This window comes from Erythrobacter sp. NE805 (assembly GCF_046452355.1).
In the GTDB taxonomy this organism is placed as follows: Bacteria; Pseudomonadota; Alphaproteobacteria; order Sphingomonadales; family Sphingomonadaceae; genus Erythrobacter.
Map to the genome: position 1 here is coordinate 1 of NZ_JBKFDI010000005.1, position 193169 is coordinate 193169.

Sequence of the window (193169 nt, forward strand, 5' to 3'; positions counted from 1 at the left end):
AGGGATGCAGCAGTTGATCCGGGGGTAGGAAGGCCGCTTAGGCATCGGCCCTCCTGATCCTGATGGTCGGCAGCTTGGTGGACGAGCTGGTGACGTAGCCGCCCGCGTTGATGTTGACCTGGCATCGCGTCCCATCGGGATAGGTCGCCACGATCCGGCGCAGCTTGCCGCGCCGGTCGTAGTAGCCCACCAGCTTGGGCTCGCCGTCGGGCGCGCAGATGCAGTGCTCCGCCAGCTCGGCGATCGCGCCTGGCGACGGGGTTACCTCGACCTTGGTGAGGGGGCCGAGGCTCATGCTTGCCCCCATTCCGCGCCATCATCGAGGACGGCGTCGATCATGCCTTCGTCAACGACAGTGCAGACGATCAGCCGAGCAAGACCGTTCACCGAAACGCCACGCTTCGCGGCGTGCGGCCCCAGGGCATGGAGCACATCCGTCGGCACAAGCACCGCGCGTCCGAGATACTGGTAATCGCTGCGCTCGCGTTTGGGGCGGCTCGATCCGCACTCAAGTGCAGTCACTGTGCTCGTGCTGATGCCGATCGCGTTCGCGATTTGCCGGGTGGTCAGGCCCTGCTGGCGCAGGCCGAGGACCGCAGCGGTTCGGCTCGGGTATCCGAGGCAAGGCTTGGACGCGCCCATCGCTCAGTTCCTCATCATCCAGCCCGCCTCGAAGTCTTCGAAGCGCGGCGAAGTCGGCTGTTCGGCGGTGAGGCTCAGCGGCGGCAGCGCAGAGCGCAGGCCGCGGCGCGCCATCCGCGCCCGGTGCCGCTCGCGCTCTTCAACGGCCTTCATCCGCGCCTCGGCCTCGATCGGCGTGACGCCGAGCTCGAGCGCGACCTCCATGACCTTGCGGTGGTGGCGGTAGTATTCGGCCTTGCTGGCGAACTTCGGCATCAGCGGTGCCCTCCTGCCTTGCGAAGGCGCGCGAGAAGCCGCTGCGAGCCGCGCCGGATCTGCGCCTCGCGATGGCGATCGTGCGCCGGGTTGCTGTCGAAGGTCGAGATGATCGCCCGCGTCCGGGCGAACGAGATGCTGAGGTCGGCCGCGATGTCGCTTTCGGGCCATCCGAGGTCGAAGCGGCTCATCACCGCCTGCTCGCCGGGAGTGAGGGTGCTCATCAGCGGTGCCCTCCCGCCTCGCGCACCAGCTCGCCGAGCCGCGCGGTCTGAGCGCGCAGGGCGTCGTCGGCGGCCGCATCTTTCGCGGGATCGACGTTGAAGCGCGCGCGGATGCTGATGACCGACGCCTTCTTGACGCCCAAGCGGCAGGCGATGACGCCTGAATCGATGCCACGGTCGGCCAGCTCGAGCACCGCCTGTTCGATCGGATATAGGCCCATCAGTCCTGACCTCCGACGCGGACGAAGTGGAGCGGTTCGCCATCCGGCGCGCGCGGGATCGCGATCGGAGCAAGCACCTCGATTGCGCGGGCGCGGCGAGGCAGCAGGCGCAAGGCGCCGCGGTCCTGCATCGAATGCAGCAGCTCGTGAGTGCGGGCTTTGCTGTTAGCTGACTGGCCTATGCCCACAGCGATCTCGGTGATCGATGGCGAGTACCCTTTGGCCGCCTGAAAACCCGTGATGAAGCGGAGGGCGTCCTGCTGGCGCGCGGTCAGGCTGATCATCGCGCGCCCCTCAGATCGGGCCGGCGCAGCTGCTCGCGCAGCACCTGGCGCTGCTGGATACGGCGGATCGCCGACAACCGGTCGAGCCCCGCCTCCTTCATCTCGCGCGCGATCGCGTCCTCGGAGGGCGTCCGGGTCACCACGGCCGCGCTCCCGTGAGCACAGTGATGATCGTCCCGACCCACCAAATCAGCCCGGGCGCGCAGATCGCAACGAGCGCCAGCGCCAGCACGATCTCGACCAGCAGGCCCTTCCACTCACGCTTCGGCATCAAAAGACCTCCTCGAGCGACAGGATTTCGGGGTTGCGGTGGGAGGGCTCGGCTGGCTGCTTGGCTTTGCGGTGAAGCGCCAGAAGATCCGCTGCGATGGCGCGGTCTGGCACCCGAAGGGCGATCGCGAAGATCAGCTCAAGGCACAGGCTCGTAATCAACCGGTCGCGCTGCAGGGTGTCATCGCACCATTGCGAAGGGGCCCGGCGGGCGGTCCATTGAGCGACGAGCTGGTGTGAGGTCTTGCGAAGCCAGAGAGGGCGTTCACGCATCGCTGCTCTCCTCATCGAGCAAGGCGCGCAGTTGCGCCTTCATGTCTTCCGAGAGCAGCTTGACAAACTTCGGCAGGTAGAGTCGCTTCTCGGTGACCCCGAGCTTCGACCAGTTGTTGTCGATCGCGTTCCAGTGTTTCTGGTGCGCCACCGGCGTCGCCGCGGGAGGAGGTGTCGGCGTGTCGACCTTCGCCGCGATCATCGCCTCGGCGACGCCGATCTCGGCATCGGCGATCAGCGCCTCGATGACCCGGCGGCGCGCACCGTCGTCGCGCAGATCGGCGAGCCTCATGAGCTGGGTGAAGTTCTCGCCGACGATCGGATGCCGGGCGAGCGGCTCGGCCAGTTCGGGGAACGGCTCGACCAGCATCCGGTAGAGCTTGATGAACCGCTTGATCGAGCTCGCGCTCAGACCGAAAGCGTCGCGTACAGATTGCTGCCATCCGTATACGAGGTCCATCGTGGACCTCGTATCGTCGCCCTCCTCTTCGGTGGCCTTGTCGATGCTGTTCAACCCGGCCTCGCCAGCCTTGGCGCGGGCCCAGCGGGCCTTAATGGCCAGCTGCTGGTTGCTGAGGGTCTCGCCGAGCTGCGCCGCCACTCGGGCGCGCGCGGCATCGGCGATCGCGACGACGAACTTCGCCTTCTCCAGCGGGCCGATCTCGCGCCGGTCGATGTTCTCCGAGGCCTCGAGCTCGGCCAGCTCCTGCGCCGTGCCCTTCACCTCCAGGGCAAGCACCTCGATGCCTTCGATCTGGCAGCCCCGCAACCGGGTCCACCCGACCACCAGCTTCCACGGCTTCCTGCCCTCGGCGAAGCACTCTTCGATCGACTTGCGGGGGAACTGCCGCGTCACCATGATCGGGGTGCGCTGCCCGTCGACCGCGATCATGCGCCCAAGCGCCACCGCCTTGTCCTCGTGCATGAACCCGATGCGTTCGGTCACGAGCACGGCGTTGGGGTCGATGCTGATCACCCGCGCATCGGCGCGCACTGGCCGCGGGCTCACGCTGCCTCCCCCGCATCAGCCGCGGGCAGCGTTTTTTCCGCGCCCTGACATAGCGATTGGCCGCTGGTAGGCTCCGGAGTAGGCCTCGGGCTCTGACTGAAGGAGAACAGCCCATGTCCAAGACCGATAGCCAGCGCATCGAGGAACTGCAGGACCACGTCTACGCCCTCCAGCAGCTCCTTCTCTCGCACATCCTTGCCTTCGACGCCGTCGACCGCGAGGCGACCGACGCCACCTTCGACATCGCCCTCAGCCAGGCCGATGCGACCCTCACGGACGGCCGCGCGCGCGTCACCATCCGCATCGAAGCCATGATCGAGGATCTGAAGAAGACCCGCGACTGACGCCCCGGCATCCACGAGCGCCATTCGCAGCTTGATCCTGCGGATCGCCGCGCGCGCTCTTTCGATCGAGGCCAATCCACCAATTGCAGGAAGGTCCGGACCGCTGGGTTCGGGGCGCTGGCGCTCGCCCGGGACTTCACCCGGCGCGATCGCCGCCACCTTCGCTGCTCCTACCGAGACGAAACCGGCGTCCGATGGACGCTCCGGACCGATGGAGGTCACAGATGAAGACACCCTGCCATCTCGCCGTGCATCGCGCATGGCGCGAGCCGCAGCCTTGGCCGCAGCGGGATCGGCGAAACCGAGGTCCGTCAGCTCGTAATCGGGAAGATCGTGCAGCGTCATCATGCCGCCACCGCCTTCCCGCGGCCCGCAAGCCGCTTTGCGTCGTCGGCCTCGATCTTGTCGAGCTCGCGCCAGAGCGCCTCCACCGAATGGAAGTTCGCGCCGACCGGATCAGGGTTCTTCGGACCCTTCTTCCAGCGGAAGAACGTGGTGGGATGGATGCCGGCGCGCCGACAGAGCTCGGCGATCGTCACGCGCGCCGCTTTGGCGCGGCGCTCGATGTCTCGGATGGTGGTTTGTTGGTCCATGGCGCAGCGGTAACAGCATTTTTGCCGCCCTACAACAGCATTTATGCTGCTTTTGGCGCTGCTGCCCTGTTGGTAGCGTCATGAAATGGAGGGACTTGAGCAAGATCGAGCGCTGATGCTGGCATTGGTCGACTACACGGGGCTGTCGGCTGCGGAAGTCGCGCGCAGGGCGGGATTGGCCGCGACGACAATACAACGACCGATCAAGGGCACCGCCGACACTCGCATTAGCCAGCGCACTATCGAGAAGCTCCACGAAGCTTTTCCTAAGTTCCCTGGCTGGACGCGCGCAGGGGCTGCTGCACTTGCCAGCTTCGACAAGCCCGAAACTCAGATGGTCGAGATCGCCTCGATAGACCTGAATTTCGGCCTCGGCGCGGCCTTCATGGACAGCGAGATCGTCGAGCACGCGGCCGATACCATGCTGTTTCCGCGCGATTGGCTCCGCTCGATCACTCGCAGCCCGCCTGAGAGGCTCTACTGGGCGAAGGGCCTGGGGAACTCCATGGAGCCTACCATCGGTGATGGCGACGTCATCCTGATCGATCGCTCTGCAGCTGGCTCCAGCTTTGGCGACCTCTACTGGGCTATCGCCTACGGGCAGACCGGCATGATCAAGCGCCTTCGCCCCATGCCCGACGGCAGCGTGAAGATCTTGAGCGACAACCCCAATGTCCCGCCCGAGATTGCGCATGATGGCGAGCTTCATGTATTCGGCCGCGTGATCGCGGTGGTGAGAAGGATATGACCGAAGACCGGGGGCAGCCGACAGTTATAGTGCAGAAGGGACCGAACAGCTTCCAAAGCTGCATGGGATGCGTGGGCTATTGCGTTCTCGGCTTGCTTGCTCTTTTCGCGCTCGGCTCGCTTACTCGCTGTGATGAGAATGAAGATACTCTGCCAGCAGCCGAGGGTTCTCAGGAGCAGATGTCGGAAGGATGGGGCACCCCGGAGGCGACGGCATCGGCGACAACAGAAAGGCCCATTTTAGCTGGCGGCGAATATAACCCCTCTCTCGCTCTCCGCGGGATAGATCCCCAGTGGTCTGATGAACCTCTTTCGACGCGCTCCAATTACACATCGAACTTAGGCCTTCTTCGTGTGAACCATACCTGGCGAAACACCAGCTTGGACGTCGATTTCACCGATGCAGGCGGCGTCTACATGATCCAGGTGCGTTCCGGATTGCCCGGCAGGTGCAACAGCGGACCTGATCTCGCGTCGGCCTTTGATCAATATGCGCACGATCTCGGCCTCGGAGCGGGTGCTGCGCAGGTAAGGCCGAAGTTGCTTGAAGCTTGGGCCTCGAAGGACCGGTGGTCAGAGGCCGACATTGGCAAGGTCATGGTCCGCGCCACCGGTGGCTGCCCTCGCGCGCTCGTCCTAAAAGCCCTCTGAAAAACGCGCCCAGTTCCGCGCCTGCCAATCCAGCCGCAGTCCACGACTGCTGCCCCAAAAGCTAAGGATTTTCAACGGGTGCCCAGTTCGATGCGACTTCTCCATTCTGGGGCATGCAATGCCCCGGTTCAAAGACCGATGACGAGGGTCTCAGATGCCCCTAAGAGACGTCTCAAAGCCTCATGAACCGCAGAATTCCGCCGTTGAGACGGTGGCGTCTCAAGATCGGCGCCGAAGCGTCAGCCGCAGCCTGCGGGTCCGTTTCAGCCAATAAACGGGCCCGCACTCTAGACACTCACGCCGAGCGCCGATTTTTTGGAGCCACTATGAAAAAGCCCGGATTTGCGCCATTTCCGTGCCGCGTTGTCCCGGATAGTCCCACGAAATCCCGGCCAGCCGTCACTCTATTCCCTTGTGTCCACTAACAACGGGGTCGCAAGCAGACAGGCAGCTTAAGGCCGAAATCCGGCGAAAGCCGCCGTCAGCCACGCCGTCCACAACCTAGCCCAAGCCCCCCATTGCGGCCTGCACGGGCGCTTCCCATATCTCCAACATGACCCAGACCTTCCCCCTGCTCCCCCTTCGCGACATCGTCGTCTTTCCCGGCATGGTCGTCCCCCTCTTCGTCGGGCGCGACAAGTCGGTGGCGGCATTGGAGGCCGCGATGGAGGCCTCCAAGGACATCGTCCTCCTCGCCCAGCTCGATCCGGGCTGCGACGATCCCGAGGGCGAGGACCTCTACGACGTCGGCGTGATCGCGCAGGTGCTACAGCTCCTGAAGCTTCCCGACGGCACGGTGCGCGTGCTGGTCGAGGGCAAGACCCGCGCGCGGCTGGCGGCGCTCGAGAGCACGGCGACGCACCTTGTCGCCGAGGTCGAGGTGATCGAGCCCGAGACCGTTTCCGGCAGCGAGGTCACTGCGCTGATGCGGCAGGTGACCGAGCAGTTCGGCGAATACGTCAAGCTCAACAAGAAGATGGGCGAAGACGCAGGCGTCGATCTGTCCGAGGTCGACGATGCGGGCCAGCTCGCCGACACGATCGCCGCCGCGATCAGCGCCAAGGTCTCGGACAAGCAGAGCCTGCTGACCGAGGGCAATCCGCTGAAACGGCTCGAACTCGTCATGGCCTTCATGGAAGGCGAGCTCTCGGTCCTCCAGGTCGAGCGGCGCATCCGCGGGCGTGTGAAGCGCCAGATGGAGAAGACCCAGCGCGAATATTACTTGAACGAGCAGCTGAAGGCGATCCAGTCGGAGCTCGGCGGGGGCGACGAGGGCGAGGGCAACGAGATTGCCGAGCTCGCGGAGAAGATCGAGAAGACCAAGCTGTCGAAGGAAGCCCGCGCAAAGGCGCAGGCCGAGCTCAAGAAGCTGCGCACCATGCAGCCGATGAGCGCCGAGGCGACCGTCATCCGCAACTACCTCGACGTGCTGCTCGGCCTCCCGTGGGGCAAGAAGTCGAAGCTCAAGAAGGACATTGCCCGCGCGCAGGACATCCTCGACGCGGATCACTACGCGCTCGAGAAGGTCAAGGACCGGATCGTCGAGTACCTCGCGGTGCAGGCGCGCACCAACAAGCTGAAGGGCCCGATCCTGTGCCTCGTCGGCCCTCCGGGCGTCGGCAAGACCAGCCTCGGCAAGTCGATCGCCAAGGCGACGGGGCGCGAATTCGTGCGCCAGTCGCTGGGCGGCGTGCGCGACGAGGCGGAGATCCGAGGGCACCGGCGCACCTATATCGGCTCGATGCCGGGCAAGATCGTGGCCAACCTCAGGAAGGCGGGCACGTCGAACCCGCTGTTCCTGCTCGACGAGATCGACAAGCTCGGCCAGGACTTCCGCGGCGATCCGGCCTCGGCGCTGCTCGAGGTGCTCGACCCTGAGCAGAACGCCAAGTTCCAGGACCACTACCTGGAGCTCGACCTCGACCTTTCCGACATCATGTTCGTGTGCACCGCGAACAGCCTGAACCTGCCGCAGCCGCTGCTCGACCGCATGGAGATCATCCGGCTCGAGGGCTACACCGAGGACGAGAAGGTCGAGATCGCACAGCGCCATCTCGTGGAGAAGCAGGTCAAGGCGCACGGGCTCAAGAAGGGCGAGTTCACGCTCACCGAGGAGGGCCTGCGCGATCTGATCCGCTACTACACCCGCGAGGCCGGGGTGCGCACGCTCGAGCGCGAGATCGCCAAGCTCGCGCGCAAGAGCCTGCGTCAGATCCTCGAGGGCAAGGTCAAGAGCGTCACCGTCACCCCCGAAAACCTCGGCGACTTCTCCGGCGTGCGCAAGTTCAAGCACGGCGTCTCGGAGGAGGAACCGCAGGTCGGCGCCGTCACCGGGCTCGCCTGGACCTCGGTCGGCGGCGAGCTCCTCACCATCGAGAGCGTCACCACCCCGGGCAAGGGCGAGATCAAGACCACCGGCAAACTCGGCCAGGTGATGAACGAGAGCGTCCAGGCCGCCTTCAGCTTCGTCAAGGCGCGGGCGCCGGCCTACGGGATCAAGCCCTCGGTCTTCAACCGCCGCAATGTCCACATCCACCTGCCCGAGGGCGCGGTGCCCAAAGACGGGCCGAGCGCGGGGATCGGGATGGTCACCTCGATCGTCTCGACCCTCACCGGCATCCCGGTGCGGCCCGATGTGGCGATGACGGGCGAGGTCACCCTTCGGGGGCGGGTGCTGGCGATCGGCGGGCTGAAGGAGAAGCTGCTCGCCGCGCTGCGCGGCGGGATCAAGACGGTCCTCATCCCCGAGGACAACGTCAAGGACCTCGCCGAAATTCCCGCCAACGCCAGGGAGGGGCTGGAGATCGTTCCGGTCGCTCATGTCGATGAGGTGCTCGCCCGCGCGCTGACCGAGGCGCCGGTCGCGATCGAGTGGACCGAGGCGGACGATCTGGCCAGTCAGCCGGGTGGCACCGCTGCGGCGGCGAATGTTGCGAGCGCGGAGGTGCCGACCGCGCATTGAGCGGCTAGAAGGCGCGCAGAGGCCGCGATTCGCGGCCGCGTCGCTTGCAGTCTCGTGAAGTCCGTGACAGCGGGGGAGCAGGGTGCCTGATCCTGGTCAGGCTCCGGCACCCCTTGCGCCTTTTGCCCGCCGCACTGTCACAAAGGCGATTGCCTTTGACAGTCCGGGCAAAAAAGTCTCAATTCCCGGGCTTTCGACATGGGCGATTCCACCGTTAAGAAGACATCCTGAGACTAGGGGGTTTCCGATATGAACAAGAACGACCTGATCAGCGCCGTCGCGGACGCCAGCGGTCTGTCCAAGAACGACGCCTCGAACGCGGTCGAGAGCGTGTTCGACGCGATCACCAAGGCGCTGTCGGGCGGGGACGAGGTGCGGCTCGTCGGCTTCGGCACGTTCTCGGTTGCCAAGCGCAAGGCCTCGACCGGGCGCAACCCGCGCACCGGGGAGCCGATGAAGATCAAGGCCTCGAACCAGCCCAAGTTCAAGGCGGGCAAGGGCCTGAAGGACGCGGTCAACTGATCGCCGCCTGACGCAGTTTCGGAACAGGAGAAACCCCGCCGGCCTCGCGGTCGGCGGGGTTTTTCATGGCCGTGCGAGGCTCAGTTGCCGCCGGCTGCGATCAGCGCCGTTGGGGCCTGCGCCGTGCGCGGGGAGATCGTCCAGGTCAGCGTCTCGCCCGTCGTCGTGCCGCCTTGCGGGCCCTCGTCGGTGTTGTTGGCGAGGATCCGCATCCCCGGTGCCGCGCGGATCGTGAAGGTGCCCTCCATCTGGGGGATGCCCTTGAGGGCCGCACCTTCGGGATCGTCGCCGGATTCCTGCGCCCCGAGCGCGGCGAGACCGGCGAGCGAGCCCATGCCCATCATCGCGCCCATGCCGCCCGCGTCATTGCTCTGCGTCGCGAAGCCGGGGGCGTTGACGCGCACCTGGCCGCCCTTCCTCAGGAACACCTGCACGAAGGGATTGATCGCCGGGAAGCCCTCGATCATCGGGAAGAGGAAGTCGTGGCCCATCGTGCCGGTCGCGCGGAAGCTGACGTCGAACACGCCGTCGCCCTTGTGCACGACGCGCTCCCAGCCCTTCTGGCGCTGGAGCAGCTTGACGAGCTCGTCGGCGGCCTTGGGGTCACTGGGGTCGATCCCGCCCATGATCGCGGCCATCTGCTTGGCCTGTTCCCTGGCCTTGGCGGCGCGCTCCTCGGCCCCGGCGTCCCAGTCGGCGCGCTGCTTGGCGAGCTCCTCCTCGGTGCACTCGCGCTCCTCGAAGGTCTCGTCGTTGGTGCAGGTCTCGGGCGTGAACTTCTCCTCCGCCGCCGCGCCGATCTGGGCGAGCTTGGAGAGGCCGAGGAAGAAGATCTCCCCGTCATAGCGGAAGGTGAAGCTGTCGGGCCCGGTGATGGCGAGCTCGGAGGTGAACTTGCCCGGCGACATGAAGCACCCGGTGAGCGCGAGCGAGAGGCCTGCCAGCAGCGCCGCGGCGCGCAGTCTGAGGCCCGAAAGGATCGTCATGGCATTACCCCCTGTTCACCCCCCCTTCTAGCCGCGCGTCGCCGCCGCATAAAGCGCAATCGCCGCCGCGTTCGAGACGTTGAGGCTCTCGATTGCCGAGGAAATCGGCAGCTTGGCGAGCACGTCGCAGTGCGCGGCGATGTTGTGCCGGAGGCCCTCGCCCTCGGCGCCGAGCACCAGCGCGAGGGGGCCGCTCGGCATGATGTCGGCGAGCACCGCCTCGGCTTCGCCGGCGAGGCCGATCCGCCAGTAGCCCGCCTCGGCGAGCTCCTCCAGGGCGCGGGCGAGGTTGACGACCCGCACCCAAGGCACCGATTCCAAAGCGCCCGAGGCGGCCTTGGCGAGCACCCCGCCCTCGGGAGGCGCGTGGCGATCCTGCGTCACGATCGCTGCCGCGCCGAAGGCCGCCGCCGAGCGCAGGATGGCGCCGACATTGTGCGGATCGGTGACCTGGTCGAGCACCACCACCGGACGGTCCGCCTCGCCGAGCGCGACCTCGTCGAGAAACACGTCCTCGAGCGGCGCGCATTCGAGCACAAGTCCTTGATGCGGGGCGTCTTTCGCAACCAGCCGGGCGAGGTCCGGGCCTTGCGCGTGCTCGATCGGAAAGTCGGGCGGCAGCTCGCCGTCGAGGCTCTCGAGCCCCTCGGGCGTCGCCCACAGCTTGCGGTGCTGGCGCTCCGGGTTCTTCAAGGCCGCCTCCACCGCGTGGCGGCCCCACAGGCGCACCTGCCCGCTCGAGGCCCGGCCCGAGCCGCGCCCGCCCTTCATCCGGCCCGCCCGCCCGCGCAGCGCGCGCTTTCTTTCACCCTTGCTCATGTTGGTTCCTGCCTGAGGCTTTCCAAAGCCGCCCCCCTGCCAGCAGGGCCATTGACAGGCAAGCACCGCTTCGCCAAAGGGGCGCCTCTCGGCAGCGGGACCCCTCGGGGACTCGCGCAATTCTCCGCCCTTGCGGCTCAGGAAATGCCTCTGTGTGGACAGGTGGCCGAGTGGTTAAAGGCAGCAGACTGTAAATCTGCCCGTGCAAGCGTACGCTGGTTCGAATCCAGCCCTGTCCACCAACCCCCCTCCAAGTCCGACCGGTCCGTAAGGCGATGTTTCACGTAAAACACGCGCGAAAGCGGGGTGTGGCGGCACCCTGGACGGGGCTAGCGGGGGGCTAGAGGGGGTCTGGCGGGGTCTGGGACGCAGCGAGCGCGGCTCTGCGCGGGGCTGGCATTGCGCGCGGGTCACGCCGCGCGGGGGGCAAGGCCGGGCCAGGGCCGCACGGTCCTCGCGGAAAATGTCTCGCCAAGGAGGCGAGGAACGGAGGGGCGACCATGCGGCCGCCCCCCCGCCGTCATCAGAAGCGGAAGCCGACGCCGACGAGGACGCGGTTCAGCTCGCTGTCGAGCGCGCGCTGGTACTGGAGGCTCACCAGCGCCTTCTCGCCGAGGTTGTGCTGCACGCCCGCACCGACGATCGCATCGTCGATGTCGACGCCGGTCGCATGGGCATAGCCCGCGAGCGCGAAGAGCTTGGTCTTCTCGCCGAGCTTGGTGCCGAGACGGGCGTTCACGCCCAGTACGGGATCGTCGAGGTCGAAGTTCGAATCGACGACGCCCTCGACGCCGAAGAAGATCTTCTCGCCGACATCGAAGTCATGGCCGACGACGAGGCCGATGGTCTCGTCCTCGACGCCGCAGCACCACACGATGCCGCCGCGCGCTTCGATGCGCGTCTCGTCGGCGTGGGCCGGGGTGGCGACGACGGCAGCGGCAGCGGCCGCGGCAAAAGCGATATGACGCATATTCTTCCCTTTTTCTTATGGTTTCCCGCCGAGAGAGGCGACAGGCCGCGCCATAACCTGATTGAATAACATGGCTAGGGAAGGTCGCTGAAATTGCCCGCTTTTCCGACGAACGGGTCATTTTGCACGATATAATGCGTCTGTCGTTTGAACGAATATTTCTCCCACATGAACAGAAACTTTCCCGCAGATGAACGGGAATGCCGCCCGTCCCGGCCGCCGAAGCGGCCCCGGACGGGCGGGCGTCTTGTTGCCGACGATGCGACCCGTCGGGCTGCCCGGCGCGTTGTCGCGCTCAGGCTGCGAGCTTTGCCGGCTGCTGGTCGGCCCAGGCGAGGCCCGGGAGGTAGCGGGCGTCGACCTTGCCGTCCTTCAGCGCGAAGAGGTGCAGCCAGCCGTTGTCGAACAGCGCGCGCACCCCCGGGTGCTTCTCGAGGACCCTGATCATCTCCTCGCGCGGGGCCTCGATCATTACGGAGAGGCGTAGCGGCTCGTGCTGGAGCCCGTCGCCGTCGTGGACCGCCTGCCAGGGAAGCCCGGCGCGCAGGCGGCCGCCATTGCCCTCGACCACCCCGATGCCGCCCACGACATTGTGGATCAGCTTGTTGCCGCCACCGAACATCTCGGGCGCGACGCTCGAGCCGTAGTATTGCAGGCTGATCCAGCTCGCCACCACCACCGGTGCGGTGATGATGAGTTCGAGCGTGCCGAAGCCCTCGTCCGCCTGCCAGTCGTAGGAGTGGAGGAAGGCGCGCCCGCCGAGGTCGCGGCCCGCGGTCGCCTCGCGCGGGGCGGCGATGAAGGCCGCGCAGCCGGCAAGGCCCCATTCGGGGCGGATCTCGGCCCAGTTCTGCGCGCGCGCGGGGATACTCTCGCCCGAAGCGCCCGGCATCCGGAGCGCCCGCTCGGCCCGCGCGATCTTCGCCGCCTGCGCGAGCCAGCCCCGCACCTTGGCGAGGTCGCCGCTGCGCGCAGCCGGAAGCCCGTCCTCGTAGATCGTGATCGCGTCGGTGGTGGTGTCGTGGAGCCCGGCGACGAACAGCGTGTCCTGAGGCACCTCGACCCCGCGCGCGGGCAGGCCCGCACGGGTCTCGGGATCGTTCAAGAGGATCGCCAGCAGCCGCGCCGAGACCTCGCCGGTGTAGCCCCCGCAGGCGCCGCAGTGATAGGCGCTCTCGTGCGGGTTGTTGGTGACATTGCCGCCGTGGCCGAGCAGCAGCACGATCTCGCCGTGGCCTTTCGTGAGGCTCATCGCCTTCAAGACCGCGGCGCCGGTGTCGGCCTTGGCTTGCGGGCTCATCCCGCCGACCACCTCGGGGGCGGGCTCGGCTTTGGCCTTGGGGGTGAAGCCGAGCGCGGACTTCACGAGCTTGACCGCATAGACCGGCCCCGCCGCCTCGACGAAGGCGAAGGAGGAAACCGCGGCCTGGCGGAAGCGGCCCCAGGCGCGCTTGCCCCGCGCGGCGATGCGGTCGGCCTGGTCCTTGGCGGGGTCGCCCATGCTGGTGGTGTTGACCGCCGGGTTGAGCAGCACCGGCAGGCGCGCCTCGAGGATGTCCGAGCCGTGGGCGTGGTGCGCGAGCGGCAGGCCGAAGAAGCCCGCGAAGCCGATCGTCGCGACCGAGGCGTCGACGCTCTCGAGCGCGCGGCGGAACACTTCCGAGCGCACGTCGATGCAGAAGGCGGCCTGGAGGAAGGGGCGGGTCGCGGCGGGCGCGGCGTTGCCTTCCAGCGCGGCGACGAGGCGGCGCTGGTGGCCGCGGTCGGCGGCGTCCTGGAGGATCGCCAGCGCGATCTCCTGCGCGCTCGGGACGACCGGCTGGGCGTGGGCCTCGACGGTCCGCGCCCAGGCCGCGGCGACGCTCGGCGCGTGGGCGAGCAGCGCCTCGTCCCAGATCAGCCGGATCGCGAGGAGGTCGAGCGGGGTGCGGTCGGTGCCGCCCTTGAGCTCGGCCTGCCACAGCAGCCAGCGGGCGTGCTGCGCCCAGCCGCCGAGGCTCATCGCGAGGCGGTGGAAGGCGGTCGGCGCGGCGGCGTCGGTGATCCCGAGCGCGTCGGCGGCGGCGAGGATCGCGCGCTCGGTGGTGTCCGGCGCGGCCGCGACATGGGCGCAGAAGCCCTCGAGCCCGGCGATCTCGGGGGTGAGGTCATGCATCGCCCAGGCGCGCCAGGCGGCGAAGGCCTCGGCGCCCGGCGCGGGCGACCACAGCGCCTGCCCACGGTCGAAGTGGCCCGCGGCCCACAGCCCGATGCAGCGGTCGATCAGCGCCGGCCAGTCGATCCCGGTTGCCTCGGCGGCGAGATCGGCGACGGTCGGGAGCGCGCGCGGGGCGGGGCCGTGGCCGACCTTCGCGGCGAGCTCGGTGAGGGCGGTGACGCTCGCGGGCTTGAGCGGCGAGGTCGAGGCGGCGAGGGCCTCGGCGAGGTCGTCCTCGGTGATCTTCCCTTCCGCGATGGCGGCGGCGTAGTCGGCGCCCTTGCGGGTGATGCGCACCCCGGCGACCCGGCCGAGCCGTGCGGCGGCGGTGGCGAGGTCCTCCTCGGTCTGGCCGAGGAAGGGGTTGACCGCCACGGTGGCATCGAGCGGGAAGGCGGGCGGGATCGCGCGGGCCGAGGCGTCCGCGGCGCCGAGCACCGCGGAGAAGCGGGCCGGGGCGATGTCGGCTTGGTTCATGATCATCGTGGGTCTCCGTGAGGGATGCGGTGGCGGATCAGCGGGCGGCGGTGTTGGTGCGGAAGCCGCCGATCCAGCGGTCGAGCAGGGCATTGAGGTAGAGGCCGTTGGCGAGGTGCACGCGCAGGCCCGCGGTCGCCGGGTGGTGCGCCCACAGCGGGAAGAGCGCCTGGGCGAAGGCGACGAGGCCGAAGCTCGCCACCGCGACCACGATCAGCGCCCACTCGAGCGCGCCGGGGACGGGCGCCTGCGGCAGGATCGGGCCCCACAGCTTCGCGGCGATCGCCTGGAAGGAGAAGTAGCCGATCGCAGCGGCGAGCGCGGCGGTGATGGTGCGGGTGGTGAGCGCGGCGGGCGCGCGGCCGGCGAGGCCCTGCGCGACGAGGTAGGCGACCCCGAAGATCAGGATCGCGCCCAGCGCCAGCGCCTGCGGGCTCTTGGGGCCGAGCGCGGCGGTGAAGGCGGCGGCGATGGCGATGAAGATGCCGAGCGCGAGGGCGAAGCTCTTGATCACCGCGCCGACGCTCGGGACCGCGACCGGGCCGGGGCGGCGGATGTTCGACACCTCGGTGACCGCGGTGCCGGAGGAGAGGAAGGCGTGGGCCTTGTAGAGAGAGTGGGCGATGATGTGGAGCAGCGCGAGGCTCCACAGCCCGAGGCCGCACTGGAGCAGCATGAAGCCCATCTGCGAGACCGTCGACCAGGCGAGCGCGGTCTTGATCGCGCTCTGGGTGAGCATCACCGCGGCGCCGAACAGCGCGGTGAAGCCGCCGATCATGACAAGCGCGGCCATCGCCCCGGTGCTCTGCTGGACGAGGCCGGCAGCGGTGATGAGGAGGACACCGCCCGAGTTGATGATCCCCGCATGGAGCAGCGCGGAGACGGGGGTGGGGGCCTCCATCACCTCGGTGAGCCAGCCGTGCAGCGGGAAGGCGGCGGTCTTGAGCGCGGCGGCGGTGACGATCGCGGCGATCCCGAGCGTGCCGGCGAAGCCGAGCCCGCCGGTGGCGGCGGCAGCGGGAAGGGCGGTCACGTCGAGCGTGCCGAACTTGCTGAAGAGGAGCCCGGCGGCGCAAGCGAGCATCACGTCGCCCGCATACCAGACGCGGGCGAACTTGGCCGCCGCGCGCTGGGCCTCGGGGCGGTCGGGGTAGAACAGCAGCAGCTTGCGCAGCGTCAGCCCGACCGCGAAGCTCGAGGCGATCAGCGTCGGGAGGGTCGCCGCCTGGACGAACACCAGCACCGCCGCGAGCGTCGCCAGCATCAGCCCGTGGAACGCGCCCTCGCGGCTCTCCCCGTCGAGATAGGTGCGGCTGTAGCGCATCACGATCCAGCCGATGAAGCCGACCAGCGCGCCCATGCTCGCCGCGACGAGATCGGCGCGCAGCCCGAAGGCCAGCGCCCCGGCGCCGAGGGAAACACCCGGGGAGGAGGCGAGCGCGGTCTGCACCAGCCCGGCGAGCGCCAGGCCGAGCGCGGCGAGCGCGGAGAGCTCCGACAGCAGCGGCAGCGCGCCGGGACGCTTGCCCGGGCGGGCCAGGGCGAGCAGGATGACCGGCACCAGCGCAAGGGGCGCGAGCATGGTCAGGGCGAGGGTCTCGGGCATGAGGCGTCACTCCGGCGGGTGGTGGAAGGATTGCGGATGAAGGCCGGATAGGGTCTCGACGCGGTTAAAGAAAATACATATTTTGTCGCGAAACGTTCGTCTGAAGCGAATGATTACCGGGGAAGCGACGCGATGGCGAGCCTCAATCTCCACCACCTGCGCCTGTTCCGCGCCGTCGCGCGCGAAGGCACGCTGACCGCGGCGGCGCGCGCGCTCAACATCTCGCAGAGCGCGGTCTCGACCCAGATCAAGGCCTTGGAAGCCGACCTCGGCCACGACCTCTTCGAGCGGCGCGGGCGCAATCTCGTGCTGACCGAGGCGGGGCGCATCGCCTTGGACTATGCCGAGCAGATCTTCCGCGCCTCCGAACAGCTCACCGCGACCTTCCGCGCGGTCGGCGGGCAGAGGAAGGTGCTGCGGATCGGCGCGCTCGCGACGCTCTCGCGCAACTTCCAGATGGGCTTCCTCGCCCCGCTGCTGGGCCGTGACGATGTCGAGGTGGTGCTGCGCTCGGGCACGCAGGCCTCGCTGCTGCGCGCGCTCGAGGCGCTGCGGATCGATGTGCTCCTCACCAACCAGGTCCCCGCGCGCGACGCGGCGAGCCCCTATCTCGTGCGCCGCCTCGCCGAGCAGCCCGTCAGCCTCGTCGGCGCGCGCTCGCGCCTCGCGCTCGCCGCGCAGGGCCTGCCGGTGCTGCTCGCGCAGGCCCCGCTGATCCTCCCGACGCCCGAAACCGCGCTCCGGGCAGGCTTCGACGCGATGGTCGAGCGCCTCGGGATCGTCCCGCGCATCGCCGCCGAGGCCGACGACATGGCGATGCTCCGCCTGCTCGCGCGCTCCGACGCGGGTATCGCGGTGATCCCGCCGATCGTGGTGCGCGACGAGCTCGCGGGCGGCGTCCTCTACGAGCTCGCCCAGCTCCCCGGCATCACCGAGGAGTTCCACGCCGTCACCATCGCCCGCACCTTCCCCAACCCGCTGCTGCGCGAGGTGCTCGACGCGCCGTCCGAGTTCGCGGGGCCCGATGCTGTGGGAGGCGCGTCCGAAGGGCTTGCGGGCGGCGAGGGCGGACAGTAAGCCGCGCCACCCCATCAGGATGACGCAGGACTACGAGACCGCTCATGACCGCCACCCTCACCGGCCGCCCCGTCATTTCCGCAAGCGGGCTCTTCACCCCGCCCGAGAGCATCACCAACGAGGAGCTGGTCGCGAGCTTCAACGCCTTCGTCGACCGGCACAACGCGGCGAACCCCGAAGCCGAGCCGCTCGCCTATTCGTCGGTCGAGTTCATCGAGAAGGCGAGCGGCATCAAGGCGCGCCACGTGATGAGCAAGGCGGCGATCCTCGATCCCGACACGATGTGCCCGCGCCTGCCCGAGCGCGCCAATGACGAGCTTTCGGTGATGGCCGAGATCGGCGTCGCCGCCGCGCGGCAGGCGCTCGAGCGCGCGGGCCGCGATGCGAAGGACGTCGACGCGGTGCTGTGCGCTGCCTCCAATATGCAGCGGCCCTATCCGGCGATGGCGATCGAGATCCAGCAGGCGCTCGGCATCGAGGGCTTCGGCTTCGACATGAACGTCGCCTGCTCCTCGGCGACCTTCGGGATCCAGACCGCGGCCGACTACATCCGCGCCGGCAACGCGAAGAGCGTGCTGGTGGTGAGCCCGGAAATCACCTCGGGCCACCTCAACTGGCGCGACCGCGACAGCCACTTCATCTTCGGCGACGTCGCGACCGCGGTGCTGGTCGAGGACGCAGGGATCGCGCCCGAGGGGCATTGGGAGATCCTCGGCACCAGGCTGAAGACGGTGTTCTCGAACAACATCCGCAACAATTTCGGCTTCCTGAACCGCGCCGCGCCCGAGGGCGAGGGCAAGGCCGACAAGCTGTTCGTCCAGGAGGGCCGCAAGGTCTTCAAGGAGGTCGTGCCGATGGTCGCGCAGATGATCCTCGACGAGGCCGAGCGGCTGGGGCTCAACCCGGCGGCGCTGCGGCGGCTGTGGCTGCACCAGGCCAACGCAGGGATGAACCGGCTGATCGCGCAGCGCGTGCTCGGCCACGAGGCGAACGAGGACGAGAGCCCGACCGTGCTCGACATCTACGGGAATACCTCGAGCGCGGGCTCGATCATCGCCTTCCACAAGCATTCGGCCGATCTGTCGGCGGGTGACACGGGCCTCATCTGCTCCTTCGGGGCGGGCTATTCGGCGGGCACGGTGTTCGTGCGCAAGGTCGCCTGAAGGGTGACCCGCCTTGCCGGGGGCGCAAGCTCTCCCTAGAAGCGGTGCGATGGCAGGCGAAATCCTCGACAACAAGGGCCGCGGCGAGGCCGGCTGGCAGTGGCCCGCGATCCATCCCGAAGGGCGCAGGTTCGGCCTGATCGCGGTCGGCGCCGCGCTGTTCGTGCTGCTGGTGCTCGGCTGGGAGCTGCTCGGCTGGCCGCTGCTGCTCGCGAGCGCCGGTGTGTTCGCCTTCTTCCGCGATCCCGAGCGCGTGGTGCCGCAGGCCGACAACCTGATCCTCGCCCCCGCCGACGGGGTCGTCACCCGCATCGACATCGTCGAGCCGCCGCTCGAATTGCAGATCGAGGACGGCTCGGGCCATCCGGGCCTCCCGGCCGGGGCGGTGACGCGGGTGTCGGTGTTCCTCTCTCTCTTCGACGTGCACATCAATCGCACCCCCGTCGGCGGGACGGTGCGGCGCGTGGTCTACATCCCGGGCCGCTTCATCAGCGCCGAGCTCGACAAGGCGAGTGAGGAGAACGAGCGCCAGCACCTGCTGGTCGAGCGCAGCGACGGCTTGCGGGTCGGCTTCACCCAGATCGCCGGGCTGGTGGCGCGGCGGATCGTGCCCTTCGTCAAGCCGGGCGACATCCTCGCCAAGGGGCAGCGGGTCGGGCTGATCCGCTTCGGCAGCCGGGTCGACGTCTACCTTCCGGCCGGGACCGACGCCGCGGTGATGATCGGCCAGCGGGTGATCGCCGGGGAGACGGTGATCGCCCGGATCGGCGAGCGCCTCCTCCTTGAAGGCATTTCGCAATGAGCCGCCCGCCGCGCCAGACCGCCACCCGCAAGCGGGGCGCGCGCAAGCTGCCCGGGGCGCGGTTCTTCCCCGCGCGGCTCGGGCCGCGGGCGACCGAGGACGACGACGACATCGAGCGCCCCGCGGCGGCCGCGCACGGCGGCGGGCTGACCCTGCGCGCGATGCTCCCCAACGCGGTCACCGCCGCGGCGCTGTGCTCGGGCCTCACCGGCATCCGTTTCGCGATCGACGCGCACTGGACCTTCGCGATCGCGCTGGTCGTGCTGGCGGGCGTGCTCGACGGGATCGACGGGCGCATCGCGCGGCTGCTGAACGCGCAGTCGCGTTTCGGGGCGGAGCTCGACAGCCTCGCGGATTCGCTGTCCTTCGGGGTCGCGCCGGCGCTGATCCTGTTCCTGTGGTCCCTGAAGGAGTGGGAGCGCTTCGGCTGGTTCGCCGCGCTCGCCTTCGCGATCTGCTGCGCGCTGCGGCTCGCGCGCTTCAATGCGCGGATCGACGTCGACGACCAGCCGCACAAGTCGGCGGGCTTCCTCACCGGCGTGCCCGCGCCGGTCGGGGCGGGGCTCGCCTTCCTGCCGTTCTACCTGTGGCACGAGACCGGCCTCGAAATCCTCCGCCAGCCGGTGGTGATGGCGCTGTGGCTGACGCTGATCGCGGGGCTGATGATCTCCAACCTGCCGACGCTGAGCTGGGCCTCGCTGCGCCCGCGGAAGGCGATCCGCCTGCCGCTCATCGCCTTCATCGGCCTCGCCTTCGCGGCGCTGCTGCTCGAGCCGTGGTGGACGCTCGCGGTGATCTGCGCGGGCTACCTCGCGCTGATGCCCTACGGCTTCGTCAAGTATGCCGGGATCAGGCGGCGCAGGCTTGCAGCGGCAGCGGCAGCGGCAGCGGGCGGGGCAGGGGCGCCAGCACCGCCGGGCGCGGCATAGCGATCACCCGGCCCGAGGACCGGGCCGCCGCCGGACGCAGCCCCATCTCGCGCGCCGAGGCCTGGAGCGCGGCCGCTGCGCGCAGCACCTCGCCCTCGCGCATCAGCTCTTCCCACGCGGTGCGTGCGGCCCGCAGGCTGTGGGCGATGCTGGCGAGCGCCACGATTCCGGCGAGGGTGAACAGGAGGGTGATGGCAGCGCTCAGCATGGGCTCGATCCTCGTTTCGCGTTCGTTTTTTGTTCCTACGTCTTGTTCCCTACATGTTCCATGCTGTCAAGCGCCTTTGCATCCGCATTGATGCGGATTTTTCGAGGGTCGCACCATTCGGGACTGGATTTGTGCGCGATGCGCCGCTAAGGGCGCGCACGCTCCGGCACCGGCATTCGGCCGGCCAAGGGGCAAATTCACATGGAAGGCGCTCATACCGGTGCCGCTCGCGGGAACTCCGCAAGCGCGGTTCCAGCCTTCCAGAGGAACAACCGGAAAGGAAAAACCTATGGCGGCTCCCGTCGTCACCATGCAAGCATTGATCGAGGCCGGCGCACACTTCGGCCACCAGACCCACCGCTGGAACCCGCGGATGAAGCCGTACATCTTCGGCGCCCGCAACGGTGTTCACATCATCGACCTGTCGCAGACCGTGCCGCTGTTCGCGCGCGCGCTCGATTTCGTGGAATCGACCGTGCGTTCGGGCGGCAAGGTGCTGTTCGTCGGCACCAAGCGCCAGGCGCAGGAGCCGATCGCCGAGGCTGCGCGCATGTCGGGCCAGCACTTCGTCAACCACCGCTGGCTGGGCGGGATGCTCACCAACTGGAAGACCATCTCGGGTTCGATCCGGCGCCTCAAGAGCCTCGAGGAAATGCTCTCGGGCGACACCTCGGGCTTCACCAAGAAGGAAGTCCTCCAGCTCACCCGTGAGCGCGAGAAGCTGGAACTGTCGCTCGGCGGCATCCGCGACATGGGCGGCATCCCGGACGTGATGTTCGTGATCGACGCCAACAAGGAAGACCTCGCGATCAAGGAAGCCAACGTCCTCGGCATCCCGGTGATCGGCATCCTCGACACCAATGTCGACCCGAACGGCATCGCCTTCCCGGTCCCGGGCAACGACGATGCGAGCCGCGCGGTGCGCCTCTACTGCCAGGCGGTCGGCGAGGCTGCGCTCGCGGGCAAGGGCAAGTTCCAGGCCGACGTCTCGAGCGACTTCGGCGCGCTGGCCGAGCCCCCGGTTGAAGACGTGGTCGCCGAAGAGCCGGCCGCGGAAGAAACCGAAGCCTGATTTCTCGCGCGGCGGCGGCGCTTCTCCCGCGTCGCCTGCCCGTCACAATCCCCCTCTAGCGCGCCCGGCATTGCCCCCCAGCAGGTGGCAGGGCCGGGCGCCTGACAACACACAAGAAGGAATTCTCCATGGCCGATATTTCCGTCGCCGACGTGAAGAAGCTGCGCGAGCGCACCGGCGCTGGCATGATGGACGCCAAGAAGGCGCTGACCGAAGCGAATGGCGACATCGAAGCCGCGGTCGACGCGCTGCGCGCCAAGGGCCTCGCCACCGCCCAGAAGAAGTCGAGCCGCACCGCGGCCGAAGGCCTGGTCGGCGTGCTCGTCCAGGGCACGAAGGGCGTTGCCGTCGAGATCAACTCGGAAACCGACTTCGTCGCCAAGAACGACCAGTTCCAGAGCTTCGTGCGCAATGCGACCGCTGTGGCGCTCGAAACCGGCACCAGCGATGTCGAAGCCCTCAAGGCGGCGGCCTATCCGGGCGGCGGCACCGTGGGTGACAAGCTGACCGAGAATGTCGCGACCATCGGCGAAAACCAGCAGATCCGCCGCATCAAGCAGGTTGCGGTGACGCAGGGCGCTGTGGTGCCCTACATCCACAACGCTGCTGCCGAAGGCCTCGGCAAGATCGGCGTGCTGGTCGCGCTGGAATCGGACGCCGATGTCGATACGCTCAATGCGCTCGGCAAGGACATCGCCCAGCACGCTGCCGCTATGTTCCCGCAGGCGCTCGACGCTGACGGGCTCGACGCCGACGTGATCGAGCGCGAGCGCAAGATCGCCGCCGAGAAGGCTGCCGAAAGCGGCAAGCCCGCCGACGTGCAGGCCAAGATGGTCGAAGGCGCGGTGAAGAAGTTCGCCAAGGAAAACGCGCTGCTCAGCCAGATCTTCGTGAAGGACGGCAAGGCGACGGTCGAGGAGTACATCGCCAAGGCCGCCAAGGATGCGGGCAAGTCGATCAAGCTGACCGACTACGTGCGCTTCCAGCTCGGCGAAGGCATCGAGAAGGAAGAAGTCGACTTCGCCGCAGAAGTCGCAGCGACCCTCAAGGGCTGATCCGACCAACCGGAACACACACGGCCGTCGCAGCGACCTGCTGCGGCGGCCGTTTCCTTGACGCCGTGTTTGCGAAATCGCCGTTTGCCCGTTAAACGGCGCCCGACCCACCAGCCACCGGAGCCCCACGCCTCATGTCCCTGCCTGCCATCAAGCGCGTTCTCCTGAAGCTTTCGGGCGAGGTCTTGATGGGCAACCAGCAGTTCGGCATCGACCCCGAGTTCGTCGCCGAGCTCGCCAAGGAGGTGAAGGCGGCCAAGGAAACCGGGCTCGAAATCTGCCTCGTGATCGGCGGGGGCAACATCTTCCGCGGGATGGCGGGGGCGGCCAAGGGGATGGACCGCGCGCAGGCCGATTACATGGGGATGCTCGCGACGGTGATGAACGCTCTCGCGATGCAGAACGCATTGGAGCAACTCGGCGTCCAGACCCGCGTGCAGTCGGCGATCGAGATGGACAAGGTGTGCGAGCCGGTGATCCGCCGCCGCGCCGAGCGCCATCTGGAGAAGGGCCGGGTGGTGATCTTCGCCGCCGGCGTCGGCGCACCCTATTTCACCACGGACAGCGGTGCGGCGCTGCGCGCGGCGGAGATGCGCTGCGATGCGCTGCTGAAGGGCACCAGCGTCGACGGGGTCTATGACAGCGACCCCAAGCAAAACCCGGACGCGGTCCGTTTCGAAACCGTGACTTATGACCGCGTCCTTGCAGACAATCTCAAGGTGATGGACGCCTCCGCCGTCGCGCTGTGCCGCGACAACAAGATCCCGATCGTGGTCTTCTCGATCCGCGAGAAGGGCAACCTTGCCCGCGTGCTGGCGGGCGAGGGCGCCAAGACCATTGTCCAAGACAGCTGAGAATCAGAGGAACGAACGCCATGCCGCAATATGACAAGGCCGATGTCGAGCGCCGGATGAAGGGCGCGGTGGAATCCCTGAAGAGCGATCTTCAGGGCCTGCGCACCGGCCGCGCCAATGCGAGCCTGCTCGATCCCGTGGTGGTCGAGGTCTACGGCGCGATGATGCCGCTCAATCAGGTTGCCACCGTCTCGGCGCCCGAGCCGCGCATGCTCAGCGTGCAGGTGTGGGACAAGTCGAACCTCATCCCGGTCGAGAAGGGGATCGCCCACGCGAACCTCGGCCTCAATCCGATCATCGACGGCCAGACCCTGCGCCTGCCGATCCCCGATCTCACCCAGGAGCGCCGCAAGGAGCTTGCGAAGCTTGCCGATCAGTATGGCGAGAAGGGCAAGATCGCGATCCGCAACGTGCGCCGCGACGCGATGGAGAGCCTCAAGACCGACGAGAAGAAGAAGGACATCTCCGAGGACGACCGCAAGCGCGCCGAGGACGAGGTCCAGAAGCTCACCGACGCCAACGTCAAGGAGGTCGACGAGGCGGTGGCGAAGAAGAAGCAGGAAATCCTGACGCAGTAAGCGGCACGGGATGATGGGAACCGGATTGGACCAGTCGCGCGCCAGACATGTCGCCATCATCATGGATGGCAATGGCCGCTGGGCCAAGAAGCGGGCGCTGCCGCGCGCGGTCGGGCATCAGCGCGGGGTCGAGGCGGTGCGGCGGCTGGTGCGCGCGCTCGAGGGCACCGGGCTCGAGTGCCTGACGCTCTACGCCTTCTCCTCGGAGAACTGGAAGCGGCCCGACGAGGAGGTCGACGACCTCATGAACCTGATGCGCCGGTTCATCAAATCGGACCTCCCCGAATTCGTCGCCAATGACGTGAAGCTCAAGATCATCGGCGACTGGCAGAGCCTCGCGCCCGACATCGTCGCGATGCTCGAGGACGCGCTGGCGCAGACCGCGAAGGGCAGGCAGACGCTTGCGGTCGCGCTCAACTACGGCGGGCAGCACGAGATCGCCCGCGCTGCGGCCAAGGCGGCCGGGAAGGGCGAGGTCACCATCGAGACCATCGCCGCCGAGCTCGACACCGCCGACCTGCCGCCGCTCGACCTGCTGATCCGCACCAGCGGGGAGGTTCGCCTGTCGAACTTCCTGCTGTGGCAGGCGGCCTATGCCGAGATGCTGTTCGTCGACACGCTGTGGCCCGATTTCGAGCCCGAGCACCTGGCCCGGGCATTGGACGACTTCGCGCGCCGGGAGCGCCGCTATGGCGGACGCTGAGCGCGTGCGCGACCCCAAGGCCGGGGTCTCCGACCTGCCGGTGCGCTTCGCCTCGGCGATCGTCATGCTCGTGCTCGCGGGCGGGGCGCTGTGGCTCGGCGGGTGGTTCTGGACCGGTTTCGTCGCGCTGCTCGCGCTGGGCGTGCTGTGGGAGTGGAACAGGCTGATCGGCGCCTTCGGGATGAAGGCGCTGGGCGAGACGGTGTGGTTCTTCGCCGGGGTGCTCTATATCGGCGGCGCGGCCTGCGCGATGCTGACGGTGCGGAACGGGATCCAGGTCCTGCCGCTCGATCCCTCGCAATCGGGCTACGGGCCGCTCGAGGCGCTGGTGGTCTTCATCCTGCCGATCGTCGCGGTGGACGTCGGCGCCTACTTCGCCGGCCGCGCCATCGGCGGGCCCAAGATCGCGCCCCGCATCAGCCCGGCCAAGACCTGGGCGGGGCTAGGCGGGGGCGCGGTGTTTGCGGGCCTCGTTGGGGTCGCGGTCGAGCTCGTCGATATCGGCCCGGCCGCCTATCCGGGCACGAGCCCGCTCGCGCTCGGCATGGCGATGCTCACGGGGCTGCTCATCGCGGTGATCGCCCAAGCGGGCGACTTCTTCGAAAGCTGGATGAAGCGCCGCGCCGGGGTCAAGGATTCCGGCCATCTCATTCCGGGACATGGCGGCATCTTCGACCGGCTCGACGGCTTCATCGCGGTGTTCTTCGTGCTGTTTGTCATTGCCACCGTGCCGGCTTTGCTGGGATGATGCGCCGATGACCCGCTCGCTCACCCTGCTCGGCGCCACCGGCTCGATCGGCGCCTCGACGCTCGATCTGGTGCGGCGCAACCGGGACGCGTGGCGGATCGAGGCGCTCACCGCCCAATGCAGCGCGGCCGAGCTGGCGGCGCTGGCAATCGAGTTCGACGCGAAGCTCGCGGTGGTGGGCGACGAGCGCTGCCTTCCGGAACTGCGCGCGGCGCTCGGAAACAGCGGCATCGAGGCCGCGGGCGGGCGGCAGGCGCTGGTCGAGGCGGCGGCGCGGCCCGCCGACATGACCGTCGCCGCGATCGTCGGCTGCGCGGGGCTCGCGCCCGTCATGGCCGCGGTCGAGCGGGGCGGCACCATCGCACTCGCCAACAAGGAGGCGCTGGTCTCGGCGGGTGAGGTGCTCATGCAGGCGGTGGCGGCGCATGGCGCAACGCTGCTGCCGACCGATTCCGAGCACAACGCGATCTTCCAGTGCCTCGCGGGCAATCGCATCGAGGACGTGGCCAAGATCACCCTCACCGCGAGCGGCGGGCCGCTTCGCACCTGGTCGCTCGAGCAGCTCCACGCGGCGACACCGGCGCAGGCCGTGGCCCATCCCAACTGGTCGATGGGCGCCAAGATCAGCGTCGATTCCGCGACGATGATGAACAAGGGGCTCGAATATATCGAGGCCTATCACCTCTTCCCCGTGGGCTTCGACCGGCTCGGCATCGTCGTCCACCCGCAGAGCGTGATCCACTCGATGGTCGAGTTCCGCGACCGCTCGACCCTCGCGCAGCTCGGCCCATCCGACATGCGCGTGCCGATCGCCTCGTGCCTCGCCTGGCCGCAGCGCATGGCGACGCCGCTGGCGCCGCTCGACCTCGCCGCGATCGGCGGGCTCACCTTCCACGCGCCCGACGAGGAGCGCTTTCCCGCGACCCGGCTCGCGCGCGAGGCGATCATCGCGGGGGGCAGCGCGCCCGCGATCCTCAACGCGGCGAACGAGGTCGCGGTCGCCGCCTTCCTCGCCGGTCACATCCCGTTCACCCGGATTGCGGCATTGGTCGAGGAAACCCTCGCGCGGAGCAATGATGCCCCGCGCCCGGCGAGCCTCGCGGAGGTGCTCGCCGTCGACGCATCCGCGCGCAGGCAAGCGCAGAGCCTGCTGGAGACCCGTGCCCTTGCTTGAGAGCCCCCCCTTCTGGATGTACGCGGTCGGCTTCGTGCTGCTGCTCGGCCCGCTCGTCACCCTGCACGAGCTCGGCCACCTGCTCGTCGGCCGGCTGTTCGGCGTCAAGGCCGAGGCCTTCTCGGTGGGCTTCGGCAAGGAGCTTGCGGGCTTCACCGACCGTCAGGGCACGCGCTGGAAGCTCTCCGCGCTCCCGCTTGGCGGCTACGTGCAGTTCAAGGGTGACATGAACCCTGCTTCGGTGCCCGACCCCAATGCCCCCGCCGAGCCGGGCAGCTTCCAGCACGCCGCCCTGTGGAAGCGCGCGCTGATCGTCGCGGCGGGGCCGGTCACGAACCTCCTGCTTGCGATCGGCATTTTCGCCGCCTTCTTCGCGATCATCGGCAAGCCGATGATCGTCGGCGAGGAGGATTCGCGCACCATCGGCGCCTTCGCCGAGGGGAGCGTGGCGGCCGCGGCGGGGATGAAGGTCGGCGATGTCGTCGTCGCGATCGACGGGCGGCCGATCCGCGACTTCACCGAGATGAAGACCAAGGTCGCGCTTCATCCGGCGACCCGCATGGTGTTCACCGTCGAGCGGGCGGGGGAGCGCCTCCGGATCCCGCTCACCACCGCCAAGGTCGAGCGCAGGGACACCTTCGGCAACGTCAGCTCGGAAGGCCTCGTCGGCATCGCGCCGGCGGGCGGCAAGTACGAGCTGAAGAAGGTCGGTGCGCTCGAGGCGATCCCGCTCGGGGCGAAACAGGCCTGGGATTTCACCGGGATGATGGTCACCGGCATCCAGCAGATCCTCTCGGGCGAGCGCTCGGTCAAGGAGCTCGGCGGGCCGCTCAAGATCGCCAAGTATTCGGGCGAGCAGCTCAGCATGGGGGCGGCGGCCTTCATCAATTTCGCCGCGCTGATCTCGCTTAATTTGGCATTCATCAACTTCTTGCCAATCCCCGCGCTCGATGGCGGGCACCTGATGTTCTACCTCGCCGAGGCGATCCGCCGCCGTCCGGTGGGACCGCAGGTGACCGAATGGGCCTACCGCACCGGCATCGCGCTGGTGCTGATGCTGATGGCGGTGGTGACGGTGAACGACATTATCGGCCTGCCCGTGTTCGGAAGCTGAGGGCGGCGCGGTGGAAAGGCGTCCGGGCCGGGGCCTCGCGGCTTGATTGCACGGGGCACATGGGGCAGAGGCGCTTCGGGGGCTCGGGAACGCGCGGCGCGCGGGCGCAGCGGAGGCACCGGCCCCGCGGCGCACAGGTTGAGAACGGGATTTTAGCTGCATGAACCGATTGAGCGAGACGCTGACCGCGCCGGTGAACCTGAACGCGGTCGCCCCGCGGGCGCCCCTGCGTCTGGCGGGCCTGTTGTGCTGCGGATCGATTCTCGCCGGGATGCCCGCGCTCGCACAGGCGCAGCAGGCCCCGGCGCCCGCTGCCGCCGCGCAGCCCGCCACCCCCGCGCCCGCGCCCGCCCCGGCGCCGCGCGGCAACATCATCCAGTCGATCAGCGTGGTGGGGGCCGAGCGGCTCGAGCCGACCACCATCCTGAGCTACATCCGCCTGCGGGTCGGCCAGGAATACACCTCCGCCGGGGCCGACGAGGCGCTCAAGGACCTCGGCGCGACCGAGCTCTTCGCCAACTTCTCGATCCGCAACGAGAACGGCAACGTCGTCATCACCGTGACCGAGAACCCGGTGATCAACCGCATCGTGCTCGAGGGCAACAAGCGCCTCAAGAACGACAAGATCATCCCCGAGATCAAGCTCGCCCCGCGGCAGATCTTCACCCGCTCCAAGGTCCGCGCGGACGTCGCGCGCATCATCGAGCTCTACAAGCGCCAGGGCCGCTTTGCCGCGCAGGTCGAGCCCAAGATGGTGCAGCTCCCGCAGAACCGCGTCGACGTCGTCTTCGAGATCACCGAGGGCCCCAAGTCGAAGGTCCGCCAGATCAACATCCTCGGCAACGAGAAGTTCTCCGACGGCGAACTGCGCGGCGAGATGGTGACCAAGCAGGCGCGCCTCACCAGCTTCTTCAGCTCGAACACCAGCTACGATCCCGACCGCCTCGCCTTCGACCAGCAGAAGCTCCGCCAGTTCTACCTGACGCAGGGCTATGCCGATTTCCGCGTCGTTTCGGCGGTGGCAGAGCTCACCCCCGACCAGCGCGACTTCATCATCACCTACGTGGTCGAGGAGGGCGAGCGCTACAACTTCGGCGAGGTCAAGGTCGACAGCCAGCTGCGCGACTTCGACAGCGATGCGATGAGCGCCAACCTGCCGATGAAGGATGGCGACGTCTACAACGCCAAGACGGTCGAGGACACGGTCGAGCAGCTGACCGAGCTTGCGGGCCGTTTCGGCTACGCCTTCGCCGACGTCCAGCCGCGCTTCAAGCGCGACCCCGAGAACCTCAAGATGAACGTGACCTTCGTGCTGCGCGAGGCGCCGCGCGTCTATGTCGAGCGGGTCGACATCAACGGCAACACGCTCACCCAGGACAAGGTCATCCGCCGCGAGTTCCGGATCGCGGAAGGCGACGCCTTCAACAGCCTCGCGGTGCAGCGCACCAATGCGCGCATCAACTCGCTCGCCTATTTCCAGGAGAACTTCGAGGTCAAGCAGGTCGAGGGTTCTGCGCCCGACCGCATCATTCTCGAGGCCAACGTCGAGGAAAAGCCGACCGGCGAGCTCCAGTTCTCGGCGGGCTTCTCGTCGATCGAGCAGTTCATCCTTGCAGGCTCCATCCGCCAGCGCAACTTCCGCGGGCGCGGGCAGACGGTCGGGCTGTCGGTCAACTACTCGCAGTTCTCGCGCTCGGCGCAGGTGAGCTTCTCCGACCCCTACATCTTCGATCGCAACATCTCCGGCGGGATCGACATCTACCGGCGCGATTTCAACAGCTTCAACTTCCTCGGCAACGACCGCAACACGACCTTCCAGCAGGCCACGACCGGCTTCTCGATGCGCGCGGGCGTGCCGCTCACCGAATACATGTCGCTGATCGGCAGCTACACGCTCAACTACGACGACGTGAGCCTCGACCGGTCGCTGTTCTTCTCCGACCTCAACAACGACGGCACGCTCGAGTGCGATCCGCTGCGGGCCGGGCGCTTCCTGTGCGATTCGATCGGGACGCGCCTGTCCTCGATCGTTGGCCTCAGCCTCAACTACAACTCGCTGAACTCGCGCATCCGGCCCTCGCGCGGCAAGACGATCTCGCTCTCGGGCGAGTTCGCGGGGCTCGGCGGCGACGTGCGCTACGCCCGCTTCCGTGGCCGCGCGCAGCAGTTCTGGAACGTCGGCAATTCGGGCTTCATCTTCTCGATCCTCGCCGAGGGCGGGACGATCATCCCGCTGAAGGAGCGCCCCGGTGCCGGGGTCGACGACGTGTTCCTCACCGACCGATTCTTCCTCGGCGAGCCGCAGATCCGCGGCTTCGCGATCCGCGGCGTGGGCCCGCGCATCCTCACCCAGACCTCGCAGCTCGACAACCTCGGCCGCCCGGTGCTCGATTCGAGCGGCAACGTGGTCTACTTCACCGAGCGCCGCCAGGTGCGCGACGACGCGATCGGCGGGCGCAACTACTACCTCGGCCGCGCGGAGCTCGAGATCCCGCTCGGCAGCGGCGCGCGCGAGCTCGGCCTGAGGCCCTCGATCTGGGCCGACGTCGGCGCGCTGTGGGGCGTCGAGAGACCGGTTCTCACCGTCAACCCGGCCGGCAACCCGCTGCGCAACGCGCAGGGGCAGGCGCTCTACCTCACCGCCGCCGGCGCGCAGACCACCGCCGAGTTCCAGCCCGACGGAACGCGCAACATCCGCCTGATCGAGAGCAACACCAACATCCGCGAGCTCTTCCTCGGGGACTCGCCGAGCCCGCGCGTCACTGCCGGGATCGGGGTCAACTGGAACTCGCCCTTCGGACCATTCCGCATCGACTTCGCCCAGACCATCCGCAAGGTCGAAGGCGACGACGAGCGGCGCTTCACCTTCAACGTAGGAACGCAATTCTGATGACACGTCTCACCAAGTTCGTCGCGACCACCGGCCTGATGCTGGCCGCCGCGGCCGCCATGCCCGCCCAGGCCCAGGTCGCCGGGAACATCGCCACCGCCGACATCCCGCGCACCGTGATCGGCACGACCGCCTTCCAGGCCGCCTGGAAGCAGGTCGAGGAGAGCTACAAGCAGCAGATCGACCTGATCCGCACCCGCGCGCAGGAGCGCCAGACGCTGCTCGCCAAGTACGACAAGAACGGCGACAAGCAGGTCGACGATGCCGAGCAGGCGACGCTCAAGAAGTCGCCCGACGGCACCAAGCTGACCAGCCTCGAGACCGAGATCCAGCAGCTCAGCGAACAGATCGACGCGGGCCGCGCCTACGCGGTCGAGCAGATCCTCCTCAAGTATTCGGAATCGCTCGACGAGGTGGTGAAGGCCAAGCAGATCAAGGTGGTGGTCGAGCCCTCCTCGCTCCTCTACGCCGTGCCCGAGACCGACATCACCCCGCAGATCACCGCCGCGCTCAACACCCGCGTCGCCTCGGTCGGCGTGGTGCCGCCCGCCAACTGGCGCCCGAGCGATGCGGTGGTGCAGGTGTTCCAGCAGATCACCCAGCGCCTGCTCACCGCGCAGTATCTCCAGGCCCAGCAGCAGGCCGCCGCGGCGCAGCAGCAGCCGCCCGCCAACCCGGCCGCTCCGGCCGGTCGCTGAGGCGCGGGAGGGCTGACCCATGAGCGAAGCGGGTAGCGCGCCGGCCGAGGTGCTGGATTACGACATCGTCAAGGTCCTCAAGGCCTTGCCGCATCGCTACCCGCTGCTCCTCGTCGACCGGGTGAAGGCGATCACGCTCGGCGAGCGGATCCACGCGGTCAAGGCCGTGAGCATGAACGAGCAGTTCTTCCAGGGCCACTTCCCGGGCGCGCCGATCATGCCCGGGGTGCTCCAGATCGAGGCGCTCGCGCAGGCCGCGGGCATCCTCGGGATCGAGACGATGGAGCTCGCCGGGACCGGCAAGCTCGTCATCTTCATGGGCATCGAGAACGCCAAGTTCCGCGCCCCGGTGACGCCCGGCTGCCTGCTCGACCTCCACGTCGCGTTCACCCAGAAGCGCAGCCGCGTCTACAAGTTCAAGGGGCTCGCGAGCGTCGAGGGGAAGACCACCTGCGAGGTGGAGTTCACCGCGATGATGACCGATAGGCTTTGAGCCGCGCGGGCCCATCCGGGCCCGCATCCTCGGTGCAGTTCCCTCAGCTTCGCCCCGAATATCCGTGGTTGCATTCTCCCGCGACGCCCACTAAGGCGCGCGCTTCCCATTCCATAGCAACGCCGGTCGGCACCGGCGGCACGCTCGAAGGATTTGCGTCATGAAGACCGAAGGTCACCCCGATTACCACATGATCACGGTCAAGATGACCGATGGCACCGAGTTCCGGACCCGCTCGACCTGGGGCAAGGAAGGTGACGTGCTCGCGCTCGACATCGACCCGCTGAGCCACCCGGCCTGGACCGGCGGTCGCCAGCAGGTTGCCGAAGGTGGCCGCGTGGCCGCGTTCAACAAGCGCTTCGGCGGGCTTTCGCTCAAGAAGTAAGCGCTTCACAAGCTGCGCAGCCTTTCGGGACTGCAACGAGGAGGGCGGCCCGACGGGGTCGCCTTTTTCGTTTCTAGCCCTGCCAGGGCCGCTCGCGATACCACTTGGTGATGACGTGCTTGACGCCCTTCCTCACCTTCATCCCGTGGTGGAGCGTCGCCGGGTTCATGCTGCCGTCGGCGAGGCGGTTGTTCCAGCACAGCAGCTTGCCGGCCTCGGGCTGAAAGGTCTTGCCGATGAGCTTGAAGCGCGTCGCCCCGCCCGCGGGCACGTCGTCGAGGTAGATCATGAAGGTCCAGGTCCGGTTGCCCGAGCGCCCGCAATAGCGCTCGTAGTCGCGCCCGCCGGGCTCGAAATAGTCGGTGTGGGCCTTGAACTCCTGCCCCTCGGCATAGCGCTGCCCCTGGAGCGGCTCGCCATGTGCGGGGTCGAGGCCTGAGAGCGCCCCGAGCAGCGCCTCGACGCGCTGCACCGGGGCGAGCGCGGCGTCGAGGTCGCAGGTCTCGCTGGTGCGGAAGGCGGCGTCGCCATTGTCGTCGGCGATGGTCGAGGGGCGGCGGTTCGCCTCGATCAGCGCGATCAGCTCGGCGGCGAGCGCGGGATCGACGAATCGCCGGCACTGGAAGACTTCGGCTTCGGCGGTCGGCACCCGCTGCACGCCGGGACGCGCGGCGAGCCTTGCGGCCACGGATTCGCTGGTGGTCGTCATCGCGCGCAGGATAGAAGCGGGACGAGCGGAGGCAATGCTTTTGGGGCCGCGCAACAATCTTGCGCGCGCGCAGGCGAAGCGCAGTTTTCGCTTCCCTTGGAAAGGCCTTTGTGCAAGAGGCGCGCCTCCCGTTCCCGCGCACTTGACGGCGTGGCTGCTGTGCGTAATCCCGCGCCTCTTCGCACGGGGCTCGCAGCCGCCGCAAGGCCAAGCGGGCAGGGGCGTGTGGCGATCATAGCTCAGCTGGTTAGAGCGCCGGTTTGTGGTACCGGAGGTCACGGGTTCGAACCCCGTTGGTCGCCCCATCTCTCCCCGATCATCTCCCGTGCCACAGGTCCGCACCGCGCGGGCAGGGAGACGACATGACCGCATTCTGGGCCGAGCCCGATTTCGACGCGCACGAGCTGGTTCAACTGGTCCACGACCGGGCGAGCGGGCTGACGGCGATCATCGCGGTCCATTCGACCCATCTCGGCCCCGGCGCGGGCGGCACCCGCTTCTGGCACTATGCCGACCCGGCAGGCGCGATGCGCGACGCGCTGCGGCTGTCGCGGGGCATGAGCTACAAGAACGCGATGGCCGGCCTGCCGATGGGCGGGGGCAAGGCGGTGATCCTCGCCGATGCCGAACGGACCAAGACCCCCGAAATGCTCGCCGCCTTCGGTGACGCGGTCGAGGCGCTGGGTGGGCGCTACGTCACCGCCGAGGACGTCGGGATATCCGAGGCGGACATGGTCGCCGTCTCGAAGCGCACCTTCCACGTCTCGGGCCTTCCGGTCGAGGGCGAAGGCAGCGCGGGCGGCGATCCGGGGCCGTTCACCGCCTATGGCATCTATCTCGGCATCAAGGCGGCGGCCGCGCACAAGCTTGGCAGGGACAGCCTCGCGGGCGTCCATGTCGCGGTTCAGGGCACCGGCTCGGTCGGTGGCGGCGTCGCCCGCCTGCTCGCCCGCGACGGGGCGAAGCTGACCCTCGCCGACATCGACGCCGCGCGCGCGGCGAAGCTCGCCGCGGAGCTCGGCGGCACGGCGGTCGCGTCCGAGGCGATCATGGCGACGCCCTGCGACGTCTTCAGCCCCAATGCGCTCGGCGCGATCCTCGACGACAAGGGCGTCGCCGCGCTCGACTGCGCGGTCGTCGCCGGGGGCGCGAACAACCAGCTCGCCCGGCCCGAGCACGGCGCCGCGCTCGCGGGCCGCGGCATCCTCTACGCGCCCGACTACGTCATCAACGCCGGGGGGATCATCTCGGTCGCCACCGAATACCTCGCCCGCCGCGAGGGCCGGACGGTCGACGTCGCCGAGGTCAATGCGCTGGTCGAGCAGATCCCCGGCCGGCTCGAATCGATCTGGCAGGAGAGCGACGCCACCGGCTTCACTGCCGACGTCGTCGCCGACCGGATGGCGCAGAAGCTCATCGGGCGCAGCTGATCCGCCAATCTGCGGGGGAGGGCTGGAACTATTCCGCGCGCCCTCCATTTGCGCTCTTGTCGGGAACGGGTGTAAGGCTACAAGCCCCGGCCAGACGCGATCACCCATGCACATCTACGCCAATCCCGCCCGATTCCTGCGCCTCGCCAAGTGGCTGACCCCGCTCCTGTTCTGGAGCGGGCTGGTGCTGTCGGTGGGCGCCGTGCTGTGGGGCCTGTTCATGGTCCCGCCCGACCGGCTGATGGGCGAGACGGTGCGCATCCTCTTTATCCATGTGCCCGCCGCCTGGCTCGGGATGGGCGGGTGGACCGGGATCGCGATCTCTTCGGCGATGCTGCTGATCTGGAAGCACCCGCTCGCCGCCATCGCCGCGCGCGCCATTGCGGTGCCCGGGATGGTGTTCTGCGCGGTGTGCCTTGCCACCGGCTCGATCTGGGGCCGGCCCACGTGGGGCACCTGGTGGGAGTGGGACGGCAGGCTCACTTCGATGCTCGTCCTGCTGTTCCTCTATGCTGGCTACATCGCGCTGTCCGAGGCGACCGAGAAGGAAGGCTCCTCCTCGAAGATCGCGGCGATCTTCGGCCTTGTGGGCGCGGTCAACGTGCCGATCATCAACCGCTCGGTGGTGTGGTGGAACTCGCTCCACCAGCCGCCGAGCATCACCGCGGGCAAGAGCGCGATTGAGGCGACCTTCCTCGTGCCGCTGCTCGTCGCGGTGGTCGGCTTCTCGCTGCTGTTCGGCGCAATCGTGCTGATGCGGATGCGCGCGATCATCGCCGAGGCGCAGGTCGAGGCGCGCCTGCGCCGCCGCGCGCTCGACGACGACGCGCCGCTCGCGGCCGTGCGGGTGCTGGAGCAGGCGTGATGCGCGAGGGGCTCCAGCAGTGGGACTACGTGTGGCTCGCCTACGGCGTCGCGGCTGTTGCATTGATTGCGCTCGTCATCTGGGCGTGGCGCTCTATGGCGAAGGCCGAAGCGCGCCGCGACGCGGCGAAGCGGCGCTGACCCGAGGGACACCGGCATGAAGGCCAAGCATCAACGTCTGGTTCTGGTCGCCCTCGCGCTCTTCGCGATCCTCGGCGCGGGGCTGCTCGCGGCGTGGGGCCTGAGGAACCAGGCCAACTACTTCTACCTGCCCGAGCAGATGGCGTCCGCGCCGCCCGCGGTGGGTCAGGCGGTGCGGCTCGGCGGGATGGTGCAGAAGGGCTCGCTTGTCACCGAGCCGGACGGGGTGACGGTGAGCTTCAGGGTCACCGGCAACACCGCCGACGCGATCCCCGTGCGCTACAGCGGCATCCTTCCCGATCTCTTCGTCGAGGGCTCGGGCGTGGTCGCGGAAGGCAGCCTCGGCCCCGACGGCGTGTTCAAGGCGACCAACCTCCTCGCCAAGCATGACGAGAACTACGTGCCCAAGGAGCTCGAGGGCATGGGCACCGACGAGGCCGCCAAGATGGCCGCCGACACGACCGTCGGGCTGAAGCCGTGAGCGCCAGGCGGAGGGCCGGGCAGTGACGGCGGAAATCGGCCTTGCCGCCCTGTGGCTCGCCGCCGCGCTCGCGGTGCTCCAGATGGTCTCGGGTGCCCTTGCCCTGCGCGGCGGGCCGGGGGACGAGAACGCGCTCGCGATCTATGCGCGGCCCGCGGCGGTGGTGCAGGCAGGTCTCGCGGTGCTCGCCTTCGCGATGCTGCTCTACGCCTTCGCGACCACCGACCTCTCATTGAAGCTGGTGGCCGAGAACTCGCACTCGATGAAGCCGCTGATCTACAAGATCACCGGGACCTGGGGGAACCACGAGGGCTCGATGCTGCTGTGGGTGGGCGTGCTCGCCTTTTCGGGCGGGCTCCTCTCGCTGTTCGAGCGCCGCCTGCCCGAGCGCACGATGGGCGCGACGCTGGCGGTGCAGGGCTTCGTGGCGCTGGGTTTCTACGCCTTCCTGCTGCTCTCCTCGAACCCCTTCGAGCGCCTGCCGGTGCCCGCGGCCGAGGGCAACGGCCTCAACCCGCTGCTCCAGGACATCGGCCTCGCGATCCACCCGCCGACGCTCTATGCGGGCTATGTCGGGCTGTCGGTGGCCTTCAGCCTCGCGATGGGCGCGCTGCTGACCCGCGAGGTCAACCCGGCCTTCGCCCGCGTGATGCGCCCCTGGGTGCTGGGCGCCTGGGTGCTGCTGACGCTGGGGATCACGGCGGGCAGCTACTGGGCCTATTACGAGCTCGGCTGGGGCGGCTGGTGGTTCTGGGACCCGGTCGAGAACGCCTCGCTGATGCCGTGGCTCGCCGCGACCGCGCTGATGCATTCGGTGAGCGTGCTCGCCGCGCGCGACGCGCTGCGCACCTGGACGATCATGCTCGGCGTGCTCGCCTTCTCGATGTCGATGCTCGGCACCTTCCTGGTGCGCTCGGGCGTGCTGACGAGCGTCCACGCCTTCGCGGTCGATCCCGAGCGCGGGGCCTTCATCCTCGTGCTGCTCGGGCTCTATATCGGCGGGGCCTTCACGATCTTCGCCCTGCGCGCGGGCGCGGTTGCCGAGGGCAAGCGCTTCGCGGCCGTCAGCCGCGAGGGCGCGCTGGTGTTCAACAACGTGATGCTTTCGGCGATCCTCGCGATCGTCTTGCTGGGCACGCTCTACCCGCTGCTGACCGAGGCTTTCGACGTGCGCGTCTCTGTCGGTCCGCCCTATTTCAACCCGGCCTCGGCGATCTTCGCGGTCCCGATGCTGCTCGTCATGGCAGTCGGCCCGCTGCTGCGCTGGCGGAGCGACAAGCCCGCGCGCCTCCAGTTCGAGCTTGCGCTGATCGCGGCGCTCGTCATCGGCGTCATCGCACTGGTCAGCTTCTTCGGCCAGTTCCCGCTGCTGCCGCTGCTCGGCCTCGGGCTTGCCGCGGCGCTCGCGGTGGCGGCTGTCCTCCCGCTCAGGGGCCGCAACCTCGCGCGGGTGCCGGTCGCCACCTGGGGCATGGTCGTCGCCCATTTCGGCATCGCCGTCGCCCTGTTCGGCATGGCGAGCGAGGGCGCCTTCTCGAAGGAGCGCCTCGCGGCGGTCAGCCCCGGCGGCACCGAGCGGATCGGCGACTTCGCGGTGACGCTCGAGAGCGTGACCCCGATCGCCGGGCCGAACTGGACCGCGATCGAGGCGCGGCTCGCGGTGCGCGAGGGCGGCGGCGAGGCGGTGATCCTCACCCCGCAGGCGCGCAGCTTCTGGTCGCCCCCGCAATCGACCTCCGAGAGCGCGCTTCTCACGAAGTGGAACGGCCAGCTCTACGCCGTCATCGGCAACCAGGCCGAGGACGGGCGCTGGCAGATCCGCATCTGGTGGAAGCCCTTCGTCACCTTCATCTGGTACGGCGGCATCCTCGTCGCGCTCGGCGGGGTGCTGTCGATCGCGGGGCGCGTGCGTGTCGATGTCCGCCGCCGCAAGGCGAGCGCCAAGGGCGCCCGGCGCCGCGCCGACCTCGAAGAGCTGGGGCCGCCCGCGCCCCTGCCGGCGGAGTAGCGCGCGATGCGGGGCCGTCTGTTCCTGTGGGTGCCGCTCGCGCTGTTCGCCTTCTTCGCGGGGCTCGCCGCCTATATGCTCACCCAGCCCAAGCACCTGTTCGTCGAGAGCACGATGATTGGCCAGCCGCTGCCCGATTTTGCGCTCGCCCCCGCTATCGATGGCCTGCCGGGTGCGAGCAAGGCGAACTTCACGGACGGCAAGCCAAGGCTCCTCAACATCTGGGCGAGCTGGTGCCTGCCCTGCATCGCCGAGGCCCCGCAGCTCGAGGCGCTCCAGAAGCAGGGCGTCGAGATCGTCGGCATCGCGATCCGCGACCGGCCCGAGGACGTCGCGAACTTCCTCGGCCGCCACGGCAACCCCTATACCCGGATCGGCAGCGACAAGATCTCCGAGGTGCAGCTCGCGATCGGCTCCTCCGGGGTGCCCGAGACCTTCGTGATCGACGGCAAGGGCATCATCCGCCACCAGCACATCGGCGACATCCGGCCCGAGGACATTCCCGTCCTGCTCAAGGAACTGGAGGAGGCGCGATGATCCGCTTCTGGCTCGCAGCGCTGCTCGTCGCCCTGCTGGCGCTCCCCGCGCAGGCGCAGGACACCATGCCGCCTGCGCCCTATGCCTACAACCAGCTCGACGATCCCCGGCTCGAGGCCGAGGCCTCGGCGCTGATGCACACGCTGCGCTGCCTCAAGTGCCAGTCGCAGAGCATCGCGGATTCCGACGCGCCGATGGCAGGCGACATGCGCCACCAGGTGAGAAGCCGCATCCTCGCCGGCGAGAGCCCCGAGCAGATCCGCCGCTGGCTGATCGCGCGCTACGGTGACTACGTGAGCTACGAGCCCGAGGTCAGCCGCACCACCTGGCCGCTGTTCGCGGTGCCGGTGCTGGTGATCCTCGTCGTCGCCGGGGTGCTGCTGCGGCGGCTCGGGCGGCGGCGGAGCGATGACGGGGGAGCGGCGGCATGAGCGAGGCGATGATCGGCGGCTGGCTCGCGGTCGCGGCTCTCGCGCTTGCCGCCTTCGCCTTCGCGGTGCTGGTGATGAAGCTCCCGCGCCGCGGCTTCACCTTGTTCGGCGCGGTGCTGGTGTTCGGGCTTGCGGGCTATGCCTGGCAGGGCTCGCCGGGCCAGCCTTCCGCCCCCAGGCCGCGCGTCGAGCAGGCGGGCGAGCAGGGCACGGCGATGGTCGAAGGCCGCGCCGCGCTGTTCGACCACACCCTGCCGCCGCCCGACTACCTCGTCACCTCCGACGCCTTCGCCCGCCGCGGCCAGTTCGAGGAGGCCGCCCAGCTCCTCCAGCGCGGCTTGCGTGAGAACCCCAGGGACCTCGAGAGCTGGCTGGCGCTCGGCATGGCGCTGGTCGGCCATGCCGACGGCTTCGTCACCCCGGCCGCGGTCCAGGCCTTCGGCCGCGCCAAGGCGATCGACCCTGCGCATCCGGCCGCCGAATACTTCCTCGGCTACGCCTATCTCCAGAGCGGCGAGATCGTCGCGGCGCGCAATGTGTGGAAGGGCCTCCTTGCCAATTCGCCCCCCGACGCGCCGTGGCGCGAGGGACTCACGGCGGAGGTCGCGCGGCTCGACGACATGATCGCGCGCGCGCCGATGCTGCAGGGGCAATAGAACTGCGATGACGGCGTTCGGACCGTGATATGTCAAGTGCCCGGGCCATATTGCAGCTGCGAACGCGCGGTGCTAGGCGCGCCGCCTTGCGGGCGTCGAGTCTGATGCGCCGCTTGGGCAGTACCGGGGGGATGCGGGAAATCCGTTTGATATGAGCAACGCAGCCACCTCCGCCGACCCCACTTCTGAAACCGACTTTCATGGCCTTCACGGCCACGGTCAGAGAGGTTCGCAATTGGCTCTCGCGATCGGCGCGATCGGGGTGGTGTTCGGCGACATCGGCACCAGCCCGCTCTACGCGCTCAAGGAAACCTTCGCCGGGCACCACCCGATGCCTGTCGACATGCTGCACGTTTTCGGCGTGCTGAGCCTGGTGTTCTGGACCTTCACCATCGTGGTGACGCTCAAATACGTCTTCACCGTCATGCGCGCCGACAATCGCGGAGAGGGAGGGAGCCTCGCGCTGCTCGCCCTGATCAATCGCACCGCACATCCCTCGCGCACCACAGGCCTTGCGTTGATGGCGGTGACTGCCACCGCACTGTTCTTCGGCGATGCGATCATCACGCCGGCGATTTCGGTTCTCTCGGCGGTCGAGGGGCTGACGATCGTCGAAGCCCGCTTCGAGCCGCTTGTGGTGCCGCTGGCGGTGGTGATTCTTGTCGGCCTGTTCGCGATCCAAGCGCGCGGGACGGCGGCGATCAGCCGCTATTTCGGGCCGATCGTGCTCGCCTATTTCATCACGCTCGCCGTGCTGGGCGTGATCCACCTTTGTACCCGGCCGGATGTGCTGTGGGCACTTTCACCGCACCATGGGCTGCGTTTCTTCATGAACGATCCGTTGCTCGCCTTCCTTGCGCTGGGATCGGTGGTACTGGCGGTTACGGGGGCCGAGGCGCTCTATGCCGACATGGGCCATTTCGGCCGCAAGCCGATCTCCATTGCGTGGCTGTGGATCGTCTTCCCGGCGCTGATGCTCAACTATCTGGGGCAATGCGCGCTGCTGCTCAACAACCCCGCGGCGCTCGAGAACCCGTTCTATTTCATGGCGCCCGAGGAGTTGCGCCTGCCCCTGGTGATCCTCGCGACGCTGGCGACGATCATCGCCAGTCAGGCGCTGATCACTGGCGCATTCTCAGTCGTGCAGCAGGCGGTGCAGCTCGGTTACATGCCGCGCGTACGGATTTTGCACACCAGCGCCTCGGCCGCAGGGCAGATTTACGTGCCGGTCGCCAACTGGCTGCTGATGGTGGCGGTGATCGTGCTGGTGCTGACCTTCCAGAAATCGACCAACCTTGCCGCCGCCTATGGCCTGGCGGTGACCGGCACGATGTTCATCACCGCCTGCCTTGTCGCCTACCTCATGCGGCAGGTTTGGAAGATGCCGTGGTGGCAGGTGCTCCCGGTCGTAGGCCTGTTCATGATCGTCGACGGGGCCTTCCTTGCCGCCAATATCGTCAAAATCCCCGATGGTGGGTGGATGCCGCTGCTCGTGGGCATCATCGTGCTGACCCTGCTGACCACTTGGTCGAAGGGGCGCGAGCTTATGCGCGCGAGCATGTCCGAAGGCTCGCTTCCGATCGAGATTTTCGCCAAGAGCGCGCAGAATTCCGCTACGCGCGTGCCGGGGACATCGATCTTCATGGCCTCGAGCAATGTCGGCGTGCCCTCGGCGCTGCTGCACAACATGAAGCACAACAAGGTGCTGCACGAACGGGTGCTGATTCTCACCGTGGCGGTACAGGACGTGCCCTATGTCGACGAGAAGGATCGTTTCGACTGCAAGAGCCTCGGCAACGGGTTCTACCGGGTGACCATCCGCTGCGGTTTCCTCGAGGAGACGGACGTGCCGCGAATTCTGAGCACCCTGGATCTGTGCGACGGCGCGTTCGACATGATGCAGACGAGCTTCTTCCTCTCGCGGCAGACCCTGATCGCGTCGGCGAAACCCGGCATGGCGATCTGGCGCGAGAAGCTGTTCGCGTGGATGCTGAGGAATGCGTCGACCGCGATGGAATTCTTCCGCCTCCCGACCAACCGCGTGGTCGAGCTCGGGAGCCAGGTCGAGATCTGAGGATGCGGGGAGCCGTCGCCGCCACGCTCCTGGCGCTTGCCGCCTGTGCGCCGGGTAAGGGCGAGGAGGCTCCCATTTCGCCCAAGGAGCTGGCTTCCGTGACCAATCCCGTCGTCCACTTCGAGATCCCCGTCACCGACATGGACCGCGCTATCGCCTTCTACCAGGCTGTGTTCGGATACCGGCTCACCCGCGAGGCGGTCGACGGCTACGACATGGCCTTCTTCCCGCGCGCCGACGGCAAGCCGGGCGCGGGCGGGGCGCTGGCGAAGGGCGATGTCTACCGACCCTCGCACGACGGGCCGATCCTCTATTTCGACGTGCCCGACATCGACGCCGTGATCGCCCGCGCCGAGGCGCGCGGTGCGCGCGTGCTCTATGCCAAGAAGGATATCGGCGCGGCGGGCTTCGTCGCCGAGATCGAGGACAGCGAGGGCAACCGGATCGCCCTGAGCGAGGCCAAGGACTGATCAGCTCCCCGTCGGCGGCTCGTCCTTCAGCGCCTCGTCCTTGCCCTCGAGCGCGAGGCCGTGCTTCATAAGCATCGGGATCTGGCTGAAGGTGAAGAGGAAGGTCAGCGGGAGGAACACCCAGAGCTTGGCCCACAGCCAGCCCTCGAAGCTCATCTGCGCGCGCAACACCTCGTTGAGGCCCGCCAGCACCAGGAAGAACACCCCCCAGTTGCGCGACAGCTTGAGCCAGCCTTCCTCGGTCAGGCCCTCGAAGGCGGCCTCGAGGAGGATCCGCAGCAGAGCCTTACCCGCGAAGACGCCGCCGAGCAGCGCGATGCCGAAGGTCGCGTAGATGATCGTCGGCTTCAGCTGCACGAAGGTCGGGTCGCCGAAGAAGATCGTCAGGCTCCCGAAGCCGACGATCAGCGCGGTCGAGAACCACAGCATCGGCGAGACCTTGCCGAGCCGCCATTTCGAGATCAGCAGCGCGAGGATCGCGGCCACCATGAAGGCGCCCGTCCCGGCGATGATCGCGGCGAGTTCGCCCGCGGCGTTAGGGGTCTCGGGCGCGTTCCAGCGGTAGGCGGCGAGGAACACCAGCAGCGGGCCGTAATCGACCGCGACGTTGAGCCAGCTCGAGGCGGCCTTCTTGCCTTCGCCCTCGCTCATCACGCCACCCCCGCGATGACGCGCGCGACGAGGTCGGGGTCGAAGGGGCGCAGGTCCTCCATCTTCTCGCCGACCCCGATCGCGTGGATGGGGAGGCCGTATTGCTCGGCCGCCGCGACCAGCACGCCGCCGCGGGCGGTGCCGTCGAGCTTGGTCATGATGAGGCCGGTCACCCCCGCGACCTCCTTGAACACGTCGATCTGCGACAGCGCGTTCTGGCCGTTGGTGGCATCGAGCACCAGCACCACGTCGTGCGGCGCCTCGGGGTTGAGGCGGCCGAGCACGCGGCGGATTTTCGCCAGCTCCTCCATCAGCTCCTTCTTGTTCTGGAGGCGTCCGGCGGTGTCGACAATAAGCGCGTCGATGCCGGTGTCGGTGGCTTGGCGGACCGCATCGAAGACGATCGCCGCCGGATCGCCGCCCTCGGGGCCGCGCACAAGGTCGACGCCGATCCGGCCCGCCCAGGTGGCGAGCTGGCCGATCGCGGCCGCGCGAAAAGTGTCGCCCGCCGCGAGCAGCACGCCGTAGTCGTCCTCCTGGAAGAGGTGCGCGAGCTTGGCGATGGTGGTGGTCTTGCCCGAACCGTTGACCCCGATGACGAGAATCACCTGCGGCCGCGGGAAGGCGGTGATCTCGAGCGGCTTTGCCACCGGACGCAGGATCGCGGCGATCTCCTCGGCGACCGCCTCGCGCAGCTCGCGGGTGGTGATCTCGAGCCCGAAGCGCTTCTCCGACAGGCGCGCGCGGATGCGGGCGGCGGCGGCGGGGCCGAGGTCGGACATGATGAGCGCGTCCTCGACATCGTCGAGCGTCGCGTCGTCGAGCTTTGCGGTGCCCCCGCCGCTGCCCGGCAGGTTGGCGGTCAAGCGCTCCGAGGTCTTGGCGAAGCCGCCGAACAGGCGCTCCCTCCAGCTGGGTTCTGTCATGCGAGCAGGCCCTCCCTGACCGCGTTGGGGGTCACGTCGATAATGGTTCCGGGCGCCGTGCCGTGGGGCAGGGCGACGGGTGCGTAGGTGGGGGCATAGCCGGTGCCGCCCTTCTCGGCGAGAACCGGCAGGGTTTCGCCCACAAGGCTCTCGAGCCACGCGGCGCGGCGCGCGGCGGCCCGTTCGCGCAGGGCGGCAGCGCGGGCCTTGACCACCGCGCGGGGCAGCTGCGGCATCCGCGCGGCGGGGGTGCCGGGGCGGGGCGAGTAGGGGAAGACGTGGGCGTGGACGATGTCCAGTTCGTCGATGATCGACAGGTTCTCCGCATGGTGCGCCTCATCCTCGGTCGGGAAGCCGGCGATGAGATCGGCGCCCACCGCGATGTCCGGGCGCAGCGCCTTGAGCCGGCTGACCAGGTTCACCGCATCAGCCCTGAGGTGCCGCCGCTTCATGCGCTTGAGCATCAGATCCGCGCCGTGCTGGAGCGAGAGGTGGAGGTGCGGCATCACCCGCTCCTCGTGCGCCAGGAGGTCGAACAGCAGCGGATCGATCTCCACCCCGTCCATGGAGGACAATCGTAGGCGCCTTAGTTCACAAAGTTCATGCAGTATCGCGTGAACGAGCGTGCCAAGTTGCGGACTTCCCGCAAGATCATGTCCCCAGCTTGTCAGATCGACACCCGTCAGCACAATTTCCTTAGCCCCGACAGCAAGATGCGAGTCAATCTGCTGTAGGACTTCGGCGACCGTCAACGACCGGCTCGCACCCCTGCCTTGCGGGATGACGCAGAAGGTGCAGGCGTGGTCGCAGCCGTTCTGCACCGCGACGAAGGCGCGGGTGCGAGAGGGCGCGACGGGAGCCGCCTCGCCGCCCACGTTCCACGCGCGCGGGTCGAGCTTGGCGGCGTTGGCGACCAGCGCGTCGACCTCGTCCATCGCGCCGATCTCTGCGCGGTCGATCTCCGCCGCGCAGCCCGTCACCACCAGCCGCGCCGTGGGGGACTCGCGGCGCGCGCGGCGGATCGCCTGGCGGGTCTGGCGCAGCGCTTCGGCGGTGACCGCGCAGGAATTGACGACCACGAGGTCGCGCTCGCCCGCCAGCATGGCGCGCATCCGCTCGGCTTCGGCGATGTTCATGCGGCAGCCGAGGCTGATGATCCGGGGTGCGTTCAAGCGAAGGCGTCCCAGTCGAACGTGCCGCGGAAGCTCTCCGCCGCCGGGCCGCTCATCAGGATCGTGCCCCCGGGTGCCCAGGCGATGTCGAGGTCGCCGCCGGGGAGCGTCACCCGCACCGGGCTCTCGACGAGGCCGCGGCGGATCGCCGCGACGGCGGTCGCGCAGGCCCCGGTCCCGCAGGCGCGGGTGAGGCCCGCGCCGCGCTCCCAGACGCGCAGCTTCAGATGGTCGGGCCCCGCAAGGCTCGCGACGTTGACGTTGACGCGCTCGGGGAACAGCGGATCGTGCTCGATCAGCGGCCCGAGGCGGTCGAGCTCGACCGCATCGGCGTCATCGACGAAGAAGACCGCGTGCGGATTGCCGACATTGACCGCCATCGGCCCTTCGAGCGCCTCCCACCCGACCGGCATCGCGGCCGTGTCCAACGCATAGGCGAGCGGGATCGCATCCCAGTCGAAGCGCGGGGCGCCCATGTCGACCCGCGCGCCGGCCTCGAGCGGCTCGAGCGCGATGGGCCCGCCGCCGGTCTCGACCACCGCGCGCGCGCCGTGGAGCAGCGCCACCGCGCGGCTGCCATTGCCGCAGGCCCCGGCCTCGCTGCCGTCGGCGTTGAAGAAGCGGACGCGGAAGTCCTGCGCCGCGCTCGGCTCGAGCAGGATGAGCTGGTCGCAGCCGATCCCGGTGCGGCGGTCCGCCAGCGCCCGCGCGATGCCGGGCGTCATCGCGCCCGGCAGCGGCGCGGCGCGCGCGTCGAGCACGACGAAGTCGTTGCCGAGCCCGTGCATCTTGATGAAGGGAACCTCGCTCACAGCGGCGCATCTATGCACGCGCAGGGCTCGCGTCCAGTCCCGCGCCCCCAATCTTGGGCGCAGGGCCTAGGGGTGGGCGCCGCGCTGGCGCAGGGTCTGGTCGTTCACCGCGGCGAGGCCCGGCGTCTCGGGTGCGGCGCGAACGCCTGCGAGCCTGCCCGCGACCTTGAGCCGCGCGCGCACCGCCTCGGCATCCTCGGGCTGGCCGTAGAGGTAGCCCTGCGCCTTCAGCCGGCCCATGCGCTTCAGGGCCTCGAGGATGTCCTCGTCCTCGACGCCTTCCGCGGTGAGCGGCAGGTCGAGCCCGCGCCCCAGCGTGACGATCGCGTCGACCAGCCGGGTGCGGGTGCTCGGCTCGCGCAGTTCGGCAACGAAGCTGCGGTCGATCTTGATGCGGTCGAAGGGCAGGTTGCGCAGCTGCTCGAGGCTCGAATAGCCCGTCCCGAAATCGTCGAGCGCGATCTGCACGCCCTGGTTTCGCAGGGAGGTGATCATCGAGCGCACCAGACCGATGTTTTCGTGGAGGCAGCTCTCGGTGATCTCGATCTCGAGCCGGCGGGGCGGGAAATTGGCCGCGACCAGCATCTTGAGCAGGCGCTGGGCGAACCACGGATCGCGCAGCTGGACCGGCGAGATGTTGATCGAGAGGGTGAGCGAATCGTCCCACTCGCGCGCGTCGGCGAAGGCCTTCTCCATCAGCTTTTCCGAGAGTTCGCTGATGAGGCCGATCTCCTCGGCGACCGGCACGAAGATGTCGGGGCTGATGAGGCCGAACTGCGGCGAGCGCCAGCGGGCGAGCATCTCGAAGCCGACGAGGGCGCCGGTCTCGACGTCGATCTGCTGTTCGTAGAAGGGGATGAACTCCCCGCGCGAGAGGCCGCGGCGGATGCCGGTCTCGAGCTGGTGGCGGAACCTGAGCTCGGTCTCCATGCTCGGCTCGAACCAGAAATAGCGGTTCCGGCCCTGCTTCTTGGCCTGGTAGAGCGCCATGTCCGCGCGGTGCATGAGGCTCGCCGGATCGACCACGAGACCGATCGTCCCGTCGGGCTCGTGATCGGCGGCAATGCCGATCGACAGGGTGATGTCGATCGTCACCTCGGGCATCTGGAGCGGCTGGCCGAAGGTCTCGAACAGGCGGATCGCAAGGTCGTCGACCCGCTCGGGGTGGCCGGCGGGGAAGGGCAGGACGAAGGCGAACTCGTCGCCCCCGAGCCGCGCCAGCCGGGCCTCGCGCGGGAGCAGGGCGCGGATCCGCTCGCACAGCATCACGAGCACCGCGTCGCCCACGACGTGGCCGTGCATGTCGTTGATCTGCTTGAAGTTGTCGAGGTCGATCATGCAATAGGCGACCGCCTCGCCGCGTATCGCGGCGCGGCTGCGGATCTCCTCGGTCGCCTCGAACATGGCGCGGCGGTTGAGGCAGTGGGTGAGCGGATCGGTCGAGGCGAGGATGTGCGCGCGGGCCTCGGCGCGGCGGCGCTCCTCGATCTCGCGGGTGAGCTCGCGGTAGCGGCGCCAGCCGAAGATGATCAGCGCGATGTTGAGCGTCAGCGCGTTGGCGAGCACCACGTCGGGCCGCCCGCCGTGGCCGAGCAGCGCGTCGAGGGTCTGCGGCAGCACCGACCCGCCGGTCCCGAGCAGGAGGATGACCGCGGCGACGGCGATGCCGAGCGCGACGAAATCGCGCTCGGCCTGCTGCAGCGGATTGTCTGGGTCTCTCTCGGTCAAGCGTCCTGCTCCTGTGCGCGATTCTTCGCATGACGCACTAAACATCGGGTTAATCCGGGGGGCTTGGCGAGCGGGTCCCGCCCGCGCTACGGGAGCCGCTCCAACCCGGCAGGAGCACCCCCTCGCATGGCCTATTGGCTGATGAAATCCGAACCCTTCAAATACAGCTGGGACGACCTCGTCGCGGAGGGCGAGGGGACCTGGGACGGGGTGCGCAACTATCTGGCAAGAAACAACTTGCGCGCGATGCAGGTGGGCGACGAGGCGTTCTTCTACCACTCCCGCGAAGGGCTCGAGATCGTCGGCATCTGCGAGATCAGCGTGGTCGGAATTCCCGACCCGACCGACACCACCGGCAAGTGGTCCGCAGTCAAGGTGAGGGCGAAGGAGAAGTTTGCACGCCCCGTGCCACTTGCCGCGATCAAGGCCGAGCCGCGGCTCGCGCAGATGGAGCTCGTGCGGCTCTCGCGCCTTTCGGTTTGCGCGGTCACCCCGGAGGAGTGGCAGGTGGTGCTCGCAATGAGCCGCACCTGAGGATGTTTCACGTGAAACATCGCTGCGAGGGGGGGCAAAAGGGGGGTCTAGCGGGGGTGTGAGAGGGGTCTGACAGGGGTCTGGAGGCTCCTTCGCCCGATCTAGCTGGGGGCCAGCCGGACCCGCTCCCGGCACGCCCTGCCACCCCCTTGTCTCCCGCGACCTCAGACTGTCGCCTTCGCCCGCGCGCGCAAGCCGCTGATCGTCGCGCCGCTCGCCGCGATGTTTTCGACATCGGTGAGCGCGTGGATCAGGCGGATGCCCGTCCGGTCCTTCGCCTCGCCGAGCGCGGCGACGAATTCATCAGTTGTCTCGACCCGCGCGGCCCAGGCGCCGTAGGCTTCCGCGAGCTTCGCGAAGTCCGGGTTCGCGAGCACGGTCGCCGAGACCCGGCCCGGATATTCGCGCTCCTGGTGCATCCGGATCGTGCCATAGGCGCCGTTGTCGACCACCACCACGATCAGCGAGGCACCGGCTTGCGCCGCCGTGGCGAGCTCTTGCCCGTTCATCAGGAAGTCCCCGTCCCCGGCGACCGCGACGACGGTCCGATCGGGAAAGCGCAAGGCGGCGGCGATGGCGGCGGGGACACCGTAGCCCATCGCTCCGCAGGTCGGTGCGAGCTGGCCCGGAAAAGCCTCGTAGCGCCAGTAGCGGTGCCACCAGCCCGCGAAATTGCCCGCCCCGTTGGCGACGATCGTGTCGGCGGGGAGCGTCTCGCGCATCGCCGCAACGCACATGGCAAGGTCGATCCGCGCCTCGGAGGGCTTCGGCGTCGCCCATTCCTCCCACTCGGCATGGGCCTCGGCGCCCGCATCGAAGGGGATCACGCCGGCGTCCTCCCACAGCATCGCGCATTCGGCGAACTCATCGACCGAACAGCACAGTGCGAGGTCGGTGCGGTAGACGCGGCCGAGCTCCTCGGGGTCGGGGTGGACGTGGACGAGGGTCTGCCCCGGGTGCTCGAGGCTGGGCACGGTGTAGCCGTCGGTGGTCGCCTCGCCGAGCCGCGCGCCCACCGCGAGGATCAGGTCGGCGCCCCGCACCCGCTCGACGAGTTTCGGATTGGGGCCATAGCCGAGGTTCCCGGCATAGACCGGCGAGGAGGGGCTGATGGCGTCCTGGCGGCGGAAGGCGGTCGCGACGGGAAGGCCGATTGTCTCTGCGAAGCCCTGGAAGTGCTGGCGCGCCTTGGCGTTCCACCCCGCGCCGCCGATGATCGCGATCGGGCTGGCGGCGTCGGCGATCAGGTCGAAGAGCGCGTTCATCGCGTCGGGGCACACCGCCTGCGCCGGGCGCACCGAAGCGGGGCGGGGGGCGAGGCTGGCGGGGACCTGCTCGACGAGCATATCCTCGGGCAGGGCGAGGACCACTGGGCCGGGCCGCCCGCTGATCGCGACCGCGTAGGCGCGGGCGATGTATTCGGGAATGCGGGTGGGATCGTCGATCCGCGCCGCCCACTTGGCGATGGGCGCGAAGAAGGCGGGGAAGTCGATCTCCTGAAAGCCCTCGCGCCCCTGCGCACCCCGCGCGACGTCGCCGACGAAGAGGATCATGGCTTGCGAATCCTGGTGCGCGACATGGACGCCGATGCTGGCATTGGTCGCGCCCGGGCCGCGGGTGACGAAGGCGATGCCGGGGCGGCCCGTCATGCTGCCGTCGGCGCAGGCCATGAAGGCCGCGCCGCCTTCCTGGCGGCAGGTGACGACGTCGATCTCCGGGCGCTCGGGCAGGGCGTCGAGCACCGCGAGGAAGCTCTCGCCGGGGACGGTGAAGATCCGCTCGCAGCCCTCGGCGGCGAGGCAGTCGACCAGCAGGGCCGCGGCGCTGCGCGTTGGCGCGCGCGTGGAATCAGGCATTTGCATTTCTCCCGTCGTCCTCGCCCGAGCCTCTAACGCGCAGGCCGCGCGGGCGCAAACCGGGCCGGCTTGTCCCCGGCGCGCTGCGACTTGTCCCAGCTTGCGACATTTTCGTCGCAGAACGTTTCCAAAGGTTAAGAATGTCTTAAAATCTCGTTCCCTGCCATGGGAGATTCGCGATCATGCGCCGCAGCCTGGTCCTCACCGACGAGAGCGCCCGCCACTGGTTCCGGGCGAGCCTGCCGCCGCACGTGAAGCGCGACCTGATCCCGATTCCCGCCGAGAGCCTGTGGCGCCTCACCGCCGAGGACGTGCGCGGGGTCGCGAGCACCTATGTCGCGCTGACGCTCGCGATCTTCGCCTTCATTCTCTGAGGCTTGCTCAGGCGGGCTCGGCGTCCCTCAGCCCCTCGACCCGGTGAAGCTTGCGCGCGAGCTGCGCGGAGAGCAGGCACAGCACGAGGCTGATCAGCAGCTGCTCGGCAAGCGGGATGCCGAAATAGCCGAGCACGCCCGCCACCCCTGCGCCCGCCACCATGAACACGGAGGAAATGAAGTTGTTGGCCGCGACCGAGCGGCTCGCCTCGGACTTGTCGACGCGGGTCGTGAGGAAGGCGTAGAGCGGCACCACGAACATTCCCCCCGCAATCGCGATGGCGAGGAGGTTGGCGAGCAGCACCAGCGCCATCGGCTGTTCGAGGAACTCGGCGACCCCGAACAACCCGCCGTTCGCCGGCACGAGGTTCCAGGTGCGGCAGATCAGCCAGAAGGTGATGAGCAGCCCGCCGAGCACCAGTACGGAAGGGGCCGAATAGCGCGCCGAGATGTCGCCCTTGAGGAGGGCATTGATCGACACCGAACCGATCGCGATCCCGGCCGAGAAGGCGACCAGCATCACCGCGGCGACCTGCTTGTCGGCGAGCAGCACGTTCTTGGCGAGCGGGATGAACTGCACCGAGAGAATCGCCGCGATGGTCCAGAAATAGCTTATCGCGAGCACCGAATATCTGAGCTCGAGATTGCCCATCGAGAAGGCGATGAGGTCCTTGGAGGCGCGGATCGGGTTCCAGTCGACCCGGGTCTCGGTGGTCTGCGGGGGCGCAGGCGGGACCCAGCGGCACACGAGGTAGCCGATCACCGCGATGGCGATCACCGCCACCACGCTGTCCATCACGTGCATCGCCCCGCCGAGGATCATGCCGACGAGGATCGCCACATAGGTCCCCGCCTCGACGAGCCCGGTGCCGGCGAGCACCTCGTCCTTCTCGAGATGCTGGGGGAGGATCGCGTATTTGATCGGGCCGAAGAAGGTCGAATGCATCCCCATCGCGAAGAGCGCGGCGAACATCAGCGGGATCGCGAGGGTGTTCACGTGCAGGCCCTTGGAGGCGAGCAGCAGCCCGGTCGCGCCCACCGACATGATGATGATCTCGGCGAACTTGATCCAGCGGATGATCTTGGTCTTGTCGCGCATGTCTGCGAGCTGGCCCGAGGTTGCCGAGAACAGCACGAAGGGCAGCACGAAGAGCGCGGTCGCGAAGCCGCTGACGAGGGTCTCCATCTCGGGCGAATCATAGACCGAGTAGACCACGAAGAGCACCATCGCGTTCTTGTAGAGATTGTCGTTGAGCGCGTTGAGGAGCTGGGTCAGGAACAGCGGCAGGAACCGCCGCCGGCGCATCAGTTGGGTCGATGTGGTCATGCGAAGGCGGCGCCGGTTTCCCTGTCTGTCTGTCGCGACATAGCGGCGGGTGCGCGTTTCACAAGAGCGCGCGCTCGCGCGGCGGGTGACGGCGGGGGGTTTTGCGCCCGCGTTTGTCGCGCTAGAGCGGGGGCGGACCTATGCAGAGCCTGCCCAATATCCTCACCGCCTCGCGCATCTTCGCGGTGCCGCTGCTCGCCTTCTTCCTGTGGTGGCCGGAGTGGCGGCTGGGCTATCTGATCGGCTTCGTGCTCTACTGCATCATCGCCATCACCGACTTCTTCGACGGCTACCTCGCCCGCGCGCAGGGGACCGTTTCGAAGCTCGGGATCTTCCTCGATCCGATCGCCGACAAGATCATGGTCGCAGCGGTGATCCTGGTGCTGACCGCGCAGGGGTATCTCAGGGGGCCCTATGCGGGCGACATCCACGTGATCGCCGGGCTCGTCATCCTGGTGCGCGAGATCGCGGTTTCGGGGCTGCGCGAATTCCTCGGCGGGATCCAGGTCTCGGTCCCGGTCTCGGCGCTTGCCAAGTGGAAGACGACCTTCCAGCTCGTGGCCTTGGGCGCGCTGATCCTCGGCGGGGCGGTGCACGGGGCGCCGTGCCAGTCGGTCGGCGAGGGCTGCGGGACGATCGCGCGGAGCTGGGTGCACCTCGTCGGCCTCGTCTCGCTGTGGACCGCCGCGGTGCTGACCTGCATCACCGGCTGGGACTACCTGAGGGTCGGCCTCAAGCACATGGACTGATGCAAGAATTGCGCTCTGGCGGGAGGCCGGCGCTTCGGGGTAGAATGCCGCGCATGGGATCAGGGGACTCGCCCCCAGCAGCGGCTTTCGTCCGCGCGCTCGCCGCAGAGGCGAGGCGGCGCCAGGTCGCGGCGCGCGATGCGCTGGGCGAGGGCCGCTACACCCGCGCGACCGCACTCCTCGCCGATGCCGAGCTCCTCGCCGAGGATGTCCACGACTGCACCCGCGAACTCGAGCGGCGCTGGCCCGGCGCGGCGGCGGACCTCGCCGCCTTCGACACCCGCCCCGCGCCCGCGCCCGAGCCGCAGCGCAGGCGGCCGCGGCTCGGCCTCCCCTCGCGCCGCTGGCGCATCGCGATCGGCGCGGGACTGGCGCTCGGCCTCGCGCTGGGGGAGTAAGCCCCGCCGCTAATCGAACTCGGGCGCGTTCCCCGCCCCCGCGGTGCTCGCCGCCAGCGCCGCGCCGGTCGGCCGCCCGAAATTGCTCACCGCCATGTAGATCGTGAACTGGGTCGCGGAGACCGCGGGGTTGCACATCCGCATCGCCAGCGTCAGCGCGGCGATGAAGAAGAGCAGCCGCTCCACCTCCATCGCGACGACGTAGCCGATCAGCACCCGCGGATCGTGCCACAGCGGCTGGGCGAGCCCCATCGCGACGCTGGCCGTCACTCCGATCATCATCGCCAGGACGATCGAACGCTGCGCCCCGATCCGCTCGACCAGCCAGCCGCCTGCTGTCGATGCCTGGGTCATGCCGGCCCCCCCCCCAGACCCCTGTCGATGGTGTGTCACACCAGTCGGCATCTCGCAATAACTATAACATTTGTTAGGAAAACGTCCTGCGGCTCATCCCGCGCGCAGTTCCTCGGCGAGCAGCCGGAAGTCCGCCTCGCGCGGGGAGTTGCGGCGCCAGGCGAGCACGATCTCGCGCTTCGCCGTCGGGCTGTCGACGGGCCGCGCGACGACCTCGGTTCCGGCGAGGATGCCCGCCTTCAGCGCCATCTCGGGGAGCATGGTGAGCCCGAGATCGTTGTCGACCAGCTGGACGAGGGTGTGGAGCGAGGTGCCGATCATCGCCGCGCTCGCCCGCAGTTCGGAGCGAGAGCAGGCGGCGAGGGCGTGGTCGCGCAGGCAGTGCCCGTCCTCGAGCAGGAGGAGCCGCCCGGTGTCGATCATCTCGGGGGGAACGCTCGCCGGGGGATCGCGCGGGTCGTCCTTGGGAAAGGCGACGAACAGGCGGTCCTCGGCGATCGGCGCGATCGCCGCGTCGCCGGTGTCGAAGGGCAGGGCGAGCAGCACGCAATCGACCCGCCCGTGGTGGAGCGATTCGAGCGCGTCCTGGCTGGTCTCCTCGCGCAGCATGAGCTTGAGGTCGGGCCGCTCGCGCTTCAGGCGCGGGAGGATGCGCGGCAGCAGGAAAGGAGCGATTGTGGGGATGACGCTCATGCGCAATTCGCCCACCAGCGGCTTGCCCGAGGCCTGGACGAGATCGGCGAGCTCCTCCGCCTCCCGGAGTAGCCGGTTGGCCTTGGCCACCACCTGCTCGCCGAGCGCGGTGAAGCGCACGACCCGGCGCGAACGCTCGACCAGCGTGACGCCGAGCAGGGATTCGAGCTCGCGGATGCCCGCCGAGAGGGTCGACTGCGAGACGAAGCTCGCGTCCGCCGCCTTGCCGAAATGCCCATGCTCGTGGAGCGCCACGAGATATTGCAGCTGCTTGATGGTGGGGAGGTAGGTGGACACGCCCTGTGCGCTATTCCGCCGCCAGCGTGTCGGGCGCCGCCACGTCGTCGATATGGGTCATCTTGAGCTTGCCCTTCTCGACCGCGAAGGCGAGCTTGCCCTCGACGAGGTCCAATGCGTCCTTGCCGAACACCTCGTAGCGCCAGCCCTGCAGCACCGGCAGGTCGCGCGCGCCGGCGGCGAGCGCCTCCATCTCGTCGGCGCGGGTGAGCAGGCGCGGGGCGACGTCGATCTCGCGGGCGCGGATTTTCAGCAGCAGCTTCAACAGGTCCGCCACCAGCGCGCCCTCCTTGCCGAGCGGGGCGCCCTGCTTGATCTTCTCGGGCATCTCGTTCTTCGGCAGGGGCTCGGCCTCGGCGAGCACCTTCATCAGCCGCTTGCCGATGTCGTTGTCCTTCCATGCGGCCGAGAGCCCGCGCACCTTGGCGAGGTCGGCCTGCGCCTTGGGGGGGTGCGAGGCGATGTCGGCCAGCGTTTCGTCGCGCATGATCCGGCCGCGCGGGATGTTCTTGTGCTGCGCCTCGCTCTCGCGCCACGCGGCTAATGCCTTCATCCGCCCGAGCACCTGCGGATTGCGCCCCGGCTGGCGGATGCGCTTCCAGGCGAGCGCCGGATCGGTGAGGTAGTTGGCGGGATCGGCGAGCTTCTCCATCTCGGCATCGAGCCACACCCCGCGGCCGGTCTTGATGAGCTTCTTGAGGATCTTGGGGAAGATCGCGGCGAGGTGGGTGACGTCGCCGATCGCATATTCGATCTGCCGGTCGGTCAGCGGACGGCGGCTCCAGTCGGTGAAACGCGCGCCCTTGTCGATGGTAAGGCCGACCCAGGTCTCGACGAGGTTCGCGTAGCCGATCTGTTCGGACTGGCTGATCGCCATCATCGCGATCTGGGTGTCGAATATGGGGTGCGGGGTCTTGCCGGTGAGGTTGACGATGATCTCGACATCCTGCCCCCCGGCGTGGAAGACCTTGAGCACCTCCTCGTTGTCGGTGAGCAGATCGAGCAGCGGCTTGAGGTCGATCCCCGGCGCCATCGGGTCGATCGCGGCGGCCTCTTGGGTGTTGGCGATCTGCACCAGGCACAGCTCGGGCCAGTAGGTGTTCTCGCGCATGAACTCGGTGTCGACCGCGACGAAGTCCGACTTGGCAAGGCGCGTGCAGAGGTCGCAGAGCGCCTCCGTGGTGGTGATCAGGGGATGGATTTTCATGTTCTCGTTTCGCATCTGACAGGCGGAGTGCCGCCCTCGGGACCAGTCCCGGTCGGCCCCCGCTCCCGCGAGCGGAAGGCGTCCCTCGTGCGCGCTGCCGGCCGGCCCCGCGCCGGCGCGCCCTAGCGTGATACCGCGTCCGGGGACAAGAGTTTAGAGGCCCGCCGCAAGCCATCCACATCTCGCCGCACCGGCAAGGGCGCTTCCCGCGCACGCCCGCACTGGATTTACCGCCCCGCCTCGCCTAGAGGCGCGCCTTCGCTTCCCACCTGTTTCGGAACAATCGGCAAATGCACCCCTACCGCACGCACACCTGCGCCCAGCTCTCCCTGACCCAAGTGGGCGAGACCGTCCGCCTGTCGGGCTGGATCCACCGCAAGCGCGACCACGGCGGCGTGCTGTTCGTCGACCTGCGCGACCACTACGGCATCACCCAGATCGTCGCCGACACCGACAGCCCGGCGCTTCCCGTTCTGGAAGGCCTGCGCGTCGAGAGCGTCGTCACCATCGAGGGGACGGTCAAGGCGCGCATCCCCGAGACGGTGAACCCGAACCTCGCCACCGGCGCGATCGAGGTCTTCGCCCGCGGCATTACCGTCCAGAGCGCCGCCGAGGAGCTGCCGATGCCGGTCGCCGACGAGCAGCCTTACCCCGAGGACATCCGCCTCAAGTACCGCTTCCTCGACCTGCGCCGCGAGACGCTCCACCGCAACATCATGACCCGCGTCGCGGTGATCGCCGACATGCGGGCGCGGATGGCGGCGGCGGGGTTCAACGAGTTCTCGACGCCTATTCTGACGGCTTCTTCGCCCGAAGGCGCGCGCGACTTCCTCGTGCCGAGCCGCATCCATGCCGGCAAGTTCTACGCGCTTCCCCAGGCGCCGCAGCAGTACAAGCAGCTGCTGATGGTTGCCGGCTTCGACCGCTATTTCCAGATCGCCCCCTGCTTCCGCGACGAGGACCCCCGCGCCGACCGCCTGCCGGGCGAGTTCTACCAGCTCGACCTCGAGATGAGCTTCGTCACCCAGGAAGAGGTATGGGAGACGATGGAGCCCGTCATCCAGGGCACCTTCGCCGCCTTCGCGGGCGACAAGAAGGTGACGCCGGCGGGCCAGTTCCCGCGCATCCCCTATGACGAGGCGATGCTGAAGTACGGCTCGGACAAGCCCGACCTGCGCAACCCGCTGATCATCAGCGACGTCTCGTCGCACTTCACGCAGTCGGGCTTCGGCCTCTTCGAAAAGATCGTCGGCGGCGGCGGCGTCGTGCGCGTCATCCCCGCGCCCGCGACCCACGAGAAGAGCCGCAAGTTCTTCGACGACATGAACGACTGGGCGCGCAAGGAAGGCTATGCGGGCCTCGGCTATGTCACCCGCAAGGGGGGCGAGTTCGGCGGGCCGATCGCCAAGAACCACGGGCCCGAGCGCATGGCCGAGCTCTATGCCGAACTCGGCCTCGGCGAGAACGACGGGTTGTTCTTTGCCGCAGGCAAGGAAGCCGACGCCGCCAAGCTCGCCGGTGCCGCGCGCATCCGGGTGGGCGAGGAACTCGGCCTCATCGACGAGAACGCCTTTGCCCTCGCCTGGATCGTCGACTTCCCCTTCTACGAATGGAACGAGGACGAGAAGAAGGTCGACTTCTCCCACAACCCCTTCTCGATGCCGCAGGGCGGGATCGAGGCCTTGGAGGGGCAGGACCCGCTCACCATCAAGGCGTTCCAGTACGACCTCGTGTGCAACGGCTACGAGATCGCGAGCGGATCGATCCGCAACCACAAGCCGGATACGATGGTGAAGGCCTTCGAGATCGTCGGCCTCTCCAAGGCGGATGTCGAGGAGCGCTTCGGGGGCATGTACCGCGCCTTCCAGTACGGCGCGCCGCCGCACGGGGGGATGGCGGCGGGGGTGGACCGCATCGTGATGCTGCTGTGCGGGGCTAGAAACTTGCGCGAGATCTCGCTCTTCCCGATGAACCAGCGCGCCGAGGACCTCCTCATGGGTGCGCCGAGCCCCGCCGAGCCGCGGGCGCTGCGCGAGCTGCACCTGCGGGTCGTCGAGCCGCCGGTGAAGCCGGTCGGCGGGGCCTAGGTGCCCTCCAGCCCTGCGAGGAAGGCCGCGACGTTGCGCCCCAGCGCCGCGACGTCGTAGCCGCCTTCCATCACGGTGACCGTGGGCAGGCCGAGCGTCGCTACCCCCGCGCCGATGCGCGCCATGTCGTCGGTGGTCAGGGCGAAGTGCGAGATCGGGTCGCTCTCGAAGGTGTCCGCGCCGTAGCTGACGATCAGCGTCTTCGCGCCAAAGGCCGCGATGGCCTCCAATGCCTTGCCGAGCGCGCCCTCGTAGGTATCCCAGCGGGTCCCGCGCGGCAGTGGCAGGTTGAGGGTCGCGCCTTCGCCGTCGCCCGCGCCGCGCTCGTCGGCGTGGCCCCAGTAGTAGGGGTAGTCCCTGACCGGATCGGCGTGGATCGAGACGAAGAACACGCTCCCGTCCTCGTGGAAGATGTCCTGCGTGCCGTTGCCGTGGTGGTAGTCGACATCGAGCACCGCGACCGGGCCGAGCCCGCGCGCCGCCGCCGCCCGAGCGGCGATGGCGGCGTTGTTGAGGTAGCAATAGCCGCCGAAATAGTCCGCCCCCGCGTGGTGCCCCGGCGGGCGGCACAGCGCGAAGGCCTGCCGCACCTCTCCGCTGGCGACCGCGTCCAAAGCGCTCAAGGCCGACTGCGCCGCGCCGTAGGCCGAGGCCCAGGTGCCCGCGGCGATGGGCGTCGCCGCGTCGAAGCCGTATCGCCCGAGCCGCGCGTCGATCCGCTCGAGCGCGAGCGGCCGCCGCCCGCGCACCGGGAAGGCATAGGGGATCGCATCGCCCTCGCGTCCCGCCGCAAGCCACGCGTCATGCGCGCCTTGCAGGAAGGCGACGTAGCCCGCGTCGTGGACAGCGAGGATCGGGGCAAGGCCATGGTCGGCAGGCTCGCGCACTGCGCCGAGCGCCGCGCGCATCGATGCGAGCCTCGCGGGGCTTTCGGCATGGTCCATCCACCCGCCATTGTGGAGTTCGCGCAGCGGGGCGTGGGAGCTTTGCGCAGGGGAGCAGAAGGTCAGCATGACGCGCGGCTTCGCACGGCAGCGCAGCACCTTGCAAGGTCCCGCGAAGCCTGCAAGATTTCGCCCGGCAACAGGGGGAGCGAGGGCGATGCGGCTTGCGTGGACGATCGGATTGGGCGCGGCGCTGTGCAGCGTCGCGGTGCAGGCCGAGACGCTGCCCGTCGCGGGGGTCTATGCCGCCGGCACCGACGCCCCCTCGCGCGCCCGCTCGATCGCGATCGGCGACTTCTCCGGGCGCGGCGGCGAGCGGCTCGCCTTCGCGATCGATTCCGCGCTGCGCGGCGCGGTGATCGACGGCGAGCCGTGGTTCGCCCTCACCTTCACCGCGCCCGCCTTCGGCGACAGCTACACCTATGACGGCGGCACCGGGAGCCGCGCGCCCGGGCGCGACGGCGGCCCCGACGCGGTGATGCGCGGGATCGCCGAGGTGACCTGGCGCGATGTCGATTCCGGCACCAAGGAGGTCGAGGAGTGCGTGGCGCGCGCCAACGGCCAGTGCACCGAGCGGAAGAAGGTCACCTACCCCTGCCGCGCCCGCGAGGTCACCCTGCGCCCCGAGGTGCGGCTGGTCGCGCGCGGGGGCGAGCTGCTCTACGCCAAGGGCGACACCCGCGTCCTCGGCAGCCGCTTCTGCAAGGACGAGGAGCGCACACCCGCCGTCGATTCGATGGTCGAGGAGCTCGCCCGCGGTTTCGCCGGCGACGTGCGCCACGACCTCGCCCCGGAATTCCGCGCCGAGGACATCCGCGTGCTCGAGACGCGCGAGGGCGTCGCCAAACCGGACCACAACGCCTTCAAGGCCGCGATCCGCCTCACCAAGAGCGACGTCGCCGGGGCCTGCCGTGCCTTCTCCGCGCTCGAGGCGGCCAACCCGTCCGCGGTCTCGCTGGTCTTCAACATCGGCTTGTGCCGCGAGGGCGAGGGCGATCTCGCTTCCGCCGAGGCGCATTACCGGGAGGTGCTCGCGCTCAAGCCCGGCAAGATCGAGGCGGTGCAGGGGCTCGAGCGGATCGTCTCGCGCCGCCGCGCCGAGACCCAGCGCGACCTGAGGGCCGGCCGCTAGGGCAAGGCGGCCCCTCATCCCCACTTGCGCATCCCCTCGCCCTTCATTAGGGCGAGGGCGACTTATCTAACCCCAGTTTCAAGAGGGAATACCATGAGCGATACTGCCGACCGGGTGGCCAAGATTGTCGTCGAGCACCTCGGCGTGGAAGCCGACAAGGTCACTCAGGATGCGAGCTTCATCGACGATCTGGGCGCCGACAGCCTCGACATCGTCGAGCTGGTGATGGCCTTCGAAGAGGAATTTGGCGTCGAAATCCCCGACGATGCGGCCGAGAAGATCACCACGGTCGGCGACGCCACCAAGTACATCGAAGAGCACAAGGGCTGATCACGGCCTAAACTCCCGTTCGCCCTGAGCTTGTCGAAGGGCCGTCCTTGCTTGCTGGCATAGCGCTGGAAGAAAAAACGGGGCTTCGACAGGCTCAGCCCGAACGGGTCTGGGCCTGTTGCTATTTCGGAGAACACCAATGCGCCGTGTGGTTGTTACCGGCCTCGGTCTTGTCACCCCGCTGGGCGGCGACGTCGAGACCTCCTGGGCGAACCTCATCGCCGGCGAGAGCGGGGCGGGGCCGATCACCCGCTTCGACGCCTCGAACCAGAAGTGCACGATCGCCTGCGAAGTGAAGCCCAAGGATCACCCCTGGGGCTTCGACCCCGACAAGCGCGTCGACCACAAGGTGCAGCGCCAGGTCGATCCCTTCATCTTCTACGGCATCGACGCCGCCGGGCAGGCGCTCGAAGACGCCGGCCTCACCGACATGACCCAGGCCGAGAAGGAGCGCACCGGCTGCTCGATCGGCTCCGGCATCGGCGGCCTGCCGGGGATCGAGCTCGAGAGCGTCAACCTCCACGAACGCGGTCCGGGGCGCGTCTCGCCGCACTTCGTCCACGGGCGGCTCATCAACCTCATCACCGGGCAGGTGCAGATCAAGTACGGCTTCATGGGCCCGAACCACGCGGTCGTCACCGCCTGCTCTACGGGCGCGCACTCGATCGGCGATGCGGCGCGGATGATCGCGATGGACGATGCCGACATCATGCTCGCGGGCGGGTCGGAGAGCACCGTCAACCCGCTCGGCATCGCCGGCTTCGCCCAGGCGCGCGCGCTCAACATGAGCATGAACGACCGGCCCAAGGAGGCGAGCCGCCCCTATGACCGCAACCGCGACGGCTTCGTCATGGGCGAGGGCGCGGGCGTCGTGGTGCTCGAGGAATACGAGCGCGCCAAGGCCCGCGGCGCGAAGATCTATGCCGAAGTCACCGGCTACGGCCTCTCGGGCGACGCCTATCACGTCACCGCTCCGCATCCGGAAGGCCGCGGCGCGGAACTCGCCATGCGCATGGCGCTGAGGAAGGCGGGCCTCGGGCCGGGCGACATCGACTACATCAACGCCCACGGCACCTCGACCATGGCGGACACCATCGAGCTTGCCGCGATCAAGCGCGTGCTGGGCGACGACCTCGGCGGCGCATCGATGTCCTCGACCAAGAGCGCCATCGGCCACCTCCTCGGCGGTGCGGGTGCGGTCGAGGCGATCTTCTGCATCCTCGCGATGCGCGACCAGATCGTGCCGCCGACATTGAACCTCCACGATCCCGACGAGGGCACCGAGGGCATCGACCTCGTGCCGCTGGTGGCGAAGAAGCGCCAGGTCCGCGCGGTGCTCAACAACTCCTTCGGCTTCGGCGGCACCAACGCCTCGATCATCATGCAGAAGCTGGGCTGACACCGTGACGCGCGCGCGGGCACTGGTGCTGCTGGTGCTCGGCCTCGCGGCGGCGGGGCTGGTGGCGGCGTGGATGCTGTTCGGCTCGGCGACCATCGCCAGGGACACGAGCTTCACCATCCCCGAGGGCGCCTCGGTCGCCACGGTCGCCGACAAGCTCGAGGCCGAGGGGCTGGTCACCTCGGCCTCCGGCTTCCTCCTCCAGGCGCGCATCTTCGGCTCGGACGCGCCGATCCAGGCGGGCGAGTTCCTGCTCACCCCCGACATGAGCCAGGGCGACATCCTCGCCGCCTTCCAGTCGGGCAAGGTGATCCGCCGCTTCGTGACGATCCCGGAAGGAATGCCCTCGATCCTCGTCTGGGAGCGGCTGATGGCCGAGCCGCTGCTGACCGGCGAGGTGCCGGTGCCGCCCGAGGGCTCGATCCTCCCCGACACCTACGCCTTCGAGCGCGGCCAGACCCGCAAGAGCCTCGTCGAACAGATGCAGGCGGCGATGGACCGGGCGCTCGCCGAGGAATGGGCGAGGCGCTCGCCGAGGGTCGCCGTGCCGACCATGCGCGAGGCGCTGGTGCTCGCCTCGATCGTCGAGAAGGAGACCGGCAAGCCCGAGGAGCGGCGGATGGTCGCGGGTCTCTACTCGAACCGGGTGAAGACGGGCATGAAGCTCCAAGCCGATCCGACGATCATCTACCCGATCACCAAGGGCAAGCCGCTCGGCCGCCGCATCCGCCAGTCGGAGATCGCCGCGGTCAACGGCTACAACACCTATACCAGGGTTGGCCTTCCCGAAGGCCCGATCACCAACCCGGGGCGCGCGAGCATCGCCGCGGTGATGAACCCCGCGAACACCGCGGCCCTGTTCATGGTCGCCGACGGGACGGGCGGGCACTGGTTCGCCAACACCCTCGCCGAGCACAATGCCAATGTCGCCAAGTGGTATGCGATCCGGAGAGAACGCGGGGAAATGTAACGCCCCGTCGCCCCGCACTTGATCCGGGGCCGCTCGCCTTCCAGTCTGCGCCCCCATGGCCGATCCCTTCATCCTCACCGCGGTCCTCCCGCCCGATCTCCAGGGCTTTGCGGAAGGCCTGCGCCGCGCGCATTTCCCGCCGCAGCGCAACCACCTCCACGCGCACGTCACCCTGTTCCACGCCTTCGCCCCGGCGCTGCTCGACGAGCTGTGCGCGCTCATCCCGAAGCTCGCCGCCGAATTCGCCGCGCCGCAGGGAGCGGTGAAGGGGGTGATGGACCTCGGCAAGGGCACCGCGATCGAGCTCGAGGCGCCCGGGCTGCTGAACCTAAGGGCGCTGATCGCCGAGCACTTCCGCGGCAGCCTCACCGCCCAGGACCTCCACGAGCCGCGTCCGCACGTCACCATCCAGAACAAGGTCACCAAGGAGGAGGCGCGGGCGCTCCAGGCGAGCCTGCCGCCGGTGCTCGCGCCGTGGATCGCGCGAGGTCCCTTCGCCTTGCCCGCGCTCGCGCTGCACCGCTATCGCGGCGGGCCGTGGGAGCACATCAAGACCAGCCCTTTCCGCGGCCGCGCGCGGCTCTGAGCGGGCGGCGAAGGGGCTTGACCCCGCCCCCGCCGCGCCCTAAGTGCGCGCCTCGCCCGGGCCGACACCCGGATCGAATCCGGCCGGATCGCCGCCGGATGCCCTCTGGGGCGGAGTAGCTCAGCCGGTTAGAGCAGCGGAATCATAATCCGCGTGTCGGGGGTTCGAGTCCCTCCTCCGCTACCAACTTCGGTTAAATGTCACGACTGAAGTCGAGCAACTCCCAGCGATTCTCGTATTCCAGCAAAAGGCCGCGCTCTTCATCCTGTTCTGGGTCGGATTTGCGAGGGTTCTTTGCACCCTCAAGCGCAAGCCATACCTTGCCGGGCTGCCTCGTCCCCCCGTCCAGTCTGGGACGCCGATAGTAGCGGCTTAGATTGATCTGAGCCGCTCTCTCAGCCACCTCGTGTGGCATGATTATGGCCCGATACTTCGACGGGCTGTAGACTGCGAGCAGGATCACCACGTCAGCGGAGAGTGCTGCGTCGTCTCGCCGGTTGAAGAAGGTGCTGGCGCCGGCAATGGTCTCGGCGGTGCAAAACCCATACTGAACGGCTGGCTTGTCTCCGTCTTGCAGAGAAGTCCCCTTCACCTGGACGTTGAAGCTCTTTCCTCCCTTCGAGGCGATGAAATCGACGTTGGCTATGGTCTTGGAGACGTATGCAAGGTCAATGATCGCATACCCACGCGCCTCAAGTTCGTTCATGGCAATGCGCTCAGAAATGCGACCCACATTGCGTGAACCAATATACATCGGGCTGCCTTCCTTCGGTTCGATTCACCTGCATCCCTGTGGATGGGTCAAGCGGTCGAACACCGCCTGATTGCCTGCATCCGGGTGACAGAGCTCCTGCACACTGCGGCCCGAGCGAAAGGCGTCAAGCGTGACAGTCTCCATGCGGCCGGGACCAGATATTGTGCGCACAGCACTCGCCGCCGGCATGAGATGCTTCACATCGACTTCGGTCGCCACGATCCGGGTTGCGTCTAGCTTGGTCGGAGCGAGGCTCTCCCAATCAACCGTCAGCCTGCGCTGTATCGCCTGCTGATAACCTTCAACCCGTGGGAAGGTGATCTTGAACGCGGCTTTCTCCGGCACTGCACGGATATGCCTTCGCTAGATGCTCCTCCTCCGCTATCACACCCGGCATGAGATCGCGGCGGATTGCGGCTGCGCGAACAGGTGCCCTGCCGCGGCCTTGCCTATTGCGCGTGCAGGCGGACCGTCAGCTCGGTGAAGCCGACCGTGCGGGTGACGGGGCCGAAGCGCTCCGTGCCGCGGGCTTGTGCGAGGATGTCGATCGCCGCGGTCTGCTCGCCCAGCTGCCGGATCAGCGCGCGCAGGATCGTGCGCGCTTGCGCCGCGCCGAGGCAGGTGTGGTGCCCGCTGCCGAACCCCAGGTGCGGGTTGGGCATCCTGTCGAGCCGAACCTCGGTGGGCGCGTCGAACACGGTCTCGTCGAAATTGGCCGAAGCCCAGCACAGCGAGACCCGCGCGTCGGGCGCGACCGGGTAGGGGCCGACCGCGGCGCCGTTCGGGCAGACCCGGCCGATATGGGTGAGCGGCGTGGTGACGCGGATGAATTCCTCGACCGCCGCCGCGACCCGCCGCGGCTCGGCGCGCAAGGCTTCGAGCGCGGCGCGGTCGCCGGCGAAGAAGGCGACGATCTCGGCGATCGCGGTGATCACCGTGTCGCGCCCCCCGGCGAAGGCGAGGTTGGCGATGCCGGCCATCTCGTCCTCGGTGAGCGGGCGGCCCTCGAGGCGCATCCCGGTCATCGCGCCGAACAGGTCCTCCCCCGGCGCGGTCCGCGCGGTGGCGATCCGGCGGCGGATGTAGTCGTCGAGCACCGAGCCCTTCGCGGCGCTGTCGGGCCCGTCGCGGAACACGTGGGTGCCCCAGCCGATCCACTCCTCCGCGGCGCTCTCGGGCATGCCGAGCAGGTGGGCGAGGGCGAGCGACTGGAGCGGGAGGGCGAAGCCGCGCACGATCTCGACCTCGCCTGCCCCCACCAATGGCGAGAGCAAGCGTGCGACCAGGTCTTCGATCCGCGCGGCATAGTCGGGCGCGGCGGGGCGCATGAAGATCGGCCTGAGGAGGTCGCGGGCCGCCTTGTGGAGCGGAGGATCGGCCTCGATCGGCAATTGCCGGACCGAGCGCACCGCGGTCTCCGCCGGGATCGGCACGCGGCACGGCGCATCGGAGCTGAAAGTCGTCCAGTCGCGCGCCGCCCGGCGCACCGCGCGGTGGCCGAGGATCATCGGGATCGGCTCGCCGTCGAAATCCGCCAGCAGCACGCCCGCGCCGCGGCGCGCGGTGGCGAAGGGATCGCGGTCGGGCGCCTCGGGGGCGGCGGCGGGCGGGGCGGGGTCGGTCACCCCCGGTCTGTGCGCGAAGCCGCCCCCGCTTGTCTCGCGCAACCCGCTGCGCCGCAAGGCTTCGACAGATTTTGTGAGGTTCCCCGCAAACAAGCCGGGCGGACGGCAAGCACGGGACAGTCTATCCTCGCCGGATAAACGGGGAGAGAGACATCATGAAACGCATGGCTACTGCCCTTGCGCCGGCGCTCGCATGGCTGGCGACGCCGCTCGCCGCCGAACCCGCGCCCCCGCCGCCACCGCGGGACGTGCTCGAGGGCGAGGTCGTCTACCACGTCTTCCAGCGCAGCTTCCGCGACAGCAACGGCGACGGCCACGGCGACCTCGAGGGGGTGCGCCAGGCCTTGCCCTATCTCCGGAGCCTCGGCGTCACCGCGGTGCTGATGACCCCGCTCTATCCGAGCCGGGTCTACCACAACTACTTCGCGACCGATTTCGAGGGGATCGACCCGCGCTACGGCACGCGCGCGGATCTCCAGCGGCTGATCGCCGATGCCCATGCGAAGGGCATCAAGGTCTTCCTCGACATGGAGTTCCAGTATCTCGCCGAGGGCCATCCGTGGTGGACCGCCGCGGCGGCCGACCGCGCCTCGCCCTATGCCGACTGGATGCTGTGGGACGACCGCGCCGCGGGGATCGCCGAGGAGGGCCCCTTCGGCCTCAGGGAAATCGCCCATTTCGGCCGCGACACCCACGGTGTGACCACGGTCAACCTCAAGAACCGCGACGTGCAGGCCTGGTTCGATCGCTACCTAATGGGCTGGGTCGATCCGAATGGCGACGGGCGGTTCGACGACGGGGTCGACGGCTTCCGGCTCGATCACATGATGGACGATCTCGACAGCAAGGGGCTCCTCACCGACCTGTTCCGCGACTTCTGGAACCCCGCCTTCGCCAAGCTGCGCGCGGCCAATCCCGACCTCGCCTTCCTCGCCGAGCAGTGGGACTGGCAGTATGGCGAGGACTACCTCGCCCGCGCCGACGTGAGCGCGGTGTTCGCCTTCCCGATCCACGACGCGATCCGCAAGTTCGACAAGGCGGCCCTCGTCGCGGCGATCACCCGCACCGCCGCGGTGACGCCGCCCGGCAAGACCCAGATGATCTTCGCCGAGAACCACGATGTCAGCCGCATCGCCTCCGACCCGGGCATCTCGCCCGAGAAGCTGCGCAGCGCGGCGGCGCTGATGTTCCTGCTGAGGGGCACGCCGATCCTCTATTACGGGCAGGAGCTGGGGATGCGCGGGGCGACCGATGCGGGCTATGCCACCGACGAGCACCACATCCCGGTGCGCGAGGCCTTCAAGTGGGCCGCGACCGACGCCGCGCCCGGGCAGGCGCTGTGGTATCGCCGCCCCGGCGAGCGCTACTGGGACCAGCGCTACGCCCGCGATCATGACGGGGTCTCGGTCGAGGAGCAGGACGGCAAGCCCGGCGCGCTGCTGACCCATTACCGCCGCCTCGCCGCGCTGCGGCAGGCGCATCCGGCGCTGGTCAGCGGGACTGAGGCCGTGCTCGAGAGCCCCGCGGGCCTCCTCGCGGTGGGGCGCAGCGGGGGCGGGGAGCGGCTGGTGATCCTCGCCAACCTCTCCGCGCAGCCCATCGTGCCGCCGGCCGGCCTCGCGCCCGGGGCCGACCTGATCGCCGGGCACAGCGGCGCGCTGCGGCCGTGGCAGACGGCGCTCTACCGCCTGCCGCGCTGATCAGCTCCCGCGCGCGCGGTGGAGCCTGCGGAACTGCGAGGGCGAGACGCCGTAGCGCTTGTGGAACGCTGCCGAGAAGTGCGAGGGGTTGAGGAAGCCGCTCGCATAGGCGATCTCGGAGACGCGCGCGGCGCCGGTGGTGAGGCTGCGGGCCGCGGCGCGCAGGCGATACTGGCGCGCATATTCGGCAAAGCCCATCCCGACCCGCGCCGCGAAGGCGCGCGAGAAATAGGTCGGCGAGAGCAGGCACCGCGCCGCCGCCTCCTCGAGCGTGACGAGCCGGCCCTCGGCTTCGGCGACGAGGTCGAGCGCCGGGCGCAGCCGGTGCAGCGCCGCGCCGACCGCGGGCCCCGCGGCAGCCGCGCCGCGCGGGAACTCGCCGAGCAGCAGCTGGGTCAGCGCCAGCACGTCGCCCGCGCGCCCGCCCTCGGCGGCGAGCGCTGCGAGCCACGCGAAACCGGTCGCGAGCCGCGCGCGCTGCGGCTCCCCGGGGGAATGGACGCGCAGCTGGGCGAGGTCGCCGCCGTCCCGCGCCGGATCGGCGATCGCTGCGGGGTCGCAATGCACGATCACCCAGTCGGTTGCCCCGGCCTCGAGCCGGAAGTCGTGCGCGGCCATCGGGGGGAGGTAGAGCAGGGTGCCCGCGGCGATGGGCAGCGCGCCCGCCTCGGTGATGACCTCGCCCTGCGCGCGCTCGAACCAGATCAGCTCGGCAGGCTCGTGGAAGTGCGGGAAGGGCGAGGGCGCGGCCGATCCGGCCGGCCGCCTGACCGCCTCGACCCGCACCGAGGTCGCCGCCGGAAGGGCGATGGGTTCGCAAAGGGTTCCGCTGTCCACAGGGCAAGGTTAGGACATTCTTGCGCCTGCGTCACGCTCCCGCAAGCATCGCTGGCCGTCCGGCGCCGCACCGACAGCAAGGATGCGACAGGAATTCGCAGCCGCCGCAAACGTGATCCGCGCCGCAGCGCGCGCCGGACCGGGTAGTCTCGGCGCCGTGAGAGGAACGGGCGAAAGGGCACAGGTGCTCCTGAGGCGCGACATTTGTCTGGGCGGGATGGCGCGGCTCGTGCCGGGGTCGGAAGGCCACGGCCTCGACCTGGCGGGCCAACTCGCGCTGCTGCGCCGCCACGGCTTCGCAGGCGTCGTCGCGTGGGACGGCTGGGAGGCGATCCGCGCCGCGGGTCTCATCCCCTGCGGCATGGCCCGCATCCGCGCCCCCGAGGAGGCGCTCCCGCTCGCCCGCCGCCATGCCGATGCGGGGCTCGACTTCACCACGCTCCACGTCGGCACCGGATTCGAGAGCGATGCCGCGATGGCCCGGCTGGCCGAGGCGGTCTGCGACGCCGCGGCGATCACCGGCCACCCGCTCCCCGTCGAGACCCACCGGGCGACGATGACGCAGGACATCCGCCGCACCCTCGACCTCGTCGCGCTCTTCCCGCAGCTCACCTTCACGCTCGATTTCTCGCACTGGTACACGGGGCACGAGATGACCTACGGCGGCGAATTCCCCGAGCGCCTCGCGTGGTGCGACCCGGTCTTCGCGCGGGTCGCCGGGCTCCAGCTGCGCTTCGGGACGAGCGGCGCGATCCAGCGCCCGCTCGACCCCGCCTCGGCCCATTTCGCCGACCATTGCGCCGCGCTCGACCGCTGCCTCGCGGTGCGCCGCGCCAGTCCGGACCTGCCGCCGGTCCTGTCGGTCGCGCCCGAGCTGCTTCCGGCATGGCTCGGGGAGGGGCCGGAGGCGCGGCCGATCCACTATGCCGACCAGACCGAGACCTCCGACCGCTTCGCCGAGGCCCTGGCGCTCTCGGCGCTGGCGCAGGCGCGGGCCGAGCGGCTCGACGGGGCGGACAGGAAAGGGGCACGAGGATGAGAACGGTGTTGCGCTGGAGCAGGTTAGTGGCGGCGGGCGTGCTGGCGCTGTGGGCGACGCTGGCGCTCGGCCAGACCGGGGACGCGACCACGCCCGGGCCGCTCACCGCCCATGTCGACCCCTTCATCGGCACCGACGGGACGGGGCACACCTTCCCGGGCCCCGCCGCGCCCTTCGGCATGGTCCAGCCGGGGCCCGACACCGGCAACACCGGCTGGGAATACACCTCGGGCTACCAGTACCGCGCGCCGCGCATCCTCGGCTTCTCGCAGAACCGGGCGAGCGGCACCGGCATTCCCGAACTCGGCGACGTGCTGGTGATGCCGAGCCGCACCCGCCGCGCCGACTTCGCGAGCACCTACGACAAGGCCGGCGAGACCGCGCGGGTCGGCTATTACGCGGTGACGCTCGCCGAGAACGACGTGCGCGTGGAACTGACCGCGAGCGAGCTCACCGCCTTCCACCGCTACACCTTCGCGGGCGGCGGGGGGCGGGTGTGGGTGCTGGTCGATCTCCAGCACGGCCTCACCTTCCGCACCGACCCGCAGCCGGTGCTCGAATCCCGGGCGGGCGTGACCCGCGACGGGATCGAAGGCTGGCAGCGCCGCACCAACTGGACCACGCGGACGGTCGCCTTCGCGCTGGTCTTCGATCACCCGGTCGCCGCGCACATCGAACTGCCGCGCCGCGCCGGCGATGTCGCCCAGCGCTTCCTGCTCGCCTTCGATCTGCCCGAGGCGGGCGTGCTGCAGATGAAGGCGGGGCTCTCGAGCGTCGACACCGACGGCGCCCGCGCCAACCGCGACACCACGCCGGGGTGGGACTTCGACGCCGTCGCCGCCGCCACGCAGGCGCAGTGGGAAGACCTGCTCGCGCGTGCCACGATCGAGGCGCCGGGGCGCCAGCAGCGCATCTTCAACACCGCGCTCTACCACGCCTTCCTCCACCCCAGCCGGATCAGCGATGCCGACGGCCGCTGGCGCGGTCCCGACGGCGCGGTGCGCAAAGCCGGGCGCGGCATCCGCTACTCGACCCTCTCGCTGTGGGACACCTTCCGCGCCGCGCACGGGCTTTACACGCTGGTGGTGCCCGAGCGGGTCGACGATTTCGTGCTGACCATGCTCGACCATGCCGATGCCTCGGGCCGCCTGCCGATGTGGACGATCTGGGGCGGGGAGACCGGCACGATGATCGGCGAGCCGGCCCTGCCGGTGATCGCCGAGGCCTGGGCGAAGGGCTTCCGCGGCTTCGACGGCCACCGCGCGCTCGCGGCGATGGTCCGCACCTCGAGCGAGGACAGCCGCATCGGCTCCTCGGTCGAGAGCGGGCTCTCCACCTGGTCGCTCTACGAGCGCTACGGCTACTACCCCTTCGACCTCGCCGGGGGCGAGACCGTGTCGCGCACGCTCGAGGCCGGGATCGGCGACGATGCGACCGCGCGCATGGCGGCGATGCTCGGCGAGACGGCACTCGCCGAGCGGTTCCGGGCGCGCGCCGGGAACTGGCGCAACCTCGTCGACCCGGCGAGCGGCCTTGCCCGCGGGCGCGACAGCAAGGGCGGCTGGCGCACTCCCTTCGATCCGCTGATGCCGACCTCGCCGCTCAACAACCCGGGCGACTACACCGAGGCGAATGCGTGGCAATACAGCTGGACCCCGGCGCTGTTCGACCCCGAGGGGCTGATCGCGGCAATGGGCGGGCGCGAGGCCTTCCGCCGCAAGCTCGACACCTTCTTCTTCGAGCTGAAGCCGCTCGAGGGCTGGGCCTATCTCGGGCAGGAGGCGATGATCGGCCAGTATGCGCACGGCAACGAGCCGAGCCACCACATCGCCTGGCTCTACGCCTTCACCGACAGGCCCGAGACCGGACAGGCGCTGGTCCGCCGGATCGCGCGCGACTTCTACGCCGACACCCCCAACGGGTTGATCGGCAACGAGGATGCGGGGCAGATGAGCGCCTGGTATGTCTTCGCGACGCTCGGCTTCTACCCCGTGGTGCCGGCGAGCGGCGAATACGTGCTCGGCCGCCCGCTGGTGACGCGCGCGCAGCTCCGGCTGGCGGGCGGCAAGGTGCTCACCATCACCGCGCCGCCGCCGGGTGAGGGGGAAGGCCATGCGCCGCACGCCGTCCTGCGCGGCGGAGCGCCGCTGACCCGGGTGAGCCACGAGGCGCTGCTCGCGGGCGGCGCGCTCGCCTTCGCGGGCGAGTAGGCCGCGCCCGCCCGCGTCCGATCGCTAGTCGGCGAGCGCGAACTGCATCGTCACCCACCGTGCGAGGCACTCCACCGCCTTGCGGCTGCGCGGCTCGAGCCGGTGCGGGTGGACGAAGAAATAGGCGTAGCGATCCGCGACCTCGATATCGAAGAGCCGGACCAGCCGGCCGCTGGCGAGGTCTCCGGCGACGATCCGTTCGCGGGCAAGCGCCACACCCTCGCCGGCGATCGCCGCATCGAGCATCAGGTTCGTGTCCGAGAAGAACGGACCCTCGCGCGGCTCGGCGAGGTCCACGCCCGCCGCGAGCAGCCAGGGGCGCCAGAGCTGGCGGTCGTGCCGCAGCAGGCTCGCGCGCGGCAGATCGGCAGGCTTCGCGAGGCCCAGGGCGTCGCGATACCCGGCGGTGCAGACCGGAAACAGCACCTCGTCGCCGAGCTTCGACACGCTCACGCCGGGCCAGTCGCCGGAACCATAGCGGATCGCACAGTCGACGCCGCCCGCGGCCAGGGGCGCAAGCTCGAGGCGGGCGTCGATCCTGAGGTCGATGCCCGGATGGGCGGCGCGGAACTTCGCCACGCGCGGCATCAGCCAGCGCGATGCCATGCTCGGCAGGAGGCTCACGCGCAGCACCTGCGGCTCGCCCGCGCCTGCCGGAAAGGCCGCCGCGAGCAGGGCGAGCGCTTCGCGGACCGGCACGAGCAGCCGCAGCGCCTCGGGCGTCGCGCGCATGCCGTTGCCCTCGCGGGTGAACAGCGCATGGCCGAGCCGCTCCTCGAGCGCGCGCAGGCGGTGGCTGATCGCGCCATGCGTGAGGCCGAGCTCGGCCGCGGCACGCGTGTAGCTGCCAAGCCGGGCCGCCGCCTCGAGCGCGCGCAGCGTCTGGAGCGAGGGGATCTGCATCGCCAAGGCACGTGAACAATCCTCACATCCTTGTCGAGGAGAATCGTCGGTCGGAGCGGCGCTCGCACGGCGCGACGCGGCGGCGCCGTCTGGCGCGGGCGGACGGCGTCGCGGATCAGCGTCTCCTCGTGGCGGACCCGCGACGCGCACGGCGACATCGCGATCGCCAAGCTGCGCGAGCTGCAGCGCGCCGCCGGTGCGGGCTAGCCCCGGCGGGGGGCGACGCCGGCGCGTTCGAGCTCGGTGCCGAGCCGTCCGGTCAGTGCGCAGAAGAACATCCGGTAATCGGCGACCAGCGAATAGAGCGGGCGGGTGAAGGCGAGCGGGGTGTTGCCCTCGACGAAGAAGTGCCCGATCCAGGCGAGCCCGTAGGCCCCGACGAACCCGGCCAGCAGGGCAAGCGGCTCGCGCGTGATCGCGAGCGCCGCGAGGCAGGCCAGCGCCCAGGTCGAGGCGGCATAGTGGAAGCCCCGGCACACCGGATTGGCGTGGGCGCCGAGATAGCGCAGCCAGAATTGCTCGAAGGTTTCCTCGGTCGCTTTCATAGAGCCCTCCATCCTGTGCCGCAGCTGTGACGAATTTCCGAACGGAATGCAATAATTCTGATTCGACTTCGACGCTTCTGTTCTGCTAGCTGGCAGGCGGGAGGAAACATGGTCGACAGCAAGCCCCACCAGCGCGCGGTCCTCGGGATCGACCTCGGCTCCTCGGCAGCGCGCGCGGTGGTGATGGCGCCGGGCGACAGCCGCATCCTCGGCGAGGGCGAGGGCGCCTATGCCTCGGGGGTCGAGGGCGTGCTGACCGATCCGGCAGACCCCGATATCGCGCGGCAGAACCCGGCCGATTACCTCGACGCCCTGACCGAGGCGGTGCGCGCCGCGCTGGCGGCGGCGGGCGCGCCCCGGGTCGCTGCTATCGGCGTGTGCACCACCGGCTCGACCCCGCTGCCGGTCACGGCCCGGATGCAGCCCGTCGCGGCGCTGCCCGGCATGGCCACGCGCCCCGCGGCGCAGGCGTGGATGTGGAAGGACCACAGCGCCGCCGCCGAGGCCGAGGAACTCGCGGCCGCGCTGACCCGCGCCGAGCCCGCGCGGCTCGCGGCGACCGGCGGGGCGACATCCTCCGAATGGTTCTGGGCCAAGCTCCTGAAGCTGCTGCGCGTCGACCCCGCAGTCGGCGCGATGACCGCGGCCTTCGCCGAGTTGCAGGACTTCGTCCCCGCGGTGCTGTGCGGCCTCGACGACGTCGCGGGGCTGGTGCGCGGGGTGTGCGCGGCGGGACACAAGGGGCATTGGGACGCCGAGTGCGGCGGCTGGCCCGATCCTGCGATCCTGGCAGGCCTCCACCCCGACCTCGCGCGCGCCGCGGGTCCGCTCGGCGTGCCGCGCAGCCACACGCGGCCCGCCGGCGCGCTGTGCGCCGCCTGGGCCGGGCGGCTGGGGCTCGAGCCCGGCATCCCGGTCGCCGCGGGCCTGCTCGATGCCCATGCCGGCGCGCTCGGCGCCGGGGTCGCGCCGGGCACGCTGGTGCGGATCATCGGCACGAGCAGCTGCGACATCGCCGTGGTCGATCGTGCGGCGCGGGCGATCCCGGCGCGCGGGCTCGCGGGGGCTGTCGACGGTTCGGTCGTGCCGGGGCTCGCGGGCATCGAGGCGGGGCAGGCGGCGGTCGGCGACCTCTTCGCCTGGGCCGCACGCCTGCTGCGCCCGGGCGAGCCGGTCGGCACCGCGATCGCCGAGCTCTCTGCCGCAGCCGCGCGGCTCGCGCCGGGGGAGAGCGGCCTCGTCGCGCTCGACTGGAACAACGGCAACCGTTCGGTGCTGATGGACCCGGCGCTGTCGGGGCTGGTGATCGGCCCGACCCTCGCGACCCGGCCCGAGCACCTGTTCCGCGCCATGCTCGAGGCGAGCGCCTTCGGGGCGCGGCGCATCCGCGACCAGTTCGAGGCCGCCGGGGTGCCGGTGCGCGCGATCACCGTGTCGGGCGGGGTGGTCACTCGCAACGCGCTGGCCCGCACGATCCTTGCCGATGTGCTGGGGGTTCCCATAGCGGTCTCCGGCGCCGACCAGGCGAGCGCGCGCGGCGCGGCGATCACCGCCAGCCTCGCCGCCGGGCTCCACCCCGATGTCGCCGCCGCGCAAGGCGCGATGGTGCCGCCCGCGGCCTCGACCGCGACGCCCGATCCGGCACGCTCGGCGGTCTATGCGCGGCTTTACGGCCACTACCTCGCCCTCCACGATGCCTTCGGAGAGGGCGCGTCACCGCTTGCCGGCATGATGCGCGACCTGCGCGCCATCCGGCAGCGCGCCCACCCGTCCCAGCAAGGAGCCAAACCATGAGCGACACCATCCGCATCTTCTGGCCGGGCGACTACCGCGATCTGCCCAACCGGCTCGCCCTGCCGCTGCTCGAGGCGGCGACCGCCCAGCTCGAACGCGCGCTCGACCGGCTGGGGCGCCGGCACGCGCGGATCGAGGGTTTTCTCACCCGCCCGCACGAGACCATCGCCGCGCTCGGCCAGATCGACGACCCGCTGATCGGGCTCTACACCCACTGGGTCTACGGCCCGCACACGGTCGACGGGGTGGTCGGCAAGACCAACCCGCTGCTGATGCTCTCCAATTTCTCGGGCACCTGGCCGGGGCTCGTCGGCCTGCTCAACACCGGCGCGTGCCTCTCGGCCGAGGGGCGGGCGCACAGCCGGTTGTGGACCGCCGATCCGATCGATGCCGACGATGAGACGATGGCGCGGCTCGAGGCGTGGTGCGAGCACGGCGCCGTCCACCACCCCGACGCCTGCCTGCACACCCCGCCGCCCGTCAGCGAAGCGGCCGAGGCGCTGGCCGCGCGCGTCCATGCCGCGATGCAGGCCAGGCGCCCGCTGGTGCTGATGCTCGGCGACACCTCGATGGGGATGACCAACGGCTATTTCGGGGTGCGCACGCTGCACCGGCTCGGCTTCTCGGAGCACAAGGTCGATCAGGCGTGGATCATCGACTACGGCCGCCGCGTCGCCGAGCGCCGGATCGACGATGCGCTCGCCTTCGTGAAGGACCGCGGGGTCACCTTCCACTACGGCGCGGTCAACGCCGCCGACTTCACGGAGAACGCCACGCGCGAGCAGCTGCGCGATTACCTCGCGGTGCTCGACATGGTCGACGAGTTCGGCGCGGACGCGATCGGCTGGCAGTACCAGCTCGGCCTCATCCACCAGCGCCCGCCTTCCGACTTCGCCGAGGGGCTGTTCAACTCGACCTGCCGCCCCGAGGGCAACGGCGACACGATCGTCGATGCGACCGAGGCCGACCAGGGCAACGTCCTGCCGATGGAGATGATGAAGCGGCTGCTCAAGGCCAAGGGCCTGCACCAGAGCGTCGCCTTCCACGACGTGCGCTGGGGGATTGCGCAAGAGGGCCGCTTTTTGTGGGTGCTGCTCAACTCGGGATCGGCGGGGGCCTATGCCTTCAACCACGATCCCGACACGCTCGCCGGCGTGCACAGCTTCCGCCAGCCCGCGCAATATTTCCCCACCCCCGGCGGCAGTTTCGCCGGGGAGAGCCTCGCGGGCGCGATCACCTGGGCGCGGGCGTGGCTCGACGACGGCGAGCCGGTGATGGACGTCGGCAGCGGCGAGGTGGTCACCCTGCCGCGCGACACGCTGCGCGCGACCTGGGACGCGACCACCCCCGAATGGCCGATCATGATGGCCGACCTCGGCATCGGCCGCGACGGGCTGATGGCGCATTACCAGTCGAACCACATCGCGGTCTGCTATGGCGACATCCTCGGCGAGATGGTCGCCCTGTCGCGCCGGCTCGGCTTCCGGGTGCGCTACCTCGCCGACGGGTGAGCGCGGCGGCGCGTCAGCCGACGTTCCACCCGATCAGCCCGTAGCTCCAGAAGGCGAACAGCAGCGGGATCGCGCCGAGGCCGAGCAGCCGCAGGTGCCAGCGCGCGAGCCCGCCGCGCCAGCCCGCGGTCGCGGGCTCGCGGACACTCAGCGCCGCGAGCACCAGAAGGCCGAGCACGCCCGCCGCGACGAGGTTCATCCAGATCTGGAAGGGCACGAGATCCATGCTCGTGGTCTGCACATATTGAAGCGGCTCGACCGGCGCGGCGGCCCAGGAGCGGAAGAACAGCACCGGCGAGGCGAGCAGCGCGAGCGGCATCCCCGCCGCGAGCCAGCGCCCGCGGCTGCCCTTCGCCCAGGCGAGCGCCAGCACCCCGGTCAGCAGCACCAGCACGCCGATCGCCAGCGCCCGGTTCCACAGGGCGGGCCGCGCCAGCCCCTCGGCCTTGTGATAGACCGCGTCGGTATATTGCAGGCTCGCGCGGGTCGGTTTCCCCTCGGTGTCGGGCAGGAACACGATCACGTCGCTCCACCCCGAGGGCTTGTCGGGCTGGAGCGCCTCGCTGCGCCAGAAGACGTTCGCGCCGTGCGGCTTGAAGCCCTTGCTCGATCCCAGTTGCAGCGCGCCGTCGCTCCCCACGCCGACCGGCAGGGGGCCGCCGAGGACGTTGGCGGAGAAGATCTCGCTGACCGAGCGGATCTGGCGGCGCTGGCTGATGTAGTCGCCGGCATAGGGCGCAAGGTCGCGCGCCGACGTGCCGACCGCGGGCGGAGCCTGCCAGCGGCCGAGCAGCGCCTCGACCCCCGCCGCGCGAATCCCGCTGAGAGTGGGCAGGGGACGCCCGGCCTCAGCAGCATCGGGGCGCGGCGCGGCAGGCAGGCCAAGCAGCCCCGCGAGCGGCATGGTGGTCCCGCCTTCGCCCGTGACCGCGACGAAGATCCCGGTCTTCCGGTCGGGCAGCAGGGTCATGTAGCTGCTGGTCCCGATCGTGCGCCCGCCATGTTCGGCGAGCCGGGTCCCGTTCCAGTCGTTGATCATGAACAGCAGGCCATAGCCCTGCACCGCCGGATGCGTGCCGCCCTGGCGCGCGAAGGCGAGGGCGCGCCCGCGCTCGCCGAGGATGTCGGCGATGCCGAGCGAGGGGCTGCCGCCCAGCAGCGCGATCATGTAATGCGCCGCATCCTCGCCGGTCATCGCAAGGCCCCCGGCCATGCGGTTGATCGGGTGGTTCGACCAGGTGTCGGGCAGCGGCCGCGTGCCGCCATTGGGGTAGATGACCTCGGCCTGCGCCGCGTCGGGGATCGGCTCGGGCCCGCGCGCTACCAGAGCGTGCGCCATGCGCGCCGGGCCGAACACCCGCGCGGCAAGGTAGCGGTCGATCGGCATCTTCGCGGCGTCTTCCGCCATGAAGCCGAGCAGGCCCGCGCCGAAATTGGAGTAGTTGCTGCCGGTGTTGGCGGCCACGATGTAGCCCGGCAGGTTGGCATCGAGATAGGCGGCGTCGATCGCCGGGAAGCGGTCGCCTGCGCGCATGAACGGCTGGCGGCGCTCGGCAAAGCCCGCCTGGTGGGTCGCCAGCATCCGGATCGTGATCGGTGTGCCGCGATTGTCGGGCACCTTCCAGCGGGTGAGGTAGGCGTTCACCGGATCGTCGAGCGAGCGGATGCGTCCGTCGGTCATGGCCTGCGCCACCGCGACCCCGACAAGGGTCTTGGTGATCGAGCCCGTCCGGAACCGGGTGCGCGCGGGATCGACCGGCAGCTTGCCCGCGGCGTCGGCGTGGCCATAGGCCTTGAGCGTCACGATCCGGCCGTTCTCCACCACCGCGATCACCGCGCCGGTATGGCGCACCGTGCCGCGCGGGCCGAACATCCGGTCGAAGGCGGCCTCGATCCGCCCGGCGGCGAGCGGCGCGGCGGGAGTCTGCGCGAAGGCCGCAAGGCCGCTCCCCAGCAGCAGGACCCCGGCCATCACGCTCGCCATCCAACGCATCGCACTCTCCTCTCGCTGGACAAAGGCGTAAAGTTATGTTCAGCAATCGACAAGAAGTTTCGGATTGGAAATAGCGCCTGTGAACCACGTTCCCGCCGCCCCGGCCCCGCGCCTCTCGGCCATCTCTCGGCTGCGCGCCTGGGCGAGCGTCGCGATCCTGCTGGTCGCCGCGATCATCTCCTTCATCGACCGGCAGCTGCTGAGCCTGCTGATCGACCCGATCAAGCACGACCTTAAGGTCAGCGACTTCCAGATGGGGCTGCTGGTGGGCCCGGCCTTCGCGCTGTTCCATGCCCTGGCGGGCATACCCTGCGGCTGGCTGGCGGACCGCGCCGGGCGCGGCAAGGTGGTCGCCGGGGGCATCGCGTTGTGGTCGGCGCTGACGGCGGCGAGCGGGTTCGCCGCGTCCTATCCGCAGCTGTTCCTCGCGCGGATGGGCGTCGGCGTCGGGGAGGCGACGCTCGGCCCGAGCGCGCATTCGCTGATCGCCGACAGCTTCGATGCGAAGCGCCTGCCGCTCGCGATGGCGGTCTATTCGACCGGCGTCGCGCTCGGGGCGGGGCTGGCATTCGCCTTCGGGGCGCAGGCGGTGAGCCTTGTCGGCCACCTACCCGACAGCCTGCCGCTGGTCGGCACGCTGCGCGACTGGCAACTGGCCTTCGTGCTGGTCGGCCTGCCGGGCCTGCCGGTGGCCCTGCTGGTGCTGCTGGTGGTCCGCGAGCCGCGTGCGGCCGGCGGGCAGGCGCAGGGCGCGGCGATCTTCGCCGGGCTCGCGCCGCTGTGGCGCGGCAACCGGCGGCTGATCCTGTGCTACCTCGCCGCGATCAGCGCGCTGACCGGATCGGGCTATGCGAGCCACACCTGGCTGCCTGCGCACTTCATCCGCAACTTCGGGTGGACCCCGCAGCAGGCCGGTCTGATGCTCGGCGCTATGCTGATGGCGGCGGGCGTCGCGGGCGCGCTGGCGGCGGGGGCGGCGGGGGCGCTGCTCGCGCGGCGCGGGGTGCTCGACGCGCCGCTGCGGGTCATCATCGCCGCCTCGCTGCTGCACGCGCCCTTCACCGCCGCGGTCACGCTGGTGGGCGCGGAGCCCTTCGCGGTGCTGCTGATGGCGCCCGCCACCTTCCTCTCGAGCGCCTTCGTCGCGCTCGGCCCGGCGGCGGTGCAGGCGGCGACCCCGGTCGCGCTGCGCGGCCGGGTCGCGGCGATCGTGCTGATGGTGACGAGCCTCGCGGGCATGGTCGCGGGGCCGGTGGGGGTGGGGGCGCTGACCTCCTTCGTCTTCGGCGACGACAAGGCCGTGGGGCTCGGGCTGGCAATCGTCGCCGGGCTCCTCTCGCTGATTGGCGGCGTGCTGCTGCTCGCCGCCCTCGCGCCCTACCGCGCGGCGATCCTGCGGCTCAGGACCGCGCCGGATTGAGCCCGGGCTCGCCGAGCCGCAGGATCACCGCGCCCCCGCGATCAGGCCCGCCGCCGCCTCGACGATGGCTTCGGCATCGAGGCGGTATTCGCCGTAGAGATCGGGCAGCGACCCGGTCTGTCCGAAACGGTCCGTCCCCAGCGGATTGACGCGGTGGCCGCGCACCCCGCCGAGCCACGAGAGCGAGGCGGGGGAGGCGTCGCACACCGTCACCAGCCCGGCCGATGGCGGCAGCGCCGCCAGCAGTGTCTCGACGGGAGAGGTGGCGTGCGCGCCCCGCTTCCAGATCGCTGCGCGCGCATCCGACCAGTCGCGGTGGAGCTTGCCGGGCGAGGTCACCTGCAACAACCCGAGCCCCGGCATGTCCTCGGCGAGCATCGCATGGGCCGCGAGCGCCTCGGGCATCATCGCGCCCATCGCCACGATCGCGACCGGCTGGTCGGCGGTCGGCGCGATCCGCCAATAGGCCCCGTCGATCGCGCCCTGCTTCCAGCCCTCGTCGGCACGCGCGGGCTGGTCGATGGTGCGGGTCGAGAGGCGCAGATAGATGCTCCCGCCGTCGGGCGCCTGGAGGTGGCGGAAGGCGTGCTCCATCAGCAGCGCCAGCTCGTCGGCGGTGGCGGGCTCGTAATGGGTGAGGCCCGGCTGGCCCATTGCGATCAGCGGCGGGTTGATCGACTGGTGCGCGCCGCCCTCGCCGCCGAGCGTCAGGCCCGAGGGCGTCGCCACCAGCAGGAAGCGCGCGTCCTGGTAGCAGCCGTAGTTGAGCGCATCGAGGCCGCGCGCGATGAAGGGATCATAGACCGTGCCGATCGGGATCAGCCGCTCGCCGAACAGCGGCCCGGCGAGCCCCGCCGCCGCGAGCATCAGGAACAGGTTGTGCTCGGCGATCCCCAGCTCGACGTGCTGGCCCGCCGGGTTGCCCTGCCACTTCTGCGGGCTGGGCACGTTGAGCTGCCGGAACACGTCGGGCAGGTCCTGCCTGCGGAACAGCCCGCGGCTGTTCACGAAGGCGCCGAGATTGGTCGAGACGGTCACGTCGGGCGAGGTCGTCAGGATCCGGTCGGCGAGCGGCGAGCGGCCCTTGGCGAGCTCGAAGAGGATCTTGCCGAACGCCCCTTGCGTCGATTGCGCCGCGCCCTCGGGCACGGGGATGGCGGGGACGGGCACGCGCTCCGCGGCGTGATCGCCGGCCTTGGCGGCGATGGTGCTCGCGGCGACGAAGGCGCGCAGCTCGGCCGCGGCATTGTCGCCGAGGCCGGCCCAGGGCTCCCATTCCTCCCCGGGCGCGATCCCGAGGCTTTCGCGCAAGCCCTCGATCTGGCCCGGCGTCATCAGCCCCGCATGATTGTCCTTGTGCCCCGCCAGCGGCAGGCCATGGCCCTTGATGGTGTAGGCGATGAACAGCGTGTTGCGCTCGTCCTGCGCCGCATCGAAGGCGGCGGTGAGCGTCTCGATGCAGTGGCCGCCCAGCGTCGTCATCAGCTGCTGGAGCGCGCCATCGTCATGCGCCGCGATGAGCCGCAGCGTCTCGGGATGATCGGCGAGATCGGCAACCAGCCTCTCGCGCCAGGCGGCGCCGCCCTTGTAGGTCAGCGCGGCATAATCGGCATTGGGGCAGGTCTCGATCCAGTCGGCGATCGCCTGGCCCCCCGGGCGCGCGAAAGTCTCGCGCTGGAGCTTGCCGTGCTTCAATGTCACCACCCGCCAGCCGCAGGTCTCGAAGATGTCGTCGAAGCGGCGGAACATCCGGTCGGCGGTGGTCGCGTCGAGCGACTGGCGGTTGTAGTCGACGATCCACCAGCAGTTCCTGAGGTCGTGCTTGTAGCCCTCGATCAGGCACTCGTAGATATTGCCCTCGTCGAGTTCGGCATCGCCCATCAGCGCGATCATTCGCCCGGCCTCTTCGTGACCGAGCAGCCCGTGCGCAATCATCCAGTCCTGGACGAGGCTGGCGAAGGCGGTGATCGCGACCCCGAGGCCGACCGAGCCGGTCGAGAAATCGACCGGAATCGCGTCCTTGGTGCGGCTCGGATAGGACTGCGCGCCGCCGAAGCCCCGGAACTGCCGCAGCGCTTCGACGCCCTGCTTGCCGAGCAGGTAGTGGATCGCGTGGAGCAGCGGCCCGGCATGGGGCTTCACCGCGACCCGATCGTTCGGCCCGAGCGCGTGGAAGTAGAGCGCCGCCATGATCGCGGTCATCGACGCGCAGCTCGCCTGGTGACCGCCGACCTTGATCCCGTCGACGCTCTCGCGCAGGTGGTTGGCGTTGTGGATCGTCCACGCGCTCAGCCACAGCAGCCGCTGATCGAGCGCCTCGAGCTGGGCGAGCCGGTCGCGCGCCAGCGGCTGCGGGGCGGTGGGCGCGCTGGGCGCAATCGTTCTGGGCATCGGCCTGATCTCCATCTAGCTCTTTTCAGGCTGGGTGCTGCCTGCTAGCAGAATTCCAATCGGAAACGAAATTGTCTTTTCGGAAAATAAGCGGGAGAGTCTTCCATGGGTGTTGCGCATCGGACGGTCCTGCCGTGGCGGCAGGTGCACCTCGATTTCCACACCCCGGCCGCAGTCGGTGCGGTCGGCGAGGGGTTCGATGCGCAGGCCTTCGCCGATACCATCGCTGACGCGCAGGTCCAGTCGGTCGTGCTGTTCGGCAAGTGCCACCACGGCTGGTCCTACTACGACAGCACGGTCGGCGAGCGGCACCCCGGGCTCGGCTTCGATCTGCTCGATGCGCAGGTCGCCGCGCTCAAGAGCCGCGGGATCGAGACCGTGCTCTACCTGTCGGTCGGCTGGGACGAGCGCAACGCGGCCGCCCATGTCGACTGGCGGCAGGTCGGCGCGGACGGGCAGTTCTTCTGCCTGCTCGGCAACCATCTCGACGCGGCGTGGAAGTACATGTGCCTCGGCACGCCCTATCGCGATCACGTTGTGGCGCAGGTCGCCGAGATGCTGGAGCGCTATCCCGAGGCGGACGGGCTGTGGCTCGACATCATCAAGCAGGAGCCGTGCGCCTGCGTCCATTGCCAGCAGGCGATGACGCGGGCCGGGCTCGACTGGACCGATCCGGCGCAGCGCCTCGTGCACCGCGGCCGGGTGCTCGAGGGCTACTTCCAGGCGATCGCCGAAGTGGTCGGCGACCGGCCGATCTCGCTGTTCCACAACACCTCGATGGTCCCGCGCGGCGACCGGACTTTCTTCTCCTACCAGAGCCATGTCGAGATCGAGGCCCTGCCGACCGGCGGCTGGGGCTATGACCACCTGCCGATCTCGGCGCGCTACGGCGAGACGCTCGGGCTCGACCGGATCGCGGTGACGGCGCGGTTCCACCTCATCTGGGGGGAGCTCGGGTCCTACAAGCATCCCGACGCGCTGCGCTACGAGACCGGCGCGATGCTCGCGAACGGCGCCAAGGTGTGTATCGGCGACCAGCTCGATTCCACCGGCGTGCCCGATCCGGCCGCCTGGGCGCTGATGGGCGAGATCTTCGCCGAGACCGCGGCCAAGGAGCCGTGGTGCGAGGGATCGCACGGGGTGGCGGAGATCGGCCTCCTCTCGAGCGTCGGCGTCGCCCAGCCCGGCGCGATCAGCCGCGAGGCGCGGCATTGCGTCGAGGACGAGGGCGCGGCGCGGATCCTCTCCGAGTGCCACTTCCAGTTCGACGTGATCGACACCGCCGCCGATTTCGGCCGCTACCGCCTGCTGGTGCTGCCCGACAAAGTGCGGCTCGATGCGACGCTCGCCGCGAAGCTGCAGGCCTATGCCGACGAGGGCGGGCGCATCCTGCTGACCGGCGAGAGCGGGCTCGCGCGCGACACCGGCGCGCCGCTGCTCGATTGCGGCGCGGACCTGCTCGGCCCGGCCAAGTCCGATCCGCGCTATGTCCTGCTGCGCGAGGACCTGCGGCCCGGCTGGACGGGCGCGCAGCCCTTCGTCGTGATGGCGCCGTCGCTGGCGATCGTCGCGCGCGCCGACGGGCAATCGCTCGGCGAGACCTATGATGCCCTGTTCAACCGCCGCCCGCAGCACTTCTACGGACACGTCCATGCCCACGCCGCCGCCGACCCCTCGGGGCTGGCGGCGGGCGTGCGCAAGGGCGGGATCGCGTGGCTGCCGTTCCCGCTGTTCACGCTCTACCGGATGATGGGCCATTCGACCCTGCGGCACTTCGTGATGGCGACGATCCGCGACCTGCTCGGCGAGCCGCTGATCGCCGCCGAGGGCCTGCCGCCGACCGCGACGCTCAACCTGCGTGCGCAGCCCGGGAAGGGGCGCCACGTCGTGCACCTGCTGCACGGCGAGCGGCGCCTCAAGGGGAGCTACGTGCTGGGGCCGATCGAGGTGGTCGACGCGCTGCCCTCGATCGGGCCGGTCGACCTGTCGCTCGCGCGGCCCGTCGCGCGCGCCGAACTGGTGCCGCAGGGCACCCCGCTCGCGGTGCGCGAGGAGGGCGGGCGCTGGCACGTCCACGTGCCCTCCTTCGCGGGCCACCAGATGATCGAGATCAGCTAGGCGGGCGGAGGATCTCGGCGAGGTTTTCGTCCTCGAGCCGGATCTTCCATGCCTCCTCGACGCGCAGCAGCAGGCCGGTGTAGCTGATGAGCTCCCGCCGCCCGTTGGCGCGCTCCCACACGAACTGCCCCACCGCGAGCGCGCCCGCGCTGCCCACCAGCTCGATCCGCAGGTCGGCCCAGGCGAAGCGGGCCGGCGGCTGCCACGCCGCGCCGAGGTAGCGCTCGGTCAGCGCGGCGAAATCGAGGAGGCGCGGCACGCCCTTGCGGACCATCCACGCGCCCTCGGGATGGTAGCGCGCGAGGATCGCGGGCCGGTCGCCCGCCTCGAGCTCGGCCGCATAGGCGGCGAACCAGTCGTCGAGCGCGCGGGTCACGGGTCGAGCGGCCAGATCGGGCGGGTGACGTGGCGGTAGGGCAGGCGGCGCGGGTCATGGTCGAGCACGCCCGGCGCATCGACGATCAGGACCTCGCCCGCGAGCGGCTGGAAGGCGGCGTAGAAATGCTGCGAGGATTTGACGAGGACCACCCGCCGCTGCGCCGGGTCGATTCCCAGCCGTGTGAAGGCCTCGGGGGCGAAGCACTGGGTGCGCCGCGCGCTCACCACCAGATACCAGTCGAGCGCCGGGACGTGCAGCCCCGCCGCCTGGCCCATCGGCCATTCGCTTCCCGCGAAGGGCACGCTCGCCGCTTCCGCGGCGGCGAGCACGTGCACCTCGAGGTCGAGCGGATCGCCCGAGAGCGCGCAGGCTTTGCCGCCGATGCGCAGGTCGAGCCGCGCGCCGGGCCCGGCCGCGAGCGCGAGTTCGGTCGCGGCCGGATCCCAGATGATCCCCGCCGCGACATCGCCGACCCCCGCCGCGGCGAGAGCGCGCAGCAGCCAGGTCGAATCCGAGGGAGCGCCGCCGCCCGGGTTATCGGCGGTATCGGCGAGCACCAGCGGCGCGGCGCGGGGAGCGGCTGCGCACCGCACCGCCTCCGCCATTGCCACCAGCGGGGCGTGGGTCGTGCCGGCGAGCGCCCTCAGCCGCGCGCCGATCTCGCCCGCGATCCGGGCCGCGGCGGGCGCGTCGCCGTCGGTGGTGACGATCACCTTCGCGCTGGTGTCGGGGGTGTCGGCCCAGATGAAGCCGTGCACGACGGAGATGTCGAGCGCCAGCCCTCGCGCCTCGCGCGCGCGCAGCTCGGCGACCAAGGCCTGCATCGGGCCGTGCATCGTGTGGTAGACCGAGATCATCCGGCAATCGTGGACGGCGACGCGCGGCGCGATGTCGCCGCGCGTCGCCGCGAGCGCCAGCCGCACCAGCTTCTCGGCGCTCTCGGCGATGTCGGTGTGGGGATATTCCTTGTAGCACACCAGCAGGTCGGCGCCGTCCAGCATCGCCTGCGACAGCGTGCCGTGGCTGTCGAACAGCACCGCGAGCACCGCCTTGGGGCCGATCATCGCGCGCACCCGCGCGATCAGGTCCCCGTCGCAGTCGGGCAGGCCCTGCGCGCTCATCGCCCCGTGCAGGCCGAGCACGACGCAATCGACCGGCCCGGCCGCGGCGAGATCGCCGAGCAGTTCGCCCGCCAGCGCCTCGTAGGTCGCGCGGGTCAGCGGGCCGCCGGGCTGCGCGCCGGCGACCATGCCCTCGACGAGCGTGATCGCGCCCCCCTGCGCGAGGCGGCGGAGCGGAACGAAGGGTGCGGCGATCAGCGGCACCGCGGCGCCGAGCGTGCCGGCCGGATGGTAGCTCAGCGCGGCAAAGTCATGCCGGCCGGTGGCGAGCGGCGAGAAGGCGTTGACCTCGACCCCGAAGGCCGCCGCGAAGACGCGCGGTGTCCCCGTCATGGGGCCCTGCGGAACAGGCGCCCGCGGAAGGCGAGGAAGCTCTCCCCGCCGGGGCCGGTGTGCAATTGCTGGAGGCTCGGAACGCGCGAGCCGGGCAGGAGGCTCGCGAAGGCGCCGCCGCCGATCGGGTGGAGCGCCACCTCGTAGCTCTCGGTCTGGTCGCCGGCATCGGCGGCCGGGGCGAAGCGCGCCACCGCGTGAGCGCCTGCGCGGCGCACCGCAATGCGATAGCGCGGCGCGCGCCATTCGCCGAGCACCGCACCGAGCGCGGCGGGATCGGCGGCGCCTGCCTCCAGTGTCGGCGGGGCGGGGAGGGTGCTTCCGGCGAGGTCCGCGAGCAGCTGCGGCAGGATCGCCTGCGCCGCCAGCCGCGCATCGCCGCCCGCGACCATCAGCGCCACCGCCACCCCGGCGGCAGGCGCGATCCGCAGGAAGCTCGCCTGCCCGGGCACCGCGCCGTCGTGGCCCCACACCGCGCCGTCCGCGCTGAAGCGCATCAGCCCCGGCCCGAAGCCGAGCGCGAAGCTCGCCGAGGGCGAGGGCACCTCGTCCCGGGTCATCGCGCCGATCAACCCGAGCCCTGCCGGGGCGGGCTGCCACAGGGCCGCGGCCCAGCGGACGAGGTCGCCCGCGCTCGCATAGGGCGTCGCCCCCGCCGGGCCGAGCGCGCGCAGCGCCGGGTCGCCCGCGGGCACGGCGTCGGCGGCGGTGGTCATCACTGCCTGCCCCGGGTCGGTGCGCCGCGGAATCGTGCGATCCAGCCCGAACGGCCGCGCCAGCCGCGCAGCGAACAGGCTCTCCCAATCCTCTCCAAGCGCCGCCTCGGCCAGTCGCGCGGCGAGCACGATGCCCGCATTGCAATAGGAGGCGAGCGTCCCCGGCGGGACGGTCTGCTCGGCGCCCGCGAGCCGCCGGACGTAGCGTTCGATGGCATCGGGCCCGCAGCCCTCGTCGTCGAAGATGTCACCGAAGAAGCCGCCGCGGTGCGTCAGCAGGTGCCGCGCGGTGAGAAGCGCGGTCGCCTCGGGATCGGCAAGGCGGAAGCCCGGCAGCGTGCGCGTCACCGGCGCGTCCAGATCGAGCCGACCCTCGCGCGCCGCCAGGTGGACGAGCGCGGCGGTGAAGGTCTTGGCGATCGAGCCCATGCGGAACGGCAGGTCGGGGCGCGCGATGCCATACCCCGCCTCGGCGATGCGTCCCCGGTCCAGCACCGCGAGGCTCGCCGCGCCGACGCCCGCCGCCTCGCAGGCCGAGGCAAGGGTGCGATCCAGCCCCCCGACGCTCACGAGCCGCGCCGCATCGTGTTGACCGGCAGGTTGAGCGCATCGAAGGGATCGATGGTGATCCCCCTGATGTCCTTGCGGGCGGCGATCGTCATCACGGTCTGCGACAGGTAGATATAGGGCACGTCGGCGTGGGTCAGCCGCGCCGCCTGCTCGATCTGCTGGCGGCGGCGGGCCGGGTCCATCTCGCGCTCGGACTGGCGGATCAGCGCGGTCACCCGGGGATTGCCGTAGCGCGCCGGGTTGGAGATGCCCGCCCGGCTCGGCTCGAACCACGCGTTCATGATCGCCGAGGGGTCGTTGAAGTCGATCACCGCGCCTTGCAGCACCATGTCGTAGCTGCCGCGCGCCATGCGGTCGAGGTAGGCGGGCACCGACAGGCGCTCGATCCGCACGTCGAGGCCGAGAGGCTTGAGGGCCGCCTGGATGTACTGCGCGATGGTGTCGGTCTCGGGCGAGACGCCGGGATAGATGAAGCGCAGCGGCCGCGCGGGCGTGCGGGCCTGGGCGGCCAGCCGCAGCGCCAGCGCGGGATTATGGGTGAAGCGGCGGCTTGCGCCATGCCCCAGCATCGAGGGCGGCACCGGCCCCGCGAATGGCAGCGCGGTTCCGCCGCGGATGTAGCGGATGATCCCCGCGACATCGATCGCATGGCCGATCGCGCGCCGCAGCCGCACGTCCGCGACCGCCGTGCTGCGCAGGTTGAAGGCGAGGTTGTTGAAGGCGAGGATCGGCGCGCGGTGCAGGACCGCGCGGTGCGTGCGCGCGAGGCGCTTCTGTTCCTGGCTCGGGAGCAGGAAGGCGATGTCGATCTCGCCCTTCTCGAGCGCCAGCCGGCGCACGGTCGGATCGACGATCTCGCGGTAGACCAGCCGGTCGAAGCCCTGCGCCGGCGCCTGCGGATCGCCCGGCAGGGGCCGCCAATGGGGCTGTACCGTCAGGATGTGGATGCCGCGCTGGCTGCCCGGCTGAAGCTGGAAGCGGCCCGATCCCGCGGTGCGCGTCGCGAGCCACTGGCTGCCCCAACGATCGCCGCGAATCCGGTTGGCGATGGAGGGGTCGATGATCGAGGTCATCCGGTCGCTGAGCAGCGCGAGCAGCGCGGGCGAGGGGTGGATGAGCCTGAGCCGGACCGCGTTCGGCCCTGCCGGTTCGGCCGAGGCGACGAGGTCACCCAGCAGGCTCGCATTGCCGCGTCCGATCGCCTTTAGCCGGGCGAGCGTGAAGACCACCGCCGCGGCATCCACCGGGCGGCCGCTGGCGAAGCGGCGGCCGGGCTGGAGCCGGAAGGTCCACACCAGCCCGTCGCGCGAGGTGCTCCAGCCCGCCGCCACGCCGCCGCGGTAGCCGCCGCCCGGCGTGCTGCGCACCAGCGTCTCGTAGGCCGCGCGCACCGCCAGCGTCTGGTCGGCGGCGGGGGCGATGGCGAAGTCGAAGGGTCCGGCGCGGGTGCTGAGGCCCACCTTCAGCGTGTCGGCTGCCGCCGCGCCGGGCAGGAAGGCGATCAGGGCGGCGATCAGCAGGGCGAGGAAGCCGCGGGGAGCCATGTCGCTTGCGTAGCGAACCACAATCGTTATGGAAATAGCGTTTCGTATCGGAATTATTCCGTCAGGGAGGATTTGTTGCACGTCGACCGGATCATCGCGAATGCTGTGCTGGTCGACGGGACGGGCCGCCCGCCGTTCCGCGGCGCGCTGGCGGTGTCGGGCGAGCGGATCGCCGGGGTCGGCGCGCTCGAGGGGTGGACCGCCGACACGGTCTGCGACGCCGGGGGAAAGGTGCTCGCGCCCGGCTTCATCGATGCCCATACGCATGACGACGCCGCGCTGCTCGAGGGGCTGCTCGAACCGAAGATCAGCCAGGGCGTGACGAGCGTGGTGACCGGCAATTGCGGCGTCAGTCTCGCGCCGCTCGCGCTCGGACCCGGGGAGGCGCTGCCCGCTCCGCTCGATTCGGTGGCGGACCGTAAGTGGTTCCGGTTCGAGCGCTTCGCCGATTGGCTGGAGGCGCTGCGCGCGGCGGGGACGAGCACCAATGTCGTGCCGCTGATCGGGCACGGCACCTTGCGGGTCAAGGTGATGGACGCGCTCGACCGGCCCGCCACCGAGGCCGAGATCGCGGCGATGGAGGCACTGGTCGACGAGGCGATGGCGGCGGGCGCCTTCGGGGTCTCGAGCGGGTTGTTCTATCCGCTCGCGGCGGCCGCGCCCGCCTCCGAGGTGGTCCGCCTGGCGCGCCGTGCGGCGGCCGCCGGGGGGCTCTACACCGCGCACCTGCGCGACGAGGCCGACGCGGTGGTCGCCGCGCTCGAGGAGGCCATCGCGATCGCCGCCGAGGCCGGATTGCCGCTGGTCGTCTCGCACCACAAGGTGTCGGGCGCGCGCAACCACGGTCGCAGCACCGAGACGCTGGCGCTGATCGCGCGCGCGGCGCAGCGGCAGCCGGTGTATCTCGACGCCTATCCCTACACCGCCGGATCGACGACGCTCAACGAGCGGTCCTGGGCGGCGGCGAGCCGCACGCTCATCACCTGGTGCGCCGCCCGGCCCGAGCTCGCCGGCCGCGACCTCGCCGAGGTGGCGCGCGAGCTCGGCCTCTCCGAGGTCGAGGCGATCCGCGCGCTCCGGCCCGCGGGCGCGGTCTACTTCATGATGGACGAGAGCGACGTCGAGCGCATCCTGTGCTGCCCGGCGACGATGATCGGTTCGGACGGCATCCCCGCCGACCGTCATCCCCACCCGCGCCTGTGGGGCAGCTTCGCGCGCGTGCTCGGCCACTATTCGCGCGACCGCGGCCTGTTCCCGCTCGAGGAGGCGGTGCACCGCATGACCGGTCTGACCGCCGCGCGCTTCGGCCTCGCGGGGCGCGGGGTGCTCGCGGAGGGGGCCCAGGCCGATCTCGTCATGTTCGATGCGCGCGAAGTTCGCGAAGTTGCGACCTTCGCCGACCCCCGCCGCCCCAGCGCCGGCATCGCGTGGGTGATGGTCAACGGCGTCACGGTGTGGGAGGAGGGCCGCGCGACCGGCGCGCGTCCCGGCCGGATCGCGGAACGACGCAGGGAGGCGGCCTGATGCTGGATCATCTCCACAAGTCGCTCCCGCCCTGGCACGAGGCGGACGATGCGATCGGTGCCCGCGTGCTCGAGGGAGACCTGCTCTTTCCGGTCGCCGTCCTGCGCGAGGACGCCATCGCCGCGAACCGGGCTTGGATGCGGTCATTCCTCGAGGCGACGGGGGTCTCGATCGCGCCGCACGGCAAGACCAGCATGAGCCCCGAGCTGTTTGCGATGCAGATCGCCGACGGCGCCTGGGGGATGACCGCGGCCACCGCCCACCACGTCCGCCTCTACCACCATCTCGGCATTCGCCGGGTGATCCATGCCAATCAGCTGGTCGGCGCGGCGGACATCCGGCTCGCGCTCGACCTTCTCGCGGGCGACCCCGGCTTCGAGCTCTATAGCCTTGTCGACAGCCTCGCCGGGGTCGAACGGCTTGCCGCCGCGCACCGGCAGTCGGGGCTCGGTCGCCCGCTTTGCCTGTTGCTCGAGATGGGCGCGCCGGGCGGACGCACCGGGGTGCGGAGTCGCGAGGAGGGGATCGCCGTCGCCCGCGCCGTGGCCGCTGCGCCCGGCCTGGCGCTGAGCGGGGTCGAAGTGTTCGAGGGCGTCTTCCAGGGCCAGCCCGACGGCCCGGCGAAGGTCGAGGCGATGCTCGACGACGTGCTCGCGCTTGCCACGACGGCCGATGCCGAGGGCCTGTACGCGGGCGAGGAGATCATCCTCACCGGCGGCGGCTCGGCCTTCTTCGATCGCTGCGCCCGGCGGCTGGTGGTCCCGACCCTGTCGCGCCCGGTGCGCACCGTGATCCGTTCGGGCTGCTACATCAGCCACGACGACAACCTCTACCGCAGGCTGTTCGCCGAGCTGCTGGAGCGCGAGCCGTCCTGCGCGGCGTGGGGAGACGGCCTCCAGGCCGCGCTCGAGGTCTGGGCGCCGGTGCAGTCGGTGCCCGAGCCCGGCCGCATCATCGCCGCCTTGGGCAAGCGCGATGCGGGCTACGATGCCGGCCTGCCGCTCGCCCGCTTCCACTATCGCCCCGGCGTGCACGCCGCCCCGGTTCCCATCGAGGGCGAGCTCGTCATCACCGGCCTCTACGACCAGCACGCGGTTCTCGAGGGCACGCTCGCCGTCGAGGTGGGCGACGTCCTCGGCTTCGGCATCTCGCACCCCTGCACCACCTTCGATCGCTGGCGCGCGCTCTTCCTCGTCGACGAGGCGCGGCAGGTCACCGGCCATGTCACCACGCTCTTCTAGCCTCGCGCGGGTGCTGCGGCGGGCGGGAGCGACGCTGCTGGTGCTGCTGGGCGTTTCGGTCGTCACCTTCGTGATCGCCCAGCTGGTCCCCAACGACACCGCACGGCTGATCGCGGGCGATCTCGCCTCGGAGGCACGGGTCGCCGAGGTGCGCGCACAGCTCGGGCTCGACCGGCCCGTGCCGCTGCAATACCTCGCCTACATGGGGCGGCTCGCCGAGGGCGATCTCGGGCTGTCGATCCGCTCGGGCCGGCCGGTCGCCGAGGAGCTGCGCGAGGCGCTGCCGGCGACGGTCGAGCTCGCGGCGGCCGCTTTCGCGATGATCGTCGTGGCGGGGCTGGCGCTCGGCTCGCTGTCGGCGCTGACCGCGGGGCGCTGGCCCGACTATCTGATCCGCCTCCTCTCGACCCTCGCGATCTCGGCCCCGACCTTCTGGATCGGCCTCGTTCTGGTCGCGATCTTCTTCGGCACGCTCGACTGGCTGCCCTCGGGCGGGAGGCTCGGGCCCGAGCTGATGCCGCCGCCGCCCGTGACCGGCCTCTACCTCGTCGACGGCGCGCTGGCGGGCGAATGGCGCGTCGTCGGCGATGCGCTTGCCCACCTGTTGCTGCCCGCCATCACCCTGGCCCTCGCGGCGAGCGGGGCGGCCGCGCGGCTGGTGCGGGCCTCGCTGCTCGAGGTCTTGCAGGAGGACTATGTCCGGCGCGCCCGCGCTGCGGGCCTCTCGGAATGGGTCGTGCTCACCCGCTACGCGCTCCCCAATGCGCTGGTCCCGTTCCTGACGACGGCGGCGATCCTGCTGGCGGACCTGCTGGGGGGCGCGGTGGTGACCGAGGCGATCTTCAGCTGGCCGGGCCTTGGCAGTTACACGCTCGAGGCGGTCGCGGGGCTCGATTTCCCGGCGATCATGGGCTTCACCCTGCTCGCCGCGGTGTTCTACTCCGCCGCCAACCTTGCCGTCGACCTGCTCTACGGCGTGCTCGATCCGAGGCTGCACAAGGCATGACGGCGGCGTGGCACAAGGCCTCGCGCGATGCGGCGGGGGTCGTGGGCGCGGTGCTGGTGGCGCTGCTGCTCGGCTTTGCGGTGCTCGGCCCGCTGGTGGCGGGCAACGCGCCCGACGCGATCGATCTCGCGCGCCGGCTCCAGCCGCCCTCGGCGCTTCACTGGATGGGCACCGACGAGCTCGGCCGCGACCTGTTCTCGCGGCTGGCCAACGGGGCCTGGCCATCACTCATGGCGGCGCTGCTGGTGGTAGGGACGACCGTGACGCTCGGCACGCTGGCCGGGACGCTGTCGGCTCTGGCAGGCGGATGGGCCGACGCGGCGCTGATGCGGGTGATCGACGTGCTGCTCGCCGTGCCCGCGCTGGTGCTGGCGATGGCGCTCGCCGCGGCGCTCGGACCGAGCCTCGTCAACGCCCTCATCGCTCTGGTGATCGTTCGCCTGCCGGTGTTCGTGCGCCTCGCGCGGGCGCAGGCGCTGCTGCTGCGCGACCGCGGCTTCACCGAGGCCGCGCGGCTGGCCGGGGCGGGTCGGTGGCACATCATGCGCCATCACCTGCTGCCCAACCTCGCGGGCATCATGCTGGTGCAGGGCCTGATGGACATAGCCGCGGTGATCCTCGGCGCCGCCGCGCTCGGCTTCATCGGGCTCGGAGCCCAGCCGCCGAGCCCCGAGTGGGGCGGTCTGGTCGCCTCGGGCCGGCACTTCATGGCCGACGCGTGGTGGCTCGGCCTGTTCCCAGGCCTCGCGCTGGTGCTTGCGGCGGCGGGGTTCAACCTGCTGGGCGACGCGGTGCGCGACATCCTCGACCCGCGGCAGGAGCGCACGCCATGATCCCGCTGGCGATCACCGGCCTGTCGATCCGGCGGCGCTCCGATCGCCGGATGCTGATCGAGGACCTCGACTGCACCGTGCACCCGGGCGAGATCGTCGGGCTGGTCGGACAGTCGGGCAGCGGCAAGTCGCTGACCGCGCTGGCGGCGACGGGGATGCTGCCCGCGGCGCTCGAACAGGTGGCGGGCCGCATCGCGGTGACGGGCACGCCGATCGACGGGCTCGGGCCGAAGGCACTGCGCGATCTGCGGCGCCGCCGCATATCGCTGATCTTCCAGGACCCGATGACCGCGCTCAGTCCGACGCGAAGCATCGGCGCGCAGATGGGCGACATCCTCGCGGCCGCCGGGATACCCCGCGCCGATCGTCCCGCGCGCGCCTGCCGGCTGCTGGGCGACATGGACCTGCCCGATCCAGCCGCGCTGATGCGGCGCTTTGCCCACCAGCTCTCCGGCGGGCAGCGCCAGCGCGTGCTGATCGCGATGGCCTTCGCCGGATCGCCCGCGGTCGTGCTTGCCGACGAGGTGACGACGGCGCTCGACGTGTCGGTGCGGGCGCAGGTGCTGCGGCTGCTGGTCGGGCGTGCGCGGCAGAGCGGGTCCGGCCTGCTGTTCATCACCCACGACCTCGGCGCGGCGCGCAGCTGCTGCGACCGGGTGCTGGTGATGGCCGAGGGGCGGGTAGTGGAGAGCGGGCCCGCCGTTGAGGTCTTCGCCCGCCCGGCCTCGCCCGAGGCACGGCACCTGCTCGCCGCGCTGCCCGAACGCTCGGCACCCCGCCAGATGCTGCCGGTCGCGGGGGCCGAGCCGTGAGTGCGCTGATCGTCGCCGAGGACCTGCGCTGGCAGCCGCGCGGCGCGAAGCGTCCCGTGCTCGATGGCGTGTCGCTGGCGATCGCGCCGGGAGAGTTCGTCGGCATCCTCGGCGGATCGGGCTGCGGCAAGACCTCGGCCTCGCGCGTCATCGCCGGGTTGCAACGCGCCGACAGCGGGCGCATCCTCTGGCGCGGCGAGGATGCTCCGCCGCCCAAGGGCGCGATCGCCTTCGTGTTCCAGGACCCCTTCGCCTCGCTCGATCCGCGCAAGCCTCTGTGGTGGACCCTGACCGAGACCGCCGCGCTCGCCGCCCCGCGCGCCGCGCCGCAGCGGCGCGCGCTGGCGGAGCGGTTGCTCGGGCAGGTCGGGCTCCCCGCCGATTTCGCCCCCCGCTTCCCGCACCAGCTTTCGGGCGGTCAGCGCCAGCGCATCGCGATCGGCCGGGCGCTCGCGACCGATCCGGAGCTGCTGATCCTCGACGAGCCGACCTCGGCGCTCGATCTTGCGGTGCAGGCGCGCATCCTCAACCTGCTGCTCGCGCTTCAGGCCGCCCGTCCGATCGCGATGCTGATGGTATCGCACGACATCGCCGTCATCCGCCACATGGCGCACCGGGTGCTGGTTATGGACACCGGCCGGATCGTCGAGCAGGGCCCGCCCGCCGAGGTGCTCGCCGCACCCCGTTCCGAGGCCGCGCGGCGGCTGGTCGCCAATTATCTCTCCGTCGATAGCTGAGAACCGTCCCATGCATGTCTTCACCGCCGCCATCGCGACCGAAACCAACTCCTTCTCGCCGATCCCGACCAACGCGGCGAACTTCGCCGACGACTTCTATCCGGCCGGGACGCTGCCCGAGCGCCCGATGATGTTCGCCGCCCCGATGCAGGTCGCGCGGCGGCACGCGGCGGCGAGGGGCTGGAAGGTGACCGAGGGGCTCGCCGCCAGCGCGCAGCCCTCGGGCCTGATCCGGCGCGCCACCTGGGAGGATTACCGCGACCGCATCCTCGCCGATCTCGCGGCCGCAGGGCCGGTCGACATGGTGCTGCTCGGCCTGCACGGCGCGATGATGGCCGATGGCTACCCCGACTGCGAAGGCGATCTGCTGGGGCGGGTGCGCGGGATCGTGGGCGAAAAGGCAGTGATCGGCGGGCTGCTCGATCCGCATTGCCACCTCACCCCTGCCATGCTCGAGGCGGCAGACGTCCTGATCGCCTACAAGCATTATCCGCATGTCGACGCCTTCGACCGCGCGGAGGAGTTGTGGACCCTGTGCGAGGGGGCGGCGACGGGTCGGCACCGCCCGGTGATGGCGACCGCCGACTGCCGGATGATCAGCCTCTACTACACCCCGGTCGAGCCGGTCAGCGGCTTCGTCCGCGCCATGTCGGCAGCCGAGCAGGAGCCGGGCGTGCTCTCGGTCTCGCTGATCCACGGCTTCCCGTGGGGTGACCTGCCCGAGATGGGGACGCGGATGCTGGTGATCGCGGATCGCGATGCGGGGCTGGCGCAGCGGCTGGCGGATCGCTTCGCGCGCGACCTCCAGGCGCTGAGGGGGCAGACGATGACGACCCTCATCCCGATGCCGGAGGCCGTCGCGGCGGCGGCGGCGCATGAGGGGCCGCCGATGGTGCTCGCGGACTTCGCCGACAACTGCGGCGCGGGCGCGCCCAGCGATGCGACGTGGCTGCTGGAGGCCCTGATCCGCGCCGATGTGCCGGATGTCGGGATCGCCTTCCTCCACGACCCGCAGGCGATCGACCTGTGCAAGGCCGCGGGCGTGGGCGCGCGCATGCCGCTGCGGCTCGGCGGCAAGACCAGCCGGTTCTCGGGCCCGCCGCTCGATCTCGAGGTCGAGGTGATGCACATCGCCGAGAACGCCCGCCACGATTTCGGGATCGGGCATTTCGACGCGGGTGACGTGGTCGTGGTGCGCACCGGGAGGAACGTCGACATCGTGATGTCCTCCAACCGCATCCAGTGCATCACCCCGGGCGCCTTCTCGGACTTCGGCATCGACCCGCGCGCGAAGCGCGTGCTGGTGCCCAAGTCGATGCAGCACTTCTACATCATGTTCTCGCAGCTCGGCGGACCGGTGCACTATGTCGAGTCGCCGGGGGTCGCGAGCATGGACCTCGAAAGCCTGCCCTACACCCGCATCGACCGGACGATCTGGCCGTTCAGCGCTGCGGCCAGCCGCTGAGATAGGCCTCGCGCAGCACCGCGAAGGCCAGCTTGCGGCGCCCGGTCTCGTCGATCACGCCCTTGCGGTTGTAGCCGTCCTGGATGCCCGGGAAAGGCCGCAGCGGCGAGCGGAAGTCCTGCAGCACCCAGGGCGAGACGCCGTCGATCCCCTCGTGCGCGGCGAGCATGGCGAGCTGTCGGCGGTAGACCTCGGCCTGGTATTCCTCGGTGAACATCCGTCCCGCGCCGCCGGGGAGCCCGGCCTTGGCGTCGGCCCCGAACTCGCTGACGACGAAAGGCTTGCCGGCCGGGGGCACGAAGCGGACCTCGGGCATGAGCGCGAGGATCGCGGCGGCGAGACGCTCCTCGTCGGCGGGGACCATGCGGGCCAGGAAGCTCGCGTAGTACCAGCCGAAATACTCGTTGAGCGCGGCGACATCGAGCACCTCGGCGAGAGGATCGTCGATCCTGAACACGGGTGCTTTCGTCGCTGCTGCTAGGGCATCGGGGGTGGCCGGGGTGCCGCTTGCCTTCTCGAACCATGCGGCCAGCTTCTGGCGCTGGTCGGTGGGAAGGGCAGGGTCTTGAAGCAGACGGGCGGCCAACGTGCGCGCCAGTAGCGGCGCGGATTTCGCGGTGTCCACCAGCAGCGCGGCGGTGATGAGCCGCGAGGGATCGCGCTGCCGCACCTCGCCCGCAATTGCGCGCAGAAAGGCGAGGCGGGCGGGGGTGTCGGGGGTCTCGTTGGCGATCGACCAGAGGATGATCGAGGCTCGGTTGCGATCGCGCTCGACCATCGCGCGGGCCTGCCGGCGGACATTCTCGAGCACCTGGGGGCTCTCGAAGGCGACCGCCCAGTAGACCGGCAGTTCGCTCCAGACGAGCAGGCCCTGCCGGTCCGCCTCGCGGGCGACCGCTTCGTCATGCGGGTAGTGCGCGAGGCGCACGAAGTTTGCGCCCAGCGCCTTGACCTCGCCGACCAGCTGGCGTGCATCCTCCTCGCCGACCGCGCGTCCCGCATGGCGGGTGGTGACCGCGTGCGCGCTGATCCCGCGCAGCACGATCCGCTCGCCGTTGAGGAAAATGTCGCCGCCGCGCGCCTCGATGGTGCGCAGGCCGATGACGTCCTCGGTCGCCTCGCCGCCCGCGATCGCGATGCGGACACGGTGAAGGGTGGGCTGCTGCGGCGACCACAGGCCGGCGCGGGTGTGCCACACCAGTCGCGCGCGCCCATCCGGGCCGATCGTGGCCTTGGCGCTCTCGCCGATCTCCGGGAGGCTGACGGTCAATGTCCGGCCGGCGGCCTCGGGCGAGGCCTCGATCTCGGCCACGACCTCGCGTCGCTCGAGGTCGGCGAGGCGGATCGCCCATGTCACCAGCCGCTGCTCGGGCAGTTCGAGCAGCCGCACCGCCCCGGTGATCCCGCCGTAATTGTGCCAGTCGGAAAAACGGGTCGGCACCGTCAGCGAGTCGAGCCGGTTGTCGACCTTCAGCACCAGCGCGTTGCTGCCCGGCTTGAGGTGGCGCGTGAGGTCGACCGCGAAGGGCGTGAAGCCGCCTTCATGGCGGGCAACGAGGGTGCCGTTGATGTAAACATCCGTGCGATAATTGGCCGCGCCCACGTGGAGAATGCGGCGCAGCCCGTCGGGCGCGGCCGGCAGCTCGAAGCGCTTGAGGTACCAGACCGCCCCTTCATAGAGGTCGAGCCGCGGGTTTTGGCGCACCCAGTCGGCCGGGACTTGCAGGGTCTCTGCCGGGTTGAACACGAATTCGGCGAAGGCAAGGCCGCGCGGTTCGGGGCGGGCGCGGAACACCTCGACGCCGCCAAGGCCGGTGAACGAAGGGCGGTCGCCCGCCGAGAGCGGATCGACCAGCACCTGCCAGGGCCCCGACAGGTCGATGTGCCTGCGACCGCCGGGGTTCTGGTAGAGCGGTTCCGGCGCGCTCGCCTGCCAGGACGGAGCCGATGCTTGCCCCGGCGATTGCGCGGCGAGCGGAACGGCGAGGAAAGCGAGGACGAGGAGGGCTAGGGCGCGAGGGATCATGGCGTTCAACCGTGCAGGGGGAAGGGGACGTGCCAGAAGGTCAGCATACCTCCGAGCACCAGCGCACCGGTGCCGACCAGCGCGAGGTGCGCTCGCACGAGGGCGCGACCGGGGTAGCGGGCGACCAGCACTGCCAGGAGAAGCCCGAGAACCAGCAGCGCCGCCGTCAGAATGCCGCCGAGCGTGAAGGGCAGGGTCTCGCCGCGCTGCATGGCATTGGCAATCGCCTCGGGTCCGGAAAAGGCGAAAACCGTCGCGGGCACGCCGCCCGCCGTCAGCGCCACGACCGGGGCGAACCAGCGGGCGGCACCGCGCGCCCAGATCGCGGCCAGTACCCCGGTCAGCGCCAGCGCGAGGCCGCATCCGGCGACGACCAGCTGGATGAAGGGGTCCGATAATCCCGAGACCTTGCGCGCCACCGCGACCCTCTCGCGCAGCGTGTCGCCCCGGAACAGCCAACGCGCCGGCGCGCGGCCGGGGCCGGCCTGTTCCTCGTAGAGGCCGGGGCCGATGCGGGTCACCGGCTTGCCGTTGATCGTGATCCCCCCCGCGGTGCGCTCGACCTCGGTCACCGCGCCGAGGAAGAACAGCATCTCGGCAGTGCTGTGGGGGCGGCGCTCGGTCCAGTAGCGCCCCGCGATGCCGGGATCGCTGCCGCCCGTGGAGGTCGCAGGCTGCGGGGGCCCTAGGAACTGCGCGAGGAAGCTGTCGCGGAGCTCGCCATAGCCCAGCGGCGGGGCGGAGGCGGTCCAGGCGACGAACAGGCCGAGCCGCTGCCCCGGCACGATCACCAGGCTCGACGCGACGCCGGAGAGGCCTCCGGCGTGTTCCCAGGTGGGCTCGCTCCCCCACCGGCTCAGGAACCAGAAGGCGCCGATGCTGTCGAGGCCCGGGCCGTTTCCGGCCAGCGGCATCGTCGCCATGCGCCGCACTTCGGGTGCGAGCGGGGCGCCGCCTTCGCCGAGCATCGCGAGCATGTAGCGCGCCATGTCGGGGGCGGTGGTCTCGATCGACCCGGTCGGGGCGAAGAACGGGGCGTTGAAGCTGCGCGGGATCGCCGTGCCGCCCGGCGCGAAGGGTACGACCAGCCGCGCTGTCGGCTTGCCCGTGAGGTTGAGGCGTGTCGCCGCCATGCCCACCGGGCGCAGCAGGCGCTCGGCCAGCAGTTCGCCATAGGGCCGCCCGGTCGCGTCCTCGATCACCAGCGCCACCAGCGGCGCACTGATGTTGGCATAGACCGACGCGGCCCCGGCGGGGCGGACCTGCGCAGGGAGGATGGCGCGGATGTCGTCTCCGCTCGCCGGGACCGCCACGCGAGTGAGATCGAAATAGCCGTAACCGCGCTCCTCGAAACCGGCCGAATGGGTCAACAGATGGCGCAGCAGGATCGGCTTGCCGCCCATTGCGGGCAGCCTGATCCGCTTCAGCACGGCGTTCGCCGGCGTGTCGAGCGAAGGAATGTCTCCGCTGCGCACCAGATCTAGCAGCAATAGGCCGGCGAAGGTCTTCGAGACGGAGGCGATCTGGAAATGGTCCTTCGCCGGATCGATCCCGCGCGTCGCTTGCGGCGCGGGCTTGCCGTAGCCGCGGATCGCGACCACCTGCCCGTCCTTGACGATGGCGACGGTCGCCGCCGAGGCGCCGCCTGCGGCGACCCCCTTCCCGATCACCGTGTCGGCCCAGTCCTCGTAGGGATTGGCGGCGGCAGGCGCGGCGACCAGCAGCGCGGCGAGGGCGAGCAGCAGCCTAACCACGGGCCGGCACCGGGACATAGGTGTCGAGCAGGGCATCGGCCGGGTCGATCATCGTGCCGGTCTCCGCCGAGCGATACAGCGCCATGATGAGGCGCACCACGTCGAGCCCGTCGTGGAAATTCTCCATCGGCATGATCCCCTGCCGGAAGGACTGCACCATGTGGCGGTTCTCGAGCGTGTAGCCGTAGATCCCCGCCTCGTCGGGCACGATCGGCATCTCGCCCTGCTCGGCATTCTGCTTCTCGACCAGGTCCTCGCCCTGTGCGCCCGCGACGTTGCGCGACAGGAACAGCTTGAGCCCGGTGTCCAGCGACGACCAGCGCATCGCGTATTCCGGGCCCATCAGTTCGATGTCGAGCCTGAGGCCCGCGCCGACATAGGCCCAGCTGGTGGTCGCCTCGATGATGAGTTCCTGGCCCGCCTCGTCCTCGAGCCGCAACAGGCCGCGGGCGAAATCCTCGGCGATCGGGCGGGACGGGTCGAAGCCGCTCATCTGCCGCGCCAGCGCCTCGGCCGCACCCGGCCGTCCGAACTTGAGGTGGCCGATCGCGCCGTTGACCGCCGTCACCCTGAGGCTGTCGCGCGGCGCGCCGGGAGCGGTCAGCAGGTGCCGTCCGACCTCGACCGAATGGCACATCATGTCCGACATCACGCCCCCGCCCTGGCGCTTGCCGTCCCAGAACCACGGCTCGTGCGGGCCGGAATGCTCCTCGGCGGCGCGGGCGAGATAGGGGCGGCCCGATCCGGGCACGGCGCGGCCCCAGATGATCGCCTTGCCGCGCGCGATGGCGGTGGAGAACAGCTGGTTCTCGAGATAGCCGTGGAGCAGCCCCGCCTCCTCGGTGAGCCGCAGGACCTCGCGCGCCTCGGCAAGCGTGCGCGCGAGCGGCTTCTCGCAGGCCACGGCGCGCAGGCGACTGTGCGGATGGCTTGCGGCGCGGGCGATCGCCGCGAAGGTCGCGATCCGCGTGTCGTTGGGATTGAGCACCCAGACGGCGTCGATCTGCCCCTCGACCACCATGCTCTCGATATCGGGATAGGCACGGCACGGCCCGAGCCCCATCGCGTTGACGCGCTCGGCGAAGACTTCGCGCCGCGCCGGGGTCGGGCTGGTGACCCCGGCGATCACGGCGTCGCGCACTCCCTCGAAGGAGGTGAGGTGGAAATGGGCGATGAAGCCCGAACCGATGAAGCCGATCCGCAAGGGACGATCGGCGGCGGCGGCGCTGGTCATGCTGGTTTCTCCGGAAGAAGCGCGAATTGCCGTTCGAGATGCTCGGTCACCGCCGCGGGCAGCGGATCGAACCGCTCGCGCGGCTCGTTGCCGACGAAGCCGATCGCGGCGATGCCGGCCGGCGTTGTGTAGAAGGCGGCGAGCGCGAGGACGCGCAGGCGGTCCTCGGCGGCGGGGTCTGCCTTGCCCTCGGCGAGCGGCAGGATCAGCGCGCGGTCGGCCTGCTGGTCGGGGTAGGGGGCAGAGAGCCACTCGTCGAAGAACTCGGCGAGGCCGGCCTCGCTCGCCGAGGGCAGCGAGCCGCTCTTCGGCAGGAGCGCATCGAGCCGCTGCGTCAGCCATGCCTTCTGCCGTTCGGTAAGCAGGCGGGGCCAGGGGCCGGGGGCGGGTTCGAGCAGGACCGGGTCCTTGCCGTAGCCGGGGGCGGGCGTTGCCGGTGGCTGCGCGGACCCTGCACCCAGATAGGCGCGCAGGCCCGTGCCCGCGCCGATCGCTCCCGCGACCACCGCGGTCCAGCCCAGCACGGCGCGGCGGTCGAGCTTCATGCCTCGCCCCGCTTGAGGCTCTCGGCGAGGTGCTGGGCGCCGCGCCAGGCGAGCGCCATGATCGTCAGCGTCGGGTTCTTGCACGGCATCGAAGGGAACAGCCCGGCATCGGCGACATAGAGATTGGGGGTGGTGTGAACCCGGCCCCAGCGGTCGACCGGGCCATCGGCGGCGCGCGCCGCCATGCGCAGCGTCCCCGCCTCGTGGATCACGTGGCCGCCGGGGCGCATCACCTCGGCGATGGGCCGGTTGCAATCGGTGAGGATGTTGGCGCCCATGTCCCTGAAGACATCGGCGAGCGTCCCGCGCATGAAGGCCATCTGCGCCAGTTCTTCCGCGCCCCATTGCCAGTGGAAGCGCAGCACTGGCAGCCCGAAGCGGTCCTTCACGTCGGGATCGAGTTCGCAGCGGCTGTTCGCATTGGGGATCATCTCGCCGCGCCCCGAGAGGTAGACGATCGACCCGTAGAGCCGCCGCATCTCGGCATGGAGCGCCGCGCCGGTGCCGGGCTTCGCGAGGGCGGCGATCGCGGTCATGTCGTCGAACTCGGGCAGGCGGCGGCCGCCCCAGAACTCGATGTGGCAACCCCGCGCGAAACCGAGCGCGCCGGCGCGCTGCTGCTCGGTCAGCCACCAGGGCGAATAGACGTGGAACAGGGTGACGCCCTCGTCATGAAAGGCGGGGAGGTTCTCGAGCTGCGGGACCTGCGCCGCCACCGACACGCTCGGGGTGTCCATCAGGTTGCGTCCGATCTGGCCCTGTTCGTTGCCGAGCCCGTCCGGGAAGGCGGGCGAGCGCGACTGGAGGAGGATGCGCGCGCTTTCGCAGGCGCTGGCGGCAAGGATCACCGCGCGCGCCCCGATCTCGTGGATCGCCCCGTCGGCGCGATCGATGAAGCGCACGCCTCTCGCCCGGCCGCCGGCGTCGACCGCGACCTCGAACACGTGGGCGCCGGTGCGGATCGCGAGGCGCCCGGTGTCGCGTGCAGGCGGGATGAGCACGGTGGTCGACTGGAAATTGGCGCCGATGGCGCAGCCGCGCATGCAGTCCGTGGCATAGAGGCATTGCGGCCGGTCGCCATGCGGCCGGGTCAGGATCGCCATGTGCGCCGGCACAACCGGGATGCCGTGGCGGCGGCCCATCACCATCCCCATCCACTGTTCGAAGGCCCGCGGGCGGGGCGGGGGCAGGAGGATGCCGTCGGGGCTGTCGGGCGAATTGGCGATGCCCTCGGCCGCGCCGAACACGCCGATCAGCCGCTCGACCCGGTCGTACCAGGGCGCGAGCTCGTCGTAGCCGAAGGGCCAGTCCGCGCCGAGCCCGTCGAGGCTGCGGCCGCGAAAGTCGTCCGGGCCGAAGCGCAGGCTCATCCGGCCCCAGTGGTTGGTCCGCCCGCCGAGCATCCGCGCGCGCCACCAGCGGAAGGCGCTGCCTTCGGCGACGGTGTAGGGCTCCCCCGGCACCTCCCAGCCGCCACCTGCGGTCGCGTCGTAGAAGCCGAACTCCTTGTCCGGTGTCGCCGCACCGTGCAGCGGCGCATCGCCGGGCAGCTGGAACATCGGCGTCTCGGTCATCGGGTCGTAATCGCGTCCGCTCTCGAGCATCAGGACATCGAGCCCCTCCTGCGCAAGCGCATAGGCCGCCATGCCGCCCCCCGCGCCCGAGCCGACCACGATCACGTCATGACGTGCGCCGCCCTTGCTCATCGCGCCGCGAGCTCGCGCACGCGGATGTTGCGAAAGCGGATGCGCCCGCCCGCATCGCCGTGGTCCTGCAGCACGATCGGCAGCCTCTCGGGATGCGCGCGCCACGGGCCGATCGCGGCGAAGGCGGTCGGGCCGAGGAAGGCCTCGTCGTCCTGCAAGGTGATGCCGTTGAGGATCACGCTCGCCCGCGGCGCGGCGATCAGCGTGCCGTCCCCGGCGAAGCGCGCGGCGCGGTAGCGGATCGCGAGGCACTGCCATTCGCCCGGCGGGCGCGAGGCATTGGCGCGCGGCGGCACCTGCCCGTAGAGCGCGCCCATCTGCCCGTCGGGATAGGTCGGGTTGCGATAGCTGTCGAGGATCTGCACCTCGTAGCGCTGTTGGAAGAAGATCCCGCTATTGCCACGCTGCTGGAACACGCCGACCGGCGGATCGGGCATCCGGAATTCGAGCGAGAGCTCGACGTCGCCGAAGCTCTCCCGAGTGGCGATGCGGTTGGCGGTATGGCCCGAGGGCACGAGCTCTCCGCCTGCCTGCGACCACAGCGCGAGGTTCTCGCCCGTCCAGTCCGACGCCGCGAGCCTGAGCCCGCGCGGGCGCGGGCAGGCTGCCGGGGCGACCCTCGGCGGCTGGGGACGTGCCAGATCGTGGATGCGCCAAGGGCTGCCCGGCAGGCGCGGCGCGTCGAGCAGGGCCTCGCGCCAGAAGGGCTCCTGCCACCCTTCCTCGATCCCCGGATTGTCGTCGATCAGCTGCCGGATCACCGGATCGCGCGCGCGCAGCGCCTCGGTGAGCGAATCCTCGGGCCCGCCTGCCCATGCTCCGCAGGCGGCCAATCCGACTGATGCCGAGACGATGAAGGCCCGGAGCGCGCTTGCCAATGTCATTCCGATCTGAAAGATAGATGCCAATCGGAAATATGTCAGGCTTATCCGGCCGAGTCTAGCAAGGACCGAAAATGCACGCGATCCGCAAGCCCTATCTCCTGTTCCTCGGCGACGTCGGCTCCGATATCTTCGCCAAGACGGCGCACGGCTTGAAGGACTGGTGCCCGGAGGACTGCGTGGCCCAGTGGCGCCTGCCGGACTGTGCGGTCGATCTCGGGCTGGAGGAACTTGCCCCCGAGGCCGCCCTCGCCGCCGGAGCCCGCTCGCTGGTGATCGCGGTGGCACCGATTGGCGGCGCGCTTCCGCCGCACTGGGTCCCGGCGATCCTCGCTGCGATCGAGGCCGGGCTCGACATCGTCTCCGGGATGCACGGCACCCTCGCTGCGGTCCCGGCGATTGCCGAGGCGGCGCGGCGCAGGGGCGTCAGGCTCCACGACGTGCGCCAGCCTCCTGCGGGCATTCCCATCGCGACGGGGCGCAAGCGCACGGGAAAGCGCCTACTGATGGTCGGCACCGACTGCGCGCTCGGCAAGAAGTACACCGCGCTCGCCATCACCCGCGAGATGAAGCGGCAGGGGATCGATGCGAGCTTCCGTGCGACCGGGCAGACCGGCATTCTCATCGCGGGTTCGGGCGTTCCGATCGATGCCGTGGTGTCCGACTTCGTCGCGGGCGCTGCCGAGATCCTCAGCCCCGATGCTCCCCAGGATCATTGGGACGTGATCGAAGGGCAGGGGTCGCTGTTCCATCCCGCCTATGCCGCGGTCACGCTCGGCCTGATCCACGGCAGCCAGCCCGATGCGATGATCCTGTGTCACGAACCGGGCCGGATGCGGATCAACGGCTATCCCGATTTTCCCGCCCCCTCGCTCGTCACGGCGATCCGGCACTTCGAGGAATGCGCGCGCCTCACCAATCCGGCCGCGCGGGTGATCGGCGTCAGCCTCAACACCGCGCGCCTCTCGCCCGAACAGCGCAGCGACGCGATCGAGGCGGCGATGGACGAGACGGGGCTGCCCGCCTTCGATCCCGTCGCCAGCCCGATCGGCGATTTCGTTCGCGGCTTTGCCGGCGCGCTCGACCATGCAGCTTGAGGTCGTCCGCCGCGACTGGCTGCTGAAGGAGCCTTTCACCATCTCGCGCGGCACCATGACCACTGCCGACGCGGTGATCGTGACGCTGCGCGACGGCGAAGCCGTGGGCCGGGGCGAGGCCTACGGCATCATCTACGAGGGCGAGACGCCCGACAGCATCATGGCGCAGGTCGAGAGCGTGCGCCCGGCGATCGAGGCGGGGATCGACCGTCGGGCGCTGCGCGATCTCCTGCCCGTCGGGGGCGCGCGCTGCGCGGTGGATTGCGCGCTCTGGGACCTGGAGGCCAAGCGCAGCGGGCGCCCAGCCTGGCGCTCGGCCGGCCTTGCCGCCCTCCGCGAAGTCGAGACCGCCTTCACCATCGGGATGCGCTCCGCCGAGGAGGTCCGCGCGACCGCCGCGCGCTTCGCCGATTTCCCGCTGCTGAAGCTCAAGGTCGGGCGCGAGGACCCGCTGGCCACCATCGCGGCGGCGCGGGCAGGGGCCCCTTCGAGCCGCTTCATCGTCGATCCCAACCAGAGCTGGTCCGCCGCCGACGTCATCGCGCTCGCCGACCAGCTGGCCGCGCTCGGCGTGGTCCTGCTCGAACAGCCGGTGCCGGTTGACGATGACGAGGGGCTGCGCGCCTATGCCGGCCCGGTTGCCATCTGCGCGGACGAGCTGGTCCATGACCGTAGCGATCTCGGCAAGGCGCAAGGCAAGTACAGCCACATCAACATCAAGCTCGACAAGACGGGCGGGTTGACCGAGGCGCTCGCCCTCGCGGACGCAGCGCTGGCGGCGGGATACGGACTGATGGTCGGATGCATGGCCGGATCATCGCTCGCCATGGCGCCCGCCCACCTGGTCGCGCAGCTGTGCGACTACGTCGACCTCGACGGCCCGCTGCTCCAGGCCGAGGACTGGACGCCCGCGATGACCTATCGTGCCGGGCGTCTCGCGCCGCCGGAGCCTGCCTTGTGGGGATGACCGGACGGCTCAGGACTGCGGTCGCGGCGGCCCTGCTCGCGCTTGGAGCGGGGCAGGGGCTTGCTGCGGGGGACAAGGCATCGCTTCTCGACTGGATCGGCGCGCGGATCGATGCAGAGGACGCGGTGCTTGCGCCTGCGCGGATCGAGCCGGTCTGGATCGACGGCGACCGGCTGCTGATCCCCGATGCCCGCGGCGGCCTCGCGATCGACCTCGTCGATGCCCGGACAGGCTCCCGGCGCGCGGTGAGCGAGCCTGCGGCACTCGCAGCGGCGCTGCGGGCGTCCGGCCTCGACCCGGCGCGCTTCAGGCCGCGCGGACTCGATGCAAGCGGCCTCCAGCTCAGCGACGGAAGCCATTGGTTCAGGCTCGACAAGGGCAGTCTCGCCCCCGCGCCCGATCTCGAACTGCGCGCCCGGCGCGAGGTGCCGCAGTGGATCGCCTCGCAATTCCCGACCACCTTCGACGACCTGGTCGAACTGCCTGCGCCCGACGGCAGCCGCTTCCTGACGCTCCAGGGACATGACCTCGCCCTGCGTGTCCGCGACGGCACCGTGACCGCCCTCACGCAAGGCGCCACCCCCGAGCTGACCTGGCGTTCGAGCGAGGAGTCCGAGCAGGACTTCCCGGCCGTCTGGTCGCCCGACGGCAAGCTCATCGCCGCGGTCCGGCTGGACTTGAGGGGCGTGCCGCACGAGCCGGTGGTCCGCTGGCTCGAAACACCTCCGCGGGTCGATCGCATCCCCTATCCGCGCGCCGGCAAGCCCATGCCGCGCTTTGCCGTCGCGCTCATCAGCCCCGAGGGCAGCGTGCCGCGGTTTCTCGACCTCGGCGAGACGGCGGATCACTACGTCAACATCATCGATTTCAGCCGCGACGGCAGGACCCTGCTGGTGCAGGTCATCGACCGCGCCCACCATCACTGGCGCCTGCTCGGCGTCGAGGTCGCCAGCGGCGCCGCAAGGACGCTCCTCGAAGAGCGGCGGGCGACCTATATCGACACCCCGATGACGCTCGGCCCGATACTGGTCCGGGCGGTGGACGGCGGCTTCCTCCACCTTTCCGAGGCGAGCGGCACCCGCCACATCGTCCTCCATGCGCCCGACGGCCGCAAGCTGCGCGCGCTGACCAGCGGGCCCTTCGCGGTCGAGGACATCGCGGCGATCGATCACCGGGGCGGCTGGGTCTATTTTCTCGCCGACACGCGCCCCTCGACCGTGCTGAAGCCGCGCCTTTACCGGGTGCGGCTGACCGGCGGGCGGATCGAGGCGATCGGCGGGGAGGGGGTGGAAAAGCTCTGGTTCGCGCCGGGTTACCGCCACGTGGTGATGCGCCGCTCGACCACCACCGCGCCACCCGTCACCGAACTGGTGTCGCTCGATGGCCGCGCCAGCGTCACCTTGTCGCGCCCGGTCTCGCCGCAACTGGCGGCGCTTCCCCGGGGGATTCCGATCTCCGCCCCCTCGACCGATGGCCGGCGCGAGGTCCACGGGGTGCTCTACCTGCCGCCTGGAACCGAGGGTCCGGTGCCGATCGTGGAGATCATCTATGGCGGAATGCAGCTCGACTTCATGCCGCGCCACTGGTTCGGCTTCGGGCGGCTCGAGGGCGGCTACAATGGCATGATCGCGCGGCTGCTGCTGTCGCGCGGCTACGCCGTGGGCTACATCAACGCCCCCGGCACGCCCGGCCGCGGGCGCGACTACCAGGACGCGACCTACGGCACCTGGCCGCAATCGGTGATCGCCGACCACGTGGCGTGGTGGCGCGCGGCGGCGGGGCAGCACAGCGTGCTGGATCTCGATCGGCTCGGCGTGTTCGGCAACAGCTGGGGCGGCTATCTCGCCCAGCGCGCGATGATTGATGCTCCCGGCTTCTACCGCGCCGCAGTGGCGATGGCCCCGCCATCGGACTTCGTCGATCATCCCAATTACATCGAGCCTTTCATGGGCACTCCCGCCGAGAATCCCCAAGGCTACAAGGCCGCGTCCAACCTCGCGCGGGTCGGGCAGATCGCAGGGCCGGTGCTGGTGATGCCGATGCCGCTCGACGTGAACGCGGGTTTCTCGCCGGCGATGAAATTCGTCAATGCGATGATCCTCGCGGGCAAGAATGTCGAGATCTTCACGATGCCCGAGGTGAATCACCGGGTTAACTGCTGCGGGCCTGAGCGCGAGCGTTACGCTTACGCCACAGTGATCGACTTCCTCGACCGAAAGTTGCACGATTGATTTGACACAAGTGTGTCGAATTGGAAAATACATCCCGAAAAATGGCGACTCTATCGCTGCCACCAGGGGAGGTTGGTTTGAAGTCTGCACTCAACGCCGGATTGTCCGCATTCGCACTCGTCGTCGGCATCGCCGCCGTGCCCACGACCGCCCAGGCGCAATCGACCGACACGGCCGAAGCCGATGCGAAGGGCAGCTCTGAGATCGTGGTGACCGCGCTGCGGCGCGAAACGACGCTCCAGGACGCGCCGATCTCGATCGCGGTGGTCAGTTCGGAAACGATCCAGCAGCAGGCGATCGACGACTTCTTCGATCTCGCCCTGCGCGTGCCCAACGTCGCGATCTTCGAGAACAACAATCTCTCGGGCCGCACCGGGGTCACCATCCGCGGGATTCCGGGACGTGCCGGGATCTTCGTCGACGACGTGTTCGTGGGCGACAGCTCGGCGATCAACACCCTGCTGGTCGATGTCGACCGGGTCGAGGTGCTGCGCGGCCCGCAGGCCACCCTGTTCGGCCGCAACGCCATCTCGGGCGCGATCAACACGATCACCCGCAAGCCCGGCAACGAGTTCTTCGCCCAGGGGCGCGCGCGCTACGGCAGCTTCAATGAGCCCTATGTGGCCGGCGCGATCGGCACCCCGATCGTCGAGGACCTCCTCGCCGCCAAGGTATCCGCGGCCTATCGCAAGAACGACGGCTTCGATCGCGAGCGCGGCGGCGGGCGGGTGAACGGCGACGACGGCTGGGCGGTGCAGGGGCAGCTGCGCTTCACACCGTCCTCCGCCGTCGACATCCTGATCTCGGCCGACTACTCGAAGGACAGCAACCAGACCGGCTATTCGGATGCGGTTGCCGACTATTCGATCAACGGCGCCCCGGGGCAGACCTTCCGTATCGCCGCGCGTGACGGCAATGCCTTCGACCGGATCGTTCCCGCGCGCAGCACCCCCAACAACCAGGACCGCGAGATCTGGGGGATTTCGGCGACGATCGACATCGATCTCGGCTTTGCAGACCTCAAGTCGATCACCGCGCACCGCGAGGTCTCGTATCTCTACCAGCGCGACGGCGACGGCTCGGAGTTCGACATCATCCGGGGCACCCAGCCGGTCGATTACCAGCAGTTCAGCCAGGAAGTGCGACTGGTTTCCAAGCCGTCGGACAGCTTCGACTGGCTCGTGGGCGCCTATTACTTCAAGGACAAGCGCACCTCGCGCGACAGCAACCTGCTGGGTTCGGACTGGATCATCGCCACCGTGCCCCAGCTCGCGCCGCTGGCGCCCCCGCTGGTGCAGGGCGGGACCCCCGGCGTGGTGACGATCGGGCGCCTGTTCGCGAGCCCGACGCTTCAGAACATCGTCGGCATCCGCCCGCCGGCGAGCACTCTCGGCACGCAGGAGACCTTCGACCAGAACGAGATCGAGAGCTACGCCTTCTTCGGGTCGGCGACGTGGAAGATCTCGCCCGAGCTCGAGCTGACCGGCGGCCTGCGCTACACGCAGGAACGGGTCCAGGCCGCCTATGGCCGCAATGTCGTGGGCTTCCTCAATGCCTTCGTGCCGCCGATCGCGCGCCAGAACCTCGACAGCGGATGGGACGGCGAGTGGTCGCCGATGGCGAACCTCGTCTATCGCCCCTCGGATGACGTGACGCTCTACGCGACCTACAGCACCGGCTTCCGCAGCGGCGGGTTCAACCTTGCCCCGGCGGCGGTCAACCCGCCCGCGAACGACGCGGCGCAGCGTCGCTTCCTTCCGGAAACGGTCACCAACTACGAGCTCGGCCTCAAGTCGACCCTGCTCGAGGGCAAGCTCTACGCCAATGCGGCGGTGTTCTACATGGAATACCAGGACTTCCAGCGCAGCTTCTACCGGATCGACCCGGTCACCGGCGCGCAGGTCAACACCTTCAACGCCGAGGCCAGCATGCGCGGCTTCGAGCTCGAGCTCACCGCGATCCCCGCCGACTGGCTGACGATCACCGCGGGCTACGGCTACCAGGACAGCAAGTATGGCGATTACGCCGATGCTCCGGTGCAGTCCTATCTCGTGCCGAACCCCGCGGGGCGGCTGCTGACGACCGACCTCACCGGCGACCAGCTGCCTTTCGCGCCCCGGCACAGCCTCAACCTCTCGGCGGTCACCACCATCCCCTTGAGCGATGGCCTGCAGATCACCGCCGGCCCGGACATGCAGCTGCGTTCGTCCTACCCGGTGTCGGACGGGGTCGACGCGATCCGCATCGTCCAGGACACGGTGATCCTCAACGGCTTCATCTCGATCGGCGCGCCCGACGGCACCTGGCAGCTCACCGGCCGCGTGCGCAACCTGACCGACGAAATCTACCTGACCGGCCTCGATTACAACAACTTCGTCGGCACGGTCTACCAGGGCCTCTCCGCCCCGAGGACCTTCGCGATCGAGGCCTCGTTCCGTTTCTGAGCGGAAACGACGCTTGACCTTCCCGGTCGCCATGCCAATGCTGACCTCCACAAAGGACCAGTTGAGACATGGCGACTAGGAAGCGTTCCCATCCGGCACTACCCAGCACCACGCAAGAACGGGCGCCCGAAAACCTCGGCCTGCACATCCGCGAATTGCGCTCCGAGCGGCGCTGGTCGCTGAGCGAGCTGTCGTCGCGGTCGGGGATCGCCGCCTCGACCTTGTCGAAGGTCGAGAACGACACGCTGTCGCTGACCTATGACCGGCTGCTGATGGTGGCGCGCGGGTTCGGGATGTCGCTGTCCGAGTTTCTCGCCCCGCGCGGCGACGCGGGGACATCGAGCCAGGGCATCGCGCGGATCAGTTGGGCGCGGTTCGGTTCGGGTGAGCGCGTCGTCACCGGCGCTTACAAGTACGATTACCTGTGCGGCAACCTGCGCCAGAAGCGGATGATCCCGCTGGTCGCCGAGGTGCGCGCCCGCACGCTCGAGGAGTTCGGCCCGCTGCTGCGCCACGAGGGCGAGGAGTTCGTCTTCGTGCTCGAAGGGCGGGTCGAGGTGAACACCGAGTTCTACGCCCCCGAAGTGCTCGAGAAGGGCGAGGGCGTCTACATCGACAGCCGCCAGGGCCATGCCTACCTGAACGCGTCGGATGGCGTGTCGATCATCCTTTCGGTCAATTCCGAAACGCCCAAGGACAACATGATCACGGATTGACCGGCGGCGCCGCCGGCCTCGCGGTCGCGGCGAGGAACTTGCGGATCTCGCCGAGCGTGAAGGCGGGCTCGTTGAGCACGAAATAGTGCCCCGACCCGGCCGGAGCCTTCACCAGCGTCCCGCGGGTGGTGAAGCCGACATAATCGCGCTCCCACTGCGCGCGCAGCAGCTTCCAGTTGGTCTGCTCGCGCGGGGTGAGGTCCTTCGGCATCTGCTTGGCGATTTCCGCGGCGGGCTGGTCCTGCACGATCATCAGCACCGGCAGGTCGCCGAGCGCCCCGGGACTGCGCACCAGCGACAGGCCGCTGCGACAGGCATTGGCCAGCGCCTCGCGCTGCGCGGCGAGCGAGCGCGGGCGGGATTCGAGGTTCACCAGCGTCGGGTAGATCGCGCCGAGCGCCTTGTTGGGGCTGCCCGGGGTGTCGGCATTCATCGGGTTGAGCGAGGGCACGAGACCCAAGCCGAACATCGAGGCCCAGAACGCCAGGCCCCCGGGGCTCGAGGGACCGCAGCCATAGAGGGCCTGCTGTTCGACGAACCAGCTCGGCGGGGTCGGATCGAGCAGCACCGCGGCGCTGACGCGGTCGGGATAGGCCTGGGCGAGATTGGCGGCGAACAGACCGCCGACCGAATGGCCGACGGGGATGATCTGGCCGGTCTCCCCTGCCGCGGTGACCGCGCCCATCAGCTCGGCGATGATCGCCTCGACGGTGCGCGGGCTCTGCGCCGGATCGGCCCAGCCGGTCCCCGGCCGATCCACGAGGCAGGAGCGATGGCTCGCGCGCAGCGCCTCGTGCAGCGGGGCGAGAAACCAGCCCGAGGAATAGGCGCCGGAAATGAGCAGCAGGGTCGGGCCACCCCTGGGGCCCTCGCACTTCACGAAGAGCCGCTCGCCCCCGACCGCGACGAACCTACCGCCCGCCGGCCGCGCGGCTTCGAGCGCGCGTGCGGCGTTGCTCATGGCGATCGCACCGGCCGCGAGCGCCAGCCCGAACAGGGCGAGGACCGCTCCGAAGCCGAAGCCGAGCCTGCGGCCCCAGCCGCGCCCGCGCTTGCCCCGCCACAGCAGGAACAGCCCGAGCAGCAGGACTGCACCGGCAGCAAGGTAGGGAAACACCGGGCCGACGAGAAACGGGGTCATGGCGAGGCAGGCTCCATGGGCAGGCATTGACCGGAATTCGGTATAGACACGAGATTTCCGAAAGGAAACGATACTCTCATGCGGTGGCGGGCATGTCGCCCCAGCATTCCTCGGCGATCCGCTGCCAGTTGCCCCCGAGGATTGCCGCAATCTCCTCGCCCGCGAGGCCGGCGGCGGCCAGCCCGGCGCGCAGGGCGGGGATCGCCTCGGGCGGGGTGCATTCGGTCGGCTGCTCGTAGCCGCACCCCCCGGGGAAGGTGCTGGCCATGGCCGCCTTCTCGGCTTCGAGCCCGGCGAGGTCGAAGACGAAGTCGAGCCCCAGCCCGACATGGCGCGGCCCGACCAGCTTGACGAGGTAGAGGACGTGCTCGAGCACCAGCCGCTCGACCGGAGCGCCGGTGCCGAGGAACAGCCGGAGGCCGTTGACCCCGATCGCCCCGCCCCGCGCCGCACAGGCGCGCGCCAGGTCGTCGGTGATGTTGCGGGGGTGATCGCACAGCGCGCGCGGGTTCGAGTGCGAAAGGATCATCGGCTTGCGCGCGATCGCGAGCGCCTGCATCGCCGCGGCGTGCGCCGTGTGGCTGAGGCACACGACGATGCCTGCGTCCTCCATCTGACGGATCAGGCGAACGCCCTCGGGGGTGAGCCCCGCGGCCTCGTGGACGCCGCCCGCGGCCCAGTTGCGGCGGTTGTAGGCAAGCAGCATCCAGCGCACCCCGACCTGCCGCAGCTGCGCGACGCGGCCGAGGTCGCCTTCGAGCGGCGCGGCACCCTCGACATCGAACACCACCGCCAGCCGGCCCGCGCCTCGCGCCGCGTCGATCTCCGCGAGCGAGCGGGCGAGCACGAAGCGGTCCGGGTGCGCGGCGAGCCAGGCGGTGATCGCCTTCGCCATCGCCAGGTGATCCTCCCATGCCATTTCGCCATAGCCGATGTTGAGGCTGACCACGTCGACCCCGGCGTCGCGATAGCGCTGGAGGGTCGGCAGGTGCGCCGGCAGGTCGTCGATCGCCATCGGGGGGCATGCGTGGTTGTCCCAGACCGGCGCGGGCAGGGGAGCGCTCATGCGATCTCCGCCGCGGCCGGGCCGCGCGCCCTCGTCAGCACGGCATAGAGCAGTGCGACCAGACCGGCGATGATCGCGGGCACCATCCAGAGCGCGAACCAGTCCGGCGAGCCGTCAGGCTGCGCGCTGGCAGCAGCGACAAGATTGGCGAAGTTCGCGCCGATGATCGTGCCCACCCCGAGGGTCATGAAGGCGAGAAAGGCCTGCGCCCGCCCGCGCGTCTCGGGCGGGAAGAGGCGGTCGACATGGACCTGCCCCGCCACGAAGAAGAAGTCGTAGCAGATGCCGTGCAGCAGGATCCCGGCCAGCAGCATCCAGACGACCGGCCCGCCCGAAGCGAGGCCGAAGGCGAACAGGGCGTAGCGCAGCACCCAGGCCGCCATGCCGATCAGCAGCACCCAGCGGATCCCGAGCCGCGCGAAGGCAGCGGGCAGCAGCAGCATGAACAGGATCTCCGAAACCTGCCCGAGCGACTGGACCGCAGCGGCGCGCGGCAGCCCGGTCGCGATCAGGAAGCTGTTGGCATAGGCGTAGTAGAAGCTCAGGGGCACGACGATCAGGGTCGAGCAGGCGATGAACACCCAGAACCCCCGGTCGCGGACCGAAAGCGCGAAATCGAACCCGATGAGCGCCATCAGGCCCGCGCCGGCGGGGCCTTGTGCTGGCGGGGGCGAGGGCAAGGTGAAGCAGTAAAGGCCGAGGAGGGCGGCAGCGCCCGCCGCGAGCAGGATCGGCGTGGTGGTGGGCTCGAGGGGCCCTGAGGCGGCAAGTCCGGCCATCCCCATCAGGTCCGGCCCGAAGCCGATCAGCAGCCCCGCGGCGATCCAGCCGATTGTGCCGAGCGCCCGGATCGGCGGGAACTGCCGCGTGCTGTCGGCAAGCGCCGCCATCACCACGATGTTCGAAAGCGGGATGGTCGGCATGTAGAGCAGCATCACCAGCAGCACCGATCCGATCAGCCGGGCATGGCCCACCTCGATGGTGGCGAGGTGCGCGAGCGCCGCCGCGCCGCACAGGTGCAGCACGCCGAGCAGCCGCGCCGCCGGGACGCGCCGGTCGGCGAGCGCACCGAAGATCATCGGGCTGAGCACCGCGGCATAGCCCTGCGTCGCATAGGTCGCGCCGACGATGTCCTCGAAGGGCCCCGCTGCGAGCCACGCGCCGAGCGTCACCCACCACGCACCCCACACGAAATACTGGGCGAACATCAGGAGCCCCAAGCGCGCTGCAAGCATCCGGTGTCTCTCCGATCGGGCGACGTGATGCTTATTCGATAGAGAGCTATCGGATCAGAAACAAGAGGCGGCGCTTGCGGCTACGCCCCGGACTAGCCGGGGATCACTCGCTCGCGTCGGTCCGGTTCGTGATCAGCCGCGCCCCGCGCTGGTAAGTGACGTAGCGCCACAGCCATTGGATGCTGACCAGCACGCGCTGCTCGAAGGCGACCAGCAGGTAGACATGGACCACCGCCCACAGCAGCCAGGCGAGGGTGCCCTTGAGCCGGCGCTTGCCGAAGTCGAAGACCGCGGCGTGGCGCCCGATGATCGCCGCATTGCCGCGGTTGCGGAAGACGAAGGGCGCGGGCGCTCCGCCGCTGCCACGCAGCTCCCGCGCCAGTTCGCGCCCGAGGTGCTCGCCCTGCTGCTTGGCGACCTGCGCGAGGCCGGGGAGCGGCGCGCCGGTCGGGCCGGGTGCCGCGACCGTGTCGCCGAGCGCGTAGATGCCCGGGTGCCCTGCGACCTCGAGCCGCGCGTTGACGGGGATCCGCCCAGCGCGGTCGGGCGCAACCCCGAGCCATTGCGCCGCCGGAGAGGCGCGGATGCCGGCCCCCCAGACTATCGCGTTCGCAGGGAGGAAGCCGCCGGGCAGGCGCACGCCGTCTGCCGTGACCTCCTCCCCCGCTTCGCCGGTGCGCACCTCGACCCCGAGCTTCTCCAGCCGCCGCAGCGCGTAGGCCGAGAGCGCCTCCGGGAAGGCGGCGAGGACGCGCGGACCGGCTTCGACGAGCACTACGCGGGCCTCGCGCGGGTCGATGTGGCGGAAGTCGCGGGCAAGCGCGTGGCGGGCGAGCTCGGCGATCGATCCCGCCATCTCCACACCCGTCGGCCCGCCGCCGATGATCACGCTGGTCATCAGCGCCTCCCGCCGCGCGGGATCGGCCTCGCGCTCGGCGCACTCGAATCCCATCAGCACCCGGGTGCGGATCGCGCGGGCGTTGTCGATGGTCTTGAGGCCCGGCGCGTGGCGCTCCCAGTCCGCATGGCCGAAATAGTTGTAGACCGAGCCGGTGGCGATCACGAGCCGGTCGTAGGGGATGCGCGCCCCGTCGCCGGTCAGCACCATCCGCGCGGCGGTGTCGATGCCGGTGACCTCGGCCATCACCACCTCGGCGTTGCGCTGGCGGCGCAAGAGCTTGCGGATCGGCTCGGCAATGTCGGCGGGCGAGAGCGCGGCGGTCGCGACCTGGTAGAGCAGCGGCTGGAAGAGGTGGTAGTTGTTGCGGTCGATCACGGTCACGTCGGCAGCCGCGCGGGCCAGGGCCTTGGCGCAGGCGATCCCGCCGAACCCGCCGCCGATGATGACGATCCGGGGCCGCGCCTGCGGGGGTGCGGCGGCGAGTTCCGCAGGTGCGATGTTCGGGTCTGCGTCAGCGACGCCTTGCGCCCTCCGAGCGCACCGCGGCTCCGTCGCAATGGCTGACTTGCGAGGCATCGAGCACACAGGCCGCGCCCGACCCGGTGACGCCGAGGGCGATCACGTCATCACTGGGATCACTATCCTGGCGGCGCATCGAAATTTCCCTCGGTTCTTCTGTGGCTTTCGCAAAGCGCCACACAATCGTGCCGAGCCGGTCGGGCGGCCATAACCTCGGTTCCGAAGGGAGGTTCGGACCCGCCGGCGGCGAGGATTGCAGCAAGGCCCCCGCGCCGCACCCCGCGCGCGCCGCTCCCCTCACAAAAGCGGATGTTTCCCCGCCCCCTGCGCGCGCTATGGCGCCCTTGACGTGCCGCCGACCGACCACAGAAGGACCTTTTCATGACAGCTCGCGCCACCGCCATCGCCGACCGGGTCGAGACCTTCGTGCGGGAGGTCGTCATCCCCTACGAGCGCGATCCGCGGATCGCAGTCCACGGCCACGGCCCGCCCGACGAACTGGTGCAGGAACTGCGCGACAAGGCGCGCGAGGCCGGGGTGCTGACGCCGCACATCCTCGCGGACGGCAGCCACCTCACCCAGCGCGAGACCGCGATCGTCCTCATCAGGTCCGGTCTCTCGCCCCTGGGGCCGCTGGCCTGCAACACCATGGCGCCCGACGAGGGCAACATGTACCTTCTCGGCAAGGTCGGCTCGCCCGAGATGAAGGAGCGCTTCCTCGCACCGATGGTGGCGGGCCGCGCGCGCTCGGCCTTCTTCATGACCGAGCCGGCGGCCGAGGGCGGGGCGGGCTCGGACCCCTCGATGATGCAGACGACCTGTGTTCAGGACGGCAACCACTGGGTCATCAACGGGCGCAAGGCCTTCATCACCGGGGCGGACGGCGCGAAGGTCGGGATCGTCATGGCCCGGCCCGAGGGCGGGGAGGGCGCCTCGATGTTCCTCGTCGACCTGCCCGACCCCGCGATCCGCATCGAGCGCGTGCTCGACACCATCGACAGCGCGATGCCCGGCGGCCACGCGGTGATCCAGATCGACAACCTCAGGGTGCCCGCCGACCAGATGCTCGGGAACAGCGGCGAGGGCTTCAAGTACGCGCAGATCCGCCTCAGCCCCGCGCGCCTCTCGCACTGCATGCGCTGGCTTGGCTGCTGCATCCGCGCCAACGAGATCGCCACCGCCTATGCCTGCCAGCGCACAGCCTTCGGCAAGCTCCTCGTCGATCACGAGGGGGTGGGTTTCATGCTCGCCGAGAACCTCATCGACCTGAAGCAATGCGAGCTGATGATCGACTGGTGCGCGGGCGTGCTCGACACCGGCGCGCTCGGCACGGCGGAGAGCTCGATGGCGAAGGTCGCGGTGAGCGAGGCGCTGATGCGGATCGCCGACCGCTGCGTGCAGATCATGGGCGGCACCGGCGTCTCCGGCGACACCATCGTCGAACAGGTGTTCCGCGAGGTGCGCGCCTTCCGGATCTACGACGGGCCGACCGAGGTCCACAAGTGGAGCCTCGCCAAGAAGGTCAAGCGCGACTTCCTGACCGCCGGCCAGCACTGAGGCGGGGCTTGGGGCCGCCCAAGCCCCGTCAGGAGTGCTTGAATTTCCGCTTGCTCTTGTGCGCAGGCTTCTTGCCGGCGCCGGGCTGGGGCGGGCGGTTTGCCTGCACGTTGCCGTTATTGAACTTGCGCTGCGGGGGCTTGGCCTTGACGTGAGGCTTGTCGGCACTGCGCGAGGGGCGCAGCTGGCGGTTGCTGCGCGCCGCCTCGCGCGGGCCCGCTTCGGAGCGCTCGATCCTCAGCGGCTCCTCGTCGTCCTCGCTCTGGCCCGTGCGCGCGGCGGTGGCGGCGTATTTGTCGGCGAGGGCGCGGGGGATCTGGAACCAGGTCTCGGCCTGGCCGATGCGGATTGCGCCGATTTCGCCGCGGGTGACATGGCCGCGGCGGCAGATCAGCGGGAGAATCCAGCGCGGGTCGGCGCCTTCGCGGCGGCCGATGTCCATCCGGAACCACACCGTATCCTCGAAGCCGGGGCGGTGGCGTTCCTTCTGCGCCTCGCGCGAATGGGCGACGATCTCCTCGGGCTCGGGCAGGCGCGCGCGGTGGGCGTGGACGAGCATCGCGGCGATGTCCTCGGGGGAACGCTCGGCGAGGAGCTGGCGGGCGAGCTCGCGGTCGGCCTCGTCGAAGTCGGTCGGCGCAAGGAGCCTGCCGAGCAGCCGCTCGCGGTCCTTCTTCGCAATCGTCTCGCGGTCGGGCACCTCCTGCCACTCCGCGGCGATCTGCGCGCGGTGGAGCATCGCCTCGACCCTGCGGCGGGCGGGGAAGGGCACGATCAGCACCGCGATGCCCTTGCGCCCTGCGCGGCCCGTCCGGCCCGAGCGGTGCTGCAAGGTCTCGGCATCGCGCGGAATCTCGGCATGGACGACGAGGCTCAGCGTCGGCAGGTCGATCCCGCGCGCGGCGACGTCCGTCGCGACGCAGACCCGCGCCCGCCCGTCGCGCAGCGCCTGAAGCGCCTGATTGCGCTCGGATTGCGAGTGCTCGCCCGACAGCGCCACCACCGCAAAGCCGCGCTCCTGCAAGGTCGCGTGGAGGTGGCGCACCTTCTCGCGGGTGGCGCAGAACAGGATCGCGGTCTCGGCCTCGTGGAAGCGCAGCAGGTTCACCGCCGCGTTCTCGACCTCGGGCGGGGAGACGGTCACCGCCTGGTAGGCGATGTCGCCGTGGCCGCGTTCGCCCTCGCCGATCGTGGCGATGCGCAGGGCGCCCGTCTGATAGCGCCGCGCGAGCGCCTCGATCGGGCGCGGCATTGTCGCCGAAAACAACAGGGTACGGCGCGTTTCTGGCGTCGCGTCGAGGATCGCCTCGAGCTCCTCGCGGAAGCCCATGTCGAGCATCTCGTCGGCTTCGTCGAGCACCGCCACCGCGAGCTGGGAGAGATCGAGGGCGCCGCGCTCGAAATGGTCGCGCAGGCGGCCGGGGGTGCCGACGACGATCGCCGGGCCCGACCCAAGCACCTTGCGCTCGGCCGAGGGGTTCATGCCGCCGACACAGGTCGCAACCCGCGCGCCGGTGCGCTCGTAGAGCCATGCGAGCTCGCGGCTGACCTGGAGCGCCAGCTCGCGGGTCGGCGTGACGACCAGCGCGCGCGGCGCCTCGACGAAGCCGATTCGTCCTGCATCGTCAAGCACTTGCCCCGCCATCGCGAGGCCGAAGGCGACGGTCTTGCCCGAGCCGGTCTGGGCCGAGACGACGAGGTCGCGGCCCGCGGCCTCGGGGCGCAGCACCTCGGCCTGGACGGGGGTGGCACTGGCATAGCCGCGCGCCTCGAGGGCGGCGGCGATGGTGGCGGGCAGGGCGGGGAAGGTCATTGGGTGGAAACTCGTCGGGAACGGCTCGCCGGGCGGGGGGCGGGGCAGGGCGCGGGGGGGAGGAAGAAGCGGGGCCGGTGCGGGGCCGCGGGGTCGAGGCCGGGCCCATAGCCGCAAACGGCCCGAAAAGCGCGCGCAAAGTGCCGCAGGGCGATGTTTCTGCTGTGCAGAGCTTCGCTTCCACGTGAAACATCCTCAAAAACCCCCCAGCAAGCAAGGGCTGGCGGGGGGCTAAAGGGGGTGTGGAGGGGGTATGGGCGGGGTCTGGGCCCGGTCCGGAGGAATCTAGCGCGACCCGCGCGCCGCGAGCACGCTCGGCACGGTCAGCACGATGATCCTGAGGTCGCGCCAGGTCGTGCGGCTGCTCACGTAGCGCACGTCGAGCAGCACCCGCTCGAAGTAGTGGATGTCGCTGCGGCCGGAGATCTGCCACAACCCGGTGATACCGGGGCGCACCAGGCAGTAGAGCGCGAAATGCGGACCGTAGCGCGCGGCCTCGGTCTCGACGATCGGGCGCGGGCCGACGATGCTCATTTCGCCGACCAGCACGTTCCAGAGCTGCGGAAGCTCGTCGAGGCTCGAGCGGCGCAGGAAGTTGCCGAGCCGCGTCACCCGCGGATCGTCGGTCAGCTTCTGCTGCTCGGCCCATTCGCGCGCCGCCTCGGGATCGTTCGCGAGGATGTTGGCAAGCCGTGCCTCGGCGTCGACCACCATGCTGCGGAACTTCCAGCACCGGAAACTCTTGCCGCCGAGGCCGATGCGGCGGTGGCCGAACAATACCGGGCCGGGGTCGGTGAGCTTGATCGCAATCGCGGTCACCGCGAACAGCGGCAGGAAGAACGCCAGCGCGAGCGCGGCGATCACGATGTCGAGCGCCCGCGACAGGGTGGCGCGTGCCAGGAGGCCCGGCGTCTTGGCGGCGGTGTCGGTCCGGAACGGATTCTTCGGGTCGATATACACGGTGCTCGCACCCCTCATGTGGCCGGATTAACACGATCCCCGGTGAGACGGCCCTTGTGACAGCCTTGTAGACGTCGGATTGGTTGCCGAGCCCTCCGCCCGCGCGTAGGTGTGATATGGGGTGGCCTCCGGGGCAGCCTTAGAGTAAGTTAACAACACCTTGAGAGCGGCTGGTGGGTCATGGCGGGGGAGCCACGACTGGTCGCGGAGGCAGGCTGCGCGGGGCGCGACGGGAGGCAGCAGATGGTGACCCAGGAAGATGCTCAGGAGGAGCTTCGCATCCGGCACCCTGCCGATGCCGACGAGGCCGCGCCGCAGCTCCGCAAGCGCCGGGTGAGGGTGCGGCGGCGCCAGCAGGAGAAGTTCCCGCGCCCCTTGCGCCTCGCGCTGATGTTCGTCCTGCCCGTGATGCTGTGGGCCGGGATCTACTTCGCGGGCCGCGCCCTGCTCTAGCGGCGCGGCGGCGCCGTGGCGGCGACCGCGGGGGGCGCGGCGAAGTCCGGCACGACCACCCGAGGCTGGGGCGGCGCCTTGGGGCAGGGATAGCTCTCCTGCAGGCTCGCGACGATTACCGAGGCGGCCTGCGCCTCGGTCTGCGAGGGATTGGCGATGAGATAGGCTTCGAAGGTGTCGGCGAGCTTGCCCATCGTCAGCCGCGCCGGCAGGCAGGTGTCGCCCGCGCCGATCCACACCGTGTAGGCGCGCGTCGCATCGGCGACCGCAGCGAGATAGGCAAAGCAGAAGTTCTTCGCATAGCTCGAGCTCTGGCGGCACTTGTGCAAGAGGTCGCCCGCCGACTGGAAGCCGGCGACGGCGTCGTCCTCGGCGGGTTGATCGAGGGCTGGCGACGGCGGCGCTTGTGTCTGCGCCGCAAGTCCCGTCGGCGCGAGCAGCGCGAGGCTCGTCCCGGCGAGGAGCATCAGCGCCGCCTGGGGTCTCCCTCTCATGCGGGTCCGTCGGCCTTCCGGGCGAGGGTCAGCGGGCGGGCCTTGAAGGCGGGCGCGGCGGCGGGAGCCGGGGCGGCCGCGGGCAGGGGCGCGTCCAGCGCGGCGGTGCTCTCCCGCGCGGGCCGCGCGAGGCCGAGCGGCGCGGCGCGCGGAGCGCTCAAGGTGCGGATCGCGGGCGCATTCGCGGTCGCGGCGGCGATCACCAGCTGCGCCTCGCCCGGCGGCGGGGCGAGCGGGTCCGCGGGCATCACCGGGCGCGCGGTCCACACCGGGATCGCCGGCTCGCGGCCCGCATAGGGCATCGCGAAGGCGGGGGCCTCGCCCGCCCCGCCGCGCCAGCGGTAGAAGAGGTGCCGTCCGATGCGGCCCTCGGGCGCGAGCGAGGCGCTCCAATAGGGCAGCACGTAATCGGCATGGTAGTGCGTCGCGAAGCCGACCTCGGGTGCGACCGCGCCGGCGAGCGCCTCCTTCGCGATCCGGCGCGCGCGCAGCCACAGGCCCGGGACCGGCGCGCGTCCCCGGGCGCCGTCGCAGGTGAAGGTGAACTGGCAGCCGGTGACGCGCTCCTGCCCCTGGAACACCACGCCGCACACCGTGTTGGGCCACGCCGGGTGTCGCACCCGGTTGAGCACCACCTGCGCGATGGCGCGCTGGCCGGCCTCGGGCTCCATCGCGCCCTCGTAGTAGATCGCCTCGGTGAGGCAGCGCTCGGCGCGCAGCGCGCTCGCGGCGTCTTTGAAGTCGGCCACGAAGGCTGGCGGGGCGGCGCCGGTGACAAGCGCGGTGGGGATCACCTCGCCCTGGAGCGACGCGGGGGTGCCGGGGGTGAGCGCGCGGAAGCGAATCCCGGCGGCGGCGCTGACCGGGTCGCCATGCTCGAAGGGCACGACCGGCACCGCGAGCAGCACCGCGGCGGACAGCGCCCCCGCCCAGCGCAGCGGCGTCAGGCGGCGGCGCCGCGCGCCGTGGCAGACCGGCGCGCGATAGGCAAAGCCCGGGGCATTCGGCGCGTCTGGCATGGCGTGTCGCTCGCTCCTCGGCTCGAAAGTGGATCGGGCGAGCGGTCCGAAGGCGCACAAGGGCGCGCGCGGGACCTTGCCGCTCGTCGCTCGCGCGTGGCTCTGCCGGGGGAGGCCCCGAGGTGCGCTTAAATGGGTTGGATTAGCGGGAGAGCGCCTCGCCCGCGCGACGAGGCGGGAGCCTCACGCCGCCATCTCGCGGAATTCGCGGTGGCCGCTCCTCAGGCTGTCGTAGTCGCCCGTGCCCTCGACCCGGCCCTCCTTGAGGTAGTAGAGCGTCTCGCAGCCGCGCACGGTCGAGAGGCGGTGCGCGATCATCACCACGGTGCGGGTGCCCTTCATCCCCTCGACCGCCTCGATGACAGCGCGTTCGGTGGTGTTGTCGAGCGCGCTGGTGGCCTCGTCGAGGATCAGGATCGCCGGATCGTGGTAGAGCGCGCGGGCGATGCCGATGCGCTGGCGCTCGCCGCCCGAGATGCGCACCCCGCTCTCGCCGACGACGGTGTCGAGCCCTTCGGGCTGGCGGTCGATGAAGCGGCCGAGCTGGGCGAGGCGGATCGCCTGGTCGAGCTTGCCCTCGTCGATGTCGCGGTCCTCGATGCCGAGCGCGATGTTGCGGCGGATGGTGTCGTCGAGGAGGTAGATCGACTGCGGCACGTAGCCGACCTGGCTGCGCCAGTCGCGCAAGGCCTCGCCCTCGAGCCGCTCGCCGTCGACCACCAGCCCGCCGCGCTCTGGCGAGAGCAGGCCGAGCAGCACGTCGACGACGGTCGACTTGCCCGCCCCGGTGCTGCCGACGAGGCCGACCGCGGTGCCGACGGGGATCTCGATGTCGATGCCCTTCAAGGCATAGTCCGGCGCCTCGGCATAGCGGTGCCACACGTCCGAGAGCGCGATCACCCGCTGCGGGCGCGCGCCCTCGCGCGCCGGGGCGGGGAGCGGCGCGTCGCCGAGCAGCCTCAAGTCACGCACGATCGGCTCGACCGCGACGAGGCTGTAGCGCAGGTCCGCGAACTGGTTGAGCGCCGCGCTCGAAGCCTCGCGAAGGCGCACGAGGCCGACCACGAACAGCGAGAGCGTGACGAGGATGCTCTCGGTGGTGCGCCCCTGCAGCACCAGCCCGCAGGCGAGCGCGAGGAGGCCGGTCATCGCCACCATCTCCGAGGCCGGGGGGATGAGGCGCATGATGAACATCTTGAAGCCGTTCGCCCGCGTGACCTGGTCGACCGCGCCCATCACCTTGCCGGTGAAGAACTCCTCGCGCCCCAGCGTGCGGATCTCCTTGATCCCGCCGAAGGCCTGCATGAGGTTCTGGTTGAAGACCTTGCGGTGTTGCTGCTGGACGAGGCCGTAGCGTCGCAGCCGCCCGGTCACGCCCTTGAGGGCCACGAAGGCGATCACCCCGAGGAACACGATCCAGGCGAGGGTGATGACCGGCTCTACGAACAGGAGGAAGCCGAGCACCGCGACCGAGACGATCGCCCGGGTGCACAGCTCCAAGGCGGTGCTGATGACGTTGTAGCACACCGTCTGCACCTCGCTGTCGACGTTGCGCAGCAGCTCGGAGCGGTTGCGCTCGAGGAAGAAGGGGTAGGGCGCGGCCATGTAGGCGCGCATCAGCCGGCCGGAGATCGACAGGCGGCGATGCGAGACGTAGCGGATCTGCGCCCAGTAGTTGAGCGCGAGGAAGCCGTTCTTGATCCCGAACACCGCGAGCAGCAGGCCCGCGCCCCACAGCACCAGCTCGCTGTCGCTGAGGCCCGCGGTGAGCCGCCCCAGCACCGGCCCGATCCCGGGCAGGCCGTTCATCGCCTCGCGGTCCACCACCGCGCTGACGAAGGCGGGCACCGCGGCGAGCCCCGCGATCTCGAGCGCGGCGCCGACCAGCATCATGCCGAACAGCACCGCGGCCTTGAAGCGCTCGCGCGGGGAGAGGAGCGAGAGGAGATCCTGGAGGGTCTTGGGCATGATGGCGGGGTCAGTCTCGCGTGAGGGGAGGATGAGGAGGGGCGCAGGTCAGGCGGTCGAGGCGAGGCCGGGGGCGGGGCTCGGCAGCGGGCGCGGGGCGGCGCTCTCGGGCACGGCGGCGGCCTGCACAGGTTCGGGCCGGGGCGCGCGCCCGGCGAGGGCGTCGGCCCACAGGTCGGTGAGCAGGGGGAGGTGCGCGGCGATGTCGGACTTGCGCGCCTGCGCGAAGCCGCGCTCGCGCATCTCCTCGGGGAGCGGGCCGGAGACGATCGCGGGCAGCTCGTCGATGGTCTCGTAGAGGATCCCCGCGCCCTCGCCGACGAAACGCAGGAGGTCGGGGCGGGAATTGGGCAGGCACACCCCGACGCCCGCGGCCTGGGCCTCGGCGATGGCGAGCGGCCAATCGTGGACCGCGCTGTCGGCGTCGCCGGTATGCACCAGCCAGCGGTGCTTCTTGTATTCGGCCGGCATCGCCTCGGGCGCGACCGGGCCGGCAATCGCGAGCCCGGCGGCGAGCTGCATTGCGCGTGCCGCGTTGACCTCGCCGTAGTGGGTGAAGCTGCGCCCCGGCACCTTGGCGGCGAGCCGCAGGATGTCGGGCACCGGCTTCGATCCGCCGCCTGCGCCGATGTGCATCACCGCCTCCCCGTTCGGGCTAAGGTCGTGGAAGGCGGCGAAATCCAATGCCGGGAAGCAATCGACGAGCTTGCCCTCGACCACGCCTGCGCGCAGCAGCCAGGGCCGCGCGAAGGGCAGCGCCAGAAGGCCGAGGCAGCGCTCGTCCGCGGTCGCCCTGAGCGCCGCGGCGAGGTCCTGCGACGGCGGCGGCGCGGGCACCCGGCGCAGCAGCCGCAGCATCCGCTCGCCCATCCTCGGCGGGCGCAGCGGCGCACAGTCGCGGGCATGGGCGCGCAGCGTGAAGGGCAGGTCCGCCGCCGCGGCGAGCCGCGTGACGAAGCCCGATTGCCCGAGTCCGTGGGCGTGGAGCACCTCGGGCGCAAAGGCCGCGACCTCGGCGAGGACGCGGGCGAATTCGGTGTCGGGATCGGCCTTCGGCGCAGGGGCCGAGCGGGTGAGCACCGCGACCTCGTGGCCCGCCTCGAGCGCGGCGATCTCGGTGCGGATCGCCGGTTCGCCGAGCGCGGCGGGATCGGGCAGGATGACCAGCACGCGCAGCTTGGCCAGCCCCGGGCCTGCGCCGCGCGGCGCCGCCTTGACAATTGTCGTCATGGGTACTCCCTTCCCCTGGGGATGAAACGCGGGCGACAGCGGCTCAAGCGCAACGCGAAGTCTCCGCCGGGAGAGGATCGGCGGTTCGTGCTGTGACTGCGAAAAGCAAATGAGGGCTTCGCGCCCGCCTCACCACTAAGCAGGTTAGGGACGCCGTCGCCGGTCGCGCACACAGAGGCACCCATGAGCAAAACGGCATCGGGGCAGCCCGTCTGGAACGGGCGTCCGCGGGGCGAACGGGTATCGATCGTGATGCCCACGCACAACCGCGCCCACCTGATCGGCGAGAGCATCGCCTCGGCGCTGGGGCAGTCGCACGCTCCGCACGAGGTGATCGTCGTCGATGACGGGTCGAGCGACGCCACGCCCGAGGTCGTGCGCGCGATCGGTGCGCCGGTCAGCTACCTGCGGCAGGAGAAGGCCGGCAAGTCGGCGGCGATGAACCGCGGGATCGCGGCGGCGACGGGCGATCTGCTGCTGGTGCTCGACGACGACGACCTGCTTCCCGAGGGCGCGCTCGCGGCCCATGTCGCGGCGCTGCGGGAAGCGCCCGGGTCCGGCTTCTCCTACGGACGCTTCGCGCGCTTCACCGGGCCGGGCGAGGCCGCGCCGATGAGCACCGATTTCGAGCCGCTTCCCGAGCCGGGGGCGCGGCGGCTGCTCGTCCAGCTGATGCAGTGCTGCTTCCTCCCCAATCCCGCCTGGATGGTCCGGCGCGAGGTGCAACTCGCCGCCGGGCCCTACCGCACCGACCTGCCGCGCGGGCAGGACTACGAGATGATCCTCAGGATCGCGCGCGGCGCGCCCGGGGTCTTCGCCGGGGCGGTGACGCTCTACCAGCGGAAGCATGTCGCGGCGCGGGTCACGACCTCGGGAACCGTGGTCGCGAAGGACACGGTCGCCGGCTGGATCGAGGCCGAGCGCGCGATCTTCGCCGAGATCGACGACCGCTGGGAAGACGCGGACTTCGCGCCCTTCGACGACGCGGCGGCGGGGGCCGAGGCCGAGCGCCTCGCGGTGCTCACCCGCGCGGTGATCCTGTTCATGCGCAAGGTCCACGAGCGCGCCGAGCGCCACCTCGCGCGCTATGCCGCGCTGCTCGGGGACGCGCCGCCGACGGCGCGCGAGCTCGCAATCGCGGGCGAGTTGCTGGGCGCGCGCTACGGGATCGGCGAGATCCTCGATTCGAGCCACGATCCCGCGCCGCTCGCCGCGCTCGGCCTGCCGCTGCCGCTGCGCCGCGCGATGGCGCGCCAGCTGGTGTGGCGGATGCGCGAGACGGTCGGCAGCGGGCGGTGGGGCGATGCGCTGCGGCTGCTCATCTGGGCGCGCCGCGCGCTCGGGAGCGCCGCGCTGCTGGGCGCGGCGAGCGGGCGTCTGGAGCGTTACGCGCGCCTGCCCCGGACGACTTCGGCGATCACCGCCTCGTAGGCCGCGTGCGCCGCTTCGGCGGAGAAGGCGCGCGCGCGCGCGCGGGCCTGCTCGCCGAGGGCGGCGCGCGCGCCCTCGTCAGCAATCAGGCTGGCGATCGCCGCGGCGAGCGCTGCGGGGTCGCCGGGCGGCACCAGCCGCGCCGCGCCGCCGGCGGTGCGCGCGACGCCGCCGACATCGGCCGCGACACAGGCGGCGCCGCTCGCCATCGCCTCCATCAGCGCGAGCGGCATCCCCTCGCTGCGCGAGGACAGCACGAAGAGCTCGGCGGCGTGGAGCTGCGCGCGGATCGCCTCGGGGGGCAGGCGCCCGGCGAAGTCGACCTCAGCCGCGATCCCGAGCCGCGCGGCCTGCGCCCTGAGCGCGGGGCCTTGCGAGCCCTCGCCGACCAGCACCAGCCGCGCGGGCGCGCCCCGGGCGGCGAGGATGGCGCAGGCCTCGAGCAGGATGTCGAAGCCCTTTACCTCCTCGAGCCGCCCGACCGCGACGAGGGTGGGGAGTGCGCCCCTCCGCTCGCGGTGGGTCTGGGGCGGGGCCCAGAATTGCGTGTCGATGCCGTTGGCGATCACCCGCGGCGCGCTGCGCGGGGCGAGGCCCTCTGCGGCGAGGCGCGCGGCGATCTCGTCCGAGACCACCGTCACCGCGTCGGCCTCGCCGATCACCTCGCCGAGGAAGGGCGCGTCCTCGGGCAGGGGACGCAGCACGTCGCTGCCGTGGCAGGTCACGACCACGCGGATCCCGAGCAGCCGGGCGAAGGCCAGGAAGTAGAGCGTCGAAGGCGAAGCGTAGTGGATGTTCACCACTTGCGGCCGCTCGCGCAGCAGCCGGACGGCGAGGCGCAGCGCCGTGCCGAGGCCGAGCCGGCGCCCGCCGTCGCGGCGGCGCAGGTGGAAGGCCTCGGCCCAGCCGTCCTCGCCGCCCGCGCGCGGCGGGGCGCTGCGCGCCGCCCAGCCGGTCGCAACGCGGTGCCCGCGCGCGGCGAGCGCGGCGGCGAGGCCGCGCATCACCGCCTGCACGCCCCCCGCCTCGGCGGCGTCGGCATTGGCATAGAGAAGGATCCGCAAGGCCCCGGGCTCCCGCGCTGGAGAAGGTCAGAAGAAGCGTTCGCCGACCCGGATGGTGTCGCCGGGGCGGACCGGGAAGGAGGGGGTCTCGCGCAGGTCGATGAGCCGCTCGCGGGTCTCGGTGGCGCGTTTCAGGAACACCCGCTTGGCGTTGGCGCGGTAGGTGAAGCCCCCCGCCGCGGCGACCGCCTGCTCGATCGTCAGGCCGACCGCGAAGTCGTATTGCCCGGGCCGCGTGACCTCGCCGAGGATGTAATAGGGGCGGTAGTTGATGATCTCGGCGCTGACCCGGGGGTCCTCGAGATAGCCCGCACCGAGCTTCGCGGTGAGCTCGGTCTGGAGGTCCTCGACGGTGCGTCCGGCGACGGGGATGTTGCCGACCAGCGGGAAGGACACGTCGCCCGCGCCGGTGACGCCGTATTCGCCGGTCAGCGTCTCCTCGCCGAACACGGTGATGCGCAGCTTGTCGCCCGGCCCGAGCGTGTAGGGCGCCGCGGTCGGGGGGAGGCGCGCGGCGGGCGCATCGCCGCCATAGCCGCCTCCGCCGCACGCGGCGAGCAGCATCAGCATCAGGGCGGCGAGGAGGGCGGGAAGGCGCGTCATCAGGCGGGGTTCCTTTGCGGTTGCGGGAGAGGGCGGCGATGCTGCGGCGCGCGGCGCATCGGGCGCAAAGCCCGGCGGGCGGGCAGCGGGGCCCGCTCGCCCAGCGGCATCGCCGCGAGCGCCGCCAAGACGGCGTAGAGCAGCACGGTGTCGAGCATGAAGGGCGCGATCACGAGCTCGGTGCGCAGCCGCAGCAGGATCAGGAACAGGCTCGCCGCGGCAAAGGCGCGCGGGGCGTCGACCGCGGCGATCAGCAGCACCGCCGTCCGCAGGGCGACGAGGCCGAGCGGGACGAGGAACAGCACGAGGCCGATGATGCCGAGGTCGGCCATGATCTCGCGCGCGGTGTCGTGGAAGTGGAACGCCCGCCCGTCGCGCTGCCTGTTGCGCGCGAGCAGGCCCTTGCCGGCGGGGCCGAGCCAGATCGCCTTGTAGCCGTGGCCGATCACGGGCCTTTGCGCGATCAGGCGGTCGGCCTCCTCCCACAGCAGGGTGCGGCCGGTGAGGCGCTCGTCCTTGCCGAGCACGTCGGTCTGGAGGATCGCCGCCTGACGCTCGATCAGCGGCAGGGCGAGCACCGCCGGGATCGCCAGCAGCGCGCCCGCGCCGAGCGCGAAGAGCCTGCCGCCGCGCCCTAGCCACGCCGCCACCGCGAGCACCGCGAGGAGCGCCGCGAGCAGCACCGCGGAGACGAGCGCGGTCGCCGAATCCACCTGCACGGTGAGGAACACCGCGGGCACCACCGCCAGCGCGGCGAGGATTCGCGCGAGGGGGCGATAGGTCGCCGATGCCGCCACGCACAGCGCCGCCGCCATCCAGAACAGCGCGATATAGCCCATCTGGTTTTTGGAGCCCGCGAAGCCGATCATCACCGGCCCGGCGTCGGACGCGCCCATCCGCCCGCTCGCAAGGCCGAGCAGGCAGGCGATGGCGAGGCCGACGAACACCGCCAGCACCAGGTCCCGCAAGGCCAAAGCCCGGCCCAGCACCACCCCCGCCACCACGGTGACCAGCAGCTGCACCCCGTACCGCGCCGAGACCCCCGGCACCTCCGACCACAAGGCCGAGGCGGCGGCGAAGAGCGGCAGCAGCAGGAAGGGCAGCGCGGGCAGCAGCCAGCCCGGCAGGCTCCGCCAGCGCATCGCGAGGATCGCGCCGAGGGCGAGCAGCTGCACGAGGCTCGCCAGCGGGCCGAAGGCGGGCGCCGCGAGCGCGACGATCATCGCCACTATGAGGCCGAACACCGGCAGGCGCTCGAAACCGAAGGGCTCAAGCCGGGGGTGAGCCGCGCGGGTTCGGGCGGTGGCGGGCAAGGCTCTCGCTTTCGCTGCTGCTGGCTGCTCGGGTTCGGCGCAGAGAATTGCCGATAGGCCCCACCCGGTCGCCCACACAGATCAGCAACCTGCCGCAGGCCCTGCGGCTGCTCAGGGAACCGGGGAGGGGGCGATCAGGAAGCGCGGCTCGCCCGCCGCGTCGCTCTTTCCCGGCAGGCGCGCCGGGCGCAGCAGCGCGAGCTTGTCGCGCGCGACGCCGAGGCCTGCGTCGAGCAGCAGCCGCGGCCGGTCGCGGTTCTCGTAGAGCGCGCGCACGAGGCCGCTCTTCTGCTTGGCGTCGAGGAAGTGCCGGTGGTGCCAGCGCTGCGCGCATTGGGTCCGGTGCTGGAGGAGCACCTCGCGCTCGTCGGGCGACAGGTGGCCGGCGAGCATCCGGTCGTCCGCCTCGACCAGCGCGGCGAGATCGGCGGCGGCATGGCGCGCGCTCAGCGAATCCGCACGCTCGATCGCGAGGTAGCCGCAGGCCGCGACCAGCCGGAACCGCGCGCCCGCGAGCAGCATCCGGGCATAGAGGTCGAAGTCCTCGCCGAGCCGGAGGCTGGGGTCGTAGCGCAGGCCGTGACGGTCGAGGAAGGCGCGGCGCATCACCGGCTTGAGGAAGCCGAGCTCCCCGCGCGGGCGTCCGGCCTGCGAGATGTTGGCCGCGACGAAACGCGCGAAGCTCATCCGCTCGGCGATGCCCCCGGTGGCGAAGGCGGCGAGGTGGGTATAGGCCTCGGCCTGCTCTTCGCTCACGAACATCATGTTGTCGGCCGACATGTCCCAGTCGCCCGCCGCATCGGCGAGCGCGGCGAAGCGGCCGGGGAGGATCACGTCGTCGGCATCGAGGATCGCGATGCGCGGCGCGCGCGAGCGCGCAATCGCGAGGTTGCGCGCGGCGGCGGGGCCGAGGTTCTTCTGCGCGCGCAGCACCTTGAGCCGGCCGCTGCCGTCGTCCGCTCCCCACGCCTCGTGCGCGGTCGCGTCCTCGGATGCGTCGTCGACCACCACCACCTCGCGCACCGCCTCCTCGCGCAGCGCCGAGGCGACCGCGCGCGCGACCGTGCGTTCCGCGTTCATCGCCGCGACGATCACGCAGATCTCGTCGTTCATGCCGAATGCCGCCCCTTGCCGTGGTCTGTGGAGGTGGCGCGGTGGATAGCGGCAGGCGGCCCGCAGTGAACTAACCCTGTTAAGGTCGCGCCTCGGGTGATCGGCCTACGGCATCGGCGCAATGCCGTTCGTCCGTTCCCGGCATCCCAGGATACCCCGCGCCCATGGCCGCAACCCCGACGCCGCCCGAGCTTTCGCCCTTGCCCACGCCCCTGTTCGGGCCCGTCGAGCCGCTCGTCTCGCTGCTGATGGTGGCGCGCAATGCCGCGGAGCATATCGACGCGGCGCTGACCTCGGCGCGGCGGCAGACATTGGAGGCGATCGAGATCGTGGTCGTCGACGACCGCTCGACCGACGCGACCGGCGAGATCATCCGCCGCCATGCCGAGGAAGACCCCCGGGTGATCCCGGTGCGCGGCCACGGCAAGGGGCTGGCGGCGGTCAGGAACCTCTCGGTCGCGGCGGCGGCGGCGCCCTATGCGGCGGTGCTCGACGCCGACGATATCCTCCACCCGCGCCATGCCGAGCACCTGCTCGATCTCGCGAGGCGCACCGGGGCGGACATTGCGGCGGCGAACATGATCGCCTTCTCGCGCGAGGCGCCGGCGAGCCTGTTCGCGTCCGGCCTCAAGTGGAGCGCCGAGCGGATGATCGGCCATGCCGACTTCGTCGCCAGCGGCCGGCTCGGGCGCGAGGCGGTGCAGCTCGGCTATCTGAAGCCGCTGTTCCGCCTCGACGCGCTGCGCCGGCACGGCCTCCACTACGACCTGCGCCTGAGGATCGGCGAGGACTGGGACCTCGTCGAGCGCGCGCTGGCGGCGGGGCTGACCTATGCCTGGCGGCCCGAGCCGACCTATTACTACCGCCGCCACGCCGCCTCGACCTCGTTCCGCTGGACGCCCGAGGACCTCACCGCGCTGATTGCCGCCGAGCGCGACCGCATCGCCGAGGATGCCGGGCGCGATCCGGCGCTGGCGCGGGCGCGGGCGGAGCGGCTCGCGAGCCTCGAGGACACGCTCGCGCATTGCGAGGCGGTCGCGCACCTCAAGTCGCGGGCTGCGGGCAAGGCCATCGCTGCCCTGGCGCGCCGTCCGCGCGCGGCGGGGCTCTTGTGGCAATCCGTCCGCGAGGGGCTGGCACGCCGCGCCGCCGCCGCGCGCCGGCCGAGCGACACCGCTCCCTCCTCGGCGGGCGAGGGGCCGCACGTGCTGGTCTGCGGCGAGGAGCGCCCCGGCTCCGAGGTCGCGCTCGCCGCGGCGCTGGTCAAGGCGAGCGGGGTGCCCCTGAAGCGCCTGACGCGGGCGCAGCTCGCCGACCCGCTCGCCACCGCGCGTGCCGGGCAGGGCGCGGCGATGGTGCTGCTCGCCGAGGAAGCTCTTGCGGATGCCGCCGCGCACGCGATCGGCGACGGGGTGCCCTTTGTCGCGGCGGCAGGCACCGCGCATCCGCTGGTCCAGCACACCATCGCGGCCGAGACCTGCGGCGAGCTCCTCGGCCTCATCCCCGGGCAGGCGCTCGCCGACCACGGCCTCGCCTGGCGCGAGCGGGCGCGGCCGCCGCGGCGCGGTATCGCCGCATGAGCGGAGCACCGCGGGCGATCATCGTCAGCCGCCAGCGCCTGATCGGGGCGACCAACGGCAGCTCCGCCTACCTTATCGACATCGCCCGCTCGCTCGCCGAGGCGGGGCTCGCGCCGGTGCTGCTGCAACCTGCGCCGGGCGTGATGGGCCGCGTGCCCTTCTATCGCGCGCGGCCCGAGACCGCAGTCTTCGCCGAGCACCGCATCAGGGGCGTCGCGCGGCTCGGGCGCTGGTTCGTCTCGCGCGACCCGGGCGTGTGGCGCGATGCGGCCTGGGGCGTGGTGCAGAGCCTCGCGCGGCGCATCGGCCTCAAGGGCAAGTGGACCGAGGACCGCCCGCGCCCCTATGCCATCGCCGCCGCCTGGGAGAGCGACGACCGCGCCTGGCTCGCGCAGTGCGAGGTCGGCCCGCACGACCTCGTGATCGCCGACTACGCCTTCCAGTCCGAGGCCTTCGCCTTCCTCGGCACCCCGCGCGAGCGCTGCGCGATCGTCATGCACGATCTCTTCCACCGCCGCAGCGGATCGGGCGCGGGGGCGGAGCGGGACAGCGTCGCGGCGCTCACCCGCGAGGCCGAGGTGGCGCTGCTCGGCCGGGCGGGAACGGTGATCGCGATCCAGCAGGAGGAGGCGGACTTCGTCGCCCGCGCCCTGCCGCGCGCGCGGGTGATCCTCGCCCCCGGCACCCGCGAGGTCGAGCCCGCCGGTCCGCCAGCCGCGCCCGGCCAGCTGCTGTTCGTCGGCAGCCGCACCGCGCCCAACACCGACGGGCTGGCGTGGTTCCTCGAGCGCGTGTGGCCGCAGGTCCGCGAGGTTGCGCCAACCAGCCGCCTCGATGTGGTCGGCACCGTCGCCGCCGACTTCGAGCGGGCGCGGGTGCCGGGCGGCGTGACGCTCCACGGCCTCGTCCCTGACCTTGCGCCCTTCTACCGCCGCGCCGGGATCGTGGTCTCGCCGCTGCGCTTCGGCTCGGGGCTCAAGATCAAGCTCGTCGAGGCGCTCGCCTGGGGCAAGCCGGTGGTGGCGAGCCCGGTGACCTTGCAGGGGGTCGAGCGCGAATGCGCGCCGGCGGTGATGGTCGCCGAGGACGCGGCGAGCTTCGCCGCGGCGATCCTTGCGCTCCAGCGCGACAGCGAACTGCGCGACCTGCTGACCCGGCGGGCGCGTGCGGTCGTGGAGGCGCATTTCGCCCGCGCCGGCGCGCACGGGTCCTTGCGCGCCTGGGCTCAGGACGCGGCGAAGGGGAGGGCCGGGGCGGGGATGCTCCTGCCGCCCGAGATGCGCGCGGAGATCTCCTGCTTCCAGTAGCCCGCGCTCCAGCCGAGGTGCATGATCATCGCCGCCGTCCCGGCCCATGCGACGTCGGCGCGCCTCTCGCGCAGCGCAAGGCCGAGGCCCCAGGCTTGGCACAGCAGCGCCCAGCTCGCCGCCGGGAGCGCCAGCAGCGGCGCGAAGGGGGCGCCCAGTGCGAGCACGCAGGCCGGCGCGATTCCGAGCGGAAGCGCCTGCCGCAGCCGCAAGCGGCTGCGGTGACGGCGCACCGTGGTCGCGCGGCCTGCGCCGTAGCGGAAATATTGCCGCCACAGCCCGCGGGCGGTCCCGCGTGGAAAGTAGGTCACCAGGATGTCGGGCGCGAGCCAGATGCGCGCGCCCTTCGCCGCCATCCTGAGGTCGAGCTCGGCATCCTCGTTGCAGGGCATGGTCTCGCAATAGCCGCCCGCGCCGGTGAAGGCCGAAATGCGCATCAGGGCATGGTGGCCGTGATCGACGAGCCCCGCCTTCGCCCCCGTCCTGTGCGCTGCGCCCCCGGTGCCGAGCCGCGAGTTCTGCGCCGCGGCAACCCCGCGCGCGAAGCCGTGCCGGGCGCGGGTGACCATCCCCACCACCACCGCGTCGACCTGCTCGGCCTCGGCGGTGGCGACGAGGCGCGAGACGTAGTCCGCCGGGTAGAGCGCATGGGCATCGACCCGCGCGAGCCACGTCGTCCCGCCGCCGAAGCGCGCCACCGCGCGGTTCACCCCGGCGCTCTGGATGCGCTGCGGGTTGTCGAGCAGCACCACCCGCGGCGCGCGCGCGGCGATGGCGCGGACCAGATCGCGGGTGCCGTCGGTGCTCCCCCCGTCGGCGACGACGATGCGCTCGTTCGCCGGATCGCCGAGCAGGCATTCCAGCAGCGTGCCGATATGCGCGGCCTCATCGAGGCAGGGGATGACGGTCAGCACGCGCATCAGGCGATGGTCTCCAGCTGGCGCACCAGCTCGCGGTGCTCGTCGGGGGAGAAGGCGATGCGCTCGCGCGGCACCGCGCGCGCGGCCTCGCTGAGGGCGGCATAGGCCTCGGGCGTCAGCCGCTCGAGCGCCGCGCCCAGCGCCTCGCCTTCGGCGAGCCGCAGGCCGACGCCCGCCGCTTCGAGCCAGCGCCCGGTCTCGACCCCGGCGAGCGCGACCGGCACGACGCCGTGGGCGAGGCTCTCGTAGAGGCGGTTGGGGAGCAGCCAGGCCGAGTTCAGCCCCTCCTCGAAATAGTCGATGCACCACGCGAAATGGACGCGCCCGTAGAGGCGCGGCAGGTCGGCGGGGCGGTAGGGGCCGGCATATTCGACATGGGGGAGCTTGCTGATCTCGGCGGGAAGGTCGGGGAAGATGTCGGGCGAGGGGATGCCCGCGACCAGCACCCGGATGCGCCCTTGCGAGCGTGCGGCGAGCCGGGCGAGGATCGCGAGGCTGCGGCGGCAGCGCAGCATTCCGAACCAGCCGATCGTCCAGGGGCCGCTCTCGGGCGGCGCGGGCGAGGCCGCGGGGGCTTCGGGCAGGGCGCTGACCTTGTTCTCGATCAGGTCGACGGGCCCTGCATAGTTCTGGAGCCCGCGGAAATAGTCGCGCTCGAAGGCGGGGGAGGAGACGATCACCCGCGCGGTGCGGGCGAGCAGCCGCCGCTCGAGCCAGCGCAGCGCCCGCGAGACAAGGCCGGTCCCGAGCAGCTTCCTGTGAATGTCGAGGCACTCGTAGACGAGGCTCTGCCCCGGCCGGGCGAGCCTGGCGGCGATCACCAGCATCTCGAGATTGCGGGCGACGACGATGTCCGCGCGCCGCACCAGCGCCCTGGCGCGGCCCGGCGCGACCAGCCGGCGCAGCACGAGGCCCGCGCGCCGGGCGAGCCGCGCGTCGTGGCTGCGCCCCATCGCCAGCGCGGGCGCACCGGCGACGCTCGCGGGCGCGGCGCGGCGGTAGAAGCCGGCGAGCGCGACCCGCGCGCCCCCGGCGCTCAGCCCCTCGATGCGCCGCGCCACTGCGGCATCGCCGAGATCGTGGACGAGATAGGCGATCGTGCTCGTCGTCGTCGTCATGGGAGGTGTGCGCCCTTGTTGCCCCGGGGCCACGCCGCAAGGGCCCCTTGGCGGCGCTCCATGCCGCAAGCCGCGGCTGCGCAAATTCACGTGCTTTGCTCACCTCGATCAAAGCGCCGCTGCCGCTCCACCGGGGTTGGCAAAGCAGGTTATGGCTGCATCAGATGACGGGGGGCAGGTCATGCCACGGACTTGCCGGCCCCGCGGGGCTGGTCCCTCTTCACTTGCCCATCGGATTGGGGGAGACGCCCTTGGCGACCCGAGCAGACCGCCTCGTGCACGACAATGCCGAACCGCACGCCCCGGGGCTCGCGGTGCCGCGCGCCGACGCCGCCGCGCTGCCCCGCAGCGAACCGCGCGGGCCCGGCGGCGGCGGGAGCGATGGCGGCGGCGGGGGCGGCTACGGCGCGCCCGGCGGCGGAGGCGCGGCGCCCTTCCTTCCCGATCCCGGGATGCTCTGGCTGGTGTTCCGCCGCCGCCTCGGCCTGTTCCTCGCGGTGGTCGCCGCGGTGCTCGGGCTGGTCGCCCTCTTCACCCTCTCGCAGCCGGTGCTCTATTCCGCCTCGGCGAGCGTCCTCATCGAGCCGCGCCAGCCCGAGGTGCTCGAGAGCAAGGCGGTCGCCCCGGCGCTGCCCGACGAGACCAACGTCATCGACACCGAGGTCGAGATCCTCTCCTCGCGCCGCCTCGCCGGGCGGGTCGCCGAGGCGCTGAAGCTCGAGCAGTGGCCCGAGTTCGCGCGCTATGCCCGCGCCGCGCAGCGCGATGCCGGCGTCGGCCGCGCGGAGCCGGGCACCCACCCGCTCGCGGGCGCGGTGCTCCAGCGCATGGAGATCCGCCGCTCGGGCCTCACCTATCTCATCGACATCACCGCGCGCGCCGAGAGCCCCAGGCTCGCCGCCGCGCTCGCCAACGAATATGCCCGGCAATATCTCGCCCAGCAGCAGGAGATGAAGTCGAGCACCTCGAAAGGCGCGCAGGCGTTCCTCCAGACCCGCCTCGTCGAGCTGCGCCGCAAGGCCTCCGAGGCCGACGCCGCGCTCCAGAACTACATGATCCGCAACGGCCTCATGAGCGCCGAGGGCGCGACGATGGCGGAACAGGAAGTCTCGACCCTCAACCAGGAGATCGCCTCGGCGCGTGCGCAGCTTGCCGAGAAGGAAGGCCAGCTCGCCGCCGCGCGCAGCCGCGTGGGCGGGCGCAGCGGGGGCGGGGCGGACGTGCCGGCGGCGCTCAATTCGGGCACGGTCGCCGCGCTGCGCGCCCGCGAGGCGGAGCTCGCCGGCGAGGTCGCGCGGCTTTCGGCGCGGCTCGGCCCCCAGCACCCCGAGCTGATCCGCGCCAAGGCCGACCTTGCCGACGTCCGGGCGCAGGTCCAGCAGCAGATCGACCGCGTGCTCTCCTCGCTCGAGGCCGACGTCCAGGCGGCCCGCTCGCGGCTGCAATCGCTCGAGGCGAGCCAGGGCCGCGCGCGCGGGTCGCTCGCATCGAACAACGCCGCGCAGGCGGGCTTCCTCCAGCTCGAACGCGATGCCAAGGCGGCGCGGCAGATCTACGACACCTTCCTCGCCCGCGCGCAGGACGTCGAGGCGCAGGCCGGGCTGATCCGCCCCGATGCCTCGATCGAGACGCTCGCCCGGGTGCCGGTTCTGCCCTCCTCGCCCAGCTATCCGCTCGCAGCGGCGGGAGGGCTTGCGCTGGCGATCATCCTCGGCCTCGCGGCGATTGCGGCGGCGGAATATCTCGACGCGCGGATCCGCACCCGCGCGGATGTCGAGAAGCGGCTCGGGCTTGCCTATCTCGGCGCGGTGCCCGAGCTGGGGACAACGACGGGCCGCAAGATCCGCGGCGAGCTGCCCGAGCAATACCTCCTCGCCCACCCGCAGTCGAAGTTCACCGAGGCGGTGCGCGCATTGAAGAACGCGATCCTGCTGCAACCGGGCGGCGCGCCGCGCAGCCTCGCGATCACCTCGGCCCTGCCGCGCGAGGGCAAGTCGACGACCGCGATCTGCCTTGCGCGCCTGCTCGCGGATTCGGGCGTGCGCACGGTGCTGGTCGATTGCGACAGCCGCCGCCGCGCGGTGAGCGAGGCGCTGCTGCCCGAGGGTTGGGACGGGTTCGGCCAATACCTGCGCCGCGAGGTCCCGCTCGCCCGCGCGCTCGCGGTGGAGGAGGCGACGGGGCTCGCAGTGCTCGGCTCGCGCCGCGCCGAGGGCGCCGCGCGCGAGCTGTTCGTCCAGGTGCCGCTCGCCGAAATGCTCGCCGAGCTCGCGATGCAGTTCGAGATGGTGGTGATCGACACCGCCCCGGTGCTCGGCGTTGCCGAGACGCGGCTGATCGCCGCCGGGGTCGAGAGCACGGTGATGCTCGCCCGCTGGCGCGACACCTCGATCAAGGCCGCCGAGACCGCCGCCGACCTGTTGCTCGCCTCGGACGCGGTGGTGGCGGGCGTCGCGCTCACCCGCGTCGACGTGCGCCAGTATGGCAGCACCGGCCAGCAGGACGTCTATTCCTACCAGGACAAGTTCGCGGGCTACTACGTCGATTGAGACGGATCAGAACTCCAGCCTGACGCCCACGCTCACCCGGTTGCGGGTGAATTCGCGGAAGAAGCCCTCGTCGGCAAAGCGCTGGAAACGGTCGGCGCGGGCGAAGACCCTGAGGTTGCGGTTCACCTTCCAGGTGCCGCCGACCATCAGGTTGTATTCGTCCGCGCTGGTGTCGATCTGGCCGACGGTGTCGATCCGCGCAAACCCCGCGCGCGCTTCAAGGAGGAGGTTGCGCAGCAGCTCGTGCTCGGCCTCCAGCCGTGCCTGGCTGCGGATGTTGCCGCTGACGAGCTGCGAGCCGCCTTCCTCGACCTGCCGGTCGGCGAAGAGGCGCAAGGTGGTGAGCGGCGTGATGTTCCAGGTGAGGTTCGCCCCGAAGCTGAGGCCGGTGAGCCCTTTGGTGCCCGGATCGTCGATCGAACGGTGGAGGATGCCGGCGCGCAGTTCGCCGAACAGGAGGTTGGTGAGCTCGACCCGCGCGCCCGCCTCGATCGCGTAGCCGGTGGTGTCGCGGTCGAAGGTGGAAGCGGCGTTCTCGGTGTAGTTCAGCCGGTCGATCTGGCCGCGCACGAGGCCCGAGACGCGGGGGGAGAGTTCGATCAGCCCCTGTAGCGAGCCGCGCGTGTAGACCGAGTTTCGGAACGACTGGTCGAGCACCGCGCCGCTCGCGGTGACCGCGTCGTCGAAGTCGAGCAGCACCACCTGCGCATCGCCGATCAGCTGGAGCCGCCCGAAGTCGCGCGCGCCCGAGAGCAGCACGTCGGCGCGGCGGAAGCGGGTCGGCTCGCGCGCCTGCGCGGCGCTGGTGATGTTGGCGCGGTCCTCGGCGAGCGCATCCAGTGAGGCGACCATGCGCACCGAGGTATCGCGGTCCACATCGAGCCGACCCTGCACCCGCGCGCCGCCCTGAAGCGTGTCCTCGGTGGTGAAGCGCTCGTGGAAGCTCTGCTGGATATAGGCGTCGGCCTCGATGCTGTGGCGCTGCCAGACCGAGCGGATCTTGACCGCGCCCCGCGCCGTCAGCTCGAAGTCGCCCGCGCCGTTGTCGGGCAGGGCGAGGATGTTGTCGTCATATTCCAGCCGGGCCTCGGCGCTGGGGAAGATGAAGAAGCTCCCGATCCGCCCGCCGACCGGCTCGTAGTCCTCGAGCCGGCGGTCGGAGGGGGCGGGGAGGGCGCCGGGCGCGCTCGAGGTCGAATTCTGCGCGCGCACGGCGGTGCCCGCGACGAGCAGGGCGGCGAGGCTGACGAGGCCGGTCGCCCGGACGATGCGCTGCATGCGTGCTCGCCTTCTCATGTTGCTTGGCCTGGCGATGACGGCGCGGCGGCGCGGGGCACCCACATGGGTTTGCCTCGCGCCGCCGGTTCGCCGGACGGGGCATGGCGTTCGCTGCGTTCGGCGGCGACGAGCTGGCCGACCGGCCCCGCGCCGCGGGCGAGCTCGGCAAAGCCGCCGACCTCGACCACCCGGCCCCTGTTGAGCGCGATCACGTGGTCGGCCGCGGCGACCATCGAGAGGCGGTGGGCGATGACGAGCACCGTCACCCGGCCCCTCAGCGCCGCGACCGAGCGGGCGAAGGCGGCCTGGCTCTCCCAGTCGAGCGCGCTGGTCGCCTCGTCGAGGACCAGCAGCTGCGGCGCCATCACCAGCGCGCGGGCGAGCGCGATGCGCTGGCGCTGCCCGCCCGAGAGGCGGCTGCCGTTCTCGCCGAGCGGCGTGTCGAGGCCCACCGGAAGCGCGCGCACGAACTCCGCCGCGCCCGCGCCCTCGAGCGCCTGCCACAGCTCGGCCTCGCTCGCCTGCGGGCGCGCGAGGCGCAGGTTCTCGGCGACCGAGCCGGGGAGCAGGAAGTGGTCCTGCGGCACGTAGGCGACCTGGCGGCGCCAGGCGCGCGCGGTCTCGGGGGTGAGCGCTTCGCCGTCGATGCGGATCGTCCCCGCTTCGGGCGAGAGGAGGCCGCACAGCAGGTCCGCGGTGGTGCTCTTGCCGCTCCCCGAGGGGCCGATCAGCGCGGTGATCGCGCCGGCCGGGATCACGCAGTCGAGCTGCGCGAGCGCCGGATCGCCGTCGCCCCCCGCATAGGCGTAGCGCACGCCCTCGCAGCGGATTCCGCGGGCGAGCACCGGCGGCGGGGCGGCGGTGGCGGGGAGCGGCGGCTCGGCCTCGGCGGCGCATTCATCGAGAAAGCGCCGGATGTCGGCGAAGACCGTGACCTCGCCGAGCAATTGCTGGAGGCTGGTCTGCATGGCGGTGAAGCGCGGGGCGATGCGCATGAGGAGGACGAGGAAGGCGACGAGCTGCGGCAGGCCCATGCCGAGGAAGCGAACCCCGGCATAGACGATGGCGGCGACCGCGAGTGCGCTCACCACCTGGCTCGCGATCATGCCGAGCGAGGTGAGGCGCATGTAGCCCACCGCCTCCGCGTGGACCTTGCCGAGGTTCTCGGCGAGCCGCGCGCGGTAGGCGCCTTCCGCGCCGTGGATGCGCGCGGTCTTGAGGCCGCCGAGATATTCCGAGACGGTGCGGTACTGGTCGCGCTTGTTGGCGGTGCGCTCGCGCCCGAAGCGCGTCGCGCGCGCACGCAAAGGGGCGAGCATCACGAGCATGACGAGGCCGAGCCCGGCGGCGGTCAGCATCATCGCCGGGGCGATCACCCAGGCGACGAGGAGGTAGATCGCGAGCAGGATCCCCGCCTGAAGCAGCATCATCACCGCCATCGCCGCGGTATAGACCCGCTCGACATCGCCGGTGAGAAGGTGATGCAGGTCCGAGGGGCGGCGGCGGACCAGCGCGTCCCAGCGCAGCGCCCCGATCGCGGCGAAGAGATCGAGCCGCAAGCGGTTGAGGAGGTCGAACAGCAGGTCGGCGAGGTAGATGTTCTTCGCCCGGGTGAAGAGCCCTTGCAGCGCGACCAGCGCGACCAGCCCGGCGAGCGCCATGCCGAGGCTGATCGTCACGCCTCCTGCCCACTCGGGCAGCACCAGCCCTTCGCCCGCATTGCGCCCGGCGAGCGAGAGCAGCGGCACCACCAGCAGGATCGACACCCCCTCGGTGAGCCCGCCGAGCACCAGCAGCGCGAGCGCGATGGCGAAGCGCCGCCCGCTCCCGGCGGCGAGGTAGCGGACGAAGGGGAGGATGCCCTCGTAATTCGCGGCGCGGGCAGGGGCGTTCATGTCCCGAGATGCCCGGCCACGAAGTCCACGACCTCGCCGAGTGCGCCCAAGTCATGCGGCACGGTAAGAATCGCGGCCTGCGCCGTGTGGGCGAGGGCGGCGCATTGCCGGGCGTGGCGCGCGGCGATCGCCGGGGTGATCGCCGCCGCGCCGAAGCGCGTCCCGTAGGAGAAGCGCAGGAAGGCCTTCATCCGCTCCTTGGGTTCGAGCGGGCGCAGCGCCAGCTCGGGGCCGCGGGTCAGCAGGAAGAAGTGCCCCGGCGCATGGGACGCCTCGGCGAAGCCCGAGCCGACGAGGAAGCGCTGCTTGTCGCGCACCAGCGGCACGCCGGGGCGCGCATCGAGGTCCGCCCCCGCGAGCGCCGCCGAGGCCGCCTCGGTGAGCTTGACCTGCGGGAAGGCCGGACTGATCGTCCCCGCGCTGCGCTCGAGCCCCTCGATGGCGATGATGTCGTCGGTGAGGAGCGCGTATCCGGCGCGCAGGAAGGCCGCCGCGGTGGTCGACTTGCCCGCCCCCTTGTCGCCGAGGAAGGCGAAACTCGCGCCCCCGGCACCGGCGAGCGCGCTACCGTGGAGGAGGAAGCTGCCGCGCGCCTGGAGCAGCAGTGCCAGCACCGGGCCCAAGAGAGGGAAGGCGACCAGCGCCGGGTCGATCCCCGGGCGCGGCTCGACCTCGATGAGCCTGGGGGCGGCGATGCGGAAGGCGCCGATCTGCGGGTAGAGGAGGAAGCACTGGGTGTCGCCGAAGCGGAATGTGCCGGGCGCCTCGGGCGCGGGAAATTCGCGCCCCGTGTGGACGACGCGGATCGTGAGGTCGGCGGGGCCCGCGGGCGCGGGGACGAGTTCGGGCAGCGCCATGTCGCTGGCGATGGCGAGGCCGAAGGCGCGGTAGTGGTGCGGGCCGCCGCGCGGGAAGAGGCTCATGCCGCCGCCTCGCGCAGCCGCACCGCGCCGCTCGTGCGCGCGCCGCAGCCCATCTCGAGCCACATCCCGAGCGCCGCGGCGCGCCAGATCATCTGCACGCTCCTGCCGCCGGCGGCGTCGGGGTCGGCGGCGATGGCGGACCACAACATCCGGGCGCGGGGGAGATCGACGAAGGGCGCGAGCGGGCTCGCGGCGGCGCCGAACAGCTCGTCCAGCGCCCCGCGGTGGTGGCGCACCATGCCGCGCGCGAGGTGGACGGTGAAGTCGATCTTGTCGCGCCGTTGCAGCACCGAATCCGGCACGATCCCCGCCATCGCGCGGCGCAGCACCAGCCGCGACCAGCCGCGCGACAGCTTCTCCTGCGCGGGCAGGCCGAGGCAGAACTCCACCACCGCGCGGTCCCAGAAGGGATAACGGGGCGCCAGGCCCTGCGCCCGGTAGAAGGCGGCGTGGACCTCGAAGGCATAGGGCTGGAGCGGGTCTGCGAGCACCGCGCGGTGCTGGCCCTGCTCGGTCGCGGCAAGTTCGGGGCGGACGAAGCCGCGCATCCGCTCGGGCAAGCGGCTGCGCTGGACGAGGTCGCGCGCGAGGATATGCGCCGGGGGGCGCTCCGCGGCGGGGGCCGCGTCGCGGTCGAAGGGGGCGAGGAGCTTTGCCACGACCCTTGCGTCGAGCCGCTGCTGGCGGGCGGCGACGCGGCGGGTGAGGGCAAGGCGCGAGCGGCCGTAACTGTCCGCCGCCCCGCGCGCCTCGCGCCACAGCGCGAGCCAGGCGCCGCTTGCCGCGAGCTCGTCGAGGAGGCCGTAGCCGTGGCTCACCACCTCGTCCCCGCCGTGGCCGTCGAGCAGCACCGCGACGCCCTGTTCGGCAGCGGCCGCGAGGACGTGGCGCATCGCGGCGAGGTTGGGCGAGAGGGTCGGGCCGCCCATCTCGCCGAGCAGGTCCGCGAAGCCAGCGAAGGGCGCATAGCCGTCGAGTTCGAGAATGTGCGGCGCGAAATGCCCGGTGGCGAGCACCGCCTCGGCGTGGGCCCGCTCGTTGGAGCGCGCTGGCTCGCGGAACAGCATGGTGAAGACCGGGAGCGGCGGCCCGCCGGCGCGGCGGCGCTGGTCGCGCGCGAGGCAGGCGATCGCCGAGGAATCGAGCCCGCCGCTGAGCAGCGCGCCGACATTCTCGTGGCCCTGCGTCTGCCGGGCGACGGCGGCGTCAAGGCGGGCGCGCAGGCCGGCAGGCGCGTCCTCGCCGCGGGCGAAGGGGGCGGGGGCAATCGCGGCGAAGCGGGTGAAGGTCAGCGCGCCGCGTTCGAAGCTGAGGCTGTGCCCGGCGGGGAGGCGCTGGACGCCCGCGAACCAGGTGTTCTCGGCATCGAGCACCCGGCCGTAGAGGAAGTCGGCGATCGCCTCCTCGCGCAGGGTGCGCGGCCGGTCGAGGGCGGCGGCGAGGGCGTCGGGGAAGGCGGCCAAGCGCAAGGCTCCCCCCTCGCGGCGGTAGCACAGCGGGGCGAGGCCCATCGGGTCGCGTGCGCACAGCAGGCGGCGGCGCGCGGCGTCCCACAGCGCGAAGGCGAAGGCGCCCGCGAGCCGCTCCGGCGCCGCCTCGCCCCAGGCGCGCCACGCGGCGGCGATCACCGCTGCGTCGCTCGCCTGCGGGGAAAGGCCGAGCCTCGCGGCAAGCTCCGCGCGGTTGTCGAGCCGGGCGTCGGCGACGAGGGCGAGGCCCTGCTCGACATGGACCCCGCCGGGCCCCTCGAGGATGACGCCGGGCGCGGTCTCCCGGGCGCCGGGGTGCGGGGGCGGGGTCTCGCCCGGCCCCGTCCCGACCGCTCCGGCAATCCCGCCGCGCCGCGCCATCAGCGGCGCCCCGTCAGGTGCGTGTAGTCCGAGAGGCGCGTGCCCGCCGCGCCGATCACCACCCGCCCGTTGCAGGCGAGCCAGGCATGGGCCTCGAACCGCCCCGCGTCGTCGCAGCGCACCCCGACATGGAGGTCCGACCCGTGCCCCGCGCGCGCAAGCAGGTATTGCAGCGCGAGCGCCTGGGTGAGGCAGGTCGCGCGCGGGACGAGCTGCGCGAGGCGCTCGATCCGGCGGGCGAGCTGGCGGGCGTAGAAGTGCCCCTCGCCCGAGGGCGGGGCGGGCGGCATGAGGCGCCGCAGCCGGTTGTAGCCCAAGGTGCTGAGGCCGACGCGCATCACCGCCAGCGCCGCGAGGCACTTGGCGTCGCGGCGCAGCGCGGCGAGGCGCGGCGTGCGGGGCGGGGGCGGCAGGGCGCTCACCCGCGGGTGCATCGGACCAGCCCGGCGGCCTCGAGATCGGTGACCAGCCGCGCAATGTCCGCCTCGACCACATCGACCGGCGCGTCATAGGCTTCGCGCACCGCCGCGACGAGCGCGGCAAAGGTCACCCGCTCGGCGCCCGCCTCCACCAGCCGGTCCCACACGAAGGCGCCCACGGCGTTGAGGCTGTAATAGATGTTGGTGCGCAGGTTGAGCAGCGCCGAGCCCTCGCCCAGCGTGCAGCCGACCACCTCGGGATCGCTCGCGATCTCGAGGGCAGGCGGCAGGGTGGTTGCAATTCGCTCCATCGACGGTTTCCCCGCAAACTGAAGGGACGCGCAGGCGGGCCCACCCCCGCCGGCGTGGAAAGGCGGGACAGGGAGCGGTCCCGTGCCCGGGGCTTGGCCCCCGGTGCGCTCCGCTGCCCCCTGTCGGCCGATCAGGACAGGCCGTCTTCGACGCCGCAGGTGAGGTCGCCGAAGGGCGTGCCGGCCGGGAAGGTCGCGTCGAGCGCATCGGGGCAGCCCGAGGCCTGGGTCAGGGTCTCGAAAGTGCCCAGTTCTTCGAGCGAGGGGGCCGAATAGTTCATTGTGCTCATTCGCTTTCTCCTTTGGGTATTATTGAACAGCCCCGGCATCGCCTGACGCAGGGACGCGAAAAGGAGCACGCGGGTGAAATCAAGCGTGCTCAATCAATGGACTGTCGCCCTTGCGATAAAGCACGTTATTAAATTCCGTCCGGGCACCCCTATCGTAAATCCGAGGTGGATTTCGACGATCAATCCTTGGGGACCCCGGACAATGACTGCATTCACCCAAGATAATAACCGTTCTGACCTTGAGTCGAGCCGCGGGGACGACGCACTACTCGTCGCAGGTCCCGTTGATTGTGCTGGATTGTTAGCGGGGTTAGCGCGCGTCAGCCTGACGGGCCTTGCGCAGGAGCCGCTCCCGGCGCTCGCTCAGGAGGACGCCGCCGCGCTCGCCGCGCTGGCGGTGCGCACGCGCATGACCGGGCCCTGCCAGCGCGCTTTCTCTATCGCCCGAACCGCGATGCCGCCGCCGCTCGCCGAGGCGGTCCGCCATGCGCGGGCGCGGGCGGCGGTGAGCAACGGGCGGGTGCTGGGCCTGGCGCGAATCGCCTTTCCGATCCTTGCGAGCGCGGGCATCCCGGCAATCGCCTTCAAGGGGCCCTTCCAGCACCGCCAGATCCACGGCGACCCGTTCTTCTGCCGCTCGGGCGATCTCGACCTGCTCGTCGCGCGCGCCGACTTCGCGGCGGCGCTCGCGAGCTTCGAGGCGGCGGGCTTCACGCGCCGCGGGGACACCTCGCCGTGGTGGACGCGGGCGCTCGGCGAGGTCCATCTCGTCCACCCGCAAGGCGGGGTGATCGATCTCCACCACCGCCTCCAGCAGCCCGGCAGCCCGCCGCCCGCCGATCTTGGCGCCTTCCTTTCCGAAGGGCGGCGCGAGACGATCGGCGGGGTGGCAATCACCTTCCCGGGCCTCGTCGACACGGTGCTGATCTGCGCGCTCAACCTCGCCAAGGAGTTCGCGCATCGGAAACCTTCGGCGCGCTATGCCTATGATCTTGCCGCCGGTCTGCTCGCGCTGGCGGCGTGCGGCGAGAGCGCGGCCTTCGCCGAGGCCGCGGTGCGCCAGCGCCTTTCCGGGACGGTCGGCTTTGCCGCCGCGCTCGCGGGGCGGATCTTCGCTCTCGACCTGCCGCTCGCGCCCCCGCTCGCAGCCCTGCGCCTGCCGCCTTGGGCGAGCCGCGCGGCGGTGCTGGCGATGGCCTTCGCCCCCGAGGCGCCCGGCACCCCCTGGCCGCGCCGCCGCGCTGTGCTGTGGGCGCTGTGCAGCGATGCGGGGCCGGCGCGGCGCAGCGCCGAATTCGCGCGCGAGCAGGCGCGGATCATCGCCAGCGAGGCGCTGCGCCGCGCGGCCGGCAGCGGCGGGAGCTGAGGATGCGACGGGGCGCCCTGCGCCATCTCGCTCAGGCGGCGCTCGGACTGTGGCTGCTCGCGGGCGCCGCGACCGGGACTTCGCCCCATGCCGCCGGGGCTCCGGCGCGCGGCGAGCGGTTCGACTTCCGGGGCGGCGCCGCCTTCCCGCCGCGCGCGCGGGTGCGCATCGGCGACGTCGCCGTGCCCCCCGGCGCGCGCGCGGCCTTCGTGCCGATCACGCTCGACCGGCCCACCCCCAACACCATCCACGCGCGGGTGATGACCCGCAACGGCCAGTTCCCCGATCCCGCGCTCGAGGGGCGGCACTACCGGCGGCTCGACACCACAGTGATCTTCCGCCCCGGCGATCCGCTCGTGCAGACCCTGCGGGTGGCGCTCGTGGACCTGCCGCCCGGGCCGTCCTTCGAGGTGCATTTCCCCGAAGGCGTCGACGGGGCCGAGGTCGCCGATGCGCGGGGGCGGGTGAGCGCGGCGCCGGGCGCCAGGGCGGGCGCGGCGCAGACCCGCGGCTTCCGCCCACCCCGCCGCTTCGTTCCGGCAGGCGCGCCCGACTGGGTGCTCGACCCGCCCGCCGCGCGCTGGAGCGACCGCGGCGGCCCCGGCGTCTTCGCGACCCGCCTGCCGCACGGCCGCACCCAGACGGGCAATGGCGAGACCGGGCTCTATCTCGACCCGCAGACGCACCGCGCCCCTGCGGCGCCGATCGCCGTCGAGGGCGGGGCGCTGGTGCTGCGCAGCCAGCAGCTTGGCACGCCGATAGCGTGGGAGGGCCGCAGCTACCGACACGGCGCGGCGGTGCTCACCGGCGAGCGGATGCCGGAGACCCACCTCACCTACGGGCAGGTCGAGTGGGAGGCGTGGATGCCCGACCGGCGCGGCAGCTGGCCCGCGCTGTGGCTGCTCCCGGTGAACGGCTGGCCCCCCGAGATCGACGTCTACGAGGGCTTCGGCGAATCCCCCGGATGGGACTTCGATTCCGACATCAGCGCCAATCTCCACGGCGGCGCGAGGGGCAAGCGCAGTTTCACCGCGCCCTTGCGGATCGACGCGCGGCGCTTCTACGGCCTTACGGGCTTCGCGAGCGGCTGGCACCGCTACGCCGTCGACATCGCGCCCGATTTCATCACCTGGTTCGTCGACGGACGCGAGGTCTATCAGGCCGTCAACCCCTTCGCGGGGACGCGGTGGTTCCCGCTGATGAACGTCGCGGTGAAGCGCGAGGGGGACTACAGCGGCGGCAATGCGGCGATGCGGGTGCGGGCGCTCAGGATCTGGCGGAGCGGCGAAGGCGGGCGCGCGGCAGGCCGGGCTTTGCGGTGAGCTTGCGGTGCGATAGCCCGGCCTAGACCCCCTCCAGACCCGCTTACACCCCCTCCAAACCCCTCTCGCACCCCCGCTTTTTGCAGTGTTTCACGTGAAACATCGCCATCAGGGTCGCGGCTCAGGCGATTTGAGGACGTGGAGCTGGTAGTAGCCGAGCGGACCGCGCCGGCTCGCCAGGATCAGCCCGCGCGCTGCGGCCACTTTCGCGGCGACGTGCGGCAGATCCTCGCGCGGTTCGACGTGAAATCTGGCGAGCCAGGCGCGCAGCAGCCTGCGGAACGGCGAGGGCAGGCCGTCGAGCGACGCGAAATCAACGACATGCAGGCTCCCGCCCGGCGCAAGGCAGGCCGCGGCCTGGTCGAGCGCGCGCTCCCAGTCGGGGATCATCGAGAGCGAATAGGACAGCACCACCCGCTCGAAGGCGGGCTCGCCGAGCAGCGCCTGCGGCATGAAGCTGCACGCATCGCCCTGCGCGAGGGAAGCCTCGCCCCGCAGCGCGGCGCGCGCGCTCTTGAGCATCTCGGCCGAGATGTCGATGCCGTAGAGCCGCGCGCCCGGCCATGCCCCGGCGATCTTCGCAAGGTTGCGCCCGGTCCCGCAGGCGACCTCGAGCACCCGCGCGCCCGGCCCGGCGGCGAGGCCTGCGATCAGCGTGTCGCGGCCGAATAGGTAATATTTGCGTGTGAAATCATAGATATGCCGCTGCCCGCGATAGACCTCGTCCATCAGCGCGGCGTGGGGGGATGCGCCGAGACTCGCCATCACGCGAGCTCGTAGACGTGCACGCCGCCGTAGATCGACGAGCGGTCGCGGCGGGTGAGATCGGCAGACAATTCATCGAGATAGCGCCACTTCCTTAGGATGGTCTCATCGAGCCGCCCGGGGAGCAGCGAGGGCTCGGCGGCGGTGCGGAACAGCACCCGGGCGCCCGGACGGCTGGCGCGGGTGATGCGGCCCCACAGCCCGTCGAGCTGCGCGTCGTTCATCCAGTCCTGCGCGTCGAGCAGCACGAAGCGGTCCATGCTGGCGGGCTCGCGCGCGCCGATCCAGTCGACCATGTTGGCGCGGGTGACGTCGAGGCGGTCGACCCGCGCCTTCATCGCCTCCCAGTTGCCGCGCTGGAGATAGGGCGGCAGCGCCGCGCTCTCCGTGCGCGCATAGCCGCGCCCGAAGGCCTGCCAGGCGAAGTAGTTGTCCTTGACCGCGAAGTCGCAGGCGAGCTTCTCGAGCCGGCGCCTGAGCACCTCGGCCATCCGCTCGTCGCCGGCGAGATGCTCGAACTGCGCCGGGGGGATGCCGAGCCCGAACAGCGAGGCCGGCTGGTCGGTGAGCCAGCGGATGAAGCGCTTCTCGAACACCGGGGCCAGCTCGCGCTCGAACACCTCGCGCTGCTCCTCGAGGGTCGAGGCCTCGAGCAGCTTGGCGAGGTCGATCTTGTAGAGCTTGGCAAACAGGTGCGCGAGGCCGATGAAATTGCCGAGCAATCCCTGCCGGTAGATGCCGCGGGTGAAATGCGAGATGCGCCGCCGTCCGGTGATGTCGCGCTTCTCCCAATAGGCGCGGCTCTCCGCGTCGAGATGGGGGGCGATCATGGTGCGGTAGACCGCGGCGTTCTCCTTGTGGTCGGCATGGGCGAAGAAGCGGTGGAAGCGCTCGTAACTGGGCAGGTGGCGGATCGCCGCGATCTTGAGCCGCCCGAGCGCGACATGGGCGCGGTTGAGATCGACCGCGGTGACCTGGGCGGGATCGGCGGTGAGGTAGGACAGCGCGTTGCAGCTGCCGCTGGCGATGCACATCAGGCGGCTGTCGGGCTGGAGGTCGAGCCCCTCCATGTCGACCACCGGGTCTTCCCAGATCTGGGCGTAGACCAGCCCCTTGAAGGCGAGGGCGAAGGCCTTGTCGAGCAGCTTGTCGCCGACCTTCGCGTCCTTGCGGACCACCGCGTCCTCGATGATCCGCTTCGCTGCTGTCGCCATGTCTATCCGGTCCTTGCGTGAGGTTCCGGCAGGCGCTCTATGTCCCTAGCGTGTCGGCTGTGTGACGCTTTCCACAGGTCTAATCGGTGGCGGCGATCGTCGCCGCATAGGCTGCCGGGTCGGCATTGCCGCCGGTGAGCATGATGACGCTGTCCGCGTCGAGCGGCACCTTGCCCGCCAGCGCCGCGGCGAGCGCCGCCGCGCCGCCGGGCTCGAGCACCAGCCTGAGGTTGGCGAAGGCAAACCGCTGGGCGGCGCGCACCTCGGCGTCGGTGACGGCGACCCCCGGCTCGGCGCGCCCGAGCAGCACCGCGAGGTTGATCGGCTTGGTCGCGAGCGGCTGGAGCGCGTCGCAGATGGTCCTGGGCGCATCTGATGCGGCAGGGACGATGGCGCCCGCAGCGAGCGAGCGGCCGACCATGTCCCAGCCGACCGGCTCGACGGCGTGGATCTTCGCCTCGGGCGCGCCCAGCGCAAGCCCCGCCGCCAGCCCCCCGCCGCCGCAGCAGGCGATGATCCGCGATGGCGTGCGGCCCAATTGCGCGGCGATCTCGATCGCGGCCGAGCCCTGACCCTCGATCACCCAGGGATCGCCGAAAGCGTGGACGAGCGTCCCCCCGCGCGCGGCGATCAGCCTCGCCGCCACCGCGTCGCGGTCCTCGCCGGGGCGCCGGTAAAGCACGACCTCGGCCCCGAGCGCCCTGGTGTTCGCCAGCTTCACCTCCGGCGCGTCGTGGGGCATGACGATGGTCGCGCGCACGCCGAGCCGCCGCGCCGCCCAGGCCACCCCTTGCGCATGGTTGCCCGAGGACACCGCGACGACGCCTGCTGCGCGTTCCTCGGGGGTGAGGCTCGAGAGCCGCCACCATGCGCCCCTGATCTTGAACGAGCCGATCGGTTGGAGGTTGTCCGCCTTCACCCAGGCCCGCACGCCGCCGATCTCGACCGGCAGGAGCGGAGTGGGGGGCAGGATCGCGGCGATCGCCTCGGCGGCGGCGCGTACGCCTTGGGCTGTGGGCATTCTCGTATCGGCTCGGATCATTTGTCCCCGCTTCCGCGTTGCATTAAGGGCTCGCGCAAGATTCGCATCGCATCACGAAAGGTTCCTAACAATGTCGGCAGCGAAAAACAGCACTGTCCTCGTCATCGGTGCGGGCGGGGTGAGTTCGGTGTGCGTCCACAAGATGGCGTTCAATCCCGGGATCTTCCCCGAGATCCACCTCGCGAGCCGCACCAAGGCCAAGTGCGACGCGATCGCCGCCTCGGTGAAGGAGCGCTGCGGGCGCGACATCGCCACCTACGAGATCGATGCCGAGGAAGTGCCGGCGATGGTTGGCCTGATCCGCAAGACCGGGGCAGGACTGGTGGTGAACCTCGCGCTTCCCTACCAGGACCTGCCGATCATGGACGCCTGCCTCGAGGCGGGCGTCGACTACCTCGATACCGCCAACTACGAACCCAAGGACGAGGCGAAGTTCGAGTACAAGTGGCAGTGGGCCTACCACGAGCGCTACAAGGATGCAGGGCTTATGGCGCTGCTGGGAAGCGGCTTCGATCCGGGCGTCACCTCGGTTTTCACCATGTGGCTCAAGAAGCACAAGCTCAAGACGATCCGCCAGCTCGACATCCTCGACTGCAACGGCGGCGACCACGGCCAGCACTTCGCCACCAACTTCAACCCCGAAATCAACATCCGCGAAGTGACCGCCCCCGCGCGCCACTGGGAAAACGGGGAGTGGGTGGAAACACCCGCGATGAGCACCAAGGTCGGCTTCGACTTCGAGGCGGTCGGCCCCAAGAACATGTACCTCATGTACCACGAGGAGCTCGAGAGCCTCGCGAAGTTCGTCCCCGAACTGGAACGCGCGCGCTTCTGGATGACCTTCGGCGACCAGTACATCACCCACCTCACCGTGCTCCAGAACGTCGGCATGACGAGCATCGAGCCGGTCAAGTACCAGGGCCGCGACATCATCCCGCTGCAATTCCTCGCCGCGGTGCTCCCCAAGCCCGAGACGCTCGGCGAGACCACCAAGGGCAACACCAACATCGGCGTGATCGCGACCGGCGAGGCCTTGGACGGGTCGGGGGAGAAGACCTTTTACATCAAGAACATCTGCTCGCACGAGGCGGCTTATGAGGAGACCGGCAACCAGGCGGTTTCGTACACCACCGGCGTGCCGGCGATGATCGGCGCGGCGATGATGGTGAAGGGCGAATGGCAGGGTGAGGGCGTGTTCAACATCGAACAGCTCGATCCCGATCCCTTCATGGCGATGTTGAACGAACACGGCCTGCCGTGGACGGTCGAGGAGCTGCCGGGGCCGGTGGAGTTCTGACGCAGTCTCTCGTCATTGCGAGCGGAGCGAAGCAGTCCATGGACGAACGGCTCGCCATGGTGCGACATCAGTCGATGGATTGCCGCGTCGCCTGCGGCTCCTCGCAATGACGAAGGTGGGGGCATGCTCATGAGAAAGCCGTTTTCAACAATCGCGGCGCGTGCGCTCCCCGCGCTCGCCCTGCTGACGCTCTCCGGCTGCAACGGCGCCGCCCCGCCGCCGCCTGAAAAGGTGGCGAAGCTCGCTGTCGATGCGGGATGGCCGACCATCCCGGCGGGCGCGAAGTTCGGGGAGGTGAGTGCGGTCGATGTCGATGCGCAGGGCAATGTCTGGGTGCTCCACCGCGCCGGGCGCGAGTGGATCGAGCCCTTTCCCAAGGAGCCGATCGCCGAGAATACCGTCTTCAAGTTTTCGCCCGACGGCGAGCTGATTGCCCGGTGGGGCGCGGGTATGTTCATCATGCCCCACGGGCTCTCGATCGACCCCGCGGGCAAGGTGTGGATCACCGACACAGGGCTCGAACAGGTGTTCCGCTTCAGCCCCGAGGGCAAGCTCGAGCTGACCCTCGGCGAGAAGGGCGTCAGCAGGCAGGATCCGGGCCATTTCGGCCGCCCCGCCGATGTCGCCTTCGTGGGCAGCCGCGTGCTCGTCGCCGACGGCTACGTCAACACCCGCGTCGCCGAGTTCTCGCCCGAGGGCACGTTCCTCAAGGACTGGGGCAACTTCCGGATCGCCCACGCGGTCGCGGTCGACGACGCGCACATCTACGTCGCCGACCGCGAGAATGCGCGGATCGAGGTCTACGACCACGCAGCCAAGCCCCTCGCGACCTGGCCCTCGCCCGAGGGCAATCACACCTACGGGCTGAAGCCGCTCGGCGGCGGGCGCCTCCTCGCGGTCGAAGGGCGCGACGCGGCCGATCGCAAGCGCGCGATCGTCCGCGTCTATTCGGCAAACGGCCTTGTCGAGGCGAGCTACGACGTCGGCCTGCCGGGCGAGAACGCGAGCCTGGGCCACGACCTCGCGATCGGGCCCGACGGCCATGTCTACGTCACCGACGTGCCCGGCGGGCGGGTGGTGCGCTTCAGGCTGCCGGACGAGGCGGTTCCATGACCGGCCTGCTGCCGATTGTCCTCCTTGCCGCCTCGGGCGTGGTGATGAACCTCGCCTGGTACTGGCACCTCAAGCAGCCCTCGTTGCCGATGCTGGGGGCGATCGGGCTCGCCTGGGGGATCGCGCTGCTCGAATATTGCCTCGCCGTGCCCGCCAACCGGATCGGCATCGCTCACTATTCGCTGACCGAGTTGAAGACCATCCAGGAGATCCTATCTCTCGCGGCCTTCGTGCTTGTCGCCTGGTGGCTGTTCGGCCAGACGCCCGGCCCCAGCCAGCTACTCGGTTTCGCCCTGATTGGAGGAGGCGCTTTCATGATCTTCAAGAGCCCGCTCGGCTGATGCAGACCAAGGCCGGCGATCCGGGGGCTTTCGCCCAATTCGACCTGTCGCGCGTCGACAGCCCCGCCTTCGTGGTCGACGCCGCACGCCTTCGCGCCAATTGCCGCACGCTCGCCGCGGTGCGCGATGCCGCCGCGAGCGACGGCGCGGAGATCCGCATCTTTGCCGCCCTCAAGGCCTTCTCGATGTGGTCGGCTGCCCCGATCATCGGCGAGTATCTCGACGGGGTCGCGACCTCGGGCCTGTGGGAGGCGCGCCTCGCCTCGGAGTTCTACGACGGCGAGATCGCGACCTATTGCGCGGCCTTCAAGCCCGAGGACCTCGAGGAGATCGCGCGGCTTTCCGATCACATCATCTTCAACTCCCCCGGCCAGTTCCAGCGCGCCCGCCTGATCCTCGACCATGCCGCGGCAAGCGGGGCCGACTTCAGCGTCGGCCTCAGGATCAACCCTCAGGTGCCGACCGGCGAGGTCGCCAAGTACGACCCCTCCGCCCCCGGCTCGCGGCTCGGCTACCCGCTCGACCAGCTCACCGAGGAGGACATGGAGGGGATCGAGGGCATCCACTTCCACAACCTGTGCGAGCAGGACTTCGAGCCGCTCCGCCAGACCTGGGACCGGGTGTTCGACGCGATCGAGCCGTTCTTCGGGCAATTGAAGTGGATCAACATGGGCGGCGGGCACCACATCACCCGCGCCGATTACCAGCGCGAGGAGCTCGTCGAATTCCTCAAGGATGCCGCCGCCGACACCGGCTGCGAGATCATCCTCGAGCCCGGCGAGGCGGTGGCGCTCGATGCGGGAATCCTCGTCGGGACCCTGCTCGACACGCACTTCAACGAGATGCCGGTGGGGATCTCCGACATCTCGGCGACCTGCCATATGCCCGACGTGCTGGAAGCGCCCTATCGTCCGGCGATGCTCGGCGAACTCACTGATGAAGACATGATCCCGATCCGCCTCGGCGGCCCCTCGTGCCTCGCGGGGGACGTGATCGGCGACTACCGCCTCCCCGTTGCCGCCGAGCCGGGCGCGCGCTTTGCCTTCCTCGACCAGGCGCATTATTCGATGGTCAAGACCAACACCTTCAACGGCGTGCCGCTGCCCTCGATCTGGCTATGGGACAGCGAGACCGACGCGCTCGAATGCGTCAAGCGCTTCTCCTACGAGGATTTCCGCGACCGGCTGAGCTAGAGATCGACCGGCGACTGCGGCCCGGCGTCGATCGCCCGCCCGCGCTCGTTCTGGTTGATCGCAAGCGCGAGACCCGCCATCGCCCCGAACTGCCGCGCGGCTTTCGCGGCCTTTTCCCGGTCGGCCGCAGCGCTCATTCCGCCGCTTTCGAACAGGTCGCCGGTCTCGATCGCCACGATCACCTCGCCGCGCATGAACAGCGCCCGCATCTCGCGCGCCTCGAAGGCGCTTTCGAGCCGCAGCAGATGTTCGACATAGGAGGGATGCACCAGCACGCGCGCCTCGACCTGGTCGTCGGAATAGAGCGCGAAGGTTTCGGCAAAGGCCGGATGGACCTGATCGACCCGGTCGAGCCGGTGTCCCTCGAAGCTGACATGGTCGCTCGCCCCGCCGAGGCCCAGCCACTTGCGGTGCTTGCCCGCGCGTTCGAGCAGCGTGGTGGAGTGGAACTTGCGGCCGAAGCCCATGCGGATCAGCGGCCCCCTGAACACCGTCACCCAGCGCCGGTTCTTGCCCGATCCGCGCTGTTCTTCGAGGTGCGCCTCGTAAAGGTCGAAGGCGTGCCCTTCGAGCGTGCCGAACCAGCGGTCCTCGAAGTTCGACCGGTCGAAGCCGGGAAGCAGGCCATAGGTGCGCGCGGCCTCGAATTCGGTGCCGGGTTCGACCTCGCTGGCATAGGTCAGGCCATAGCTGGCCGCGATGGCCGTGTTGATGCCGACCTTGATCGCCTGTGTCGCGGCCGCGATCGGGCGGTAGCCCCACCATGCCGCGATCCCTGCGCCGCCCAGCGTGATGATGGCGGCAAAGGGCGTATCGGCAACAGGGCTGAACCATATGAAGGCGAGCACGGGGAGGAGTATGGCCGCCCCCCACACCCAGCGATTGGTCGCCTGCTTCTTCGCGCTCTCGCGCATGTCGTTCTGGCCTGCCAGCCAGTCTTCCAGACCGCCCTGCATCAGGGCGTTGATGTCCGTTCCTGCATTCGTCGCCATTTTTTTGTGTTAGCACCTCTCCCTTAACGAATATGGCTTAAGCGGCGGTGCCATGACAAGGAGGGCAATGGCGTGATCGACATCATCAATTCGTTCTGGTCGTCGGCGATCCTGGTGATCGCGGTGCTGCTGGTGGTGGTGCTGATCGCCATCTACAACCGGCTCGTGCGCCTCAGGCAGGGCGTGCGGCAGGGCGTTGCCGATATCGACGCGCAGCTGCGCCAGCGGCACGATCTCATTCCCAACCTGGTCGAGACGGTGAAGGGCTATGCCGCGCACGAATCCGGCACGCTCGAAGCGGTGATCGCGGCGCGCAATGCCGCGGCGAGCGGCGCGCCCTCGTCGGGCAGCGAGGTCGCCTTGCGCGGCGCACTCGACAAGCTGCTGGCGCTGGGGGAGGCCTATCCCGACCTCAAGGCCTCGGCCAACTTCCAGTCGCTCCAGGGTGAACTCGCCGATGTCGAGGACAAGCTGGCTGCCGCCCGGCGCGCGCTGAACGCCGCGACGGCGCGTTTCAATGCCGCGCGCGAATCCTTCCCGGCAGTGCTGTTCGCGGGCGCGCTGGGATTCGGCGAAGCGGACTTCCACCGCCTTGACGCAAGCGAGCAGGGGACCGTCGACAAGGCACCGAAGATTGCGTTCTGACAGCGGGAATCTCCCGCGCTTTCGTCACATTCCGGTCGTCTTGTCGAGGGTGTCTTCAAAAAGTAACATTTCTCCCGGGCGGGCCGCATTTTTCGTTTGCATTTCCCCCCCCAGGCCCTATCTGCGCGCTTCCGCTGCCCCAAGGGGACTTCCAAACCGCAAGGCAGCTTGTCGTTTTATGGTTCAACAGAGCCGTTTTGGGGGTCCCTTGAGTTGCACATCTATCCTGACGCACTGGCTGTAGTCCGCGACCTCCGTCCGGACGAACCCGTCATCCTCAACCGCCCGCACGCCGCGCGGCGCGCCGCCCGTTTCTTCGTCGAGAAGTTTCCGGGCAAGGTGCTCTATGCGGTGAAGGCCAACCCCGCGCCCGACCTCATCAAGGTCCTGTGGGACGCCGGCGTCACCCATTTCGACGTCGCCTCGATCACCGAGGTCAGGCTGGTGCGCGGCATCCTGCCGGACGCCGTGCTGTGCTTCATGCACCCGGTGAAGACCCCGGCCGCGATCCGCGAGGCCTATTTCGAGCACGGCGTGCGGACCTTCAGCCTCGACACCTTCGAGGAGCTGGAGAAGATCATCGACGCCTGCACCGATGCGGCGACGGGCGAGGCCCCGCGCGACCTCCGGCTGTGCGTGCGCCTGCGCGTTTCGTCCGAGTATTCGGAGCTCAGCCTCGCCAGCAAGTTCGGCTGCGACCTCATCGAGGCGCCGCAGCTGCTCCAGCAGGCCCGCCAGCATTGCGACTGGCTGGGCGTGTGCTTCCATGTCGGCAGCCAGGCGATGACGCCCTTTGCCTTCGTGCAGGCATTGGACCGCACCCGCGCGGCGATCGCCGAGGCCTCGGTCGTCATCGACATGATCGACGTCGGTGGGGGCTTCCCGAGCTCGTACCCCGGGCTCGAGCCGCCGCCGATGGAAGATTACTTCGCGATCATCGCCAAGCACTTCGAGAGCCTGCCGATCGCCTACAACGCCGAGCTGTGGTGTGAACCCGGCCGCGCGCTGTCGGCCGAGTATTCCTCGATGATCGTGCAGGTGAACAAGCGCCGCGGCGAGGAGCTCTACATCAACGATGGTGCCTACGGCGCGCTCTACGACGCCGCCCACGTCGCGTGGCGCTTCCCGGTGCGCGCGCTCGAGGACGACCTCATCGAGGAAGACGAGGACTTCGCCTTCTACGGCCCGACCTGCGACGACGCGGACTACATGAAGGGCCCCTTCAAGCTCCCTGCCGACATCCAGGCCGGCGACTATATCGAGATCGGGATGCTCGGCGCCTACGGGGCGGCGATGAAGACCGGCTTCAACGGATATGGCAATGCGGTCGCGGTGACCGTCGCCGACGAGCCGATGATGAGCCTCTTCAACGGCACCCGCGTGCGCGAGGCGACCGACAACGTGGTGTCGCTGCGCTGAACCCCCGCTCCGCCGCTCCGCCTGAACCGGGCGGGGCGGTGGTCAGGTTCGGGCCCGCTCCTGTTTCAGGAAGTCGATGAAGGCCTTGAGCGGCGCCGGAACGTGGCGCCGATCGTGGTAGAAGAGGAAAGGCCCCGAGAAGGGCGTCGACCATTCGGGCAGGATCTCGACGATACTCCCGGCTGCAAGCAGATCGGCATAGAAGCCCTCGAACGTGCAGGCGATCCCTCGTCCTGCAGCGACCGCAGCGCGCTGCATCTCGAGCGAATTGGTGGTGAGGCACGCGGGCGGGGATACGTTGATCACCTCGCCTTCGCGCTCGAACTCCCAAGGCAGCATGGTGCCGTGCAGGAAGCGGTGCCTGATGCAGGCATGGCCCAGCAGCTCGCGGGGATGCTGCGGAACGCCAGCTCGCGTAAGATACGAAGGCGCAGCCACACAGACGTAGCGCTGCGTGCGCGGGCCGATCGGAACGGCGATCATGTCCTGCTCCAGCCGCTCGTCATAGCGGACCCCCGCGTCGAATCCCTCGCCGAGCACGTCGATGAAGCGGTCCTCTGCCTGCACCTCCACCACGATCTCGGGATAGGCGATCATGAACCGGGCAAGGAGATCGGGCAGCATCAGCCTTGCGACGACGCCGGGCACGTTCAGGCGCAGCGTGCCCGCCGGGCGGTCGCGGTAGGCATTGACGCTGTCGAGCGCCTCGCTCACCCCGGCCAGGGCGGGGCGCAGGCGTTCCAGCAGGCGCGCGCCCGCTTCGGTAGCCTGGACGCTGCGGGTCGTGCGATTGAGCAGCCGGACACCGAGCCGCTCCTCCAGGCGCCGCACCGCGGCAGACAGGGCCGAGGCCGAGCCACCCCGCCGTGCCGCCGCCGCGCGGAAACTGCGCTGCTCGGCGACAGCGGCGAAGGCGAGGAGATCCTGCAGTTCGGCATCGCGCATTGTGCGGATTTTTGCACAGCCTGTCCTATGTGTCACGCCTTATCGCACAATGCTGCGAGGCGTAGATGATGTCCGTCACTTCGACACCCCGCCAAGGAGAACCATCATGCAACAGCGTCGCCTCGGCCAGACCGGCCCCCTCACGTCCGCCCTCGGCCTCGGCCTCATGGGCATGTCCGATTTCTACGGCTCGGCCGATGAGGGCGAGAGCATCGCGACGATCCATGCCGCGCTCGAAGCCGGGGTTACGCTGCTCGACACCGGCGACTTCTACGGTGTCGGCCACAACGAGAGCCTGCTCGGCCGGGCGCTCCAGCAGAGCAGCCGCCGCGAACAGGCGGTGGTCAGCCTCAAGTTCGGCGCGCTGCGCGATCCATCGGGGGGCTTCATCGGCTATGACAATCGTCCCAAGTCGGTGAAGAACTTCCTCGCCCACTCGCTCCAGCGGCTCGGGCTCGATCATGTCGACATCTACCGCCCCTCGCGGCTCGATCCGGAGGTGCCGATCGAGGACACGATCGGGGCCATCGCCGAGCTCCAGCAGGCCGGCTACGTGCGCCACATCGGCTTGTCCGAGGTCGGCGTCGACACCATCCGCCGGGCGGCGGCGACAGCGCCGATCAGCGACCTGCAGATCGAGTACTCGCTGCTGTCGCGCGGCATCGAGGACGCGATCCTGCCGACCGTCCGCGAACTGGGGATCGGGGTCACCGCCTACGGCGTGCTGTCGCGGGGGCTGATCACCGGAGACTGGCGGCGGCCCGAGGCCGGCGAGTTCGACTTCCGCGCGATCAGCCCGCGGTTTCAGGAAGGCAATGTCGAGCACAACCTCGCACTGGCCGAGGCGCTTGGCGCAGTGGCGGAGGCGCGGGGGATCACCCGCGCGCAGGCCGCGATTGCCTGGGTCGCGGCGCAGGGGCAGGACATCGTCCCGCTGGTCGGTGCCCGGCGCCGCGACCGGCTGCGGGAGTCGCTGGATGCGCTCGACGTTGCGCTGTCGGCCGAGGATCTGGCCGCGATCGAACGCGCCGTGCCGAAGGGCGCTGCGGCGGGTGGGCGTTATCCTGCGCAGCAGCTCGCCTTCATGGACAGCGAGCGCTGACGGCGGCAGGCGCGGGGAGGGCAGCCCGCCGCTCCCCGCGCTGCCGAAAGGCGTCTAGAGCCGCACCTCGGCGACCTTGTCCTGGTAGTCCTTCTTGGGATCGATCCCGACCAGCATCTTGATCCCCGCCACCAGCGAGGAGGTGTCGATCCAGATTTCGGCATCCTCGGGATCGAGGCGGATCAGCGCGATTTTGGGGTCGTCCTTGCCCTCGTACCAGGCCGCGACGAAGCGGTTCCAGAGCCGGTCGATGGTGGCGCGGTCGCGGCTCGTCGAGAGGCTGCCGTGGACGGTCGCCCAGACATCGTGCCCCTTGGAGGCGAAATGCGCCATCGCGCGGGCGGGCTGGCCGGCAAGCTCGACCTGCTGGACCGCGCGGTAGAGGTGGTTGTCGGTGGCGGTGAAGAACCACAAGGGGCCGCGGTAGTCGTCGCCGTCGAAGCCGTCCTCTTCGAGCTGGGCGGTCATCGGCCGCGCGTGGCCGTCCTCGCGTTCCGCAAGGCCGAGGAACATCGTCATGTCTTTCTTGAGCGCCTGCCAGAACTTGGCACGGATTTCCGCGTCGGTCGCCATGGTCGTCTCCTTGCTGTTGGCAAGGAGGCCTAGCGCCGACGCGGAGAATTGTTCCGGGTCAGAAGACCTCGAAGAGACCGGCCGCGCCCATGCCGCCACCAACGCACATGGTGACGACGACATACTTCGCGCCGCGACGCTTGCCCTCGATCAGCGCGTGGCCGGTGCAGCGCGCGCCGGTCATGCCGTAGGGGTGGCCGATCGAGATCGAGCCGCCGCTGACATTGAGGATGTCGTTGGGGATGCCGAGCTGGTCGCGGCAGTAGAGCACCTGCACCGCGAAGGCCTCGTTCAATTCCCACAGGCCGATGTCGTCCATCTTGAGGCCGGTCTGCTTCAAGAGCTTCGGGATCGCGAAGACCGGGCCGATGCCCATTTCGTCCGGCTCGGTCCCGGCCACCGCCATGCCGACATAGCGGCCGAGCGGCTGGAGCCCCTTCTGCTCGGCAATTTTCGCTTCCATCAGCACCGCGGCCGAGGAGCCGTCGGAGAGCTGCGAAGCGTTGCCCGCGGTGATGTTCATGCCCGGTCCCATCACCGGCTGGAGGCTCTGGAGGCCCTCGAGCGTGGTTTCGGGACGGTTGCCCTCGTCCTTGGAGAGGGTGATCTCCTTCTGCGAGACTTCCTTGGTCTCCTTGTCGACCACGTTCATGGTGACGGTGACGGGGACGATCTCGGCATCGAGGCGGCCCTCGGCCTGCGCCTGCGCGGTGCGCTGCTGCGATTGCAGGGCGTATTCGTCCTGCGCCTCGCGGCTGATGTTGTAGCGCTTGGCGACGGTCTCGGCGGTGCCGAGCATCGGCATGTAGACGTCCTTGTGCATCGCGATCAGCGAGCGATCGGGCGAAACGCGCATCTCGGGAGTCTGGACGAGGCTGATCGAATCCTGACCGCCGCCGACGACGATATCCATGTTGTCGACGATGATCTGCTTGGCGGCCGTTGCGATCGCCATCAGGCCGGACGAGCACTGGCGGTCGATTGTCTGGCCGCTCACGCCGACCGGGCAACCGGCGCGCAGCGCGACCTGGCGGGCGATATTGCCGGCTTGGGTGCCCTGGGTGAGGACGGTGCCCCACACCACGTCGTCGATCTCGCCGGCCTCGATGCCGGCGCGTTCGATGGCCGGCGCGAGGCTGAGCGCGCCGAGGGTCGGCCCGGGAGTGGCGTTGAAGGCGCCCTTGTAGGCGCGCCCGATGGGGGTGCGGGCGGTGGAGACGATAACGGCGTCACGTGCCATGATGGGGGTATCCTTGTGTCGTTGAGATTCAATTAGATGGGAATGCAGCTTGGGGTTGGACGCGAAGTGAAAATTACACCCTTCGCGCGATTTGCCTCGTCATCGGCGCGCCAATCTTCAAGAAGCTGGCTTTTTGCTGCCTCACATTCCCGAAGGCTTGGATACTTGCGTTCGCGCTCATTCTGAAACGACGTGTTCACAAGCGCGTGCGTCATTCTCTTGACTGCTGGCGTGGGCGCAGGAGGCTTTGCCTCCGTTTCTATGGCTTTAGCAGAAGCAGTTCGTCTAACTTCGGCGACCTCGCGCTCCAGCGCCGCCACGCGACTTTCGAGAGCTACAATCCTGTCGTTCGCAGGGATCGAGCTGCCTTCTTGCTGGCAAGCAGTCAGGGCGAGGACGCCGATTAGTGCAATCTGCCGCACAAAATCACACGAAGTATTGCGTGATCCACTCGCAGATCAGGGCGGGCTTGTCCTCGCCTTCGATCTCGATGGTGATCTCGGCGGTCTGCTGCCACTGGCCCGGGCGCTTCTCGACCATCTCGACGAGCTTCCAGTGGCCGCGGATGCGCTTGCCGGCGCGCACGGGGGCGATGAAGCGGGTCTTGTTGCCGCCGTAGTTGACGCCCATCTTCACGCCGTCGACGCGGGGGCTGCCGCCCTGGGCGCCGAGGTAGGGGATCATCGAGAGCGTCAGGAAGCCGTGCGCGATGGTCCCGCCGAACGGGGTCATCTTCGCCATCTCTTCGTTGACGTGGATGAACTGGTGGTCGCCGGTCGCCTCGGCGAACTGGTTGATGCGCTCCTGGCTCATCTCCACCCATTCGCTGGTGCCGATGTTCTCGCCGACCTTGGCGGCCAAATCCTGCGGGGTCATGGGGCTCCTCCTCTGCTCGTTTCGCGCCGGGGTTCCCGTGCCCGCGGGCGCTTCGTTGGAGGGCTTCATGGCCCAAGCAGGAAGGCAGCGCAACGCCCGCCGATACGCGGGGCCTATGCCGCTACGGCACCGCGCATCTTCGCCTCGGGCGCCTTGCGCCGCGGGGCGGCGCGGACCGGTCCGGTCATGACCGAATCGACCCGGCGGGCATAGGTGGCGAGGCCGATCTGGAGGCCCACGAGCATCAGGATCACCGGCTGATAGGCGATCCCCTGGAAGGTCGCGCCGATCAGGTAGATCACCGTCCCCATCTGCAGCGCGCCCGCGAGCGGCGCGATCCAGCGCGTCGCCTCGGCGTCTTCGGCCTTGCGCCAGCGTCGCAGGAGGCGCTCCATCTGCCAGAGCCCTGTGAGGTGCAGGAGCGCCCAGACGATCAGCCCCGGCCAGCCCTGCTCCCCGAGCATCTCGAAGATCGAGGAGTGGAAGGCGCGCGCCTTGTCGACGACCTCGCGGTATTCGATCGTGGTGGTGTTCCCGTCGGTGACCCTTACCGGCATGGTGTATTCGAAGCGGTTCGAACGATAGGCGTCGAACCCGCCGCCCAAGGGATTGCGCGCGGCGTAGTCGATGGTCCACTTCCACACCGCGACACGGGTCGAGGCGCTCTCGTCGCCGCTCGGCGCGGCGAGGGTCGACATGCGCTGGTAGAAGGTCTGCGGGAGGAAGGGGAGGGCGGTGAGGCCCAGCACCCCGGCGCCGACGAGGAACAGCAGGCGGCGCTTGGTGTAGCGCAGCATCATCACCGCGAGCGCGGCGATGCACAGAAGGCCCGTACGCGCCTCGGTGCCGACCGGGATCAGCAGGCAGGCGAAGGTGAGCGCGACGGCGAAGACCACCGCCGTCCAGTGCTTCGGGAAAATCCTCCCGTGGCGCACGATCCACCAGATCAGCGGGATGAGCCCGATCGCCACCGTCGCGAGGGTCGAGCTCTCGTAGATCCCCGAGTTGTCGTTGACGAAGAAGCTGAGGTTCGCATAGCCCCCGCCGCCGAGCACGGTCTTCATCCCCGCCCCGATCACGATGGTCGCGACCGTCAGCACCAGCACGGTCGCCAGCCCCTCGATCCGCGCGCGGGTGGTGAGGGTGAGGGGGAGGAATACCGCGAAGAGCAGCGCCTTCCACACCCAGTCCCACTTGGTCGCGGCATCCTCGGGGAAATCGGCGTTACCGGTTGTCCACCAGCAATAGAGCAGCAGCACCAGCATCAGCCCCTGTCGGCCGGTGAAGCGCGCGCCCTCCTTGCGGTCGAGCGCGAGCCAGCCGCCGAAGGCCGCCGCGAAGGCAATCAGCGAGACCGGGAGCGTCGAGAGCACGCCGTAGCTGATCTTCTGGGGCGCGAGGATGTCGATATAGACATAGAGCAGCACCCACACGAAGGGGCGCCTCAGGCCGAGCACCAGCACGTAGGCGACGAAAGCGAGGAAGGCGAGGTCGAGCATCGGTTCAGGCGCCCCCGTCCTCGGGCGCGCCGCTCTCCGACACCCGCGCCCGCCGCGCGGCCTTGCGGCCCCCCTTCGGGTCCTTGCTCAGGCTGCCGATCAGCGGGTCCGCCTCGAGCCCCGGCTTCACCACCAGCCGCAGCAGGGCGATGGCGAGGAGGCCATGTCCAAGGGCTAGGGCGAAGTAGTCGATCATGGGCGAGCGGGTGTCCGGGCCGGGGCGGGGGTCCCTCGTTACCCCGGTGCCAGTTGACGCGGCGTTAAGCACGCCTGCGATAGGGCGGGGCCCATGACCCGCGTCCTTCATGTCCTCGATCACTCGCTGCCGCTCCACAGCGGCTACACCTTCCGCACCCGCGCGATCCTCAAGGCGCAGGAGGGCCTGGGGCTCGAGGTGCGCGGGATCACCGGGCAGCGCCACAATCTCGAGGCGGTGGTGGCTGCCCCGCGGGAGGAGGCGGACGGGTTGACCTTCCACCGCACCCCCGGCGTGCCGGCGGGCCCGCCGCCCTTGCGCGAGCTCGCCGAGATCGAGGCGCTCGCCGCGTCGATCCACAGGCTCGCCGAGGAATGGCGTCCCGACATCATCCACGCCCATTCGCCCGCCCTTGGCGGCGCGGCGGCCGAACGCGCCGCGCGCGCGCTCGGCGTGCCCTTCGTCTACGAGATCCGCGCCTTCTGGGAGGACGCCGCGGTCGGCAATCTTGCGGGCACCGAGGGCAACCTCAAGTATCGCCTGACCCGCGCGCTCGAGACCCGCGTCGCCAAGGCCGCCGACGCGCTGTTCACGATCTGCCACGGCCTCAAGGACGATCTCGCCGCGCGCGGCATCCCGGCGGGCCGTATCGGCGTCATGCCCAACGGGGTCGACCTCGACCTGTTCGGCGATCCGCCGCCGCGCGACGACGCGCTCGCGGCCGAACTCGGCATCGCGCCGGGCACGCCGGTGATCGGCTATATCGGCAGCTTCTACGCCTACGAGGGGGTCGACGACCTCATCGCTGCCATGCCGCTGCTGCGCCGAACGCACCCCGAGGCGCGGCTGTTGCTGGTCGGTGCGGGGCCGATGGACGCCGTGTGGCGCGCAGCCGCCGCGGCGCTCCCCGAGCCTGAGGCCGTGATCTTCACCGGGCGCGTGCCGCATGACGCTGTCGAGCGCTACTATTCGCTGGTCGACGTGCTCGCCTATCCGAGGAAGGCGCAGCGCCTCACCGATCTCGTGACACCGCTAAAGCCGTTGGAGGCGATGGCCCAGCGCCGCCTCGTCGCCGCCTCGAGCGTCGGCGGGCACCGCGAGCTGGTTACCGACGGCGAGACCGGCACGCTGTTCGCCCCCGACGATCCCGCCGCCTGCGCCGCCGCGCTCGCCGGGCTGCTCGCTCGCCGCGCGGGCTGGGAGGCGATGAAGGACCGCGCGCAGGCCCATGTCCGCACCCGCCACGACTGGGCCGCGAATGCGCGCGGTTATCTCTATGTTTACCATCGCTTGCTAGCCGGAGGGCTGGGCGACGCAGCACAGCGCGTCGCCGCGACGGCAGGGTGAAGGACGCGATGGGATCGCAGCGCAAGGTCAGGGTCAGGACAGGCAGGCGCGCCAAGGCGAAGCGGCGCGGGCTTGCGGCCCTTGTCGCGCACCGCGCCTTTGCGCCGCTGCTGGGCCTGTGGGGCGCGGGGCTGGGCGGCCTTGCGGTCATGGTCCTTCCCCCGGCGCTGATCGAGGGGCTCACCCGCGGCACGGTGATCGCCACCTACGACCTGCCGCTCCAGGCAGTGATCGCAGGGGCGCTTGCCGCCGTGCTGGGCGTGGCGCTGTTCCTCCCCGCCGCCGCCCGCTCGGCCGCCGCGCGCGCACGGATCGTCACCGCCTCGCCCCGCGACGCCGCGGTGCGCCGGGTGCGCCCGATCGACCCGGCGCGCGATCTCGGGACGAAGAGCCTCGACGATCCGATCGAGACCATGCCCTTCGCGACCCCCGCGTGGCGCGATGCCGATCTGGTCGAACCCGAGCCCGCGCCCGAGCCGTACGAGGACGCACCCCCGGCGCTCGACCTTGCCGCATTCGCCGAGCTGCCCGATCATGACCCGGTGTGGGTCGAGGAGGCGTCGCCGTCACCCGAGCCCGCCGCCGCCGCGCCGCAACCCGCCCGGCAGTCCGAAGCCGCCGCGCCCGAGCCGCGCCGGACGGTCGCGCCGCTGCGGCCGCCCGCACCGGGCACCGCCGCGCTCGCCCGCCTGCGCGCGACCCCGGTGAGTGAGCTCAGCATGGCGCAAATGGTCGAGCGCTTCGCCGGGGCGCTCCACGAACACCGCGCCGCCGCCCCGACGCGCGGCCTCGATGCGGGCGAACTCGCCGCGCGCGAGGCGGCGCTGGCCGAGGCCTTGAAGGCCCTCGCGGTGCTGACCGGCGCGGGCGCGCCGCCACCGGTCGGGGATGCCGAGGAACCGCTGCGTGCCGCGCTCAGCCGGCTCCACCCGCGGCAGGGCGGCGCCCGCGCGCATTGAAGTCACGCGCAAAAGCTGCAACTCACCCGAGCTGCGGTGCATCACGCGCAATCTATCAAAAGTTTGAATAGGTCTGCGAGAAATAATACTTCGCGTCTGACCCTTGCCAAACCCGCATCCTGTCGGCATGGAGGGCCCGAAAGCGGGCAAGAGCGGACCTCCGAGGGAGATTCCATCGCGCCCGAGTGACCTGCCTCCAGGCGTGTTCTTCCGGCATGAGCGATCATGCTCGGGGTTCGCGCCTTTCGGCATCTGACAGATCGGACTGACGCATGGGTTACCCCGCCTCCCAGGGTCTCTACGACCCCGCCAACGAACACGATGCCTGCGGCGTCGGCATGGTTGCGCATATCCGGGGCGAGAAAAGCCATGCGATCATCGCGCAGGCGCTCGAGATCCTCGAGAAGCTCGACCACCGCGGTGCCGTCGGCGCCGATCCGCTGCTCGGCGACGGGGCGGGGATTCTCATCCAGATTCCCGATCCGCTGATTCGCCGCTGGGCGGAAGGCGAGGGCCACGATCTCCCGCAGCCGGGCGACTATGCCGTGGGCATGTGCTTCCTGCCGCAGGACGAGCGCGCGCGCGACTTCGTCAAGGAGCGGATGGAGGCCTTCACCGCCAAGGAGGGCCAGCGCTTCATCGGCTGGCGCGAGGTCCCGACCACGCCGACCGGGCTCGGCGCGGCGGTGATCGCCTCGATGCCGGTGATCGAGATGGCGGTGATCGGCCGCGGGGCGAACTGCGCCGACCAGGACGCCTTTGAGCGCAAGCTGCTGACGATCCGCAAGCAGGTCCAGAACCCGCTCGCGCAACTCGCCGAAAAGCACGGTCTTCCGCAGGTCAACGAGACCTACATCCCGAGCTTCTCGACCCGCACCCTTGTCTACAAGGGCCTGCTGCTGGCGACCCAGGTCGGGAGCTTCTACGATGACCTGCGCGATCCCGCCTGCGTCTCGGCGCTGGGGCTCGTCCACCAGCGCTTCTCGACCAACACCTTCCCAAGCTGGCGCCTCGCCCACCCGTTCCGTTTCATCGCCCACAATGGCGAGATCAACACGGTGCGCGGCAACGTCAACTGGATGAACGCCCGCCGCCGCACGATGGAAAGCGAGCTGCTCGGGCCCGACCTCGACAAGATGTGGCCGATCATCCCGCACGGGCAATCGGACACGGCCTGCCTCGACAATGCTCTCGAGCTGCTGGTCGCGGGGGGGTACAGCCTCGCCCACGCGATGATGATGCTGATCCCGGAAGCCTGGGCCGGCAACCCGTTGATGACGCCCGAGCGGCGCGCCTTCTACGAATATCACGCCGCGCTGATGGAGCCGTGGGACGGCCCTGCCTCGGTGTGCTTCACCGACGGCCGCCAGATCGGCGCGACACTCGACCGCAATGGGCTGCGTCCGGCGCGCTTCTGCGTCACCAAGGACGACATCGTCTGCCTCGCCTCGGAGAGCGGCGTGCTGCCGTTCCGCGAAGAGGACATCGTGCGCAAGTGGCGCTTGCAGCCGGGCAAGATGCTGCTGATCGACCTCGAGCAGGGCCGCATCATTGAGGATGACGAGCTCAAGGCCGATCTCGCGAACGCGCATCCTTACGCCGAGTGGCTGCATCAGGCGCAGTACAAGCTCGCCGACATCACCGAGGTGGTGCCGGAGATCGAGGCGATCGAGCCCGAGGAAGGCACGCTGCTCCAGCGCCAGCAGGCCTTCGGCTACACGCAGGAGGACATCACCCGCTTCCTCGAGCCGATGGCTTTGGACGCCGACGATCCGATCGGCTCGATGGGCACCGACACGCCGATCGCGGTGCTTTCGGACCGGGCGCGGCTGCTCTACGATTACTTCAAGCAGAACTTCGCGCAGGTGACGAACCCGCCGATCGACCCGATCCGCGAGGAGCTCGTCATGAGCCTCACCAGCATGATCGGCCCACGCCCGAACCTGCTCGGGCGCGACGCGGGGACGCACAAGCGGCTCGAGGTCGACCAGCCGATCCTCACCAATGCCGATCTCGCGAAGATCCGCTCGGTCGAGGAGGCGCTCGACGGGGCGTTCCGCTGTGCCACCATCGACATCACGTGGGATGCCAAGAGCGGGGCCGAAGGCCTTGAAATGGCGCTGAAGGAAATGTGCTGGGCCGCCACGGAAGCGGTGCTCCAGGACCACAACATCCTCGTCCTCTCCGACCGCGGGCAGTCCGAGGAGCGCGTGCCCATGCCCGCGCTGCTCGCGACCGCGGCGGTGCATCACCACCTCGTCCGCCAAGGCCTCAGGATGCAGACCGGCCTCGTCGTCGAGACCGGCGAGGCGCGCGAGGTGCATCACTTCTGCGTGCTTGCAGGCTACGGCGCGGAGGCGATCAACCCCTATCTCGCTTTCGAGACCATCGAGGCGCTGCGCGCCAAGCGCCATCCCGATCTGCCCGCCACCAAGGTGCAGCAGAACTTCATCAAGGGCGTGGGCAAGGGCATCCGCAAGGTCATGTCCAAGATGGGCATCTCGACCTACCAGTCCTATTGCGGCGCGCAGATCTTCGACGCGGTCGGGCTGTCCAGCGCCTTCGTCGAGAAGTACTTCACCGGCACCGCCACCACCATCGAGGGCATCGGCCTTGCCGAGGTCGCCGAAGAAGCGTTGCGCCGCCATGGACAGGCCTATGGCGACAACCCGCTCTATGACGGGATGCTCGATGTCGGCGGGATCTACCAGTACCGCCTGCGCGGAGAGGAGCACGCCTGGACCCCTCAGAACGTGGCGGCGCTCCAGCACGCGGTGCGCGGCAATGATCCCAAGAACTACGAGGAATTCGCGAAGTCGATCAACGAGCAGTCCGAGCGGCTGCTGACGATCCGCGGCCTCCTCGAGTTCAGGAAGGCCGACAAGCCGATCCCGCTCTCCGAAGTGGAGCCTGCGAGCGAGATCGTGAAGCGCTTCTCGACCGGCGCGATGAGCTTGGGCTCGATCAGCCACGAGGCGCACTCGACGATGGCGATCGCGATGAACCGCATCGGCGGGCGCTCGAACACGGGCGAGGGCGGGGAGGAGCCGTTCCGCTTCAAGCCGCTGGCGAACGGCGATTCGATGCGCAGCCGCATCAAGCAGGTCGCGAGCGGCCGCTTCGGCGTCACCACCGAATATCTCGTCAATTCCGACGACATCCAGATCAAGATGGCGCAGGGCGCGAAGCCCGGCGAGGGCGGCCAGTTGCCCGGGCACAAGGTCGACAAGCGCATCGGCGCGGTGCGGCACTCGACCCCGGGCGTGGGCCTCATCAGCCCGCCGCCGCACCACGACATCTACTCGATCGAGGATCTCGCGCAGCTCATCCACGACCTCAAGAACGTGAACCCGGCCGCGCGCATCTCGGTCAAGCTGGTGTCCGAGGTCGGGGTCGGCACGGTCGCGGCGGGCGTCTCCAAGGCGCGCGCGGACCATGTGACGATCGCGGGCTATGACGGGGGCACGGGCGCCTCGCCGCTGACCTCGCTGACGCACGCGGGCTCGCCGTGGGAGATCGGGCTGGCCGAGACCCAGCAGACGCTGCTGCTCAACGATCTTCGCAGCCGCATCGCGGTGCAGGTCGACGGGGGGCTCAGGACGGGCCGCGATGTCGCCATCGGCGCCCTGCTGGGCGCGGACGAGTTCGGCTTCGCCACCGCTCCGCTGATCGCGGCGGGGTGCATCATGATGAGGAAGTGCCACCTCAACACCTGCCCCGTCGGCGTCGCCACGCAGGACCCGGTGCTGCGCGCGCGCTTCACCGGCCAGCCCGAGCACGTGGTCAACTACATGTTCTTCGTCGCCGAGGAGCTCCGCCAGATCATGGCCGAGATGGGCATCCGTACCGTCGCCGAGATGGTCGGGCGGGTGGACCTGCTCGACACGCGCCGGATGGAGCGCCACTGGAAGGCGCGCGGCATCGACCTCTCGCGCATCCTCCACCAGGTGCCGCTCAAGGCGGGCGCGGCGCTGCGGCACGTCGCCGAGCAGGACCACGGCCTTGGCGGCGCGCTCGACAACCGGCTGATCGCCGATTGCCGCACGGCGATCGAGACGAAGCAGCCGGTGCAGCTCGCCTACGAGGTGCGCAACGTCAACCGCACGGTCGGCGCGATGCTGTCGGGCGAGATTGCCAAGGCCCACGGGCACGAGGGCCTGCCGACCGACACGGTGCGGATCAACCTCACCGGGGTTGCCGGGCAGAGCTTCGGCGCGTGGCTCGCGCACGGGGTGACGCTCGACCTCGTCGGCGATGCCAACGACTATGTCGGCAAGGGCCTCTCGGGCGGCCGGATCATCGTCCGCCAGCCTGCCGAGGCCCCGCGCGCGGCGCAGGAGAACATCATCGTCGGCAACACCGTGCTCTACGGCGCGATCGCGGGCGAGGCCTATTTCAACGGCGTCGCGGGCGAGCGTTTCGCGGTGCGGAACTCGGGCGCGATCGCGGTGGTCGAGGGCACCGGGGACCACGGCTGCGAATACATGACCGGCGGTGTGGTCGTCGTGCTCGGGCGCACCGGGCGCAACTTCGCGGCCGGGATGAGCGGCGGGGTCGCCTATGTCTACGACCCCGAGGGGCGCTTCCAGGACCTCGTCAACCCGGCGCAGGTCGACCTGCTGCCGATTGCGGGCGAGCCGGATGCGGACGAGGGGACGGGCCGCCCGTCGCAGCGGCCGCGCTCGGTGCACGATTTCGGCATGGGCGACATGCTGCGCCACGATGCCGAGCGCCTGCGCATCCTCGTCGAGCGGCACCAGCTCCACACCGGCAGCAAGCGTGCCGGCGAGTTGCTGGCGGACTGGGACGCGGCGCTGGGCAAGTTCGTCAAGGTGATGCCGCGCGACTATGCGGCGGCGCTGAAGAAGCTCGAAGCGGAACGCCACGAGGCGGAGAGCGTCGCGGCGGAGTAGATTGATATTGTCTCGTCATTGCGAGCTGAAGGCGAAGCAATCCATGGACCGAAGGCACGGACACCGAGCAACGATCATGGATTGCCGCGTCGCCTGCGGCTCCTCGCAATGACGAAGTGAAACGAGGTAACGACACGTGGGCAAGGAAACCGGATTTCTCGAGCTGGACCGCCGCGAGCGGGACTATCTCGATCCCAAGGAGCGCCTGAAGAACTACCGCGAGTTCGTCGTCCAGCCGGACGATGCGACGCTGACGGGGCAGGCCTCGCGCTGCATGAACTGCGGCATCCCCTACTGCCACAACGGCTGTCCGGTGAACAACATGATCCCGGACTGGAACCACCTCGTCTACGAGGCGGACTGGAAGCGCGCGCTCGAAAACCTCCACTCGACCAACAACTTCCCCGAGTTCACCGGCCGCATCTGCCCCGCGCCCTGCGAGGCGGCGTGCACGCTCAACATCATCGACCAGCCGGTGACCATCAAGTCGATCGAATGCGCGATCGTCGACCGCGGGTGGAAGGAAGGCTGGATCACGCCGCAGGTCCCCGCGAGGAAGACCGGCAAGTCGGTGGCGATCGTCGGCTCGGGCCCCGCGGGCCTTGCCGCCGCGCAGCAGCTGGCGCGCGCCGGGCACTCGGTGACGGTGTTCGAGAAGGCCGACCGCGTCGGTGGGCTCCTTCGCTACGGCATCCCCGACTTCAAGATGGAGAAGCACCTCATCAACCGCCGCTGCGTGCAGATGGAGGCCGAGGGGGTGACGTTCAAAACCTCGAAGGAGGTCGGCGTCGACATCTCCTTCAAGTCCCTGCAGGAGAACTTCGACGCGGTGGTGCTCGCGGGCGGGGCGGAGGATGCGCGGGCGCTGGCGATCCCCGGCGCCGAGATGCCCGGCGTGCGGCTCGCGATGGAATTCCTCACCCAGCAGAACAAGCGCGTCGCGGGCGATGACGAGCTGCGCGCCGCCCCGCGCGGCAGCCTCGTCGCCACCGGCAAGCACGTCGTCGTCCTCGGCGGCGGCGACACCGGCAGCGACTGCGTGGGCACCTCGAACCGGCAGGGCGCATTGAGCGTCACCCAGCTCGAGATCATGCCCAAGCCCCCCGAGAAGGAAGACAAGGCGCTGACCTGGCCCGACTGGCCGATGAAGCTGCGCACCTCGTCCTCGCACCAGGAAGGCGCGATCCGCGACTGGGCGGTGCTGGCGAAGCGCGTGCTCGGCGACGGCGAGACCGTCACCGGCCTCGAATGCGTGCGCGTCGAGTGGCAGGACCGTCAGATGCGCGAGATCGAAGGCAGCGAGTTCGTCATAAAGGCGGACCTCATCCTCCTCGCGATGGGCTTCGTCGGGCCGCGCAAGGCGGGGCTGCTCGAACAGGCGGGCGTGGAGCTCGACGCGCGCGGCAATGTCGCCGCGGACACCAGCGGCTATGCGACCAGCGTCCCGGGCGTGTTCGCCTGCGGCGACATGCGGCGCGGGCAGAGCCTCGTCGTCTGGGCGATCCGCGAGGGCCGCCAGGCCGCGCGCGCGGTCGACGAGGCGCTGATGGGGGCCTCCGAACTCCCGCGCTGATCTACCGGATCGCGCCGTCGCGATTGACAGCGCGTGCCGGGCTCGCTGAGCAAGGCATCAGGAGGAGGAGCGGGATGAGCGGCACCGGGTTCTCGCGACGCGGCGCGGTGGGTGCCCTCGCCGCCGGCGGGGCGGCGCTGGCGCTCGCCGGCGCGCTGCGCGGGATCGAGGCCGATGCCGCGGTGATCCGCTTCACCGGCTTTGCCCCTCACCAGCTTCACGCGCGCGCGATCGGGGTCGCCTCCTACCGTCTCACGTTCCTCGGTGCGCCGCGGGGCCTTGCGGGCAAGGCGATGCGCGACCTCGTCGAGGAGGCCCATGCCGACCTCGTCCGCCGGCTCGCGGCAGCGGGCCGACCGCCGCTCGAGCGGGCAGAGCTGGCGCGCGCGCTGCGCCGGGGCGGGACGCGCCTCGTCCCCGGCAATCGCGCCGCCGGGACGCAAGGGTCGGGACGGCGATGGGTGAGCCTGGGCGCTGCTGCTGCCCCGCTGCTGCGCGACATGGAGACCCCGCAGCTGCACCCCACCAATCCCTTCGCGAACCTCGCTGGCGCGGCGCGGTCGCTCGATGCCCTGCTGATCGCGCCCCAGCCGCTGTTCGCCTTCGCCTCCTTGTGCCGCGGCGTCACGCTCGCCGACAGCACGCGGGTGGCCCTGCTGACCCCCTTCGACGCCGGACGCTCGGCGGTCGGCGGGATGATGGCGATCGAGGATGCCTGGAGGGTGCCCGACAATGTCCCGCTCGCCGCCGCCTGCGCCGCCTTCAACGCCGCGCTGGTCGCCGAGCTGGCGAGCGCGCGCTAGTCGGGAAAACCGACGAAGCGCGCCGCCTCGTCGACGCTACGGCGCAGCGAGACGACGGCGTTGGCGGGGAAGTCGGGGTCGGGCCAGCCCATCGCCACGGCCTTCATGATGACTTGTGTCTCAGGGATGCCCGCGTGCTCGCGCACCACCGGCGACTGCATGATGCCTTGCGAGTTGATGACGCAGCCGAGCCCCTTCGACCACGCCGCGTTGACCAGCGCGGTCGTCACCGCGCCGCAATCGAAGGCGGTGTCGTCGGAGCCCGTGAGTTCGCGGTCGTAGGTGACGATCACGCAGACCGGCGCATCGAACTGGCGAAAGCCGCGCAGCACCCAGTCCTGCCGAGCGGCGGCGTCGTCGCGGGCGATGCCCATCGCGCCGAAGAGCTGCTTGGCGACCTCGACCTGCCGCTCGCGGTGAACCCCGGCGAAAGCCTCGCCGCGGCGGAACTCGCGGCTGTCGGGGACGCCGGCGAGGATGTTTTCGGTGTTGCCGCGGCGGATGCGGTCGAGGGGCTCGCCGGTGATGACGTGGAAGTGCCAGGGCTGGGTGTTCATCGACGAGGGAGAGCGCATTGCCATGGCGAGGATCTCCTCGATCAGCGCGCGGGGCACGGGTTTCTGGAGGTAACCCCGGATGCTCCGCCGCCCGAGCACCACCTCGGCATAGGTCTGGTCAGGCGTGCCGCCCATTGCTCTCTCCCGAATCTCTTCCGGGGAGAGTGCTAGCGCACCCCAGGCGGGGCTCAAAGGACGCTACGGCAGCGCGGGTCAGGCCGCCTCGGCGAGCCCCAGTTCCAGCCGGTCCCAGATTTCGACCAGCGCCGCGGTGAGCTCGTCCATCATCGCGTCGGTATGCTGCGGGCCCGGGGTGAAGCGCAGGCGCTCGGTGCCGCGGGGGACGGTGGGGAAGTTGATCGGCTGCACGTAGACGCCGTATTCGGCGAGGAGGATGTCGCTGATCTTCTTCGCACGCACCGGGTCGCCGACCATCAGGGGGACGATGTGGGTGACGCTGTCCATCACCGGCAGCCCCGCCTCGGCGAACTTCAGCTTGAGCATCGCGGCGGCGCGCTGCTGGGCATTGCGCTCCACGGAGCTCTCCTTGAGGTGCCGAACCGAGGCGAGCACGCCCGCGACCAGCACCGGCGAGAGCGAGGTCGTGAAGATGAACCCCGGCGCGTAGGAGCGGATGCAGTCCACCACCTTGGCCGAAGCGGCGATGTAGCCGCCCATGACCCCGAAGGCCTTGCCCAGCGTGCCTTCGATGATGTCGATGCGGTGCGCCGCGCCGTCGCGCTCCGAGATCCCGCCGCCGCGCGCGCCGTACATGCCGACCGCGTGGACCTCGTCGATATAGGTGAGCGCGTTGTACTTCTCGGCGAGGTCGCAGATCGCGTGGATCGGGGCGACGTCGCCGTCCATCGAATAGACAGACTCGAAGGCGATCAGCTTGGGCGTGTCGACGGGAACGCTCGCCAGCAGCTCCTCGAGGTGCGCGACGTCATTGTGGCGCCACACCTTCTTCTCGCAGCCCGAATTGCGGATGCCGGCGATCATGCTGGCGTGGTTCAATTCGTCGGAGAAGATCACGCAGCCCGGCAGCAGCTTGGCGAGGGTCGAGAGGGTCGCGTCGTTCGAGACGTAGCCGCTCGTGAACAGCAGCGCGGCATCCTTGCCGTGAAGATCGGCGAGTTCGGCCTCGAGCTCGACATGGAGGTGCGTGTTGCCGCCGATGTTGCGCGTGCCGCCCGAGCCTGCGCCGACGTCGTGTAGCGCGGCCTCCATCGCGCCGATCACCTTGTCGTGCTGGCCCATGCATAGGTAGTCGTTCGAGCACCACACCGTGATCGGCTTGGGGCCGTTGTGCCCGTGGAAGCAGCGCGCGTTGGGGTAGGCGCCCTTGTTGCGCATGATGTCGATGAAGACGCGGTAGCGGCCTTCCTCGTGCAGACGGTCGATCGCGGAATCGAAGATCTGGTCGTAGTTCACTCAGCCCTCGCTGATCTCGCGTCGCCCCCATGTGCGCGGGGGTCGGCGCGGCACTTCGCGGTGTTCCCGTTGTCCGGCCTCAACGCGCACGAGGGCGGATGGTTTCGGCGGATATTTAAGGGGGCGCCGAGAGATTTGCCACAGCGATCTTTGCGAGCGGCTCGCAGAGCGCGCGCGCGGATCAGAAGGTCTCGGCCGCCCCGAAGCCGCGTGCGGCGAGGGCCCCCTCGAGCCCCGTGGCGGCCGATAGCGGCCCGGTGACGACGAAGCGGTTGGGGCGGGGCGCGGCGAAGTCCTGCCCCTCGAGCAGGTGGACGATCCGCCGTGCGATGCCTTGCGCCCCGTCGACTTGTGCCACCTCGGCCCCGAAGGCGGCGCGCAGCTCGTCGGCGAGCAGCGGGAAGTGGGTGCAGGCGAGCACCAGCGTGTCGATCCGCTCGCCCTCGGCCAGCCGCGCGAGGCGGTCATGCACCTCGGCGATCAGCGCCGGATCGAAGGGCTGGCCGCGCAACTTCGCCTCCGCCGCGCCGACAAGGCCGGGAGCGGCGACCCTGAGCAGGCGCTTGCCGGCCGCGAACTGCTCCTCGAGGTCGTCGACATATTTCTGCCGGATCGTCGCCTCGGTGCCGACGAGGCCTATCGTGCCGGTCCGCGTCAGCGCCGCGGCGGGCTTGATCGCGGGGACGGTGCCGACCACCGGGATCTCCAGAACGTCGCGCACCATGCCCAGCGCGATCGTCGAGGCGGTGTTGCAGGCGATGCAGGCGAGCCGCGGCTGCCAGCGTTCGGCCATCCGCCCGAGCAGCCCTGCCACCCGCGCGGCGATCTGCGCCTCGGTCTTGCTTCCGTAGGGCAGCCCCGCAAGGTCGGCGGCGTAGATCACCGGGGCCTCGGGCAGCACTTCGCGCAGGGCGTCGTAGACCGTGAGCCCGCCGACGCCGGAATCGAACAGCAGGATGGGGGCATCGGCGTTCATGCGAACAACTTCCGTTCGCCCTGAGCTTGTCGAAGGGCTGTCTTTCTCTACTCTGGTTGCGCTAGTAGAAGTGCAGTGCTTCGACAAGCTCAGCACGAACGGAGGGTTGCTTTGGATTCGGTGTTCGCCGCCTTGCTGGGCTTTGCCCTGGGCTCGATCCCCTTCGGCCTGATCCTCACCCGCGCGGCGGGGCTGGGGGATGTGCGCAAGATCGGCTCGGGCTCGATCGGGGCGACCAACGTGCTGCGCACCGGCAACAAGGGCCTCGCGGCGGCAACCGTGCTGCTCGATGCGGCGAAGGCCGTGATCCCGGTGCTGGTCGCCAAGGCGTTCTGGCCCGGCACCGAAGGGGTCGCCGCGGTCGCCGCAGTGGCGGGGCACTGCTTCACCCCGTGGCTCGCCTTCAAGGGCGGCAAGGGCTTTGCGAGCGCCGCGGGCGCGCTGGGCGCGCTGGCCTGGCCGGCGATGCTCGCTTGCGCGGCGATCTGGGGCATCACTTTGTTCCTCAGCCGCATTTCCTCGGTCTCCTCGCTGGTGAGCGTCGTCGCCGCGCCGCTGGTCGCCTGGGGGCTCGGCTACCCCGAGGTGATCGCCCCGCTTCTCGCCATCGCCGCGATCGTCATCGTCCAGCACCGCGCCAATATCGGGCGGCTGATGCGGGGGGAGGAGCCGCGGGTCGGTTCCTCGGGCAAGGCATGACAGGGACGCGCCGCTGATGGAGGGCACGGGGTCGCAGCCGACGCTCTCGCAAGCAGAGGCCTTCGCGCGCATCCGCCTGCTGCGCTCGCCCAATATCGGTCCCATCAGCTTCCGCCAGCTGCTCGCCCGCTTCGGCAGTGCGGGAGCAGCGCTCGATGCGCTCCCCGACCTCGCCGCGCGCGGGCGGAGCCCCTACCGCCCCGCGAGGCCCGAGAGCATCGAGCGCGAGGCCGCCGCCGTCCGCAAGGCCGGGGCGCGCTACCTGTTCCACGACCAGCCCGATTACCCCGCGCTCCTCGCCGAGACGCCGAGCGCCCCGCCGATCCTCACCTGCCGCGGCCGCCTGCCGCTCGCCAGCGAGCCCTGCGTCGCGCTCGTCGGCGCACGCAATGCCAGCGCGGCGGCGGTCAAGCTCGCGCGCGACTTCGCCGCCGCGCTCGCCGAGGCGGGGTTCACCGTCGTCTCCGGCCTCGCGCGGGGCATCGACGGCGCGGCGCACGAGGGGGCCATGCCGCAGACCATCGGCGTGATCGCCAGCGGCATGGACATCGCCTACCCGCCGCAGCACGCCGAACTCCAGGAGCGGATCGCGACCGAGGGCCTGCTGATCGCCGAACAGCCCCCCGGCACCGAGCCGCGCGGGCGGCATTTCCCCTCGAGGAACCGCATCATCGCCGGGCTCGCGAGCGGCACTCTCGTCGTCGAGGCCGCGCCGCAATCGGGCAGCCTCATCACCGCGCGGCTCGCGGGCGAGGCGGGGCGCGAGGTGATGGCGATCCCCGGCTCCCCGCTCGATCCGCGCGCGGCGGGGTGCAACCAGCTGATCCGCGAGGGCGCGGTGCTGGTGCAGAGCCCCGAGGAAGTGATCGAACTGCTCCAGAGCTTCACCGGCGAGGCCCGCTCGCGCTTCCGCGTCGCGGAGGGCCTCGCGAACTTCGACAATGCCGAACTCGCGAAGCTCGACTGGGGCGAGGCGCGCGCCGACCTCTCGCACGACATCGCGAGCCTGCTCACCAACGCGCCGGTCGCGATCGACGAGCTGATCCGCCAGTCGGGCGCGGCGGCTGCCGAGGTGCACATGGCGCTGCTCGAGATCGAGCTTGCGGGCGAGCTGGTGCGCGAGGCCGACGGGACCGTCAGGCGCGCCTAGGCCCTACTGCTTCGGCACGATCACCCCGCAGGCGAGCCGCCCGCCGCTCGAGGCCATTGTCCGGTAGTCGTCGGTCGCGGCGTGGATCATCATCGCCGAGCCGTCCGCGTCGGAGAGCGTGTAGGGGAGCTTGTCGCTCACCGGCCCGGCGATGGTCAGCTGCGGCACGAAGAACTCGGCCTCAGCGGTGCCGTCGGCGGCGACCTCGAGATTGGGGAGGTCGCCCGCATGATAGCCGCCCGGCGCGTGGAAGCCGTGCTCGCTGCCGGCCGGGTTGAAGTGCCCGCCGGCCGCGTTGAAGTCGGGCGTGCAGGCGCCGACCGCGTGGATGTGGAGCCCGTGCTTGCCGGGCGAGAGGTCCCTGACCTTGACGCTCACCACCACCCCGTGCTCGGTCTGGACGAAGGTGATGGTGCCGACCTCCTTGCCCTCGGCGGTCTTCATCGCGGCGACGACCGGGCCAGGCTCGGCGACGGCGTCATCGGCGGCGAGCGGCGGGGTGAGCGCGCAGGCGGCGAGCGCGGCGCCCGTGAGGCACGCGGCGCGGGCGGAGCGGAAGGCGGCGGGCAGGCGGGTCATCGCGGCAGGGTTCCTTTCGTGCAGTCCCCACGAAACCGCGGGAGACCGGGCTTTGTTCCATGTCCGGGCGGGCCGGGGGGCAGGGCGAACCTGCCCCCCGGCGGCCGCGCGGGCTTTCGAAACACCGCTATCCCGAACGCACGTCCCGCGCCAGCGGGTCAGCCGTGCTTCGGCATGCAAACCACCTGTTCGACGGCGAGCTCGCTCGCCGCGCGGTACTTGGCGACGAACTCGGCCCAGCCGGCGTCCTGCTTGTCGCGCGGCACGCTGTCGCCGCTCGCGAAGGACATGATCTGGTCGGGCGCGACGCTCGGGGCGCCGTCCTTCCACACCAGCACCGGGGCCTGGGTGAGGACGAGCTTGTAGCCCTTGGCCTTGTACCACGCCTTGTGCGCCGCGACGGCCTCCTCGTACTGGGCCATCGTCGCGCCCGGCTTGATCTTCGAGAGCCGCACGCGGGTGACATCGCCCTTGGGGCAGACGGCGGCGATCTGCGCCTGGGTCTGCGCGGTCGCACCATAGGACACGCCAAGTGCCGGGACCGCGAGCGCGGCGAGCGTTGCGAGAGTGAGCTTCTTCATTGTTCCATTCCCCCCTTGCCGGACCCGCGAGCCGGGCCCCGTGCGATCCATCGCATCCCACTGTTGCAGAACCGCGGCGGGGCGGCAAGCAGTCGGCGGTTGACTTCCGGCGCCGCCGCTTGCCACCCTCGCGCGTACACACACGTAAGGACCGCCTCTCCAAAGCCCATGCAGCTCGTCATCGTCGAATCCCCCGCCAAGGCCAAAACCATCGAGAAGTATCTGGGCAAGGACTACAAGGTCCTCGCCTCCTACGGCCATGTCCGCGACCTGCCGCCGAAGGACGGGAGCGTCGACCCGGATGCGGGTTTCGCGATGGAGTGGGAGCTCTACCGCGACAAGCAGAGCCGCTTCAAGGAGATCGCCGACGCGGCGAAGAAGGCCGACCGCCTCGTGCTCGCCACCGACCCCGACCGCGAGGGCGAGGCGATCAGCTGGCACGTGCAGGAGCTGCTGGCGAAGAGGAAGGCGCTGCCCAAGGCGGTCGACCGGGTGACCTTCAACGCGATCACCAAGACCGCCGTGACCGAGGCGATGGCGCGCCCGCGCGAATTGGATCAGCCGCTGATCGACGCCTACCTCGCGCGTCGCGCCTTGGACTACCTGTTCGGCTTCACCCTCTCGCCGGTGCTGTGGAGGAAGCTCCCCGGCGCCAAGAGCGCGGGCCGCGTGCAGTCCGTGGCGCTGCGCCTCATCGTCGAGCGCGAGCGCGAGATCGAGGCGTTCCGGGCGGAGGAATACTGGAGTGTCGTCGCGCGGATGCAGCACGACGGGACCGAGTTCGACGCGCGGCTCGTCAAGTTCAAGGGCGTGAAGCTCGAGCGCCTCAGCCTCGGCAATGCGGGAATCGCGATGGAGGCGAAGGCGGCGGTCGAGGCGGGGCGCTTCACCGTCGAGGGTGTCGAGACCAAGCCGGTCAAGCGCAACCCCGCGCCGCCCTTCACGACGTCGACGCTTCAGCAGGAGGCCGCAAGAAAGCTGGGCTTTTCCGCGCAGCACACGATGCGCCTCGCCCAGAGCCTCTACGAGGCGGGCGCGATCACCTATATGCGGACCGACGGCGTGCAGATGGACCCGGGCGCGATTCACGCGCTGCGCGATGCGATCGCCGCGCGCTACGACAGCGCCTACCTGCCGGAAAAGCCGCGCTTCTACAGCACCAAGGCGAAGAATGCGCAGGAGGCCCACGAGGCGATCCGGCCCACCGACTTCACCCGCGAGCGCGCCGGGAGCGCGGACGAGGCGCGGCTCTACGACCTCATCTTCAAGCGCGCGATGGCGAGCCAGATGGCGACCGCGCAGCTCGAGCGCACCACCGTCACCCTGCGCGATGCGACCGGGAGCCATGAGCTGCGCGCCACCGGCCAGGTGGTGAAGTTCCCGGGCTTCCTCGCGGTCTATCAGGAAGGCCTCGACGATTCCGAGGACGAGGACGGCGGGCTCCTCCCGCAGATGAAGGCGGGCGACCAGCCAGCCAAGCGCTCCGTCGAGGCGACCCAGCACTTCACCCAGCCGCCGCCGCGCTTCTCGGAGGCCTCGCTGGTCAAGCGGCTCGAGGAGCTCGGCATCGGCCGCCCCTCCACCTATGCCTCGACCATCCAGACCCTGCGCGACCGCGCCTATGTGCGGATGGAGAAGAACCGCTTCTTCGCCGAGGAATCGGGGCGGCTGCTGACCGCCTTCCTCGAACGCTTCTTCCCGACCTATGTCGCCTACGACTTCACCGCCGGGATGGAGGACGAGCTCGACGTCGTCTCCGACGGGCGCGAGGACTACAAGGCGCTGCTGGCGCGCTTCTGGCGCGACTTCAAGCCCAAGGCCGACGAGGTGATGGAGAAGATGCCCTCGGAAGTGACCGAGGCGCTCGACGACTACCTCTCGGACTTCCTCTTCCCGCCGCGCGAGGACGGCAGCGACCCGCGCGCCTGCCCGCTCTGTGCCGCTGAGGGCCGCTCCGGGGGCAGGCTCTCGCTGAGGGGCGGGCGCTTCGGGGCCTTCGTCGCGTGCAACAACTATCCGGAGTGCAAATACACCCGCCGCTTCGCCCAGCCGGGGGGCGAAGGCGAGGGCGGCGCCGAGGACGGCGTGATCGGCCAGCATCCCGAGACCGGCGAGGACATCCACCGCAAGACCGGCCGCTTCGGCCCCTATGTCCAGATGGGCGAGGGCAAGGAGGCGAAGCGCGCCTCGATTCCGAAGGACCTCGACGACTTCGACCTCGACTGGGCGGTGAAGCTTCTTGACCTCCCCCGGATCGTCGGCGCGCATCCCGATACCGGGCTCGAGATCGAGGCGAATATCGGGCGTTACGGGCCCTATCTCAGGCATGACGGCAAGTACGGGAAGCTCGCAAGCACCCGCGAGGTCTTCGAGGTGGGCATGAACCGCGCGGTCGCGATCCTTGCCGAGGCGGCGAACCGGGGCGGCGGGGCGCGCGGGAAGTCGGAGCCGATCGCCACCCTCGGCGCGCACCCGGTCAGCGGGGGCGAGATCAAGGTCATGCCGGGCCGCTTCGGGCCCTATGTCACCGACGGCACCACCAACGCCACGATCCCGCGCGACGCGAAGCCGGAGGAGGTGACCCTCGAAGCCGCCATCGCGCTCATCGACGCGCGCGCGGCCAAGGGCCCGGCCAAGGGCAAGGCCAAGAAGAAGGCCGCGCCCAAGAAGGCCGCTGCCAAGAAGGCGCCTGCCAAGAAGAAGGCTCCGGCCAAGGCCAAGGCATCCGCTGCGACGAAGTGAGGCCGGGGCGGCCCGAAACGCCGCTCCCGCCCGCCGCCGCGTTGACCAAACATAAAGCATTTGCCCCCTATCGTCGCAGCCCGGAACAAGGGCTTGCCGTCGTGATAGAAATCGAAGTCCAGAACGAGACCCACCAGACCCAGACCCGCATCCGCTTCGCCGCGGTGCCGCGCATCGGCGAAGGCCTGCGCCTGCGCGAGCCCGACGGGATGTGGGCGAGCTACGACGTCCTCGACGTGTGGTATCAGAAGGCCGAGTTCGGCGACGTGTGGATGCCCTACCTCCACGTGCGCGTGACCCCCGGCGAGGTGATCGGCGCCCCCGAGGCGGCCGATCCCTATGCCGACGACTTCGCCGCCGAGGCCTACCGCCAGAGCTACGCCGCGATGGGAGGGCGCTGAGATGCAGAACCTCATCAAGCGCCACACCGGGCCGCACCGCCGCGCGGGCGCGGGCGCGAACGACGGCAAGACCCTCGCGCAGAAGCTCGCCGAGAACGAGAAGCTGCTCGCCGCCGAGGCCGAGGCCGCGCGCGCCGCGACCTCGGGCGCGCCGCCGAAGCCCGCCTCTGCCGACGCCTCGGCCGAGCCCGACGACACCGCCGCGATCGTCGCCGCCGCCAAGGCGATGCGCGACCGCTATGCCGGGCACGAGGCGCCCGCCGCTGCCGCCAAGACCTGCCTGATCGTCGACGACAGCCGGGTGATCCGCAAGGTCGCCGCCAAGATCGCGACCAGCCTCGGCTACCAGCCGGTCGAGGCGCAGGACGGCCACGAGGCGCTCGCCCGCTGCAAGCAGGCGATGCCCGACCTCGTCCTCACCGACTGGAACATGCCCGAGATGGACGGCATCGAGTTCGTCAGCAAGCTGCGCGCGATCCCCACGCCGCGCGAGCCGGTGGTGGTGTTCTGCACCTCGAACGGCGAGGCCAGGGACATCCACGACGGCATCGCCGCGGGCGCCGACGACTACATCGTCAAGCCCTTCGACGAGGCCGCGCTGCGCGCCAAGCTCGAAAAGCTCGGGCGCGCGTAAGCCGTCCCACACCCGTCAGAACAGCACCGTCACGTTGAACGAGACGTAGCGCGTCCAGCGCCCCGGCGGCGCATTGGGCGCCTCGCGCAGGAACCGCCCCTTGGCGAGCAGCACCGCGTCCGCCTCGAGCCGCAGCTTGGGCGTCACCGCGTAGCGCAGCCGCGTGTCGAGCTGGTGCCCCGCGAAGCTCCCCGAACGCCCGGTCGCGTCGCGCACGCCCGTCGAGGAGAAGGCATCCTCGCGCGCGGCAAGCCAGAAGGACCGCGCGCTCACCATCAGGTCGCTCTTCGCGCTCGGCACCGCCTCGAGCCGCACGCCGGGGCTGATGAAGTTCGAGCGCAGGATCGCGTTGTAGAGCGCGCCGGGCGCAAGGTCCGCGCGGCGCATCCCTAAGATCGGGTCGAAGCGGCCATAGCCCCCGCCCGGCCGGTCGCCGGTCGCGTGGTCATATTCGAGCGCGAGACGCGGCTTCCAACCGCCGGCGAAGGTGTAGCCGACGTCGCCGTGGACGAACCACGCGCGCACGTCCTGCGTCGCGGCGTTAGCGGCGAGGCTCGTGGAGATCGTGCCGCGCTGGACGATCCCCTCGAGCTCGAAGTCCCACGCGTCCGGCTTGGGGTCGCGGATCAGCCGCGCCGAGAGCGTGTCGAGCGAGCGGTCGCGGGTCGGGCGGCCCGGCGCATCGCGCTCGCCGAAGTGGAGGAAGCCGACCTCCGCCATCGCGCCCGCCAGCGTGTTGGCGCGCGTCACCAGCCCGCCCCACAGCACCACGTCGAAGCTCTCGCGGTCGAGCGCGACGCCGTTGTCGAGCAGCCCGTCGCGATCATCGGGCAGGCGCTGCTGCGGCAGGACGTAGACGAGCGTCGCCTTCCATCCCCCCGGCGCCGCGAGGTCGGCGCGCAGGCCTGTCGAGCTGTTGGTGGTGTTGCGGTAGTCGTCCGCCGCCACCAGCCGCCGCGAGCCGAGCGCGAGGAGGAAGCGCCCCGCCTGCAAGTCGAGCTTGGTGCCCTTGCCCAAGGCGCCCGGCAGCGACACCCCGAGAAAAGCCTGCGCGGGCTCGAGGGTGTTGACCTCGCCCGTCGAGATCGGCGTGCCGCGATTGCCGCCGTAGGCGCGGCTGTCCCACAGCTCGGCGACGACGTGGACTTGCGGATCGATGTGGTAGTCGGCGGTGAGAATGGTGCGGAAGGAGACGACCTCGTCGCTGCTGTTGAACCCCGCGCGCGCCTGCCCGTCGATCACCTCGAGCCGCGAGCGCACCTGCCCGGAGAGCTCGAGCGCCTCGTCCTTGGGCGGCCGCGGCGGCGGGTCCTCGGCATGGGCGGGCGCGGCGGCGTGAAGCGCGGCCCCCAGCACAAGCGCGGCGCGGCCGCAGGACGACAGGCGTTCAAGAATCCCGGAATGCACGTCCAATTCACCTCGCACAAAACGGGGCCGCACAACGCGGCCCGACGAGGCAACACTTGAGCGCTTGGACGCGCTTGAACGGGAGGCTGCTCGACCCCGTGCGCCCGGCAATAGCGCGGCGGCGGCGAGGGTCAAGCGGGATGCGGGGGGTGGTGGATCGGGATATACGCGCAAACCATCGTCGCCCCGTGCTTGACACGGGGCTTGGCTTTCTTTTCGGCGGCCTTCGCGCGATACCCGTCCGATGGAGAAGGGCGGCTGGCTCTACATCATGGCGAACCGCTATCGCGGCGGCACCTATGTCGGCGTCACCGCCGATGCGATCCGCCGCGTCCACCAGCACCGCGAAGGCGTAGGCTCGCGGCACGTGCGCGATTTCGGCAAGCGGCGGCTCGTTTATGTCGAGCACCACGCGACCATCGAAGCCGCGATCGCCCGCGAGAAGCTCGTGAAGAAATGGCGCCGCGAATGGAAGTTCGCGCTGATCGAGGCGGGCAATCCCGATTGGGAGGATCTGTGGGATCGGTGGTTCGCTGCCGATCCGCCGCAGAAGTAGCCAAGCCCCGTGTCAAGCACGGGGCGACGTGGAAGTTTCACCCACGGCGCCCCGTACCCCATCACCGCACCCAGTCCAGCCCGATCTCTTCAAAAATCTCCCGGTCCTCGGCCCAGTTCTCCGAGACCTTCACGTGGAGGAACAGGTGGACCTTCACCCCCAGTACCTCGGCGAGTTCCTTCCTCGCCGCCTCGCCGATCGCCTTGATCCGCGCGCCGCCCTTGCCGAGCACGATCGCGCGCTGGTTGTCGCGGGTGACGACGATCTGCTGGTGGATCTCGACCGAGCCGTCGGGGCGCACCTCGTATTTCTCGGGGCGCACCGCGCTGTCGTAGGGGAGCTCCTCGTGGAGCTGCTGGTAGAGCTGCTCGCGGGTGATCTCGGCGGCGAGCAGGCGTTCGGAGGCGTCGGAGACCTGGTCCTCGGGATACATCCACGGCCCCTCGGGCATGGCGCGGGCGAGGGTCTCCTTCATCTCGGGCACGCCCTCGCCGGTGAGGGCGGAGACGAAGAACACCTCCTCGAAGGCGACCTTGCCGGTGAGTTCCTGGGCGAGGGCGAGGAGCGGCTCCTTCTTGGCGCGGTCGACCTTGTTGAGGACGAGGATCTTGCGCTCGGGGCGGGTGGCGAGCGTTTCCAGCAACGGCTCCAGCTCGTGGCGGCGCTGCTTGATGGGGTCGACGAGGAGGAGGACGGCATCGGCGCTCTCGGCGCCCTCCCAGGCGGCGTTGACCATCGCGCGGTCGAGCCGACGGCGCGGGGCGAAGATGCCGGGGGTGTCGACGAGGATCATCTGCACGGGGGCGCCGTCGGCGAGGTCGTGCAGCGCGATGCCGAGCATCCGTGCGCGGGTGGTCTGGGCCTTGGCGCTGGTGATCGCGACCTTCTGGCCGACGAGCTGGTTGACGAGGGTCGACTTGCCGGCATTGGGCGCGCCGAGCACCGCGACGACGCCGCAGCGGGTTGATGGAGTGGTGGTTTCGGTCATCAGCTTCCAATATCCGTTCGCCCTGAGCTTGTCGAAGGGCTGTCTTTCTTTCGGGCTGGCAGAGGAAGAAAGTGCAGTCCTTCGACAAGCTCAGGACAGACGGAATCAAGGATGGGTGAGAGGGGTTCCAGACCCCGTGTTAGTGGACACAAGGGACTAGAGTGACGGCTCGCCGGGATTTCGTGGCATCTCCCGGGACAACGTGGGACGAAAACGGCTGAAAACTGCGATTGCGGCTGGGTGTCTCAAAAAATCGGCGCTCGGCGTGAGTGTCTAGAGTGCGGGCCCGTTTATTGGCTGAAACGGACCCGCGAGCTGCGGCTGACGCTTCGGCGCCGATCTTGAGACGCGACCGTCTCAACGGCGGAATTCTGCGGTTCATGAGGCTCTGAGAAGTCTCTTAAAGGCATCTTAGACCCTCGTCATCGGTCTCCGAACTGGGACATCCAGTGTCCCAGTTCGTGAAGATTGCCCAGAACTGGGCACCCGTTGAAAATCCTTAGCTTTTGGGGCAGCAGTCGTGGACTGCGGCTGGATTGGCAGGCGCGGAACTGGGCGCGTTTTTCAGAGGGCTTTTAGGACGAGCGCGCGAGGGCAGCCACCGGTGGCGCGGACCATGACCTTGCCCATTTCCGCTTCAGCCCACTGATCTTTCGAGGCCCAAGCTTGAACCAACTTCGGCCTTATCTGTGCGGCGCCGGTTCCGAAGCCGAGATCTTGCGCGAATTTATCGAAGGCCCGCGCGAGGTCCGGGCCGCTATTGCACCTGCCCGGTAAACCGGAGCGCAGCTGGATCATGTAGACGCCGCCAGCATCAGCGAAATCGACGGCGAGGCTTGTGTTCCGCCAGGTATGGTTCACCCGCAGGAGGCCAAGGCTCGGCGTTGCGACGGAGCGCTTCGAAAGAGGTTCTTCAGACCACTGCGGATCAACCCCGCGGAGCGCGGAAGACGGGTCATACTCACTTGCAGCGAAGGTCGATCTGCCCTGCCCAGCTGCAGATTCAGCCGTAGCAGGTTCGACGTCCTGAGGTTCGCTCGGCGCCGCGTCGCAACTGGCGAGCACCAGTGCACCGATGACCAGAAAAGCTGCGTGCTTCATATTCTTCTCACCACCGCGATCACGCGGCCGAATACATGAAGCTCGCCATCATGCGCAATCTCGGGCGGGACATTGGGGTTGTCGCTCAAGATCTTCACGCTGCCGTCGGGCATGGGGCGCAGGCGCTTGATCATGCCAGTCTGCCCGTAGGCGATCGCCCAGTAGACGTCACCGAAGCTCGAGCCGACTGCCGAGCGGTCAATCAGGATTACGTCGCCGTCGCCGATTGTGGGCTCCATCGAGTTTCCGATGCCCCTCGCCCAGTAGAGCTCCTCGGGCGGGCTGCGCGTGATGGAGCGGAGCCACTCGCGGGGGAAGAGCATGGTATCGACCTGATGCTCGACGATCTCGCTGTCCATGAAGGCAGCGCCCAGACCGAAGTTCAGGTCGATCGCGGCAATCTCGACCATCTCAGGTGCAGGTCGAGCAAGGCCGGCAAGCGCAGCGGCGCCCGCGCGCGTCCAACCGGGAAACTTCGGGTAGGCCTCTGCCAGTTTTTCCAGGGTGCCTTGGCTGAGGCGGGCCTCGGCATTGCCGTTCTTCATCCTCTGGATCGTTCGAGGATTAACCTTCGCCTTTTGCGCCACCTGGGCTGACGACACCCCTGCGTAATCCACGAGCGCGCGGATCAGCGCCATGTCCTCCTCTAGCCCTGACATGCGCCGACGCTACCAAGCGCCTCGCGTAAATGAACGCGGAAATATGTTCGTTGCATAGCGTAAAAACTTACGTTATTGCGTCGGCCATGGAACAGCAATCGATCGTCAGGGATATCGAGCGGCGGGCGAAAGCCTCGCGTATATCCATCGCCGAGCTCTGCCGCCGCGCGGGCATCTCTCCCGACACGTTCTTCAAGTGGCGCAAGACGCCCCGGAACCCTGACCCGGTCGGCGCAAACCTGCATTCGGTCGAGGCGCTCTATCGGGAACTCGCGAAGATCGACGCCGAAGACGCGCAGCGGCTCGCGCGGCGCGGGAAGAAGGCGGTGGCGGCATGATGACGCTGCACGATCTTCCCGATGCCGGCTTCGCCGATGCGGATGCGGCGATGACGGCTGTTCGCCGGCTGAAGCTGCGGGACAAGTTGCGGGCCGCGAACGCATCAATCGCGCGCGCTCTTGAGCATCTCGATGTAGTCTCGCAGCCAGATCGCGGCGCGGCCCCGGCCGGAGCGGATCAGCGGCTCGACCTGACTATCGGCGGTTGCGAGCGCGATCTCGGAAAGGTCGGGGTCTTCGATCGCGACGGCAAGCGCATGCGCGAGCGTGAGCTGCTCGAGGGCGCAGATGCGGTCCTTGAGTTCCTCGATCTGCTGGCTGGCGATGTCTGTCACGGCGTCTTCTCCTTCATGCCTGCGCCGGATGCTGCCGGGTCGATCGCCGCGAGCCAATCGCTATGTCGGGGCGCGGAAAAAACTCCGCGCGAGGCTGATGCGGGAGGCGCCCGGTGAGCGGCCCTGCGAAGATGGCAAGTCTGCAGCGCGGCGAGCGCGGACTTGAACTCGATCCGGGGCACATCGCGATCCCTGAGAGGATCGGGTTTCTGCACGAGGACAAGGCTGCCGCGATCGGCCGTCTCATGAAGGTCGATGGGCAGCACACCCCGATCCTCGTCACACGCATCAACCGGAGCAAGTCGGTCGAGGTCTGCCTCACCGAGGGGCGCAGGCCGTGGCAGCTGGTCGCCGGGATGCACCGCCTCGTTGGAGCGCGGCTGGAAGGCATCACTGTCATCGCCGACGAAGTGAAGGGGAAAGCGGAGGACCTCGCCACGCTAGAGGCGTCCGAGAACCTGCACCGGCGCCCGCTTGGTCCGATCGAGCGTGCGAAGTTCACCGCTGCGCTGGTCACGGCCGCGCAGGAGCGGATCGCGCGTGCCCATGGCGATCTCGACCAATATCAGCGCGGCGCGAAGGCTCGATGGGACCGTGTCCGGCACGGCGAGGAGGGTGCTGAAGCTGCCCTTCGGGACGAGACCGAGGATGCTTGTGCAAAGATTGCACAAGCATACAGCTGGGAGGAATCGGTGGGCGAGGCGCTGGGCATGTCCAGGCGCACGATCCACAATGATCTGGCGCTCTACCGGCTTGTTATCGAGCCGTTCCCTGACCTCGCCGAGCAGCTCGCTAAGCACCCGGTGGTGGGCGAGAACGGGAGCCAGCTGAAGGAGCTGACCCGACTCAAGAGCGAGGCGGTGCGTCGTCGAGTGATCGAGGCGCTGCTCGCCGATCACGAGATCGGCGTCGAGGACGCGAAGATCGCTGCGGGCGCTGCCGAGTTCACCGCCAAGGTCACCCCGGTCGCTTACGAGAAGCACTACAACGCGATCGAGAGCGCGTGGGATCGGCTCGGTACCGCCGAGCGCTCGCAGTTCCTGCCCAAGTTCGCTGCGCTGCTGACCGAAGGGCAAAAGCGGGCACTGCGCGACCGGCTCAACGAGGAGCTGGGGGAATGAGGGCGAGCTATCCACGAGCCATCGCCTGGCTGGGCCTCAATGACGATTGCGGGTGGCTCTACGGCGACGACGAGTACCTGTCGGTCGCCGCGGCGCTCGTGGCGGACCTCTTCGGCAAGACGCCAGCGAAGGTTGCCCGCGACCTCCGCGCCTTCCGGGAGAAGGAGGGCCTCGGCGATGCGCGCTGAAATCTCCTCCGGCAAGCACGCCAAGCGTCACCCGCTCGACTGGTACGTCGACGAGATTTGGTGTGCGCGTCAGTTGGCGCTCGCGCTCGACGAGTTTGCGCTCGAGCGGGAGGAAGGCCTCGCGATCTGGGACCCGTGCTGCGGCATGGGCAACACTCTGCAGGCAGCGTGGGAGCTCGGCTTCCCGACCTTCGGCTCCGACCTCGTCGACAACTTCGCCTGGGCCAACTTCCCCGGCGATTTCGAGGGGCTGGTGCAGCCGGCGTTCCGTTCGGCCGACTTCCTCGGGCAGACCGCAGCGCCCGCGCCTTGCAGCATCGTCTGCAACCCGCCTTACAGCTATGTGAAGGGCATCGCAGAGGCGTTTGCGCGCCATGCGCTGACCCTGTCCTCGCGCCGCGTCGCGATCCTGATGCCGAGCAAGTGGCTCGCCAGTCAGGCGCGGTACCAGCTCTTCACCGATCACCCGCCGCAGGCCGTGCTGCACCTGTGTCAGCGCCCCTCAATGCCCCCAGGCGACATGATCGCCGCGATGGGCAGGCGCGCCTTCAGCGGCGGGATGACCGATTACTGCTGGATCATCTGGGACGTGAAGCGCCCGACCGCGCCGGGCCAGACCCGGACGCTCTGGCTGCCGCCCCTCCACCGCAATTCCGAAATCCTATCGCTCGAGGAGGTCCTTTGATGCCCAAGCGTGAGTGGAAGGGCCTGCTGGTCGAGATCGTGCTGGCGCTGGCGCTCGTTGCGATCTGCGCACCCGGGCTGATTTGGTGGGTCGGGACGATCATCACTGTGCTCACGGGAGCGCGGCCGTGGTGACCCGGGTGCCCTCCGAGGAAGCGATCGCGCGCGAGATGAAGGAGGCCGGGCTTGATCGGCTGCCGGCGATCTGCCGTATCCAGCAGCGTCAGCAGATCCTCGCCGAGCAAGGGCGGAGGCCGGTGCGATGAGCGTGGTCGCCGAGCAGAAGGCCGATGCCCTGCGCTTCATCACCGGCTTCGAGATGAAGCACGGTCGTGCGCCGTCGACCGCCGAGCTGGCGGACGGCCAGTTCGCCGGCAGCGAGGCGACGGCCGAGTATGTTGTCCGATCGCTCGTCATCGACGGCAAGCTGCGCCGTGCGATGCGATCGCGCGATCGGAAGCTCCAGGTGCTGGCGCCGATCGCCATCCCGCGCGCGCCGGACGGCGAACCGCTCCATTTCGTCCGCGTCGGAGGTCAGGACTGATGGCCTACCAGGCTCCGCATAACGAGTGGAACGAGCTCGACGCTGCCGTGCGTAGTGAGGCCGAGCTGCGCCGCGTCATGACTGAGGGGCCGGGCAAGGTCACCAACCGCGAGCTCGAGCTGGCGCGGCGCGACGCGATGAAAGCGATGGTCGTCGGCTTGCCCGACCCGCGCGACGTCGCCGCCGCGCTCGAGACTGCCGATCCGGAAGCCGCCGAGGTGCTCCGCCAGGCGTGGATCAGCAGCAAGCAGCCCTACGCGGGCACGTGGCGGGTGGCCGACTGCGCCAGCACGCCGGTGCTGCGCGCGATGGGGCTGGTCGGGTGGATCGGGAGGGAGCCGGGCATGGGCTGCGCGGTCGGCGGGTTCGGCCTGCTGGTCCGCAAGGTGATGCTCTTCGACGTGGGCAGCCGGGAAGGAGATGCGTGATGCCGCGTTTCGCCAGCAAGGCCGAGTACTACCGCCACCACCGCAAGGTCTTCCTGCTGGCGATCGAGCTCGGCGTCACGCCGATCGAGGCCGAAGCGCGGATGAAGGCGGTCGAGGCGCGCGAGCGGCACCGTGCGAAGATGGCCCGCCGCGGCCTGCGCTCGGCCCTGCCGCCGCTGGGCCTGACCCTCGAACAGCCGACTTCGCCGCGCTTCGAGGACTTCGAGGCGGGCTGGATGATGAGGAATTGAGCGATGGTCGCCTACTCCTTCGCCCCCCAGTTTATCGCCCCAATCGTTGCGCGCACCAAGCTCCAGACGGTGCGCGCGAACCGTCGCCGTCACGCGCGCCCGGGCGAGCTGATCCAGCTCTACACCGGGATGCGCACCAAGCACTGCCGCAAGATCGTCGACGACGATCCGGTCTGCATCAGGCTGTGGGAAATCCGGATCGCCGTCGATGCCTCGGCGCGTCGCCGGATCGCGGCGATGACGCTCGACGGGATCGTCTTGTGCGAGCCTGAGATGGAAGCCTTCGCTCAACGCGATGGCTTTGTGGCCGACGCCGAATACTCGGCGCTGCGCCGAATGGGCGAGTTCTGGCTGAAGGCGCACGCACACCTCGGGTCCCAGTTCCTGTTCGAAGGCGTCTGCGTCCGCTGGGAGTGGCCGCGATGAGCCTCGGCCCCCTCACCAAGGTCGAAGTGACCCCGTCGCCCGGCGCTATCGCCGAGCTGGCGGAGCACTTCATCTGCGCGCCCGACGGCGAGCCCAAGGTGGTGGGCTACTACGACCGGCGCGGCAAGCTGCGCCGGATCGTGGCGACCTATCCCGATGGGACGCGGTGCCAGGTCAACATCAACGCGGGCGGCTACGTCACCAGCTCGTCCACGAAGCTGCCGACCATCAGGGTCAGGAGGGCCGATGCCTAAGCGGCCTTCCTACCCCCGGATCAACTGCTGCATCGCA

188 protein-coding genes and 3 tRNA genes are annotated in these 193169 nt (G+C 70.1%); 102 read left to right on the forward strand and 89 right to left on the reverse strand.

Translation table 11 applies throughout. The annotated features are described in order from the left end of the window. Positions 1-37: 37 nt before the first annotated feature. From ACLBKU_RS15990 to ACLBKU_RS16035, 10 genes are read right to left on the reverse strand one after another with little or no spacing between them, the layout of a single operon-like run. Positions 38-295, reverse strand: coding sequence for a hypothetical protein (locus ACLBKU_RS15990; RefSeq protein ID WP_410180565.1), 258 nt, complete (start codon positions 293-295; stop codon positions 38-40). Further along, on the reverse strand, positions 292-642 hold the full coding sequence (locus ACLBKU_RS15995) for a hypothetical protein (RefSeq protein WP_410180566.1): 351 nt from the start codon (positions 640-642) through the stop codon (positions 292-294). Before ACLBKU_RS15995 ends, ACLBKU_RS15990 begins: the two co-directional genes overlap by 4 nt. A gap of 3 nt (positions 643-645) precedes the next feature. Beyond that, a complete protein-coding gene (locus tag ACLBKU_RS16000; protein WP_410180567.1) occupies positions 646-897 on the reverse strand; it encodes a hypothetical protein in 252 nt (83 codons plus the stop codon). After that, entirely contained in the window at positions 897-1121 is a 225-nt protein-coding gene (locus tag ACLBKU_RS16005; RefSeq protein WP_410180568.1) for a hypothetical protein, read from the reverse strand. The genes ACLBKU_RS16000 and ACLBKU_RS16005 overlap by 1 nt, the downstream gene beginning before the upstream one ends. Beyond that, complete coding sequence (locus ACLBKU_RS16010; RefSeq protein ID WP_410180569.1) at positions 1121-1342, reverse strand: hypothetical protein; 222 nt, start codon at positions 1340-1342, stop codon at positions 1121-1123. Before ACLBKU_RS16010 ends, ACLBKU_RS16005 begins: the two co-directional genes overlap by 1 nt. Next, a complete protein-coding gene (locus ACLBKU_RS16015; protein ID WP_410180570.1) occupies positions 1342-1626 on the reverse strand; it encodes a LexA family protein in 285 nt (94 codons plus the stop codon). The genes ACLBKU_RS16010 and ACLBKU_RS16015 overlap by 1 nt, the downstream gene beginning before the upstream one ends. After that, positions 1623-1766: a hypothetical protein gene (locus ACLBKU_RS16020; protein ID WP_410180571.1), complete on the reverse strand. Its 144-nt coding sequence runs from the start codon at positions 1764-1766 to the stop codon at positions 1623-1625. The genes ACLBKU_RS16015 and ACLBKU_RS16020 overlap by 4 nt, the downstream gene beginning before the upstream one ends. Next, the gene (locus ACLBKU_RS16025) at positions 1763-1897 is read right to left on the reverse strand and encodes a hypothetical protein (protein ID WP_410180572.1); all 135 of its coding nucleotides are present in this window, start codon (positions 1895-1897) and stop codon (positions 1763-1765) included. Before ACLBKU_RS16025 ends, ACLBKU_RS16020 begins: the two co-directional genes overlap by 4 nt. Further along, entirely contained in the window at positions 1897-2169 is a 273-nt protein-coding gene (locus ACLBKU_RS16030) for a hypothetical protein (protein ID WP_410180573.1), read from the reverse strand. Before ACLBKU_RS16030 ends, ACLBKU_RS16025 begins: the two co-directional genes overlap by 1 nt. Beyond that, positions 2162-3178 carry a hypothetical protein gene (locus ACLBKU_RS16035; RefSeq protein WP_410180574.1) on the reverse strand — a complete coding sequence of 339 codons (1017 nt, stop codon included), beginning with the start codon at positions 3176-3178 and terminating at the stop codon, positions 2162-2164. The genes ACLBKU_RS16030 and ACLBKU_RS16035 overlap by 8 nt, the downstream gene beginning before the upstream one ends. A 113-nt stretch (positions 3179-3291) precedes the next feature. Here ACLBKU_RS16035 and ACLBKU_RS16040 point away from each other — a divergent pair, with 113 nt between their 5' ends. Beyond that, complete coding sequence (locus ACLBKU_RS16040) at positions 3292-3522, forward strand: hypothetical protein (RefSeq protein ID WP_410180575.1); 231 nt, start codon at positions 3292-3294, stop codon at positions 3520-3522. Positions 3523-3866: 344 nt separating this feature from the next. Here ACLBKU_RS16040 and ACLBKU_RS16045 read toward each other — a convergent pair whose 3' ends face one another. Beyond that, a complete protein-coding gene (locus ACLBKU_RS16045) occupies positions 3867-4115 on the reverse strand; it encodes a transposase (RefSeq protein ID WP_410180576.1) in 249 nt (82 codons plus the stop codon). Between the two features lie 115 nt (positions 4116-4230). On the opposite strand from ACLBKU_RS16045, the gene ACLBKU_RS16050 reads away from it, so the two are divergent. The 4 genes from ACLBKU_RS16050 to ACLBKU_RS16065 all read left to right on the forward strand — a co-directional run bounded on the left by ACLBKU_RS16050 (position 4231) and on the right by ACLBKU_RS16065 (position 8997). Then, positions 4231-4863 carry a helix-turn-helix transcriptional regulator gene (locus tag ACLBKU_RS16050; RefSeq protein ID WP_410180577.1) on the forward strand — a complete coding sequence of 211 codons (633 nt, stop codon included), beginning with the start codon at positions 4231-4233 and terminating at the stop codon, positions 4861-4863. Next, the gene (locus ACLBKU_RS16055; protein ID WP_410180578.1) at positions 4860-5513 is read left to right on the forward strand and encodes a hypothetical protein; all 654 of its coding nucleotides are present in this window, start codon (positions 4860-4862) and stop codon (positions 5511-5513) included. The genes ACLBKU_RS16050 and ACLBKU_RS16055 overlap by 4 nt, the downstream gene beginning before the upstream one ends. 553 nt (positions 5514-6066) lie before the next feature. After that, complete coding sequence (gene lon / locus ACLBKU_RS16060) at positions 6067-8475, forward strand: endopeptidase La (protein ID WP_410180579.1); 2409 nt, start codon at positions 6067-6069, stop codon at positions 8473-8475. A 249-nt stretch (positions 8476-8724) separates the two neighbouring features. Beyond that, positions 8725-8997: an HU family DNA-binding protein gene (locus tag ACLBKU_RS16065; protein WP_086740315.1), complete on the forward strand. Its 273-nt coding sequence runs from the start codon at positions 8725-8727 to the stop codon at positions 8995-8997. Positions 8998-9077: 80 nt separating this feature from the next. Here the strand turns inward: ACLBKU_RS16065 and ACLBKU_RS16070 are convergent, their stop codons facing one another. Both ACLBKU_RS16070 and rlmB read right to left on the reverse strand, forming a co-directional pair. After that, entirely contained in the window at positions 9078-9983 is a 906-nt protein-coding gene (locus ACLBKU_RS16070; RefSeq protein ID WP_410180580.1) for a hypothetical protein, read from the reverse strand. 27 nt (positions 9984-10010) lie between these two features. After that, a complete protein-coding gene (gene rlmB, locus ACLBKU_RS16075) occupies positions 10011-10802 on the reverse strand; it encodes a 23S rRNA (guanosine(2251)-2'-O)-methyltransferase RlmB (RefSeq protein ID WP_410180581.1) in 792 nt (263 codons plus the stop codon). Positions 10803-10958: 156 nt separating this feature from the next. Here rlmB and ACLBKU_RS16080 point away from each other — a divergent pair. Then, positions 10959-11044, forward strand: a tRNA-Tyr gene (locus ACLBKU_RS16080). A 281-nt stretch (positions 11045-11325) separates the two neighbouring features. On the opposite strand, the gene ACLBKU_RS16085 is transcribed toward ACLBKU_RS16080, so the two are convergent. The 3 genes from ACLBKU_RS16085 to ACLBKU_RS16095 all read right to left on the reverse strand — a co-directional run bounded on the left by ACLBKU_RS16085 (position 11326) and on the right by ACLBKU_RS16095 (position 16052). Next, entirely contained in the window at positions 11326-11772 is a 447-nt protein-coding gene (locus ACLBKU_RS16085; RefSeq protein WP_410180582.1) for an outer membrane protein, read from the reverse strand. A 295-nt stretch (positions 11773-12067) separates the two neighbouring features. Next, the gene (locus tag ACLBKU_RS16090; protein ID WP_410180583.1) at positions 12068-14452 is read right to left on the reverse strand and encodes a YbcC family protein; all 2385 of its coding nucleotides are present in this window, start codon (positions 14450-14452) and stop codon (positions 12068-12070) included. Positions 14453-14483: 31 nt separating this feature from the next. Next, a complete protein-coding gene (locus ACLBKU_RS16095; protein ID WP_410180584.1) occupies positions 14484-16052 on the reverse strand; it encodes a proton-conducting transporter membrane subunit in 1569 nt (522 codons plus the stop codon). Between the two features lie 132 nt (positions 16053-16184). Here ACLBKU_RS16095 and ACLBKU_RS16100 point away from each other — a divergent pair, with 132 nt between their 5' ends. The 4 genes from ACLBKU_RS16100 to pssA are packed head-to-tail and all read left to right on the forward strand — an operon-like array spanning position 16185 to position 20023. Then, the gene (locus ACLBKU_RS16100; RefSeq protein WP_410180585.1) at positions 16185-17129 is read left to right on the forward strand and encodes a LysR family transcriptional regulator; all 945 of its coding nucleotides are present in this window, start codon (positions 16185-16187) and stop codon (positions 17127-17129) included. A gap of 44 nt (positions 17130-17173) precedes the next feature. After that, positions 17174-18292, forward strand: coding sequence for a beta-ketoacyl-ACP synthase III (locus ACLBKU_RS16105; RefSeq protein WP_410180586.1), 1119 nt, complete (start codon positions 17174-17176; stop codon positions 18290-18292). 49 nt (positions 18293-18341) lie between these two features. Continuing rightward, on the forward strand, positions 18342-19094 hold the full coding sequence (locus ACLBKU_RS16110; RefSeq protein ID WP_410180587.1) for a phosphatidylserine decarboxylase: 753 nt from the start codon (positions 18342-18344) through the stop codon (positions 19092-19094). Then, complete coding sequence (gene pssA, locus ACLBKU_RS16115; protein WP_410180588.1) at positions 19091-20023, forward strand: CDP-diacylglycerol--serine O-phosphatidyltransferase; 933 nt, start codon at positions 19091-19093, stop codon at positions 20021-20023. Before ACLBKU_RS16110 ends, pssA begins: the two co-directional genes overlap by 4 nt. Here the strand turns inward: pssA and ACLBKU_RS16120 are convergent. Next, entirely contained in the window at positions 19944-20231 is a 288-nt protein-coding gene (locus tag ACLBKU_RS16120) for a hypothetical protein (RefSeq protein ID WP_410180589.1), read from the reverse strand. The genes pssA and ACLBKU_RS16120 overlap by 80 nt on opposite strands. Before the next feature lie 289 nt (positions 20232-20520). Between ACLBKU_RS16120 and rpsB the strand changes: the two genes are divergently transcribed. From rpsB to rpmE, 12 genes are all read left to right on the forward strand, one after another. Then, positions 20521-21303, forward strand: a complete 783-nt coding sequence (gene rpsB, locus ACLBKU_RS16125) for a 30S ribosomal protein S2 (RefSeq protein ID WP_410180590.1) — start codon at positions 20521-20523, stop codon at positions 21301-21303. Positions 21304-21431: 128 nt separating this feature from the next. Then, positions 21432-22358 (forward strand): translation elongation factor Ts, encoded by a 927-nt coding sequence (gene tsf, locus ACLBKU_RS16130; protein ID WP_410180591.1) that lies wholly within the window; start codon positions 21432-21434, stop codon positions 22356-22358. Between the two features lie 134 nt (positions 22359-22492). Next, positions 22493-23212: a UMP kinase gene (gene pyrH, locus ACLBKU_RS16135; RefSeq protein ID WP_410180592.1), complete on the forward strand. Its 720-nt coding sequence runs from the start codon at positions 22493-22495 to the stop codon at positions 23210-23212. A gap of 20 nt (positions 23213-23232) precedes the next feature. Further along, on the forward strand, positions 23233-23790 hold the full coding sequence (frr, locus tag ACLBKU_RS16140; RefSeq protein WP_410180593.1) for a ribosome recycling factor: 558 nt from the start codon (positions 23233-23235) through the stop codon (positions 23788-23790). Positions 23791-23800: 10 nt separating this feature from the next. Then, the gene (uppS, locus tag ACLBKU_RS16145) at positions 23801-24493 is read left to right on the forward strand and encodes a polyprenyl diphosphate synthase (protein ID WP_410180594.1); all 693 of its coding nucleotides are present in this window, start codon (positions 23801-23803) and stop codon (positions 24491-24493) included. After that, positions 24480-25241, forward strand: coding sequence for a phosphatidate cytidylyltransferase (locus tag ACLBKU_RS16150; RefSeq protein ID WP_410180595.1), 762 nt, complete (start codon positions 24480-24482; stop codon positions 25239-25241). Before uppS ends, ACLBKU_RS16150 begins: the two co-directional genes overlap by 14 nt. A gap of 7 nt (positions 25242-25248) precedes the next feature. Next, a complete protein-coding gene (gene dxr / locus ACLBKU_RS16155) occupies positions 25249-26415 on the forward strand; it encodes a 1-deoxy-D-xylulose-5-phosphate reductoisomerase (RefSeq protein ID WP_410180596.1) in 1167 nt (388 codons plus the stop codon). Between the two features lie 16 nt (positions 26416-26431). Continuing rightward, positions 26432-27529, forward strand: coding sequence for an RIP metalloprotease RseP (gene rseP, locus ACLBKU_RS16160; protein ID WP_410180746.1), 1098 nt, complete (start codon positions 26432-26434; stop codon positions 27527-27529). Between the two features lie 160 nt (positions 27530-27689). After that, positions 27690-30419, forward strand: coding sequence for an outer membrane protein assembly factor BamA (bamA, locus tag ACLBKU_RS16165; RefSeq protein WP_410180597.1), 2730 nt, complete (start codon positions 27690-27692; stop codon positions 30417-30419). Continuing rightward, complete coding sequence (locus ACLBKU_RS16170) at positions 30419-31117, forward strand: OmpH family outer membrane protein (protein ID WP_410180598.1); 699 nt, start codon at positions 30419-30421, stop codon at positions 31115-31117. Before bamA ends, ACLBKU_RS16170 begins: the two co-directional genes overlap by 1 nt. 19 nt (positions 31118-31136) lie before the next feature. Beyond that, positions 31137-31610: a 3-hydroxyacyl-ACP dehydratase FabZ gene (gene fabZ, locus ACLBKU_RS16175; RefSeq protein ID WP_410180599.1), complete on the forward strand. Its 474-nt coding sequence runs from the start codon at positions 31137-31139 to the stop codon at positions 31608-31610. Between the two features lie 160 nt (positions 31611-31770). Continuing rightward, positions 31771-31995 (forward strand): 50S ribosomal protein L31, encoded by a 225-nt coding sequence (gene rpmE, locus ACLBKU_RS16180; RefSeq protein WP_410180600.1) that lies wholly within the window; start codon positions 31771-31773, stop codon positions 31993-31995. A 73-nt stretch (positions 31996-32068) separates the two neighbouring features. On the opposite strand, the gene ACLBKU_RS16185 is transcribed toward rpmE, so the two are convergent. Further along, the gene (locus tag ACLBKU_RS16185) at positions 32069-32704 is read right to left on the reverse strand and encodes a prolyl hydroxylase family protein (protein WP_410180601.1); all 636 of its coding nucleotides are present in this window, start codon (positions 32702-32704) and stop codon (positions 32069-32071) included. A 228-nt stretch (positions 32705-32932) separates the two neighbouring features. Between ACLBKU_RS16185 and ACLBKU_RS16190 the strand changes: the two genes are divergently transcribed. The 11 genes from ACLBKU_RS16190 (at position 32933) to ACLBKU_RS16240 (ending at position 41796) form a co-directional block, all read left to right on the forward strand. Beyond that, positions 32933-33009 (forward strand) — tRNA-His (locus ACLBKU_RS16190). Positions 33010-33066: 57 nt separating this feature from the next. After that, a complete protein-coding gene (locus tag ACLBKU_RS16195) occupies positions 33067-34134 on the forward strand; it encodes a Leu/Phe/Val dehydrogenase (protein WP_410180602.1) in 1068 nt (355 codons plus the stop codon). Between the two features lie 106 nt (positions 34135-34240). Then, positions 34241-34999, forward strand: a complete 759-nt coding sequence (ccmC, locus tag ACLBKU_RS16200) for a heme ABC transporter permease CcmC (RefSeq protein WP_410180603.1) — start codon at positions 34241-34243, stop codon at positions 34997-34999. Then, a complete protein-coding gene (locus tag ACLBKU_RS16205) occupies positions 34999-35139 on the forward strand; it encodes a heme exporter protein CcmD (protein ID WP_410180604.1) in 141 nt (46 codons plus the stop codon). The genes ccmC and ACLBKU_RS16205 overlap by 1 nt, the downstream gene beginning before the upstream one ends. Positions 35140-35155: 16 nt before the next feature. Next, positions 35156-35620, forward strand: coding sequence for a cytochrome c maturation protein CcmE (ccmE, locus tag ACLBKU_RS16210; protein WP_410180605.1), 465 nt, complete (start codon positions 35156-35158; stop codon positions 35618-35620). 22 nt (positions 35621-35642) lie between these two features. Further along, a complete protein-coding gene (locus ACLBKU_RS16215) occupies positions 35643-37628 on the forward strand; it encodes a heme lyase CcmF/NrfE family subunit (protein ID WP_410180606.1) in 1986 nt (661 codons plus the stop codon). Between the two features lie 6 nt (positions 37629-37634). Beyond that, on the forward strand, positions 37635-38165 hold the full coding sequence (locus ACLBKU_RS16220) for a DsbE family thiol:disulfide interchange protein (protein WP_410180607.1): 531 nt from the start codon (positions 37635-37637) through the stop codon (positions 38163-38165). Then, positions 38162-38596 carry a cytochrome c-type biogenesis protein gene (locus ACLBKU_RS16225; protein WP_410180608.1) on the forward strand — a complete coding sequence of 145 codons (435 nt, stop codon included), beginning with the start codon at positions 38162-38164 and terminating at the stop codon, positions 38594-38596. The genes ACLBKU_RS16220 and ACLBKU_RS16225 overlap by 4 nt, the downstream gene beginning before the upstream one ends. After that, a complete protein-coding gene (locus tag ACLBKU_RS16230) occupies positions 38593-39252 on the forward strand; it encodes a tetratricopeptide repeat protein (protein WP_410180609.1) in 660 nt (219 codons plus the stop codon). Before ACLBKU_RS16225 ends, ACLBKU_RS16230 begins: the two co-directional genes overlap by 4 nt. A gap of 151 nt (positions 39253-39403) precedes the next feature. Next, a complete protein-coding gene (locus tag ACLBKU_RS16235; RefSeq protein ID WP_410180610.1) occupies positions 39404-41326 on the forward strand; it encodes a potassium transporter Kup in 1923 nt (640 codons plus the stop codon). A 98-nt stretch (positions 41327-41424) separates the two neighbouring features. Next, positions 41425-41796 carry a VOC family protein gene (locus tag ACLBKU_RS16240; RefSeq protein ID WP_410180611.1) on the forward strand — a complete coding sequence of 124 codons (372 nt, stop codon included), beginning with the start codon at positions 41425-41427 and terminating at the stop codon, positions 41794-41796. Here ACLBKU_RS16240 and ACLBKU_RS16245 read toward each other — a convergent pair whose 3' ends face one another. The 5 genes from ACLBKU_RS16245 to ACLBKU_RS16265 form a co-directional block, all read right to left on the reverse strand. Next, a complete protein-coding gene (locus ACLBKU_RS16245; protein WP_410180612.1) occupies positions 41797-42447 on the reverse strand; it encodes an inner membrane-spanning protein YciB in 651 nt (216 codons plus the stop codon). Beyond that, a complete protein-coding gene (gene ftsY, locus ACLBKU_RS16250) occupies positions 42447-43373 on the reverse strand; it encodes a signal recognition particle-docking protein FtsY (RefSeq protein WP_410180613.1) in 927 nt (308 codons plus the stop codon). Before ftsY ends, ACLBKU_RS16245 begins: the two co-directional genes overlap by 1 nt. Beyond that, on the reverse strand, positions 43370-44545 hold the full coding sequence (locus tag ACLBKU_RS16255; RefSeq protein ID WP_410180614.1) for a MiaB/RimO family radical SAM methylthiotransferase: 1176 nt from the start codon (positions 44543-44545) through the stop codon (positions 43370-43372). Before ACLBKU_RS16255 ends, ftsY begins: the two co-directional genes overlap by 4 nt. Further along, positions 44542-45333 (reverse strand): diaminopimelate epimerase, encoded by a 792-nt coding sequence (gene dapF / locus ACLBKU_RS16260; RefSeq protein WP_410180747.1) that lies wholly within the window; start codon positions 45331-45333, stop codon positions 44542-44544. The genes ACLBKU_RS16255 and dapF overlap by 4 nt, the downstream gene beginning before the upstream one ends. A gap of 90 nt (positions 45334-45423) precedes the next feature. Next, positions 45424-47085, reverse strand: coding sequence for a putative bifunctional diguanylate cyclase/phosphodiesterase (locus ACLBKU_RS16265; RefSeq protein ID WP_410180615.1), 1662 nt, complete (start codon positions 47083-47085; stop codon positions 45424-45426). 126 nt (positions 47086-47211) lie between these two features. Between ACLBKU_RS16265 and ACLBKU_RS16270 the strand changes: the two genes are divergently transcribed. After that, positions 47212-47619, forward strand: coding sequence for an EVE domain-containing protein (locus tag ACLBKU_RS16270; protein WP_410180616.1), 408 nt, complete (start codon positions 47212-47214; stop codon positions 47617-47619). A 164-nt stretch (positions 47620-47783) separates the two neighbouring features. Here the strand turns inward: ACLBKU_RS16270 and ACLBKU_RS16275 are convergent, their stop codons facing one another. Next, positions 47784-49475, reverse strand: coding sequence for a thiamine pyrophosphate-binding protein (locus ACLBKU_RS16275; protein WP_410180617.1), 1692 nt, complete (start codon positions 49473-49475; stop codon positions 47784-47786). A gap of 182 nt (positions 49476-49657) precedes the next feature. On the opposite strand from ACLBKU_RS16275, the gene ACLBKU_RS16280 reads away from it, so the two are divergent. Then, positions 49658-49849, forward strand: a complete 192-nt coding sequence (locus tag ACLBKU_RS16280) for a hypothetical protein (protein ID WP_410180618.1) — start codon at positions 49658-49660, stop codon at positions 49847-49849. Positions 49850-49856: 7 nt separating this feature from the next. On the opposite strand, the gene ACLBKU_RS16285 is transcribed toward ACLBKU_RS16280, so the two are convergent. Next, a complete protein-coding gene (locus ACLBKU_RS16285) occupies positions 49857-51176 on the reverse strand; it encodes an MFS transporter (RefSeq protein ID WP_410180619.1) in 1320 nt (439 codons plus the stop codon). 140 nt (positions 51177-51316) lie between these two features. On the opposite strand from ACLBKU_RS16285, the gene pgsA reads away from it, so the two are divergent. Continuing rightward, complete coding sequence (pgsA, locus tag ACLBKU_RS16290; protein ID WP_410180620.1) at positions 51317-51925, forward strand: CDP-diacylglycerol--glycerol-3-phosphate 3-phosphatidyltransferase; 609 nt, start codon at positions 51317-51319, stop codon at positions 51923-51925. Positions 51926-51978: 53 nt separating this feature from the next. Continuing rightward, positions 51979-52323, forward strand: a complete 345-nt coding sequence (locus ACLBKU_RS16295; protein WP_410180621.1) for a hypothetical protein — start codon at positions 51979-51981, stop codon at positions 52321-52323. A gap of 9 nt (positions 52324-52332) precedes the next feature. Here ACLBKU_RS16295 and ACLBKU_RS16300 read toward each other — a convergent pair whose 3' ends face one another. From ACLBKU_RS16300 to rnd, 3 genes are all read right to left on the reverse strand, one after another. Then, complete coding sequence (locus tag ACLBKU_RS16300; RefSeq protein WP_410180622.1) at positions 52333-52677, reverse strand: hypothetical protein; 345 nt, start codon at positions 52675-52677, stop codon at positions 52333-52335. Between the two features lie 93 nt (positions 52678-52770). Next, entirely contained in the window at positions 52771-53667 is an 897-nt protein-coding gene (locus tag ACLBKU_RS16305; RefSeq protein WP_410180623.1) for a hydrogen peroxide-inducible genes activator, read from the reverse strand. 10 nt (positions 53668-53677) lie between these two features. Beyond that, positions 53678-54874, reverse strand: a complete 1197-nt coding sequence (gene rnd, locus ACLBKU_RS16310; protein WP_410180624.1) for a ribonuclease D — start codon at positions 54872-54874, stop codon at positions 53678-53680. A 290-nt stretch (positions 54875-55164) separates the two neighbouring features. Here rnd and aspS point away from each other — a divergent pair, with 290 nt between their 5' ends. Next, complete coding sequence (aspS, locus tag ACLBKU_RS16315) at positions 55165-56961, forward strand: aspartate--tRNA ligase (protein WP_410180625.1); 1797 nt, start codon at positions 55165-55167, stop codon at positions 56959-56961. Here aspS and ACLBKU_RS16320 read toward each other — a convergent pair. Further along, positions 56958-57974, reverse strand: coding sequence for a histone deacetylase family protein (locus tag ACLBKU_RS16320; protein ID WP_410180626.1), 1017 nt, complete (start codon positions 57972-57974; stop codon positions 56958-56960). The genes aspS and ACLBKU_RS16320 overlap by 4 nt on opposite strands. Positions 57975-58062: 88 nt before the next feature. On the opposite strand from ACLBKU_RS16320, the gene ACLBKU_RS16325 reads away from it, so the two are divergent. The 6 genes from ACLBKU_RS16325 (at position 58063) to ACLBKU_RS16350 (ending at position 62508) form a co-directional block, all read left to right on the forward strand. Further along, positions 58063-59037: a hypothetical protein gene (locus ACLBKU_RS16325; protein WP_410180627.1), complete on the forward strand. Its 975-nt coding sequence runs from the start codon at positions 58063-58065 to the stop codon at positions 59035-59037. Between the two features lie 93 nt (positions 59038-59130). Then, the gene (locus tag ACLBKU_RS16330; protein WP_017666217.1) at positions 59131-59367 is read left to right on the forward strand and encodes an acyl carrier protein; all 237 of its coding nucleotides are present in this window, start codon (positions 59131-59133) and stop codon (positions 59365-59367) included. 139 nt (positions 59368-59506) lie between these two features. After that, entirely contained in the window at positions 59507-60766 is a 1260-nt protein-coding gene (gene fabF / locus ACLBKU_RS16335) for a beta-ketoacyl-ACP synthase II (protein ID WP_410180628.1), read from the forward strand. A 4-nt stretch (positions 60767-60770) separates the two neighbouring features. Next, positions 60771-61736, forward strand: coding sequence for an endolytic transglycosylase MltG (gene mltG / locus ACLBKU_RS16340; protein WP_410180629.1), 966 nt, complete (start codon positions 60771-60773; stop codon positions 61734-61736). A gap of 55 nt (positions 61737-61791) precedes the next feature. Beyond that, positions 61792-62322, forward strand: coding sequence for a 2'-5' RNA ligase family protein (locus tag ACLBKU_RS16345; protein ID WP_410180630.1), 531 nt, complete (start codon positions 61792-61794; stop codon positions 62320-62322). Between the two features lie 109 nt (positions 62323-62431). Next, positions 62432-62508, forward strand: a tRNA-Met gene (locus tag ACLBKU_RS16350). 7 nt (positions 62509-62515) lie between these two features. On the opposite strand, the gene ACLBKU_RS16355 is transcribed toward ACLBKU_RS16350, so the two are convergent. From ACLBKU_RS16355 to ACLBKU_RS16365, 3 genes are all read right to left on the reverse strand, one after another. Beyond that, the gene (locus ACLBKU_RS16355) at positions 62516-63076 is read right to left on the reverse strand and encodes a hypothetical protein (protein ID WP_410180631.1); all 561 of its coding nucleotides are present in this window, start codon (positions 63074-63076) and stop codon (positions 62516-62518) included. Between the two features lie 24 nt (positions 63077-63100). Then, positions 63101-63421, reverse strand: coding sequence for a hypothetical protein (locus ACLBKU_RS16360; protein WP_410180632.1), 321 nt, complete (start codon positions 63419-63421; stop codon positions 63101-63103). A gap of 104 nt (positions 63422-63525) precedes the next feature. Next, positions 63526-64701 (reverse strand): cytochrome P450, encoded by a 1176-nt coding sequence (locus ACLBKU_RS16365; protein ID WP_410180633.1) that lies wholly within the window; start codon positions 64699-64701, stop codon positions 63526-63528. 155 nt (positions 64702-64856) lie between these two features. On the opposite strand from ACLBKU_RS16365, the gene ACLBKU_RS16370 reads away from it, so the two are divergent. After that, complete coding sequence (locus ACLBKU_RS16370; protein WP_410180634.1) at positions 64857-66401, forward strand: alpha-amylase family glycosyl hydrolase; 1545 nt, start codon at positions 64857-64859, stop codon at positions 66399-66401. Here ACLBKU_RS16370 and ACLBKU_RS16375 read toward each other — a convergent pair whose 3' ends face one another. Further along, the gene (locus ACLBKU_RS16375; RefSeq protein WP_410180635.1) at positions 66402-67238 is read right to left on the reverse strand and encodes an AraC family transcriptional regulator; all 837 of its coding nucleotides are present in this window, start codon (positions 67236-67238) and stop codon (positions 66402-66404) included. It abuts the gene before it with no gap. Between the two features lie 184 nt (positions 67239-67422). Between ACLBKU_RS16375 and ACLBKU_RS16380 the strand changes: the two genes are divergently transcribed. Together ACLBKU_RS16380 and ACLBKU_RS16385 are read left to right on the forward strand one after the other, a co-directional pair. Next, complete coding sequence (locus ACLBKU_RS16380; RefSeq protein WP_410180636.1) at positions 67423-68277, forward strand: hypothetical protein; 855 nt, start codon at positions 67423-67425, stop codon at positions 68275-68277. Then, positions 68274-70487, forward strand: a complete 2214-nt coding sequence (locus tag ACLBKU_RS16385) for a GH92 family glycosyl hydrolase (protein WP_410180637.1) — start codon at positions 68274-68276, stop codon at positions 70485-70487. Before ACLBKU_RS16380 ends, ACLBKU_RS16385 begins: the two co-directional genes overlap by 4 nt. Positions 70488-70511: 24 nt before the next feature. On the opposite strand, the gene ACLBKU_RS16390 is transcribed toward ACLBKU_RS16385, so the two are convergent. Then, positions 70512-71390 carry a LysR substrate-binding domain-containing protein gene (locus tag ACLBKU_RS16390; protein WP_410180748.1) on the reverse strand — a complete coding sequence of 293 codons (879 nt, stop codon included), beginning with the start codon at positions 71388-71390 and terminating at the stop codon, positions 70512-70514. A gap of 30 nt (positions 71391-71420) precedes the next feature. On the opposite strand from ACLBKU_RS16390, the gene ACLBKU_RS16395 reads away from it, so the two are divergent. Further along, positions 71421-71597 carry a hypothetical protein gene (locus ACLBKU_RS16395; RefSeq protein ID WP_410180638.1) on the forward strand — a complete coding sequence of 59 codons (177 nt, stop codon included), beginning with the start codon at positions 71421-71423 and terminating at the stop codon, positions 71595-71597. Here ACLBKU_RS16395 and ACLBKU_RS16400 read toward each other — a convergent pair. Further along, positions 71594-71935, reverse strand: coding sequence for an Mpo1-like protein (locus tag ACLBKU_RS16400; RefSeq protein ID WP_410180639.1), 342 nt, complete (start codon positions 71933-71935; stop codon positions 71594-71596). The two genes, ACLBKU_RS16395 and ACLBKU_RS16400, sit on opposite strands and share 4 nt — an antisense overlap. Before the next feature lie 108 nt (positions 71936-72043). Here ACLBKU_RS16400 and ACLBKU_RS16405 point away from each other — a divergent pair, with 108 nt between their 5' ends. Both ACLBKU_RS16405 and ACLBKU_RS16410 read left to right on the forward strand, forming a co-directional pair. Beyond that, positions 72044-73729 (forward strand): ribulokinase, encoded by a 1686-nt coding sequence (locus ACLBKU_RS16405; RefSeq protein WP_410180640.1) that lies wholly within the window; start codon positions 72044-72046, stop codon positions 73727-73729. Beyond that, on the forward strand, positions 73726-75240 hold the full coding sequence (locus ACLBKU_RS16410) for a hypothetical protein (protein WP_410180641.1): 1515 nt from the start codon (positions 73726-73728) through the stop codon (positions 75238-75240). The genes ACLBKU_RS16405 and ACLBKU_RS16410 overlap by 4 nt, the downstream gene beginning before the upstream one ends. 13 nt (positions 75241-75253) lie before the next feature. Here the strand turns inward: ACLBKU_RS16410 and ACLBKU_RS16415 are convergent, their stop codons facing one another. After that, complete coding sequence (locus ACLBKU_RS16415) at positions 75254-77233, reverse strand: serine hydrolase domain-containing protein (RefSeq protein WP_410180642.1); 1980 nt, start codon at positions 77231-77233, stop codon at positions 75254-75256. Positions 77234-77312: 79 nt separating this feature from the next. Between ACLBKU_RS16415 and ACLBKU_RS16420 the strand changes: the two genes are divergently transcribed. Further along, entirely contained in the window at positions 77313-78653 is a 1341-nt protein-coding gene (locus ACLBKU_RS16420) for an MFS transporter (RefSeq protein ID WP_410180643.1), read from the forward strand. A gap of 24 nt (positions 78654-78677) precedes the next feature. Here ACLBKU_RS16420 and ACLBKU_RS16425 read toward each other — a convergent pair whose 3' ends face one another. Continuing rightward, a complete protein-coding gene (locus ACLBKU_RS16425; RefSeq protein WP_410180644.1) occupies positions 78678-81044 on the reverse strand; it encodes a transketolase in 2367 nt (788 codons plus the stop codon). Positions 81045-81149: 105 nt separating this feature from the next. Between ACLBKU_RS16425 and ACLBKU_RS16430 the strand changes: the two genes are divergently transcribed. Beyond that, positions 81150-83162, forward strand: coding sequence for an alpha-amylase family protein (locus ACLBKU_RS16430; protein WP_410180645.1), 2013 nt, complete (start codon positions 81150-81152; stop codon positions 83160-83162). On the opposite strand, the gene ACLBKU_RS16435 is transcribed toward ACLBKU_RS16430, so the two are convergent. The 4 genes from ACLBKU_RS16435 to ACLBKU_RS16450 are packed head-to-tail and all read right to left on the reverse strand — an operon-like array spanning position 83155 to position 87825. Beyond that, the gene (locus ACLBKU_RS16435) at positions 83155-83538 is read right to left on the reverse strand and encodes a hypothetical protein (RefSeq protein WP_410180646.1); all 384 of its coding nucleotides are present in this window, start codon (positions 83536-83538) and stop codon (positions 83155-83157) included. The genes ACLBKU_RS16430 and ACLBKU_RS16435 overlap by 8 nt on opposite strands. Beyond that, a complete protein-coding gene (locus ACLBKU_RS16440) occupies positions 83535-84995 on the reverse strand; it encodes a M81 family metallopeptidase (protein WP_410180647.1) in 1461 nt (486 codons plus the stop codon). The genes ACLBKU_RS16435 and ACLBKU_RS16440 overlap by 4 nt, the downstream gene beginning before the upstream one ends. Next, positions 84992-86281, reverse strand: a complete 1290-nt coding sequence (locus ACLBKU_RS16445; RefSeq protein WP_410180648.1) for a serine hydrolase domain-containing protein — start codon at positions 86279-86281, stop codon at positions 84992-84994. The genes ACLBKU_RS16440 and ACLBKU_RS16445 overlap by 4 nt, the downstream gene beginning before the upstream one ends. Further along, positions 86278-87825: an ABC transporter substrate-binding protein gene (locus ACLBKU_RS16450; RefSeq protein WP_410180649.1), complete on the reverse strand. Its 1548-nt coding sequence runs from the start codon at positions 87823-87825 to the stop codon at positions 86278-86280. Before ACLBKU_RS16450 ends, ACLBKU_RS16445 begins: the two co-directional genes overlap by 4 nt. A 75-nt stretch (positions 87826-87900) precedes the next feature. Between ACLBKU_RS16450 and ACLBKU_RS16455 the strand changes: the two genes are divergently transcribed. Genes ACLBKU_RS16455 through ACLBKU_RS16485 form a run of 7 tightly spaced genes read left to right on the forward strand, consistent with a single transcriptional unit; the run spans position 87901 to position 95443 of the window. After that, complete coding sequence (locus tag ACLBKU_RS16455; RefSeq protein WP_410180650.1) at positions 87901-89349, forward strand: N-acyl-D-amino-acid deacylase family protein; 1449 nt, start codon at positions 87901-87903, stop codon at positions 89347-89349. Continuing rightward, entirely contained in the window at positions 89349-90590 is a 1242-nt protein-coding gene (locus ACLBKU_RS16460) for an alanine racemase (protein WP_410180651.1), read from the forward strand. Before ACLBKU_RS16455 ends, ACLBKU_RS16460 begins: the two co-directional genes overlap by 1 nt. Continuing rightward, positions 90571-91596, forward strand: a complete 1026-nt coding sequence (locus ACLBKU_RS16465; protein ID WP_410180652.1) for an ABC transporter permease — start codon at positions 90571-90573, stop codon at positions 91594-91596. The genes ACLBKU_RS16460 and ACLBKU_RS16465 overlap by 20 nt, the downstream gene beginning before the upstream one ends. Next, positions 91593-92429 (forward strand): ABC transporter permease, encoded by an 837-nt coding sequence (locus ACLBKU_RS16470; RefSeq protein WP_410180653.1) that lies wholly within the window; start codon positions 91593-91595, stop codon positions 92427-92429. The genes ACLBKU_RS16465 and ACLBKU_RS16470 overlap by 4 nt, the downstream gene beginning before the upstream one ends. Continuing rightward, positions 92426-93241 carry an ABC transporter ATP-binding protein gene (locus tag ACLBKU_RS16475; protein WP_410180654.1) on the forward strand — a complete coding sequence of 272 codons (816 nt, stop codon included), beginning with the start codon at positions 92426-92428 and terminating at the stop codon, positions 93239-93241. Before ACLBKU_RS16470 ends, ACLBKU_RS16475 begins: the two co-directional genes overlap by 4 nt. Beyond that, positions 93238-93978, forward strand: a complete 741-nt coding sequence (locus tag ACLBKU_RS16480) for an ABC transporter ATP-binding protein (protein ID WP_410180655.1) — start codon at positions 93238-93240, stop codon at positions 93976-93978. The genes ACLBKU_RS16475 and ACLBKU_RS16480 overlap by 4 nt, the downstream gene beginning before the upstream one ends. Positions 93979-93988: 10 nt before the next feature. Then, positions 93989-95443 carry a M81 family metallopeptidase gene (locus tag ACLBKU_RS16485; protein ID WP_410180656.1) on the forward strand — a complete coding sequence of 485 codons (1455 nt, stop codon included), beginning with the start codon at positions 93989-93991 and terminating at the stop codon, positions 95441-95443. Here ACLBKU_RS16485 and ACLBKU_RS16490 read toward each other — a convergent pair. The 6 genes from ACLBKU_RS16490 to ACLBKU_RS16515 are packed head-to-tail and all read right to left on the reverse strand — an operon-like array spanning position 95421 to position 103586. Continuing rightward, a complete protein-coding gene (locus ACLBKU_RS16490; protein WP_410180657.1) occupies positions 95421-97469 on the reverse strand; it encodes a glycoside hydrolase family 2 TIM barrel-domain containing protein in 2049 nt (682 codons plus the stop codon). The genes ACLBKU_RS16485 and ACLBKU_RS16490 overlap by 23 nt on opposite strands. A 5-nt stretch (positions 97470-97474) precedes the next feature. Further along, entirely contained in the window at positions 97475-99223 is a 1749-nt protein-coding gene (locus ACLBKU_RS16495; RefSeq protein ID WP_410180658.1) for a serine hydrolase domain-containing protein, read from the reverse strand. Continuing rightward, complete coding sequence (locus ACLBKU_RS16500) at positions 99216-100457, reverse strand: Gfo/Idh/MocA family protein (protein ID WP_410180659.1); 1242 nt, start codon at positions 100455-100457, stop codon at positions 99216-99218. The genes ACLBKU_RS16495 and ACLBKU_RS16500 overlap by 8 nt, the downstream gene beginning before the upstream one ends. Next, positions 100454-101002, reverse strand: coding sequence for a hypothetical protein (locus ACLBKU_RS16505; protein ID WP_410180660.1), 549 nt, complete (start codon positions 101000-101002; stop codon positions 100454-100456). Before ACLBKU_RS16505 ends, ACLBKU_RS16500 begins: the two co-directional genes overlap by 4 nt. Beyond that, on the reverse strand, positions 100999-102708 hold the full coding sequence (locus tag ACLBKU_RS16510; protein ID WP_410180661.1) for a GMC family oxidoreductase: 1710 nt from the start codon (positions 102706-102708) through the stop codon (positions 100999-101001). The genes ACLBKU_RS16505 and ACLBKU_RS16510 overlap by 4 nt, the downstream gene beginning before the upstream one ends. Further along, positions 102705-103586, reverse strand: coding sequence for a DUF1080 domain-containing protein (locus ACLBKU_RS16515; protein WP_410180662.1), 882 nt, complete (start codon positions 103584-103586; stop codon positions 102705-102707). The genes ACLBKU_RS16510 and ACLBKU_RS16515 overlap by 4 nt, the downstream gene beginning before the upstream one ends. A gap of 77 nt (positions 103587-103663) precedes the next feature. Between ACLBKU_RS16515 and ACLBKU_RS16520 the strand changes: the two genes are divergently transcribed. From ACLBKU_RS16520 to ACLBKU_RS16540, 5 genes are all read left to right on the forward strand, one after another. After that, the gene (locus tag ACLBKU_RS16520; protein WP_410180663.1) at positions 103664-104686 is read left to right on the forward strand and encodes a DUF1611 domain-containing protein; all 1023 of its coding nucleotides are present in this window, start codon (positions 103664-103666) and stop codon (positions 104684-104686) included. Next, entirely contained in the window at positions 104676-105653 is a 978-nt protein-coding gene (gene dgcA, locus ACLBKU_RS16525; protein WP_410180664.1) for an N-acetyl-D-Glu racemase DgcA, read from the forward strand. Before ACLBKU_RS16520 ends, dgcA begins: the two co-directional genes overlap by 11 nt. After that, on the forward strand, positions 105650-107884 hold the full coding sequence (locus ACLBKU_RS16530; protein ID WP_410180665.1) for a DPP IV N-terminal domain-containing protein: 2235 nt from the start codon (positions 105650-105652) through the stop codon (positions 107882-107884). The genes dgcA and ACLBKU_RS16530 overlap by 4 nt, the downstream gene beginning before the upstream one ends. A gap of 101 nt (positions 107885-107985) precedes the next feature. Further along, positions 107986-110328 (forward strand): TonB-dependent receptor, encoded by a 2343-nt coding sequence (locus ACLBKU_RS16535; protein ID WP_410180666.1) that lies wholly within the window; start codon positions 107986-107988, stop codon positions 110326-110328. Positions 110329-110396: 68 nt separating this feature from the next. After that, positions 110397-111044 (forward strand): helix-turn-helix domain-containing protein, encoded by a 648-nt coding sequence (locus tag ACLBKU_RS16540; protein WP_410180667.1) that lies wholly within the window; start codon positions 110397-110399, stop codon positions 111042-111044. Here ACLBKU_RS16540 and ACLBKU_RS16545 read toward each other — a convergent pair. From ACLBKU_RS16545 to ACLBKU_RS16560, 4 genes are all read right to left on the reverse strand, one after another. Further along, a complete protein-coding gene (locus ACLBKU_RS16545; protein ID WP_410180668.1) occupies positions 111034-112185 on the reverse strand; it encodes an alpha/beta fold hydrolase in 1152 nt (383 codons plus the stop codon). The genes ACLBKU_RS16540 and ACLBKU_RS16545 overlap by 11 nt on opposite strands. Positions 112186-112261: 76 nt before the next feature. After that, a complete protein-coding gene (locus ACLBKU_RS16550) occupies positions 112262-113251 on the reverse strand; it encodes a dipeptidase (protein WP_410180669.1) in 990 nt (329 codons plus the stop codon). Beyond that, positions 113248-114471, reverse strand: coding sequence for an MFS transporter (locus ACLBKU_RS16555; protein ID WP_410180670.1), 1224 nt, complete (start codon positions 114469-114471; stop codon positions 113248-113250). Before ACLBKU_RS16555 ends, ACLBKU_RS16550 begins: the two co-directional genes overlap by 4 nt. 118 nt (positions 114472-114589) lie before the next feature. After that, on the reverse strand, positions 114590-115963 hold the full coding sequence (locus ACLBKU_RS16560; protein ID WP_410180671.1) for an NAD(P)/FAD-dependent oxidoreductase: 1374 nt from the start codon (positions 115961-115963) through the stop codon (positions 114590-114592). A gap of 324 nt (positions 115964-116287) precedes the next feature. On the opposite strand from ACLBKU_RS16560, the gene ACLBKU_RS16565 reads away from it, so the two are divergent. Next, positions 116288-117463, forward strand: a complete 1176-nt coding sequence (locus ACLBKU_RS16565; protein WP_410180672.1) for an acyl-CoA dehydrogenase family protein — start codon at positions 116288-116290, stop codon at positions 117461-117463. 28 nt (positions 117464-117491) lie between these two features. Here the strand turns inward: ACLBKU_RS16565 and ACLBKU_RS16570 are convergent, their stop codons facing one another. Together ACLBKU_RS16570 and ACLBKU_RS16575 are read right to left on the reverse strand one after the other, a co-directional pair. Beyond that, on the reverse strand, positions 117492-119276 hold the full coding sequence (locus tag ACLBKU_RS16570) for a DEAD/DEAH box helicase (protein ID WP_410180673.1): 1785 nt from the start codon (positions 119274-119276) through the stop codon (positions 117492-117494). A gap of 285 nt (positions 119277-119561) precedes the next feature. After that, positions 119562-120236, reverse strand: coding sequence for a sugar transferase (locus ACLBKU_RS16575; protein ID WP_410180674.1), 675 nt, complete (start codon positions 120234-120236; stop codon positions 119562-119564). 243 nt (positions 120237-120479) lie between these two features. On the opposite strand from ACLBKU_RS16575, the gene ACLBKU_RS16580 reads away from it, so the two are divergent. Next, positions 120480-120689 carry a hypothetical protein gene (locus tag ACLBKU_RS16580; protein WP_410180675.1) on the forward strand — a complete coding sequence of 70 codons (210 nt, stop codon included), beginning with the start codon at positions 120480-120482 and terminating at the stop codon, positions 120687-120689. Here the strand turns inward: ACLBKU_RS16580 and ACLBKU_RS16585 are convergent. The 4 genes from ACLBKU_RS16585 to ACLBKU_RS16600 all read right to left on the reverse strand — a co-directional run bounded on the left by ACLBKU_RS16585 (position 120686) and on the right by ACLBKU_RS16600 (position 125400). Further along, positions 120686-121183 (reverse strand): Rap1a/Tai family immunity protein, encoded by a 498-nt coding sequence (locus ACLBKU_RS16585; RefSeq protein WP_410180676.1) that lies wholly within the window; start codon positions 121181-121183, stop codon positions 120686-120688. The two genes, ACLBKU_RS16580 and ACLBKU_RS16585, sit on opposite strands and share 4 nt — an antisense overlap. Further along, on the reverse strand, positions 121180-122202 hold the full coding sequence (locus ACLBKU_RS16590; RefSeq protein ID WP_410180677.1) for a cell wall hydrolase: 1023 nt from the start codon (positions 122200-122202) through the stop codon (positions 121180-121182). The genes ACLBKU_RS16585 and ACLBKU_RS16590 overlap by 4 nt, the downstream gene beginning before the upstream one ends. 183 nt (positions 122203-122385) lie before the next feature. Continuing rightward, positions 122386-124170 (reverse strand): ABC transporter ATP-binding protein, encoded by a 1785-nt coding sequence (locus ACLBKU_RS16595; protein WP_410180678.1) that lies wholly within the window; start codon positions 124168-124170, stop codon positions 122386-122388. A gap of 48 nt (positions 124171-124218) precedes the next feature. Then, positions 124219-125400: a hypothetical protein gene (locus ACLBKU_RS16600; protein ID WP_410180679.1), complete on the reverse strand. Its 1182-nt coding sequence runs from the start codon at positions 125398-125400 to the stop codon at positions 124219-124221. A gap of 183 nt (positions 125401-125583) precedes the next feature. Here ACLBKU_RS16600 and ACLBKU_RS16605 point away from each other — a divergent pair, with 183 nt between their 5' ends. After that, positions 125584-126831, forward strand: a complete 1248-nt coding sequence (locus ACLBKU_RS16605) for a glycosyltransferase family 2 protein (protein ID WP_410180680.1) — start codon at positions 125584-125586, stop codon at positions 126829-126831. Here the strand turns inward: ACLBKU_RS16605 and ACLBKU_RS16610 are convergent. The 4 genes from ACLBKU_RS16610 to ACLBKU_RS16625 all read right to left on the reverse strand — a co-directional run bounded on the left by ACLBKU_RS16610 (position 126786) and on the right by ACLBKU_RS16625 (position 130924). Further along, complete coding sequence (locus ACLBKU_RS16610; protein ID WP_410180681.1) at positions 126786-127895, reverse strand: glycosyltransferase; 1110 nt, start codon at positions 127893-127895, stop codon at positions 126786-126788. The genes ACLBKU_RS16605 and ACLBKU_RS16610 overlap by 46 nt on opposite strands. Before the next feature lie 27 nt (positions 127896-127922). Beyond that, entirely contained in the window at positions 127923-128498 is a 576-nt protein-coding gene (locus tag ACLBKU_RS16615; protein WP_410180682.1) for a polysaccharide biosynthesis/export family protein, read from the reverse strand. Then, positions 128498-129811: an O-antigen ligase family protein gene (locus ACLBKU_RS16620; RefSeq protein ID WP_410180683.1), complete on the reverse strand. Its 1314-nt coding sequence runs from the start codon at positions 129809-129811 to the stop codon at positions 128498-128500. The genes ACLBKU_RS16615 and ACLBKU_RS16620 overlap by 1 nt, the downstream gene beginning before the upstream one ends. A gap of 111 nt (positions 129812-129922) precedes the next feature. Beyond that, positions 129923-130924 carry a glycosyltransferase family 2 protein gene (locus ACLBKU_RS16625; protein WP_410180684.1) on the reverse strand — a complete coding sequence of 334 codons (1002 nt, stop codon included), beginning with the start codon at positions 130922-130924 and terminating at the stop codon, positions 129923-129925. A gap of 164 nt (positions 130925-131088) precedes the next feature. On the opposite strand from ACLBKU_RS16625, the gene ACLBKU_RS16630 reads away from it, so the two are divergent. Together ACLBKU_RS16630 and ACLBKU_RS16635 are read left to right on the forward strand one after the other, a co-directional pair. Further along, the gene (locus tag ACLBKU_RS16630) at positions 131089-132504 is read left to right on the forward strand and encodes a glycosyltransferase family 2 protein (RefSeq protein WP_410180685.1); all 1416 of its coding nucleotides are present in this window, start codon (positions 131089-131091) and stop codon (positions 132502-132504) included. Then, the gene (locus tag ACLBKU_RS16635) at positions 132501-133811 is read left to right on the forward strand and encodes a glycosyltransferase (protein ID WP_410180686.1); all 1311 of its coding nucleotides are present in this window, start codon (positions 132501-132503) and stop codon (positions 133809-133811) included. The genes ACLBKU_RS16630 and ACLBKU_RS16635 overlap by 4 nt, the downstream gene beginning before the upstream one ends. Here the strand turns inward: ACLBKU_RS16635 and ACLBKU_RS16640 are convergent. After that, positions 133730-134731 carry a glycosyltransferase family 2 protein gene (locus tag ACLBKU_RS16640; RefSeq protein ID WP_410180687.1) on the reverse strand — a complete coding sequence of 334 codons (1002 nt, stop codon included), beginning with the start codon at positions 134729-134731 and terminating at the stop codon, positions 133730-133732. The two genes, ACLBKU_RS16635 and ACLBKU_RS16640, sit on opposite strands and share 82 nt — an antisense overlap. Beyond that, complete coding sequence (locus ACLBKU_RS16645; RefSeq protein ID WP_410180688.1) at positions 134731-135849, reverse strand: glycosyltransferase; 1119 nt, start codon at positions 135847-135849, stop codon at positions 134731-134733. The genes ACLBKU_RS16640 and ACLBKU_RS16645 overlap by 1 nt, the downstream gene beginning before the upstream one ends. A 251-nt stretch (positions 135850-136100) precedes the next feature. Between ACLBKU_RS16645 and ACLBKU_RS16650 the strand changes: the two genes are divergently transcribed. After that, positions 136101-138398 (forward strand): GumC family protein, encoded by a 2298-nt coding sequence (locus ACLBKU_RS16650; RefSeq protein WP_410180689.1) that lies wholly within the window; start codon positions 136101-136103, stop codon positions 138396-138398. 6 nt (positions 138399-138404) lie between these two features. On the opposite strand, the gene ACLBKU_RS16655 is transcribed toward ACLBKU_RS16650, so the two are convergent. From ACLBKU_RS16655 to ACLBKU_RS16685, 7 genes are all read right to left on the reverse strand, one after another. Beyond that, a complete protein-coding gene (locus ACLBKU_RS16655; protein ID WP_410180690.1) occupies positions 138405-139676 on the reverse strand; it encodes an outer membrane beta-barrel protein in 1272 nt (423 codons plus the stop codon). A 14-nt stretch (positions 139677-139690) separates the two neighbouring features. Further along, the gene (locus ACLBKU_RS16660) at positions 139691-141571 is read right to left on the reverse strand and encodes an ABC transporter ATP-binding protein (protein WP_410180691.1); all 1881 of its coding nucleotides are present in this window, start codon (positions 141569-141571) and stop codon (positions 139691-139693) included. After that, positions 141568-142494 carry a serine kinase gene (locus tag ACLBKU_RS16665; RefSeq protein ID WP_410180692.1) on the reverse strand — a complete coding sequence of 309 codons (927 nt, stop codon included), beginning with the start codon at positions 142492-142494 and terminating at the stop codon, positions 141568-141570. Before ACLBKU_RS16665 ends, ACLBKU_RS16660 begins: the two co-directional genes overlap by 4 nt. Continuing rightward, a complete protein-coding gene (locus ACLBKU_RS16670) occupies positions 142491-144344 on the reverse strand; it encodes an asparagine synthase-related protein (RefSeq protein WP_410180693.1) in 1854 nt (617 codons plus the stop codon). The genes ACLBKU_RS16665 and ACLBKU_RS16670 overlap by 4 nt, the downstream gene beginning before the upstream one ends. Further along, the gene (locus ACLBKU_RS16675; RefSeq protein ID WP_410180694.1) at positions 144344-144766 is read right to left on the reverse strand and encodes a lasso peptide biosynthesis B2 protein; all 423 of its coding nucleotides are present in this window, start codon (positions 144764-144766) and stop codon (positions 144344-144346) included. Before ACLBKU_RS16675 ends, ACLBKU_RS16670 begins: the two co-directional genes overlap by 1 nt. Further along, positions 144763-145074, reverse strand: coding sequence for a PqqD family protein (locus ACLBKU_RS16680; RefSeq protein WP_410180695.1), 312 nt, complete (start codon positions 145072-145074; stop codon positions 144763-144765). The genes ACLBKU_RS16675 and ACLBKU_RS16680 overlap by 4 nt, the downstream gene beginning before the upstream one ends. Positions 145075-145205: 131 nt before the next feature. After that, positions 145206-145364, reverse strand: coding sequence for a lasso RiPP family leader peptide-containing protein (locus tag ACLBKU_RS16685; RefSeq protein ID WP_410180696.1), 159 nt, complete (start codon positions 145362-145364; stop codon positions 145206-145208). Between the two features lie 298 nt (positions 145365-145662). Here ACLBKU_RS16685 and ACLBKU_RS16690 point away from each other — a divergent pair, with 298 nt between their 5' ends. Together ACLBKU_RS16690 and ACLBKU_RS16695 are read left to right on the forward strand one after the other, a co-directional pair. Beyond that, positions 145663-146730, forward strand: coding sequence for a nucleotidyltransferase family protein (locus ACLBKU_RS16690; RefSeq protein ID WP_410180697.1), 1068 nt, complete (start codon positions 145663-145665; stop codon positions 146728-146730). A gap of 2 nt (positions 146731-146732) precedes the next feature. Next, positions 146733-148052 (forward strand): family 16 glycosylhydrolase, encoded by a 1320-nt coding sequence (locus ACLBKU_RS16695; RefSeq protein ID WP_410180698.1) that lies wholly within the window; start codon positions 146733-146735, stop codon positions 148050-148052. 108 nt (positions 148053-148160) lie between these two features. Here the strand turns inward: ACLBKU_RS16695 and ACLBKU_RS16700 are convergent, their stop codons facing one another. The 3 genes from ACLBKU_RS16700 to ACLBKU_RS16710 form a co-directional block, all read right to left on the reverse strand. After that, a complete protein-coding gene (locus ACLBKU_RS16700; RefSeq protein WP_410180749.1) occupies positions 148161-148817 on the reverse strand; it encodes a class I SAM-dependent methyltransferase in 657 nt (218 codons plus the stop codon). Beyond that, a complete protein-coding gene (locus tag ACLBKU_RS16705) occupies positions 148817-150031 on the reverse strand; it encodes a DUF3419 family protein (RefSeq protein ID WP_410180699.1) in 1215 nt (404 codons plus the stop codon). The genes ACLBKU_RS16700 and ACLBKU_RS16705 overlap by 1 nt, the downstream gene beginning before the upstream one ends. A gap of 79 nt (positions 150032-150110) precedes the next feature. Next, positions 150111-151073, reverse strand: a complete 963-nt coding sequence (locus ACLBKU_RS16710; RefSeq protein ID WP_410180700.1) for a threonine/serine dehydratase — start codon at positions 151071-151073, stop codon at positions 150111-150113. A gap of 70 nt (positions 151074-151143) precedes the next feature. On the opposite strand from ACLBKU_RS16710, the gene ACLBKU_RS16715 reads away from it, so the two are divergent. From ACLBKU_RS16715 to ACLBKU_RS16730, 4 genes are all read left to right on the forward strand, one after another. Then, the gene (locus tag ACLBKU_RS16715; RefSeq protein ID WP_410180701.1) at positions 151144-152370 is read left to right on the forward strand and encodes a saccharopine dehydrogenase family protein; all 1227 of its coding nucleotides are present in this window, start codon (positions 151144-151146) and stop codon (positions 152368-152370) included. Positions 152371-152493: 123 nt separating this feature from the next. Further along, positions 152494-153483 carry a peptidyl-alpha-hydroxyglycine alpha-amidating lyase family protein gene (locus tag ACLBKU_RS16720; protein ID WP_410180702.1) on the forward strand — a complete coding sequence of 330 codons (990 nt, stop codon included), beginning with the start codon at positions 152494-152496 and terminating at the stop codon, positions 153481-153483. Continuing rightward, positions 153480-153824 carry a DMT family protein gene (locus ACLBKU_RS16725; protein WP_410180703.1) on the forward strand — a complete coding sequence of 115 codons (345 nt, stop codon included), beginning with the start codon at positions 153480-153482 and terminating at the stop codon, positions 153822-153824. The genes ACLBKU_RS16720 and ACLBKU_RS16725 overlap by 4 nt, the downstream gene beginning before the upstream one ends. Continuing rightward, positions 153824-155017 carry a carboxynorspermidine decarboxylase gene (locus ACLBKU_RS16730; RefSeq protein ID WP_410180704.1) on the forward strand — a complete coding sequence of 398 codons (1194 nt, stop codon included), beginning with the start codon at positions 153824-153826 and terminating at the stop codon, positions 155015-155017. The genes ACLBKU_RS16725 and ACLBKU_RS16730 overlap by 1 nt, the downstream gene beginning before the upstream one ends. Here ACLBKU_RS16730 and ACLBKU_RS16735 read toward each other — a convergent pair. Then, entirely contained in the window at positions 155014-156009 is a 996-nt protein-coding gene (locus ACLBKU_RS16735) for a DUF3137 domain-containing protein (RefSeq protein ID WP_410180705.1), read from the reverse strand. The genes ACLBKU_RS16730 and ACLBKU_RS16735 overlap by 4 nt on opposite strands. A 72-nt stretch (positions 156010-156081) precedes the next feature. On the opposite strand from ACLBKU_RS16735, the gene ACLBKU_RS16740 reads away from it, so the two are divergent. Together ACLBKU_RS16740 and ACLBKU_RS16745 are read left to right on the forward strand one after the other, a co-directional pair. Continuing rightward, positions 156082-156654 (forward strand): LemA family protein, encoded by a 573-nt coding sequence (locus ACLBKU_RS16740; protein ID WP_410180706.1) that lies wholly within the window; start codon positions 156082-156084, stop codon positions 156652-156654. A 213-nt stretch (positions 156655-156867) separates the two neighbouring features. Beyond that, the gene (locus ACLBKU_RS16745; RefSeq protein WP_410180707.1) at positions 156868-158073 is read left to right on the forward strand and encodes a type III PLP-dependent enzyme; all 1206 of its coding nucleotides are present in this window, start codon (positions 156868-156870) and stop codon (positions 158071-158073) included. 42 nt (positions 158074-158115) lie between these two features. On the opposite strand, the gene ACLBKU_RS16750 is transcribed toward ACLBKU_RS16745, so the two are convergent. Then, complete coding sequence (locus ACLBKU_RS16750) at positions 158116-159018, reverse strand: LysR substrate-binding domain-containing protein (protein ID WP_410180708.1); 903 nt, start codon at positions 159016-159018, stop codon at positions 158116-158118. Positions 159019-159124: 106 nt separating this feature from the next. On the opposite strand from ACLBKU_RS16750, the gene ACLBKU_RS16755 reads away from it, so the two are divergent. Beyond that, complete coding sequence (locus ACLBKU_RS16755) at positions 159125-160120, forward strand: aldo/keto reductase (RefSeq protein WP_410180709.1); 996 nt, start codon at positions 159125-159127, stop codon at positions 160118-160120. Between the two features lie 54 nt (positions 160121-160174). Here the strand turns inward: ACLBKU_RS16755 and ACLBKU_RS16760 are convergent, their stop codons facing one another. From ACLBKU_RS16760 to ACLBKU_RS16780, 5 genes are all read right to left on the reverse strand, one after another. Next, positions 160175-160693: a pyridoxamine 5'-phosphate oxidase family protein gene (locus tag ACLBKU_RS16760; protein ID WP_410180710.1), complete on the reverse strand. Its 519-nt coding sequence runs from the start codon at positions 160691-160693 to the stop codon at positions 160175-160177. 58 nt (positions 160694-160751) lie between these two features. Continuing rightward, a complete protein-coding gene (locus ACLBKU_RS16765; protein WP_410180711.1) occupies positions 160752-161933 on the reverse strand; it encodes an acetyl-CoA C-acyltransferase in 1182 nt (393 codons plus the stop codon). A 426-nt stretch (positions 161934-162359) separates the two neighbouring features. Then, positions 162360-162809, reverse strand: a complete 450-nt coding sequence (locus ACLBKU_RS16770) for a MaoC family dehydratase (protein ID WP_410180712.1) — start codon at positions 162807-162809, stop codon at positions 162360-162362. Positions 162810-162922: 113 nt separating this feature from the next. After that, complete coding sequence (locus ACLBKU_RS16775) at positions 162923-164308, reverse strand: DUF5935 domain-containing protein (RefSeq protein ID WP_410180713.1); 1386 nt, start codon at positions 164306-164308, stop codon at positions 162923-162925. A 4-nt stretch (positions 164309-164312) separates the two neighbouring features. Then, positions 164313-164504, reverse strand: a complete 192-nt coding sequence (locus ACLBKU_RS16780) for a hypothetical protein (RefSeq protein WP_410180714.1) — start codon at positions 164502-164504, stop codon at positions 164313-164315. Between the two features lie 93 nt (positions 164505-164597). On the opposite strand from ACLBKU_RS16780, the gene ACLBKU_RS16785 reads away from it, so the two are divergent. The 5 genes from ACLBKU_RS16785 to ACLBKU_RS16805 all read left to right on the forward strand — a co-directional run bounded on the left by ACLBKU_RS16785 (position 164598) and on the right by ACLBKU_RS16805 (position 174099). Then, entirely contained in the window at positions 164598-165851 is a 1254-nt protein-coding gene (locus tag ACLBKU_RS16785; RefSeq protein WP_410180715.1) for a TIGR04063 family PEP-CTERM/XrtA system glycosyltransferase, read from the forward strand. 8 nt (positions 165852-165859) lie between these two features. After that, on the forward strand, positions 165860-166810 hold the full coding sequence (locus tag ACLBKU_RS16790; protein ID WP_410180716.1) for a hypothetical protein: 951 nt from the start codon (positions 165860-165862) through the stop codon (positions 166808-166810). A 272-nt stretch (positions 166811-167082) separates the two neighbouring features. After that, a complete protein-coding gene (gene gltB, locus ACLBKU_RS16795) occupies positions 167083-171723 on the forward strand; it encodes a glutamate synthase large subunit (RefSeq protein WP_410180717.1) in 4641 nt (1546 codons plus the stop codon). 136 nt (positions 171724-171859) lie between these two features. After that, positions 171860-173296: a glutamate synthase subunit beta gene (locus ACLBKU_RS16800; protein WP_410180718.1), complete on the forward strand. Its 1437-nt coding sequence runs from the start codon at positions 171860-171862 to the stop codon at positions 173294-173296. A 74-nt stretch (positions 173297-173370) separates the two neighbouring features. Continuing rightward, positions 173371-174099 carry a hypothetical protein gene (locus ACLBKU_RS16805; protein WP_410180719.1) on the forward strand — a complete coding sequence of 243 codons (729 nt, stop codon included), beginning with the start codon at positions 173371-173373 and terminating at the stop codon, positions 174097-174099. Here ACLBKU_RS16805 and ACLBKU_RS16810 read toward each other — a convergent pair. The 3 genes from ACLBKU_RS16810 to murI all read right to left on the reverse strand — a co-directional run bounded on the left by ACLBKU_RS16810 (position 174096) and on the right by murI (position 177066). Next, positions 174096-174791 (reverse strand): nitroreductase, encoded by a 696-nt coding sequence (locus tag ACLBKU_RS16810; RefSeq protein WP_410180720.1) that lies wholly within the window; start codon positions 174789-174791, stop codon positions 174096-174098. The genes ACLBKU_RS16805 and ACLBKU_RS16810 overlap by 4 nt on opposite strands. A 78-nt stretch (positions 174792-174869) precedes the next feature. Further along, the gene (gene hemA, locus ACLBKU_RS16815) at positions 174870-176090 is read right to left on the reverse strand and encodes a 5-aminolevulinate synthase (RefSeq protein ID WP_410180721.1); all 1221 of its coding nucleotides are present in this window, start codon (positions 176088-176090) and stop codon (positions 174870-174872) included. 181 nt (positions 176091-176271) lie between these two features. Then, positions 176272-177066, reverse strand: a complete 795-nt coding sequence (gene murI / locus ACLBKU_RS16820; RefSeq protein WP_410180722.1) for a glutamate racemase — start codon at positions 177064-177066, stop codon at positions 176272-176274. Positions 177067-177177: 111 nt separating this feature from the next. On the opposite strand from murI, the gene plsY reads away from it, so the two are divergent. Both plsY and dprA read left to right on the forward strand, forming a co-directional pair. Next, positions 177178-177765, forward strand: a complete 588-nt coding sequence (plsY, locus tag ACLBKU_RS16825; protein ID WP_410180723.1) for a glycerol-3-phosphate 1-O-acyltransferase PlsY — start codon at positions 177178-177180, stop codon at positions 177763-177765. A gap of 16 nt (positions 177766-177781) precedes the next feature. After that, a complete protein-coding gene (dprA, locus tag ACLBKU_RS16830) occupies positions 177782-178915 on the forward strand; it encodes a DNA-processing protein DprA (RefSeq protein WP_410180724.1) in 1134 nt (377 codons plus the stop codon). A 3-nt stretch (positions 178916-178918) separates the two neighbouring features. Here dprA and ACLBKU_RS16835 read toward each other — a convergent pair whose 3' ends face one another. Together ACLBKU_RS16835 and ACLBKU_RS16840 are read right to left on the reverse strand one after the other, a co-directional pair. After that, positions 178919-179494 carry a superoxide dismutase family protein gene (locus tag ACLBKU_RS16835; protein WP_410180725.1) on the reverse strand — a complete coding sequence of 192 codons (576 nt, stop codon included), beginning with the start codon at positions 179492-179494 and terminating at the stop codon, positions 178919-178921. A gap of 158 nt (positions 179495-179652) precedes the next feature. After that, positions 179653-180075, reverse strand: a complete 423-nt coding sequence (locus ACLBKU_RS16840; protein ID WP_410180726.1) for a hypothetical protein — start codon at positions 180073-180075, stop codon at positions 179653-179655. A gap of 168 nt (positions 180076-180243) precedes the next feature. Between ACLBKU_RS16840 and topA the strand changes: the two genes are divergently transcribed. From topA to ACLBKU_RS16855, 3 genes are all read left to right on the forward strand, one after another. Beyond that, on the forward strand, positions 180244-182817 hold the full coding sequence (gene topA, locus ACLBKU_RS16845) for a type I DNA topoisomerase (protein WP_410180727.1): 2574 nt from the start codon (positions 180244-180246) through the stop codon (positions 182815-182817). A gap of 101 nt (positions 182818-182918) precedes the next feature. After that, a complete protein-coding gene (locus ACLBKU_RS16850) occupies positions 182919-183218 on the forward strand; it encodes a hypothetical protein (protein ID WP_410180728.1) in 300 nt (99 codons plus the stop codon). A gap of 1 nt (position 183219) precedes the next feature. Then, on the forward strand, positions 183220-183852 hold the full coding sequence (locus tag ACLBKU_RS16855; protein ID WP_410180729.1) for a PleD family two-component system response regulator: 633 nt from the start codon (positions 183220-183222) through the stop codon (positions 183850-183852). Between the two features lie 15 nt (positions 183853-183867). On the opposite strand, the gene ACLBKU_RS16860 is transcribed toward ACLBKU_RS16855, so the two are convergent. After that, on the reverse strand, positions 183868-185259 hold the full coding sequence (locus ACLBKU_RS16860) for an alginate export family protein (RefSeq protein WP_410180730.1): 1392 nt from the start codon (positions 185257-185259) through the stop codon (positions 183868-183870). A 244-nt stretch (positions 185260-185503) separates the two neighbouring features. On the opposite strand from ACLBKU_RS16860, the gene ACLBKU_RS16865 reads away from it, so the two are divergent. Continuing rightward, positions 185504-185815, forward strand: a complete 312-nt coding sequence (locus ACLBKU_RS16865) for a GIY-YIG nuclease family protein (RefSeq protein ID WP_410180731.1) — start codon at positions 185504-185506, stop codon at positions 185813-185815. Positions 185816-185876: 61 nt separating this feature from the next. On the opposite strand, the gene era is transcribed toward ACLBKU_RS16865, so the two are convergent. From era to ACLBKU_RS16880, 3 genes are all read right to left on the reverse strand, one after another. After that, positions 185877-186803 (reverse strand): GTPase Era, encoded by a 927-nt coding sequence (gene era, locus ACLBKU_RS16870; protein WP_410180732.1) that lies wholly within the window; start codon positions 186801-186803, stop codon positions 185877-185879. Positions 186804-187367: 564 nt separating this feature from the next. Beyond that, positions 187368-187904 (reverse strand): hypothetical protein, encoded by a 537-nt coding sequence (locus ACLBKU_RS16875; protein ID WP_410180733.1) that lies wholly within the window; start codon positions 187902-187904, stop codon positions 187368-187370. Continuing rightward, a complete protein-coding gene (locus tag ACLBKU_RS16880) occupies positions 187901-188542 on the reverse strand; it encodes a S24 family peptidase (RefSeq protein ID WP_410180734.1) in 642 nt (213 codons plus the stop codon). Before ACLBKU_RS16880 ends, ACLBKU_RS16875 begins: the two co-directional genes overlap by 4 nt. Positions 188543-188649: 107 nt before the next feature. Between ACLBKU_RS16880 and ACLBKU_RS16885 the strand changes: the two genes are divergently transcribed. Genes ACLBKU_RS16885 through ACLBKU_RS16940 form a run of 12 tightly spaced genes read left to right on the forward strand, consistent with a single transcriptional unit; the run spans position 188650 to position 193132 of the window. Beyond that, positions 188650-188901 (forward strand): transposase, encoded by a 252-nt coding sequence (locus ACLBKU_RS16885; RefSeq protein WP_410180735.1) that lies wholly within the window; start codon positions 188650-188652, stop codon positions 188899-188901. Then, complete coding sequence (locus ACLBKU_RS16890; RefSeq protein WP_410180736.1) at positions 188898-189353, forward strand: hypothetical protein; 456 nt, start codon at positions 188898-188900, stop codon at positions 189351-189353. Before ACLBKU_RS16885 ends, ACLBKU_RS16890 begins: the two co-directional genes overlap by 4 nt. Continuing rightward, positions 189350-190357 (forward strand): hypothetical protein, encoded by a 1008-nt coding sequence (locus ACLBKU_RS16895; RefSeq protein ID WP_410180737.1) that lies wholly within the window; start codon positions 189350-189352, stop codon positions 190355-190357. The genes ACLBKU_RS16890 and ACLBKU_RS16895 overlap by 4 nt, the downstream gene beginning before the upstream one ends. Next, positions 190354-190545, forward strand: coding sequence for a hypothetical protein (locus ACLBKU_RS16900; protein ID WP_410180738.1), 192 nt, complete (start codon positions 190354-190356; stop codon positions 190543-190545). The genes ACLBKU_RS16895 and ACLBKU_RS16900 overlap by 4 nt, the downstream gene beginning before the upstream one ends. Continuing rightward, positions 190535-191230 (forward strand): hypothetical protein, encoded by a 696-nt coding sequence (locus ACLBKU_RS16905; protein WP_410180739.1) that lies wholly within the window; start codon positions 190535-190537, stop codon positions 191228-191230. Before ACLBKU_RS16900 ends, ACLBKU_RS16905 begins: the two co-directional genes overlap by 11 nt. Continuing rightward, positions 191230-191364, forward strand: a complete 135-nt coding sequence (locus ACLBKU_RS16910; protein ID WP_410180572.1) for a hypothetical protein — start codon at positions 191230-191232, stop codon at positions 191362-191364. The genes ACLBKU_RS16905 and ACLBKU_RS16910 overlap by 1 nt, the downstream gene beginning before the upstream one ends. Beyond that, a complete protein-coding gene (locus ACLBKU_RS16915; RefSeq protein WP_410180740.1) occupies positions 191358-191495 on the forward strand; it encodes a hypothetical protein in 138 nt (45 codons plus the stop codon). The genes ACLBKU_RS16910 and ACLBKU_RS16915 overlap by 7 nt, the downstream gene beginning before the upstream one ends. Next, positions 191492-191773, forward strand: coding sequence for a hypothetical protein (locus ACLBKU_RS16920; protein ID WP_410180741.1), 282 nt, complete (start codon positions 191492-191494; stop codon positions 191771-191773). Before ACLBKU_RS16915 ends, ACLBKU_RS16920 begins: the two co-directional genes overlap by 4 nt. Continuing rightward, positions 191773-192201 carry a hypothetical protein gene (locus ACLBKU_RS16925; protein WP_410180742.1) on the forward strand — a complete coding sequence of 143 codons (429 nt, stop codon included), beginning with the start codon at positions 191773-191775 and terminating at the stop codon, positions 192199-192201. The genes ACLBKU_RS16920 and ACLBKU_RS16925 overlap by 1 nt, the downstream gene beginning before the upstream one ends. Next, positions 192201-192452 carry a hypothetical protein gene (locus ACLBKU_RS16930; RefSeq protein ID WP_410180743.1) on the forward strand — a complete coding sequence of 84 codons (252 nt, stop codon included), beginning with the start codon at positions 192201-192203 and terminating at the stop codon, positions 192450-192452. The genes ACLBKU_RS16925 and ACLBKU_RS16930 overlap by 1 nt, the downstream gene beginning before the upstream one ends. Positions 192453-192455: 3 nt before the next feature. Continuing rightward, on the forward strand, positions 192456-192878 hold the full coding sequence (locus tag ACLBKU_RS16935; protein ID WP_410180744.1) for a hypothetical protein: 423 nt from the start codon (positions 192456-192458) through the stop codon (positions 192876-192878). Beyond that, positions 192875-193132 (forward strand): hypothetical protein, encoded by a 258-nt coding sequence (locus ACLBKU_RS16940; RefSeq protein ID WP_410180745.1) that lies wholly within the window; start codon positions 192875-192877, stop codon positions 193130-193132. The genes ACLBKU_RS16935 and ACLBKU_RS16940 overlap by 4 nt, the downstream gene beginning before the upstream one ends. The last annotated feature ends 37 nt before the right edge of the window (positions 193133-193169 follow it).

Bases quoted from the DNA above. Each gene is read 5' to 3' on its own strand.
- ACLBKU_RS15990 (WP_410180565.1), bottom strand. From the start codon at position 295: ATGAGCCTCGGCCCCCTCACCAAGGTCGAGGTAACCCCGTCGCCAGGC.
- ACLBKU_RS15995 (WP_410180566.1), bottom strand. From the start codon at position 642: ATGGGCGCGTCCAAGCCTTGCCTCGGATACCCGAGCCGAACCGCTGCG.
- ACLBKU_RS16000 (WP_410180567.1), bottom strand. From the start codon at position 897: ATGCCGAAGTTCGCCAGCAAGGCCGAATACTACCGCCACCACCGCAAG.
- ACLBKU_RS16005 (WP_410180568.1), bottom strand. From the start codon at position 1,121: ATGAGCACCCTCACTCCCGGCGAGCAGGCGGTGATGAGCCGCTTCGAC.
- ACLBKU_RS16010 (WP_410180569.1), bottom strand. From the start codon at position 1,342: ATGGGCCTATATCCGATCGAACAGGCGGTGCTCGAGCTGGCCGACCGT.
- ACLBKU_RS16015 (WP_410180570.1), bottom strand. From the start codon at position 1,626: ATGATCAGCCTGACCGCGCGCCAGCAGGACGCCCTCCGCTTCATCACG.
- ACLBKU_RS16025 (WP_410180572.1), bottom strand. From the start codon at position 1,897: ATGCCGAAGCGTGAGTGGAAGGGCCTGCTGGTCGAGATCGTGCTGGCG.
- ACLBKU_RS16030 (WP_410180573.1), bottom strand. From the start codon at position 2,169: ATGCGTGAACGCCCTCTCTGGCTTCGCAAGACCTCACACCAGCTCGTC.
- ACLBKU_RS16040 (WP_410180575.1), top strand. From the start codon at position 3,292: ATGTCCAAGACCGATAGCCAGCGCATCGAGGAACTGCAGGACCACGTC.
- ACLBKU_RS16045 (WP_410180576.1), bottom strand. From the start codon at position 4,115: ATGGACCAACAAACCACCATCCGAGACATCGAGCGCCGCGCCAAAGCG.
- ACLBKU_RS16050 (WP_410180577.1), top strand. From the start codon at position 4,231: ATGCTGGCATTGGTCGACTACACGGGGCTGTCGGCTGCGGAAGTCGCG.
- ACLBKU_RS16055 (WP_410180578.1), top strand. From the start codon at position 4,860: ATGACCGAAGACCGGGGGCAGCCGACAGTTATAGTGCAGAAGGGACCG.
- lon (WP_410180579.1), top strand. From the start codon at position 6,067: ATGACCCAGACCTTCCCCCTGCTCCCCCTTCGCGACATCGTCGTCTTT.
- ACLBKU_RS16065 (WP_086740315.1), top strand. From the start codon at position 8,725: ATGAACAAGAACGACCTGATCAGCGCCGTCGCGGACGCCAGCGGTCTG.
- ACLBKU_RS16070 (WP_410180580.1), bottom strand. From the start codon at position 9,983: ATGACGATCCTTTCGGGCCTCAGACTGCGCGCCGCGGCGCTGCTGGCA.
- rlmB (WP_410180581.1), bottom strand. From the start codon at position 10,802: ATGAGCAAGGGTGAAAGAAAGCGCGCGCTGCGCGGGCGGGCGGGCCGG.
- ACLBKU_RS16085 (WP_410180582.1), bottom strand. From the start codon at position 11,772: ATGCGTCATATCGCTTTTGCCGCGGCCGCTGCCGCTGCCGTCGTCGCC.
- ACLBKU_RS16090 (WP_410180583.1), bottom strand. From the start codon at position 14,452: ATGATCATGAACCAAGCCGACATCGCCCCGGCCCGCTTCTCCGCGGTG.
- ACLBKU_RS16095 (WP_410180584.1), bottom strand. From the start codon at position 16,052: ATGCCCGAGACCCTCGCCCTGACCATGCTCGCGCCCCTTGCGCTGGTG.
- ACLBKU_RS16100 (WP_410180585.1), top strand. From the start codon at position 16,185: ATGGCGAGCCTCAATCTCCACCACCTGCGCCTGTTCCGCGCCGTCGCG.
- ACLBKU_RS16105 (WP_410180586.1), top strand. From the start codon at position 17,174: ATGACCGCCACCCTCACCGGCCGCCCCGTCATTTCCGCAAGCGGGCTC.
- ACLBKU_RS16110 (WP_410180587.1), top strand. From the start codon at position 18,342: ATGGCAGGCGAAATCCTCGACAACAAGGGCCGCGGCGAGGCCGGCTGG.
- pssA (WP_410180588.1), top strand. From the start codon at position 19,091: ATGAGCCGCCCGCCGCGCCAGACCGCCACCCGCAAGCGGGGCGCGCGC.
- ACLBKU_RS16120 (WP_410180589.1), bottom strand. From the start codon at position 20,231: ATGCTGAGCGCTGCCATCACCCTCCTGTTCACCCTCGCCGGAATCGTG.
- rpsB (WP_410180590.1), top strand. From the start codon at position 20,521: ATGGCGGCTCCCGTCGTCACCATGCAAGCATTGATCGAGGCCGGCGCA.
- tsf (WP_410180591.1), top strand. From the start codon at position 21,432: ATGGCCGATATTTCCGTCGCCGACGTGAAGAAGCTGCGCGAGCGCACC.
- pyrH (WP_410180592.1), top strand. From the start codon at position 22,493: ATGTCCCTGCCTGCCATCAAGCGCGTTCTCCTGAAGCTTTCGGGCGAG.
- frr (WP_410180593.1), top strand. From the start codon at position 23,233: ATGCCGCAATATGACAAGGCCGATGTCGAGCGCCGGATGAAGGGCGCG.
- uppS (WP_410180594.1), top strand. From the start codon at position 23,801: ATGATGGGAACCGGATTGGACCAGTCGCGCGCCAGACATGTCGCCATC.
- ACLBKU_RS16150 (WP_410180595.1), top strand. From the start codon at position 24,480: ATGGCGGACGCTGAGCGCGTGCGCGACCCCAAGGCCGGGGTCTCCGAC.
- dxr (WP_410180596.1), top strand. From the start codon at position 25,249: ATGACCCGCTCGCTCACCCTGCTCGGCGCCACCGGCTCGATCGGCGCC.
- rseP (WP_410180746.1), top strand. From the start codon at position 26,432: ATGTACGCGGTCGGCTTCGTGCTGCTGCTCGGCCCGCTCGTCACCCTG.
- bamA (WP_410180597.1), top strand. From the start codon at position 27,690: ATGAACCGATTGAGCGAGACGCTGACCGCGCCGGTGAACCTGAACGCG.
- ACLBKU_RS16170 (WP_410180598.1), top strand. From the start codon at position 30,419: ATGACACGTCTCACCAAGTTCGTCGCGACCACCGGCCTGATGCTGGCC.
- fabZ (WP_410180599.1), top strand. From the start codon at position 31,137: ATGAGCGAAGCGGGTAGCGCGCCGGCCGAGGTGCTGGATTACGACATC.
- rpmE (WP_410180600.1), top strand. From the start codon at position 31,771: ATGAAGACCGAAGGTCACCCCGATTACCACATGATCACGGTCAAGATG.
- ACLBKU_RS16185 (WP_410180601.1), bottom strand. From the start codon at position 32,704: ATGACGACCACCAGCGAATCCGTGGCCGCAAGGCTCGCCGCGCGTCCC.
- ACLBKU_RS16195 (WP_410180602.1), top strand. From the start codon at position 33,067: ATGACCGCATTCTGGGCCGAGCCCGATTTCGACGCGCACGAGCTGGTT.
- ccmC (WP_410180603.1), top strand. From the start codon at position 34,241: ATGCACATCTACGCCAATCCCGCCCGATTCCTGCGCCTCGCCAAGTGG.
- ACLBKU_RS16205 (WP_410180604.1), top strand. From the start codon at position 34,999: ATGCGCGAGGGGCTCCAGCAGTGGGACTACGTGTGGCTCGCCTACGGC.
- ccmE (WP_410180605.1), top strand. From the start codon at position 35,156: ATGAAGGCCAAGCATCAACGTCTGGTTCTGGTCGCCCTCGCGCTCTTC.
- ACLBKU_RS16220 (WP_410180607.1), top strand. From the start codon at position 37,635: ATGCGGGGCCGTCTGTTCCTGTGGGTGCCGCTCGCGCTGTTCGCCTTC.
- ACLBKU_RS16225 (WP_410180608.1), top strand. From the start codon at position 38,162: ATGATCCGCTTCTGGCTCGCAGCGCTGCTCGTCGCCCTGCTGGCGCTC.
- ACLBKU_RS16230 (WP_410180609.1), top strand. From the start codon at position 38,593: ATGAGCGAGGCGATGATCGGCGGCTGGCTCGCGGTCGCGGCTCTCGCG.
- ACLBKU_RS16235 (WP_410180610.1), top strand. From the start codon at position 39,404: ATGAGCAACGCAGCCACCTCCGCCGACCCCACTTCTGAAACCGACTTT.
- ACLBKU_RS16245 (WP_410180612.1), bottom strand. From the start codon at position 42,447: ATGAGCGAGGGCGAAGGCAAGAAGGCCGCCTCGAGCTGGCTCAACGTC.
- ftsY (WP_410180613.1), bottom strand. From the start codon at position 43,373: ATGACAGAACCCAGCTGGAGGGAGCGCCTGTTCGGCGGCTTCGCCAAG.
- dapF (WP_410180747.1), bottom strand. From the start codon at position 45,333: ATGCACGGGCTCGGCAACGACTTCGTCGTGCTCGACGCGCGCGCCGCG.
- ACLBKU_RS16270 (WP_410180616.1), top strand. From the start codon at position 47,212: ATGGCCTATTGGCTGATGAAATCCGAACCCTTCAAATACAGCTGGGAC.
- ACLBKU_RS16275 (WP_410180617.1), bottom strand. From the start codon at position 49,475: ATGCCTGATTCCACGCGCGCGCCAACGCGCAGCGCCGCGGCCCTGCTG.
- ACLBKU_RS16280 (WP_410180618.1), top strand. From the start codon at position 49,658: ATGCGCCGCAGCCTGGTCCTCACCGACGAGAGCGCCCGCCACTGGTTC.
- ACLBKU_RS16285 (WP_410180619.1), bottom strand. From the start codon at position 51,176: ATGACCACATCGACCCAACTGATGCGCCGGCGGCGGTTCCTGCCGCTG.
- pgsA (WP_410180620.1), top strand. From the start codon at position 51,317: ATGCAGAGCCTGCCCAATATCCTCACCGCCTCGCGCATCTTCGCGGTG.
- ACLBKU_RS16295 (WP_410180621.1), top strand. From the start codon at position 51,979: ATGGGATCAGGGGACTCGCCCCCAGCAGCGGCTTTCGTCCGCGCGCTC.
- ACLBKU_RS16300 (WP_410180622.1), bottom strand. From the start codon at position 52,677: ATGACCCAGGCATCGACAGCAGGCGGCTGGCTGGTCGAGCGGATCGGG.
- rnd (WP_410180624.1), bottom strand. From the start codon at position 54,874: ATGAAAATCCATCCCCTGATCACCACCACGGAGGCGCTCTGCGACCTC.
- aspS (WP_410180625.1), top strand. From the start codon at position 55,165: ATGCACCCCTACCGCACGCACACCTGCGCCCAGCTCTCCCTGACCCAA.
- ACLBKU_RS16320 (WP_410180626.1), bottom strand. From the start codon at position 57,974: ATGCTGACCTTCTGCTCCCCTGCGCAAAGCTCCCACGCCCCGCTGCGC.
- ACLBKU_RS16325 (WP_410180627.1), top strand. From the start codon at position 58,063: ATGCGGCTTGCGTGGACGATCGGATTGGGCGCGGCGCTGTGCAGCGTC.
- ACLBKU_RS16330 (WP_017666217.1), top strand. From the start codon at position 59,131: ATGAGCGATACTGCCGACCGGGTGGCCAAGATTGTCGTCGAGCACCTC.
- fabF (WP_410180628.1), top strand. From the start codon at position 59,507: ATGCGCCGTGTGGTTGTTACCGGCCTCGGTCTTGTCACCCCGCTGGGC.
- ACLBKU_RS16345 (WP_410180630.1), top strand. From the start codon at position 61,792: ATGGCCGATCCCTTCATCCTCACCGCGGTCCTCCCGCCCGATCTCCAG.
- ACLBKU_RS16355 (WP_410180631.1), bottom strand. From the start codon at position 63,076: ATGTATATTGGTTCACGCAATGTGGGTCGCATTTCTGAGCGCATTGCC.
- ACLBKU_RS16370 (WP_410180634.1), top strand. From the start codon at position 64,857: ATGAAACGCATGGCTACTGCCCTTGCGCCGGCGCTCGCATGGCTGGCG.
- ACLBKU_RS16385 (WP_410180637.1), top strand. From the start codon at position 68,274: ATGAGAACGGTGTTGCGCTGGAGCAGGTTAGTGGCGGCGGGCGTGCTG.
- ACLBKU_RS16390 (WP_410180748.1), bottom strand. From the start codon at position 71,390: ATGCAGATCCCCTCGCTCCAGACGCTGCGCGCGCTCGAGGCGGCGGCC.
- ACLBKU_RS16400 (WP_410180639.1), bottom strand. From the start codon at position 71,935: ATGAAAGCGACCGAGGAAACCTTCGAGCAATTCTGGCTGCGCTATCTC.
- ACLBKU_RS16405 (WP_410180640.1), top strand. From the start codon at position 72,044: ATGGTCGACAGCAAGCCCCACCAGCGCGCGGTCCTCGGGATCGACCTC.
- ACLBKU_RS16410 (WP_410180641.1), top strand. From the start codon at position 73,726: ATGAGCGACACCATCCGCATCTTCTGGCCGGGCGACTACCGCGATCTG.
- ACLBKU_RS16415 (WP_410180642.1), bottom strand. From the start codon at position 77,233: ATGCGTTGGATGGCGAGCGTGATGGCCGGGGTCCTGCTGCTGGGGAGC.
- ACLBKU_RS16425 (WP_410180644.1), bottom strand. From the start codon at position 81,044: ATGCCCAGAACGATTGCGCCCAGCGCGCCCACCGCCCCGCAGCCGCTG.
- ACLBKU_RS16430 (WP_410180645.1), top strand. From the start codon at position 81,150: ATGGGTGTTGCGCATCGGACGGTCCTGCCGTGGCGGCAGGTGCACCTC.
- ACLBKU_RS16440 (WP_410180647.1), bottom strand. From the start codon at position 84,995: ATGACGGGGACACCGCGCGTCTTCGCGGCGGCCTTCGGGGTCGAGGTC.
- ACLBKU_RS16450 (WP_410180649.1), bottom strand. From the start codon at position 87,825: ATGGCTCCCCGCGGCTTCCTCGCCCTGCTGATCGCCGCCCTGATCGCC.
- ACLBKU_RS16460 (WP_410180651.1), top strand. From the start codon at position 89,349: ATGCTGGATCATCTCCACAAGTCGCTCCCGCCCTGGCACGAGGCGGAC.
- ACLBKU_RS16465 (WP_410180652.1), top strand. From the start codon at position 90,571: ATGTCACCACGCTCTTCTAGCCTCGCGCGGGTGCTGCGGCGGGCGGGA.
- ACLBKU_RS16470 (WP_410180653.1), top strand. From the start codon at position 91,593: ATGACGGCGGCGTGGCACAAGGCCTCGCGCGATGCGGCGGGGGTCGTG.
- ACLBKU_RS16475 (WP_410180654.1), top strand. From the start codon at position 92,426: ATGATCCCGCTGGCGATCACCGGCCTGTCGATCCGGCGGCGCTCCGAT.
- ACLBKU_RS16485 (WP_410180656.1), top strand. From the start codon at position 93,989: ATGCATGTCTTCACCGCCGCCATCGCGACCGAAACCAACTCCTTCTCG.
- ACLBKU_RS16490 (WP_410180657.1), bottom strand. From the start codon at position 97,469: ATGATCCCTCGCGCCCTAGCCCTCCTCGTCCTCGCTTTCCTCGCCGTT.
- ACLBKU_RS16500 (WP_410180659.1), bottom strand. From the start codon at position 100,457: ATGACCAGCGCCGCCGCCGCCGATCGTCCCTTGCGGATCGGCTTCATC.
- ACLBKU_RS16505 (WP_410180660.1), bottom strand. From the start codon at position 101,002: ATGAAGCTCGACCGCCGCGCCGTGCTGGGCTGGACCGCGGTGGTCGCG.
- ACLBKU_RS16510 (WP_410180661.1), bottom strand. From the start codon at position 102,708: ATGAGCAAGGGCGGCGCACGTCATGACGTGATCGTGGTCGGCTCGGGC.
- ACLBKU_RS16520 (WP_410180663.1), top strand. From the start codon at position 103,664: ATGCACGCGATCCGCAAGCCCTATCTCCTGTTCCTCGGCGACGTCGGC.
- dgcA (WP_410180664.1), top strand. From the start codon at position 104,676: ATGCAGCTTGAGGTCGTCCGCCGCGACTGGCTGCTGAAGGAGCCTTTC.
- ACLBKU_RS16530 (WP_410180665.1), top strand. From the start codon at position 105,650: ATGACCGGACGGCTCAGGACTGCGGTCGCGGCGGCCCTGCTCGCGCTT.
- ACLBKU_RS16540 (WP_410180667.1), top strand. From the start codon at position 110,397: ATGGCGACTAGGAAGCGTTCCCATCCGGCACTACCCAGCACCACGCAA.
- ACLBKU_RS16545 (WP_410180668.1), bottom strand. From the start codon at position 112,185: ATGACCCCGTTTCTCGTCGGCCCGGTGTTTCCCTACCTTGCTGCCGGT.
- ACLBKU_RS16550 (WP_410180669.1), bottom strand. From the start codon at position 113,251: ATGAGCGCTCCCCTGCCCGCGCCGGTCTGGGACAACCACGCATGCCCC.
- ACLBKU_RS16560 (WP_410180671.1), bottom strand. From the start codon at position 115,963: ATGCCTCGCAAGTCAGCCATTGCGACGGAGCCGCGGTGCGCTCGGAGG.
- ACLBKU_RS16565 (WP_410180672.1), top strand. From the start codon at position 116,288: ATGACAGCTCGCGCCACCGCCATCGCCGACCGGGTCGAGACCTTCGTG.
- ACLBKU_RS16570 (WP_410180673.1), bottom strand. From the start codon at position 119,276: ATGACCTTCCCCGCCCTGCCCGCCACCATCGCCGCCGCCCTCGAGGCG.
- ACLBKU_RS16580 (WP_410180675.1), top strand. From the start codon at position 120,480: ATGGTGACCCAGGAAGATGCTCAGGAGGAGCTTCGCATCCGGCACCCT.
- ACLBKU_RS16585 (WP_410180676.1), bottom strand. From the start codon at position 121,183: ATGAGAGGGAGACCCCAGGCGGCGCTGATGCTCCTCGCCGGGACGAGC.
- ACLBKU_RS16590 (WP_410180677.1), bottom strand. From the start codon at position 122,202: ATGCCAGACGCGCCGAATGCCCCGGGCTTTGCCTATCGCGCGCCGGTC.
- ACLBKU_RS16595 (WP_410180678.1), bottom strand. From the start codon at position 124,170: ATGCCCAAGACCCTCCAGGATCTCCTCTCGCTCCTCTCCCCGCGCGAG.
- ACLBKU_RS16600 (WP_410180679.1), bottom strand. From the start codon at position 125,400: ATGACGACAATTGTCAAGGCGGCGCCGCGCGGCGCAGGCCCGGGGCTG.
- ACLBKU_RS16605 (WP_410180680.1), top strand. From the start codon at position 125,584: ATGAGCAAAACGGCATCGGGGCAGCCCGTCTGGAACGGGCGTCCGCGG.
- ACLBKU_RS16615 (WP_410180682.1), bottom strand. From the start codon at position 128,498: ATGACGCGCCTTCCCGCCCTCCTCGCCGCCCTGATGCTGATGCTGCTC.
- ACLBKU_RS16625 (WP_410180684.1), bottom strand. From the start codon at position 130,924: ATGAACGACGAGATCTGCGTGATCGTCGCGGCGATGAACGCGGAACGC.
- ACLBKU_RS16630 (WP_410180685.1), top strand. From the start codon at position 131,089: ATGGCCGCAACCCCGACGCCGCCCGAGCTTTCGCCCTTGCCCACGCCC.
- ACLBKU_RS16635 (WP_410180686.1), top strand. From the start codon at position 132,501: ATGAGCGGAGCACCGCGGGCGATCATCGTCAGCCGCCAGCGCCTGATC.
- ACLBKU_RS16640 (WP_410180687.1), bottom strand. From the start codon at position 134,731: ATGCGCGTGCTGACCGTCATCCCCTGCCTCGATGAGGCCGCGCATATC.
- ACLBKU_RS16645 (WP_410180688.1), bottom strand. From the start codon at position 135,849: ATGACGACGACGACGAGCACGATCGCCTATCTCGTCCACGATCTCGGC.
- ACLBKU_RS16655 (WP_410180690.1), bottom strand. From the start codon at position 139,676: ATGCAGCGCATCGTCCGGGCGACCGGCCTCGTCAGCCTCGCCGCCCTG.
- ACLBKU_RS16660 (WP_410180691.1), bottom strand. From the start codon at position 141,571: ATGAACGCCCCTGCCCGCGCCGCGAATTACGAGGGCATCCTCCCCTTC.
- ACLBKU_RS16665 (WP_410180692.1), bottom strand. From the start codon at position 142,494: ATGAGCCTCTTCCCGCGCGGCGGCCCGCACCACTACCGCGCCTTCGGC.
- ACLBKU_RS16670 (WP_410180693.1), bottom strand. From the start codon at position 144,344: ATGGCGCGGCGCGGCGGGATTGCCGGAGCGGTCGGGACGGGGCCGGGC.
- ACLBKU_RS16680 (WP_410180695.1), bottom strand. From the start codon at position 145,074: ATGGAGCGAATTGCAACCACCCTGCCGCCTGCCCTCGAGATCGCGAGC.
- ACLBKU_RS16685 (WP_410180696.1), bottom strand. From the start codon at position 145,364: ATGAGCACAATGAACTATTCGGCCCCCTCGCTCGAAGAACTGGGCACT.
- ACLBKU_RS16695 (WP_410180698.1), top strand. From the start codon at position 146,733: ATGCGACGGGGCGCCCTGCGCCATCTCGCTCAGGCGGCGCTCGGACTG.
- ACLBKU_RS16700 (WP_410180749.1), bottom strand. From the start codon at position 148,817: ATGGCGAGTCTCGGCGCATCCCCCCACGCCGCGCTGATGGACGAGGTC.
- ACLBKU_RS16705 (WP_410180699.1), bottom strand. From the start codon at position 150,031: ATGGCGACAGCAGCGAAGCGGATCATCGAGGACGCGGTGGTCCGCAAG.
- ACLBKU_RS16710 (WP_410180700.1), bottom strand. From the start codon at position 151,073: ATGATCCGAGCCGATACGAGAATGCCCACAGCCCAAGGCGTACGCGCC.
- ACLBKU_RS16715 (WP_410180701.1), top strand. From the start codon at position 151,144: ATGTCGGCAGCGAAAAACAGCACTGTCCTCGTCATCGGTGCGGGCGGG.
- ACLBKU_RS16720 (WP_410180702.1), top strand. From the start codon at position 152,494: ATGCTCATGAGAAAGCCGTTTTCAACAATCGCGGCGCGTGCGCTCCCC.
- ACLBKU_RS16725 (WP_410180703.1), top strand. From the start codon at position 153,480: ATGACCGGCCTGCTGCCGATTGTCCTCCTTGCCGCCTCGGGCGTGGTG.
- ACLBKU_RS16730 (WP_410180704.1), top strand. From the start codon at position 153,824: ATGCAGACCAAGGCCGGCGATCCGGGGGCTTTCGCCCAATTCGACCTG.
- ACLBKU_RS16735 (WP_410180705.1), bottom strand. From the start codon at position 156,009: ATGGCGACGAATGCAGGAACGGACATCAACGCCCTGATGCAGGGCGGT.
- ACLBKU_RS16750 (WP_410180708.1), bottom strand. From the start codon at position 159,018: ATGCGCGATGCCGAACTGCAGGATCTCCTCGCCTTCGCCGCTGTCGCC.
- ACLBKU_RS16755 (WP_410180709.1), top strand. From the start codon at position 159,125: ATGCAACAGCGTCGCCTCGGCCAGACCGGCCCCCTCACGTCCGCCCTC.
- ACLBKU_RS16760 (WP_410180710.1), bottom strand. From the start codon at position 160,693: ATGGCGACCGACGCGGAAATCCGTGCCAAGTTCTGGCAGGCGCTCAAG.
- ACLBKU_RS16765 (WP_410180711.1), bottom strand. From the start codon at position 161,933: ATGGCACGTGACGCCGTTATCGTCTCCACCGCCCGCACCCCCATCGGG.
- ACLBKU_RS16770 (WP_410180712.1), bottom strand. From the start codon at position 162,809: ATGACCCCGCAGGATTTGGCCGCCAAGGTCGGCGAGAACATCGGCACC.
- ACLBKU_RS16775 (WP_410180713.1), bottom strand. From the start codon at position 164,308: ATGCTCGACCTCGCCTTCCTCGCTTTCGTCGCCTACGTGCTGGTGCTC.
- ACLBKU_RS16780 (WP_410180714.1), bottom strand. From the start codon at position 164,504: ATGATCGACTACTTCGCCCTAGCCCTTGGACATGGCCTCCTCGCCATC.
- ACLBKU_RS16785 (WP_410180715.1), top strand. From the start codon at position 164,598: ATGACCCGCGTCCTTCATGTCCTCGATCACTCGCTGCCGCTCCACAGC.
- ACLBKU_RS16790 (WP_410180716.1), top strand. From the start codon at position 165,860: ATGGGATCGCAGCGCAAGGTCAGGGTCAGGACAGGCAGGCGCGCCAAG.
- gltB (WP_410180717.1), top strand. From the start codon at position 167,083: ATGGGTTACCCCGCCTCCCAGGGTCTCTACGACCCCGCCAACGAACAC.
- ACLBKU_RS16805 (WP_410180719.1), top strand. From the start codon at position 173,371: ATGAGCGGCACCGGGTTCTCGCGACGCGGCGCGGTGGGTGCCCTCGCC.
- ACLBKU_RS16810 (WP_410180720.1), bottom strand. From the start codon at position 174,791: ATGGGCGGCACGCCTGACCAGACCTATGCCGAGGTGGTGCTCGGGCGG.
- murI (WP_410180722.1), bottom strand. From the start codon at position 177,066: ATGAACGCCGATGCCCCCATCCTGCTGTTCGATTCCGGCGTCGGCGGG.
- dprA (WP_410180724.1), top strand. From the start codon at position 177,782: ATGGAGGGCACGGGGTCGCAGCCGACGCTCTCGCAAGCAGAGGCCTTC.
- ACLBKU_RS16835 (WP_410180725.1), bottom strand. From the start codon at position 179,494: ATGACCCGCCTGCCCGCCGCCTTCCGCTCCGCCCGCGCCGCGTGCCTC.
- ACLBKU_RS16840 (WP_410180726.1), bottom strand. From the start codon at position 180,075: ATGAAGAAGCTCACTCTCGCAACGCTCGCCGCGCTCGCGGTCCCGGCA.
- topA (WP_410180727.1), top strand. From the start codon at position 180,244: ATGCAGCTCGTCATCGTCGAATCCCCCGCCAAGGCCAAAACCATCGAG.
- ACLBKU_RS16855 (WP_410180729.1), top strand. From the start codon at position 183,220: ATGCAGAACCTCATCAAGCGCCACACCGGGCCGCACCGCCGCGCGGGC.
- ACLBKU_RS16865 (WP_410180731.1), top strand. From the start codon at position 185,504: ATGGAGAAGGGCGGCTGGCTCTACATCATGGCGAACCGCTATCGCGGC.
- era (WP_410180732.1), bottom strand. From the start codon at position 186,803: ATGACCGAAACCACCACTCCATCAACCCGCTGCGGCGTCGTCGCGGTG.
- ACLBKU_RS16875 (WP_410180733.1), bottom strand. From the start codon at position 187,904: ATGAAGCACGCAGCTTTTCTGGTCATCGGTGCACTGGTGCTCGCCAGT.
- ACLBKU_RS16880 (WP_410180734.1), bottom strand. From the start codon at position 188,542: ATGGCGCTGATCCGCGCGCTCGTGGATTACGCAGGGGTGTCGTCAGCC.
- ACLBKU_RS16885 (WP_410180735.1), top strand. From the start codon at position 188,650: ATGGAACAGCAATCGATCGTCAGGGATATCGAGCGGCGGGCGAAAGCC.
- ACLBKU_RS16890 (WP_410180736.1), top strand. From the start codon at position 188,898: ATGATGACGCTGCACGATCTTCCCGATGCCGGCTTCGCCGATGCGGAT.
- ACLBKU_RS16900 (WP_410180738.1), top strand. From the start codon at position 190,354: ATGAGGGCGAGCTATCCACGAGCCATCGCCTGGCTGGGCCTCAATGAC.
- ACLBKU_RS16905 (WP_410180739.1), top strand. From the start codon at position 190,535: ATGCGCGCTGAAATCTCCTCCGGCAAGCACGCCAAGCGTCACCCGCTC.
- ACLBKU_RS16910 (WP_410180572.1), top strand. From the start codon at position 191,230: ATGCCCAAGCGTGAGTGGAAGGGCCTGCTGGTCGAGATCGTGCTGGCG.
- ACLBKU_RS16920 (WP_410180741.1), top strand. From the start codon at position 191,492: ATGAGCGTGGTCGCCGAGCAGAAGGCCGATGCCCTGCGCTTCATCACC.
- ACLBKU_RS16925 (WP_410180742.1), top strand. From the start codon at position 191,773: ATGGCCTACCAGGCTCCGCATAACGAGTGGAACGAGCTCGACGCTGCC.
- ACLBKU_RS16930 (WP_410180743.1), top strand. From the start codon at position 192,201: ATGCCGCGTTTCGCCAGCAAGGCCGAGTACTACCGCCACCACCGCAAG.
- ACLBKU_RS16935 (WP_410180744.1), top strand. From the start codon at position 192,456: ATGGTCGCCTACTCCTTCGCCCCCCAGTTTATCGCCCCAATCGTTGCG.
- ACLBKU_RS16940 (WP_410180745.1), top strand. From the start codon at position 192,875: ATGAGCCTCGGCCCCCTCACCAAGGTCGAAGTGACCCCGTCGCCCGGC.